The following is a 175,188-nucleotide window of genomic DNA, read 5'->3' on the forward strand; positions in this document are numbered from 1 at the left end:
AATCCCGCGTGGTCGCGTTCGCCGAGCTGGGCATGGAAGCGATCTACGAGTTCGACGTCAAGGACATGCCGGTCACCGTTGCGGTAGACAGCAAGGGTGAATCGGTGCACATCACCGGTCCTGCGATCTGGCAGAAGAAGATCAGTGAGAGCCTGGCGGTTGAAGTGCAGTAAGCGCTCCGACTGACAACGAAGGCGACCGGAGCATGCTCCTGTCGCCTTTTTTACTACTCACCGCCCCCCTGTAGGAGCGAGCTTGCTCCGGGCGGCGTTCCGACGATGGTCGTTAACGATAACGCGGGGAATCAGACAGCCAGCGTTAACGTTCACCACCATCGCGAGCGAGCTCGCTCCTACAAGGGCGTGTTGCTCATGGTATCGTGCGGCCCCTCCGTGAACATCGTGTAATGCCGGCATGTCCCAGTCTTCTCGCACCTTGCGCCTGACGCTGTACACCTTTCTGATTCTCGCCGGTGCCGCCATAGCCGCCACCCTGGCCATGCGTCACGCCGACCGCCAGGCCTTGTTCGAAGACGCCGCCCGCGCCAATCAGCAACTGGGTTTGTACGCCACGTCCCTGCACACCCTGATCGAACGCTACCGCGCTTTGCCCGCCGTGCTGGCCCTCGACCCTGAGTTGCGCGCTGCACTCAACGGCCCGGTCACGCCCGAGCAACAGGATGCATTGAACCGCAAACTGGAAAAAATCAATGGCGCGGCCCAGTCCTCGACTTTGGAGTTGCTCGATCGCACCGGCCTCGCCGTGGCGGCGAGTAACTGGCGTTTGCCCAGCAGTTATGTCGGCCACAACTACGGTTTCCGCCCCTACTTCAGCCAGACCCGCACCCAGGGCACCGGGCGTTTTTATGCGGTGGGCGTGACCAGCGGGATTCCGGGCTACTTCCTGTCCAGCGCGGTCACCGGCGACGACGGGCAGTTTCTCGGGGCGATGGTGGTGAAGCTGGAATTTCCGGAGCTGGAACGCGAATGGCGTCAGGGCAGCGACACGCTGCTGGTCAGTGACGCGCGCGGGATCATCTTCATCGCCAATCAGCCGGGCTGGCGTTACCGCTTGCTCAAGCCGCTGAATGACAGCGATCTCGCCGAGCTCAAAGCCACCCGCCAATATGACAAGCAACCGCTGACGCCCCTCGAATTTCAATCGCTGCGCCGCTTCGACGACAACAGCGATCTCACCCGGGTGAACGGCCCGGACGGCAAAGCCGATTACCTGTGGGAGTCCCTGCCGCTGACCGCCGAGGGCTGGACGCTGCACTTGTTGCGCCGTCCGCAAGTCGCGCTCGAAGACCGTCGCAATGCCGCGCTCGCCGCCGCCGGGCTGTGGCTGACGCTGGTGTTCCTGCTGCTATTTCTAAACCAGCGCTGGCGTCTGGCGAAAATGCGCCAGCGCAGTCGCGAAGAGCTGGAGCAGCTGGTGGAAGAACGCACCCGCGACCTGCGCACGGCGCAGGACGGGCTGGTGCAATCGGCCAAACTCGCCGCCCTCGGCCAGATGTCGGCGGCGCTGGCCCATGAAATCAACCAGCCGCTCACCGCTCAGCGCATGCAGCTTGCGACGCTGCGGCTGTTGCTCGATCACGGCCGCGTCGACGATGCCTACAAGGCGTTGAAACCGGTGGACGACATGCTGACGCGCATGGCCGCCCTCACCGGCCACCTGAAAACCTTTGCCCGCAAAAGCCCCAGCGGCTTGCGCGAACGCCTGGACCTGGCGGCGGTGGTCGATCAATCGTTGCAACTGCTCGACACCCGCCTGCGCGACGAACAGGTCAGCACCGTGCTGCACCTGACGCGCCCGGCGTGGGTGCGTGGCGATGCGATTCGTCTGGAACAGGTGCTGATCAATTTGCTGCGCAACGCCCTGGATGCGATGCAGGATAAACCTTGCAAGCGCCTGGAAATCCGCCTCGAAGCCGACGAACAACTGTGGCGCCTGACCGTCGCCGACAACGGTGGCGGCATTGCCGAGGAGCATCTGCCGAAAGTCTTCGATCCGTTTTTCACCACCAAACCTGTCGGCGATGGCCTGGGCATCGGTCTGGCCGTATCCTTCGCCATCGTTCACGAATCGGGTGGGCGCCTGAGCGCCGACAATCACGACAACGGCGCCGTGTTCACCCTCACCCTGCCCATCGACCCGGAGGCGCCTGACCCATGCTGAATTCAGTGATGGTGGTCGACGACGAAAGCAGCATTCGCAGCGCCGTCGAGCAATGGTTGAGCCTGTCGGGTTTTGACGTGCAGCTGTTCAGCCGCGCCGATGAATGCCTGGCGCAGCTACCCAGGCATTTCCCCGGGGTGATTCTCAGCGACGTGCGCATGCCCGGCATGACCGGGCTGGAACTGCTGGCCGAAGTTCAGCGCCGCGATGCCGATTTGCCGGTGATCCTGCTGACCGGTCACGGTGACGTGCCGATGGCGGTCGACGCAATGCGCGATGGCGCCTACGACTTTCTCGAAAAACCCTTCAGCCCGGAAACCCTGCTCGGCAGTTTGCGCCGAGCGTTGGATAAACGCGGGCTTGTGCTGGAAAACCGCGCCCTTCACGAACAGGCAGACAACCGCGCCAAACTCGACGCGACGCTGCTGGGGGTGTCCCGTGGTTTGCAGACGCTGCGCCGGCAGGTGCTGGACCTCGCTGCGCTGCCGGTCAACGTGTTGATCCGTGGTGAAACCGGCAGCGGCAAGGAACTGGTCGCCCGTTGCCTGCACGATTTCGGGCCGCGTGCGGACAAGCCGTTTGTCGCGCTCAATTGCGCGGCGATTCCGGAGCAGTTGTTCGAGGCCGAGTTGTTCGGTCATGAGAGTGGCGCGTTTACCGGCGCGCAGGGCAAGCGCATCGGCAAGCTCGAATACGCCGATGGCGGCACGCTGTTTCTCGATGAAATCGAAAGCATGCCGCTGGCCCAGCAGGTGAAATTGCTGCGGGTGTTGCAGGAGCAGAAGCTGGAGCGCCTCGGTTCGAACCTGAGCATTCGCGTGGATTTGCGCATTATCGCCGCGACCAAACCCGACTTGCTGGACGAGGCGCGGGCCGGGCGTTTTCGCGAGGACCTGGCCTATCGGTTGAACGTTGCAGAGTTGCGCTTGCCGCCGTTGCGCGAGCGACGCGAAGACATTCCGTTGTTGTTCGAGTCATTTGCGCAGAACGCTGCCGAGCGTTTGGGGCGTACGTTTCCACCGTTGAGCGGCCCGCAATTGAGCCATCTGCTAAGCCACGACTGGCCGGGCAATGTGCGCGAACTGGCCAACGTGGCCGAGCGTCAGGTGTTGGGTCTGGGCGAGCCGGAACCGGCGGGCATCGACCCCGGGCAATCGCTGGCGGCGCAGCAGGAAGCGTTTGAAGCGCACTGCCTGCGCGCGGCATTGACCCGGCACAAGGGCGATGTCAAAGCCGTGCTTGAAGAGCTGCAACTGCCGCGCCGCACATTTAATGAAAAGATGCAGCGGCATGGGCTGACCCGGGAGATGTTTTTGTAACCAGAATCAAGAGATCGCAGCCTTCGGCAGCTCCTACGGGGTGTACGTCGGTCATCGGCAGGAGCTGCCGAAGGCTGCGATCTTTTCGGCGGTTTTCCGCTTACCCCACCTCAACAAGCAAGCGGATTTCCGCTCACCAAAACCCCAACCCCCCTCTAAACCGGCCCTCCTCCCGTTGGCACACCTCCTGCTATAGCCCACACAGGCTGCGTCTCACCGCGCTCCACAAAAACAATTAAACGAAGGATCCTTCAATGGATAACTCCAATACCCTGCCCCTTGGGTCGGCTGCTGTGCCGGCTAAAGAAAGAACCACTGCCAGTCGCATCAAATCGATCTTCAGCGGTTCGGTCGGCAACATGGTCGAATGGTACGACTGGTATGTCTACGCCGCCTTCTCGTTGTACTTCGCCAAAGCCTTTTTCCCCAAAGGCGACACCACCGCGCAACTGCTGAACACCGCCGCGATTTTCGCCGTGGGCTTTTTGATGCGCCCGATCGGCGGGTGGCTGATGGGCCTGTACGCCGACAAGGCCGGTCGCAAGAAAGCGCTGATGGCTTCGGTGTACCTGATGTGCTTCGGCTCGCTGCTGATCGCCCTGAGCCCGGGTTATGAAACCATTGGCATCGGCGCGCCGATCCTGCTGATTTTCGCCCGTCTGCTGCAAGGCCTGTCGGTCGGTGGCGAGTACGGCACCTCGGCCACCTACCTCAGCGAAATGGCAACCAAAGAGCGTCGCGGCTTCTTCTCCAGCTTCCAGTACGTGACCCTGATCTCCGGCCAGCTCATCGCGCTGGGCGTGCTGATCGTCCTGCAAAACATTCTGACCACCGAAGAGTTGTATGCCTGGGGCTGGCGTATTCCGTTCGCCATCGGCGCGCTGTGTGCCGTGGTCGCGCTGTACCTGCGTCGCGGCATGGAAGAAACCGAGTCGTTCACCAAGAAAGAGAAGGCCAAGGAAAGCGCAATGCGCACCTTGATGCGTCATCCGAAGGAACTGATGACCGTGGTCGGCCTGACCATGGGCGGGACGCTGGCGTTCTACACCTACACCACGTACATGCAGAAATACCTGGTGAACACCGTCGGCATGAGCATCTCCGACTCCACCACCATTTCCGCGGCCACGCTGTTCCTGTTCATGTGCCTGCAACCGATCATCGGCGGGCTGTCGGATAAAGTCGGTCGCCGGCCGATCCTGATCGCCTTCGGTGTCCTCGGCACGCTGTTTACCGTGCCGATCCTGACCACCCTGCACACCATCGAGACCTGGTGGGGCGCGTTCTTCCTGATCATGGCGGCGCTGATTATCGTCAGCGGCTACACCTCGATCAACGCCGTGGTCAAAGCCGAACTGTTCCCGACCGAGATCCGTGCACTGGGCGTTGGCCTGCCGTACGCGCTGACCGTGTCGATCTTCGGCGGCACCGCTGAATACATCGCGCTGTGGTTCAAGAGCATCGGCATGGAAACCGGTTACTACTGGTATGTCACAACGTGCATTGCCGTTTCGTTGCTGGTGTACATCACCATGAAAGACACCCGCAAGCATTCGCGGATCGAGACGGACTAAACCCGTAGGCAACACAAAAAAAGGGGCAGACCTTAACCGGGTCTGCCCCTTTTTATTTGGATACAACACACACCTGTAGGAGCGAGCTTGCTCGCGATGGACGACAACGATAACGTGGGCCGCCTGAAGGAACGCGTTATCCAAACGTTTTTCGCGAGCAAGCTCGCTCCTACAGAACGCCTCCCGAATAAAGCCCGGAAAATCTTTTTATGCCCGACGACATCCACTACTACGAACCCGCCAACGGCCATGGCCTGCCGCATGACCCGTTCAACGCCATCGTCGGTCCACGCCCTATCGGCTGGATTTCTTCGCAGGATGGCGAAGGTCGCCTGAACCTGGCGCCTTACAGCTTCTTCAACGCCTTCAACTACATTCCGCCGATCATTGGTTTTTCCAGTGTCGGGCGCAAAGACAGCCTCAACAATATCGAGCAAACCGGTGAGTTCGCCTGGAACCTGGCCACCCGGCCGCTGGCCGAGCAGATGAACCAGAGCTGCGCGATGGTCGGACCGGAGGTCAATGAGTTCGAGCTGTCCGGGTTGACGCCTGCCGCATCGAAAGTCATCCAGGTGCCACGGGTCGCCGAAAGCCCGGTGTCCTTTGAATGCAAGGTCACGCAGATCATTCAGTTGCAACGGGCCGACGGCAACGTGGTGCCGAGCTGGCTGATCCTCGGCGAAGTGGTGGCCGTGCACATCGCCAAGTGGCTGCTGAAAGACGGGGTGTACGACACCGCCGCCGCAGAACCGATTCTGCGCGGTGGCGGTCCAGCGGATTATTTTCAGCTGGGGCCTGAGGCATTGTTCAAGATGTTCCGTCCGGGGGCGGTCAAGTAGTTACCAGATCAGCTCGCCGTCTTCGCTGACGCCCTTGAGGCGAGTCAACTCCAGCGCGGCGGCTTCATCGGCGTCGCGGGCCGTTTTGAAGGTTTGCTCTTCGAGCAGCTTGTGAAACCGTGGAGCACCCGCACCACCGATGGCTTTGGTGGCAATTGCGGCGTGATAGCCGCCTTCACGGGGGACTACAGCGGATACGGCTTCGAAGGTTTCAAAGGCTTTGCGTGCCATGTCGCGGATCCTGGCTGATTGAGAATGGAGCCATTAAACCCTCAACCCGCAATTTTGTGTACCCACGACCGGGACTGTCCCTGCGCCTGTGCCGACGACACGTCCTTGAAGGTGTGAAAATCCAGGCTGTTGACGACCAGCTCCTGCACCAGCTCGGCAAAAATCTGCATCTGCGGGGTATTGAAGTACGCGGTCATGGCTTGCTGATGGGACCAGAAGCCGGACACCAGCCACAAGTCCGGATCACATTGCGAATGCTGCAGGGAAAAACTCAGGCAACCCGACGTGCTGCGCGACGGTTCGATCAAGGCGCTCAGACGCGCACCGAGTTCCGCCGAACGCCCGGCGCGAGCGCGGACAAAGGCCATATGACTGACGGGAATCTGCGTAGACATGGTGAACCCTCCCAGGTACTCGAGTGGCAGCCGTGGGACGGGCTGCGACAGGATCCAAGGTTAAGCGCCCGCCCGCCGCCCCGTTAGTCGATTCCTGCCGGCTTTTTGCACAATCCTGCGAGACTGCATTGCGCTCTTGTAACAATGTGCAAGCACTGTCACACGACTGAAACACGAGGTTCGAGCAAGTTTTTCCTGCGCCGAACGGCAATCGACACGCAAAAATTCCACCCGGTGCAGAATCAGGCAAGCTTCTCGCAGGATGTGTCTACCGCTATGCCTTGCACAAATTTAAGCTCAGTCCATTCCAACTGCTTCGCCGAGGATGCCCTGCATGTCGTCGCTCGATCACTTTCAAGCCCCGCTGGACGCCGACATGGAAAAGCAGCGCGCGGAACTGGCCGCCATCATCCGGCGCAACACCCAGGAGGATGGTACTTATGCGACGGCGGTCGGCTCGTTGTTCATGTCGCGCCACAGCAAGTCCCACGACTTCGCCTCGGTGCTGGCGCAACCGGCGCTGTGCATCATGGCCCAAGGGCGCAAAGAGGTGCGGCTGGCCGATGAATACTTCAATTACGACCCGCTGAATTATCTGGTGGTCTCGGTCTCGATGCCGTTGAGCGGGCGGGTGGCGAATGTCACTTCTGAAGAACCGATCCTCGCCGTGCGGCTGGACATTGATCCGGCGGAAATCAACGCGCTGATTGCCGACGCCGGCCCGCTCGGCGTTCCGACCCGCCCGACCGGCCGGGGTTTGTATGTCGAGCAGATCGACACGGCGATGCTCGACGCCGTGTTGCGCCTGGCGCGATTGCTCGACGCGCCGAAAGACATCGCCATGCTTGCGCCGCTGATTCGCCGGGAGATTTTCTACCGGTTGCTGCGCAGTCCGCAGGGACATCGGCTGTATGAAATTGCCATCGCCAACAGCCAGAGCCACCGCATCAGCCAGGCGATCAAATGGCTCAACGGCAATTATGAGCAACCGCTGCGCATTGATGATCTGGCCAAGGAAGTGAACTTGAGCGTGTCGACGTTGCATCACCGCTTCAAGGCGATGACGGCCATGAGTCCGTTGCAGTATCAAAAGCAGCTGCGCTTGCAGGAAGCGCGGCGGTTGATGCTGGCGGAAGGTCTGGAAGCGTCGGCGGCGGGGTATCGCGTGGGGTATGAAAGCCCGTCGCAGTTCAGCCGGGAGTACAGCCGGTTGTTTGGCGCACCGCCGTTGCGGGATTTGGCGCGGTTGCGGTTGACCGTCTGATCCGGACATTGTGGTGTTGCAGATGACGCCATCGCTGGCAAGCCAGCTCCCACAGGGTTAATGGGTGTCCACGCAATTTGTGACCACACACAGTCCCTGTGGGAGCGGGCTTGCCCGCGATGAGGCCAGTGAATTCAGCCAAGCTTTAATGTTAGGCGCCGAGTACGCGGCACGCCTCAGCGGGCAAGGTCACCGACACCGGGTTGCCAATGCTCAACCCAACCCCCTGACTCGGCGTGCTCAATGCGGTAAACGACACCCCGGAACACTCCACCGTCGTTTCAATCGTCGCGCCGATATCGCGCACGAAGGTCACCTTGCCGAGCAAGCGGTTCCCCGCCGTCGCCTGTGGATGCGACAGTTGCAGGTCCTCAGGGCGGATCAGCATTTTCACCTTCTCGCCGACCACGATGCTGCTACAGATCGGCACTTGCAGCGCATCGCCACCCGGCAAACCCACCTTGCCATTGCCCAGCGCGGTGGCCGGGAAAATATTGCCCGAGCCGATGAAGTCCGCGACAAATTCGTTGGCCGGGTGCCGGTAAATCTCTATCGGCGTGCCCACTTGTTGCACGCGGTGTTCGCCCAAAACCACGACGATATCGGCCATGGTCATGGCTTCACGCTGATCGTGCGTCACCAGAATCGTGGTGATGTTCAAGCGCTGTTGCAGCTGACGGATTTCCACCTGCATCGACTCGCGCAACTTGGCGTCCAGCGCCGACAGCGGTTCGTCCAGCAGCAGGATTTTCGGGTGGTTGGCAATCGCCCGGGCAATCGCCACGCGCTGACGTTGGCCGCCCGAGAGCTTGGCCACCGGGCGATCAATCATTTCCCGCAGCTGAATCAGCTCCAGCAACTCCACGACCCGCGCCTGCTGATCCGCCTTGCTGACCCCGCGCAGTTTCAGTGGATAGGCGATGTTCTCCCCCACCGTCATGTGTGGGAACAACGCCAGCGACTGAAACACCATGCCGAAATTGCGCTGATGCGCTGGCGTGTGGCCAATGTCTTCACCGTCCAGGCGAATCTCGCCGCCGGTCAGGGTTTCCAGCCCGGCGATCATCCGCAGCAGCGTGGTTTTACCGCAACCCGACGGGCCGAGAAAACACACCAGTTTGCCTTCCGGCAAATGCAGGTTCACATCCTTTACCGCGCAGGCCGAGCCGTAATGTTTCTCGACGTTTTCCAGAATCAGACCAGACATATGAATCACCTCAAGAATCAGAACGAAACGCCACCTTCACCGACCAGCTTCTCCAGCGCCCAGATCAGGACGAAGTCGATCAGCACGATCAGCACGGCAAACGAAAATACGGTGGGGTCGAGCGATGAAACGGTGCGGCTGTACATCCAGATGGGCACGGTCATCACGTCGATGGTGTAGAGGAAATAGGTCACGGTGAATTCGTTGAACGAGACGATGAACGCCAGCAGCATCCCCGCCAGAATCCCCGACTTCATCAACGGCACCACCACATCGACAATCGCCCGCGTTGGCGAAGCACCGAGCATCCGCGCGGCCTCTTCGACTTCGCTGCCGATCGACAACATCGCCGCCGTGCAGTTTTTCACCACGAACGGCAACGCCAGAATCACGTGGGCAATCACCAGCCGCGAGGTGGTCATCTGGAACGGCAGGCTGTCGAACACCAACAGCAAGGCCAGGCCCAACACCACCATCGGAAACACCAGCGGCAACGACATCAACTGCAGCGCCACCGCTTTGCCACGGAACTCGCAACGGGTCAGCGCATACGCCGCCGGCACTGCGATGATCGTGGCGAAGACCATGGTCAGGCACGCCACCATCAGGCTGGTGGTCATGGCTTTGCCCAGGCTCAATACATCGCTGGAATCCGGCGAGACGAAGGTGTGCCAGGCCGCCTTATACCATTGCAGGCTGTAGCTGCTCGGCGGGAAGTCGAGGTTCGACGCGCCGCTGAACGACATGACAATCATGGTCAGTATCGGCAACACCGCCAGCAACAGAATGAAGCCCGAGAGGATGCCGGCGAACTTGCCGGTATCGCCCGGCAACAGCGAGTGACGCTTCTTGATTACAGCGCTCATTGCGAAGCCTCCAGCATGCGCCGACGACGGCCAGTGATGTATTCGGACAAGGTCATGATCGCCAGCGTGGTGACGATCAACACCACACCGGCAGCGGACGCGGCGGGCCAGTTCATCAGCGGGGCGATCTGGTCATGCACCATCACCGCCAGCATCGGCACGCGACGGCCGCCAAGCAGCAGCGGCACCACGAAACTGCTGGCGTTGTAGGCGAACACCAAGGTCGCGCCGGTGATGATTCCCGGAAAACTCATCGGCAAAACGATCTGCCGAAAAACCTGCAAGCGACTGGCGCCGAGGGTGGCGGCGGCCTCTTCATAAGTGCGGGCGACGCCGCGCATGGCGCTGGCAATCGGCAACACGGCCAACGGGAACGCGGTTTGCACCAGCCCCATCAACACGCCGTTCTGGTTGTACAGCAGCATGATCGGGCGCTTGATCAGGCCCAGCCCCATCAACGCCTGATTGAGCATGCCGCCGGGGCCGAGGATGACCAGCCAGCCGTAGCTTTGCAGCAGCAGGTTGACCAGCAACGGCAACAGCACCGCAGCGAGGAAGATCCGCCGCACGAACGGTGAAGTCAGTCGCGACATGGTGTAGGCCACCGGGATCGCCAGCACCACCGCGATCACGGCGCTGATCAGCGCCAGACGCAAGGTCAGCAGCAAGGATTTGAGGTAGTACGGTTCCAGCAATTGGGCGTAGCTGGCCAGACTGAACCCGGTCCATTCCGCGCCTTTGGTGCCGACGCTCATGCGCAGCACCAGCAGGCTGGCGGCGATCAGCACGCCGAGAAACAGCATCGACGGCGTGAGAAAAAGCCACGCACGGGCCGTCGGAGAAACACCCCGAGGGGCGCGCGGCGCAACAGCATCGACTGGATGAGTCAGAGGTTGGTGTTCCATAGCAAGGATCTCGTCAATGGAAAGCAGCTGGCGTACACAGTCTGCAAGACCACCACTAACCCTGTGGGAGCGGGCTTGCCCGCGATAGCAATCTGTCAGTCACATAAATGTCGACAGGTAGGCCGTCATCGCGGGCAAGCCCGCTCCCACAGGGTTTTGTGGTGTTGCAAAAGGTTGTGTTCGTCAATCGATCAGGAAGAAAAGATTTCCGTGTAGCGACGAATCCATTGGTCATGCACGGAGGCCAGGAAGGCGTTGTCGTGCATGATCGCCTTCTCGGCGATCTGCTCCGGCGTGAGGATGTACGGGCTCTTGCGCGCTTCGGCGGAGATGATCGCCTTGGAATTGACCGGGCCGTTGTAGATGTCTTCGGCCATCTTGCCCTGCACCAGCGGGTCCAGGGAATGGTTGATGAACGCATACACGAGGTCGGTATCGCCCGGACGATTTTTCGGCATCACCGACAGCATCAGGTCGGTGTAGAAGCCTTCTTTCATGCCGAACGTGGCGCCCAGACCATATGCCGGATCGCGGATCTGTTTCGGGAAAAACGCCGGCGCGTACAGGCCGCCCATGTCCAGCGAACCGGTGCGGAACAGCTCGGCGATCTGGTTCGGGTTTTCCCCCAGAGTCACCACACGGTCCTTGAGCTCGGCAAGTTTCTTGAAGCCCGGCTCGATGTTGTGCTCGTCACCACCGGCCAGTTTCGCGGCGATGATGATCAGGTCCATGGCCTCGGTCCAGTTTGGCGGCGGCAGGAAAATGTTCGGCGATAGCTCGGCGTCCCACAGGGCGGCGTAACTGTCCGGCGCCTGCTTGATGGTGCGGGTGCTGTAGACCAGGCTGTTGCACCACAGCAGGTAACCGATGCCGTGGCCATTGGCGCCGGTGCGGTATTTCTCCGGTACGTCGACCAGGTTGGGAATGCGGTTGAGGTCAGGTTTTTCCAGCAGGTTGGCGGCGGCCAGACCTTCGGCGCCGACGCCGGCCAGGGTGATGATGTCGTATTGCGGGCGATCACCGGCGGCCTTGAGTTTGGCGACCATTTCCGAGGTGCTGCCGGTGCGGTCGGCGATGACTTTGCAGCCGTACTTGTCTTCGAAGGTCGCGGCGATGTTGCGCAGTGCCGCGAGGCCGGTGTCGTCAGACCAGGTGAGCAACCGCAGGGTCTTGCCCTGGAAGCGCGTGTCGCTGGCGTTGGCCCGGACGAAGGGCAAGCTCATGGCTGCCGCCGCTACCGACGCCACGCCCACGGTTTTAATGAATTGACGTCTGTTCAGATCATGCTCGCCCATGAAGGACTCCCTTTGTTTTTTTAAGTATGAGGTTGGTCGCAACCGTTGCATCCGCGCGGTCAGATCTGCTTTAAGCCCCCGTATTCAAAGGGCTGTAGCGGCGCCGACGGGTTCATCCTGAGGTCGTGTAAAACAGCTGACTATCGATAAAAATTCATTGAAGCCATGACGCTGGCGCATGCCTCTTCGGGAGGCATGCGCGAACCGTTTTCGTGCCGTCAGACGGCGCGGATCACGTGTTTGATTTCCTGAAAAGCCTGCAAGCCCCACGGCCCTAGCTCGCGGCCAATGCTGCTCTGTTTGTAGCCACCCCAAGCGGTTTGCGGAAAGATCACCTGTGGCGCGTTGATCCACACCAGCCCCGCCTGCAAAGCGTTGGCGACCCTGTCGGCGGCTTCGGCGTCGCGGGTGACTACGCTGGCAACCAGGCCGAACTGGCTGTCGTTGGCCAAGGCAATAGCCTCGGCTTCAGTAGCAAAACTGCGCACGCAGATCACCGGACCGAAAATCTCTTCACACCACAGCGCACTGTCGAGGGGCACATCGGTGAAAATCGTCGGCTGCAAAAAATATCCGCGCGGCAGGTCTGCGGGACGATTGCCGCCGCAGATCAGCTTGGCGCCGGCACTCAAACCGCGATCAATGTGACCGAGCACGCGCTGGTATTGCGCCTGATTGACCAGCGCGCCCATTTCCACGTTCGGGTCGAACGGGTCGGCCACGCGGATGGCTTCGGCGCGGGCCTTCAGGCGCAGCAGGAACTCGTCGGCCAGTTCATCGGCGACCAGCACGCGACTGGTGGCGGAACACATTTGCCCGGCGTTGAAGAAGCCACCGCCACAGGCCACTTCCACCGCCAGTTCGAGGTCGGCATCGGCCAACACCAGCAGCGAGGATTTACCGCCCAGCTCCAGGCTCACGCCCTTGACGGTTTCGGCGGCGCGTTGCATCACTTGCACGCCGACGGCGTTGCTGCCGGTGAAGGAAATTTTCGCGATGCGCGGGTCGGCGGACAGGGGCGCACCGACCGCCAGACCGGTGCCGCAGACCAGGTTGAACACACCGTCGGGCAACCCGGCATCGGCGATGATCGCCGCCAGTTCCAGCTCCGGCAGCGGCGTCACTTCGGAAGGTTTGAGCACCACGCAGCACCCGGCGGCCAGGGCCGGGGCGAGTTTCCAGGCGGTGGTGACCATCGGGAAATTCCACGGCACGATCAGCCCGACCACACCACACGGCTCGCGACGTACGCGGGCGCTGAAGTCGTCGGTGGGCAGTTCGACTGCGCTGTCTTGCCTGGCGTCCAGACCTTCGGCCAGACCGGCGTAGTACTCGAACGTCGCGATCACGTCATCGACGTCGATGGCCGCTTCGAACAAGGGCTTGCCGTTGTTGCTCGACTGCAAGTGCATCAACTGATCGCGACCGGCCTGCACGCCCGCAGCGATTCTGCGCAAGATGGCGCCACGCTCGGCGCCGGTGGTTTGCGACCAGCTTGTGAAGGCGTCAGTCGCCGCGTTTACCGCTTGATCGACCGCGCGTTCGTCACCGCCATTGACGGTGGTCAGCAGGGCTTCAGTGGCCGGGTTGATCACGCGCAGATGTTCGCTGCCGGCCGACCATTTTCCGTTGATGAACACGCCGTCCAGCGTGGTCGGAAAACTCATTTCGACACCGCCTTCATCCACTGGGTCTGATCGATCTCGATCAGCGTCGGGCCTTGGCGATCGGCAGCAGTACGCAATGCGTGGCGCAGTTGCTCAACCCCGTCGATGGCTTCGGCAGCACAGCCCAGCGCTTTGGCCACACCGATAAAGTCCGGCGTGTAAATGTCGACGCCGACCGGCTCGATGGCGCGGTTGACCATGTACTTCTTGATCTCTTCGTAGCCCTGGTTATTCCACAGCAAGACGATCACCGGGGTGCGCGCTTCGACGGCGCTGGCCAGTTCCGGCAGGGTGAATTGCAAACCGCCGTCACCGATCAGGCACACCACTGGAGGACGCGCGCCGTTTTCGATGCTGCCGCCGAGCCAGGCACCAATCGCCGCCGGTAAGGCATAGCCGAGGGTGCCGTAACCGGTGGACGAGTTGAACCAGCGACGCGGGCGTTCAGGGTTGAAGGTCAGGTTGCCGGTGTACACCGGTTGGGTTGAATCACCGACAAAAACGGCGTCCGGCAATTCGTGCAACACGGTTTCAAGGAAGCGGGTCTGCGCCAGCGTCGGAGCGTCCCAGGTGGCGGCGAGGTCTTCGCGCAAACGCGCGGCGCGGACCTGGCCCCAGTCGTTGCGGCGCTCGGCCAGGGATTTATGCGACAACGCACTGAGCAAGGCCTGGGCCGCGTGGCGCGAGTCGGCCACCAGCGCAACGTGCGGCGGGTAGTTGCGCACGGTCTGATCCGGGTCGATGTCCACGCGCAGCAGCTTGCCGGGAATCTCGAAACCGCCGGCGAAGGTCACGTCATAGTCGGTCTCGGCCAGTTCGGTGCCGATAGCCAACACCACGTCGGCCTCGGCCACCAATGCGCGGGTCGCGACCAGGCTTTGGGTCGAGCCGATCAGCAGCGGATGGCTGGATTCGAGCATGCCTTTGGCGTTGATGGTCAGGGCCACCGGCGCGTCGAGCAGCTCAGCCAGTTCGGTCAGTTCAGCGGCGGCATCGATCGCGCCGCCACCGGCGAGAATCAGCGGACGTTTGGCAGCGGCGAGCAACTCGGTCATGCGGCTGATCGCACTCGGCGAAGCACCGGCACGGTCGATGTTGACCGGCAGGCTGGCGAGCAAGTCATCGGCCTCTTCGACCAGCACGTCCAGCGGAATCTCGATGTGCACCGGACGCGGCCGACCGGCCTGGAACAGCGCGAAGGCACGGGCCAGGACGCCGGGCAGTTCGGACGCCGACATCAGCGTGTGGGAGAACGCCGCCACGCCGCCGACCAACGCGCTCTGGTTCGGCAATTCGTGGAGCTTGCCGCGACCGCCGCCCAGCTGGTTGCGCGTCTGCACGCTGGAGATCACCAGCATCGGGATCGAGTCGGCGTAGGCCTGGCCCATGGCGGTAGTGATATTGGTCATGCCCGGGCCGGTGATGATAAAGCACACGCCCGGTTTGCCGCTGGTGCGTGCGTAACCGTCGGCCATGAAGCCGGCGCCCTGCTCGTGGCGCGGGGTGACGTGGTTGATGCTCGAACGGGCCAGCCCGCGATACAGCTCCACGGTGTGAACCCCGGGAATACCGAACACCTGCTCGACCCCGTAGCCTTCGAGTAACTTGACCAATACTTCGCCGCACGTCGCCATGTCTATGCCCTTTTTGTTCGTTTGAGACGCCGGGCCTGCGCAGTGTTTATGATAAGCGGGCAGGTCCAGGGATGGCCTCATTGGAACGGGCGACACGTAGCCCCAACAATAGATAAAAAATCATGTTAGCCATGTCCTCACGTCATACCTTGGATCCCGATGAAACGATTGCCTCCCCTGCCGGCGCTGCACACTTTTCTGATTACCGCGCAGTGCTGCAACTTCACTCGTGCGGCCGAACAGCTGTTCATCACCCAAGGCGCGGTGAGTCGACAGATCGCCGGGCTGGAAGAACATTTGGGTTATGAGCTGTTCATTCGCCAGGCTCGCGGGTTGGACCTGACGGCCGAAGGACGCGCGTGGCTGCCACGGGTGCAGCAGATTTTCGGCTTGATCGATGAGGCGGTGGAGCAGATCGGCGAGAAGCGCGAAACCCTGCAACTCAAGGCGCCGAGCTGCGTGATGCGCTGGCTGCTGCCGCGACTGATGCAGTGGCAGCGCGAACGTCCGGATGTGCCGGTGGAATTGACCACCACGGTCAAGCACGGCGTGGACTTTCATCGCGAGCAGTTTGACGCGGCGGTGATGTACGGCGCGCCGCCAGACAGCGCATTGGTCTGTCATCACCTGTTTGATGAACAACTGACACCGGTGTGTTCCAGGCCGCTGCTCGAAGGGCCGGTGCCGCTGCGCACACCGGATGATCTGGAACGCCATCTGTTGCTGCACCCGACCCGCGATGAACGGGACTGGAAGGCGTGGCTGGCCAGCGCTGACGTGCATTTGAGCAATGTCAGGGGCCAGCATTTCGAAACGCTGGACCTGGCGATGTCGATGGCATCCCAGGGAACCGGCGTCGCCATTGGTGACTGGTCCCTCATTGGTGACGACTTGAGCGCCGGCCGGTTGGTGATGCCCTTTGAACTGAAAGTACGAACGGGGCTGGCTTACTATCTGGTTCATCCGCAGAAGCCAGCCCCGAGTGGACCCTTGACCGAATTGCTGGAGTGGCTGCAAGGCCAGGCCCGCGCACTGTGAAATCGGAACGGATTTAACGCCAGGTGATTTGCTTCAGGTAGTTGAGCATCGATTCATGGTAACCGGCGATGAGCTGAATGCTCTGGACGTCGCGAATCAACTGGGGTTGAGCCGTTTTTGAAAAATGCTCATAGGCTGTCAACACCTTTTGCGCTTCCCGTAACCAGTTTTCAGTCACTTGGTCCAGAGCCCCGACGGCCTCAAGCTTTTGCAGTTTCAGGGACTGATCACGGATTTGCGCCTCGACATCGGCCAACTCTGACTTCACGCCATCAAGTCGATTGCGAACGCCATCCCTTGCTTGCGCAAGGTTTACATAGCGTCGCCCTTCTTCGATACCTTCCAGATTGCCATTCAGGCGATTGAGCGCTAACTGAAGAAACTCGCGATCCGGTTTCTTGGTCGTCACGAGTTTGAGGATCGCTTCTATTTCGGCGGCACCGGGGATTTGCTTTTTGAAAATATCCAGCCAGTTCGGCGCATTAAACTGCGCGAGTTGCTGATCAATTTTTTGTTTCTCGAACAAAAGTTTTTCATGATCGCTTGTCAGCCCGGCGGCAGTTTGACGAAGGCGAGACAGCCGGGTTGAATCGATTCGGACGAGGTCCACTCCCTCCTCGGCAAAACTGATTTCGCCCAGATTCTGTAGCACCTGATGTAAGTGGTCAGCCGCACTCTTCAAAGGTTTTTGGGCACTGGCAACCCTTTCAGAGCAGTACTTCACAAGCTCTTGTATTTTCTCTGAGCAAACGCTGGGCGGAACGTTCGTGATGCGCTTTATCTCTTCAATACGCGTCAGAACGGAGACGAAATTGACGTTACCTAGAGAAACAACTACCCGTTTGATATCCTCGCCTATCTTCTGATCGTCGGCATTGAGCTGGTCGCGTACGTACAGTGTTTTCTCCTGTATCGCAGGCAGAAACGAAAAGGTGTCATCAGCCACCGCCGCATTGAGGTATTTCTGACTGGCCTTCATTACTTGCCGATCGGGAAAATCGAACTCGTTAGCGTTATTAACTGTATATGTTGTCATTAGCACTTCATCCTTGAACTATTTAAATAAGCAATTAAGTCGCTACATCATTGAAAACTTTGGTCAATGCACTCGCATGTCCCCTGATGACTTTCCATGGCCCAATGACCGCCTGCAAATCCAGAACCAACCTGTTTAAATCCAACACGTTATCGATTTCCGACGCACGATCCGCAGACTCTCCTATATTTACCCAAATGATCGCCCATACATCTTCCAGGTTTTTCGCACCTCTTTCAGCGTCAACCATCAGCGTTTGCAGATTAATCAGTCGCCCTCCCAAATCATTCAGGAGTTTAGTAAGGTTGGCGTTGTGCATATCTGCCAGAAGCCCGCGCCGACGATCCAGCAAAATATTTTTCTCGGCCCTGACCTCTTCGGCCTTCGACCCGAAAATACCACCGGTAACCACAACACCCAGCGGTCCGAATACTAATCCTGAAAAGGCATATCCTACCAATCGATTGTATTCATCTTGCTTCTGGGCAATGTGTTCGTCCAGGACTTGCAATTGAGCTGTAATTTCCTGGTTTCTGGCGTCCAGTTCACCCCCGGATCTTTCAACGTAATCCAATTTGCTATGAACAGCAGGTAATAGCTCTTGTGTTATTTTTCGGGAAAACTCAATTGCTAGATCTTTCACGCGTCGGATTTTTTCATAAAAATTCTCGATATCGTTTTTCATGACTTCGAAATACAAAGACAAATTGCGAATCTTCATTGTATCGGAGCGGTTGAGCGGAATTTCAGCGAATCTGGCCATTTCCTCCTCAGTCAATGTATTAACAGTCCCTATCAGGGTTTTGTAGCCCTCTGTATTTTTGAGATGACCCACAAGATCCGTACCGGTCTCTAAAAATCTGTCAGAAAAATTATCAAGTTGGCTACCCAGGGTTTTAGTGTCCTTTTCCAATGTCGTCCAGGACAGTGCGTGTGCATGAATATTTTGGTGGAGCTTTTGTATATCTGCGGGCTCCAGCCCCGGAACATGAGCGGTTTTGTAACCGAGGAATCGCTCCACGTCGCTCAAATTAACCGGTAAGCGGAGGCTCGAATTGACGTAGCGTTTGATGGCGACGATGTTGCTTTTTTTTACTATAAATGTCCCATCCTGATAATCAGGGGCATCTTCACCGGCCATCACACCAAAATACTGTACTGGCACATATTTCGCGGCCTCTCCAACAGTGTCTATCCCCTCTAAGGTTTTAACAGCCCTCAGCGCAATATCCTTAAAATCGGGGTCTAGATCCAGTTCCCTATACATTTCCATATAAATTCCATTTAAATAAATCACAACCCAATTAACAAACCATCAATATTCAAACTTCTTGAAAGAGACGATTAATGCAAGGCAACAGTAACCGGCCGGATTTTCACATTCAATCGGAACAATCAAGTAATGACGTAGGAAAACAAAACCACATCACCCTGGATTTTTAACACCCGGAAAAAAAAACACTAAAAAAGCATGACGCTTAACGATGACTTAACTTCACCATCCAAATCCACTGCTAACTTATTACTTGATGCTTTCAGAATAAAAAAAGCACACGCCTCGTTGCAAGACGTGTGCTTTATGTTGCCCGACTCTTAGTAACTGCCGAAGGCTGCTCCTACGGGATCGAGCGTGTTCGTAATGGATCAAGCGTATCCGGTAATGGGTGTGGTGCGGCGGGTTACCACTTCATCTCGCCTTTGGCGACTTTGGCACTCAGTTCCAGCGAGCTTTCCTCGCCCAGTGCCGGGTAGCGTTTTTTCATCGCGGCGATCAGTGCGGTGGCGTCTTTGGCCTTGGCGGTTTCTTCGTCGAAGGCCTTGATGTAGTCCGCAGTGAACTGCACGGCGGACAGGGAACGAACGCTCTGACCCAGGTAATGACCCGGCACAACGGTATTCGGTTTCAGGGTTTCGATGGCGTGAAGTGTCGCCAACCAATCGGTGTGGGATTGCGCGGTTTGGGTATCGGCCATCCACACGTGAATGTTTTCCGCGACCACTACGCCACCGACCACGGCCTTGATCGACGGAATCCACACAAAAGTGCGATCCGGTTGCCGGCCTGCAAGACCGACCACCTGCAACTTCTGCCCCTCAAGCATCAGGCTGTCGCCCTTGAGTACGCCTGGCACGACGGCTTTGGTCGGCGCGTCAGCACCCAATTTCGGGCCCCAGTAAGCCAGTTTGCCGTCGACGGTTTTCTTGATGTGATCCACGGTTGGCTGTGAGGCGAGCACTTTGGCGTTGGGGAAGGCCGCGGTCAGGGTGTCGAGGCCGAAGTAGTAGTCCGGGTCACCGTGGCTGATGTAGATGGTGGTCAAGCGCTTGCCGCTGGCGCGGATTTTTTCCACCACCTGCTCAGCCTGGGATTTGCCGAATTGCGCGTCCACCAGGACGGCGTCTTTCTCGCCGCTCACCAGGACCGAAGTCACCGGGAAAATCGCCTGCTCGCCGGGGTTATACACGTCCAGCGTCAGCGTCGGTGCCGCAGCCGCGTGGGCCACGAAACCGAGGGTGGCCGTGGCCAGCAAAATGCGCTTGAGGGAGTTGAAACCGATCATCTGTTGCTCCGTTGTCCGATGGCCATGGGTGGCGAGGGAGCAGAGCTTAGTTGTGCGATTCAGTATTAAAAATGCGATGCTGCAACATAGTTTGTTTCTGAAATCGGGCAAATCATGGATCGTCTCCAAGCAATGCGCGTGTTCGTCACCGTGGTCGACCTCGGCAGCCAATCCGCCGCAGCCGACCAGCTGGACCTGTCACGGCCCGTCGTTTCACGGTATCTGGCGGAGCTGGAGGATTGGGTCGGCGCGCGCCTGATGCACCGCACCACACGCAAATTGAGCCTGACCGCCGCCGGCAGTGAAATCCTGCCGCGCTGCCGGCAGATGCTCGACCTGTCTTCGGACATGCAAGCCGCCGTCAGCGCACCAGACGATGCCCCACGCGGGCTGCTGCGTATCAGTGTCAGCACTTCGTTTGGCCAGGCGCAACTGGCGGACGCGATGGCGGCCTACGTCAAGCGCTACCCCGGCGTGAGCATCGACCTGCAAATGCTCGACCGCACAGTGAATCTGGTGGATGAGCGCATCGACCTGGCGATTCGCACCAGCAACGACCTGGACCCGAACCTCATCGCCCGGCGGCTGACGGTCTGCCGCTCGGTGATCTGCGCCGCCCCCGCTTATCTGCGCGAACACCCGGCCCCCCTGCGCGTGGAAGAGCTGAGCCAGCACAATTGTCTGACCCACTCCTACTTCGGCAAAAGCCTGTGGCATTTCGAGCAGGATGGCGAACCGGTTTCGGTGCCCGTGCAAGGCAACATCAGCGCCAACGAAGCCAGTACGCTGCTGCGGGTAACCCTGGCCGGCGCCGGGGTGGCGATGCTCCCCAGTTATCAGGCCGGCGTGCATATCCACAGCGGCGAACTGACCCGCCTGTTAGCCCATGCCGAACCGCGGCAGATGAACATTTACGCGGTGTATGCCTCGCGCAAACACATGCCTGCGGCGCTGCGCAGCCTGCTGGATTTTTTGGTGCTGAGATTTCCGCAAACACCGGAGTGGGATATCGGCCTGTAGGAGCTGCCGCAGGCTGCGATCTTTTGATCTTTCAGCTACCCCTCAAGATCAGAATCAAGATCCAAAGATCGCAGCCTGCGGCAGCTCCTACGGATTTGACCTATGCTCAAAGCAGTACCCACGGGTATTCGTTCAGAGGTCAACGCCATGAACATCAAAACAAAAAGGTATTTCGCGATTTTCCTGACCTGCGCGGCCACACTGGCGCTGTACGGCACGGCGGCCTGGCGCGTCGAGCAATTGCGGCAAACGCCTCGCGAATATGCGAGTTGTAACGTTGAGCGCTGCATCCCCCACAACGCGACCCTCAACGCTCTTCGGTAACGAAGGGAATCAGGCCTCGTTGTCCTGATCGGCCTTCAAACGGTCGCGGAAAGCCTTGGGCGAGATTCCCACCCGACGCCGGAACAGGCGTGTGAAGTTGGTCGGATCGGAAAACCCCAACACGTCGGACATTTCGTAAATGGTCATGCTGGTGTAGGTCAGCAGGCGCTTGGCCTCCAGCAATTGTCGCTCGTGCATGATCTGCAACGCCGGTTGCCCCGCCAGTTCACGGCACGTGCCGTTGAGGTGGGACACGGAAATCCCCAGCCGATGCGCCAGGTCCTCGACCTTGACGTGCTGGCGATAGGTCTCTTCCACCAGTTGGATAAAACCGTTGAGGTATTCCCGGGCGCGCTGCGGTCGCTGAGTCGCGGAACGCCGCTGCAGTGCCTGACGGCTGACCCACACCATGATCACGCTGACCAGTGAATGCATGAGCATTTCACGCGCCGTTTGATGACCGGTGTATTCACTCTGCAACGCCGCAAACAAACTATTGAGGTACTCGCCATCCGCGCCGGCCGGGTAACTTTCGGCCTGCGCCAGCGCATTTACCGAGTGGCCCAGTTGCGCCTGGAGATGCGCGACCAGCGGCGCCGCGAGGGTCACGACAAACCCTTCGACATCTTCGGAAAATCGATAACCGTGCACCGATAATGGCGGCAACACCAGGATTGCCGTTTCGCTCAGCTGCGTACGTTTGCCTTCGATTTCAAGCTCTGCCTGACCTTTGAATACGAAGAGCAACTGGCATAAATCGGCATGACGGTGGGGTTTGATTTCCCATTGATGTTCGCGGCTGCGTTTGGAAATGGTTTCACAGTGCAGCAAGTCCGGGGTCGGCCAGTCCAGGCTTTCACCGTAGAGCTTGAACACCGGTATCGAAGGCAGAGCAGGCTTGTTCATAACTTCAATCCAGGCCTCGGAGGGTGGCGGGCGATAATCGCACCGATTGGCAGAATGTACAGCTATCGGCTCAGTTTTCACCTTCAATTGACAGACCCGCAAGTGAAAAATGCAAGCACTCGATCCATAAAAAAAATCCACCGACCCTGGTCGCGTGCTGCTAGCGAGTCATAAAAACAATGAAAATGCTCAAGACCCAAATCGCCATTATCGGTGCCGGTCCCTCGGGTTTGTTGCTCGGCCAATTGCTGCACAACGCCGGGATCGACACCCTCATTCTTGAACGCCAGGCCCCGGACTACATACTCGGGCGAATCCGTGCGGGGGTCCTCGAACAAGGCATGGTAGAGCTGCTGCGGCAGGCTGGCGTGGGCCAACGCATGGACGCGGAAGGGCTGATCCACGGCGGTTTCGAACTGGCCCTCGACGGACGCCGGGTGCACATCGATCTGCACGCCCTCACCGGCGGCAAAACCGTGATGATCTATGGGCAGACCGAGGTGACCCGCGACCTGATGGCCGCTCGTCGGGAGGCGGGTGCGCAGACGATTTACCAAGCCAGCAACGTCGTGCCCCACGGCATGAAAACTGATGAACCGTTCGTGACGTTCGAAAAGGACGGCGAAACGTATCGGCTCGAGTGTGACTACATCGCCGGTTGCGACGGTTTTCATGGCGTGGCGCGGCAATCGATTCCTGCCGAAAACCTGAAAGTGTTTGAACGGGTTTATCCCTTCGGCTGGCTGGGGATTCTCGCCGACACGCCACCGGTTCACGAGGAACTTGTCTACGCCCGTCACGAGCGCGGTTTTGCGTTGTGCAGCATGCGTTCGGCGACCCGCACCCGTTATTACCTCCAGGTGCCTGCCGACGAGAACGTCGAGGACTGGTCTGACCAGCGTTTCTGGGATGAGCTCAAATCCCGACTGCCGGCCGCGCTGGCCGCGTCCCTGGTGACCGGCCCCTCCATCGAAAAAAGCATCGCGCCACTGCGCAGTTTTGTGGTCGAACCGATGCAGTACGGGCGGATGTTTCTGGTCGGCGACGCCGCGCACATCGTCCCGCCCACCGGCGCCAAAGGCCTGAATCTGGCGGCCAGTGACGTCAGTACGCTGTTCAATATCCTGCTGAAGGTTTACCGCGAAGGCCGTGTCGAACTGTTGGAGAAGTACTCCGAGGTCTGCCTGCGGCGGGTCTGGAAAGCCGAGCGGTTTTCCTGGTGGATGACCACGATGCTGCACCGCTTTGATGATCACGACGAGTTCAGCCAGCGCATCAGTGCGTCGGAGCTGGATTACTTTGTCAGCTCTGAAGCCGGTCGAAAAACCATTGCAGAAAACTACGTCGGGCTTGCGTACGAGGCTATCGAATAGCCTACTACCGACTTACACTGGCGAGCATCCCCGCTCGCCTTGCACCCTGCGGGCTCCTCACTGCCGCAGGTTTACCCGTGACCAATCTGAACCAGCCTGACACGCCCAAACCGGCGATCCGCAGCGTACTGATCGCCCTGATGCTGGCGATTTTTCTCGGTGCGCTGGACCAGACCATCGTCGCGGTATCGATGCCGGCCATTTCCGCGCAGTTCAAGGACGTCAGCCTGCTGGCCTGGGTGATTTCCGGTTACATGGTGGCGATGACGGTGGCGGTGCCGATCTACGGCAAACTGGGCGACCTCTACGGTCGGCGCAAGTTGATGCTGTTCGGCATGGGCCTGTTCACCGTCGCTTCGTTGTTCTGCGGGATGGCCCAGAGCATGGAGCAGTTGGTGCTGGCGCGGATCATTCAGGGCATCGGTGCCGGCGGGATGATTTCGGTCAGCCAGGCGATCATCGGCGACATCGTGCCGCCCCGCGAGCGGGGTCGCTATCAAGGCTATTTCAGCAGCATGTACGCGGTGGCTAGCGTGGCCGGCCCGGTGCTGGGCGGTTACATGACCGAATACCTGTCCTGGCGCTGGGTGTTTCTGATCAACCTGCCACTGGGCCTGGGCGCGTGGCTGGTGGCCAATCGCACGTTGGTGGGATTGCCGGTGCCGCAACGTAAACCGGTCATTGATTACTTCGGCACCGTGCTGATGATCATCGGCCTGACGGCCTTGTTGCTTGGCATTACTCAGGTCGGTCAGGGCCATGCATGGCGCAGCGCTGAAGTGCTGGGTTTGACGGGTTGCGCGGTGGCGGTACTTGCGTTGTTCGTCTGGCATGAACGCCGGGCGCGTGAGCCATTGTTGCCCATGCATCTGTTTGCCAACCGTAGTGCGATCCTGTGCTGGTGCACGATTTTCTTCACCAGTTTCCAGGCGATCTCGCTGATTGTGCTGATGCCCTTGCGCTTTCAGAGCGTGACCGGTGCCGGTGCCGACAGTGCTGCACTGCACTTGTTGCCACTGGCCATGGGCTTGCCGATCGGTGCGTATTTCGCCGGACGCCGGACTTCGGTGACGGGGCGATATAAACCGATGATCCTGACCGGCGCCGTGCTGATGCCGATTTCGATTGTCGGTATGGCGTACAGCCCGCCGCAGGCATTTTTGCTCAGCAGTCTGTTCATGCTGCTCAGCGGGATTGCGGGCGGCATGCAATTCCCAACTTCGCTGGTCGGTACGCAAAACTCGGTGGAACAGCGAGACATCGGCGTCGCCACCAGCACCACCAACCTGTTCCGCTCCCTGGGCGGTGCGGTGGGCGTGGCGTTGATGTCGGCGCTGTTGCTGGCGTTGCTCCAAGATTCCAGTTTCTCCCATTTGGCCGGCTCGACGCTGATTGCCGAGGGCCATTCGGGGAATGTCTTGCTCGACGGTCTGAATGCAGCGCCGGGGGACGCGCAGAATGCCTTGCGTGCCGAGCTGCTGCTGACCTTCCGGCATTTGTTGATGGTCAGTGCGGCCGTGTCGCTGCTGGGGTTGGCGGCGGCGATTGCGATGCCGAACATGCTTTTGCGGGGGCGGGAGGATACGGCTCGCTAAATCAAAAGATCGCAGCCTGCGGCAGCTCCTACAAGGGCGTGCGCACGCTCCTGTAGGAGCTGCCGCAGGCTGCGGATCTTTTAATTTTCAAGGGCTGTAATACCCGACAGCCACCAGAAAATGCCCGACCTTCTTCAGATACGCGTGCTTGTCCTCGACCTTGCCGGTGACCGGGTTTTTCCACCGATATTCATACTCGCCGTAATCCTGCTTGGCGATCAACGCCAGAATCGGCTCGCCCACGGGTTTGCCTTCAGGGTCTTTGATCTTGGAGAAATCGGTATTGATCAACCGCAGATTGGTGCCATGGGCGACATATCGCTGGGTATTCAAGTCGACAACGAACACATACAGGTCATCCTGCAAGTAACCGCCCTTCAAGGAATTGATCGCCGTCAGCGTGCCCTTTTCGTCCTTCGCCAGATCGGAGGCCGCCTTGTTCAGCAACGCCATTGCCTGCTCTGCCGACGCCCGTGGCAGGTAATAACCCACCGCCAGAATCCGTTGGCCGACCCGTTGATAGAACACATGCTTGCGTTCAACCTTGCCGTCGGACCAGTTCTGCCAGCGATACTCCGCCTGCTGAATGCCATTGCCCTCCGGCACTTTCAGCGCGTCCTTGAAGGCTTTCTGCAAATCCGGACCGAGCACGTCAGACACGTCGCGCCCGATCAGCGCCGATGAAGGCCCGCCGCTCGCGAGCATCACGCCTTTGGTGTCGACCACGAACACATAGCGGTCCTTGTCGACAAACTCGCCCTGACGACTGAACGCCGCAAACGCCTTGTCACCGTTGTCGTGGTAATAGGCCAGGGCTTTTTCCAGCAGTGCCCTGGCGGCCTGGCTGTCATCTTTCTCGGTCCCGGCGGCTTGAGCCTGACCCAGGCACAGCAACAACATCCCGCCCAGCAGCGCCAACCTATGCAAAAACCCCATTGCCCGTCCCTCGTTCCTGTCGGTGTTTCAAGAGCGTAGACGGCAATGGGGCATGTATGGATATTCAGCGAAGCGCAATCCATTGCAACAGGTTTATGTGGCGAGGGAGCTTGCTCCCGTTGGGGCGCGAAGCGGCCCCGAAACCCTCATCAGCTTACGGCCTGGCTCGCAATTGCTGCTGCAGATTCTGGATCTGCGCTTGCAGGGTGTTGATGTTGCGGGTGATCTGGCCACGGAAGGCATCGAATTCGGCAGTGTTGGACGAGGCCGCCGGGCGGTTGTCCTGCTGGCTTTTGAGCACGATCATGTCCTGTTCCAGACGTTCGATGGCGGCGCTCGGGTTGCCTTGTTTTTTCAGCGCAGCGATATCGGCGCTGAGGCTTTTGAGCTGTGCCTCAAATTTGTCAGTGTCCGCCGGGGTACTTTTAAGCGTGGCGACGTCGCCGGCCAAGGCTTTGAGCTGGGTCTGCAATTGAGTGTCGGCGCTCTGTTGCTCGGTGTTTTGGGCGGTAACTTGCTCCAGACGTTTATCCAGCTCTGCGGTTTGCGCGGTCATCTGCGCCAGGCGCTTGTCCAGCTCCGAGGTCTGGCCGACCACGCCTTGCTGCTGCTTGCTCTGATCCTGGAGCTTGCTTTCCAGTTGCCTGATTTGCAGCTTCAACGCTTCGCTGTCGCTGCTGACGTTGGTCTGACTGGCGACGACCTTGCCGGAAATGTCCTGCAAGCGCCCCGCCGCTTCCTCACTGATGCGGGCGAAACTTTCCTGGGTGGCCACCAGTTGCTGTTCCATCAGCGTGATCTGCTGAAAGCTCCACCAGGCAAGGCCGGCGAACGCAAATAACAGGGCGCCGACCAGTGCCCACAACGGACCGGTGCTCGCCGCTTTGACCCTGGCCACCGGCTGTGTGCGTGAGTGCACCTTGGTGCGCGCAGTGGTCGGGAAATCATCGTCGTCGAGAAGGTCGGCACGCAGGCTCGGTACATTGTCGAAGTCGTCGTTGGCATCGTTACGCATGGACATTGAGTCAACCTTTGTGGAACGCGGTGATGGCTTGATGCGGCAAAGTATAAACCCGTCGGCCGCAGCGATTGACCCCTGATTCCCGGACTCGGTTCAGTATCCGGTTTCAGCGAATGTCTTGAGCCTTCCACCAACTGCAGAATTCATCGAGGGCGGTCCAGAGACTGACCTTCGGATCGTAATCCAGATAATGCCGCGCACGGCTGATGTCCAGGGTGAAATTTTTGTTCATGACCTGCATCCCCAAACGGGACAGGGTGGGCTCCGGACGACCCGGCCACAGCTTGCACGCACCTTCGTTGAGCGCCGCCACCGTGTAAGCCAGACCGTAGGAACGGTAGCGGGTCACCTGTGGGACATCCATCTTGCGCATCACGTAATTGACCACGTCCCACAACGGGATCGGCGTGCCGTTGCTAATGTTGTAGGCCTTGCCCAACGCCGATCCGCTGGCCAGCAAGCTGCTGAGCAACGCCTCATTGAGATTTTGCACGCTGGTGAAATCGACCTTGTTCAAACCGTTGCCAACGATGGCCAGGCGGCCCTTGCGTTGCATCTTCAACAGCCGCGGAAAGATGCTCATGTCGCCCGCGCCGGTCACGAACCGCGGGCGCAGGGCCAGGGTTTCAAGGCCGAATTCCTGGGCTCCGAAGACTTTTTGTTCGGCGAGGTACTTGGTGGCGGCGTAGGGATGTTTGAAACGCTTCGGCACCTGTTCTTCAGTCAGGCCGAGATGATCGCGGCCATCGAAGTAGATCGACGGCGAAGACAAATGCACCAGCCGCCGGACCCGCTGTTTCAGGCAGCCCTCAACGACGTTCTCGGTCACCTGCACGTTGCCTTGATGGAAATCCTGATAACGCCCCCACACGCCAACCGCCCCGGCGCAATGCACCACGGCTTCGACATCGGCACACAGGTCGCGGGCCAGTTGCGGGTCGCTCAAGTCGCCCTGGATGAACTCGGCGCCACGGCGCACCAGGTGTTCGACGCTTTCGGCCCGGCGACCGTTGACCCGCACGTCCAGGCCCTGCTCCAGGGCAAAACGCGCAAAGCGTCCGCCGATGAAGCCGCTTGCGCCGGTGACCAGAATCTTCATGTAGTGCTCCGAATATTTCGTTTTGCGTAGTGCGTGAGGTCTTGACGCTGCCGGTCAAAGCAACGGCACCAGCCATTGCTTCGTCGAGCGCACCAATTGATCGGTCAGCAACCCCAGTAACTGACCGCCATTGCGCCAATGATGCCAGTACAGCGGCACGTCGATGGGCTTATCTGGCAAAAGCTCCACCAGAACGCCGCGCTCAAGCTGATCGCGCACCTGCAACTCCGGCACCAGCCCCCAGCCAAGGCCGGCTTCGGTCAGGCGAAGAAATCCTTCGGACGATGGGCACAAATGGTGCTCGAAACCGCCGTCTACGCCGAGAGACGCGAGGTAGCGATGCTGTAGGAAATCGTCCGGGCCAAACACCAGCGCCGGCGTTTTCGACAACAGATCGGCGCGAACACCTTGAGGAAAATGCCGGGCGATGAACGCCGGACTGGCTAACGCGCGATAACGCATCGCACCCAGCAAGACGCTGCGCCCACCGGCCACCGGCCGTTCGCTGGCACAGACACACGCCGCCACTTCTCCGGCACGCATACGCTTGAGGCCGACGTTCTGGTCTTCGACCACCAGATCGAGCAACAGGTGTTGCTCGGCGCAGAAGTCACCGACAGCCTGCGCCCACCACGTGGCCAGGCTGTCGGCGTTCAGGGCAATGCGCAGACGCTCCGGCAGGCCTTCTTCGTCCAGCGCCGGCACCAGAGTTTGCAGGTCGCGCTCGAGCAAACGCACCTGTTGCACATGGTTGAGCAGGCGCCGGCCGATTTCCGTCGGCGCCGGCGGCGTGACCCGCACCAGCACTGGTTGACCCACCCGCGCTTCGAGCAACTTGATGCGTTGGGAAATCGCCGATTGCGACAACCCCAGCACTTGAGCCGCGCGCTCGAATCCAGCTTGTTCCACCACGGCGGCCAACGCGGAGAGCAACTTATAGTCGAACATCAGTTTTCCTAATGGGCGATCAGCATGATTGGTTTTTCTTATACAGGTTTACAACGGAGAATGCCCGGCAAGAACTCTTGAACAAGGATCATCGACATGGCTGGCGAAACGTCATTGGCGACACTGCTGCGCAGCATGAGCCCGCACCTCAATGCCGGCGAATATGTGTTCTGCACACTGCGCGACGGCGTATTGCCGCCTGGCCTGGAGGTCGTTGGCAGCTTTCGCGAGCAGGAAGGTCTGACGGTGATTCTGGAACGGTCCCACGCCGAGAAGGCCGGGTTCAGCTTCGACTACGTCGCCGCCTGGATCACCCTGAACGTGCATTCGGCTTTGCAAGCCGTCGGCCTGACCGCCGCATTTGCCACGGCATTGGGTCAGGCCGGAATCAGTTGCAACGTGATCGCCGGTTACTACCACGATCATCTATTCGTCGGCCAGGCCGATGCCGATCACGCTATGGACGTCTTGCGGCAACTGGCTGCGAACGCGGAGTAAAACCTATGTGGCAAAGTTATGTGAACGGCCTGCTGGTGGCCGCCGGCCTGATCATGGCGATCGGCACCCAGAATGCGTTTGTGCTGGCCCAGAGCCTGCGGCGTGAACATCACCTGCCAGTGGCAGCCCTGTGTGTGACCTGCGATGCATTGCTGGTCGCCGCTGGCGTCTTCGGCCTGGCCACCGTGCTGGCGCAGAACCCGACATTGCTCGCCATCGCCCGTTGGGGGGGTGCGGCTTTCTTGTTGTGGTACGGCAGCCTTGCCCTGCGTCGGGCCTGCTCGAAGCAAAGCCTGCCACAGGGTGAAAACCAGACTGTGCGTTCACTGCGGGCGGTCATGCTCAGCGCGCTGGCGGTGACCCTGCTCAACCCACACGTTTATCTGGATACGGTGTTGTTGATCGGCTCCCTCGGCGCCCAGCAAACCGAACCCGGCGCTTATGTCGTGGGCGCCGCCAGTGCGTCGTTGTTGTGGTTCTTCACGCTGGCGCTGGGCGCTGCGTGGCTGGCGCCCTGGCTGGCCCGGCCGAGTACCTGGCGGATTCTCGATCTGCTCGTCGCCGTGATGATGTTCACCGTCGCCGGCCAACTAATCTTCTCTACCTGATTATTCCAAAAGGCTCTGGAACCTCTATTCCACACAGTTGTTGCGTGGTTATGCCGCACCCCCGGTGCTATGATCCGGTTCGATGCGCCGCAAAGAGTACAAACTCCCCGGCGCTTGTCTGGCCGCCCGTGATCGGCCTTGCGCTCACCGCAACTGACCTGATTAGGAGAATCATCATGGCTTTCGAATTGCCGCCGCTGCCTTACGCACACGATGCCCTGCAGCCGCACATTTCCAAGGAAACCTTGGAGTATCACCACGACAAGCACCACAACACCTACGTCGTGAACCTGAACAACCTGGTGCCAGGCACCGAGTTCGAAGGCAAGACTCTGGAAGAAATCGTCAAGTCTTCCTCGGGTGGCATCTTCAACAACGCCGCTCAAGTCTGGAACCACACTTTCTACTGGAACTGCCTGGCGCCAAACGCCGGCGGTCAACCAACCGGCGCACTGGCTGAAGCAATCAACGCTTCCTTCGGTTCGTTCGACAAGTTCAAAGAAGAATTCAGCAAAACTTCCATCGGCACCTTCGGTTCCGGTTGGGGCTGGCTGGTGAAAAAGGCTGACGGTTCCCTGGCCCTGGCCAGCACCATCGGCGCCGGCAACCCGCTGACCAGCGGTGACACCCCGCTGCTGACCTGCGACGTCTGGGAACACGCTTACTACATCGACTACCGCAACCTTCGTCCGAAATACGTCGAAGCGTTCTGGAACCTGGTCAACTGGAAATTCGTGGCTGAGCAGTTCGAAGGCAAAACCTTTACTGCTTAAGATCGATGCCAGTCAAGAAACCCGGCTTTTTGCCGGGTTTTTTTATGGGCTTGGGAAACCTCAGCAAGTACAACCAGAGGAAACGGGTGGTCTGGCAGGCCGTCTTCGCGAGCAGGCTCGCTCCCACAATGGAATGCGGAAACCCAACCAAAACACGAGGCCGAGCGTTAGCTCGCCTTGCGCTTTTGATCCTGCTTTTGATTTTGATCTGCCCGCCCCTTCGGAAGGCCAAGTGGAGGTTCTGCGCAGTGGGCAACCCGGCATGGATGCCGGGTTAGCCGCCCTTGGCCATGGATGGCCGATGGCGGCGGGCCCACGGAGCAGGACCGGGAACGAGGGTACGCCGAGCTTTAGCGAGGGGCCGGACGCCGGGGCGAGCCTTTTTGGGTACTTTTTTGGCGTTTGAAAAAAGTGCCTCGCCGTAAGGGCGAAACCGTCAGTGGCCGTTACCGCAGAAATGGATATGTACAACAGGGAGAACATGGTCGGCTGTCAGGCCGTCATCGCGGGCAAGCCAGCTCCTACAGAGTGAAGCCGCAACAAGGGAGGCAATTTCCCACACTGAAACCAGCCTTAAGCCCCTTGCCCCAACGCCACAGCCGTCTAACATCAAGCAAATGGAAAAAATCTCCCGATCCCCCTCAAGTTGAAGGACTCGACTACCGACACAGTACTAATAGGCGAAAACCCCAGGCAACAGCATTTCGGCCAACCAACAGGCTTATCCCCCTGTGTTTGATTGTCCCTTTGACTGCCATCACCGGATTGCCAATACTCATGGCAACTTGATGCTACCTGCACGGAACAAGGAATGACTCTTTGAAGCTGGAACTCAAGAACAGCTTGTCGGTGAAGTTGCTCAGGGTTGTGCTCCTGTCGGCATTGATCGTCGGCGTAGTCTTGAGCTGCGCGCAGATCGTTTTCGATGCTTATAAAACACGCCAGGCCGTGGCCGGTGATGCCCAGCGCATCCTCGACATGTTCCGCGACCCTTCGACCCAGGCCGTCTACAGTCTGGACCGGGAAATGGGCATGCAGGTTATCGAAGGCCTGTTTCAGGACGACGCCGTGCGCCAGGCGTCCATCGGCCATCCCAACGAAGCGATGCTCGCGCAAAAATCCCGTGACTTGCAGCATTCCAACAGTCGCTGGCTGACCGACCTGATTCTGGGCAAGGAACGCACTTTCACCACCCAATTGGTCGGCCGTGGTCCCTACAGCGAGTATTACGGCGACCTGAGCATCACCCTCGACACCGCCACCTACGGGCAAGGGTTTATCGTCAGCTCGGTGATCATTTTCATTTCCGGCGTATTGCGTGCCCTGGCCATGGGGCTGGTGCTGTACCTGGTCTATCACTGGCTACTGACCAAACCGCTGTCGCGGATCATTGAGCACCTGACCGAAATCAACCCGGATCGCCCCAGCGAACACAAGATTCCGCAACTCAGGGGCCACGAGAAAAACGAACTGGGCATCTGGATCAACACCGCCAACCAGTTACTCGAGTCCATCGAACGCAACACCCATTTGCGCCACGTAGCGGAAAACAGCCTGCTGCGCATGGCCCAGTACGATTTCCTCACCGGGCTGCCGAACCGCCAGCAATTGCAGCAACAGCTGGACAAAATCCTCACCGACGCCGGCAAGCTGCAGCGCCGGGTCGCGGTGCTGTGCGTCGGCCTCGATGACTTCAAAGGCATCAACGAACAGTTCAGCTACCAGACCGGCGACCAACTGCTGCTGGCCCTGGCCGATCGCTTGCGCGCGCACAGCGGTCGCCTTGGCGCCCTTGCCCGCCTCGGGGGTGACCAGTTCGCGCTGGTTCAGGCCGACATCGAACAACCTTATGAAGCGGCCGAACTGGCGCAAAGCATTCTCGATGACCTGGAAGCGGCCTTCGCCCTCGATCATCAGGAGATTCGCCTGCGCGCCACCATCGGCATCACCCTGTTCCCCGAGGACGGTGACAGCACCGAGAAACTGCTGCAAAAGGCCGAGCAGACCATGACCCTGGCCAAGACCCGCTCGCGCAACCGTTATCAGTTCTATATCGCCAGCGTCGACACCGAAATGCGCCGCCGTCGCGAACTGGAAAAAGACCTGCGCGACGCCCTCACCCGCGACCAGTTCTACCTCGTCTATCAACCGCAGATCAGCTATCGCGATCATCGGGTGGTCGGCGTCGAGGCGTTGATTCGCTGGCAGCATCCCGAGCACGGGCTAGTGCCGCCAGACCTGTTCATCCCGCTGGCCGAGCAGAACGGCACCATCATCGCCATCGGCGAATGGGTGCTGGACCAGGCCTGCAAACAATTGCGCGACTGGCATGACCAGGGCTTCACCGACCTGCGCATGGCGGTGAACCTGTCCACCGTGCAACTGCACCACGCCGAGCTGCCGCGAGTGGTCAACAACCTGTTGCAAATGTACCGCCTACCACCGCGTAGCCTGGAGCTGGAAGTCACTGAAACCGGCCTGATGGAAGACATCAGCACCGCCGCCCAGCACCTGCTGAGTCTGCGTCGCTCCGGCGCGCTGATCGCCATCGACGACTTCGGCACCGGATATTCATCGCTGAGCTATCTGAAAAGCCTGCCGCTGGACAAGATCAAGATCGACAAGAGCTTCGTTCAGGACCTGCTCGACGACGACGACGATGCGACCATCGTTCGCGCCATCATCCAGCTGGGAAAAAGCCTGGGTATGCAGGTGATTGCCGAAGGCGTGGAAACCGCCGAGCAAGAGGCTTACATCATCTCCGAAGGCTGCCATGAAGGTCAGGGTTACTTCTACAGCAAGCCGCTGCCGGCGCGAGAACTGGGCGCCTACCTGAAACTGGCCCAGCGCAGTAACGCGGCTATTTTGTAGGATTGAAAGATCGCAGCCTCGTTTCTCTCGACAGCTCCTACAACAATCACGCCTCTATGCAGGAGCTGCGTAGGAGCTGTCGAGAGAAACGAGGCTGCGATCTTTTGATCCACCCCCGCACATCTCGCAAATAAGAAATATTTCCAGCCACAACCCTTTACACATAATGCGAAAGATTTGCATTATGTCGCAGCTTTGCGCGCTAGCAGCGCCATTCCACCCCCTCTCGAAGCAGGATGTTCGCCATGATTCGTATGCCTCTGGCTACCGCCAGTCTGTTGGCCATCGCTATTTCCCTCGCCGGTTGTGGCGAAGGCAAAGACAAAGCTGCCGCCCCGGCACCGACTCCAGCCACCACCACCGCCCCGGCCCCCGCCGTTGCGCCGGCGGCTACCGGTAAAGTCGACGAAGCCGCTGCCAAAGCCGTTGTCGCGCATTACGCCGACATCGTCTTCGCCGTTTACAGCGATGCCGAATCCACCGCGAAAACCCTGCAAACCGCCGTCGACGCCTTCCTCGCCAAGCCGAACGCCGACACCCTGAAAGCCGCCAAGGCGGCCTGGGTCGCTGCTCGCGTTCCTTACCTGCAGAGCGAAGTGTTCCGCTTCGGCAACACCATCATCGACGACTGGGAAGGTCAGGTGAATGCCTGGCCACTGGACGAAGGCCTGATCGACTACGTCGACAAGTCCTACGAGCACGCACTGGGTAACCCGGGCGCAACGGCCAACATCATCGCCAACACTGAAGTCCAGGTCGGCGAAGACAAGATCGACGTCAAAGACATCACCCCGGAAAAACTCGCCAGCCTGAACGAATTGGGCGGTTCCGAGGCCAACGTCGCCACCGGTTACCACGCCATCGAATTCCTGCTCTGGGGCCAGGACCTGAACGGCACTGGCCCGGGCGCTGGCAACCGTCCTGCATCCGACTATCTGGAAGGCAAGGGCGCTACCGGCGGCCACAATGATCGTCGTCGCGCGTACCTGAAATCCGTGACCCAACTGCTGGTCAGCGACCTGGAAGAAATGGTCGGTAACTGGAAGCCGAACGTGGCCGACAACTACCGCGCCACCCTGGAAGCGGAACCGGCTGAAAGCGGCCTGCGCAAAATGCTCTTCGGCATGGGCAGCCTGTCGCTGGGCGAACTGGCCGGCGAACGCATGAAGGTTTCCCTGGAAGCCAACTCTCCGGAAGACGAACACGATTGCTTCAGCGACAACACCCACAACTCGCAGTTCTACGATGCCAAAGGCATCCGGAACGTGTACCTGGGCGAATACACCCGCGCCGACGGCAGCAAAATGACCGGCGCCAGCCTGTCGTCCCTGGTGGCCAAAGCCGACCCGGCTGCAGACACCGCGCTGAAAGCCGACCTGGCTGCGACCGAAGCGAAGATGCAGGTCATCGTCGATCACGCCAACAAGGGTGAGCACTACGACCAGTTGATCGCCGCCGGTAACACCGCTGGCAACCAGATCGTTCGCGACGCCATCGCCTCCCTGGTCAAGCAGACCGGTTCGATCGAAGCCGCCGCTGGCAAGCTGGGCATCAGCGACCTGAACCCGGACAACGCTGATCACGAGTTCTGATCAACGCTGGCTGAATAAAGAGGCGACCTTCGGGTCGCCTTTTTGTTTTCACCCATGCTGTTTAAAGGATCGCAGCCTTCGGCAGCTCCTACAGGGGAATGCATGCTTCTGTAGGAGCTGCCGAAGGCTGCGATCTTTTCTTGCCCCCGCATCAACCAAACGATAATTCCTCTTATTCAATCTCCCCTGCCCTGTTAGACTTTGCGCCCTTGTTTTGCTCGTCTTGCAGGATGTCTGATGCCCTCGCTGCTTCTTCGCTTATCCGCACTGTTGCTGGCCCTGGGCCTGAGTGCCTGCGATGACGCCCCGCGTTTTACCCAAGCCGAACCCGGTGAAGCCCGGTCCGGTGGCAGCGCAACCGTGCGCAAGACCGACCAGAACGCGTTCTCCCTGCCCTCCGCCAACCTGCCGCCCTCCCGGCGCGTGGATTTCAGCGTCGGCAACAGTTTCTTTCGCAACCCTTGGGTGATCGCCCCGTCGACCACCACCGCCCGCGATGGCCTCGGCCCGTTGTTCAACACCAATGCCTGCCAGAACTGCCACATCAAGGACGGTCGCGGTCATCCGCCGACACCGGGTGCGGCGAATGCGGTGTCGATGCTGGTGCGGCTGTCGATCCCCGATGCACCGGCCTACGCAAAAGTCATCGAACAACTCGGTGTGGTACCGGAGCCAATCTACGGCGGGCAATTCCAGGACATGGCCGTTCCCGGCGTCGTCCCGGAGGGCAAGATGCGCGTCGATTACACGCCGGTGCCGGTGCGCTTCAAGGACGGCACGCACATCGAGTTGCGCAAACCCGTTCTGAACATCACCCAGTTGGGCTACGGCCCGATGCACCCCGATACCCGTTTCTCCGCCCGTATCGCGCCGCCGATGATCGGCCTCGGCTTGCTTGAAGCGATCCCGGACGAAGCGATCCTCGCCAATGCCCAGGCGCAGGCCAAAGAAAACAACGGCATCGCCGGCCGCCCGAACCGGGTCTGGGATGACGCCCAACAGAAAACCGTACTCGGTCGGTTTGGCTGGAAAGCCGGCCAGCCAACCCTCAATCAGCAAAACGTCCACGCGTTTTCAGGTGACATGGGCCTTACCACTAGCCTGAGACCGATTGACGACTGCACCGACACGCAAACTGCGTGCAAGCAGGCGCCCAACGGCAACGGTGCGGACGGCGAGCCGGAAGTCAGCGACAACATCCTGCGTCTGGTGTTGTTCTACAGCCGAAACCTCGCCGTACCGGCCCGCCGCAATGTCGGCGCGCCTGAAGTGCTGGCCGGGAAAAATCTGTTTTTCCAGGCCGGCTGCCAGTCCTGCCACACACCGAAATACACCACCGCCGCCAACGCTGCCGAACCCGAACTGGCCAATCAAGTGATTCGCCCATACAGCGATTTGCTGCTGCACGACATGGGCGACGGCCTGGCTGACAATCGCAGCGAATTCCAGGCCGGTGGCCGCGACTGGCGTACCCCGCCGTTGTGGGGCATTGGCCTGACACAGACGGTCAGTGGCCACACCCAGTTTTTACATGACGGCCGCGCCCGCAACCTGCTCGAAGCCGTGCTCTGGCATGGCGGCGAAGCATCAGCGGCGCAGCAACAGGTTTTGTCTTTCAATGCCGAGCAGCGCGCTGCGTTGCTGGCGTTTTTGAATTCCCTTTAATACGCGTTAACTCAGCGGGAGCCTCACATGTTCCGTCCCAAGTTGTTGTTCACCAGCCTTGCCGCGCTCGCCCTCGGCGCCTGCTCCCCGCAGGATCCGCAGGCCGTTACCTCGGCAGCCATCGCCAAGTCGGTGATTCTGCCGACCTACACCCGCTGGGTTGAAGCCGATCGCCAATTGGCCGTGAGTGCGCTGGCCTACTGCGAAGGCAAGGAAAACCTCGACACCGCCCGTGCCGATTTCCTGCACGCGCAAAAAGCCTGGGCCGAGTTGCAGCCGCTGCTGATCGGGCCGCTGGCCGAGGGCAATCGCGCCTGGCAAGTGCAGTTCTGGCCGGACAAGAAAAACCTTGTTGGCCGTCAAGTCGAGCAACTGGTGACCGCGCAGCCGCAGATCGATGCCGCCGCGCTGGCCAAATCCAGCGTCGTGGTGCAAGGCCTGTCCGCCTATGAATACATCCTGTTCGACAGCAAACCCGACGTCGCCAATGAACAGCAGAAAGCCAAGTATTGCCCACTGCTCAAAGCCATCGCCGAACGGCAGAAACTGCTCGCCGAAGACATTCTGAAAAGCTGGAACAACACCGACGGCATGCTCGCGCAGATGAGCAAGTTTCCGAACCAGCGCTACGCCGATTCCCACGAAGCCATCGCCGATCTGCTGCGGGTACAAGTCACCGCCCTCGACAGCCTGAAGAAAAAACTCGGCACGCCGATGGGCCGCCAGAGCAAGGGTGTGCCGCAACCGTTCCAGGCCGATGCATGGCGCAGCCAGTCGTCCCTGAGCGGTTTCGAAGCCAGCCTCGCCGCCGCCAAAACGGTGTGGGAAGGCGTCGACAACAAAGGCCTGCGCGGCTTGTTGCCGAGCGAGCAGAAACCTTTGGCCGACAAGATCGACGCCGCTTACACCGCATCGCTGAAACTGTTCGCCAGCAACCAGCGCTCGCTGACCGAAATGCTCAACGACGACGCCGGTCGCCAGCAACTCAACGACCTCTACGACAGCCTCAACGTCGTCCACCGCCTGCACGAAGGCGAACTGGCCAAGGCGCTGGGCATCCAACTGGGCTTCAACGCCAACGACGGTGACTGATGAGGGCAAGTGCCATGCTGCGACGACAGGCTCTGACGTTAGGTAGTTTGCTGCTGGGAGCAGTGACGCTGGGCGGCTGGACGCTGTTCAAGCAAAAGGACCAGAGCCCGCTGCTGCTCTCGGCGCGGGACGATGGCGACGGCAAGCATTACGCCGTCGGTTATCGGCTGGACGGCACCCGGGTGTTCGCCACCCAGGTCGGCCAGCGATGCCACGACATCATCAACCACCCGACACTGCCGATCGCATTGTTCGTTGCCCGGCGCCCGGGCACCGAAAGTTACCTGATCGACCTGCGTGACGGCGCGCTGCTGCAGACTGTGGCGTCGTTGCCGAACCGGCATTTCTACGGTCACGCGGTGATTCACAAAAGCGGCGACTGGCTGTACGCCACCGAGAACGACACCTCCGATCCGGGGCGTGGCTTGCTCGGGGTCTACAAGTTCGAAGGTGAGCGGCTGGTACACAGCGGCGAACTGTCGACCCACGGCATCGGCCCGCATCAGGTGTCGTGGATGCCCGATGGCGAAACCCTGGTGGTGGCTAACGGCGGCATCCGCACCGAGGCCGAAAGCCGGGTCGAGATGAACCTCAACGCCATGGAACCGAGCCTGGTGCTGATGCAACGCGACGGCACGTTGATCAGCAAGGAAACCTTGCCCCAGCAGATGAACAGCGTGCGGCATCTGGGAATCGCCAGCGACGGCACCATCGTCGCCGGTCAGCAATTCATGGGGCCGTCCCACGAGTCATCGGAACTGCTGGCGATCAAGCGTCCGGGCCAAGCGTTCGTGGCGTTCCCGGTGCCCGAGCATCAGTTGCAGGCCATGGGGCATTACACCGCCAGCGTTGCGGTGCACAGCGACTTGCGCCTGGTCGCGTTGACCGCGCCACGGGGCAACCGCTTTTTTATCTGGGACCTGGACAGCGGCGAAGTGCGCCTGGATGCGCCGCTTCCCGATTGCGCCGGAGTCGGCGCCGTGGCTGACGGCTTTGTCGTGACCTCGGGTCAGGGCCGCTGCCGGTACTACGATTGCCGCCAGGCAGATCTGGTTGCAAAACCGCTGGAGCTTCCGGCTGGGCTTTGGGATAACCACCTGCATCTCATCTGACATCACCTCCCTAATGGTGGATTTACCCTGTGGCGAGGGAGCTTGCTCCCGCTGGACTGCGTAGCAGTCCCATTTTTCAGGGCCGCTGCGCAGCCCAGCGGGAGCAAGCTCCCTCGCCACAGCGGTTGTCTTCGACGCATTGCGTGCTCACCTGTAAGAAGTGGCAGTTGGAATACCCTGCGCACTCAGAGTAATGTGCCCGACAGTCTCACCTGATTTTCTCCAAGGAAGTGGAAATATGCTGCGTCGCCGCATGCTGATCATGTTGGGTATTGTTCTGCTGATCGTGCTGGTACTGGCCGCTTACAAAGCCTTCTCCATCTACACGATGATCCAGGGCTTCTCCGCGCCGAAACCGCCGATTAGCGTCGCCGTGGCCACGGCCGCCGAACAACCGTGGCAGGCCCGTCTGCCTACCGTCGGCACGCTTACGGCGCTGCAAGGCGTGGACCTGAGCCTGGAGACTGACGGCACCGTCATCGATTTGCAGTTCGAGTCAGGGCAGAAGGTCAAGGCCGGTCAGCCATTGCTGCGCCTCGACAGCGCCGTGGAAAATGCCTTGCTGGAAACTGCCCAGGCCGACCTCGGACTGGCCCAGCTCGATTACGGTCGCGGTAGCCAACTGGTGGGCAGCCAGGCCATTTCCAAAGGCGAATTCGACCGTCTTTCGGCTGTGCTGAAAAAGAGCAAAGCCACGGTTAATCAACTCAAGGCTGCCCTCGGTAAAAAAAGCATCGTTGCACCCTTCAGCGGCACCATCGGTATTCGTCAGGTCGACGTTGGCGACTACCTTGCCAGCGGCACCATGGTTGCCACCCTGCAAGACCTCAGCAGCCTCTACGTCGACTTTTTCGTGCCCGAACAGTCGGTACCGAAGATCACCATCGGCCAGCCGGTTGAAATTGTCGTCGCGGCGTACCCCTCCGAGACCTTTCCCGGCACCATCAGCGCGATCAACCCGAAAGTCGAAAACAGCACCCGCAACGTGCAGGTTCGCGCGACCCTGGCCAACCCCGACGGCAAGTTGTTGCCGGGCATGTTCGCCAGCCTGCAAGTCATGCTGCCAAACCCGCAGCCGCGCATCGTCGTACCGGAAAGCGCAATCACCTACACGCTGTACGGCAACTCGCTCTACGTCGTCGCGCAGAAAAAAACCGAAGACGGCGCGCTGGAAAAAAACGACAAGGGTGAACCGGTGCTGATCGCCGAACGCCGTTTCATTGAAACCGGCGAACGCCGCGACGGTGTGGTGATGATTACCAAAGGTGTGCAGAACGGCGAAAAAGTGGTCACGGCCGGCCAGATCAAACTGGACAACGGCGCGCACATTGCCATCAGCGACGACAAGACTTTAGCCGAGAAGAACAGCCCGCCGCGCGCGGACTGATCAAGGAATCCCCATGGCTTTTACCGACCCGTTCATCCGCCGCCCGGTGCTCGCCACCGTGGTCAGCCTGTTGATTGTGCTGCTGGGTTTCCAGGCCTGGAGCAAGCTGCCGCTGCGCCAGTATCCGCAAATGGAAAACGCCCTGATCACGGTCACCACCGCCTACCCCGGGGCCAACGCCGAAACGATCCAGGGCTACATCACGCAACCGATGCAACAGAGCCTGGCCAGCGCCGAGGGCATCGACTACATGACGTCGGTCAGTCGCCAGAACTTCTCGGTGATCTCGATCTACGCGCGCATCGGTTCCAACAGCGACCGGTTGTTCACCGAGCTGCTGGCCAAGGCCAACGAGGTGAAAAACCAGCTGCCCCAGGATGCCGAAGACCCGGTGCTAAGCAAGGAAGCCGCCGACGCCTCGGCGCTGATGTACATCAGTTTCTTCAGCAAGGAGCTGAGCAACCCGCAGATCACCGACTACCTGTCGCGGGTCATCCAGCCCAAGCTCGCGACCCTGCCGGGCATGGCCGAAGCCGAAATTCTCGGCAATCAGGTGTTCGCCATGCGCCTGTGGCTGGACCCGGTCAAGCTCGCCGGGTTCGGCCTGAGCGCCAGCGACGTGACCAACGCGGTGCGCCAGTACAACTTCCTCTCCGCTGCCGGCGAAGTGAAAGGCGAGTACGTGGTCACCAGCATCAACGCCAACACCGAACTGAAATCCGCTGAAGCGTTTGCGGCCATTCCGCTCAAGGTCGATGGCGACAGTCGCGTGCTGCTCAGCGATGTCGCGCGGGTGGAAATGGGCGCGGAAAACTACGACAGCATCAGCTCGTTCGGTGGCACGCCATCGGTGTACATCGGCATCAAGGCTACGCCGGGCGCCAACCCGCTGGACGTGATCAAGGAAGTGCGCAAGATCATGCCGGACCTTGAGGCCCAGCTCCCGCCGAACCTCAAGGGTGAAATCGCCTACGACGCCACGCTGTTCATCCAGGCCTCGATCGACGAAGTGGTGAAAACCCTGTTCGAAGCGGTGCTCATCGTGATCATAGTGGTGTTTCTGTTCCTCGGCGCCCTGCGTTCAGTGATCATCCCGGTGGTGACCATTCCACTGTCGATGATCGGCGTGATGTTCTTCATGCAGATGATGGGCTACTCGATCAATCTGCTGACCCTGCTCGCGATGGTATTGGCCATCGGCCTGGTGGTGGACGATGCCATCGTGGTGGTGGAAAACATTCACCGGCACATCGAGGAAGGCAAGACGCCGCTGGATGCGGCCATCGAAGGTGCCCGGGAAATCGCCATGCCGGTGGTGTCGATGACCATCACCCTGGCAGCGGTCTATGCGCCGATCGGCTTCCTCACCGGCCTCACCGGGGCGCTGTTCAAGGAATTCGCCCTGACCCTGGCCGGAGCGGTGGTGATCTCCGGCATCGTTGCCCTGACGTTGTCGCCGATGATGTGCGCCTTTCTGCTGCGTCACGACGAAAATCCCAGCGGTCTGGCGCATCGCCTCGACCTGATATTCGAAGGCCTCAAGCGCCGTTATCAACGGATGTTGCACGGCACGCTCAACACCCGGCCGGTGGTGCTGGTGTTCGCGGCGATCGTGCTGTGCCTGATCCCGGTGCTGCTCACCTTCACCAAATCGGAACTGGCGCCGGACGAGGATCAGGGCATCATTTTCATGCTGGCCAATGCCCCGCAACCGACCAACCTCAATTATCTGAACACCTACACCGACGAATTCATTTCGATTTTCAAAGAGTTTCCCGAGTACTACTCGTCGTTCCAGATCAATGGATTCAACGGCGTGCAGTCGGGGATCGGCGGTTTCCTGCTGAAACCGTGGAACGAGCGCGACCGTACGCAAATGGCAATCCTGCCCAAGGTCCAGAGCAAACTGGAAAGCATTCCCGGCCTGCAGATTTTCGGCTTCAACCTGCCCTCTTTGCCCGGCACCGGTGAAGGGTTGCCGTTTCAATTCGTGGTCAATACCGCCAACGACTACGAGTCGCTGCTGCAAGTGATGGACCGGGTGAAAAAGCGTGCGATGGAGTCCGGCAAATTCGCCTTCGTCGACGTTGACCTGGCGTTCGACAAGCCCGAAGTCGTGGTCGATATCGATCGGGCCAAGGCGGCGCAGATGGGTGTGTCGATGCAGGATCTGGGCGGCACACTGGCGACATTGCTGGGTGAAGCGGAAATCAACCGTTTCACTATTGAAGGGCGCAGCTACAAGGTCATCGCGCAGGTCGAACGGCCGTTCCGCGACAACCCCGACTGGCTGAACAACTATTACGTGAAGAACACCAAGGGCGAGCTGCTGGCACTGTCGACCTTGATCACCGTGACCGACCGGGCGCGTCCACGCCAGTTGAACCAGTTCCAGCAGCTCAACTCGGCGATCCTGTCCGGGGTTCCGCTGGTCAGCATGGGTGAAGCCCTCGACGCCGTACGCCAGATCGCCCGGGAAGAAGCGCCGGCCGGTTATGCCATCGACTATGCCGGCGCTTCGCGGCAATACATTCAGGAAGGCAGCGCGCTATGGGTGACGTTTGCCCTGGCTCTGGCGATCATTTTCCTGGTGCTGGCAGCGCAGTTCGAAAGCTTCCGCGACCCGCTGGTGATTCTGGTGACGGTGCCGCTGTCGATCTGCGGCGCGTTGATTCCGCTGTTCCTCGGCTGGTCGAGCATGAACATTTACACCCAGGTGGGATTGGTGACGCTGATCGGCCTGATCAGTAAACACGGGATCCTGATCGTCGAGTTCGCCAACCAGCTGCGCAAGGAAAAAGGCCTGACAGCGCGCGAGGCCGTAGAGGAAGCGGCGGCCATTCGCCTGCGCCCGGTACTGATGACCACTGCCGCAATGGTGTTCGGCATGGTGCCGCTGATCATCGCCACGGGTGCCGGCGCCGTCAGCCGATTCGACATCGGCACGGTGATCGCCACGGGGATGTCGATCGGGACGTTGTTTACGTTGTTTGTATTGCCGTGCGTGTACACGCTACTGGCTAAACCCGACAAACCTCAAGAACACGCATAATCCCCCCTGTGGGACAGCTCAAGACTTCAAATTTTGCGCGAAAAAAAGCCTCGCATTTGCGAGGCCTTTTATTTGGGCTTCAATCGGGTCAACTCTGCGGCCTCAGTCCTTGAGAAAGTCCGAACATGAACAGCAACAAATCATGATCGGGTTGGGTTGCAACGGATGCCTTTGCAACCCGCGGCATCGGACAACGCGCGTCCCCGTTTAGAGCACTGAGGACTTGCGTGCGGGGCTGCTCCCAAGCCGCCACCGCCATTGAAGCAACTGCCAAGGCTCCTATTAAAAACAAACCTCGTGCAATTTCGAGTTTCATTACTATAAACCCTTGATAGCGCTGCCAAACGCTGTCTCATAAAGGTAGACGAGTTTCTTCCAGTCCGCCGTGCTGAACGACGAATGGCGGCGCAGCTGCTTCAAGTCATGGGAGGCAGCGCTGTAGGCAGTTAAACGCTGGCGGCATTTCTCCAGGTCGATCAACGCCACCTCGACGGTGGCAGCCTCGCCTTCACCTGTCACCCGTACGAATACGTGCTTGATGTAGATGCAACTGTGCTGCCAGCGGCCCTTGTGCATGCGGGCCAAATTGTCCGCCAGATCCTTCAGCACGCGATCGTGTACCGCTTCACCATGCCGCTCGCGTCCGCCACCGGCGTACCAGTGCTGGATTTCCACGAAACCGTCCAGTGACTTGGTCACCAGCAACGCGCGCCATTTGTGAACCGGATCGCGCTGTGCGCCGCAGAAAACGATTTCCGGAACACGCACGCCAATGCGCCGCAACCCGATCAGTGCATCCTGTTCGCGCAACACCGTCGGCCGACCAAACGGGTGCAGCCAACTGCGATAGATATGCCCGGTCTGGCGCTTGGTGTAGAGCAGTTGCCCATCGGCAGCCGTGACGCGCTGCACGCCACTTTCACCACCCCGACGGACATTGGGTTCTTCAACCCATTCACCGCGCTGATTCCAGAAATAGTCGAAGCGATCCTGGGACGCGACGTCCGTTTCTGCTGCACATTGCACTGCCATCCTGTTACCTCTTGCGTAATACGTAAACCCGCCACATGGCATAGAGCGGTATGAAGTCCAGTTGTTCCTGAATACGGAACCCCGCTTGCTCAAATTCCTTTTCGACCGTAGCAGCCGGTAACACAAATCGATTCTGGTAACCTTCCTGCGCACGCTTCTTCTCGGCACGCTTGCGTTTCCAGGCTTTGAAATTGCCGTCAACCCACAACGAAAGAATCACGCTGTCTCGGCTCACGCGTTCGAATTCACGCAGAATGGCCAGTCGATGCTCGGCTTCACCAATGTGGTGCAACAAGCGCATGCAAAAAATGCTGTCGACGGCGTTATCAGGCAAGGCGATGTCGAATGCAGATGTGTGCAAGGGTTGTACCCGTTTCACCACTTGCGCAGGTTGCGCCTGCATTGCGATTTTGATCATGGACTCGGAATTGTCGCCACCGATGATCACGCGGTTGGGTTTTTCCGCCAGCAATGGCCAGAATCGCCCGGCGCCACAGGGCAGATCGAGGACCAGGCCGGGTTCGCCGACCAACGTCAATGCCTTGCGTGCCAGTTGTTTGTCACGCCAGTGGGACAGTCGGCGACCCAAACCGTCCTGATGCTTGCGCAGGTACTTCTGCGCGTGTTGATCATCGTACTTCTCGGAAAAATCGAGTTTTATCGGGCCTGCCATGACTCATAACTCCTGGACGTCTGATGACATCCAGCCTAGGGAGCGCCATGTCAGCGTCAGGTCATGCAATTGTGAAAAAAATGTCATGTAACCCGTGAAGTATTTCAGGGTTTTACAGGAAAAGATCGCAGCCTTCGGCAGCTCCTACGGTTGCACGCCGTCACCGGTAGGAGCTGCCGAAGGCTGCGATCTTTGGACCCATCAACTCTCCAGCGGATTCAACTCCACCTGAAAACGGCAGCCGTTGGGCTCCCTGTTCGTCAGGCTGACATGCCACCCCTGGTGTTCGCAGATCCGCTGCACCAGCGACAAGCCCAGTCCCAGGCCTTCGCCGCGTTTTTCATTGCCCCGCACGAACGGTTCGAACATTGCCTCGCGCTTTTCCTCGGGAATGCCCACACCACTGTCCTCGACCGTAAAACCCGTGGACGTCAGGGTCACGCGGATGAAACCTTGTTCCGTGTAATGCAACGCATTGCGCAGCAGGTTGCCCATGACCGCATGCAACAGGGTCGCGTTATAGCGCGTGTCGGCCGGGTTGCCCGGTTCAAACATCAGCGACAACCCTTTGGCTTCGATTGGTTCACGCCATTGATTGACCAGGCCGTCTGCGACCTGGCTCAGCGACTGTTGCGCCGCCATGCTGGTGTCTTCGTGCTGGGCGCGGGCCAGCATCAGGAAGGTTTGCACCAGTTCGCGCATCTCAGTGCACGCGCGGGCGATCCGTTCGACCTGAGCCCGGCCACGCTGGTCGATCCCGGGATTTTCCAGGAGCAATTCACAGGAGCTGGCCAGCACCATCAACGGGGTGCGCAATTCGTGACTGACGTCACTGGTGAACAACCGCTCCCGGGTCAACGCCTGGCGCAGGCGCCCGAGGGTGGCGTCGAAGGCCACGGCCAGCTCGCCCACCTCATCGGCGGCGTAGTCCGGCGCCAGCGGGGGTGCCAGCCCCAGCAATTGATCGCGGTGACGAACCTGGCGGGCCAGCCGCACCACGGGCGCCATCACTTTGCGTGCGAGGATCCAGCCGAGGAATACCGCCAGTGCCAGGCTCAGTACAAAGCCGACCAGGACCACGGCAAACAGCACCCGCTCACGCTCCTCGAAATCACTCTGGTCCTGCAGCAACACGTAGTGCCGACCGTCAACGACTTCGACCATCGCGTGGTAAGACAGCTGCTCGCGAAACACCTCGTGAAAGCCCGGGTCGAGGTGGCGCAAATCCTTGGGCAACTCGAAGTCGCCCGGCCCGCCGCTGAAATAGAACAGTTGGTCCGGCTCGGGACGATGGTTCCAGTCCATCACACTGTCCATCAGCAACAGGCGCTGCAAGTCGCCACCCAGGCCAGCCGAAATCAGTTTTTCTTCCACCAGGTGCACGGTCGCCACAATGCCCATGGCAAAGGCGCCCGCCACCAGTGCGCTCATCAACGCAAAGGCGATGATGATGCGTTGGGCAAGGCTCTGCTTAAACTCCATCTCGGCCCTCGGCCAAGCGATAACCGACACCGTGCACGGTTTGCAGCAATGGCTTGGCGAACGGTTTGTCGATCACCTGGCGCAATTGGTGGACGTGGCTGCGCAAGCTGTCGCTGTCCGGGCAATCGTCGCCCCACAGGGCTTCTTCGAGAATTTCACGACGCAGCACGTGAGGGCTTTTCTGCATCAGCACGGCCAACAATTTCAGGCCCACCGGGTTGAGTTTCAGCAGACGCCCTTCGCGGGTCACTTCCAGGGTATCGAGGTCGTAGCTCAGATCGCCTACCTGCAGCGTGCGACGACCACCGCCCTGCGCCCGCCGCATGACCGCTTCGATCCGCGCGGCGAGTTCAGACAGGGCAAAGGGTTTGATCAGGTAATCGTCAGCGCCGGACTTGAAGCCCTGCAGCCGGTCGTCCAGTTGATCGCGCGCGGTGAGCATGATCACCGGCGTGTCGCGGCGCGCGTCTTCGCGCAAGCGTTTGCACAGGGTGTAGCCGTCGATGCCGGGCAACATGATGTCGAGCACGATCAAGTCGTAGTGCTCGGTGGCCGCCAGGTGCAGACCTGACAAACCGTCCTGCGCGCAATCCACGGTGTAGCCTTTGAGTCCCAGGTAATCAGCCAGATTGGCCAGGATATCGCGGTTGTCTTCAACCAATAGAATTCGCATGGGCACCTCCTCCGCACACAGATACGGCCGTCTTGGCCCGCGCAGCTTAAGGCCTCGCGCGACTGAGGGCTAGAACTGTGTGCAGTTGTAAATCCGGGTGTGGAAGCGGTGACGGCGTTAACGACTTTTTCACTGTCGATTCACACAGAGGCGACACCACCGGGTGCAAACTCCGCGCGGCTGCGGCCTCAAGAACGTTTAACCGACCAAGGAACTGCCATGGTTTCGACCACTGCCCGCCCCGCCTCCCGCCCGCTCAACTTCTGGGTGTGCCTGGGTGTTCCCGCCATTGCGGCGATCGTTTTGGTGCTGCTCGAACTGACGTCCCTGGACATGGACCTCGCCCGGTTGTTTTACGACCCGGCGGCGGGCGACTTCATCGGGCGGCACAGTTACTTCGTTGAAGACATCCTGCATGACCGCGCCAAGCAAGTGGTTATCGCCTTTTCGGTGCTGGCCATTCTCGGGTTGGCGGGATCGTTTTTCATCGACAGGCTCAAGCCATTCAAGCGGGAACTGGGCTGCCTGGTGCTGTCGCTGGGCCTGGCGACTTCCTTTGTCACTCCGGTCAAGGCGGTGACGGCGGTGCAGTGCCCATGGAGCCTGGAACAATTCGGCGGTCATGAAACCTACAGCGAATTGCTCAGCCCTCGCCCGGCCACTGATAAACCGGGGCGCTGCTGGCCGGGCGGACATGCCGCGACCGGATTCACCCTGTTTGCGCTGTTTTTCGTACTCCGTGACCGGCGTCCGCGACTCGCCCGTAAAGCCTTTGCCTTCGCCTTCGCGCTAGGCACGGTGTTTTCGGTGAGCCGGATGATGCAGGGCGCGCACTTTTTCTCGCACAACGTGTGGACAGCGATTTTTTGCTGGCTGATTTGCCTGGGGTCGTATTACTTCATCCTTTATCGGCCGGATGGGGAGGCTGATCGAGTCACCAAGGCAGAACCTGTCAGCGCTTGATCTGACGTCATCGCGGGCAAGCCCGCTCCCACAGGATTGATGCGATCCTGTGGGAGCGTGGCTTGGTCCGGGCGGCGATCCGACGATGGCCGCGCCTCGGTCTTTTGACATACCAAAATGAAGGCAATAAAAAACCCCGCCGGCTTTCGCAGGCGGGGTTTTTATGTACGGGGTAAGGCTGGCTTACATCATGCCGCCCATGCCGCCCATACCGCCCATGTCTGGCATGCCGCCGCCAGCTGGACCGTCTTCCTTGATCTCGGCGATCATGGCTTCGGTGGTGATCATCAGGCTGGCGATGGAAGCTGCTGCCTGAAGAGCCGAACGAGTCACTTTAGCCGGGTCAAGGATGCCCATTTCGATCATGTCGCCGTATTCGCCAGTGGCAGCGTTGTAACCGTAGTTACCCGAACCCTGCTTGACCTTGTCGACAACTACGCTTGGCTCGTCGCCGGAGTTGGCAACGATCTGACGCAGTGGCGCTTCAACAGCGCGACGCAGCAACTGGATACCCACGTCTTGATCAGCGTTGTCGCCTTTCAATTCGGAGATAGCCTGCAGAGCGCGAACCAGTGCTACGCCGCCGCCAGGTACCACGCCTTCTTCAACGGCTGCACGGGTAGCGTGCAGGGCGTCTTCAACGCGGGCTTTCTTCTCTTTCATTTCAACTTCGGAACCGGCGCCAACCTTGATCACTGCAACGCCGCCGGACAGCTTGGCCAGACGCTCTTGCAGTTTTTCACGGTCGTAGTCGGACGAAGTGTCGGCCACTTGCTGACGGATTTGCAGAACGCGAGCCTGGATATCAGCTTCAACGCCGGCGCCGTCGATCACGGTGGTGTTTTCTTTCGACAGGATCACGCGCTTGGCATTACCCAGGTGTTCCAGGGTAGTGCTTTCCAGGCTCAGACCGATCTCTTCGGAGATCACGGTACCGCCAGTCAGAACAGCGATGTCCTGCAGCATGGCCTTGCGACGGTCGCCGAAGCCCGGAGCCTTGACGGCTGCGACTTTAACGATGCCACGCATGTTGTTCACAACCAGAGTCGCCAGGGCTTCGCCTTCAACGTCTTCGGCCACGATCAGCAGTGGACGGCCGGCTTTGGCAACGGCTTCCAGTACTGGCAACATTTCGCGGATGTTCGAGATTTTTTTGTCGACCAGCAGGATCAGCGGACCGTCGAGCTCGGCAGTCATGGTCTCTGGCTTGTTGACGAAGTACGGGGACAGGTAGCCACGGTCGAACTGCATGCCTTCAACAACCGACAGTTCGTTTTCCAGGCCCGAGCCTTCTTCAACGGTGATCACGCCTTCTTTACCGACTTTTTCCATGGCTTCGGCAATGATGTCGCCGATGGAGTTGTCGGAGTTGGCCGAGATGGTGCCGACCTGAGCGATTGCCTTGGTGTCAGCGCAAGGCTTGGACAGGGCTTTCAGCTCTTTGACGATCGCGATGGTCGCTTTGTCGATACCGCGCTTGAGGTCCATCGGGTTCATGCCGGCAGCGACGGCTTTCAGGCCTTCGTTGACGATCGATTGAGCCAGAACGGTTGCGGTGGTGGTACCGTCGCCTGCGTCATCGTTGGCACGGGAGGCAACGTCTTTGACCAGCTGCGCGCCCATGTTTTCGAAGCGATCTTTCAGCTCGATTTCTTTGGCAACGGATACGCCGTCCTTGGTGATGGTCGGAGCGCCGAAGCTCTTCTCGATGATCACGTTACGGCCTTTAGGGCCCAAGGTCGCTTTTACTGCGTCAGCCAGGACGTTCACACCGGCGAGCATTTTCTTACGGGCGGAATCGCCGAATTTAACTTCTTTAGCAGCCATGATCGATATTCCTTAAATACTTTGTAGTAGCGGGAAAATGAGCGGGGGATCAGCCTTCGACTACAGCGAGGATTTCGCTTTCGCCGATAACCAGCAGGTCTTCGCCGTCGACTTTCACAGTGTTGCTGCCGGAGTAAGGGCCGAAAACAACCTTGTCACCCACTTTCACGGACAGCGCACGCACTTCACCGTTTTCCAGAACTTTGCCCGGGCCTACAGCGAGGACTTCGCCCTGGTTTGGCTTTTCAGCAGCCGAACCTGGCAGGACGATACCGCCAGCGGTTTTCTTTTCTTCTTCGCTGCGACGGACGACGACGCGGTCATGCAGAGGACGAAGCTTCATTGTCGATCTCTCCTAATTGTGGTTTTCATCGGCCGGTGTATTCCCGGCGGGTTTAACAAAATCCGGCGGTGCCGGGTGCGGTTCGTCAAGCGAACCGCGGAAGTCTGTCTGGCACAATCGCCAGAAACCTTGCGGTGACCGTTACATAAGGGCGCATAAGCTTATTACAAGTGCGGGGATCGAAATTTTTTACGTTGATGCCCCGAAAAACGACACGGCACCCGAAGGTGCCGTGGGTGAAACGATTTACTTGGAATCACGGTGCTCGAACTCGCCTTCGATCACGTTCGGCTCGCGACCCAACGATTCGCGTGGAGCAGGACCGCCACGGGGTTGCAGATCGTCGGCGAACGCACGCTGACGAATCGCCGCCTCTTCGGCGCGCTGGCGCATTTTATTGGCCAGCAGTCGACGGGAGATCGGCAACAGCATGATCAGGCCCAGCACGTCGGTGACGAAGCCCGGCAGGATCAACAGGCCACCGGCCAATGCCAGCATCAGGCCTTCGAGCATGGTCTGGGCCGGCAGTTCGCCGCGGTTCAGGCTTTCGCGCGCACGCAGCGCAGTTGCCAGACCAGCGATGCGCAGCACGAACACGCCGAGCATCGAGCCGAGAATGACCAGCAGCAGGGCCGGGAAAAACCCGATTGCCCCGCTCACCTTGACGAATACGAACAGCTCCAACACCGGAAACAGTACAAAGAGCAATAAAAAAGGGCGCATCAAATGGTTCCTCAACGCAAGAATGCCTTGCCAGTCTTCCCTAGATGACGTCGCCGTTTCGTGAATTCAAGCGTCAGCCAACCTATTTTTCGGCCAATGCTCGGCGTGAGCCAGGAAAACCAAGGCTTCCCGCACTTGTGTCGGCGTATTACATGACGCCTGAAACGGCAGCCAATAGAGCCCCTGGCCGATGCGCAGGTGCAGGCCTTCGCTGTCGATCCCGGCCAGTTGCGCCGGCTCGGTCGTCGGCAGACCGGCCAATTCCACATAGTGGGCGATGGCTTTGGCGTGATCGGCATTCATATGCTCGACCATGCTCACCTCGGCTTTACCGGCGAACGGGTTGGCCAATGTCAGATGATCGACCCAGTGAATCGCGCCGAAGCCGCCGATGTAACGATGGCGTACGGGCTCAAGCACCCAGAAGTCAAAATCGTGGGCCCTGTGGTAGTTCTGCGAATCCGGGAAATAGCGGTAGTAACGCTCGGCGGCAGCCTCGATCGCTGAAGCGTCCTGCAGTTGTTGCGCCTGGGCGAGGTAGGTCAGGCGCCCGACAGCTTGCACATCTTCGGCACCGCGCTCACCCACGAACAGCGAGCACTTCGGATCTTTTTGCAGATTGTGGGTGTGCTGGGCGATGCGGCTGATCAGGATCAGCGGCCGGCCCTGCTCGTCCAGACAGTAAGGCACCACCGAGCCAAACGGGAAACCGGGCATGGCTTTGGAGTGGGTGGAAAGCACTCCGCGGTATTCCTTGAGAAGCAATTCTCGGGCATTCTTGGCCGCTTCAACGCTCAATTTATGACTCCTTATATAGAATCCGTCGAAAAAACGGACAGGCACCCGGCAAAAGTACCGGGCCGCCATCAGGGCAGTTCTCATGTGCAACCAGGCCACATCGGGTGCAGATCGAGAGGCTCTCTTATAGGAAGACCACTCCTGACTGCTACCGGGTTATGCGAATGCAACTCACTGACAAAGTAATCATTATCACAGGCGGTTGCCAGGGTTTAGGCCGATCCATGGCCGAGTATTTCGCCGGCAAAGGCGCGAAGCTGGCGCTTGTGGACCTGAACCAGGAAAAACTCGACGACGCCGTCGCGGCGTGCAAGGCCAAGGGCGTCGAGGCCCGCGCTTATCTGTGCAACGTCGCCAACGAAGAACAAGTGACGCACATGGTGGCCCAGGTGGCCGAAGATTTCGGCGCGATTCATGGCCTGATCAACAACGCCGGGATTCTGCGCGACGGGCTGCTGCTCAAGGTCAAGGACGGCGAAATGACCAAGATGAGTCTGGCCCAATGGCAGGCGGTTATCGACGTCAACCTGACCGGCGTGTTCCTGTGTACTCGCGAAGTCGCAGCGAAAATGGTCGAGCTGAAGAATAGCGGTGCGATCATCAATATCTCGTCGATCTCCCGGGCCGGCAACGTCGGCCAGACCAACTACTCCGCCGCCAAGGCCGGCGTTGCTGCGGCGACCGTGACCTGGGCCAAGGAACTGGCGCGCTATGGGATTCGAGTGGCGGGCATTGCTCCGGGCTTTATCGAAACCGAGATGACGCTGGGCATGAAGCCCGAAGCGCTGGAGAAGATGACCTCCGGGATTCCGCTCAAGCGCATGGGCAAGCCGGAAGAGATTGCGCATTCGGCAGCGTACATTTTCGAGAATGACTACTACACCGGGCGGATTCTGGAGATGGATGGCGGGTTGCGGATTTAACGCTGGATCAGAAGATCGCAGCCTCGCTGCGCTCGACAGCTCCTACAGATTTACGCCAATGTCCGTAGGAGCTGTCGAGCGAAGCGAGGCTGCGATCTTTTCAGCGAATCAATCGTCGCTGATGGTGATGTTCGGCATCGCCGGTGTTGCCGCTTCCTGCAACACAATTCGCGCGCCGACATGGCGGGCGAGTTCCTGGTAAACCAGCGCGACCGGGCTGTCCGGCTCGGCGATCACCGTCGGTTTGCCGCTATCCGCCTGCTCGCGGATGTCCATCGACAGCGGCAACGAGGCCAGCAGTTCGACGCCGTACTGATTGGCCAGCTTGACCCCGCCGCCCTCACCGAACAAATGCTCGGCATGCCCACAGTTCGAGCAAATGTGCACGGCCATGTTTTCGACCACACCCAATACCGGAATGTTGACCTTGCGGAACATCTCCACGCCCTTGCGCGCGTCGAGCAGCGCCAGGTCCTGCGGGGTGGTGACGATGACCGCGCCGGCCACCGGGACTTTCTGCGCCAGGGTCAGCTGGATATCGCCGGTGCCGGGCGGCATGTCGATGACCAGGTAATCCAGATCGCCCCAGGCGGTTTGCGTGACCAATTGCAACAACGCGCCGGAAACCATTGGCCCGCGCCAGACCATCGGCGTGTTGTCGTCGGTCAGAAACGCCATGGACATCACCTCGACGCCATGGGACTGGATCGGCACGAACCATTTCTGATCCTTGACCTTGGGGCGAGTGCCTTCGGGAATGCCGAACATGATGCCCTGGCTCGGACCATAGATGTCGGCGTCGAGAATCCCGACCTTGGCGCCTTCGCGAGCGAGGGCCAGCGCCAGATTGGCAGCGGTGGTGGATTTGCCCACGCCGCCCTTGCCAGACGCCACGGCCACGACATTCTTGACGTTGGCCAGCCCCGGAATTTGTGCCTGAGCCTTGTGCGCAGCGATCACGCTGGTGATATCAACACGGGCACTGCTGACGCCGTCGAGGCCTTCGATGGCCATTTGCAGCATCTGCGACCAGCCACTTTTGAACAGGCCGGCGGCGTAACCCAACTCGAGCTGGACGCTGACGCGATCACCCTGAATGTCGATGGTGCGCACGCACCCGGCGCTGACCGGGTCCTGGTTCAGGTAAGGGTCGGTGTACTGGCGAAGGACGGCTTTCACCGCTGCGCGATTGACGGCGCTCATGGGCAACTCCGATAGCAAGACTGGAAAATCAGGCGGGTATCGTACGCCGGACATACATTTGTGGCGAGGGAGCTTGCTCCCGCTCGGGTGCGCAGCAGCCGCAATTGGACTGACCCGGTATGTCTGAACGATCGGGATCGCCGGGTTTGGGGCGGCTTCGCCACCCAGCGGGAGCAAGCTCCCTCGCCACAGTTTTTTGCAGTCGCCGCATCTCGATACAACCTCACGGGGTGAAAAATCTGCGCCGGCGCTTTATAGTGGCCGACCTCCGTTTCATCAAGTAGCCGAGCCCCATGTCCGAGCCACGCAAGATCCTCGTCACCAGCGCCCTGCCCTATGCCAATGGTTCGATCCATCTTGGCCACATGCTGGAATACATCCAGACCGATATGTGGGTGCGCTTCCAGAAGCACCGCGGCAACCAATGCATTTATGTCTGCGCCGACGACGCCCATGGTTCGGCCATCATGCTGCGCGCGGAAAAGGAAGGCATCACACCGGAACAGCTGATCGCCAACGTCCAGGCTGAACACAGCGCCGACTTTGCCGAGTTCCTGGTGGACTTCGACAACTTCCACTCCACTCACGCCGAAGAAAACCGTGAGCTGTCGAGCCAGATCTACTTGAAGCTGCGCGACGCCGGGCACATTGCCACGCGTTCGATCACGCAATACTTCGACCCGGAAAAGAAAATGTTCCTGGCCGACCGCTTCATCAAGGGCACCTGCCCGAAATGCGGCACCGAAGACCAGTACGGTGATAACTGCGAAAAGTGCGGTGCGACCTACGCGCCGACCGACCTGAAAGATCCGAAGTCGGCAATCTCTGGCGCCACCCCGGTGCTCAAGGATTCCCAGCACTTCTTCTTCAAATTGCCGGATTTCCAGGAGATGCTGCAAACCTGGACCCGCTGCGGCACCCTGCAAGACGCCGTGGCCAACAAGATCGCCGAATGGCTGGATGCCGGCCTGCAACAGTGGGACATTTCCCGCGATGCGCCGTACTTCGGTTTCGAGATCCCCGACGAGCCGGGCAAATATTTCTATGTGTGGCTGGACGCGCCGATTGGCTACATGGCCAGCTTCAAGAACCTGTGTGACCGCACGCCGGAACTGGATTTCGACGCGTTCTGGAACAAGGACTCCACCGCCGAGCTGTATCACTTCATCGGCAAGGACATCGTCAACTTCCACGCCCTGTTCTGGCCTGCGATGCTGGAAGGCGCCGGTTTCCGCAAACCGACCGCCATCAACGTGCACGGTTACCTGACCGTCAACGGTCAGAAAATGTCCAAGTCCCGTGGCACCTTCGTCAAGGCCCGGACCTACCTCGACCACCTGTCGCCGGAATACCTGCGTTATTACTACGCGGCCAAGCTCGGCCGTGGCGTCGACGACCTGGACCTGAACCTCGAAGACTTCGTGCAGAAGGTCAACTCCGACCTGGTCGGCAAAGTCGTCAACATCGCCAGCCGTTGCGCCGGCTTCATCCACAAGGGCAACGCGGGCGTGCTGGTGGCCGGTAATGCCGCGCCGGAACTGACCGAAGCATTCCTCGCGGCTGCGCCAAGCATCGCCGACGCCTACGAGGCTCGCGACTTCGCCCGGGCCATGCGCGAAATCATGGGCCTGGCCGACCGCGCCAACGCCTGGATCGCCGACAAGGCACCGTGGTCGCTGAACAAACAGGAAGGCAAGCAGGACGAAGTCCAGGCCATTTGCGCGCTGGGCATCAATCTGTTCCGCCAACTGGTGATTTTCCTCAAGCCGGTCCTGCCCTTGCTGGCCGCCGATGCCGAGGCGTTCCTCAACGTCGCGCCGCTGACCTGGAACGATCACGCCACCTTGCTCAGCAACCATCAGTTGAACGAGTTCAAGCCACTGATGACCCGTATCGACCCAGTGAAAGTGCAAGCCATGACCGACGCATCGAAAGAAGACCTGACCGCCAGCCAGACCGACACCGGCGAGACTGCGCCGGCCGGCAACGGCGAACTGGCCAAGGATCCGCTGTCGCCAGAGATCGATTTCGATGCCTTTGCTGCGGTCGACCTGCGCGTTGCGCTGATCATCAAGGCCGAAGCCGTGGAAGGCGCCGACAAACTGCTGCGCCTGACCCTGGACATTGGTGATGAGCAACGCAACGTGTTCTCCGGGATCAAAAGCGCTTACCCGGACCCGTCCAAGCTCGATGGTCGCCTGACCATGATGATCGCCAACCTCAAGCCCCGGAAAATGAAGTTCGGTATCTCCGAAGGCATGGTGATGGCGGCCGGTCCTGGCGGTGAAGAAATCTACCTGCTCAGCCCTGACAGCGGTGCCAAACCGGGTCAGCGCATCAAGTAAGGTTCTGCACTAAACAGATCCCACAGCCGTGCCTGGCGCGCCTGTGGGATTTTCATGTCTGGCCCACCCCCCGTCCTTGCCGGATAATGCCTAATCTCTATTGAGAGAGCCCTGTTCTCACCGGCACGATCATGACCGAAATTTTTCTAACGCTTTTCAGCGCTGCCCTGATCAACAACTTCGTGTTGCACTGGCCGCTGGGCGTCGATCCGCTGCTGGGCACCGAGCGTCGTCAGGTCCATGCCTTAGGCATCGCGACAACGTGCCTGATGCTGATCGTCGGAATGCTTGGCCATGCGCTTTATCACGGCGTGTTGGTGCCGCTGGAGCTGATTTCGCTGCGTCTTTTCGTGTTTTTGCCCCTGAGCGTGTTGTTGATCGCGCCGCTGCTGAAAGTATTGGCGAGAGTATTTTCAACGCTTTCATTCGAAGGGCTCTGGCCGCTGCTGCTCGCCAATGCCGGTGTGCTCGGGTTGGCACTGATCAACGCCCAGGACGACAAAGGTTTTTTCTACGCCACCGCCCTGAGCCTTGGCGCCGGGCTGGGTTTCTGGCTGGTATTAAGTCTGTTCAGCGACTTGCGCCAGCGCACACGTGACAACGATGTCCCCCTGCCCTTTCGCGGCCTGCCAATCGACCTGATCGGCGCCGGACTGATTGCAGTGGCTTTTCTCGGCTTCAGCGGACTGATCAAAACATGAGTCTGATTCAACGCATCGACGCCCTGCTGCCCCAGACCCAATGCGGCAAGTGCGGGCATCCTGGATGCAAGCCCTACGCCGAAGGCATTGCCAGCGGCGAGCCGATCAACAAGTGTCCCCCCGGCGGCAGTGAAACCATCGCGGCCTTGGCTGAACTGCTGAAAGTACCGGTGCTGGAACTGGACGTCAGTCGCGGTGAGGCCCCGGCGCAGATCGCCTACATTCGCGAGGCCGAGTGCATCGGCTGCACCAAGTGCATACAGGCCTGCCCGGTGGATGCGATCGTCGGTGCCGCGAAATTGATGCACACGGTAATCATCGACGAATGCACCGGTTGCGACCTCTGCGTCGCGCCCTGCCCGGTGGATTGCATTGAGATGCGACCATTGCCCCTCGCCAGCGTGCTACCTATTGTTGGCGGCCTGGCGTTCAGTGTTGAAGAGCAACAGGCCCGTGCCGCCAAGCGCAATCACGCGCGTCGTCGCTTCGAACAGCGCAATGCGCGCCTGCATCGAGAGGAACAACAGAAAATCGCCGAGCGTCAGGCCCGGGCCCAACGCGCGGCGCAGCCCAGTGCAGTGACGGCGCTCAACCCGGTACAGGCCGCGCTCGAGAGGGTTCGCGCGCAGAAGGTGGCGAACGCCGATGCGGCGCTGAAAAAAGCCAAGATCGATCTGGCGATGAGCCGGGCGCAGCTGAACAAAACACTCAAAGCGTTCGGTCACCCGCCGACGTTCGAACAGCAATCGCAACTGATCGTTTTGCAGCAGCAGTTCGAAGCGGCGGAACGTGTCTTGCTGCAGTTGGAAAACAGCGTAGCCGAGCGTCAACTGGATGCTTATGTCGCCCCTTGAACCGGTGGACGAGCGCCTTCAGCAGGCCATGAAGCTGGTGTTGCTGGCCACTGTGCCGGGGATGCTGGTGTTGTTCTGGCTGTACGGCTGGGGCGTGTTGATTAATCTGCTGTTGACCGGCGTGACGGCGCTGGCCGTTGAAGCGATGGTCTTGAAACTGCGCAAGCGTGAGATCAAACCGACGTTGAGCGACGGCAGCGCGCTAGTCAGTGCGACGCTGCTGGCCCTGGCTTTGCCGCCCTACTGCCCATGGTGGCTGCCGGTAAGCGCGGCGGCGTGCGCACTCCTCGGCAAACAGCTGTACGGCGGCGTCGGCAAGAACCCGTTCAACCCGGCAATGCTCGGTTTCGCTCTGGTGCTGGTGGCGTTCCCGCAACATATGACTCACTGGCCTTCCTCGCATGGCATGGACCTGTTCGGCGGACTGCAGCAGGTGTTCGGCTTCAACCTCGGTCAGGCGCCGGATGCCTGGGTTCAGGCCACGGCGCTCGACAGCTTGCGCATCAACAAAAGCCTGACCATGGATGAAATGTTCGCCGGGAATCCGGCGTTCGGTCACTGGGGTGGACGGGGCGTGGAATGGGTCAATCTGGCCTTTCTGGCCGGTGGCTTGTTCCTGCTGCAACGCCAGGTATTCAGCTGGCATGCACCGGTCGGCATGCTGGCCAGCCTGTTTGTCATCAGCCTGCTGTGCTGGAACGGTTCGGGCTCCGATTCACAGGGTTCACCGCTATTTCACCTGCTCACCGGCGCGACCATGCTCGGCGCTTTTTTTATCGTGACAGAACCGGTATCCGGAGCCAAAAGCACCGGCGCCCGACTGATGTTTGGCGCGGGCGTGGGCCTGCTGACGTACTTGATTCGTACGTGGGGCGGCTACCCGGACGGGGTGGCGTTTGCGGTGCTGCTGATGAACCTGTGTGTGCCGGCGCTGGAGCGGTTTGTCGGGTCCAGGCAGGAGCGAGTAACCCCATGAGCCGAACGTCGAGCGTTGCGATTCTGCTGCTGTTGGCGGCCTTGGGAATGGGCGCGACGTACCTTGCGCAATACCGCGGCGCGCCACACATTGCCGCCGAACAGCGACTGATCGACAGCCGACATCTGCTGGACCTGCTGCCCCCGGACAGCTATGACAATCAGCCACTGGAACAACCGCTGCGCCTGGTCAATACGCCATTGAGCAACAGCACGTTGCAGGGCGGTTATCTGGCGACGAAGGCCGGCAAACCCGACATCTTCTTGCTGCGTAGCGAGACAGTGGGTTACGCGGGCTCACTCTCCCTGCTGATCGCCATCGACGCCAGCGGCAAGCTGGTCGGGATCAAAACCCTGAGGCAGTCGGAAACTCCCGGGTTGGGCGCGCGAGTCGCCGAGTGGCCAAATGCGTGGCTTGGGCAGTTTGCCGGCAAGTCTCGACGTGAACCTGCGGACGCGGGCTGGGCCTTGAAAAAGGACCAGGGGCAGTTTGATCAGATTGCCGGGGCGACCATCACCTCAAGGGCGGTGATCAATGCTATCCACGATGCGTTGCGCTACTTCGATGAACACCGGCAACAGTTGACCGGGAACAGCCCCCATGAATAAGTCACCGACGCTGCAAAACTCACTGATGCTTGCGCCGCTACTGGGCGCCACGGGTTCATGGCTGAATGCCCTCGGCCTGTGGTTGATGTTCATTGTGGTGATCAGTGCCTATGGGGTCGGCATGGCTGCCTTGCGATCACGGCTGGTCCCGTTCGCCCGATTGCCTGCCGGTATCCTGCTGGCCGCCACGCTGACCAGTTGCGCGCAGATTGCCGCGCAAGTCTGGTCACTTCAATGGCAACAACACGTGGGGTTTTATAGCGGATTGATCGCCTTGCAATGCGTAGTGCTCGAGCACAATGGCTTCTTCGAGGGCCCAGTAATCGCTCGCCTGCGCTTGTGCGGCCTTTTCGGTATGTTGATGGTGGTTCTGGCCCTGGCGCGCGAACTCATCGCTACGGGTGGTCTGCACCTGGCCACGCTCGCCCCCGGTGGTTTTATTCTGCTGGGGCTGCTGATCGCCGCCTGGCAGGCCTGGCCTCGCTCGACCCCCTCACACTGACTGCCTCCGAGGAAATGCACTGCCCATGAATGCTGCAAAACGTCTGGAAATTTTCCGCAGGCTGCACGAAGACAACCCGGAGCCCAAGACCGAATTGGCGTACTCCTCGCCGTTTGAATTGCTGATCTCGGTGATTCTCTCGGCGCAATCGACCGATGTCGGCGTGAACAAGGCCACTACCAGACTCTACCCGGTGGCCAATACACCCGCTGCGATTTACGCCTTGGGCGTCGAAGGTTTATCGGAATACATCAAGACCATCGGCCTGTTTAACAGCAAGGCAAAGAACGTGATCGAAACGTGTCGCTTGCTGGTGGAGCGACATGGCGGTGAGGTACCGCAAACCCGCGAGGAGCTGGAAGCCTTACCCGGCGTTGGCCGCAAGACCGCCAACGTAGTGCTGAATACGGCTTTTCGCCAATTGGCCATGGCCGTGGACACCCACATTTTCCGCGTCAGTAATCGCACCGGCATTGCTCCCGGCAAGGATGTAGTCGAGGTCGAGAAGAAATTGATGAAATTTGTGCCCAAGGAATACCTGCTTGATTCCCATCACTGGCTGATTCTTCACGGGCGCTATGTCTGCGTGGCTCGCAAGCCTCGGTGCGGCAGTTGCCGGATCGAAGACCTGTGTGAATACAAGCAAAAGACTTCGGACGATTGAGCCGCTATTAGGATTTTCGATCCATCGATTGAAAAAATCTTTTTTACCCGCAGAGCGATTGTCGATATAAGGGGCGCCAAAGGCAGTCTTAGCCTGGAGTTAACCTTATGAGCACTGGCAAAGAGCAATTGGACGTAGAAGAAGACTTTATACCCGCCGGGGCCGATGATGCGGAACCGGTGGTTGAAGTGGCAAAGACCAACCTGAGCAAACGCCGCACAATAGACAACCTGCTGGAGGAGCGCCGACTGCAAAAGCAATTGGCCGATTACGATTTTGATCTATAACTCCTGAAAGCCTCCCGAAACGGAGGCTTTTTACCCAGTGCGCAACCGCGACGATGCCCACTTATCAAGCCCCTCACACCGTTGGCGCTGTCACACCAGACCATTGCGTTGAGCCAGTTCGATCAGGTCCACCAAGGATCGCGCATTGAGTTTCAACAACAGGCGAGTCTTGTAAGTACTGACGGTTTTATTGCTGAGAAACATTCCATCGGCAATTTCCTTATTGGTCTTGCCCCGGGCCAGTTGTTGCAACACCATCATTTCCCGCCCCGACAAGCGATCCACCATATCGGCTTCACTGGCATTCCCCAGACTCGAACGGACGGTATGCAACGCTTGATTGGGAAAGTAACTGTAGCCTGACAATACAGCCTTTATTGCACTGAGCAACTCAGTGAGATCCTGTTGTTTGCAAACATACCCGGCCGCACCGGACTGCATGCAACGCATTGAAAAGTGCCCTGGCGCCTGAGAGGTCAATATCAGTACTTTCATCGGCATTGCTGCCGATACCAGACGCGCAATCACTTCCAGCCCATCGAGCTTCGGTATCCCGATATCGAGGATGACAATATCCGGCATATGTTCACGCGCAAGTTGCAATGCATCCACGCCATTATCTGTTTCTGCAACGACTTCGTAGCCATGACGCTCCATCAGCATACGCACCGCAAGACGTATGACGGGGTGATCATCCACGATCAGCACTTTATTCATGGGCAAGTCCAATTTTCGCTGTTCGAATTTTTAGAGCCCGCACAATAGCCTAGTCGTTTCACCCATGGCATGCCGTGCCCCCCGGCCACCCGCACCGAGAGACATTCCCTACAAATAACGCGGATTTTTCTTACAAAAAAACCAAAAAAACAGCGCCTCAGAAACTTTATCCATCTCTTTATATTTCACAGCAAAAGATTTTTTGTATCGATTTACAACCGGAAAATAATAATGCAACGGCGACCCGACAGCCCCCAACAAATGAGCTACCCTTCAATGACGGCCATATTGACAGCTAATTACCACACTATTGCCAGACAAGGATCTGAAGAACGCCAACCAGGTTGGAACTTAGCCCCCTAAACAACAAGACATTAAAATAACAAGAGCACGCATATATCCTAATTATCAAAGCACCGCTACTATAACAACTGCGACACCCGACAATATCCCTTTAACCCATTGAGAAAAAGACAAAACCACATGAGTAAAACATATGCTAAAACTCAAACAACGAATCACCAACCCCATGACAGTTATCGCTATATTCGCAACACTGTCTGAAACATCGGCAGCCATCTCTCTGCCGTTCCTGGATGATGAGGACAGATCGCTCTACATTTGGTTCTTGATCAGCTTTCCTTTCTATCTGCTATTGCTGTTCTTTGCCACACTCAACTTCAACTATCGCTCGCTCTATGCACCGTCCGATTTTGAGAAGGGAAAGCATTTCATGAAAGCCCTGGATACTGCTGAACGTCCGGGGAATGGGCAAAGTCCAGCAGAGGAAACCGGCGCGCCGGCCAATCTCTCGGTCCAGCATCACATTGAGCTGCCGGAACGGTTGAAAGACCTTTACATCGTTGATGCGCGCTGGATAACCAGGAAAATGGGGTTTCGCGAGCTTCTGGAGAATATTCAGCAAACCAAGGGGGACCCGGCGCACGTCGTCGTGTTGCTTACTGGTTCAGAATCAGAGAATTTGCTGAAAGAAAGCGCGGTCAAATATTGCAGGCACACCAAGAAGCGCCACAACGTGCCGTTCTGTATTGCTTACAATTTGAGTTCACATGACGTGACAGTCATTGATCAATCTCGCCAGGCTGACGCACAGCAGGCATTAGCCCTTTAGGGATCAATGGAGGCAAACAGACGGGAAGAACCTGAAAACAACAAGAATGATGAATCGCAATGTCAGACAGAAAATCCCTAATTCCAAATTTGTGGCCTTGTCGAAAACAAGGCCACAAATTCCGTCACGGACGATCGATCATCGCGTCAGAAAACCTCAGAAAAGCTTTCGACCCTTGTTCGCCGCAATACGCATGCGCAGCGCGTTGAGCTTGATAAAGCCCGCCGCATCGGCCTGGTTGTAGGCGCCGCCATCTTCCTCGAAGGTTGCGATGTTGGCATCGAACAACGATTCGTCGGACTTGCGGCCCGTCACGATCACATTGCCCTTGTACAGCTTCAGGCGCACAACGCCGTTCACGTGTGCCTGAGACGCATCGATCATTTGTTGCAGCATCAGACGCTCAGGGCTCCACCAGTAACCGGTGTAGATCAGGCTGGCGTATTTCGGCATCAGCTCGTCTTTGAGGTGAGCCACTTCGCGGTCCAGCGTGATCGATTCGATCGCACGGTGAGCGCGCAGCATGATGGTGCCGCCCGGGGTTTCGTAGCAGCCGCGGGATTTCATGCCCACGTAACGGTTCTCGACGATGTCGAGACGACCGATACCGTGTTCCCCACCGATACGGTTCAATGTCGCCAGCACGGTGGCCGGGGTCATTTCGACGCCGTCCAGTGCGACGATGTCGCCGTTGCGGTAGGTCAGTTCAAGGTATTGCGCCTTGTCAGGAGCCTTCTCCGGGGAGACGGTCCATTTCCACATGTCTTCTTCGTGCTCGGTCCAGGTGTCTTCCAGCACGCCGCCTTCATAGGAGATGTGCAGCAGGTTGGCATCCATGGAGTACGGGGATTTCTTCTTGCCGTGACGCTCGATCGGGATGTTGTGCTTTTCAGCGTAATCCATCAGCTTTTCACGGGAGAGCAGGTCCCATTCGCGCCACGGAGCGATCACTTTCACACCGGGTTTCAAGGCATAGGCGCCCAGTTCGAAGCGAACCTGGTCGTTACCTTTGCCGGTGGCGCCATGGGAAATGGCGTCAGCGCCGGTTTCGTTGGCGATTTCGATCAGGCGTTTGGCGATCAACGGACGAGCGATGGAAGTACCCAGCAGGTACTCGCCTTCGTAAACGGTGTTGGCGCGGAACATCGGGAACACGAAATCACGCACGAATTCTTCGCGCAGATCGTCGATGTAGATTTCTTTTACGCCCATGGCCTGAGCCTTGGCGCGGGCCGGCTCGACCTCTTCGCCCTGACCCAGGTCAGCGGTGAAGGTCACCACTTCACAGTTATAAGTATCCTGCAGCCACTTGAGGATCACCGAAGTGTCCAGGCCGCCGGAATACGCCAGAACGACCTTGTTTACGTCCGCCATGCCATCACTCCACGGGGTTCTACGGAAAGCCGTCAAGTCTACCGGGCATGCAGGATAATTTACAGGGGCGCGACAGCTTATGACGACGAAGCGACAGATTGTGTCAAACCCGCGACGATGACCGCCCGGTCACGAGGTCTTCGCCGCGCTCGCCGAAACCGTCACTTGAGGGGCAGTCTGTTCCGTCGGCGCAACCCGCGCGAGGTGCACATTGACCCGTCGGTTCTTCGCCCGATTGGCGGAGTTGGTGTTGGGCGCCACCGGATAACGCTCACCGTGAAAGCGCACGGTGATCTGCGATTCCTGAACACCGTTGGCCTTGAAGAACTCCATGACCGCCAACGCCCGGCGCCGCGAAAGATCACGATTGGTCAGGCGATTGCCGCTGTTGTCGGAGTGGCCATCGAGTTCGATGTGATTGACCGTCGGATCGGCCTTCATGAACTCCAGCATCACTTGTAGCTGCGCCTTGGCCTGTGCGTCGAGGTCGATGCCCTCACCGGGGAAGCCGATCTGCGACTGTTTGACCTGCTCGAAATTCTTCGGCAGCAGCTTCGCGACACAGCCCTGGTAATCGTTAAACGCTTTGCTGAATCTGACCGGCAGCAGGCGCACTTCCGACACCCGGCCATCGCCTGAGTAGTGTCGAATGACCGGGCTGCGGCCATCCATCAAGCCACTGATCAAACGCCCGGCCTGAACGTGCGAACTGTTGAACAGCACATTGCCGCTGCCAATCTGCACGGAACCCAGATTAATGTCGCCGCGACCTGGCTGCCAGGGCGCAGCGGCCGCCAGCAACGTCGCCGAGCCGCCACCGACCATCGTGTTGTAGGACTTCAGGCGAAACGTCGCTTGCTCACCCGCCCGGCGTACGAATTCGCCCGAACCGAAATCGGTGACGGGTTGAGTCAGGCGGCATTCGAACTTGTCCCCTTCGACCGTCCACTCGATGCTCTCCAGACGGGTCTGGAAAGTGAGCGCCATCGCGGGAAGGCTGGCAAACACGCTGAGCAAGGCTAAATAACGCTGGCGCACGGGAGGCTCCACTGGCTTCTACAACAAAAAGACCGACACACACATGTTTACGGCATACCTGTTGGATATCGGAAGCTTCCTGCAAAACTTGATAGCGAGTGCCTGAGAGAGTCTTTTCCGGTAGCATTCCCTTCAGTTTGACCCGCCTGGAATCCCCTCATGTCCGACCGCCTGACCCTGCTGCGTCCCGACGACTGGCATATTCATCTTCGCGATGGTGCCGTGTTGACCAATACCGTTGCGGATGTCGCGCGCACCTTTGGTCGCGCCATCATCATGCCCAACCTGGTACCTCCGGTGCGTAACGCCGCTGAAGCCGACGGCTATCGCCAGCGGATTCTCGCTGCACGTCCGGCCGGCAGCCGTTTTGAACCGTTGATGGTCCTTTACCTCACCGACCGCACTCAGCCCGAAGAAATTCGTGAGGCCAAGGCCAGCGGTTTCGTGTACGCCGCCAAGTTGTACCCGGCCGGCGCGACCACCAATTCGGATTCTGGCGTCACCAGCATCGACAAGATCTTCCCTGCGATCGAGGCCATGGCTGAAATCGGGATGCCCTTGCTGGTTCACGGTGAAGTCACCCGTAGCGATGTCGACGTGTTCGACCGCGAAAAAATCTTTATCGATGAGCACATGCGTCGTGTGGTCGAGCGTTTTCCGACGCTCAAAGTGGTGTTCGAACACATCACCACCGCCGATGCCGTGCAGTTCGTCAACGAGGCTTCGGCCAACGTTGGCGCGACCATCACTGCGCATCACCTCTTGTACAACCGCAACCACATGCTGGTCGGCGGGATTCGGCCGCATTTCTATTGCCTGCCGATCCTCAAGCGCAATACGCACCAGGAAGCCCTGCTCGACGCCGCCACCAGCGGCAGCGAGAAGTTTTTCCTCGGCACCGACTCGGCGCCTCACGCCCAGCACGCCAAGGAAGCCGCATGCGGTTGCGCCGGCTGCTACACCGCTTATGCGGCAATCGAGATGTATGCCGAGGCATTCGAACAGCGTAACGCGCTGGACAAGCTCGAAGCCTTCGCAAGCCTCAACGGTCCGCGGTTCTACGGCCTGCCGGTGAACACCGACCGCATCACCCTGGTCCGCGATGAGTGGACCGCCCCGACCAGCCTGCCATTTGGCGAGCTGACCGTTATCCCGCTGCGCGCCGGTGAAAAACTGCGCTGGCGCCTGCTGGAGGAACACGCGTGAGTGAAGACCATTTCGACGACGAACAGGACGGTCAAGGCGGCGGAGGTGGTCCTCGTCATCCAATGGCAGCGAGGTTCCGTGGCTACCTGCCAGTGGTCGTCGACGTAGAGACCGGTGGCTTCAACTCGGCGACCGACGCCCTGCTGGAAATTGCTGCAACCACCATCGCCATGGATGAAAAAGGCTTTGTGTATCCCGATCACACCTACTTCTTTCGTGTCGAGCCGTTTGAAGGCGCGAACATCGAAGCGGCGGCGCTGGAGTTCACCGGGATCAAACTCGATCACCCGCTGCGCATGGCCGTGAGTGAAGAAGCCGCGTTGACCGATATCTTCCGGGGCATCCGCAAGGCCTTGAAAGCCAATGGCTGCAAGCGGGCGATTCTGGTCGGGCACAACAGCAGCTTCGACCTCGGTTTCCTCAACGCAGCCGTTGCGCGCCTGGACATGAAACGTAACCCGTTTCATCCATTCTCCAGCTTCGATACCGCAACGCTTGCAGGTCTGGCTTATGGCCAAACCGTCCTGGCCAAGGCGTGTCAAGCTGCCGACATCGACTTCGACGGCCGTGAGGCCCACTCGGCTCGCTACGACACAGAGAAGACGGCCGAGCTGTTCTGCGGCATCGTCAACCGCTGGAAACAAATGGGTGGCTGGGAAGATTTCAACGATTGATCTGTCTGGCGAGGGAGCTTGCTGTGGCGAGGGAAGCTTGCTGTGGCGAGGGAGCTTGCTCCCGCTGGGTCGCGAAGCGGCCCCCCGCTCTTCCTCTTAAAAGCAGAGAACTGCTGCGCAGTCCAGCGGGAGCAAGCTCCCTCGCCACAGGTTCAGTGTGCATAAGTGAACAGCATCGGGTTTATCCCGCCCATAAAAAAACCGGCCTCAATGGCCGGTTTTTTTATGCCTCGAACGCGCCTTACAGGGCAGCAGCGTTCTCGGTCAGGTAAGCCGCGACGCCTTCGGTCGAAGCGGTCATGCCTTTGTCGCCTTTTTTCCAGTTGGCTGGGCAGACTTCGCCGTGCTCTTCGTGGAATTGCAGCGCGTCGACCAGACGGATCAGCTCTTCCATGTTACGGCCCAACGGCAGGTCGTTGATGATCTGCGAACGGACAATGCCTTTGTCGTCGATCAGGAACGCGCCACGGAATGCCACGCCGCCTTCGGACTCAACGTCGTAGGCCTTGGCGATTTCGTGCTTCATGTCGGCAGCCATGGTGTAGCGAACCTGGCCGATACCGCCATTGTTCACCGGGGTGTTGCGCCATGCGTTGTGAGTGAAGTGCGAGTCGATCGAAACAGCGATCACTTCGACATTGCGTGCCTTGAAGTCGGACATGCGGTTGTCCAGAGCGATCAGCTCGGATGGGCAAACGAAGGTGAAGTCCAGTGGGTAGAAGAACACCAGGCCGTATTTGCCTTTGATGGCCGACGACAGGGTGAAGCTGTCTACGATTTCGCCGTTGCCGAGTACGGCCGGTACGGTGAAGTCAGGGGCTTGTTTGCCTACGAGTACGCTCATTGGATATCTCCTGGTGTAATGACGTGAAGTACCGGGTTCGTATCAGCCTGCCACGCTCACGCGACAGCCCTGTGACACTTACCCGCTCCATAAGGACCGGCCATCATACACTGCGTTTTTGAGCTGTCCTCAACGGTTTTTCGCCGAAGGGAAAATTTGCCGTCGTCACCGCTACTGGCAGATCGCCCCTGGAAAACCGTTCGTCAGGCACCCTCGCTTATAACGCAAAGGTTTCAGAAACCACTTTGACAATCATTCTCGTTAACATTAAGATCCATCGCAATTGAGTCACAACCAGCGACGGTTTTCACTTATGTATGTCTGCCTCTGCACTGGCGTCACCGACGGTCAAATTCGCGATGCGATCTATGAAGGTTGCTGCAGCTACAAGGAAGTCCGCCAGGCTACCGGCGTAGCCAGCCAGTGCGGTAAATGCGCCTGCCTTGCCAAGGAAGTGGTGCGTGAAACCCTGACCAAATTGCAAACAGCCCAGGCTTCGATTCCTTTTCCTGTGGAATTTACGGCGGCTTAAATACCCCATTCCAAAGAACCGGACTTCATGTCCGGTTTTTTTATGCCTGAAAATCAATCGCTTACCGTCTAGACGCGGAACACAAACATTCTTATTCCGATTAATTTTCATTTAACTTTCAATAACTTAGGTTTGACACTCTTAGTTGTGCGGCTCAAACTCGGCTTTATAGACAGCTAATACAGGGCAGGACCCCATCATGAAAGGCGACATTACAGTCATCCAGCATCTCAACAAGATCCTTGCCAATGAGCTGGTCGCGATCAATCAGTATTTTCTGCATGCGCGCATGTATGAAGATTGGGGTCTGAACAAGCTCGGCAAGCACGAATACCACGAATCCATCGACGAGATGAAACACGCGGACAAGCTGATCAAGCGCATCCTGTTTCTCGAAGGTCTGCCGAACGTGCAGGACCTGGGCAAGCTGCAGATCGGCGAACACACCCAGGAAATGCTTGAGTGCGACCTGCGTATCGAACGCACTGGCCATGCCGACTTGAAGGTCGCCATCGCCCATTGCGAAACTGTCGGCGACTTTGGCAGCCGTGAACTGCTCGAAGACATTCTTGAATCCGAAGAAGAACATATCGACTGGCTGGAAACCCAATTGGGCCTGATCGACAAGATTGGTCTTGAGAACTATCTGCAATCGCAGATGGGCGAAGAGTAACAGCCGTTAGGACCTGCATAGGAACTGTGTGGTGCTGTGCAGGAGCTGTGTAGGAGCTGTGTAGGAGCTGTGTAGGAGCTGTCGAGTGAAACGAGGCTGCGATCTTTAAGATAACAGCCACGCACCCCGGTAACTTACCCAAGCGCAATAAAAAGCCCCGGCTCTCTTTCGAGAGGCGGGGCTTTTTTGTGGCTTATCAAAGAATCAAAGGCCAGATCAAAAGATCGCAGCCTCGTTTCTCTCGACAGCTCCTACACGCCCTACAGGTCATACATGCCCGTTACAGCAGCGGGATCAGGCTTCGGTCTTGTTGGCGGCAGCCGCTTCAACAGCCGATTTGATGGTGGTTTGCAGCGAACCGTCTGCAGCCATCTCGGTCATGATGTCGCTGCCGCCAACCAGCTCACCACCCACCCACAGTTGCGGGAAGGTTGGCCAGTTGGCGTATTTTGGCAGGTTGGCGCGGATTTCCGGGTTCTGCAGGATGTCCACGTACGCAAATTTTTCACCACACGCCATCACGGCCTGAGCAGCTTTCGCGGAGAAGCCACACTGCGGGGCATTCGGCGAACCTTTCATGTAAAGCAGAATGGTGTTGTTGGCAATCTGCTCTTTAATCGTTTCGATGATATCCATGAAGCACCTCGGCTGAACTTTCCGACTCAGGGGTCGGCACGGTGGCGCATTGTAACGGAAACCCGGGCGCCATGCTCGGTCTCCCCGACAGACTCGATCAAGCCGCCGCGACCGTCACCGGCACGCCGTTCAACGCTGCATTTCCCGACAACTCATCCAGCTGACATTCATCCGTCAGGTCATTGGCGCTGGAACCCGGTTGCGCGCTGGCGATCGTCATCTGCACACCGGGTCGCGCGTGGCCCCAGCCATGAGGCAGGCTGACCACGCCTTTCATCATGTCCAGGCTGCCCAGCACTTCCACTTCAATCATGCCGACCCGGGAACTGACCTTCACCCGTTGCCCGTCGCTGAGTCCGCGACGGGCCAGATCGTCCGGGTGCATCAGCAGTTGATGGCGCGGCTTGCCTTTCACCAGACGGTGGTAGTTGTGCATCCACGAATTATTGCTGCGCACGTGGCGGCGGCCAATCATCAACAATTCATCGTCGGCCGGCGCCCGCAACGCGGCAAACCGCGCGAGGTCGGCCAGGATGGTGGCCGGAGCGGCCTGGATGCGCTGGTTGGCGGTTTTAAGGCGTGAAGCCAGGTTGGATTTCAGCGCACCCAGGTCCACACCATGCGGATGATCGAACAAGGTCGCCAGCGACAGTTTGTGCTCCGAGGCATCGCCATACAGCCCCATCCGCAGGCCGCGATCAATCATCTGTGCGGGTGGAATCGTCGGTTTCAGTTCCTTGCCGGTCTTCGCGGCAAAGGCCTTGGCCAGCCCGACAAAGATCTCCCAGTCGTGCAGCGCACCTTCCGGCCTGGCCAAAATGGCGCGGTTGAACCGAGTGACGTTGCGCACCGCGAACATATTGAACGTGGTGTCGTAATGATCGTTTTCCAGGGCCGAAGTAGAGGGCAGGATCAGGTCGGCATAACGCGTGGTTTCGTTGATGTACAGGTCGATGCTGACCATGAACTCCAAGCCGTCCAACGCTTGCTCAAGCTGCCGGCCATTGGGCGTCGACAGCACCGGATTGCCTGCCACGGTAACCAGCGCCCGCACCTGCCCCTCTCCTGCGGTGAGCATCTCTTCAGCCAGCGCCGACACCGGCAGCTCGCCGGCATATTCCGGACGCCCGGACACGCGACTTTGCCACAGATTGAAATGCCCACCCGAGGTAGAGGCCACCAGATCCACCGCCGGCTCGGTGCACAACGCACCACCCACCCGGTCGAGGTTGCCGGTTACCAGATTGATCAACTGCACCACCCAGTGGCACAAGGTCCCGAACGCCTGAGTCGACACCCCCATGCGCCCATAGCAGACCGCTGTCGGTGCCGCCGCAAAGTCCCGCGCCAGTTGGCGAATCTGCTCGGCCGGCACGGCGCACAATGGGCTCATGGCTTCGGCGGTGAAACCTGCAACCGCGTCGCGCACCTCCTCCAGTCCGTCCACCGGCAGATGACTGTCACGGGTCAAGCCTTCCGCGAATAAGGTATTGAGCAGCCCGAACAGCAAGGCCGCATCGCCACCAGGCCGCACGAACACATGCTGATCGGCCATCGCCGCAGTTTCGCTGCGGCGCGGATCGACCACCACCACTTTGCCGCCTCGGGCCTGAATCGCCTTCAGGCGTTTTTCCACATCCGGCACGGTCATGATGCTGCCGTTCGAGGCCAGCGGATTGCCGCCGAGGATCAGCATGAAATCGGTGTGATCGATGTCCGGGATCGGCAGCAGCAAACCGTGGCCGTACATCAAATGACTGGTCAGGTGATGAGGCAACTGGTCGACCGACGTCGCGGAAAACCGGTTACGGGTTTTCAGCAGACCGAGAAAGTAATTGCTGTGGGTCATCAGCCCGTAGTTGTGCACGCTGGGATTGCCTTGATACACCGCCACCGCGTTCTGCCCGTGACGCTCCTGAATCCCGGCCAGACGCTCGGCGACCAGGCTGAACGCGTCCTCCCATTCGATAGGCTGCCATTCGCTGCCCACACGCAGCATCGGCTGGCGCAGCCGGTCAGGATCGTTCTGGATATCTTGCAGGGCAACGGCTTTGGGGCAGATGTGGCCGCGACTGAACGTATCCTGGGCGTCGCCCTTGATCGACGTGATCTGCACGTCGCCGTCGACCTCGGTGGTCTCGATGGTCAGGCCACAAATGGCTTCGCACAGGTGGCAGGCACGGTGATGGAGAGTCTTGGTCATGGCCAGTCTCTGTTTTGTTCTGGGCGGACAAATGTGCCCGCGGGAACAAAACTATGGCCCGTGCCCCGCTACTACGCCAGCGACGTTCGTCTTGTGAATCGGCGGCCATCAGGCCCGCCGATGGCGGCACGCAATCACTTGAACGGCAGCCTCACCGGCGCCTTCAACTGGAGTTCCTGAACGGTTTCGATCTGCTCGTGGGCGACATGCACGCCCGTGAGTTCGCCAATCAACCGCCAGTGCTCGTCGAGCCCTGCGCTGATCGTGGCCATACGATCGATCATCCGCCGTCCGGCGGCCTTGGTTATCTCGTCGTTGCTGCGCAAAAGCTCGAAGGACATCGAGGTCATGGAAGCGGTGAGATGAGTGAGCGAGCGGGCCGTGAGACCGAGCAATTCCATGAGTTGCTGTTCTTTTGATTCCATTCCGAATGGCTTCCTGCGGCGTTCGTGACTTAGTTATAACCCAGCGCCTTGCATTAGCAAATGTTTCCGACGAGGCACGCTGCCAGCATCGTACTCGAATGCCGGCCCGCAAACCGCCTCTTTGCATACCCTGCCCGCAGGGCTTGATTGCAAAGCCCCGCGAGCCCAGTGTACAAATGTCGCGCGGCTGCCAGAAAACCGGCTTCAATCGCGCTACTGCGGATACCCCGTAGCCCTTCTGAAATCCCCCAGCACTGTAGCCTATTGGAAAAACGCGACATTTAATGTCAAGATCGCGCCTTCCCTATTTCGTCGCCCCGTGCGGCTTACGCCGCAGGTCTCGCCCGTTGTTCCGTTAAACAAGGCTTTGAGTATCTGCGGTCTGTTGCAAAAAGGTAGTCAATGATGAGCGCAAGGCACTTTCTCTCCCTGATGGATTGCACGCCCGAAGAGCTGGTCAGCGTGATCCGTCGAGGCGTTGAGCTCAAAGACCTGCGTAACCGCGGCGTGCTGTTCGAGCCTCTGAAAAACCGCGTGCTCGGGATGATTTTCGAAAAGTCCTCGACCCGCACCCGTATCTCGTTCGAGGCCGGCATGATCCAGCTCGGCGGCCAGGCCATCTTCCTGTCGCCGCGCGACACGCAACTGGGCCGTGGCGAACCGATCGGCGACGCCGCCATTGTCATGTCGAGCATGCTCGATGCGGTGATGATCCGTACGTTTTCCCACAGCACGCTGACTGAATTCGCCGCCAATTCCCGTGTGCCGCTGATCAACGGCCTGTCCGATGACCTGCACCCCTGCCAGCTGCTGGCCGACATGCAAACCTTCCTCGAACATCGCGGCTCGATCCAGGGCAAGACCGTGGCCTGGATCGGCGACGGCAACAACATGTGCAACAGCTATATAGAAGCGGCGATCCAGTTCGACTTCCAGTTGCGCATCGCTTGCCCTGAAGGTTATGAACCCAACCCCGAATTCGTGGCCAAGGCCGGTGAGCGGGTGACCATCGTCCGCGATCCGCGGGACGCCGTACGCGGCGCGCACCTGGTGAGCACCGACGTCTGGACCTCGATGGGGCAGGAAGAAGAAACCGCCAAGCGTCTGAAATTGTTCGCGCCATTCCAGGTCAATCGCGCGTTGCTGGATCTGGCAGCCGAGGACGTGCTGTTCATGCATTGCCTGCCGGCTCACCGTGGCGAAGAAATCAGCGTCGATTTGCTCGACGACTCGCGCTCTGTCGCGTGGGATCAAGCGGAAAACCGCCTTCACGCACAAAAGGCCCTGCTCGAGTTTCTCGTCCCGCCTTCGTACCACCACGCATGAGCCAGCCATTACTGCTTAACCTGCGCAACCTCGCCTGCGGCTATCAAGACCAGCGCGTGGTGCAGAACCTTAACCTGCATTTGAATGCCGGCGACATTGGCTGCCTGCTGGGCTCGTCGGGATGCGGAAAAACCACCACCTTGCGCGCGATTGCCGGTTTCGAACCGGTGCACGAAGGTGAAATCACCTTGGCGGGCGAGACCCTCTCCAGTGCCGGTTTTACCCTCGCACCGGAGAAACGCCGGATCGGCATGGTGTTCCAGGATTACGCCCTGTTTCCGCATTTGAGCGTCGCCGAGAACATCGCGTTCGGCATTCGCAAGCATCCGCAAAAGGATCGTGTGACCGAAGAGCTGCTGGAACTGGTCAATCTGAAAAACCTCGGCAAACGCTTTCCGCACGAGCTTTCCGGTGGTCAGCAGCAACGTGTCGCACTGGCCCGGGCCCTGGCGCCGGAACCGCAATTGCTGTTGCTCGACGAACCGTTTTCCAACCTCGACGGCGAACTGCGACGCAAGCTCAGCCACGAAGTGCGCGACATTCTCAAGGCACGCGGCACCAGTGCGATTCTGGTGACCCACGATCAGGAAGAGGCCTTCGCGGTCAGTGATCATGTCGGGGTGTTCAAGGAAGGTCGGCTGGAGCAGTGGGATACGCCCTACAACCTGTATCACGAACCGCTCACGCCTTATGTGGCCAGCTTCATCGGCCAGGGTTATTTCATTCGCGGTCAGCTGAGCAGCCCGGAGTCGGTGCATACCGAGCTGGGCGAATTGCGTGGCAATCGTGCCTACACCTGGCCGGTGGGCGGAGCGGTGGATGTGCTGCTGCGTCCGGACGATATCGTTTATGCCCCGGACAGTGCGCTGAAGGCGCGGATTGTCGGGAAGTCGTTCCAGGGCGCGTCGACGCTGTATCGGTTGCAGATGCCAACGGGCGCTCAACTGGAGTCGATCTTCCCGAGCCATAACGATCATCTGGTCGGTGCAGAGGTGGGCATCCGCGTGGTGGCTGAACATCTGGTGCTGTTTCAGGCGTCCGGTAGTACGGCGGCGCAAGTGGCGGCGGTAGACTCCGGCGTCCGTCGATACAGCACCGCTCACTGACGAAAAATCAAAAGATCGCAGCCTTCGGCAGCTCCTACAGGGGACATGTTTCCCTGTAGGAGCTGCCGAAGGCTGCGATCTTTTTGCTCCTCCCCTTCCAGCTGCCAGAAGAACTCCCCCGCGTTTCGAGCACTGATATGCGGTCAGGCACGGCCGATATCGGCAAATCTGGCCTGGGTGTGTTCGGCCAGTACCGCAGGGGCCAGTTCAACTTCGAGACCGCGCCGGCCGGCACTGACAAAAATGCTGGCGAAAGGCTGAGCCGAATTGTCGATGAAAGTGCGCAGGCGTTTTTTCTGCCCCAGCGGACTGATCCCGCCCAACAGATAACCGGTCGAACGCTGCGCAGCGGCAGGGTCAGCCATTTCAACTTTTTTGACCCCGGCAGCGTGAGCAAGCCCCTTCAGGTCCAGACTTCCGACGACTGGCACAACGGCCACCAACAACTCCCCTTTCTCACTGGCCGCCAGCAATGTCTTGAACACTTGCGCCGGGTCCAGTTTCAGTTTTTCCGCGGCCTCCAGGCCATAAGACGCGGCCTTGGGATCATGTTCGTAACTGTGCACTCGATGTTCGGCGCGAACTTTTTTCAACAAATCCAATGCGGGGGTCATGACAGCTCCAGACTGGGCGGCAGCGAAAAAATACTGCGTTCGATTCTAGGCCATTGATCAGCAAAAGGCTCTATTGCGGTAGCGCTTCACTCGGCGCGCGCTGGTATTTACCGTTGGTCAGACTTTTCCTGAGCACCTAAACAAAACGATCATTCATGTGACTAATAGTTTCAATGTGACCGGCAGTTCACTTTCGACCTTTGACGGCAGTGGTTTTTGTCTATATTTTTTCGAATCTGAATACCGTACAAAGTGACTACGCAGCACCCAGCAGGTAAGCCGGGAGCAGGATGGGGATCCTGTCCTGGTGAAAATCGCGCTTTGGCCATGATGAAAAAAGCGCCAGACAACAAAAACAAAGAGGTTTTCGATGACAACTGCTTTACAACAACCGTTGCTCTCCAGCCAATGCATGGCCGAATTTCTGGGCACTGCACTGCTGATATTTTTTGGAACCGGTTGCGTTGCCGCGCTCAAGGTCGCGGGTGCCAGTTTTGGCCTGTGGGAAATCAGCATCATCTGGGGCGTCGGCGTAAGCATGGCGATCTACCTGACCGCCGGGGTATCCGGGGCGCACCTCAACCCTGCCGTAAGCATCGCGCTGAGCATTTTCGCAGACTTCGACAAGCGCAAACTGCCGTTCTATATCCTTGCCCAAGTCGCGGGCGCCTTCTGCGGCGCGTTATTGGTTTACACGCTGTACAGCAATCTATTCTTCGATTACGAACAAACTCACCACATGGTTCGCGGCACCCAAGCCAGCCTCGAATTGGCGTCGGTGTTCTCCACATTCCCCAACCCGGTGTTGTCCACCGCCCAGGCTTTCCTGGTTGAAGTGGTGATCACCGCAATCCTGATGGGCGTGATCATGTCCCTGACCGACGACAACAATGGCCTGCCGAACGGGCCGATGGCACCGCTGCTGATCGGCTTGCTGATCGCGGTGATTGGCAGTTCGATGGGCCCGCTGACCGGTTTTGCGATGAATCCGGCGCGTGACTTCGGTCCCAAACTGATGACTTTCTTCGCCGGCTGGGGTGAAATTTCCTTCACTGGCGGGCGCGATATCCCGTACTTCCTGATTCCGGTTTTTGCACCGATTGTCGGTGCCTGTCTCGGCGCTGCCGCCTATCGCGGGCTGATTGCCCGTCATCTGCCCAGCGCCACACCTGCTACAAAGGACGCAACACCGGCCATTGACGGCAAACCAAGAACTTCTTGATACCGTAGGCGCGCGATTCTGCCCATACCATCGCGCGCCTGACCTCTTTCCCTTTTTTCGTCCAAGGCAATCGACATGACCGACACTCAGAATAAGAACTACATCATTGCCCTCGATCAGGGTACGACCAGCTCGCGCGCGATCATTTTCGACCGTGATGCGAACGTGGTTTGCACCGCTCAACGCGAATTCGCCCAGCATTACCCGCAAGCCGGTTGGGTTGAACACGACCCGATGGAAATTTTCGCCACCCAAAGCGCGGTGATGGTCGAGGCTCTGGCGCAAGCTGGCCTGCATCACGATCAGGTTGCAGCCATCGGCATCACCAACCAGCGCGAAACCACCGTGGTCTGGGACAAGACCACCGGCCGCCCGATCTACAACGCGATCGTCTGGCAGTGCCGCCGCAGCACCGAGATTTGCCAGCAGCTCAAGCGCGATGGCCACGAGCAATACATCAGCGACACAACCGGCCTGGTCACCGACCCTTACTTTTCCGGCACCAAACTCAAGTGGATCCTCGACAACGTCGAAGGCAGCCGTGAACGTGCGCGCAAAGGCGAACTGCTGTTCGGCACCGTAGACAGCTGGCTGATCTGGAAATTTACCGGCGGCAAAGTTCACGTCACCGACTACACCAACGCCTCGCGCACCATGCTCTTCAACATCCACACATTGCAGTGGGACGCGAAGATGCTCGAGGTGCTGGATATCCCGCGCGAGATGCTGCCGCAAGTTAAGTCGTCCTCGGAGATCTACGGCCACACCAAAAGCGGCATCGCCATCGGCGGTATCGCCGGCGACCAGCAGGCTGCACTGTTCGGCCAAATGTGCGTCGAGCCCGGCCAGGCGAAAAACACCTACGGCACCGGCTGCTTCCTGCTGATGAACACCGGCGACAAAGCCGTGAAGTCAAAGCACGGCATGCTCACCACCATCGCTTGCGGCCCACGCGGCGAAGTGGCCTATGCGCTGGAAGGCGCGGTGTTCAACGGCGGTTCAACGGTTCAGTGGTTGCGTGACGAACTGAAAATCATCAATGACGCCCACGATACCGAGTACTTCGCCAACAAGGTCAAGGACAGCAACGGCGTGTACCTGGTGCCGGCGTTCACCGGTCTGGGCGCTCCCTATTGGGACCCGTATGCCCGTGGCGCCCTGTTCGGCCTGACTCGCGGCGTACGCGTGGATCACATTATTCGCGCAGCGCTGGAGTCGATTGCCTACCAGACCCGCGACGTGCTCGACGCCATGCAGCAGGATTCCGGCGAACGCCTGAAAGCCCTGCGCGTGGATGGCGGCGCGGTGGCGAACAACTTCCTGATGCAATTCCAGGCCGACATCCTCGGCACTCAGGTCGAGCGCCCGCAAATGCGCGAAACCACCGCACTCGGCGCGGCCTACCTGGCCGGTCTGGCATGCGGCTTCTGGGGCAGCCTGGAAGAACTGCGCGGTAAGGCGGTGATCGAGCGCGAATTCGAGCCGACTCTGGACGAAACCGCGAAGGAAAAACTCTACGCCGGCTGGAAAAAAGCCGTCAGCCGCACCCGCGACTGGGAACCGCATGAGGGCGCTGAATAAGCCAGGCTGAAGACGCGTATCGGTATGTAACTGGCAGGGAGCAGATTCCTCCGGCATCATGGGCAAATTTTGCACGGCAGCCCAAAGGACGCCCCATGAATCTGCCTCCCCGTCAGCAGCAAATCCTCGAACTGGTCCGCGAACGCGGTTACGTCAGCATCGAGGAAATGGCTACGCTGTTCGTCGTTACACCGCAGACCATCCGCCGCGACATCAATCAGCTCGCGGAAGCTAATTTATTGCGTCGCTACCATGGCGGCGCAGCCTATGATTCCAGCGTTGAAAACACCGCCTACGCCATGCGCGCCGATCAGATGCGCGATGAAAAACAGCGTATCGGCGAAGCCATCGCTGCGCAGATTCCCGACCATGCCTCGCTATTCATCAATATCGGCACAACGACGGAATCGATTGCCCGGGCGCTGCTCAATCATAACCACCTGAAGATCATCACCAATAACCTGCACGTGGCTTCGATGCTCAGCGCCAAGGACGACTTCGACGTTCTGCTGACCGGCGGCAATGTGCGGCGTGACGGTGGCGTGGTCGGTCAGGCGAGTGTCGACTTTATCAACCAGTTCAAGGTCGATTTCGCGCTGGTGGGCATCAGCGGTATTGATGAAGACGGCAGCCTGCTGGACTTCGACTATCAGGAAGTCCGGGTGTCGCAGGCGATCATCGCCAATGCGCGACAGGTGATTCTGGCGGCGGACTCAAGCAAATTCGGGCGCAACGCCATGATTCGCTTGGGGCCAATCAGTTTGATCGATTGTCTGGTGACCGATCAGCCGCCGGTGCCGGCGTTGGCGCAATTGTTGAGTCAGCACAAGATTCGCCTCGAAGTCGTTTAAGGCTTTCAACTTTAAAGATCGCAGCCTTCGGCAGCTCCTACGGGTCTACTCATACCCGGTAGGAGCTGCCGAAGGCTGCGATCTTTTGCATTTAATGTTCGGAAATTTTCCTTTAACCGCCGTTCGATGAGTTTTTTCAATCGAAGTTAACTGGCTGTGGGTGGCTTTATGGGCTACCATTTTCGCAAATGAACATTAATGTTCGAATTCCAATACCGAAAATTAAAAAAGCCCGAGGCCAGCCGATGCCCACTTCTACCTTGCCTACGCCCCCTCTCGCTGAGGTCTACGACATCGCCGTCATCGGCGGCGGGATCAATGGCGTGGGGATCGCAGCGGACGCCTCCGGTCGCGGCCTCTCGGTATTCCTTTGCGAAAAGGATGATCTGGCCAGCCACACCTCGTCGGCCAGCAGCAAGCTGATCCACGGTGGCCTGCGCTACCTCGAACATTACGAATTCCGCCTGGTGCGTGAAGCCCTCGCCGAACGTGAAGTGCTGTTGGCCAAGGCGCCGCACATCGTCAAGCAAATGCGTTTCGTGTTGCCCCACCGTCCACACCTGCGCCCGGCCTGGATGATCCGCGCAGGATTGTTTCTGTACGACAACCTGGGCAAACGGGAAAAACTCGCCGGTTCGAAAAGCCTGAAGTTCGGTCCGGACAGCCCGCTGAAAAGCGAAATCACCAAAGGCTTTGAATACTCCGATTGCTGGGTCGACGATGCGCGCCTGGTGGTGCTGAATGCCATGGCCGCCCGCGAGAACGGCGCCCATGTCCACACCCAGACCCGCTGCGTCAGTGCTCGACGCACCAAAGGTCTGTGGCACCTGCACCTGGAACGCGCCGACGGCAGCCTGTTTTCGATTCGCGCCAAGGCGCTGGTGAATGCGGCGGGCCCATGGGTCGCCAAGTTCATTCGTGACGATCTGAAAATGGAATCGCCTTACGGCATTCGCCTGATCCAGGGTAGCCATCTGATCGTGCCGAAACTGTATGAAGGCGAACACGCGCACATTCTGCAGAACGAAGATCAGCGCATCGTGTTCACCATTCCCTACCTGAACCACTTCACTCTGATCGGCACCACCGACCGTGAATACACCGGCGATCCGGCGAACGTGGCGATCACGGAAGGCGAGACCGATTACCTGCTGAAAGTGGTCAATGCCCACTTCAAGAAGCAGGTCAGCCGCGACGACATCCTGCACAGTTACTCCGGTGTGCGTCCGCTGTGCAATGACGAATCCGATAACCCGTCGGCGGTCACCCGCGACTACACCCTGGCCTTGTCGGGCACCGGTGAAGAGGCGCCGCTGCTGTCGGTGTTCGGCGGCAAGCTGACCACCTACCGCAAACTGGCCGAGTCGGCGCTGGCGCAACTGGCACCGTATTTCACCCATATCAAGCCGAGCTGGACCGCCACGGCGACCCTGCCGGGCGGCGAAGACATGACCACCCCGCAAGCGTTGAGCTCGCGCATTCGTGATCAGTTCGACTGGGTGCCGACTGAAATTGCCCGCCGCTGGGCCACCACTTACGGCAGCCGCACCTGGCGCATGCTGGAAGGTGTGCAAAGCCTTGGCGACCTGGGCGACCACATCGGCGGCGGTCTCTACACCCGCGAAGTGGATTATCTGTGCAGCGAAGAGTGGGCGACCACCGCGCACGACATTCTGTGGCGCCGCAGCAAGCTGGGCTTGTTCACTACCCCGGCCGAACAGCAAACGCTGGCGGACTATCTGAGCAAGGTCGAGCAGAACCGTAGCAAGATCGAAGCGGCCTGATTAGACATCGGCTCAAATCAAAGCCCCTGAATACTACGATTCAGGGGCTTTCTGCATTCTGATAGACACTCGTTCCCCTGTGGGAGCGAGCTTGCTCGCGATAGCGGTTTGTCAGGCAACATAAATGCTGAATTTACGGCCTCATCGCGAGCAAGCTCGCTCCCACAGGAGTTTTCGGTGCACCCTGGGTTTCATTCGGTTTTCCGAACGCGACGGGCAAGTCGATTCGGTTAACCGGATTAACGCGAGCGATAAAAAACTTCACAAATAATTTATTTCCTTATAAATCAATGATTTGATCTTATTCGCCTGGCCTGGCACGAGTCATGCTCTACACTCTTGGACGAATGCCTGTTGCGCCGGCCCTTCAGGAGCCAGCAGGCATTCGAAGCACAAAAGGGCCGATGAACTGGCTCCATAAAAAAAACAATGTCGAGGAAAATTTGATGCGCATCGTTCCCCATATCCTGGGCGCAGCCATTGCTGCCGCTCTGATTACCACTCCAGTTTTCGCTGCCGAGCTCACCGGCACACTGAAGAAGATCAAAGAGTCCGGCACCATCACCCTCGGGCATCGCGACGCTTCCATTCCGTTTTCCTATATCGCTGATGCTTCCGGCAAACCGGTTGGCTACTCCCACGATATCCAGCTGAAAATCGTTGAAGCCATCAAAAAAGACCTGGACATGCCGAACCTCCAGGTCAAATACAACCTGGTCACCTCGCAAACCCGTATCCCGCTGGTGCAGAACGGCACCGTCGACGTCGAGTGCGGCTCCACCACCAACAACGTGGAACGCCAGCAGCAAGTCGACTTCTCTGTCGGCATCTTCGAAATCGGTACGCGTCTTCTCTCCAAGAAAGACTCCACGTACAAGAACTTCGACGACCTGAAAGGCAAGAACGTCGTGACCACCGCGGGCACCACGTCCGAGCGCCTCCTCAAGTCGATGAACGCCGACAAGCAGATGGGCATGAACGTCATCTCCGCCAAAGACCACGGCGAGTCCTTCCAGATGCTGGAGTCGGGTCGTGCCGTTGCGTTCATGATGGACGACGCGCTGCTGGCCGGTGAAGCGGCAAAAGCCAAAAAGGCGACCGACTGGGAAGTAACCGGCGATCCACAGTCCTACGAAATCTACGGCTGCATGGTCCGCAAAGGCGATGCGCCATTCAAGAAAGCTGTAGATGACGCGATCGTTGCGACTTACAAGTCGGGCGAGATCAACAAGATCTACGAAAAATGGTTCATGTCGCCAATCCCGCCTAAAGGCCTGAACCTGAACTTCCAAATGAGTGAAGAGCTCAAGGCCCTGATCGCCAATCCGACCGATAAAGCGGCTGACGACAAGAAATCCTGATTTCTGACTAACCTTATCTCCTGAGAGGGCCCCGCCCTTTCAGGAGTTGTCACTCCCTGCTGGCATTTCTGGAAACACTCGAACCGGTGGCTGTCGAGCCGCTCGTGTGTGCCCGGTCTTTATGATCGGGGCGGGAACGGAGTTCCCCAGGCGGGCACTTGCACATCGATCGAATCCGAGGGGAGACCCTATGAATTACAACTGGGACTGGACCGTGTTCTTCAAGTCCACCGGCGTGGGCAGCGAGATTTATCTCGACTGGTACCTCACCGGTTTGGGCTGGACCATCGCCATCGCCATCGTGGCCTGGATCATTGCCCTGACGCTGGGCTCGATTCTGGGCGTCATGCGCACCGTACCGAATCGCATCGTGTCGGGCATCGCGACCTGCTACGTCGAACTCTTCCGTAATGTGCCGCTGCTGGTGCAGCTGTTCATCTGGTACTTCCTGGTACCCGACCTGCTGCCGCAAAACCTGCAGGACTGGTACAAGCAGGACCTGAACCCGACCACTTCGGCCTTCCTCAGCGTTGTCGTGTGCCTGGGCCTGTTCACCACCGCTCGCGTTTGCGAACAGGTGCGCACCGGCATTCAGGCGCTACCACGCGGCCAGGAATCTGCCGCTCGCGCCATGGGTTTCAAGCTGCCGCAGATCTACTGGAACGTGCTGCTGCCCCAGGCTTACCGGATCATCATTCCGCCGCTGACCTCGGAATTCCTGAACGTCTTCAAGAACACCTCCGTCGCCTCGCTGATCGGCCTGATGGAGTTGCTCGCACAGACCAAGCAGACCGCCGAGTTCTCCGCGAACCTGTTTGAAGCGTTCACCCTGGCAACCCTGATTTACTTCACCCTGAACATGAGCCTGATGCTGCTGATGCGTCTGGTCGAGAAGAAAGTGGCCGTACCGGGCCTGATCTCCGTAGGGGGTAAATGATGGAATTCGACTTCTCGGGCATCATCCCGTCCCTGCCGGGTTTGTGGAACGGCATGGTCATGACCCTGCAACTGATGGCGCTGGGCGTCGTCGGCGGGATCATCCTCGGCACCATCCTCGCGCTGATGCGCCTGTCCCACAGCAAACTGCTGTCGAACATCGCCGGCGCCTACGTTAACTACTTCCGCTCGATTCCACTGCTGCTGGTCATCACCTGGTTCTACCTGGCGGTGCCGTTCGTGCTGCGCTGGATCACCGGCGAAGACACACCGATCGGTGCGTTCGCCTCATGCATCGTGGCCTTCATGATGTTCGAAGCGGCGTATTTCTGCGAAATCGTCCGGGCCGGTGTGCAGTCGATCCCCAAGGGCCAGATGGGTGCAGCCCAGGCGCTGGGCATGACGTACGGCCAGATGATGCGGTTGATCATCCTGCCGCAAGCGTTTCGCAAGATGACCCCACTGCTGCTGCAACAGAGCATCATCCTGTTTCAGGACACCTCGCTGGTTTACGCGGTGGGCCTGGTGGACTTCCTCAATGCTTCGCGCGCCAGTGGCGACATCATTGGTCGCTCCAATGAGTTCCTGATCTTCGCAGGGCTCGTGTACTTCACAATCAGCTTTGCCGCCTCGCTGCTGGTCAAGCGTCTGCAAAAAAGGTTTGCCGTATGATCTCTATCAAGAATGTCAACAAGTGGTATGGCGACTTCCAGGTACTGACTGACTGCAGCACCGAGGTCAAAAAAGGCGAAGTGATTGTGGTGTGCGGGCCGTCCGGCTCCGGCAAATCCACCCTGATCAAATGCGTCAACGCGCTGGAGCCGTTCCAGAAAGGCGACGTGGTGGTCGATGGCACGTCCATCGCCGACCCGAAAACCGACTTGCCGAAACTGCGTTCGCGGGTGGGCATGGTGTTCCAGCATTTCGAACTGTTCCCGCACCTGACCATCACCGAAAACCTGACCATCGCGCAGATCAAGGTGTTGGGCCGCAGCAAAGAAGAAGCCACCAAAAAAGGCCTGCAACTGCTGGAGCGCGTGGGTCTTTCGGCGCACGCCCACAAGCATCCGGGCCAGCTCTCCGGTGGTCAGCAACAGCGTGTGGCAATTGCCCGTGCGCTGGCGATGGACCCGATCGTCATGCTGTTCGACGAACCAACCTCGGCGCTCGACCCGGAAATGGTCAACGAAGTACTCGACGTGATGGTGCAACTGGCCCACGAAGGCATGACCATGATGTGCGTGACCCACGAAATGGGCTTCGCCCGCAAAGTGGCGGATCGGGTGATCTTCATGGACCAGGGCAAAATCATCGAAGACTGCCAGAAAGAGGAGTTCTTCGGCGACATCAGCGCCCGCTCCGAACGTGCGCAGCACTTCCTCGAGAAGATTTTGCAGCACTAAAAGCAACACACCCGCCCCTGTAGGAGCGAGCTTGCTCGCGATGAACGCAAAGACGCCGCGTACATCCAGATGAACGCGTCATCGTTGACGACCATCGCGAGCAAGCTCGCTCCTACAGGGGATCGGTGGTGGTTTCGAGATTTGTGTTGTGGTTGACCCAAGGCATCTGTGATGAAATGCGACCCCACTCTTTATCGCGCCGCGCCGCCATCACTCGCCGTGAAACCCCGTCTGATCCGTCATCTGTTCCTGCCACCGCTGGTCATCGCCCTGATGATCGGATTGGGTTACCTCGGCTTCTGGCTCAGTGAGCACTACGGCCTGCGCAGCCTCAGCGAGAACGGCCAGCGTCAGCTCGAATTGCACGCCCGCGCCGTCGAGAGCGAGATCAGCAAATACACCTACCTGCCCAGCCTGCTGGAACTCGAATCCGGCGTGTCGAAGCTGCTGGCTGACCCGTCGCCGGAGCACCGCCAAGCAGTCAATGAATACCTCGAAGGTCTGAACCGGCGCAGCCGCAGTCGGGCTATCTATGTGATGGACACCACCGGCCGCGTCATGGCCACCAGCAACTGGCGCGATGTCGACAGCTACCTCGGTGAAGACCTGTCCTTTCGCGCCTATTTCCAGAACGCCGTGCGCGGTCAGCCCGGACGCTTCTACGGCATTGGCAGCACCAACGGCGAGCCCGGCTATTACCTGGCCCACGGCCTGGAAGAACAAGGCAAGATCATCGGCGTCGCGGTGGTCAAAGTACGCCTCGAAGCCATGGAAGAACGCTGGCAGCGGGCGCGCCTGGAAGCCTTCGTCAGCGACGAAAACGGCATCATCATTCTGTCCAGCGATCCGGCACGACGGTTGAAATCGGTGGTGCCGCTGAGCGACGAAACCAAAGAAAAACTCGCCCGCAGCCTTCAGTACTACTGGTTCCCGCTGAACGAGCTGCAACCGCTGGCCCGGGAAAAACTGGCCGAGGGCGAGGAAAAACTGACCTTCCCCGCCAACAGCGAAGTGGAGTCCGACGAAGAGGACATCAGTTACCTCTCGCAAACCCGCCCGCTCAGCGACACGCCGTGGAATTTCACCCTGCTCACGCCGCTCCAGGATTTGCGCCGCGAAGCGATCAATCAGGGGATTCTGGTGGCCGTGGCGTTTGCCCTGTTTGCCTTTCTGCTGATCGCCTGGAACGAGCGGCGCAAGGTGATTGCCACCCGCCTCGCCGCCCGCGAAGCCTTGCAGGAAGCCAATAATCAACTGGAGCGTCGGATTACCGAACGCACCACCGACCTGCGCGCCAGCAACGACCGGCTCAAGGGTCAGATCCGCGAACGCCGGCAGGCCGAAGAGACCTTGCGCCGCGCCCAGGATGAACTGGTGCAGGCCGGCAAACTCGCGGCCATCGGCCAGATGTCGACCAGCATCGCCCACGAATTGAACCAGCCACTGGCGGCGCTGCGCACCTTGTCCGGCAACACCGTGCGCTTTCTGGAGCGTGGTCAGCTGGACGTCGCCAGCACCAACCTCAAGACCATCAACGAACTGATCGACCGCATGGGCCGCATCACCGCCAGCCTGCGCTCCTTTGCCCGGCGCGGTGACGACAAAGGCCAGGCCTGCCTCGGCAAAGCGGTGGACGCCGCGCTGCAACTGCTCGGCGGGCGGATCGACACGGCCCACCTGCAACTGCACCGCGACTTCGCCGAGGTACAGGTGCAGATCGACCAGACTCGCCTTGAGCAGATTCTGGTCAACCTGATCGGCAACGCCCTCGATGCCATGCAGGCCCAGCCCCTGCCGGAACTGTGGCTCGAAGGCGAGGCATTCGATGGCAAATATCGTTTGCGCGTACGCGACAACGGCCACGGCATCGACGCCGAGGCACGCAAGCATCTGTTTGAACCGTTCTTTACCACCAAACCCGGTGAACAAGGCCTGGGCCTCGGCCTGACCCTTTCCGCCAGCCTGGCCGCCGCCACCGGCGGGCATCTGGGTGTCGAGCACCCGGCCAGCGGTGGTACCACCTTTGTCCTCAGTTTACCGTTGGTAAGCCCTATTCCCGCCGAGCCAATATGAACAACGACCTTAGTGTGCTGATCGTCGAAGACGACCCCCATGTGCTGCTCGGCTGCCAACAGGCGCTGACCCTGGAAGACATTCCCTGCGTGGGCGTGGGCAGCGCCGAAGAAGCGCTGGAAAAAGTGGGCGACAATTTTGCCGGCATCGTCATCAGCGACATTCGCTTGCCGGGCATCGACGGTCTCGAGTTGCTGACCCGGCTCAAGGCCCGCGACCGCAGCCTGCCGGTGGTGCTGATTACCGGCCACGGCGACATTTCCATGGCCGTGGGTGCGATGCAAAAAGGCGCCTACGACTTCATGGAAAAACCCTTCTCCCCGGAACGTCTGGTGGACGTGGCACGGCGCGCACTGGAGCAGCGCAGCCTCGCGCGGGAAGTCTCTTCGTTGCGCCGGCAACTGGCAGAACGGGATTCTCTGGAAGGCCGGATCATCGGTCGTTCGCCAGCGATGCAGAATTTGCGGGAACTGATCGCCAACGTCGCCGACACCTCGGCCAACGTGCTGATCGAAGGCGAGACCGGCACCGGCAAGGAACTGGTCGCGCGTTGCCTGCATGATTTCAGTCGTCGCCACACTAAACAGTTTGTCGCGCTCAATTGCGGTGGCCTGCCGGAGAACCTGTTCGAAAGTGAAATCTTCGGTCATGAAGCCAACGCCTTCACCGGCGCGGGCAAACGGCGGATCGGCAAGATCGAACACGCCGACGGTGGCACGCTGTTCCTCGACGAAGTGGAAAGCATGCCGCTGCCGTTGCAGATCAAACTGCTGCGGGTGTTGCAGGAACGTACGCTGGAACGCCTCGGCTCGAACCAGAGCGTGGCGGTGGATTGCCGGGTGATCGCGGCCACCAAATCCGACCTCGACGAGTCAAGCAAGGCCGGCGAATTCCGCAGCGACCTGTATTACCGCCTGAACGTGGTGACCCTCGAATTGCCACCGCTGCGGGAACGTCGCGAAGACATCCTGCAACTGTTCGAGCACTTCCTGCAGCAGTCGTCCCTGCGCTTCGACCGCGCCGTACCGGAACTGGACAACCAGACGTTGTCGAACCTGATGAGCCACGACTGGCCCGGCAACGTGCGCGAACTGCGCAACGTGGCCGAGCGTTATGCCCTCGGTCTGCCGGCCTTCAAGAAGACCGGCGCCAGCGGCAACACTCAGGGCCTGGCCTTCGCCGAAGCGGTGGAAGCCTTCGAACGCAATCTCCTCGGCGATGCTTTGCAACGCAGCGGCGGCAACCTGACTCAGGCCAGCCTGGAGCTGGGCATGGCCAAGACCACGCTCTTCGACAAAGTGAAGAAGTACGGGCTGAGCCACTGATGGACCTGATTCTCAAAGCAACCCTGGGCGCGGCGGTGGTGTTGATCCTCGCCGCCCTGGCCAAGACCAAAAACTACTACATCGCCGGCCTGGTGCCGCTGTTTCCGACCTTTGCGCTGATCGCGCATTACATCGTCGGCAAGGGGCGCTCGCTGGAGGATCTGAAGACCACCATCGTGTTTGGCATGTGGTCGATCATTCCGTACTTCATCTATCTCGCGACGTTGTACGTGATGGTGGACCGGATGCGTCTGGAAGCTTCACTCGCCGTGGCGGCGGTGGCGTGGTTGATCGCGGCGACGGTGCTTGTCACCGTCTGGCTGCGCTTCCAGGCCTGAACGCAAAAGATCGCAGCCTTCGGCAGCTCCTACAGATGTACACCCGTAGGAGCTGCCGAAGGCTGCGATCTTTTGACTTTCCCGGATTACTGCCCGTAAACCTTCTGCAACTGCGCCTGCGTCAGCGCATCTTCAAACGGCACCGGCACGGATTTCACCGCGCCATACAGGTTGCGATAACGCCAGTAGCTGCCGTTGTTGGCCAGTTGATAACCGCGCTCGACCACGCGCTGGCCATCGAGGACATAGCGCAAGGTTTCCTGCGCGGACTCCGGTGGCGCCGGTTGCATCAGGTCGGCGGCCAGCACGCGCATGGACTCGTCGATGCACTCGTCGAGCACTGCCGTGACCTTCGCCAGATCCAGACTGCCGTCGTCGATGCATTGCTTGCCGCACTGCCGAATCGGCTGGCTGGCGACTTCAATGCGCATGCGATACAGCGCCGAACCCGCAATGTCCTGGACCTGCACCTGATTGATCAGCAGAAAACTGCCGCGATCTGCCGTCAGCATCAACTTGGGTTCGATCACCAGACGCGCGGTAACGGCGCCCTCGCCCTGCTTGAGCCCGGCCACTTGTGAAGCCTGTTGATAGCGCCGTTGCAAACGTTCCTGCAACGGCACGCCAGCGAGCAGGTCGGCCATCGGCCGCGAATCCTTGAGCGCAGTCTTTTCCGCATCTCGCTGCAAGCTGCCGCTGCCCATCTGCGTGTTGATCAGGCTCGCCACCAGCAAACCGGCCAGCCCTGCCGCATTCGCACCGGCCACCAGATTATGACTCGACGAAGCCGCTTTCTGCGCCGCTTCGGGATCAATCACCGTGCTTGCGCCGACAAACGCCTGCGGCAACAGCATGTCGACTTTCAGGCCATGAGCCTGGACATAAGTGGCGGCACTTTGAGATTTGAAACCGGCATCGGGAGCCGGTTTCTGCGCGCAACCGGCCAGCATCAGCAGGGCCAGCGCACCGGCCCCCATGATCGAGCGCTTCATTGCTCGAAAGGCGTGATCATTTGCTGACGGCTCGCGTCCATCGCCTGATAAAAGGCGTTGGACAGGTTGGCGTAGCTCGGCTCATCCCACTCGCCCTGCGCCGCTTGCACCGCGACAAAAGGCTTGAACCACAGCAGTTTGTTGTCGGCCAGATCGACCACCAGGCCCTGCCCGCTCACCTGCGCCATCGGCACGCTGGTCGGTACGAATCCGTAGTAGCTGCGAGTCGCTCCGGTGGCGAAGACATTGACCAGCAACAGACGGTCGACACCGTAAGCGCCCTTGATCGGCGTCAGGTCACGGCCCATATAGCCTTCACGGAAACTGGTTTGCTTGTAGACATTCAGGTCAACCGGCTCGTTGATCCGCTTGACCTTGTAGCCCTTGGCCTGCAGCTTGGCAACGATCACATCCGGCAACGTGTTCAGATCGCGCACTTGCCATTTTTCGACGTTGTCGCTGAGTTTGCTGTTGACGCCCTTGTTGATCGCGTAATCGAGCATCCCCTGTTGACCGGTCAGTGCCAGCACCGGCGCCGGCACCACCGTGATCGCCACGCCGATGGTCGGCTCTTTGGCATCCCAGAATTGTTTATCCAGCGGGACAGGCGGTTGAACGTGGGCGCAGCCGGTGAGGGTCAGGCAGGCGAGCAGAGTGAGCGCAGCCCAGGTGCGAAAAGCGTGAAGTGTCATGGATCAAATCCCTATGATTGGAAACGATGCTGCCTGTATCGGCAGCAACGGCTAAAACCCATAGTGGCACATTGATATATTTTACTTCAACTACCAGCTATCAGCTGACTCTTCCGCCCTTGGCTTCGCTCATGATCTGCCGGATCGCCCCGACAAAGGTGTCTACCGGCTGCCCGCCACTGACGGCGTACTGCCCGTTGAACACCACCGTCGGCACCGAACTCACCCCACGTGAAAGCCACAATTGCTCTTCTTCGCGGACCTCTTTGGCGAATTCGTCCGAGGCCAGAATTGCCTCAGCACGCTGCCGATCCAGGCCTACACCTTGCGCGATCTGCGCCAACTGAACGCGATCGGAAGGATTGCCGCCCTCAGTGAAATACGCCTTGAACAACGCCTCCTTCAGATTGAACTGCAACCCTTCCAGCCCCGCCCAATACAGCAATCGGTGAGCATCGAAGGTGTTGTAAATACGGCTGTTGCCATCGGTGCGAAAAGCAAACCCGACCTCGGCGCCACGCGCGCGAATCATCTCGCGATTCTGCTGCGACTGCTCAGGCGTCGAGCCGTATTTCTCGGTGATGTGCTCAGTGATGTTCTGCCCTTCGGGCCCCATCTTCGGATTCAATTCGAATGGCTGAAAACGAATCTCGGCCTGGACCTCATCGCCCAGCAGGTCCAGCGCCCGGGTCAGACCGTACAGGCCGACGACGCACCAGGGGCAGGACACGTCGCTGACGAAATCGATTTTCAGGGGGGTAGTCATCACACACCTCGCAGGCTGGGGACAGGCTGGAAAGAGTGAACGATACACCCGTGGAAACGGGTTTGGGGGGAGGTCGTTTCGTCTGCGGGAGGTTGGTTGACTGGCGGGCCGCCTTCGCGAGCAGGCTCGCTCCCACAATAGGTCCGGGTGCATCTGCGGGGAATTGGTTGACTGGCGGGCCGCCATCGCTGGCAAGCCAGCTCCCACAGGGGAACTTCGGCGAACCCAACCAAACCACGAGGTCGAGCGTTAGCTCGCCTTGCGCTTTTGATTTTGATCTACCCGCCCCTTCGGAAGGCCGAGTGGAGGTTCTGCGCAGTGGGCAACCCGGCATGGATGCCGGGTTAGCCGCCCTTGGCCATGGATGGCCGATGGCGGCGGGCCCACGGAGCAGGACCGGAGCGAGGGTACCCCGAGCTTTAGCGAGGGGCCGGACGCCGGGGCAAGACTTTTTGGTTCCTTTTGTGGCGTTTGACAAAAGGGACTCGCCGTAAGGGCGAAACCCTAAGCAGCCGTTACCGCAGAAATGGATATGTACACCCACAAAAGACAGGTCGGCTTTCAGGCCGCCATCGCTAACAAGCCAGCTCCCACAGAATGCAGGGGGGGGTTACAGCAAATTATGTTCGACCGCAGGATCGATCTGCGCCCAATGCGAAGGGTCTTCACGATGCGCCTGCAAATAGGGCAACACCGCCGCCAGCAACGGTACCTTGAAGGCCTCTTGAAAACGATGCGCCAACCCCGGAATCAACTTCAACTGACTCCCACGAATATGCGCCGCCAGATGCACCCCATGCATCACCGGCAACAGCGGATCTGCCGTGCCATGCACCACCAGCGTCGGCACCCGCAGTGTGTTCAACAGCGCCACCCGACTGGGCTCGGCGAGAATCGCCATGATCTGACGCTTCACCCCCTCAGGATTAAACGCCCGGTCATAAGACTGCGCCGCCTGCTGCAACAGCGCCTGCCGGTCATCACTCACCGCAGGACTGCCCAGCGCCGCCAGCAAATCAGCCTGCTGCTCCAGCGCCACTTCCCGATTCGGTGCCCCGCGCCGCGACAGTAACTGCACCAACGCCGCACTCGGCGCCGGCAAACCCTCGGCTCCGGAACTGGTCATGATCAGCGTCAGGCTCTCCACCCGTTGCGGCGCCATGGCCGCCATGTGCTGAGCGATCATTCCGCCCATGCTCGCGCCCAACACGTGAAATTGCTCGACCTGCAACGCATCCATCAAACCGAGCGCATCGTCGGCCATGTCCGTCAACGAATAAGGCGCCGCCACCGGCAAACCGAGCTTGTAGCGCAACACTTCGAACGTCAGATTGGCCTCGACCGGCGCCTGCCTCCAGGTCGAGAGACCGACATCGCGATTGTCATAACGGATCACCCGAAAACCCTGCTGACACAGCGCAACCACCACCTCGTCCGGCCAGTGAATCAACTGCCCGCCCAGGCCCATCACCAGCAACAACGCCGGATCCGAAGCACGACCGATGCTCTGGTACGCCAGGCTCACCTGCGCCAGATCGACCCGTTCGGTCGCAACATTGACATCACATCGAGAAGCCGCAAAAGACGGCAAACCAGACAACAAAGCGGCGAGGAAAACCGCTGTCGAAACCCATCGTGCATACATGAAAAACACCGAAACGCAGAACCCCAGTAGAGCGCGAGTCTGATGAAGTTTGTGCGTTCGCGCTGCCACAGTTGCGTGACAGTTTGATGAATCTCGCTGAGTGGTCGGTGCGGTAACTATGTAGTGCCAACGCGTCTCCAGATTTTTCTTAAATGGCGGGATCACGGAGCGGACTCCCCCGCTCCCTCTAAACCGAGCCATGTCCCCATGACCGATAGACTTCTCGCCGACCTCCCCACCTCCGTGCCGATTATCTTTGCGCCCTCATCGCCGCTGCCCGACAACCACGACGAAAGCCTGCGCCACAGCGCCTCGGCCCGTTGGCGCGAGTGCAGCGAGGGCTTGCGTGAACTGTTCGCCGGCGTGCCATCCACCCGCGATTCGCTTGAGCGTCTACTGAAACAGCAGCTGGATCTGGACGCAGCCGGGATCGGATTGCAGTTCAGCGCCACCGATGAACATTCCGAACGCTTCGTCCTGCTCACCGATGCCTTTGCGTTTGTCTTCCAGCACCCGCAGCTGGAAACCACGCTGAACCAACGCTGCCGGATCGTCGGTGTGGCCACGTCTCATGCGCTGTTCGCCCTCACGCCGATGCAATTGCTCGCGCGCCTCCAGGCGCTAAACGTCGAGGCATTCATCAGCGAGCGCTGGAACGCCTACTGGGACGCTCGCGCACCCGGCACGCCGGTGTCTCGCCGCGAACGCGCCTATCAGCTGTACCGCGATCATTTCCAGGCGACGGCGCAACGGGCTTTTGCCGAGCGCACGCTGAATGCCGAACAACTGAAACCCCTGTGGGCACTGATGGAGGCCACCTCGACAGTTGTGCGCCTGGATAACCAGCCGATCAAAAGCGAACGACTGGAGTTGGAGCTGAGCAATAAAAGCCGGGTGAAGCTTCCCGCCGCCTGGGTCATCAGCGTCGGCGACACTGCCCCGGTCGAACACTTGCTGTACCTGCCCAGTCGGCCGGTGACTCTCAAAGCCTTCGCTGAGCGCAAGGCCATGGAGGCTTGGCTGAGTGAACAGTCCCTCGTCCCCGTTGGCTTGCCCGGCGCTGACCTGAGTTTTGCTTACAGCCCCCGGGCCCTGCCCTTGTCGGCGGGCATGAGCGACCTGCTGGACCATCAGCAAATGGCTCAAATGGCGGCCCTGCGCAACGGTTCCACTGGAAAGCCCGGCCTGGCCGAACAGGGCCCGCAGGCCATGGTCTACGTGGACAGCATCGATCGGCAGCGCAGCAACAGCCCGGTGTTTGCGGCACCGCCCAGTCTGGAACCGTTGGAAATCGGCACCGCTGAGAGCGACAGCGACGAACTGGCCTTGTTCGGCAGTCTGTACCCCGATATTCCCTGGGTGCAGCGCCAGGCCGCCACACACACTCAGCGCGCCAGCCTCGAAACATTGCAAAGCGAGTCTGGCGATCAAGACGCCCTGAACGCCCTCAAGGATCTGCAAAAGGCACTGGAAGCTGCCGAGGACGCCGCCGAAAAGGCCGCTTCTGCCATGCTCTCCGGGGAACGGTCGCTCGACGTCATTATCTCGACTCGGGAGTTCACCGCGCTGCAACAAGCCCACAAGGACGGTCTGCACGCCGAGGCCGGAATCCAGCGGGCGCTCAAACAACTGAGCGATGAAGAAGCGAACCTGCTGAAGGCGCTGCTCGACACCCCCGACGATGCAGGTGCCGACAAGGTAACGGCCAGCCTGACCGTGTCGTTGAGCGGGCAGGACGGCAAGCCGTCCTCGGCCAACACCCAGGAGCTCGACGGTCCGTTTGTGATGACCCACCCGGACGTGCTGACGGATGCCTCATCGCCACACAGCGTGTTGCTTTACTGGCCGGGGATCGGCGGCGGACTGCAATGGTTCGCCAATCGACAGACGCTTGAACGACAGCTGTTCAAAATCAGCGATACCGACAACAACAACCTCTCACTGCACCTGAAGAAAATCAGTGGCGATCCGCTGCACTACGCACTGAATCAGATCACCCTGAATTTCGACAATCAGGCCTCCGCAATCCGCCAGCGCAACGCCGCGACGGCCCCACCAAAACAGCAAGCCGAGCAGCTCGAAGCATTGCGCGAGCGCACGCTTGCCGCCCTGCAGGTTCCGGTGAATGCGGCCCGAAGCCTGGTTTTCGCGCATGAGCTGGAGCAAAGCCGCAGCTCGGCCCTGGCCATCCACCGTCCGGACTGGCTGGCCAAACTGCCACAGACCGAACGCGACGCGATGAAACACCTGGTTCAGGCGTACATCGGGGCCATGCTGCGCAGTCACGGGTTGATGACGGTCATCCTCGAGCCGCGCAGTGACTTCACCCGCCGACACTTGCATGCCCGACTGCGCGAAGACTTCAACATCAAGGGCGATTTCGCCGTGCAACTGGAACTGCCCGATTCAGTCGCCTGGGAAAAGCGCTTTACCGCAACGCCAACCGGGAAGACTGAAACGTCGGTGATGGTGGCCGGCTCCAAAAAAAGCAAAATGTCGCTGGAGGACCTGGCCCAACTCAACATCGACAATGTCCATTCGGTTCGGCAGGACGCGTTTTCCCAGCGACTGGTGTTCATGCGGCTGGAGGTCACGGCGGCCGTGGCCCAGGAACGGATCACGCTGCTCAATGGCATCAACCTGACCTACCTGCGCAAGATCCTCCCGGAGCTGGATCTGCCCAAGGCGTACGAACAACAGATCCACCGTGCTTACACCGGCTCGCCCGACGAGACCGCGTTTGTGAACGCGCATCGGCGCGAATGCCTGCTCGAACCGTGGCGCCTGATGCTCAAGTTGCAGGGCGAGTTTGCGCGCCTGCAAAAACAGATCAGCCCTGACGAATTGCATCTCCTCAACATCGCCATCGATGCCGACACGCCGCAAGCCTGGCTCGCTGGCGGCAAGCGCGTGGCGATACTGCCGGTCTACCTGACCGTTGGTGGCAAGGACACGCCGAACGAAGGCGGGGTCACTCTGTCCGGTGTGACGTTCATCCAGGAACAGGTCAGCGGCGTCACGTTGCTGTACACCCCGGATAGCCCTGATGACCGGTTTTTACGGCGCTACGACAGCCTGGAAGCGGCTCGCAAGGCACTGTTCAACCTGTGCGCGCAAGACTCGATGATCAATTATCTCGCTGGTCGCGCCTTGCAGGGCAACGTGCGGGCGCACGTCAGCCGGATCAGTGACGCCCAGGACAAACACTTCGACGCCATCATCGGCGTCGGCGCGCGCTGGCCCGCCCACACGTCGCTGGCGGCCCATTTGCTCGATGCGCACCAAGGGCGCCTGATCGAAGCTCATCGCGGTACGTCGCGCTCAAATGATGCGTTGTATTTGGAGCGCTATGCGTTGCAAGGCCCGCGCGCGTTTGCCTACATAAAAATGGCCATCGGCTTGCTGCCTGTTATCGGAACGGCCGTCGCCCTTTACGATGCCTGGACCGCTGCGAATCAGGCGGCGGCAGCGTTTTTGCGCGGTGATGTGGGAGACGGCGTGGCCGAGCTTGGCTCGGTGCTGTTGTCATTGATTGATGCGGCGATGGATCTGTTGCCGGGAGAAGCCATCGCCTCCGCACTGGGCACCGGCGCCCGCGCATTGACACGCACCCGCCAGCTTCGGGCGCTGAGCATCAGTGCCGCCGCCTTGCACGCGCCGTCCATGCGACAGGCCCGGCATGTGGTCGCGCGTTTCGCCGGCTACGAGTATGAAAAACCCCTGTCGCTGAGCGCAATGCAACCGGCGACCCATGGCGCTTACCGCAATGTCTACCGGCATGCCGACGGTGATTTCATTGTCCGTCAGGGTCGGGTGTTCCAGGTCGAATGGAGCAGCGACTCGCGCAACTGGCGGCTGACCGGCAACAGTCGCAAAACCTACAAGCAACCGGTTGCCCTGGATGAAACGGGCCAATGGGACACCTGGTACGGCGTCTACGGCACGACCTTCGAAGGGGGTGGACTCGGCGGCGGCAACCTGCTCGGGCACATGGCCAATGCGCTGGATCCCCTGTGGCCCGCTGCCATCCGCGAACGGCTGCCACGCTGGTGGGTTGATCAGGCTCATCGCCGACATCAGGCTCTGACCATGGAGGTCAATAACCTGGGCGATCAAGTGGATGCACGGGTAATACACACAGACGCCGCTTTGAAGGCCTACTACGCGGCCACTCCAGATCAGCGTGCAGGCTTGTTGCGTGCAACTGAAGCCGCTTGCATCGGCGACATCGAGCTCGTCAGGAAGCATCTCCAGACACTGTCTGAACTATTTCCTCTGACTCATGGCAACAAGCAGACCACTGTCAAGGAGTTACGAAGCAATGGTGCCTTGATAATGGCGGACAGGGCCCAGCATCGGGTGTACCTGGCCAATCATCGGGTGGTGCCTCTTTTGGATCGTATCGATGCGCTGTCGGATGACCTTGATTCGATATTGAAATCCCCCCTGGCAGAACGGTTGCGTGTGCTGAACGATATTCGCAAGCTGCGCCTGGAAATGCTGAAAGAATTCGACACGATCGAATCCCTCATGAGTGACCTCAACTACTGGTATGAGCGCATCACCGTCAGTTCACAAAAAGCGCAAATCACCGAAGCAGTTACAGACTTGAGCAAGCGTCTGAGCGATGCCAACCTCCTCAACTTGAGGACGGGCAACTTGATGGAAACGGTGACGCGCTATGACACCACCGATGATGTGTCCTGGGTCTTCCTGCAAAGCCAGGTGCAGGTTAAAAGAACCGGGGTCGACCGGGCGTTGTTTGCGCAAATCGGCTTGCCGGAAGTCAGCGCGACCAGGGCGCAACGCAACCGGATTCTTCAAGAATGCATCGAGCAATACGATCAGTTCCGTCTTGCAATGAAAGCCTGGACCGCCAGCTACCCACAACACTTCCACCTCGAGACCGTGCCCCCCTTCCTTGATAGCCTGGAAAAGATGTCGGAGCGGGCACGCAAGGCACTGACTACCGCACCGGGAGTTCCCCAACCGGGCGAAATCCGCAGGAAGGTGTTTACCACTGAAAACGATCAACTACTGATCGGAGAAGAGCGCCTTGGGTCGGCTACTCAACCGGTGCAATACACTGTGACCGGTCAAGGCGGCTACAGGGAAATCTGGGAGCCCGCGAGCAACGGCAGGTATCGCCTGCGCAATCCACAACCACTGCCGGTCGCTCCCGCCCAAAAGAACCTTGAATCTTTAATGACCGAAGCCCGTCAGAAACTGGCGATGCAAGACAGCTATAAAACCAGGGTTCAGTCCTACGCGGCCCAAGGCATGCTTCCCGTTGACCTGGAGGACATGATGCTCAAAGAAGCGAATGAACTTGCCCTTCGCGCTCGCGGCATTGAAACCCTTTCCCCGAACAACATTTTGATCACGCAACTGCGCGACAAGGCCCAAGAGTTGATCGCCAGCGGGCGCGCCATGCGCACCCGGCAATCGCTGCTGAGCAAAAAACCCACTGATGGAATGCTGGACGATCTGATCACTCAAAAAGTCGTCAAGGCTTATAAATTCAGTCCGTTCAAAAAGCTCGACAAGCGCCGGGATGGCCGGACGGACTATATGCAGGAGTATGAAGTCTGGGACATGACGAAAACCCCGGCCGGTTTGTTGTGGTACGCCCACTTCCACTACTCCAAGGCGGTGCCCCATTTCATCGAGTTCGAGAAAGCTCATTTGAAACTGCCCGAACACCGTTTTTTGACTCACGCTGACAATGCCGATTTGCCTTATGCCGACATCGGCAAACGGTCGGTGGTGTTGCCGCACTTTGAACATCTCTGATACGTGAGATATCACCGGTAAATGTGGGAGCGAGCCTGCTCGCGAAAGCGCCAGCACAGTCAGCATTAATGAGACTGACAATCCGTATTCGCGAGCAGGCTCGCTCCCACAGGTAATTGGCGCTGGCGCGAGTTATTTGCACGATCAAACCAGCGAGCGCGATGTATACCCACACAGGGTTTGTGTCAGGCCAACTGGCTGCGAAGCTGGCGGGCGGCGGCGACCATGTTGATCAAGGCCGCTTCGGTTTCCGGCCACGCCCGGGTTTTTAACCCGCAATCGGGGTTGACCCACAGGCGTTCAGCCGGAATCCGCTGCACCGCTTTACTCATCAACTTGACGATTTCGGCGGTGTCCGGCACCCGTGGCGAGTGAATGTCATACACGCCTGGCCCGATGTCGTTCGGGTAATCAAACGCCTCGAAGGCCTCGAGTAATTCCATGTCCGAACGCGAGGTTTCGATGGTAATCACATCAGCATCCATGGCCGCGATGGACTCGATCACATCGTTGAATTCGCTGTAGCACATGTGCGTGTGGATCTGCGTTTCATCACGCACGCCGGACGCACTCAGGCGAAACGCTTCCACCGCCCAATCGAGGTATTCCTGCCATTGCGCCCGGCGCAGCGGCAAGCCTTCACGGAAGGCCGCTTCGTCGATTTGCACAATCTTGATGCCGGCGTTTTCCAGGTCGACCACTTCATCACGCAACGCCAGCGCCAGCTGCTGGGCCTGGACTTTGCGCGAGACATCTTCACGGGGGAACGACCACATCAGCATGGTCACGGGACCGGTGAGCATGCCTTTCATGACCTTGTCGGTGAGGCTCTGCGCGTAAGTGATCCAGTCAACGGTCATCGCGTTCGGACGGCTCAGGTCGCCATAAATGATCGCCGGTTTCACGCAACGCGAACCGTAGCTCTGCACCCAGCCGAAGCGGGTAAACGCATAACCGTCCAGCTGCTCGGCGAAGTACTCGACCATGTCGTTGCGTTCGGCTTCACCGTGCACCAGCACGTCCAGCCCCAGGCGTTCCTGGACTTGCACCGCGTGGCGGATTTCGCTGTGCATGGCGTCGGTGTAGTCGTTGGCCGACAGCTTGCCTTGCTTGAACGCCTGACGCGCGAGACGGATCGCACCGGTCTGCGGAAACGAGCCGATGGTGGTGGTCGGGAAGGCCGGCAGTTTCAACCGGGCGCGCTGTTGTTCGATGCGTTTGGCGAACGGCGATTGACGTTGGCTGTCCGTTGCACCGATAGCGTCGATGCGTGCCTGGACCTCGGCTTTATGGATACGCGGCGACTCGGCGCGACTGGCCTGGATCGCCCGGCTTTCGGCCAGCGCGGCCTGAACTTTGGGCGCTTGCGGATCGTTGAGGGCGTCACGCAGCACGGCGATTTCGCCACACTTCTGCACGGCAAACGCCAGCCAGCTTTTCAGTTCCGGGTCGAGTTTGTCTTCGCGTTCCAGGTCCACCGGGCTGTGCAGCAGCGAGCAGGAACTGCTGACCCACAAGTTGTCGCCAAAGCGTTCCTGGGCGAACTGCAATTGCGCGAGCACGGGTTCCAGTTCGCAGCGCCAGACGTTGCGACCGTTGACCAGGCCCACCGACAGAATCTTGTAGGTCGGCAGCCGATCCAGCACTTGCCCGAGTTGATCCGGCGCCCTCACCGCGTCGATGTGCAAGCCTTGCACGGGCAAACCGACGGCCAGCCCGAGGTTGTCTTCCAGACCGCTGAAGTAGGTCGCCACGAGTTTTTTCAGCGGCGAATATTGGAGGATGTGGTAAGCGCGTTCGAAGGCGTTTTTCCAGGCTTGCGGCAGGTCGAGGGTCAGGATCGGCTCGTCGATCTGCACCCATTCAACCCCTTGAGCCGCGAGGCGGCCGAGGATTTCACCGTAGATCGGCAGCAGGCGTTCGAGCAGGTCGAGTTTGTCGAAGTCGTTGCCTTTGGCCTTGCCCAGCCACAGGTAAGTCAGCGGGCCGATGATCACCGGTTTGACGTTATGGCCGAGGGCTTTGGCTTCGTCGACCTCGTCGAACAGCTGTTCCCAGCTCAGCTTGAAGGGTTGATCGGCGCTGAATTCCGGGACCAGGTAGTGGTAGTTGGTGTCGAACCACTTGGTCAATTCCTGGGCGTATTGCGCCTTGTCGTGATCGCCGCCGCAGCAAGATGCCGTGGCGCCACGGGCCATGGCGAACAGCGTGTCGAGGGTCGGCAGGCCATTGGCGTTATTGGCGCTGTCGAAGCGCTGCGGGATCACGCCGAACATCAGGGAGTGGGTCAACACCTGGTCGTACCAGGCGAAATCGCCGACCGGCAGCAGGTCAATGCCGGCATCCTTCTGCAATTGCCAGTGAGTGGCACGCAATTGGCGGCCGACGCTGTTCAGCGCATCCTGATCAAGGTCGCCCTTCCAGTAGGATTCGAGGGCTTTTTTCAGTTCGCGGTCCGCGCCGATGCGTGGGAAACCAAGTGTGTGGGCCAGTGCCATGGAAAATTGCTCCTTCAAAAGATGGCGCTATTGTCGACAGCCAGACCAACATGAGACAAACTCAACCTTTTCGTGTTGATCACAAGTTTTCCTCATGGAGCCCCCCGGTGCTTGAAATCCGCCACCTGAAGACCCTGCACGCCCTGCGCGAAGCCGACAGCCTGGTCGATGCCGCCGACCGTCTGCACCTGACGCAGTCGGCACTGTCCCATCAGTTCAAGGAGCTGGAGGAGCGTATGGGCATGCCATTATTCGTGCGCAAGACCAAGCCGGTGCGTTTCACCAGCGCCGGTCTGCGCCTGCTGCAACTGGCCGATGCCACCCTGCCGCTGCTGCGCGGCGCCGAGCGTGATATCGCGCGGCTGGCCGGTGGCACCGCCGGGCGTTTGCACATGGCCATCGAGTGCCACAGCTGCTTCCAGTGGCTGATGCCGACCATCGACCAGTTTCGCGATGCCTGGCCGGAAGTCGAACTGGACCTGGCATCGGGTTTCTCTTTTGCGCCATTACCCGCCCTGGCCCGTGGCGATCTGGATTTGGTGGTGACGTCCGATCCACTGGAACTGGCCGGGATCACTTATGTACCGCTGTTCACGTACGAGGCCATGCTCGCGGTGGCCAACCAGCATCGTCTGGCGAGCAAGGCATACATCGTCCCGGAAGATTTGCTCACGGAAACCCTGATCACTTATCCGGTGGAACGTGATCGGCTGGACATCTTCACCCGTTTCCTCGAACCCGCCGACATCGAACCGGCGCAGGTCCGCACCTCGGAGCTGACGGTGATGATGATGCAACTGGTGGCCAGCGGTCGCGGCGTCTGCGGCATGCCGCATTGGGCACTGCATGAATACAGTTCACGGGGCTATGTGAAAGCCAAACGGCTGGGCGAGAAGGGATTATTTGCGACGCTGTATGCCGGGATTCGCGCGGACATGCTGGACGCGCCCTACATGCGCGATTTCTTGCTGACGGCCAAGGACACATCGTTCTCCACCCTCGACGGTGTCAGCGCAGTTCGTTAGCAACACACATTTCCTGTGGGAGCGGGCTTGCCCGCGATGGCGATAGCAAATTCAACAATGATGTATCTGACAGGCCGCTATCGCGGGCAAGCCCGCTCCCACAGGATCTGGGTGGGGGTCAGACCTCGCGCCACATATGAATCTTGTCGAAATAGTCCTCGCCCACCCGTACCGCCAGCGGTTCGAGGCCGTACTGGATGAAGCCGCAGCGCTGGTACAGATTGAACGCCGCTGCATTGCCGGCGGTGACGGTCAACTGGATCAGCCTCAGGCGCGGATGCGCCCGCGCCTCGGTCAAAGCGGCCTGGACTAACTGAAAACCGAGCCCGCGCTGGCGGACCTCGCCGCACACATACATGCCAAACAGCGTCGCCTTGTGCCCGGCCTTTTCGCGAGGGTCGAAGGCCAGGCCGACGATGCCCGCCAACTTCCCGTCCTCGAAGGCGCCGAGCACCACATCCAGCGGGCTGCTCAGGCGCGATTCCCACCAACTCAGCGGCATCGCCGCGCGTTCGCGCACGCTGGAGGTAAACGCCTGCGGGTGCAGGTCATAGGCTTCAAGCATCAGCGCCCGATAGTCCAGGGCATGGCTGGGAACCAGCGGCTCGATCCACATGTCAGGCGGTCCGTCGTTGCTCAAGCATCAGCCGCACCGCCAGCGCCGCCAGCACGAACCCCATGAAATAACGCTGCACTGCCAGCCAGGTCGGGTTATTGACGAACCAGGAGGCAATGCCTGCGGCGAACAGCGCAATCATCAGGTTGACGCAGAAACTGACGCTGATCTGGGTCAGGCCGAGGATGATGCTTTGGGTGAACACCGAACCGTGCTCGGGCGTGATGAATTGCGGAAACACCGACAGGTAGAACACGGCGATTTTCGGGTTAAGGGCACTGGTCAGAAACCCCATGGTGATCAGTTTTCGCGACGAGTCGGGCGGCAACTGTTGCGCTTCAAAGGGTGAACGCGCCCCCGGTTTCACCGCCTGCCAGGCCAGCCATACCAGGTACAGCGCGCCCGCCCACTTCAACACTTCATACGCCATCGGCACCGCCAGAAACACGGCGGTCAAACCCGCTGCGGCGGCGAACAGGTGCACGAAGAAACCGCCGACCACGCCGAGCAGCGAAGTGACCCCGGCCTTGCGCCCCTGGCAGATCGAACGGGAGATCAGGTAGATCATGTTCGGCCCTGGCGTCAGCACCATCAGCAGCGCGGCGGCGGCGAAGATCAGCAAGTCTTGAAGCGGGATCATGGGGCAGTCCTTGGTCCGGAAATGATCAGGTGATCGCGATCAGCGACGCTCGATAAAACGGCAGGATCAGGTCCCGTGTCAATGGCGCCAACAGGACATCGCCATCGGTGGCCGGGTCGATCCAGCACACCGCTTCGATCTCGGCCGCCGGAGAAACGTCTGGGCCGATAGTCAGCTGAAATAGTTCGGCCTGGACGACAAAACCCGGTTCGTTGGCGGCCGGTGCCGAAAACTGCCCGAGGTAAGTGGCGTGGGCCGGATCGATGATCAAGCCCAGTTCTTCTTCCAGTTCACGGGCCAGGGCGTGGACCGGCTGTTCATGGGCTTCAATCTTGCCCCCCGCTTGCATGAAGGCTTCGGTACCGCGCTTGCGGACCAGCAAGGTGCGACCGTCGGGACCGATCAACAGGGCGGCGGCGATGCGAATCAGGCGGGGTGAGGCGGCGGATGAAGAAGTCATGGATCAGCAATGGCCTTGGGTAAAGGTCGAAAGGATCACACGAGTGTCGGTGCGCCGTCACGCCCCTTGTAGGAGCGAGCTTGCTCGCGATGGTCGTCAACGATAACGCTGTAAACCTGGCACCCCGTAGCGTTCTCACGCACATCGCGAGCAAGCTCGCTCCTACAGGAGAACAGTGCAGCGATAGGGACCGCTAACCGGCCTCGAGAATCGCACCCTCTCCTTCCGGCACCTTCACAAAGATGCTGTATTTCGCCCCTTCCATCGCTTCAAACGCGATCAGTTTCTCCACCAGCGGTGCGTTCAGCACCTTGCCGGCATTGAGCAACAACATGCCGTTGTCGGCATTGAGGTTGCGCGCCAGCACCATTCCCGCCGTTACCTCGCGGGTGGTCATGACCTTGACCGATGGATCGGCCAACGACACATCGCTCAGGTACGCGGCACACACCTGAACGAAATCTTCCACCATGTCCGGGTCGTAAAGCCGCCCGGCATAACTGCGGATATACACCAGCGCTTCGTCGCTGTTCATCTGCCGTTCAAGGATCAAGCCGCGCTGCAATTCGATGAAGTCCACCGCCAGTTTCAGCAACCGCGAACCGAACGGAATCGCCTCGCCCTTGAGCCGGTCCGGGAAGCCGCTGCCGTCCCAGCGTTCCTGATGGTGCAGGATCAGACGTGCGGCATCCTTCATCGGATCCAGCGTCATCAACAGCGATTCACTCTGCTTTGGATATCCGCGATAACGCTCGCGTTCGTTGTGGTGCAGCAGGTCCGAGGGCGCGTTCATCATGCTGTCGGTCCAGCTCAACTTGCCGATGTTGTAGAGCGCCGCCGCCATGGTCAGGTCGCGGCAGGTGCCTTCATCCAGTTCATGGCGTTTGCAGTAGACCCGCACCAGTTCGATGATCTGGCGATTGGTCTGTTTGGCCGGCGGCAGGCGCAGGTTGGCCAGCAACGAGAACACCTCGGTGCCGGTGACGTAGCTGTGCTTGAGCTCTTCGTAGGCCAGGTCGAGCATGTCAGCGGTTTGCTGGAGCTCGCAGGTGCGCGCCGCGACGTGCTTTTCCAGCGTGCTGTTGAGCGATTTCAGCTGGTCGTTCTGCTGCCGCGTCAGGAGCAGCAGGCGTTGGCGTTCGCGCTCGGAATGCTGGTGAGCCAGGGCCTGGCGCAAGGTCAGGAGCATTTCCTCGTCGTTCCAGGGTTTGCTGATGTAGCGGTGAATCTGCCCTTCGTTGATGGCTTTGATGATCGTCGGCAGGTCTGCATAACCGGTCAGCAGAATCCGGGTGGTCGTCGGATATTTCTTGTGGATCTCGCAAAGCAGCGAGGCGCCGTCCATATTGGGCATGCGCGCATCGCTCATCACCAGGTCGACGGGCTGCTGCGCCATGATTTCCAGGGCCTGGGCGCCACTGGTCGCCAGCAACACTTCGTAAGGCTGGCCGCGCAACAGGCGGCGCAAGCTGTTGAGGATCGATTCCTCATCATCGACCAGCAGAACCTTGGGCTGATGGGGCAGTGTCGCGGGGAGTTGCTCTTCCATGGCGTAACCTCAAACGGAGCGGTACAGCGTCATCCTGAGCTACAGGCTAGATGGTTTTTGGTGCGCCGCCGTAATCATTCGTTTCAGTCCGCGACGCGAAGTCACCTGCGGGCGACTATGCTCACATCACTCGGATCCATCATCAGAACGTACGGTCTGGTGGTCAGGGAAAAGGATGCCCCTTATGAGCACTGTGCACCAAACCGCTGCCGATACCGGCATTTGTCGATGAATACGCTGCTGGCACGGACCAACCGGCGGATTCTGATCGTCGACGACACCAACTCGATTCACGAGGACTTCCACAAGATCCTCAGTCCGCCCTGCTCCGATAACGACAGCCTGATCCGCGCTGAAAGCGCCCTGTTCGGCACCCCGGCAGCGACAAGGCTGCAGAGTTTCGTCCTCGACTCGGCGTTTCAGGGCCTCGAAGCGCTGGACAAGGTCGAGACCGCATTGGCCAACGACCTGCCCTACGCGATGGCGTTCATCGACATGCGCATGCCACCGGGCTGGGACGGCCTGGAAACCATCGAACGGCTGTGGCAGGTCGACCCGAAACTGCAAGTGGCGCTGTGCACCGCTTATTCGGACTATTCCTGGGAAGACATCGACGAGCGCCTGGAGCTGGGCGATCGCCTGCTGATCCTGAAGAAGCCCTTCGATGCCATCGAGATCCGCCAGATGGCCAGCGCCCTGACCGCCAAGTGGCAAATGACCGAAGACGCTGCGCTGAAAATGTCGCTGCTCGAACACGCGGTCGAGGAGCGTACCCGCGAGCTGTCGGATGCCAACATCATCGTGCAGAACAGCCCGACCATTCTGTACCGGCTACGGGGCGAACCGTCTTTTCCACTGATGTACATCTCGCACAACATCACCAAATACGGTCACATTGCCGCGAACCTTGTAGCCTCGGCCAACTGGGCGCAGGAACTGATCCATCCCGAGGATCAAGCGAAGGTCGACACCGCCATGGCCCGGGTGCTGGACCGCCATGCGGCGGGCGCGTCCATCGAATTCCGCATGCGCACCGCCAACGGTGCCTGGCGCTGGGTGGAAAACCGTTACATCCCGGTGCGCGACGACGAAGGCCGTCTGCTGGAAGTCGAAGGCATCATCATTGACGTCACCGAACGCAAACTGGCCGAGGAAAAAATCGCCCTGCTGGCACGTACCGACGGGCTGACCGGCCTCGCCAATCGCGCGACGCTGATCGAACGCCTGCACCAGGCGTTCGCCGCAGCACGTCGCGGGGCGACGGCGTTTGCCATCTTTTACCTGGACCTGGACCACTTCAAACGCATCAACGACACCCTCGGCCACCCGGTGGGCGACCTGCTGTTGCAAGAAGTTGCCCGGCGCATCAAGGCTTGCGTGCGCGAAAACGACGTGGTGGCCCGCCTCGGTGGCGACGAGTTCGCGATTCTGCAACTGGACGTCAGCGACCCGACCCACTCCGCCGCCCTCGCCGCCAAAGTCCGCGATGCCCTGGTGCTGCCCTACGCCTTGGGCGGCAACGACGTACGCGTCTCGGTCAGCATCGGCATCAGCAGTTACAGCGCAGTCAGCACCAGTGCCGACGGCCTGTTGACCCAGGCCGACATGGCGCTGTATCGCTCCAAGGAAAAGGGCCGCAACCAGTACCACTTCCATTCCGACGAGATCAACCAGGAGGTGGTCGAACGCATGACCATCGCCAGCGAACTGAGAACGGCCGTCGAACACGATGAACTCGAACTGCACTACTGGCCGGAAGTGGACCTGAGCAGCGGCAAAATTCTCGGCATGGAAGCAGTGGTCACCTGGAATCACCCTGAGCGCGGTTTGCTCGACGCCTCCACGTTCCTGCCCGCCGCCGAGAAGACCGGCACGATCATCGCCCTTGGTCATTGGGTGCTGGATCGCGCCTGCCGGCAGATGCGTCAGTGGCGTGATGAGGGTGTCGCGCCACCGGTGATTGCGATCAAGCTGTCTCTGGCCCAACTCAAGAGCGGGCCGGAGCTGATTTACGACGTGCTGCGCACCACTGCTCGCTGGGAACTGCAAGCCGCAGACCTGCGATTCGACGTCACCGAAGCGACCCTGGCCCAGACCAAATGGACCCACAACGATGTGCTGCCACGCCTGCGGGAACTGGGGGTGAAAATCGCCATCGATGACTTCGGCACCGAGTATTCGTCGTTCGATTACCTCAAGACCTATCAGGTCAATCACCTGAAACTCGCGCAAGCCTTCATCGACACGGCCGCTCGTGACCCGGCCAGTGCCAACACCTTGCGCGCCATCATCAACTTCGCCCGGGATGTCGGCATCGGCATCATCGCCGAAGGGGTCGAAACCCAGGAACAGCGCAGCTCATTGATGGCCACCGGGTCGCCGATGAACGCCCAGGGTTACTACTTCAGCAAAGCGGTCAGCAGCCAGCAGGCCGCCGCGTTGCTCAAAGCCGGGACCATCGCGCCACCGAGCCACGACATCGGGCCGATCCGGGACAACCCGCCACGGTCCACGGAGGACAAAGGATGAAAGTGCCTTTCGTGCGGACCAATCGGCGCATCCTGATCATCGACGACACGCCTTCGATTCATGAGGATTTTCGCAAGATTCTCGGTCCCGAAACCGAAAGTGAACAGTCCCTGGCCGGCACCGAATCAGCGCTGTTCGGCACGCAGCCGGTTGACCGGCTGACCTTCCAGCTCGACTCGGCCTATCAGGGTCAGGAAGCCCTTGAACTGGTCAAGCGCGCGCTGGCCGAAGGCCGCCCCTACGCCTTGGTGTTCACTGACATGCGCATGCCGCCGGGCTGGGACGGACTTGAGACCATCGAACAGCTGTGGCAAGCCGACCCGCACCTGCAAATCGCCTTGTGCACCGCGTATTCGGATTACACCTGGGAAGCCATGGCTGAACGGCTGGAATTCGGCGACCAGTTGCTGGTGTTGAAGAAACCCTTCGACAGCCTGGAAATCCGCCAGATGGCCAGTGCCCTGACCTGGAAATGGCAGATGGCTCAGGACGCGGCGATGAAAGTGCTGAGCCTGGAGCAAACCATCGAAGCGCGGGTCCACGAGTTGCTCAAGGTGTCGCATCTGTTGCAGTACGACGTGCTGACCGAATTGCCCAACAGCACGTTGCTGGGGGACCGGTTGAACCAGTCGCTGGCATTGTCCCGGCGCCATGACAAGCAACTGGCGGTGATGTTTCTGGGGCTGGACCGCTTCAAGCGCATTAATAACGCTCTTGGCCATCCGGCCGGTGACGAGATGCTCAAGCAGGTGGGCCGCAATCTGGTGGCCACGGTGCGTGAGTCCGACTCGGTATTTCGCTACGGCTCCGACGAGTTCGTGGTGATCCTCGCCGATATCCGCCACCCCCAGCAGACCCGGGGTATCGCTGAAAAACTATTGGGCGCGATTCGCGCGCCCCAGCACATCGCCGGCCACGACCTTAGCGTGACCGCGAGTCTGGGCATCAGCATTTACCCCGATGACGGTCTGGATGCCATCGAGCTGATCAAAAAAGCCGAAACCGCCATGCGCAACGTCAAGGAAACCGGGCCGAATGATTTCAGCTTTTTCATCGATGAAATGAACCAGCGCGCCCGGGATCTGCAAAGCATCGAGACTGGCATCCGCCTGGCGCTGGAGCGTCATGAATTCGTGCTGCATTACCAACCCAAAGTCGACCTGACCAGTGGCCAGGTGGTCGGCGCCGAGGCGTTGATTCGCTGGCAAAAACCGGGGAACGGCTTGGTCTATCCCTCGGAATTCATCAGCGTTGCCGAAGACAGCGGACTGATCGTGCCATTGAGCAAATGGGTGCTGGCCGAGGCCTGCCAGCAGGCCCGTGCCTGGCAGGCGGCGGGCATCGGGGACATCCGCATGTCAGTGAACATGTCGGCCCTCGATTTCCGTCAACGCGACTTCGTCGACGGCATCGAGCAGATCCTGGAACAAACCGGCCTGGACCCCGACTTGCTGGAACTGGAAATCACTGAAGGCGTGTTGATGCAAAACATCGATGCCACCGTCACCTCCCTCAACCGCCTCAAGGCACTGGGCGTGCGGCTGGCCATCGATGACTTCGGCACCGGTTATTCCAGCCTGAGTTATCTGCAGCGTTTCCCTATCGATGTGCTGAAAATCGATCAGTCGTTCATTCGCGGACTGAGCAGCGACAGCAATGCGGCCGCCCTGGTCAGCGCCATCATCAGCCTCGGCCGGAGCCTGAAACTGACCATCATCGCCGAAGGGGTGGAAACCCTCGAGCAACTGAATTTCCTCGAGGCTCATCAATGCGAGGAAGGCCAGGGTTACTACTTCAGTAAACCCGTCGCACCAGACGCCTTCGTCCAGTATCTGGAGTCGGTCAAGCCCGCTCCATCGGCTGCCACGTGAACGATACGCAACGCCACACGGGCTATCCGCCAGGGAATCATCAGATGTCGCTGTCCTTTCACCGTTTGCTCCTGCCGTTGCTGCTCGGGTTCTGCCTGCATGCCGCTGCGGTGCCGCTGAACGAGCCGCTCAAACCACTGCCTGCGGTGCCCGGACAAGATCCGCGGCGAGTCGAGCTCGGTCGGCAGTTGTTCAATGAACCGCGCCTGTCGGTCAACAACACGCTGTCGTGTGCCAGTTGCCATCATCTTGAACAGGGAGGTGCCGACAACAAGGCCTTTTCCATCGGTTTCGCCGGTCTTCCGGTGGCGATCAATACCCCCAGCGTGTTCAACGCCAGCCTGAACTTTCTGCAATTCTGGAATGGTCGCGCCGACACCCTGGAAGCGCAGATCCATGAAGTGGTGACAAGCCCCAGCGAGATGGGCAGCAACTGGCAACACGTAGTGAAGGTGCTGACCGCCGACCCGGTTTATCGTGCCTCGTTCGCCGACGCCTACCCGGACGGCGTGACCATGAACACTGTGCAGAATGCGCTGGCCAGCTACGAGCGCACGTTGATCACTGCCAACTCGCGCTTCGACCAATACTTGCAAGGGGACACCGCGATCCTCACCCGGGAGGAAAAATACGGTTACCAGCGCTTCAAGGACTATGGCTGCATTGCCTGCCATCAAGGCGTGAATATCGGCGGCAACATGTTCCAGAAGTTCGGCGTGATGGGCGACTACTTCAAGGAACGTGGCAACCCGACCGATTCCGACCTGGGGCGTTATCTGGTGACCCGCGATGAAGAAGACCGCAACGTATTCAAGGTGCCGAGCCTGCGCAACGTCGCCGTCACCGCGCCGTACTTTCACGATGCATCGGCCGGCACCCTCGAAGAAGCGGTAGACGTCATGTTCAAGTTCCAGCTGGGGCGCATTCCGTCCACCGAGGACAAAACCCTGATCATCAAATTCCTCAAGACCCTGACGGGTGAATGGGGCGGCAAACCCTTATGAGAATGTCCAATCGCCGCAATCTCGCATTGCTGGGCATCGTCGCTGTGTTGCTCGCTTCGACGCTGCTGTTCCTTTATCTCAAATCGAGCTCCAGCCAGACCTCGACCTACGCCGAATCCCGAGACCTGATCGGCCGGATCAAACAGCTGAATGCGCAGTGGGAAACCGAAATTCTCAAGGCCAGGGTCTCCACCAACCACAACTACGATCCACTGGTCGCTCCGCTGACCGAGATGACCCGACTGTGGGAACGGTTCGACACCATGGTATCGAATCACGGCCGCAACGATTCGCCGGTCTGGCGTGCCGGCCATGACGCGTACCTCACCGCTATCAAGGAAAAGACCCGGCTGGTAGAGCAATTCAAGTCGCACAACGCCGTGCTGCGCAACTCAATGGCCTTCCTGCCAACCGCCGAGGACGACATTCAGGAGCAATTGGCTCAGTTGGTCGACGGCGACAAACTGCAACTGCAAAACATCGCCACCGACACTTACGATTTGCTGCTGAGCAGCCTCGAGTTTGCCCAGGTCACTTCCGACGACAAGGCCGCGGACATTCTGGTGGGCCTTAACAAAATGCAGGTCAACAAACTGCGACTGCCTGAGCAGTTTCACAGCCCTATCGACATTCTCAGCAACCACATTTCACTGATCCTGCGTGAGCAGCCGGTGGTCAACCGCTTGCTGGAAAACATCGAAGCCATTCCCGTTGCCGAGCGCCTGGACGACATTACCAGCCTGTTGAACTCCGACCAGCAACAGGCCAACGCGGTCGACCAGCGCTATCACTTTTACATGCTGGTGTTTTCGGTGCTGCTGGTCCTGCTGCTGGTGTACCTGGCGATTCACCTGATGCGCAGTTTCACCGTGATCCAGCGCGTCAACAAGGCGCTGCAAACGGCCAATGACGATCTGGAACTCAGGGTCGAAGAGCGCACCCGCGAACTCCGGGACACCCAAAGTGAATTGCTCGACACCGCACGTCAGGCCGGCATGGCCGAGATCGCCACCAATGTGCTGCACAACGTTGGCAACGTGCTCAACAGCGTCAACATTTCAGCCGATCTGGTTTCGCGCAAACTGCGCGCCAGCAAGGCCCAGGGGTTGGGCAAGGCGATGCAACTGATCAACGAACACCCGGGTGATCTCGGCAAGTTTCTGACGCAGGACGAGAAAGGCAAGTTGCTGCCCGGTTATCTGAATCAACTGGTCGAAGCCATCGCGATTGAACAGCAAGGCATGACCGACGAACTCGCGCAGTTGAGTAAGAGTGTCGACCACATCAAGGACATCGTCGCTACCCAGCAATCCTACGCGGGCGCGAACAGCCTGATGGAGCCGCTGCACATCAGCGAATTGCTCGAGGACGCCCTGCGTATGAATTCGGGGGCGCTGACCCGGCATCACGTCACGGTGGTCAAGGACTATGCCGAAGTGCCGCAGGTCATGGGCGACAAGCACCGGTTGCTGCTGATCCTGATCAACCTGATCAGCAACGCCAAGTACGCCATGTCCGACCTGAGCAACCGCCCGCGACAAATGACCCTCGGGGTCAGAATCGTCGACGACACGACGCTGCAAGTCAGCGTCAAGGACGACGGCGAAGGCATCCCTGCGGAAAACATGACGCGCATTTTTGCCCACGGTTTTACCACACGCAAGGAAGGTCACGGCTTCGGCCTGCACAGCTGCGCCCTGGCCGCCATCGAAATGAACGGCCACCTCACCGCCCACAGCGACGGGCCAGGCAAGGGCGCGCAGTTCACCCTGCAAATCCCGCTGACGACGGTTCCGGAGGAAGCATGAGCGGGCTGACCAATCGACGAATCCTGCTGATCGATGACACACCGTCCATACACGTGGATTTCCGCAAGATCCTCACGCCGGTTCCGGTGCAGAGCGTCGAACTGGATGAGATGGAAGCGACATTGTTCGGCAGTGCAGTGAAACCCTCCCGCGTCGTCTTCGAGCTGGATTCCGCGTATGGCGGGCAAGAGGGGCTGGGCAAACTCAAAAGCGCTTTGCAGGCAACGCGTCCTTACGCGTTGGCCTTCGTCGACATGCGCATGCCGGAAGGCTGGGACGGCGCGAAGACCATCGAACATTTATGGCTGGAGGACCCGCGCCTGCAAGTGGTGGTGTGCACCGCTTACTCCGATTATTCCTGGGACGAATTGCTCGACCGGTTACAGGCCCATGACCGGCTGCTGATCCTGAAAAAACCCTTCGACAATATCGAAGTCCAGCAGATGGCCAACACCCTGCTGACCAAATGGGACATGACCGAACGGGCCTCTGTGCAGATGAGTCATCTGGAGCATCTGGTGGACCAACGGACTACGCAATTCAGACAGGCCAGCGAGGCGTTGCAGCGGGAAATCGACGAACGCCGGCAGCTTGAATCGCAACTGGTGCAATCGGAAAAACTCGCGTCACTGGGACAACTGGCGGCTGGCGTGGCCCATGAAATCAACAACCCCATTGGCTTCATTTCCTCCAACCTCGGCACGCTCGAGGGTTACTTCAAGCAGTTGCAGGAAATGCTCGATGCCTATCGGGATGCGGAAGAAGCGATTGGCTCCAGTGAGCTGGTCGAGCGCTTGCAGCAGCTTCGTGAACGGGTCGAACTGGAATTCCTGCGCGATGACATTCCGCTGCTGATCAAGGAGTCCAAGGACGGCATCAGCCGGGTCGGGCAGATCGTCAAAGACCTCAAGGATTTCTCGCGGGTGGACTCCAGCCAGGAATGGCAGTGGGCGAATTTGCAACAGGGCATTGAATCGACGCTGAACATCGTGGCCAATGAACTGAAATACAAGGCCGATGTGGTTAAGGACTATCAGGCGCTGCCCGACATCGAATGCCTGCCCTCGCAAATCAACCAGGTGATCATGAACCTGATCGTCAACGCCTCCCAGGCGATCGGCCCGGAGCGTGGCACCTTGACCCTGCGCACCGGCGTTGAGGGGGAAACTGTGTGGATAGAAGTCGCCGACACCGGCACCGGCATCTCGCCGCAGAGTCTGCAGAAAATTTTCGACCCGTTCTTTACCACCAAACCGGTGGGCCAGGGGACGGGGCTGGGTTTGTCGCTGTCTTATGGCATCGTGAAGAAACATCGGGGGGACATTTCGGTGGTGAGTGAAGTGGGGGTTGGCAGCACCTTTCGCATCGTGTTGCCGATACACCAGACAAAACCCGCCACCTGAACACACCAGCGTAGGAGCTGCCGAAGGCTGCGATCTTTTGATCTTCTAAAAAGATCGCAGCCTTCGGCAGCTCCTACGGGGTTTGGCGTCTCTCAGGTGGCTTCCTGAAAATCCATCTCCGGCGGCTGGCGACGGAATCCACCGGTCAGCAATGCCAGGTAGACCACGCCAATCGCCAGCCAGCTCAGGCCCAGATAAATCGCCAGATGATCGAGGCTGACCATCAGCCACAAATCGGCCGCCAGGCCAATGAACGGGAATAACAGGAACAGCACGAATTCACGCAACCCTTTCTTCTCACCGCCAGTCCAGTAGTGAAAAATCACCGACAAATTCACCAGACTGAACGCCAGGAACGCGCCAAAGTTGATGAACGAGGTCGAGGTGGTGACGTCCAGTTTCAGTGCCAGCAACGCGACGACGGCGCACAACAGAATGCTGTTGATCGGCGTTCCGAAGCGCTCGTGCAAGGTTCCGAAAAACGCTTTCGGCAACACACCGTCGCGACCCATGGCGTAGAGCAGCCGCGAACCACTGGCCTGAGCGGACAGCCCCGAGGCGAACTGACCGACAATCAAGCCGATCAGGAAGATCGACACAAACAGGTCGCCACCGATGTTGCGCGCTATTTCATAAGCTGCCGAGTCGACGCTGTCGAACTGCAACGACGGATGCGCGATCTGTACGAAGTACGACACGCCGACAAAGATCAGCCCGCCAATCAGGGTGATCAGCATGATCGCTCGCGGGATGGTGCGGCGCGGGTCGCGGGTTTCTTCGGTCAGGGTACTCACGGCGTCGAAACCGAGGAATGAATAACAGGCGATGGCGGCACCGCTCATGATCAGCGGCATCTGCATGTCACCGTTGAAGAACGGCTTGACCGACCACAACGGCGTGCTGGCATCGCCGCCGACGTAGTGAACGCACAGCGCGACAAAGGCAATCAGCACCAGAAACTGCACCAGCATCAGCAAGGCGTTGATGCCGTTGGCCAGTTTCAGGCCGACGATATTGATTGCGCTGGTGATGCCGATGAACGCCAGCACCCAGATCCACTGCGGCACCGCGGGGAACGCAGAGTTGAGGTACGCCGCGCCGATCAGCCAGATGGCCATCGGCAGGAACAGGTAATCGAGCAACACCGCCCAACCGGCGATGAAGCCGAGTTTCGGGCTGATGGCCTTGCGCACATAACTGTACGCCGAGCCGGCAACGGGAAATGCCGAGGCCATTCGGCCGTAACTCATGGCGGTGAAAAACATCGCCACCAATGCCGCAAGGTACGCGGCCGGCACCATGCCGGCGGTGGATTGGGCGAGGATGCCGAACGTGCCGAGCACGATGATCGGTGTCATGTAGGCGATGCCAAACAGCACCACCGACCCTAATGACAGGGTGCGTTGCAAACGAGCCATGAGCGACTACTCCGAAATTTTATTGGATTTATGGCAGAGCTGGGTTCGGTGTTGCTTTTTTTCAGGTCAGTCAGGGAGTTGCGCAGCAGTGAAAAGATCGCAGCCTGCGGCAGCTCCTACGGCAATCGAGTTCGGCGCAGGAGCTGCCGATGGCTGCGATCTTTTCAGCGTTGGGGAATCAGCAGCTCGCGCAATCCACAGGCATGCTCAACCATCTCCCCAGGCAACTTCAGCCGCTGGTCATCCAGGTACCGATAATCCTGGCGCGCCGCCGTCAGCTGGTTCAGGTCCAGCTCGACCGCAAACTGCCCCTCCTCCCGCCCGGCTTCGAACAGCAAGCTGCCAAGGGGATTCACCAACGCACTGCCACCAGCAAACAACAACCCACCGTCGCCCGCTTCCACCCGGTTGACCATCAGCGCAAACGCCTGGTTTTCCTGGGCGCGGGCCATGATGGCGGTGCGGTGCGTGGGGCCGTAAGGGTCCATGTTGCCGTTGGTCACCAGCAGCACTTCGGCACCCAGTTGCGCCAAGGCACGGGCGCTTTCGGGGAATTCAATGTCGTAGCAAATCAGCAGCCCGACCCGCACACCGTTCCACAGGCACGTGGCGTAACGGTCGCCGGCCTCGACGACGCCGCGATCCGACGCCCACAGGTGCGTCTTGCGATATTTCAGCGCGATGCCTTCCGGAGTAATCAGCAGCGTGGTGTTGTAAAAACGACCGTTGTCGTTCTCGGCCATGCCGATCACCACTGCGATATTGCGCTCGCGCGCTGCAGTGACAATCGCAGTGACGGTCGGGCCGGTCAGCGGTTCAGAGACCTGAGCAACTGTCTCGGCCGACGGAAAGCCCATCAAGTGGCTTTCCGGAAACATGATCAGCTGGGTGTCGGCCGCGCAGGCAGCAATCGCCGCCACAGCGCGTTCGAGGTTGTAAGCCGTGTGGTTGTCACGGCCGGCCAATTGGGCGAGTTCGACCTTCATGGGTATTCCTTGTTGTGATGCCCGGGCCGCAGAAAGATTGCCCGGTCGGTGTCTGTGCGCCAGTATGCGCAGCAAGCAACCGGCCAGGGAATCACGCGGCCGGGGTAACCCGATAGGGGTAGAGCCATGACACTCTCGTTAGACGACATCGCCTGGCACCGGTCGGTCGGGCAACTGATCGACGCGCTGGACAAGCCGAATTTCTGGACGCAACTCGTTCGTCTGCTGGATCAATACGTGACCTTCGACAGCTGGGTGGCGCTGCTTTTCAGCGCCGATCAGCACCCGCTAGTGTTCGCCGAATGCCCCGGCGCGGACGGCACTCCCGATCAATTGTTCCAGGATTATCTGCGCGGCTTGTACCTGCTCGACCCGTTCTACATCGCCTGTCGCGAGCAGTCGCGCACCGGGCTTTATCGCCTGTCGGAAGTGGCGCCGGAGCACTTCGAACTCACTGAGTACTATCAACGATACTTTCGTGTGAATGTGGTGGCCGATGAAATCCAGTTTAATTGCCAGCTCGAAGGCGACCGCACGCTGTGCCTGTCGCTGGGCAGCAAGCAGCGCTTCAGCGGTCAGCAGATTGCGCTGCTGTCGTTGATCCAGCCGTGGGTGGTTGGCTTGTTGCGCCAGCGCCTGCCCTACGAAATCAACGAAGTCGTGGCCCTCGCGCCGGCGCCGGTTCAAGGCGACTGGCGGGTGCAGCTGGAAGCATCGGTGCAACAACTCAAAGGCGCGCAATTGACCGCCCGGGAGCTGGACGTCGGGCGTTTGATGCTCAGCGGTTGCTCCAGCAAAGAAATCGCCCGCAAGCTGGAAATCTCTGTCGAAACCGTGAAAGTCCATAAGAAACACATGTACAGCAAACTGGGGATCAAGTCCCAGTCCGAGCTGTTTTCAATTTTTCTCCAGGCGCAGAATGCCTGATTGAAAACTGTAGGAGCGAGCTTGCTCGCGAAAAACGCCAAGGCACCGCGGGCATGTAGACAGCACGCGTTATCGTTGAAGACCATCGCGAGCAAGCTCGCTCCTACAGGTCATAGATGAGTCCGAACCCAGGGAAACCGTATGAGCCTGTCACTCCTGAGCCGCTACGCCTTCTTTGCCGCGTGCGTCATTTTCACCCTCGCCAGCCTGCCGTTTCTGCAGCACGACTGGCTCTGGCCAATCACCGCTGTCACCGGCGTGCTAAGCCTGATCGGCCTGTTCGACCTGCTGCAAAGCCCCCACGCAGTGCGGCGCAATTACCCGATCCTGGGCAACATCCGCTACCTGGTCGAGGGCATTCGTCCGGAAATCCGCCAGTACCTGCTCGAATCCGACAGCGACGCCCTGCCCTTCTCCCGTGCCCAGCGTTCGCTGGTCTACTCGCGCGCCAAAAACGAAAGTGCCGACAAACCTTTCGGCACCTTGATTGACGTCTACCAGTCGGGGTTCGAGTTCATCGGCCATTCGATGCGCCCGGCGCCGTTGAGCGATCCGAACAGTTTCCGCACCATCGTCGGCGGCCCGCAGTGCACGCAACCGTACTCGGCATCGGTGTTCAACATCTCGGCCATGAGTTTCGGTTCCCTGAGTGCCAACGCGATTCGCGCATTGAACCAGGGCGCCAAACTCGGCAACTTCGCCCACGATACCGGCGAAGGCAGTATCAGCGCCTATCACCGGGAAAACGGCGGCGACCTGACCTGGGAACTCGGCAGCGGTTACTTCGGTTGCCGCACCGCTGACGGCCGCTTCGACCCGGAACGCTTCGCCGCACAAGCGCAGACGCCGCAAGTGCGGATGATCGAAATCAAGATGAGCCAGGGCGCCAAACCGGGCCACGGCGGGATTCTGCCCAAGCACAAAGTCACCAAGGAAATCGCCGAAACCCGCGGCATCATGATGGGTGAAGACTGCATCTCGCCATCGCGGCACAGCGCGTTTTCCACGCCGATCGAACTGATGCATTTCATCCAGCAACTGCGTGAGTTGTCCGGCGGCAAACCGGTGGGTTTCAAGTTCTGCCTCGGCCATCCGTGGGAATTCATGGGCATCGCCAAGGCCATGCTCGAAACCGGCATTCTTCCAGACTTCATCGTCGTCGATGGCAAGGAAGGCGGCACGGGTGCGGCGCCGGTGGAATTCACCGACCACATCGGCGTACCGATGCGCGAAGGTCTGTTGTTCGTGCACAACACGCTGGTGGGCCTGAACCTGCGGGACAAAATCAAACTCGGCGCCAGCGGCAAGATCGTCAGCGCCTTCGACATTGCCAGTGTATTGGCCATCGGCGCCGACTGGGCCAACTCGGCGCGCGGCTTCATGTTCGCCATCGGCTGCATTCAGTCGCAGTCGTGCCACACCAACAAATGCCCGACCGGCGTGGCCACCCAGGACACCCTGCGCCAGCGCGCACTGGTGGTCCCGGACAAGGCTCAGCGCGTGTTCAACTTCCACCGCAACACCCTCAAGGCCCTCGCCGAAATGCTCGCCGCCGCCGGCCTCGATCATCCGTCGCAGTTGTCGGCCAAGCACCTGGTGCGACGCATGTCGGCGACCGAGATCAAGCTGTTCTCGCAGCTGCATGTGTTCCTCAAGCCAGGGGAATTGTTGACCGGTGAAGTGAATGGCGAGTTCTACTCGCGCATGTGGCAGATGGCGCGGGCGGACAGCTTCGAGCCTAATGAGTTGGCTGTAGCCTGAGCGTAAACAGGCGCTTCACCAGCGAAGCGCCTTGATCGGGGCCGGCTCTTTGATGACGATGAAACCGTAATTCCCCCGCAGATAAATCCGGTAGTACGGACGGTCCACCAGCGCCGGATACCCTTGATACCCCACTCGCGTCGCGTTGCGGCGCTCCTTCTCGGCCACCACGTTGGTGATGCCGACCTTCGGCAGGGTTTCGGCCAGCATGAAAAAATCGATGTTCAGCAGATAGTGCAATACCGGCATCTGCTTGAACGACCCGGCCGCCCCCTGCAACCAGTGATCTGAATAGGTCACCGACAGGTAAATCCGTTTGGCCTCGCGCAGGGATGGGTGGCTGGCGATATCGTGCTCAAGGCTCATCAGCGCGCTGGTGGCGAACGCCTTCTGCACCGTCAGCACCCGGCCGTAGGCGTACGACAGCGACAGCATTGCCAGCAATGGCACCGCCAGCAACAGCGGCAGCCGTTCATGAATTTGCGCCAGCGCCAGATGGCTCAAATAGAACAGCAGTACCAGCAGCACGGCGAACCCCATCAAGGTCCGCGCCCCCTCGTTGAAGTCGCGGAAAAACAGCGCAACGCCCGACACCAACAACGTCACCATCGGCAATGTCAGCAAACACAGCAGGCCAATCATCACCTTCTTCGGTCCACTGTCCTGACGCTCGAGGACCTTCAGCCCCACCCGTACAGCACCGGCAATCGCGCACAGCAAAAGCGCGGCGAACACCCACGTGAATCCGCCGTGAAACAGCAGCACGACTTTTTCCAGCACCCGGCCGATATTGACCTGCAGTTGCAGCAGCGGCGCGGCAGCCCAGTTCAGCAACAACGCGCGATCCTGCGTCATGAACGCCACGGCGCTGACGCTGTACATCAACCACCCCATACTGACCTGCGCCAGTTTCCAGCCGATCAACCGCCACAGCTGCGGCCAGGCCAGTCGGCGATCGACGGCGCTGATCAGTTCCAGGCAACACAAGCCGAGAAACACATTGAGGCTGATCTGATAGAGCCCCAGCGCCAGCGCAATCAACAACGCCGGCACCAGCCATTGAAGCGCCCGAGAGGTGTGACGAAAGGTGATCGCATAGATCACCGCCACCAGGCTCAGGGCCATGGCGGGACCGTCATATTGATAAGACAGGTTTTGCAGAAAAAACGGGTTGTACCAGAGTGGCAACGGCACCAGGCAACAGGCAATCGTCGGCTGTGGATAATAATGAAACGTCAGCCCGGTCAATGCCGAGGCCATGGCCACGGAGGCGATCAACAGGGGTAATGGAAAGATGTTCGGCGCGGCATCACCGAACGTGAGCACGTTGTAAAACAGCTGGGTGAACAAACGCCCCTGCTCCGCCCAGGCCATGCCGGCTGACAGCGAACGCCAGTTGTCGTCAATGTACGGATAGTCCGCCAGCATCAGCGGCAACACATACACCAAGGTCGCACACAGAAAAAACAGCCAGACCTGGCGAGCGCCGAGCTCCTTGATGAGAAGGTCGCTGAAACGGCCCACGCTAAAGCCCGAGCCGGTCTTTGCCGCCGACGATGTCTTTCACCACGTAGCGCGGCCGATGCTTGGCCTCGATGTAGATGCGGCCGACGTACTCGCCGAGGATGCCGATGCCGATCAACTGCACGCCGCCGAGAAACAGAATGGCGGTCATCAACGACGGGTAACCGGGCACGCTGTTGCCGAAGAAAATCTTGTCCAGCACCATGTACACCGCGTAAAGCACCGCGAAGATCGAAATGCCGCCGCCGACGTAGGTCCACAAACGCAACGGTACGGTGCTGAACGACGTCACGCCTTCGAGCGCCAGGTTCCACAGCTTCCAGCCATTGAACTTGCTGCTCCCGGCCACTCGCCCGGCCCGCTCGTATTCGACCACCACCGTATTGAACCCGGCCCAGGACAGCACGCCTTTCATGAACAACTGGTGTTCGGGCAACGCGCGGATCACGTTGACCACCTTGCGATCCATGAGGCGGAAATCACCGACGTTTTCTTCGATCCGGGTGTAAGCGATGCGGTTCAGCACGTGATAGAACAGCGCCGCGCTGTGGCGTTTCAGGTAACCATCGGCGGCGCGATTGCGGCGTTTGGCGAGCACCACGTCCGCGCCCTTTTGCCATTCGGCAATCAGCAGCGGAACAACGCTGATCGGGTCTTGCAGGTCGACATCCATGGGAATCACCGCATCGCCACTGGCGTACTCGAGGCCGGCGAACAGCGCCGGCTCCTTGCCGAAGTTTCGCGAAAAGTTGATCAACAGCACCTGTTCGTCGATTTGCGCCAGCGCCTTGATCTCTTCGGCGGTCCGATCGGAGCTGCCATCATTGACGAACACCATTTCGACCTCGCTGCCGGCCAGGGTCAACTCGCGCCTCACCGCCTGGTAAAACAGGCCGACGGCTTGCTCTTCGTTGTAGACCGGAACGATCAGCGAAACTTTCACGTTGCACGCTCCCGCACACAATGCCGTGTACTGATTCGACAGAGGCCATTCGCCGTCGTTCTCGGGCGCCATCGGCCGGCCGGACCGGCGGGAAGTGGCGTACAGGCAGCTTAGGTCAAGGTGCGCATTTGAGACATCCAGTAATATCGGGGTTTTGCAATTACCGGCGAATCACGCCACCCTGCGCGCCGCTGACAGGCGCCGCGCAACCTTTGACGCGTCTAGCCACTCCTTTATTCAACAACCCGTTCACGAGCCCGCTGTCATGACGTTTGCACGCGATCACCGAATCGACTTTTTTCGAGGCCTGGCGCTGATCTTCATCTTTTGGGATCACGTGCCGCACAACCCCCTCGGTCAAATCACCCCACGCAACTTCGGTTTCAGCGATGCAGCGGAAATTTTCGTGTTTCTCGCCGGTTACGCGGCCGTGCTGGCCTACGGCAAAATCCTCCAGCGGGACGGTTACCTGATTGCCTGCGTGAAAATCCTGCGCCGCGCGTGGGTGCTCTACGTGGTGCATATTTTCCTGCTGGCGATGCTGATGGGCATTGTGTTCTTCGCCAACAGTCACGTGGAAACGCGGGATCTGGTGGAGGAAATGGGCATGCATCATTTCATTACCAACCCGCAGCAAGCCTTGGTGGATGAACTGCTGCTGCGCTTCAAACCGAATCTCATGGACCCGCTGCCGCTGTACATCGTGTTGCTGGCCGGCTTGCCGCTGGTGCTGCCGTTACTGATGCGCAAGGCCTTGGCGGTGGTGGCGGTGTCGTTGACGGTGTATCTGCTGGCGCCGTGGTTTGGCTGGAACCTGGCGGCGATCAAGGACGGCGTTTGGTATTTCAACCCGGTCGTCTGGCAACTGCTGTTTGTACTCGGCGGCGCGGCGGCGATTCATGGACAGCGGCCTCGGTTGCCTGATACGCGTCCTTTGTGGCGGCGGCCGTTGTTTGTCAGTGCGTTGGCGTATGTGGTGGTGACCGGTGTCATTACTGTTTCGTGGCGCTGGCCGCAAATTCACGATGCGGCGATGCCGGGCTGGCTGAGTAATCTGATCTATCCGATCAGCAAGACTGACCTGTCGCCGGTGCGGTTGCTGCACTTTCTGGCGTTGGCGTATGTCACGGCGAAACTGTTGCCGGATACGGGCTGGACGCAACATTGGCTGGCACGGCAAAGCTGTCGCATGGGTCGGTATTCGCTGGAGATTTTTTGTCTTGGTGTGTTGTTGGCGCCTTTGGCGGACATGCTCAATGCGTTGACCGACGATGCGTTTGCGATGCAGGTGTTTACTGCGCTGGTGGGGGCTGGGTTGATGGTGGTGCTGGGGGTTTGGCTGGATTTCAACAAGCGCCTGAGTCGGGTGCCCCTTGTGGTAGCTGCGTAAGGCGTTCTTGCTTCTGGGTACATATCCGTTTTTGCGGTTATGGCGATTATTGGTTTCGCCCTTACGGCGAGTCACTTTTGAAAAGCGCAAAAGTAACCCAAACGCTCTTGCCCCACCACTTGGCACCTCGCTTGGGCTCGGTGTGCCCTCACTCCGGCATTGCTCCGCGGGTCGCCGCGAAGGGCCATCCCTGGCCCAGCGCGGCTAAACCGGCATCCTTGCCGGTTACCCCGCTGCGCAATGCCTGCGTTCGGCCAGCGCGGTTTAACGGGGCGCCTGAGATCAAAAGCAAAATCAAAACCGAGGCGGCCTGAGAGCCGACCTGACGCTGAGTTCGATCAGGCCATCGAGGCTGCACACCAATGCCATGCGCAACAACAATCCTTGTGGGAGCGAGCTTGCTCGCGATGACGTTGTGTCAGCCAACATCATTGTTGAATATGAGCCCGCCTTCGCGAGCAAGCTCGATCCCACAGTTTTGAGTTTGTGGGACGGGAAACGGACATGTCCCCCATCCCCAACCCGTCAATCGCGCAAATCCGACTCATGAATCGGCTGATCCCGATGCGTTGCTCGCTGATACTGCGCGGGCCAGATTGCCTTGCGCCCGCCCAGATCATCGTCCGCATGCAACGGCCAGTACGGATCACGCAACAACTCACGCGCGAGAAAGATGATATCGGCCTGACACGTGCGCAAAATATGCTCAGCCTGCGCCGGCTCGGTAATCATGCCCACGGTGCCTGTCGCAATGCCCGACTCCTTGCGCACACGTTCAGCAAACCGGGTCTGGTAACCGGGGCCCGTAGGGATCTCGGCGTTGGCCGCCGTGCCCCCTGAAGAAACGTCAATCAGGTCCACGCCCAGCCCCTTGAGGCGTCGCGCCAGTTCAACGGTTTCATCCGGATTCCAGCCGTCCTCGACCCAATCGGTCGCCGAGACCCGCACAAACAATGGCAACTCCTCAGGCCACACCGCACGCACCGCTTCGGTCACTTGCAACACCAACCGGATCCGGTTTTCAAACGAGCCGCCATATTGATCCCGCCGCTGATTGCTCAACGGCGACAGAAACTGGTGCAACAGATAACCGTGCGCGGCGTGGACTTCAACCACTTTGAAACCCGCGGTCAGTGCCCGTTTTGCCGCATCGACAAACGCCTGAATGACCTCGGCGATCTCGCGCTCATCGAGTTGTTTCGGTTGGGTGTGTTGCGGGTCGAATGCGATCGGCGAGGGACCGATGGGCGTCCAGCCGCCGTCGTCAGGTTTGACGCTGCCGTGCTTGCCGATCCATGGGCGGTGGGTGCTGGCCTTGCGCCCGGCGTGGGCCAACTGGATGCCCGCCACGGCGCCCTGAGCGGCAATGAAGCGCGTGATGCGTTGCAGTGGTTCGATCTGTTCGTCATTCCACAGGCCGAGGTCTTCGGCGGTGATGCGTCCATCGGCAGTGACCGCCGTGGCTTCGGTGAAAATCAGGCCGGCACCGCCGACAGCACGGCTGCCGAGGTGGACCAGGTGCCAGTCATTGGCCAGGCCATCGACGCTGGAGTACTGGCACATCGGTGACACGGCGATGCGGTTGAGCAGGGTCAATTGACGAAGGGTATAGGGTTCAAGCAGCAGACTCATGGGGCACCTCTCGAATCAGTGGGCAGGCTCCAGGGTTCTGTTTGAAAGTCGACGAGTGACAGGAAATAGAGGTGAAGCACCCGCCCCCGCGGGCAAAAAATTGACAAGACGTCACAAGGCCAATCAAGCAGTGCTTAGAGCCTAGTCGACAATGGGGGTCAGTGGGCGGTTCAAGAAAAGATCGCAGCCTTCGGCAGCTCCTACAAATATGCCGACCCCTGTAGGAGCTGCCGAAGGCTGCGATCTTTTAAACCATTATCGCGGTTCGATGTGGGCAATCATCAGCTGCACGGTCTCGTTCCCGCGAAACTCATTGAGGTCGAGTTTGTAAGCCAACTCCACCCATTTGATCGTCGGGTTAGGCCAGATATCGCGGTCAACCCCAAACGCGATGCCATCGAGTTTCACCGAGCCACATTCGCTTCTCAGCACCACTTTGAGGTGCCGTTCGCCGACGACGCGCTGCTCCACCAACTGGAACACCCCGTGAAACAGCGGCTCCGGAAAGTGCTGCCCCCAAGGCCCTGCATGCCGCAGGGCGCGCGCCAGTTCAAGGTGAAACTCTTCGACCGCCAGCGTCCCGTCCGACAGCAGACGGCCGGTCAGGTCTTCTTCGCGCAATTGCCTACGCACTTCGGCGTCAAAGGCTTCGGCGAACAATGGAAAATTCGCTTCCGGCAAGGTCAAACCGGCCGCCATGGCGTGGCCGCCGTATTTGCTGATCAGATTTGGGTGCTGCGCCGCCACCACGCTCAAGGCGTCGCGAATATGGAAGCCCTGCACCGAACGGCCCGAGCCCTTGAGCAGGCCATCGCCGGCGTCGGCAAAGGCAATCGTCGGACGGAAATAGCGCTCTTTCATCCGCGAGGCGAGGATGCCGATCACGCCTTGGTGCCACTCGGGATCGAACAGGCACAGACCGAACGGCATCGACTCCACCGGCAAGTCCTTGAGCTGGGCCAGCGCCTCGCGTTGCATGCCCTGCTCAATGGATTTGCGGTCCTGGTTCATGCTGTCGAGCTGGACCGCCATTTCCCGCGCCCTATTGGCGTCTTCGGTGAGCAGGCATTCGATGCCCAGGCTCATGTCATCCAGGCGCCCCGCTGCGTTCAGGCGCGGACCGACGATAAACCCCAGATCAGTGGAGGTGATGCGCGCGTGCTCACGCTTGGCCACTTCGAGGATCGCCTTGATCCCGGGCCGCGCGCGCCCGGCGCGAATCCGTTCCAGGCCCTGGTGCACCAAAATCCGGTTGTTGGCGTCCAGCGGCACCACGTCGGCAACGCTGCCCAACGCCACCAGATCCAGCAACTCGCCGATATTTGGCTGCGGCTTGCTCTCGTACCAGCCGAGGCTGCGCAAACGCGCGCGCAGGGCCATCAGCACATAGAAAATCACCCCGACCCCGGCCAGTGCCTTGCTCGGAAACCCGCAGCCCGGTTGGTTCGGATTGACGATGGCATCGGCCAACGGCAGTTCATCACCCGGCAAGTGGTGATCGGTGACCAACACCTGAAGACCGGCCTTTTTCGCCGCGGCCACGCCTTCGACGCTAGAGATGCCGTTGTCCACGGTGATCAGCAGCTGGGGCGTGCGGGTCAACGCGACTTCGACGATTTCCGGGGTCAGGCCGTAGCCATATTCGAAACGGTTCGGCACCAGATAATCGACGTGCGCCGCGCCCAGCAGGCGCAACCCCAACACGCCAACGGTACTGGCTGTCGCACCATCCGCGTCGAAGTCGCCGACGATCAGAATCCGCTGACGCTGCTCGAGCGCGGTCACCAGCAAATCCACTGCCGCATCAATGCCCTTGAGCTGCTGGAACGGAATCAGCCGCGCCAGGCTTTTATCCAGTTCAACCTCGGACTGCACGCCGCGGGCCGCGTATAGACGCGTCAACAGCGGCGGCAGATCACCGAGGAATGGCAGGGTGTCGGGCAACAGGCGAGGTTCGATGCGCATGGGGTGACAGGTACTTCTCTTGAATACGTAGGATAAAACCGGATGGCGCGGCGAAAATCAGCCGCGTTCGCCGCTCAGCCACTGCAACTGGACTTCATGCTGACCACGGTCGTCGGTGACGAAAATCGTCCCTTCGCTGATCATCACATCCCACTTGATAACGCGGGGCATGTCTTTGGCCAGGGTTTCGAGGATGTCCTGAGGCACCGCTGCGATGTGCACGTTTTTCAGGTTTTTGATCGCCGGGATCACTTTGGTTTCCCAGACCCGCAGGCTGCCGTAAGCCAGCAGGCTGGTGCGCTCGGTGCGTCGCGAGCACCAGGTCAGGCGATCGGCGTCGGGTTGACCGACTTCGATCCAGTGCAGGACGCGGTCGTCCAGGCTCTTTTCCCACAGGGCGGGTTCGTCCACGTCTGACAGACCACGGCCAAACGACAGTTGCTCGTTGTACCAGAAGGCGTAGGCCAGCAGTCGCACGGTCATGCGCTCTTCGGTTTCCGAGGGGTGACGGGCGATGGTCTGCTTCACCGTCTCGTAAACGCTGCGGTCGAGGTCGGTGAGGTTCAGTTCAAACTTGTAGGTCGTGGACGGCTGGGCCATGAACGGGCTTCTTGATACGTGGAAAGGCGGCAAGTCTAACCGATGCGGCAGGCAATCAAACAATTGGCGACCATCAACCGTGAGCGACAGACACCGGGCTGTGCTAAAACGCTCTATCAGCCCAGCCTTTGTCCTACAGGATCCAGCATGCCGTTCTCCGCCAAACCCCTCTCAGGTCTGAAAGTCATCGAATTGGGCACGTTGATCGCCGGCCCGTTCGCCTCGCGCATCTGCGGCGAATTTGGCGCCGAAGTGATCAAGATCGAATCCCCCGACGGCGGCGATCCGCTGCGCAAATGGCGCAAATTGTACGAAGGCACCTCGCTGTGGTGGTTCGTGCAGGCGCGTAACAAGAAGTCCCTGACCCTGAACCTGAAACACCCGGACGGCCTGGCAATCCTGAAAAAGCTGCTCGGTGAAGCCGATATCCTGATTGAAAACTTTCGCCCCGGCGTCCTCGAAAAGCTCGGCCTCGGCTGGGACGTCCTGCACGCCCTGAACCCGAAACTGGTGATGGTGCGTCTGTCGGGTTTCGGCCAGACCGGGCCGATGAAGGATCAGCCAGGCTTCGGCGCCGTCGGTGAGTCCATGGGCGGCCTGCGCTACATCACCGGCTTCGAGGACCGTCCGCCGGTGCGCACCGGGATTTCCATCGGCGATTCGATTGCCGCGCTCTGGGGCGTGATCGGCGCACTGATGGCCCTGCGTCATCGCGAGGTCAACGGCGGTCTCGGTCAAGTGGTGGATGTGGCGCTGTACGAAGCGATCTTCGCCATGATGGAAAGCATGGTCCCGGAGTTCGACGTGTTCGGCTTCATCCGTGAGCGCACCGGCAATATCATGCCGGGCATCACGCCCTCCTCGATCCACACCAGCGCCGACGGCAAACATGTGCAGATCGGCGCCAATGGCGATGCGATTTTCAAACGTTTCATGCTGATCATCGGTCGCGAAGACCTGGCCAACGATCCGGTACTGGCCAGCAACGACGGACGCGACAGCCGGCGCGACGAGCTCTACGGGGTGATCGATCGCTGGGTCAACTCTTTGCCGCTGGACACTCTCATCGAGCAACTGAATCAGGCCGAGGTGCCGGCCAGCCAGATCTTCAGTGCCGAAGACATGTTCAGTGATCCGCAGTACCTGGCGCGGGAAATGTTTCTGAAAGCGAAGCTGCCAGACGGCAAAGATTTCAAGATGCCGGGAATCGTGCCGAAACTCTCAGAGACACCCGGCACCTCAGAGTGGGTCGGGCCGCAGTTGGGCGAACACAATGCGCAGGTACTTAACGATCTTGGTTATGACAAACAACAGATCGCACAGCTGCGTGAAGACGGCGCCATTTAAGCTCAAGCGCCTGCTTTCAACAGCACTCCAGCACTCCCGCGTCTGGCGGGCGGCGGCGGCTTTTGTGTTATTGGCCGGGCCGACATCGACGGCTTGGGCACAACCCAAGGAAACCCTGATCTGGTTGCTGCGCGATTTGCCGCCCACGATGATTCTTGAAGGGCCGAAAAAAGGTCAGGGGATCATCGATCACCTGTTGCCGCGACTGATCGCCGGCATGCCGCAATACCACCACACACTGATGCGCGTGAACCGGGCTCGCGCCTTGCAAATGCTCCACGAAGAGTCGTTCACGTGCGATCCCTCGATGCTGCGGACCAAGGAACGCGAACAGTGGATTTCATTTTCTGTCCCGGCGTTCCGCGCTGTCGCCAATGGCCTTGTTGTCCGGCAGGAGGATCGACCGGTGCTGGAACCCTTCGTGATTGACGGAGAAGTCGACCTGGCCGCTCTGCTGAAAAGCGGCAGGAACAAAGTCGGCGTGGTCGCCGAGCGCAGTTACGGCGAAGTGGTCGACGCCCTCCTGCGCCAGGCACCGGAAAGCGCCCTGACGCCTCATTACGGCAACGATGCGCTTGGCAGCCTGCTGCAGATGCAGCGCCTGGGACGTTTGCAGGTGGTCTTGGGTTATTGGCCGGAAATCCGCTATCAGGCCGGTCAAAAACTGATCACGGACGACCAGCTGGAGTTCTATCCGGTCAGGGGCACCGGCAAATACCTGTCCGGGCACATCGGCTGCTCCAAAACGCCTCAGGGCCGGCAAGCGATCAGCGAGATCAACCAGCTATTGCGCACACTGCCCCGCGAAGACCTGGATTCGCTGTACGCAGACTGGCTGGATCCAGCGCGCCGCAGCGACTACCTGAAGGAAGCCAAGGGGTTTTTTCAGCGTCAGGCCGGGCAGTGACAAATCGCGGACAAAAAGAAACCCCGAGAAGTGGGGAGACGACTCGGGGTTAAACGTGGCCTACATAAAGACCAGTAACAGCACGACGACAAGCACCGGAGCACAATGCTTGATCCTGCTGTTACATGCTCTGACCGACCTTGGCCGAGGAAGGTTCCCACAAAAACAAATTCAATTACGGCCGGCCAGAACCTTGTCCAGTGCAGCATTGCGCAACGCCGCGATAACGCAGGGTTCCAGGCGTCCTTCGGCAATCATCAAGTCGCGGTGCAAGCCGTCGACCACATCCGTCAACAAGCGCTTGTCGCTCAACTGCGCCTGATTGAATTCGCGCTCGACCACGATTGCTCCGGTCGAGCTCTTCAGTGTCACCAGGCATTCGCCATGGGCGCCTGATGGGGACAACGTCACTTGATACGGGCTCAGAGCCTCACCGAGCAATAGACTGATACTTTCCATCTCGATCACCACTCAATAGTCCGAAAACGAAGTGCCTGGGGCGTGTTCACTCTAAGTGACCACTGGCCCGGGAAGAAAGTTCTGGATTCTGGCTGGATGCGCATCGGCGCGTCAGGTTGGTAGAGGATGCATGTCACAGATGACAGGTGTGTGTCGCGATGGCGGACTCGCATTCAGCATCGATGTCGACTGACACGACCTCTTCGCGGGCAAGCCCGCTCCCACAGGGAATCATTGCAAATGCAGAGTATGTGCGCGGTCAAACCAGCGAAGCGCGCCCGCTTGATGCCACGGTCGGCCCGCAGGCCGCCGCGGTTCTGATTTTGATCTGAGGCGCCCCGTAAAACCACGCTGGCCGAACGCAGGTATTGCGCAGCGGGGAAACCGGCAAAGTCCGTTACAGCGGCTTCCCACGATTCCCATGCTGACCAACAAAAGCCTGAACCGCCTTGAGGTCGTTCGGCAATACGGTACAGCGCTCATCCCGCTCAAACAGATCAGCCAGATGCACAGGCAATTCGAGCGCCTTGCCAACACCCGCCTTTAACACCGCATCCGGGAATTTTACCGGGTGCGCAGTGCCAAGGATCACCATCGGAATATCCAGACTACGCCGGCATTCACGAGCAGCCTTCACGCCGATTGCCGTGTGCGGGTCCAGCAACTCACCCGTCTGTTCGTAAACCTCAGCAATGGTTTCGCACGTCTGCGCATCATCTACAGCCAGCGAATCGAACAGCTTGCGCGCTTCAGTCCAGCGTTCCTGTTCAACGCTGAAACCACCGCCCTGCTTGAACGAATCCATCAAACCGGCAATCGCCGCGCCGTTACGACCGTGCAGGTCGAACAGCAAACGCTCGAAGTTCGACGACACCATGATGTCCATCGACGGCGACAACGTGGCGTGCAGGGTTTCCTTGACGTACTGATTGCCGCTCATGAAGCGGTGCAGGATGTCATTGCGGTTGGTCGCGACGATCAACTGGTTGATCGGCAGGCCCATGTTGCGCGCCAGGTAACCGGCGAAGATGTCGCCGAAGTTGCCGGTCGGCACCGAGAACGACACCGAACGCGCCGGGCCGCCCAACTGCAGGGAGGCGTGGAAGTAGTAGACGATCTGGGCCATGATCCGCGCCCAGTTGATCGAGTTCACCGCCACCAGACGCGTGCCTTTGAGGAAGCTCTGGTCAGCGAAGCTCGCCTTGACCATTTCCTGGCAGTCATCGAAATTGCCTTCGATGGCGATGTTGTGAATGTTCTCGCCGAAGATCGTGGTCATCTGCCGACGCTGCACTTCAGACACGCGGTTGTGCGGGTGCAGGATGAAGATGTCGACGTTTTCGCAATGCTTGCAGCCTTCGATGGCGGCCGAACCGGTGTCACCGGAAGTGGCGCCGACGATCACCACGCGTTCACCGCGTTTTTCCAGCACGTAGTCGAGCAAGCGACCGAGCAGTTGCAGGGCAAAGTCCTTGAACGCCAGGGTCGGGCCGTGGAACAGCTCCAGCACCCATTCGTTGCCGTTCAGTTGACGCAACGGCGCCACGGCGCTGTGCGAGAACACGCCGTAGGTTTCTTCGAGGATCTTTTTGAAATCGGCATCAGGAATGCTGCCGGCGACGAACGGGCGCATGACGCGGAACGCCAGCTCGTGATACGGCAGGCCCGCCCAGGAAGCGATTTCTTCCTGGGTGAAACGTGGCAGGACTTCCGGGACGTACAGACCGCCGTCAGTGGCCAGACCTGCCAGCAGGACGTCTTCGAAATTCAGGGCCGGTGCCTGGCCGCGGGTACTGATATAACGCATGACTGACTCCAATGGACAGTGTTCGCAAAGCCGGGCCCGCGCACGGGCCCGGTGAACGATAACGGCTTAGTTCAGGTGCTCGACACGGATCCGGACAACCGGACCGACCACGCCTGCCAAGGCTTCGAGGGCGGCGATCGCGTCGTTCATGTGCTGTTCCAGCACACGATGAGTCAACAGGATCATCGGCACCAGACCGTCATGCTCTTCGACTTCTTTCTGCATGATCGATTCGATGTTGATGCCGCGTTCCGACAGGATGCTCGCGACCTGAGCCAGCACGCCCGGATGATCCTTGGCCTGAATGCGCAGGTAGTAGGCGCTTTCACAGGCTTCGATCGGCAGGATCGGATGCGCCGACAGCGAATCCGGCTGGAAGGCCAGGTGCGGCACGCGGTTTTCCGGGTCGGAGGTCATGGCGCGAACCACGTCCACCAGGTCGGCGATCACCGACGAAGCGGTCGGCTCCATACCGGCGCCGGCGCCGTAGAACAGGGTCGAACCGGCGGCGTCACCGTTGACCATCACCGCGTTCATCACGCCGTTGACGTTGGCGATCAGGCGATCGGCCGGGATCAGCGTCGGGTGCACGCGCAGTTCGATACCGGCCGCAGTGCTGCGCGCCACGCCCAGGTGCTTGATGCGGTAGCCCAGCGCTTCGGCGTAATTCACGTCAGCGGTGGTCAGCTTGGTGATGCCTTCGGTGTAAGCCTTGTCGAATTGCAGCGGAATGCCGAATGCGATGGACGCCAGGATCGTCAGCTTGTGAGCGGCGTCGATGCCTTCAACGTCGAAGGTCGGATCGGCTTCGGCGTAACCCAGAGCCTGAGCCTCGGCCAGCACGTCTTCGAAGGTGCGACCCTTTTCGCGCATCTCGGTGAGAATGAAGTTGCCGGTGCCATTGATGATGCCGGCAACCCAATTGATGCGGTTGGCGGACAAGCCTTCACGGATCGCCTTGATCACCGGAATGCCACCGGCCACGGCCGCTTCGAAAGCGACAATCACGCCTTTCTCGCGAGCCTTGGCGAAAATTTCATTACCGTGAACGGCGATAAGCGCCTTGTTCGCGGTGACCACATGCTTGCCATTCTCGATGGCCTTGAGTACCAGCTCGCGGGCAACGGTGTAGCCGCCCACCAACTCTATAACGATGTCGATCTCAGGGTTCGTGGCCACTTCGAAGACATCGTTGGTAATCGCAATACCGGTCGTTTGGAACTGAGGCTTTGGCGTGCGCGTGGCAATTTGTGCCACTTCGATTCCACGCCCGGCACGACGAGCAATTTCCTCGGCGTTGCGCTGAAGTACGTTGAAGGTTCCGCCACCGACGGTCCCTAACCCACAGATGCCTACTTTGACCGGTTTCACTGTGAACTCCCCATAAAACGGCCGACTCAAGGCCGGCCGTAAAAACAGCCGCATGCTCGCGGCTCTCTATTAATGGCCCGGCCAATGCTGCTGCCGGACCATGATTGTCAAAGGCTGGCCATGACGATGCGAATTTACTTCGCGCCCAGCGCCAGTTTGGCGACTTGTGGCGCAGGCTGGTAGCCCGGAATGACCTGACCGTCAGCCAAAACGATGGCCGGTGTACCGTTCACGCCAATCGACTGACCGAGGGCGAACTGCTTGGAAACAGGGTTTTCGCATTTGGCGGCCTTGATTTCCTTCCCGTCGACCATTTTGTCCATGGCGGCTTTCTTGTCTTTCGAGCACCACACCGCTTGCAGCTGTTCGTCACCCGGCGAGCCCAGGCCCTGGCGCGGGAACGCCACGTAACGCACTTCGATGCCGCGCTTGTTCAGCTCAGGCACTTCGGCGTGCAGTTTGTGGCAGTACGGGCAGGTGGTGTCGGTAAATACGGTGATGTGCGATTTGGTTTCGCCGATGGCCGGGTAGACCACGGTGTCCGCGACTGGAATCGCGTTGACCAGCTTGGACACGCCCAGGCGTTCGGTCTTCTCGGTCAGGTTGACCGGCTTTCCGTCCTTGAGCTGGAACATGTAGCCCTGAACCACGTATTGGCCGTCGGCGCTGGCGTAGAGCACGCGGCTGCCCTGGAGTTTGACTTCATACAGACCCGGCAGCGGACTGGCAGAGATGCTTTCTACCGGTACTTCAAGCTGGAGGTTTTCCAGGCTTTTACGGATGGCTTTGTCGGCCGCGTCATCGGCGACGGCAAAGGTGCTGACCAACGCAATGGCTGCGGCGGCGAAAATCTGGGTCAGACGCATGAGAACTCCTGAAGACGGACAAATGGGACGATCAGAACGCCCGTGCCGAAACACCGGGTCATAACCGCCCATCGTGCAAACCGGCAAAGCCTATCACATAAGGGCTGTGTGGCCGAATGCGGCTGTCGCAAGACTCCGCACTGCTACCTGACACCCATTATTGTGGTGAGGGGATTTATCCCCGTTGGGCTGCGCAGCAGCCCCAAAATCTGCCACCCGGTTTAATTAACTACACCGCGAATACCGATTTACGACTGCTGCGCAGCCGAACGGGGATAAATCCCCTCGCCACAGGTAAGCATTTCAGTTTCAGGAACTGTGTTCAGCCGCGCGGGTGGTGTTTGGCGTGCAGGTCTTGCAAGCGTGCCCGGGCGACGTGGGTGTAGATCTGGGTGGTCGACAGATCGCTGTGACCGAGCAGCATTTGCACCACGCGCAAGTCGGCGCCGTGGTTGAGCAAATGCGTCGCGAAGGCATGGCGCAGGGTGTGCGGCGACAGCGACTTGCCGATCCCGGCGACCTTGGCCTGATGCTTGATGCGGTGCCAGAACGTCTGGCGGGTCATCTGTTCGCCGCGCAGGCTGGGAAACAGCACGTCACTCGGACGCCCGCCAAGCAACTCGCCGCGAGCATCGCGCATGTAGCGCTCGACCCAGACGATCGCCTCCTCGCCCATCGGCACCAGCCGCTCCTTGCTGCCCTTGCCCATCACCCGCAGCACGCCCTGACGCAGATTGACCTGTTCCAGGGTCAGGCTGATCAGCTCCGTCACCCGCAAGCCGCAGGCGTAAAGCACTTCGAGCATGGCGCGATCGCGCTGGCCGATGGCTTCGCTCAGGTCCGGCGCTTTCAGCAGCGCCTCCACGTCAGCTTCCGACAAGGATTTGGGCAGCGGCCTGCCGAGCTGAGGCATATCGACGCGCAACGTCGGGTCGACTGCGATCAACTTTTCCCGCAGCAGATAACGATAGAAGCCACGCACACCGGAGAGAAATCGCGCGGTGGAACGGGGTTTGTAGTTCTGCTCCAGGCGCCAGGCCAGGTGATCGAGGATCAACTCACGACCGGCGTTGATCAGTTCCAGGCCTTTTTCCTGCAACCAGCCATTGAATAGCGCCAGGTCGCTGCGATAGGCGTCGCGGGTGTTATCAGACAGACCTTTCTCCAGCCACAACGCGTCGAGGAACTGGTCTATCAGAGGATGATCGATGGCAGGCATAAAGGCTCAGGCAAGACCGGCAGTACGGTCAGGGAAGATAAATCGCAGGCAACAAAAAAGCAGCCCGTAGGCTGCTTTTTTCTGCATCGGAAGCTGGACTTAAGCCAGTTTTTCCTTGATGCGAGCTGCTTTACCAGACAGGTCACGCAGGTAGTACAGCTTGGCTTTACGTACGTCACCGCGACGTTTAACGGCCATGCTGTCGATTTGCGGGCTGTAGGTCTGGAAAGTACGCTCTACGCCAACACCGTTGGAGATTTTACGAACGGTGAAAGCACTGTTTACGCCGCGGTTACGCTTGGCGATAACAACACCTTCGAACGCTTGCAGACGCGAACGGTCGCCTTCCTTCACTTTCACCTGAACGACAATGGTGTCGCCCGGGGCAAAGGTAGGGATTTCTTTGGTCATCTGCTCTGCTTCGAGTGCAAGGATGATTTTGTTAGTCATGCTGTGCTCCTAAGGTAAATCAACGGACTTACCATCGATACGTTGTTAACTATCGTCCCGCTCGCGGATGTATTCCTCGAGCAGCTTCTTCTCTTCTCCAGAAAGCGAGCGGCTTTCCAGAAGATCGGCGCGTCGTTCAAAGGTCCTACCAAGGGACTGCTGTAAACGCCAACGCCGGATATGCGCGTGATTGCCACTTAGCAACACGTCGGGAACACGCTGATCCGCATACACCTCAGGTCGGGTGTAGTGCGGGCAATCCAGCAAACCATCCGTAAAGGAATCTTCCTCGGCGGAGTCCGCATGCCCTAAAGCTCCAGGCAGCAGTCGTGTAACCGCATCGATCAGGACCATCGCCGGCAGCTCGCCGCCAGACAGTACATAGTCGCCAATCGACCACTCTTCATCGACATGAGCATCAATAAAACGCTCGTCAATGCCTTCATAGCGGCCGGCAATCAGGATCAATGCATCCAGATTCGCCAACTCGCGCACCGCCGACTGATTCAGCTGACGGCCTTGGGGGGACAGGTAAATCACCTTCGCCGCCTCCCCGGCTGCTGCCTTGGCCTGAACCAGAGCATCTTCCAGGGGCTTGATCTTCATCACCATGCCCGGACCACCGCCAAATGGGCGATCATCCACAGTGTGATGTCGATCCGTCGTGTAGTCTCGCGGGTTCCAACAGGTAAGCTGCAACAGCCCCTGTTTCACCGCCCGACTGGTGATGCCGTACTCGCTGATGGCGGAGAACATCTCGGGAAACAAACTGATCACTTCTACGCGCAAGTTAGCCACGCTTAGAAATCCGCATCCCATTCCACCTTCATCTCGCCTGCGGCAAGGTCGACGGCCAACACGCATTGCTCGGTATAGGGCAACAGGCGTTCGCGATCATCCAGGCTGCCAGCGCAAGGCTTGACCACCATTACATCATTGGCGCCGGTTTCCAGAAGATGATCGATTTTCCCGAGCAATTGCCCGAGTTGATCAATAACCTTCAGACCTTCCAGCTGGTACCAGTAGTACTCGCCGTCGGTCAATTCAGGGAACAGGTTGCGCGGCACGCAGATCTCATAACCGGCCAGAAGACGCGCTTCTTCACGATCATCGAGACCCTTGAGCTTCGCGACCAGGAACTTGTCGTTCCCACGTCCGCTGACCAGCTCGACCTGTTTCACATTGCCTTCGCGCTTGAGCGTCCAGGTTTTGTACTGCAACAGGTTTTCAGTCGGATCAGTAAAGGAATACACCTTCACTTCGCCGCGAACGCCATGAACAGAATAAATCTTGCCGATAACGATCAAATCATCAGCAACCGCTGGCGTCGCGTTCATATTGCTCAGGCCGCAGCCTTAGACGCGTCCTTCAACAACTGAGCAACACGCTCAGAAGGTTGTGCACCAACGCTCAGCCAGTAGGCTACGCGCTCTTGGTTCACGGACAGACGGACTTCTTGACCACGAGCAACAGGGTTGAAGAAACCAACCTGTTCCTTGTGCGAACCGTCGCGCGGGTTGCGGCTGTCGGTTACGGTCAAGTGGTAAAACGGGCGCTTTTTGGAGCCGCCAAGGGCAAGACGGATTGTTAGCATGTGAACATCGTTCCTGTAGTCGGTGCTGCAAATCTAAAGGCACAGCGGGCATAGGTGCCCGAAAGGCCGCATATTCTAAGGAATATCCGGACTTTTGCAAATGTCTTTTTCCGGCGGCCTATCGGACGCCATCCAGATTTGCTATAGAGCCGTCGTTGAAAACGGCCAGTCAGCTCCCGCCAAGTGCGGGTTTGCTGTGTATCCCACTTCCGTGTGGGGCTGCGTCGACATAACTGCCGGCGCGGATTCTTTACATCTTTGGCATACCGCCGCCGGGCAACATACCGCCCATGCCGCGCATCATCTTGGCCATTCCGCCTTTCGCGGAGAATTTCTTCATCATCTTCTGCATCTGCTTGTGTTGCTTGATCAAGCGACCGATGTCCTGCACCTGAGTGCCCGAACCCATGGAGATCCGGCGCTTGCGCGAACCGCTGATCAGATCAGGGTCGCGGCGCTCGGCCGGGGTCATGGAATTGATGATGGCTTCCATCTGCTTGAACTGTTTCTCTGCCGCGCCCTGGGCGTTGCCCATCTGCGCCAGGTTCACACCGCCGATGTTCGGCAGTTTGTCCATGAGGCCGCCGAGGCCGCCCATGTTCTTCATCTGTTGCAGCTGATCGCGGAAGTCTTCGAGATCGAAGCCCTTGCCCTTCTTCAGCTTCTTGGCGAGCTTGTCGGCCTTGTCCTTGTCGAGGGTCGCTTCGGCCTGTTCGATCAGGCTGAGCACGTCGCCCATGCCGAGGATGCGCGAGGCAATACGCTCAGGGTGGAACGGTTCGAGCGCTTCGCTCGTCTCGCCCATACCGATGAACTTGATCGGCTTGCCGGTGATGGCGCGCACCGACAGCGCGGCACCGCCACGGGCGTCGCCGTCGACCTTGGTCAGGATTACACCGGTCAGCGGCAACGCATCGCCGAAGGCCTTGGCCGTGTTGGCGGCATCCTGGCCGGTCATGGCGTCGACCACGAACAGCGTTTCGACCGGGTTGATCGCGGCGTGCAAGGCCTTGATCTCGCCCATCATTTCTTCGTCGATGTGCAGGCGACCGGCGGTATCGACGATGACCACATCAATAAACTTGAGCTTTGCTTCTTTTATAGCGGCTTGCGCGATCTCGACCGGCTTCTGGCTCAGGTCGGACGGAAAGAACGTCACGCCGACTTCACCGGCGAGCATTTCCAGTTGCTTGATCGCCGCCGGACGGTAAACGTCCGCGGACACGACCATGACCGACTTCTTCTTGCGTTCTTTAAGGAAGCGCGCGAGTTTGCCGGCGGTGGTGGTTTTACCCGCGCCCTGCAAACCGGCCATCAATACGACCGCCGGTGGAACGGCGCTCAGGTTCAAGTCTTCGTTGGCCGCGCCCATCAGGCTTTCGAGTTCGGCCTGAACGATTTTCACGAAGGCCTGGCCCGGCGTCAGACTGCGCGACACCTCGGTGCCGACGGCGCGTTCCTTGACCGAATTGACGAAGTCTTTGACGACCGGCAAGGCGACGTCGGCTTCGAGCAATGCCATGCGCACTTCGCGCAGGGTGTCTTTGATGTTGTCTTCAGTCAGCTTGGCCTTGCCGGTGACATGGCGCAGCGTCTGCGAGAGACGGTCGGTTAAGTTTTCAAACATTGCGCGATCCTTTCAGGCCCTGTGTAGACCGGGATAATGGCGGCCCAGACCGGAATATACATGTGCTCGGCGAGCCTGCGGCGTGGGCAGGTCGCGGATTATAGCGAAGACTGCGTCTGCCGGACACCTCGCACTTTCGTGGTGTGTGAGTTCTATGCCAAACTCAGCGCCTTTCGGGCTTGCCTAACAGGATTTATGCTCCCCTTGTCACCCAGTTTGCTAACCACACTCGCCGCCGCCTGCTTATATGCCGCTGCGACTCTTTATCAGGGTTCTCGCCTGGCCACTGGCGCCAAGGCGAACAAGCGCCTGCTGGTCACGCTCGGCGTTCTGGCCGTGCTGGCTCACAGCGCCAGCCTGTTCACCCATCTGCTGACGCCGATCGGGCTGGGCCTGGACTTCTTCAGTGCCGCCAGCTTGATCGCCGCCGCGGTCATCGCCCTGACCCTGCTGGCCTGCTCGCGCATCCCGGTGGAAAACCTGCTGATACTGCTGTTTCCGCTGGGCGCCGCGACCGTGCTGCTGGCGCAGTTCGCGCCGGCGGGTACGGTGCAGATCATCGACGAAGCGCCTGGCATTCTCGCGCATATCCTGTTGTCGATCCTGGCGTACGGCATGTTTACCATCGCGGTGTTCCAGGCCTTGCTGCTGCTGGTTCAGGACCATCAGCTCAAGCACAAGCATCCGTCCGGACTGATCAGGAACTTCCCGCCGCTGCAAACCATGGAAAGCCTGCTGTTCGGTTTTCTCTGGGCCGGCTGGACCCTGCTGTCGCTGTCGCTGATCTCTGGCTGGCTGTTCGTCGACAACCTGTTCGCCCAGCATCTGGTGCATAAAACCCTGCTGGCGTGCCTGGCCTGGATCGTCTTCAGTGTGCTGCTCTGGGGCCGTAATCGCCTCGGCTGGCGCGGACACAAGGCCATTCGCTGGACCCTCGCCGGTTTCTGCCTGCTGATGCTGGCGTACTTCGGCAGCAAGCTGGTCCGTGAATACATCCTGCACATCTGACGGGCGGCATTAATGGACGACTTGCCCATAGGGCCGATGCTCGCCGTAGTAGCCCTGCTGATTTTATGGTCAGGGCTGTTTACCGCCATCGAAGCGGCACAACAGCACCTGCTGGCACACCGCACCGCCTCGCGCTCAAGCGACAAACCGGTGGCAAAGCTCACTTTCCCGATCACCAGCCTGATTTTCTGTAACACCCTGTGCCGCGCATTGGTGGTGGTCATCTGCACCTTGCTGGGCATTTTTACCTGGGCGGAGAACGGACCCTGGGCGGCGTGCCTGGGGGCTGGCGCGGTGCTGCTGGTGCTTGCCGACTTCCTGCCGCGCACGCTGGCGGTGCGCTATCCGGACGCGATCCTGGCCCTGGGCAACACCTTGCTCGGCGCGCCACTGAAAATCATTTACCCGGCCGCCTGGCTGCTCAATGGCGTCAGCCAGTTGTTGATGCGTCCATTCGCCCGCAAGGTCAAAGTGGTGCAGCAGAGCGAGGACGAAGCGCCGCAAGATCGCCATGACGATCACGAACAGGCGGTCTGCCGCCCACATCCGCTGTCGGGCATCCACGCGCTGGACAACATCACGGTCAACGACATTCTGGTGCCCCGCAGTGACGTCGACGGGATCAACCTGGACGATTCGCTCGAAGACATAATCGAGCAATTGCGCGCCAACCGACGCACGCGCCTGCCGGTTTTCCACAGTGACATCAACCAGGTCGAGGCGGTGCTCAACACGCGGCAGATCCGCCATCTGCTGCCCGATGGCCTGCTGACTCGCGAAGCGCTGCTGGCGGCGTGTCACGATCCGTACTTCGTGCCGGAAAGCACGCCCCTGCAACTGCAGCTGCTTAACTTCCACAAGCAACAGCGGCGGTTGGGCATGGTGGTCGACGAGTACGGCGAGGTGCTCGGCATCGTCACCCTGGAAGACATTCTCGAAGAGATCGTCGGCGAATTCGAAAGCCAGCACAGCCTGGACAATCCGCACATCCATCCACAAGCCGACGGGCGATTGATGATTGATGGCGCGGCGTCAATTCGCGATCTGAACAAAAGCCTTGGCTGGCACCTGCCCAGCGACGGCCCGAAAACCCTCAACGGGCTGGTGACCGAGGCGCTGGAGACGATTCCGGACAGCGCGGTATGCCTGAAGATCGGGCGCTACCGGCTGGAGATTCTGGAGACGGAAGACAATCGCGTGACGCGAGTGTTGATCTGGCATACCAGTTCAGTTCCGGCCACTTCGCCCGTCCGCTAGATCCAGAAAGATCGCAGCCTTCGGCAGCTCCTACAGGGGAACGCATTTCAATGTAGGAGCTGCCGAAGGCTGCGATCTTTTTGCCTTGTTGAATCGTTAGCCGCCTTCCTATAATCAAACCCGCTTACCCAAGCCCCGCCCTACCCCTGTGCTACCCGCACCCCGCTACAAGCCCACATCCCTGGGTGTTCGACCATAATAATTCGCTCCACTGGAGCACATGACTGTCAGGGATTACCGCATGACGACCAGCACGACTTATACCGAAACCACGACTGAGCAACCGACGAACTCCGCCACCCGCGTGGCGACCGCGAGTTTTATCGGCACCGCCATCGAGTTCTACGACTTCTACGTTTACGCCACGGCCGCCGCGCTGGTGATCGGCCCGGTGTTTTTTCCGCAGACTTCCGGCACGGCGCAGATGCTGTCGGCGTTTCTCACGTTCGGCATCGCTTTCCTTGCACGACCGCTAGGCTCGGCGCTGTTCGGGCATTTCGGCGACCGCATCGGGCGCAAATCAACGCTGGTCGCGTCCTTGCTGCTGATGGGCGTGTGCACCACCTTGATCGGCGTGCTACCGGGTTATGACAGCATCGGGGCCTGGGCGCCGATCCTGCTTTGCGTGCTGCGCTTCGGTCAGGGCCTGGGATTGGGCGGTGAATGGGGCGGCGCGGCGTTATTGGCGACGGAGAACGCGCCCAAGGGCAAACGCGCCTGGTTCGGCATGTTCCCGCAGCTCGGCCCTTCGATTGGCTTCCTCGCCGCCAATGGCCTGTTCCTGACGCTGGCGATGACCCTGAGCGACGAGCAGTTCCGTTCGTGGGGCTGGCGGATTCCGTTCCTGCTCAGTGCTGCGCTGGTGATGGTGGGCCTGTATGTGCGCCTCAAGTTGCACGAAACCCCGGTCTTCGCCAACGCCGTGGCCCGGCAGGAGCGAGTGAAGATCCCGCTCGTCGAACTGCTCAGCCAATACTGGGCGCCAATGCTGCTGGGCGCCGGATCGATGGTGGTGTGCTATGCACTGTTCTACATCTCGACGGTGTTTTCGCTGAGTTACGGCGTATCGACACTGGGCTACACCCGCGAGACGTTCCTCGCGCTGCTGTGTTTCGCCGTGCTGTTCATGGCCGCCGCCACACCGTTGTCGGCGTGGGCCAGTGACCGTTACGGGCGTAAACCGGTGCTGATCATCGGTGGCGTGCTCGCCGTGCTGTCCGGCTTCCTGATGGAGCCGCTGCTCACCCAAGGCTCGACCTGGGGCGTCGCGCTGTTCCTGTGCATCGAACTGTTTCTGATGGGCGTGACGTTCGCGCCGATGGGGGCGTTGTTGCCGGAACTGTTTCCGACGCACGTGCGGTATACCGGGGCGTCAGCGGCTTACAACCTGGGCGGCATCGTCGGCGCCTCGGCGGCACCATTCTTCGCGCAGAAACTGGTGGCGATGGGCGGTTTGAGTTATGTCGGCGGGTATGTGTCGGGGGCGGCGGTGCTGAGTTTGATTGCGGTGCTGTGTTTGAAGGAGACGCGGCATAACGATTTGAATCGGGTGGTCTGACAGGACGCCATCGCTGGCAAGTCGAATCGTCGCACCGCAGCTCCCACAGGATTTCAGGTGTACACAACATTTGTGAACGACTCTAGTACTCTGTGGGAGCTGGCTTGCCAGCGATAGGTACGCCGCGGTTTACAGCTCTACAACAACCGCCTGAGAAGCGCGGGTCGCCTTGGCGCGAGCCGCTTCAATCGACTCATCCCGCGCCAGCGCCACACCCATCCGGCGCTGACCATTCACCTCAGGTTTGCCGAACAAACGCAACGCGGTGTCCGGCTCGCTCAACGCAGCGCCCAGGTTGGCAAACGCCGTCTGCGTCGACTGCCCCTCCACCAGAATCACCGCCGACGCCGACGGCGCGAACTGACGAATCAACGGAATCGGCAGGCCGAGGATGGCGCGCGCGTGCAGCGCGAACTGCGACAGGTCTTGAGAAATCAGGGTTACCAGGCCGGTGTCATGCGGGCGCGGCGAGACTTCGCTGAACCACACCTGATCACCTTTGATGAACAACTCGACGCCGAACAGACCACGACCGCCGAGCGCTTCGGTGACCGCTTTGGCGACTCGCTCGGACTCCGCCAGCGCAACCGGGCTCATGGCCTGTGGCTGCCAGGATTCCTGGTAGTCGCCCTTTTCCTGACGGTGGCCGACCGGTGCACAGAAGGTGGTGCCGCCGACGTGACGCACGGTCAACAGAGTGATTTCGTAGTCGAAGTCGATGAAGCCTTCGACGATCACCCGGCCTTTACCGGCGCGGCCGCCTTCTTGCGCGTAGTCCCACGCCGTTTTCACGTCATCGGCGCCGCGCAGCAGGCTCTGGCCTTTGCCCGACGAACTCATGACCGGCTTGACCACGCACGGGAAGCCCAGGTCCTGAACGGCCTTGCTGTAGTCCTCGAAGGTGTCGGCGAAGAAGTAGGGAGAGGTCGGCAGGCCCAGCTCTTCAGCGGCCAGGCGACGAATGCCTTCACGGTTCATGGTCAGCTGCGCGGCTCGCGCGGTCGGAATCACGGTGAACCCTTCGGCTTCCAGCTCGACCAGGGTCGCGGTGGCGATGGCTTCGATTTCCGGCACGATGAAATGCGGTTTCTCGGCTTCGATCACAGCGCGCAGGGCGGCGCGATCGAGCATGTTGATCACGTGGCTGCGATGCGCAACCTGCATGGCCGGCGCGTTGGCGTAACGGTCGACGGCAATCACTTCAACGCCCAGGCGCTGCAGCTCGATCACCACTTCCTTGCCCAACTCACCACAGCCACACATCAATACGCGGGTCGCGGTTGGCGACAATGGAGTTCCGATACGGGTCATCTCAGGTCCTCAAAGGGAGCGGATCATCGAGGGTCGCGAGCCTGGCACGCTTCCCATGGGAGAAAGCGCGGCATTTTACATGAACCTGAGGCTTTGGCTTCAGCTGGCGACGGCTTGTTTGCGCAAGCGCCAGGCCATGATCAGAAGATGAACATATCGAAGGGAATGCTCAGGGCCGAACTTATCCACAGGCGGTCATGCAGCGGGCGCCGGATGATGCTGAACACCGGCCAGTCGATGCAAGTCAATTTGGCGCGCAGGGTACCGTAGGAGCTGTCGAGTGCAACGAGGCTGCGATCTTTTGATCGTGATTTTTACAGCCAAGATCAAGAGATCGCAGCCTCGTTTCACGAGACAGCTCCTACGGGTTCGGGGTTTTGCCCAGCATCCACAGCAGTCCACTCGACTTGGCCCGCTCATGGCACAGACCCAACACCGTTCGACGTTCGTCATTACTCATCCGGCTCCAGCCGGTGATTTCCGCCACCGTACGCTGACACCCGGTGCAAATGTCATCGTCGTCCAGCGCACAGATGTTCACGCAGGGCGATCGTACAGGGCGTTCCGGCGTGTTCATTCTTCCTGCTCGGCCAGATCACGGGCATAACGTTGTGAGTTATGCACATAGTGCGCGGCGCTGGCCTCGAGCATTTTTTTCTGCTGCTCGGTCAGTTCGCGCACTACTTTGCCGGGCGAGCCCATGACCAGCGAACCGTCGGGAATTTCCTTGCCTTCGCCGATCAGCGAGTTGGCGCCGATGATGCAGTTCTTGCCGATTTTCGCGCCGTTGAGAATCACCGCGTTAATGCCGATCAGGCTGTAGTCACCGACGGTGCAGCCATGAAGCATGGCGTTGTGGCCGATGGTCACGCCGGTGCCGATGGTCAGCGGGTAGCCCATGTCGGTGTGCATCACGGTGCCGTCCTGGACGTTGCTGTTCTTGCCGATCAGGATCAGTTCGTTGTCGCCCCGCAGCACAGCGTTGAACCAGACATTGGCGCCCTCTTCCAGTTTGACCTTGCCCACCAGCACGGCATTGGGTGCAACCCAGCTTTGCGGATGGGTTTCGACGCGGGCGTCGCCCAGGCGATATTTCATCTTGTTGTCCTCAGGCTCAGGCAGCCGCGATTTCACGCCATGCGAACGATGGCTTCAGGTGTTGATAAAACTCTTGGGAGGCTGGTGCAGGCTGATTTTGGCGTCATAGAGCAGGTTGATCAACTCGACAATCATGATCGCCGTCAGGCCCCAGATCTTGTATTCGCCATAACGATAACTCGGCACGTACCAGCTGCGGCCCTGATAATCGATGCGATGCGTGTGCTCGCGCGGGTCCTTGCGGAAGAATTCCAGGGGGACGCTGAACACGGCGGCGATCTCGGCATCGTTGGCCCGGTACTCGACAAAATCCGGAATCACCCCAACATAGGGCGTGACCTTGATCCCGTGCAGGGAGATCAGCGGACTCAGAGGGCCGATGATTTCCACCAGCCCGGGGGGCAGGCCGATTTCCTCTTCGGCCTCACGCAGCGCGGTGAAAATCAGGTCCGGGTCTTCCGGGTCCCGTCGCCCTCCAGGGAAGGCCACTTCGCCGCCATGGGTCGAGAGCCCGCTGGCGCGCAGGGTCAGAACCAGTTCCGGCTCATCACTGCGAGTGATGGGCACCAGTACCGCGGCCTCCGGGAAACGTTTGTCGGTTTCCAGTGTGCGTGGGGTGTGGTTGCTTACTCGATGCAGTAGCTCGTCCAGCATGAGTCTTCTCGATTTATTCTCTACTTCGCATCATGCACCAATCACACCGACCGCCCAACCCCCGAACTGCCGCGTGTCGCTAAACGACAACTTGCCGACAGACACCGCCGCACGCCAAGATAGGCGCAGCCTTCAGGAACCCAAGCATGAAATTTTGCAGTCAGTGCGGCAACCCGGTCACCCAGCGCATACCCGAAGGCGATTCGCGCCTGCGATTTGTCTGTGACAGCTGTCAGACGATTCACTACCAGAACCCCAATATCGTCGCCGGCTGCGTGGCCACCTGGGGCTCGAAAGTGTTGCTGTGCCGACGCGCCATCGAGCCTCGGCTGGGTTACTGGACCCTCCCTGCCGGTTTCATGGAGAACGGTGAAACCATCGAGCAGGCGGCTATTCGCGAGACGGCTGAAGAAGCCTGCGCGCGGGTGCGCAACCTGAGCATCTACACCTTGATCGACGTGCCGCACATCAGTCAGGTGCACGTGTTCTTCCGTGCCGAACTGGTGGACCTGGATTTTTCCGCCGGCCCCGAGAGCCTGGAAGTGGCGCTTTTCGACGAAGCCGACATCCCGTGGTCCGAGCTGGCTTTCCGCACGGTGGGGCGTACCTTAGAATACTTCTTCGCTGACCGGCGGACCGAGGTCTACCCCGTGCGGTCCGAGTCGATCCCGCCGCTCGTGCAGCCTGTCATTGTTTGATTTCAGTTGAGATCTTGCGCAGGCGTCGGACGATCGCCGCCTGCGGCAGCTCCTACACATAAAATAGTCGCGACAACTTTTAGGGATATCGTTTCAATGCGCTGGTTGCTTGCCCTGTTCTGCTTGGCGTTCGTCGCTGTCTCCCAGGCTTCCGTTGCGGAAAGCCTGGACGGCAAAGTCATCGAAAAAGTCCTGGTTCTCAAATCCGCCCATCAATTGCAATTGATCAACGACGGAAAGCCGCTCAAGACCTATCGCATTTCCCTGGGCAGAGGAGCGACCAAGGGCCCGAAGCTGGTGGAAGGCGACAAACGCACCCCGGAAGGCTTCTATTGGCTGGACTGGCGCAAGACCAGCGACAAATTCAACCTGTCGATGCACATTTCCTACCCGAACATCGCCGACTCCGCCCGCGCTCGCCGCGAGGGCGTCGACCCGGGCGGGATGATCATGATTCATGGCACTCCGGACACCGAGGACAACCCTGAAGACCTGTTCCATACCCTGGACTGGACCGACGGCTGCGTCGCCATGCGCAACGTCGACATGCGGGAAATCTGGAACCTGGTGCCGGACGGGACGATGATCGAGATTCGCCCGTAGCTCTAGATGTTTGGCGCCTGATGAGCCGCCATCGCTGGCAAGCCAGCTCCCACAGGGTCCGAGCGCAGCCATACATTTTGTTTACGACACTCATACTGTGGGAGCTGGCTTGCCAGCGATCAGGCCCTCACAAGCAATAAAAAACCCGCTGACGAATCAGCGGGTTTTTCATTTCAGCAGCCTGGAGGATCAGAAATCCTCCAGCCGCCACACCTCATAAGCCGGCGTCTCATAGGGGTGGCTGAGTTTCAACGCGGCCACCACGGCCACGATCAACTCGTCCGCCACCACCAGCTCAACCTTCCATTCCTCAACCTGTTCGACCTGGCCCGCTTCGCCAATGAACGGCTGACTGCCCTCCAATGGTCGAAACTGGCCCTGGCCCAGTACCTGCCATGCGCAGTGATCATAAGCGCCGATCCGCCCGCCACCGGCGGCGAATACGGCGCTCTTGACCCCTTCGACATGACTGTCGGGAACAAAAAAGCTGAGCTTGTACACAGCGCTTAGTTCACCCAGACGCGAGCGTTGCGGAACATACGCATCCACGGCGCGTCTTCGTTCCAGTCTTCGGAACGCCACGAGTTCTGCACGGCGCGGAACACACGTTCCGGGTGCGGCATCATGATCGTTACGCGACCGTCGCGGCTGGTCAAACCGGTGATCCCGCGCGGCGAGCCGTTCGGGTTGGCCGGGTAGTTTTCGGTGACCTTGCCGTGGTTGTCGACGAAACGCATCGCCACGCAACCCGACAGATCGGCTTCCAGCAACGCTTCTTCGCTTTCGAATTCGGCATGGCCTTCACCGTGTGCGATGGCGATTGGCATGCGCGAACCGGCCATGCCCTGCAGGAAGATCGAGTTCGACTCCTGGACCTGAACCATTGCCACGCGCGCTTCGAACTGCTCGGAACGGTTGCGCACAAAGTGCGGCCAGAATTCGCTGCCCGGGATAAGCTCGTGCAGGTTGGACATCATCTGGCAACCGTTGCACACGCCCAGAGTGAAGCTGTCGTTACGCTCGAAGAACCCCTGGAACGCATCGCGAGCGCGGCTGTTGAACAGCGCGGACTTGGCCCAGCCTTCGCCGGCACCCAACACGTCGCCGTAGGAGAAACCGCCGCACGCCACCAGGCCCTTGAACTCGTTCAGGTCGACACGGCCGGCCAGAATGTCGCTCATGTGCACGTCGATCGCGTTGAAACCGGCGCGGTCGAACGCGGCCGCCATCTCCACCTGACCGTTGACGCCCTGCTCACGCAGCACGGCAACCTGTGGGCGAATGCCTTTCTTGATGTAAGGCGCGGCGACGTCCTGGTTGACGTCGTAGCTCAGCTTGACGCTCAGGCCCGGGTTGTCTTCTTCCAGCAGCACGTCGAACTCTTGCTCGGCGCAGTCGGCATTATCACGCAGACGCTGGATCTGGTAGCTGGTTTCGGCCCACTGACGTTGCAGCAGACGGCGCTGACCTTCGAACACGGTGTCGCCGTTGAAGGTGATGCTGATCTGACCGTTGTTCATCGGCTGACCGATCACCGACACACAGTCACCCAAACCGGCAGCGCTGAATTGCGCGAGGATGTCCGGGGTCGCGTCCTGACGAACCTGGATCACCGCACCCAGCTCTTCGTTGAACAGGATCGCAGCGATGTCGGCAGACGTCTCGGCCAGACCGTCGAGGTTCAGGCTCAGACCGCAGTGGCCGGCGAAGGCCATTTCCACGGTGCTGGTCAACAGACCACCGTCGGAACGGTCGTGGTAGGCCAGCAGGTGACCGTCGGCGTTGAGGCCCTGGATCACCGCGAAGAAGGCTTTGAGGTCTTCGGCATCATCGACGTCCGGCGCTTGCGAGCCGAGCTTGCCGTGAACCTGGGCGAGGATCGAAGCACCCATGCGGTTCTGGCCACGGCCCAGATCGATCAGGATCAGGTCGGTGGTGCCTTTGTCCATGCGCAGTTCCGGGGTCAGGGTCTGACGGATGTCAGCCACTGGCGCGAAACCGGTGACGATCAGCGACATCGGCGAAGTGACGGTCTTGTCCACGCCTTCGTCGTTCCAGCGCGTGGCCATGGACATCGAGTCCTTGCCCACCGGAATGGTGATGCCCAGCTCCGGACACAGTTCCATGCCGACCGCTTTCACGGTGTCGTACAGGCGCGCGTCTTCACCCGGGTGACCGGCGGCGGACATCCAGTTTGCCGACAGTTTAATGTCGGAAATCTTGTTGATGCGCGACGCGGCGATGTTGGTCAGGGTTTCGCCGATGGCCATGCGACCCGACGCCGGAGCGTCCAGCAGAGCCAGCGGAGTGCGCTCGCCCATGGCCATGGCTTCACCGGTGTAGACGTCGAAGCTGGTGGCGGTGACGGCAACGTCGGCCACCGGCACCTGCCACGGGCCGACCATTTGATCACGGGCCACGAGGCCGGTGATGGTGCGGTCGCCGATGGTGATCAGAAAGCTTTTGCTTGCGACAGCCGGGTGATGCAGCACGCGCTCTACGCAGTCGGCAATCTCCAGCGTCGAAGGATCGAAATCGTCGCCCAGTTCGTTTTCGCGAACGGCCGAACGGTGCATGCGCGGGGCTTTGCCCAGCAGCACTTCCAGCGGCATGTCCACCGGACTGTTGCCGAAGTGGCTATCCGTAACAGTCAGCTGCGGCTCGGCAGTGGCTTCGCCAACCACGGCGAACGGGCAACGCTCGCGTTCGCAGATCGCCTGGAAGCGTTCGAAGTCGGCCGGGCCCACGGCCAGAACGTAGCGTTCCTGGGATTCGTTACTCCAGATTTCGTGCGGGGCCATGCCCGGCTCGTCGTTTGGAATGTTGCGCAGCTCGAAGCGACCACCGCGGTTGCCGTCGTTGACCAGTTCCGGGAAGGCGTTGGACAGACCGCCGGCGCCGACGTCGTGGATGAAGCTGATCGGGTTTTTGTCGCCCAGTTGCCAGCAACGGTCGATGACTTCCTGGCAGCGACGTTCCATTTCCGGGTTTTCGCGCTGAACCGAAGCGAAGTCCAGGTCCGCCGAGCTGGTGCCGGTGGCCATGGAGGAAGCCGCGCCGCCGCCCAGACCGATCAACATCGCCGGGCCGCCGAGCACGATCAGCTTGGAGCCGACGGTGATCTCGGCTTTCTGTACGTGTTCGGCACGGATGTTACCCATGCCGCCGGCCAGCATGATCGGCTTGTGGTAACCGCGAACTTCGTCGCCACGCGGGGTGGTGATCGACTGTTCGAAGGTGCGGAAATAACCGGTCAGGGCCGGACGACCGAATTCGTTGTTGAACGCGGCGCCACCCAGTGGGCCTTCGATCATGATGTCCAACGCGGTAACGATGCGCTCAGGCTTGCCGTACGGCACTTCCCACGGCTGTTCGAAACCGGGGATCTGCAGGTTGGACACGGTGAAACCGGTCAGGCCGGCCTTTGGCTTGGCGCCACGACCGGTTGCACCCTCGTCGCGAATCTCTCCACCGGAACCAGTGGACGCGCCCGGGAACGGGGCAATCGCGGTCGGGTGGTTGTGAGTTTCGACTTTCATCAGGATGTGCACCGGTTCCTGCACCGCGCCGTACTGGCGGGTTTCAGGGTCCGGGAAGAAACGGCCGGCGACGTTACCGACGATGACCGAAGCGTTGTCCTTATAAGCCGACAGCACGCCTTCGCTGTGCATCACGTAGGTGTTCTTAATCATGCCGAACAGGCTTTTTTCCTGGCTCTGACCGTCGATGTCCCAACTGGCGTTGAAGATCTTGTGACGGCAGTGCTCGGAGTTCGCCTGGGCGAACATCATCAATTCGATGTCGTGCGGGTTGCGCTTCAAACCAACGAAGGCGTTGACCAGGTAGTCGATCTCGTCTTCGGCCAGGGCCAGGCCCAGCTCGGTGTTGGCTTTTTCCAGCGCGGCGCGGCCGCCACCCAGCACGTCGATCGCGGTCAGCGGCTTGGGTTCGGCGTGGCTGAACAGGCCGGCGGCCTGTTCGAGGTTACCCAATACGATTTGGGTCATGCGGTCGTGCAGCACATCAGAGATCAGCTGTGCATCGGCGTCGCTGAACTGGCCGGCGACGTAGAACGCGATGCCGCGCTCCAGGCGCTGGATCTTGCTCAGACCGCAGTTGCGAGCGATGTCGCTGGCTTTACTGGACCACGGCGAGATGGTGCCGAAACGCGGCAACACCAGGAACAGCCGACCGCTCGGCTCTTGTACCGGAACGCTGGGGCCGTACTTCAGAAGGCGCGCGAGCACCTGCTGTTCGTCGCCGGTCAGGACGCCGGCAACTTCGGCGAAGTGGGCGAATTCAGCATACAGGCCGCTGACAGCCGGGACCTTCTGGCTCAGTTGCTCAAGGAGTTTGCTGTGGCGAAAGGCAGAAAGGGCAGGAGCGCCGCGCAGGATCAACATCTTCGGGACAGCCTCGGGAAGGGGTGTGCTTTGAGGCCGTGCATTCTAGCCTAAACCGCCCGCGACATCACCCGAAACGGTACGCGCGGCCGTACCCGAACGTCGGGCCGGGTATTTGCGCCTGAAACAGCGGGGTTGCGGCGGTTATTTTCAAGCACCTGAAGTGTGATCAGGGCCCATTCCTGCGGGCTTCAGACCGGTTTTTCGCTCCCTAGCAGACAAGCCCTTCGCTGTCGAGATATGGCGCTCGTGGTCCTTTGCGTATACTGCGCAGATGTTTTCCCCAACGGCTTTGCGTCCGCGGTACGCCAAATGGCTGATCGCAACCGGACTCTTCCTGATGCTCAACGGCTGTGTTGATAAACCCAACACGCTGGAGCGCGTAAAGGAGGATGGCGTGCTGCGGGTGGTTACCCGAAACAGCCCCGCCACCTACTTTCAGGATCGCAACGGTGAAACCGGCTTCGAATACGAGCTGGTGAAGCGCTTCGCCGACGATCTGGGGGTCGAACTCAAAATCGAAACCGCCGACAACCTCGACGACCTGTTCAATCAGGTGGGCCAACCCAACGGCCCGGTGATCGCGGCGGCCGGCCTGGTCAGCAGTGAAGCGCGCAAGAAGCAGGTACGGTTTTCCCATTCCTACCTGGAAGTGACGCCGCAGGTCATCTATCGCAAAGGCCAGTCGCGGCCGACCGATGCCAAGGATCTGGTCGGCAAGAAGATCATGGTGCTCAAGGGCAGCACCCACGCCGGGCAACTGGCGGAGCTCAAACAGAAATTTCCCGGCATTGAATACGAAGAGTCCGACGCGGTTGAAGTCGTTGACCTGCTGCGCATGGTGGATGAGGGCCAGATCGATCTGACGCTGGTCGACTCCAACGAAGTCGCGATGAACCAGGTCTACTTCAGCAACATACAGGTCGCCTTTGACCTGGGTGACGCCAGCAACCAGAGCTGGGCCGTGGCCGCCGGCGACGACAACAGCCTGCTCAACGAGATCAATACCTACCTCGACAAGGTGCAGAAGAACGGCACCCTGCAACGCTTGAAAGACCGCTACTACGGGCACGTCGATGTGCTGGGCTACGTGGGCGCCACCACCTTCGCGCAGCACTTGCAGCAGCGGCTGCCCAAGTACGAGCAGCACTTCAAGAATTACGCCAAGAAAGAGAAAGTCGACTGGCGCCTGCTGGCAGCGGTCGGTTACCAGGAATCCCTGTGGCAAGCGGCCGTCACCTCGAAAACCGGCGTGCGCGGCCTGATGATGCTGACCCAGAACACCGCACAGGCCATGGGCGTGTCCAATCGCCTCGATCCCAAGCAAAGCATCATGGGCGGCGCCAAGTATCTGGCCTACATGAAGGAGCAGCTGGACGAATCGATTCAGGAGCCGGATCGCACGTGGTTTGCACTGGCGGCCTACAACGTCGGCAGCGGTCACCTGGATGACGCGCGCAAACTGGCGGCGAAGGAAGGGTTGAACCCGGACAAATGGCTGGACGTGAAGAAGATCCTGCCGCGTCTGTCCGAAAAGAAGTGGTACAGCAAAACCCGTTACGGCTACGCCCGCGGCGGCGAGCCGGTGCATTTCGTGGCGAACATCCGTCGCTACTACGACATCCTGACCTGGGTAACGCAGCCGCAGCTTGAGGGCAATCAGGTCGCCGAGGGCAATCTGCATGTGCCGGGGGTCGACAAGACCAAGCCGAACCAGGAAACCCCACAGCTTTAACAGCCACCCCCAATCCATTGTGGGAGCGAGCCTGCTCGCGAATGCGTTGTGTCAGTCGACATGATTTTGACTGATACACCGCTTTCGCGAGCAGGCTCGCTCCCACAGGGTTTTGTGTTTAGGCTTTTGCGGCGGCGAGAATCAGGGCTTTCATCTCGGACACCGCCGACTTGAACCCGACAAACAACGCGTGCGCCACTAGCGCATGGCCGATGTTCAGTTCGTTGATGCCCTTGATCGCCGCGACCGCTTCGACGTTGTGATAGTGCAAACCGTGGCCGGCATTGACGATCAACCCTTGGGCCAGACCAAACGCCACGCCATCCGCCACACGCTTGAGTTCTTCAGCCACATCCGCCGGCGTTTCCGCATCGGCGTAACGACCGGTGTGCAATTCAATGGCCGGAGCACCCACACGCCGGGACGCCTCGATCTGTCGCTCATCCGCGTCGATGAACAGCGACACTTCACAGCCGATTTTCGCCAGGCGATCCACAGCAGCCTTGATCCGCGCTTCCTGCCCCGCGACATCCAGACCGCCTTCGGTGGTCAGTTCCTGACGGGTTTCCGGTACCAGGCAAATGTGGGCCGGGCGGATGCGTTCGGCGAACAGCATCATTTCTTCGGTAACGCCCATTTCGAAGTTCATGCGGGTTTGCAGCACATCCTTGAGCAGCAGCACGTCGCGCTCCTGAATGTGCCGACGGTCTTCGCGCAGGTGCACAGTGATGCCGTCAGCGCCCGCCTCTTCCGCGTCCAGTGCAGCCTTGACCGGATCCGGATAGCGCGTGCCCCGGGCCTGACGCAGGGTGGCAACGTGGTCGATGTTCACGCCAAGAAGAATGCGATTGCTGGTGGTCACGGAAGCGCTCCTGAAGAGGGGAAAGTTCGGTGCACAGCATACGGGGAGACTACGGCTTTCGGAACAGCTCGCGACTGACTAAAGGACGACCGCCCAAGTGAACCGCCAGCGCCTGGCGCATCAGACGCTTGGCGGCGGACAATGCGCCGGGGGCAGACCAGTCGGCCTCGGCCATGGCCAGTAACTCGGTGCCGTTGAACAGACCGGGCTGCAGCAGATAGACCTGCTCAAGTCCGGCGTCCACCTGCAAACGGTACAGACCGTCGGGGGCGATCGGCTCGCCGTGAATGTCGACGCTTAACGCAAAACCGTAACCGAGATCGCTGAGCAAGCGCCATTCGAAGGACCGCAGCAAGGGTTCCAGCGGACGGCCCTCAGCCAGCGCAAGCAAGGTCGCGGCGTAGTGATCGAAGACGCCAGGGTGCGGGTCTTCGGAAGGCAGCAGACGAATCAGCAGTTCATTGAGGTAGAGACCGCTGAACAGCGCCTCGCCGATGAGCCAGGTAGAAGTCCCGGCACTTTCCATGCGCCCTACATTCTTCAACTCGCCCCGCCCGCGGAACTCGACTTCCAGCGGCACGAACGGCCGCGCCAGCGTCCCCGCCTTGCCCCGCGCACTGCGCAACACCGCCCGCAGCCGACCTTGCGGCGTGAGGAAATCCACCAGGGCGCCGGTTTCGCGGTAGGCGCGGGAGTGGAGGACGTAGGCGGGTTGGCCGATGGGTGCAGTGGTCGACATGGTGATGAATGTACCTGTCAGGGAATGCAAAAAGATCGCAGCCTTCGGCAGCTCCTACAGGTGTACACCAAACTCTGTAGGAGCTGCCGAAGGCTGCGATCTTTTGACCTTTGAATCTTTTACAAATCGCCGTAACCCAGCGAGCGCAGTGCGCGCTCGTCGTCGGACCAGCCGCCCTTCACCTTGACCCAGAGGTTGAGCATGATCTTGGAGTCGAACAGCAGCTCCATGTCCTTGCGCGCCTCGGTGCCGATGCGCTTGATGCGCTCGCCCTTGTCGCCAATGATGATTTTCTTCTGACCGTCACGCTCGACGAGGATCAAGGCATGGATGTGCAGGGTTTTGCCCTGCTGCTTGAACTCTTCGATTTCCACGGTGATCTGGTACGGCAGCTCGGCGCCCATCTGGCGCATGATTTTCTCGCGCACCAGTTCAGCGGCGAGGAAGCGGCTGCTGCGGTCGGTGATCTGGTCTTCCGGGAAGAAGTGATCGTTTTCCGGCAGATAACCGGCAATCACCCGCTCCAGCGCTTCGAGGTTGTGCCCGTGCTGGGCCGAGATCGGCATGATCTGCGCGTTCGGCAGCTGTTCCTGCAACCAGGACAGGTGCGGCATCAGCTCGGCCTTGTCTTCGATGCGGTCGGTCTTGTTCAGCGCCACGATCAGCGGGCCGGTCACGTACTGGACGCGCTCGAGGACCATCTGGTCTTCGTCGGTCCACTTGGTGCGGTCAACCACGAAGATCACCACGTCGACGTCTTTCAACGCCGCCGAAGCGGTCTTGTTCATGTAGCGGTTCAGTGCCTTTTCGCCGCCCTTGTGCATGCCCGGGGTGTCGACGTAGATCGCCTGGACGGCACCTTCGGTCTTGATGCCCAGCATGTTGTGACGGGTGGTTTGCGGCTTGCGCGAGGTGATCGCCAGCTTCTGACCCAGGATGTGGTTCAGCAGCGTGGACTTGCCCACGTTGGGACGGCCGACGATGGCAACATAGCCACAGCGAGTTGCGTTTGTATCAGTCATTGCCATTCTCCACACCCAGGGCAATCAGTGCTGCGGCGGCCGCTACCTGTTCGGCAATACGACGACTCACACCCTGACCTCGGCTTTTTTCGTTCAATAAGGTGATTTCACATTCGACGAAGAACGTCCGGCAATGCGGCTCACCCTGGATATCCACCACTTCGTAACGCGGCAGCTCACAACCACGCGATTGCAGGAATTCCTGCAGGCGGGTTTTCGGATCTTTGTTGGTGTCGACCAGCGTCAGGCCTTCGAACTCACCGGCCAGCCAGGCCAGCACGCGCTCGCGCGCCATGTCCATGCCGGCGTCCAGGTAGATCGCACCGATCAGCGCTTCCAGGGCATCGGCCAGAATCGACTCGCGACGGAAACCGCCGCTTTTCAATTCGCCGGAACCCAGACGCAAGTATTCGCCCAGATCGAAACCACGGGCCAGTACGGCCAGGGTCTCACCTTTCACCAGCCGTGCACGCAAACGCGACAACTGGCCTTCGCGGGCCAGCGGGAAGCGATCGAACAGCGCCTCGCCGGCCACGAAGTTGAGGATGGCATCACCGAGGAATTCCAGGCGTTCGTTGTTGCGCCCGGCAAAGCTGCGGTGAGTCAGGGCCAGGACCATCAGTTCCTGATCCTTGAAGGTGTAGCCGAGCTGACGCTCTAGACGGCTTAAGGAAACGCTCACGGTTTACCCACGCTGAGTTCGTGGCTGGATTCCACCGCCATCGCCGTGATACGGCGCAGGCTTGGGACAATTAACGCTGTGTTCAAAAATTACATCCTGAATATCATTGTTTTCATGCGTCTGGACGCCGATTGTGCCGGTTCCAGAAATGCATTCGGCGCTGTGTTCAACAGCGCCGTGTGTGATTACTTGATCAGGCCAACCCGCGAGAAATTCGGCAGGTGACTGAGTTTGGGTTCCGGCCAGCTCATCCAGACTGCGAAGGCCTTGCCGACGATATTCTTGTCGGGAACCATGCCCAGCAGATCCTTGGGAATACTCGGATCATCCCAGTAGCGACTGTCGTTCGAGTTGTCGCGGTTGTCGCCCATCATGAAATAGTGCCCGGCGGGCACGGTCCATGAACGATCCGGCGTGGCGCGATAGCGGCTCATTTCCTTGCGGATCAAATGCTCGGCGGCACCGAGTTTTTCCTTGTAGAGCTCAGCGCTGCCCAAGGTGCCCGGCTCGGAGCCGACCAGTTGCTCGGCGATCGATTCACCGTTGACGAACAGACGCTTGTCGGCGGTGTAGCGAATCTGGTCACCCGGCAGGCCGACCACACGCTTGATGTAGTTGACGTTCGGGTCGCTCGGGTAGCGGAACACCATCACATCGCCGCGCAGCGGATCACCGACTTCGATGACTTTCTTGTCGATCACCGGCAAGCGGATCCCGTAGGAAAACTTGTTCACCAGAATGAAGTCGCCGACGTCCAGGGTTGGCTTCATCGAGCCGGACGGAATCTGGAACGGTTCCACCAGGAACGAACGCAGCACCAGCACGATGAACAACACCGGGAAGAACGATTTGCCGTATTCGACCAGCAGCGGCTCTTTGTTCAGCTTCTCGACCACCATCCCGTCAGGCTGGCTGACGCTGCCCTGATAAGAAGAGATGGCAGCACGCCGACGCGGTGCCAGGATCAACAGATCGAGCAACGCCAACAGGCCGCAGACAAATACGGCGATGACCAGCAACAGCGGGAAATTTAGTGACATAGGACCTAACTATCCAACCTGAGCACCGCAAGGAAGGCTTCTTGTGGAATTTCCACGTTGCCGACTTGCTTCATGCGTTTTTTACCGGCCTTCTGCTTTTCAAGCAGCTTTTTCTTACGGCTCACGTCGCCACCGTAGCATTTGGCCAATACGTTCTTTCTGAGTGCCTTGACCGAGGTTCGCGCAATGATCTGCCCGCCAATGGCGGCCTGGATCGCGACGTCGAACATCTGACGCGGAATCAGTTCTTTCATCTTCTCGGTCAACTGGCGACCTTTGTAGTGCGCGTTATCCTTGTGCACGATCAGCGCCAGGGCGTCGACCTTGTCACCGTTGATCAGCACATCCAGTTTCACCAGATTAGCCGATTGATAACGATCGAAATGGTAATCCAGCGAAGCATAGCCGCGACTGGTGGACTTCAGGCGATCGAAGAAGTCCAGGACCACTTCGTTCATCGGCAGATCGTAGGTCACCTGGACCTGCGTACCGAGGAACAGCATGTCGTGCTGCACGCCACGCTTTTCGATGCACAGGGTAATCACGTTACCCAGGTGCTCTTGCGGCACAAGAATATTGGCCCGCACGATCGGTTCGCGCATGTCCTCGATCGAGGACAGGTCTGGAAGCTTCGACGGGTTATCGACGTAAATCGTTTCACCGGTTTTCAGCAGCAGCTCGAAAATTACCGTCGGCGCCGTGGTAATCAGGTCCAGGTCGTACTCGCGCTCCAGGCGCTCCTGGATGATTTCCATGTGCAGCATGCCGAGGAACCCGCAACGGAAGCCGAAGCCCAGCGCATCGGAGCTTTCCGGGGTGTACTGCAGCGACGAATCGTTGAGCGTGAGCTTTTGCAGGGCTTCACGGAAGTCTTCGAAGTCGTCGGAGCTGACCGGGAACAGACCGGCGTAAACCTGCGGCTGAATGCGTTTGAAACCGGGCAGCACGTCAACGTCGGGGGTGGAGCTCAAGGTCAGGGTGTCACCGACCGGTGCACCGTGAATGTCCTTGATACCGGCGATGATGAAGCCCACTTCGCCGGCCTTCAGGTCAACGGTAGCGGTGTGTTTCGGGTTGAACACACCAACGCTGTCCACCAGGTGGATCTTGCCGGTGGACTTGACCAGAATCTTGTCGCCCTTCTTCACGCGGCCGTGGCGCACGCGGACCAGGGAGACAACGCCCAGGTAGTTGTCGAACCAGGAGTCGATGATCAACGCTTGCAGCGGATCTTCGTAGTTGCCGGTTGGCGCAGGAATGGTCTGCACCAGACGCTCGAGCACTTCGTCGACGCCCAGACCGGTCTTGGCACTGCACTCGACCGCATCGGTAGCGTCGATGCCGATGATTTTTTCGATTTCTTCTTTGACCCGGTCCGGATCGGCCTGTGGCAGGTCGATCTTGTTCAGGACCGGCATGACTTCCAGGCCCTGTTCGATGGCCGTGTAGCAGTTGGCAACCGACTGCGCTTCAACGCCCTGACCGGCATCGACCACCAGCAACGCGCCTTCACAGGCCGCCAGCGACCGGCTGACTTCGTAGGTGAAGTCAACGTGGCCCGGGGTGTCAATGAAGTTCAGCTGATACTTGATGCCATCGCGCGCGGTGTAATAGAGGGTGACGCTGTGGGCCTTGATGGTGATCCCGCGCTCACGTTCCAGGTCCATGGAGTCCAGCACCTGGGCTTCCATTTCGCGCTCGGCCAGGCCGCCGCACATCTGGATGAAACGGTCGGCCAGCGTCGACTTGCCATGGTCAATGTGGGCGATGATGGAGAAATTGCGGATATGACTCAAATCACTCACGGATCAACACTCAAAAAGGCTGCAGGCATAGCCCGCCGAAAAATAGCCGGGAATTGTACCTGATCCACGGCGCAAGCGTCACGTGCGCAGGTCGGACGGTGCCTACAAAAAACGCCCCGGTCTTGCGACAGGGGCGTTTTTGGCGACTTCGATGAAAGCCGGCTTGTGTAAATTATCCGGCTCGGCGCAGCAGGAAGACACCCGCCAGGGCGCACACACCCGCCGGCACCAGCACCGCGAACAGCGGCGAAAAACCGAAAACCAGACTCGAAGGCCCCAGCAGATCCTGGACAATACGGAAGGTGAACCCCACCAGCACGCCAGTGAACACGCGCTGACCGAGGGTAACCGAGCGCAGTGGGCCGAAGATGAAGGAGATCGCCATCAGTACCAGCGCGGCAGTGACCAGCGGTTGCAACACCTTGACCCAAAATGCCAGCCAGTAACGACCGTTGTTCAGGCCCTGATCGGCCAGGTAGTGGATGTAGCCCCACAGACCGGTGATCGACAGCGAATCGGGCGACATGACCACGGTGCTCAACAGTTGCGGGCTCAACGCCACGTCCCAGCGCTCGTCCGCCGCGGTCACCACTTCGGTGCTCTTTTCATGGAACAGCGTGGTGGTGACATCGCTCAACTGCCAGTGATCCGTGTCGAATTCCGCACGTTTGGCGAAGCTCGAAGACAGCATGTGGCGCTGATCGTCGAAGCGGTAACGGGTCACGCCGTACAGCAAACCGTTGGGCTGCACCGAGTTGACGTGGATGAACTCCTCACCCTGACGGTGCCACAAGCCATGCTTGGCGCTTTGCGCATCGCCGCTGCCCTGCGCCAGCGAGCGGTTGGCCTGAGCCGTGCTTTCGGTTGCCGGCGCGACGTACTCGCCAATCAACAGCCCCGCCACCATCAACACCAGCATCGGTTTCATGACGGCCCAGACGATCCGCCCGACCGACACGCCCGCCGCGCGCATGATGGTCAGCTCGCTGTGGCTGGCCAGGCTGCCGAGGCCGATCAGGCAACCGATCAGTGCCGCCATCGGCAACATGTCGTAGAGACGACGCGGCGCCGTCAGCAACACGTAACTCAAGACATCGACCATGGTGTAGGTGTCGCTGACATCGCCCATCTCGTCGATGAACGCGAAAAGAGTGGCCAGACCGAGAATGATCCCCAGTACCGCCAGGATCGCGACGAAAACGCTGCTACCGATGTAGCGATCGAGCTTAACCACGGGCCACCTCCAGCGCGCTGCGGCGACTCGCCATCTTCAAGCGCAACGGCTCCCAGTAGAGCAAGCCCAGGCCGATGACCAGGAAAATTGCATGAACCCACCACAGGCCAAGCGCGGGCGGAATCTTGCCCTTTTCGAGGGCGCCGCGAGCGGCAATCAGGATGCTCAGGTAAGCCATATAAAGAAGAATCGCCGGCAGCAGCTTGAGAAAACGGCCCTGGCGCGGATTGACCCGCGACAGCGGCACCGCCATCAAGGTCACGATAAACACCAGCAAAGGCAAGGACAGGCGCCATTGCAGCTCGGTGCGGGAACGGATGTCATCACTGCCCAGCAACGAGCGGGTGGTCATCGCATCGCGGTCGGTGACTTCGTCGCTGACGTCCGGCTTGGGCAACAGCACGCCGTACTCTTCGTATTTGATCGCACGGTAGTCGGCCTGCCCCGGATTACCGTCGTAGCGATAGCCGTTGTCGAGAATCAGGTAGCGGTTACCGTCGGGACGGATTTCCTGACGGCCCTTCTCGGCCACCAGCACGGAAATCCCGCGATCCTTCTTTTCGGAAGAGATGTTTTTTTGCGAAATAAACACGCCACCGAGGTGGATACGGTCATCCGTCAGCGTTTCGGTGTAGGTCACCCGGGTGCCGTCGCGCAGGGCCTGGAAGCGGCCCGGTTCGAGGGTATCGAATTCAGTCAGGGCGTCCTGCTTGTTCAACAGCAGCTGAAACTGATTCGCCCCTTGCGGCGCCAGGCTCAGGCTCAACCACGCTACCACCAGCGCCACGAGGGTGGCCGGGAACAGGGTCCAGACAAACAGGCGCTGCTGACTCATGCCGGTGGCGGAAAGCACGGTCATTTCGCTTTCAAGGTACAGCCGGCCGTACGCCAGCAGGATCCCGAGAAACAGGCCCAGCGGCAGGATCAACTGCAGGAAGCCCGGCAGACGAAAGCCCATGATCAGAAACAGCGAGCCCGGATCCAGAAGGCCGGCAGCCGCCTGGGCGAGGTATTTGATGAAGCGTCCGCTCATGATGATGACCAGTAGCACGGCACTGACGGCGCTCAGGGTCAACAGGACTTCGCGGGATAGGTAACGGAAGACGATCAAACCAGACACTCCAGGGTTGTCAGGCTAAGGCGGCCAAACAAGCAAACGTATCAGGCAGCCCGCAAGACAGAGCCGCCGAAAAAAGTTGGCGCATTATCCTGTGATTGGGTGCGCCTGTCACTGCGCAATGCGCTGGAGCAAGGCCAGGTAGGAACGAGCCTGCTCGCGATGGTCGCCAACGATAACGCGGGGAGCCTGACACCCCTTGGCGCTCTCAGGTTCTTCGCGAGCAGGCTCGCTCCTACAGGTATTCGCCAGCCATTGTAGGAGCGAGCCTGCTCGCGATGGTCGCCAACGATAACGCGGGGAGCCTGACACCCCTTGGCGCTCTCAGGTTCTTCGCGAGCAGGCTCGCTCCTACAGGTATTCGCCAGCCATTGTAGGAGCGAGCTTGCTCGCGATGGTCGCCAACGATGACGCGGGGAGCCTGACACCCCTTGGCGCTCTCAGGTTCTTCGCGAGCAGGCTCGCTCCTACAGGTATTCGCCAGCCATTGTAGGAGCTAGCTTGCTCGCGATGGTCGTCAACGATGACGCGGGGAGCCTGACACCCCTTGGCGCTCTCAGGTTCTTCGCGAGCGAGCTCGCTCCTACAATGGTCGAGGCAACCATGAAGATCGTACAACCGAGGGTTGTCAGGCGCCGGTAGCGAGGTTCAAACTGCGGCCTTTGTCGCAAGCTGTGACTTTGCGTCTTTCTATATATAAGCGGGCTCGAGCGAATGCCGTCGAGCCATTGCGTGTTGACTCACCATTCAGGGACCCGGACATGGAACTGGTTGTAAAAAGCGTTAACCCGGAAACGTTGAAGACCGCCACGCTGGTGGTCGCCGTCAGCGAAGGCCGCAAGCTCGGCGCCGTGGCCCGGCAACTCGACGTATTGAGCGGTGGCGCCATCAGCGCTGTGCTCAAGCGCGGCGATCTGGCCGGCAAGGTCGGCCAGAGCCTGGTGCTGCACAGCCTGCCGAACCTCAAAGCCGAGCGCGTGTTGCTGGTCGGCGTGGGCAAGGACGAAGAGCTGGGTGACCGCCCGTTCCGCAAAATCATCGCCGGCGTCCTCAACACCCTGAAAGGTTTGGGCGGCAGCGATGCCGTACTGGCGCTGGACGAAGTGATCGTCAAGGGCCGGGACAGCTACGGCAAGACGCGCCTGCTGGCTGAAACCCTGGTGGATGGCGAATACACGTTCGATCAGTTCAAGAGCCAGAAAGCCGAGCCTCGCGCCCTGAAGAAAATCACCCTGGTGACCATCAAGGCCGCCCAGGCTGAAGTCGAGCGCGCCGTGGCCCACGCCACCGCCATCGCCAACGGCATGGCGTTCACTCGCGACCTGGGCAACCTGCCACCGAACATCTGCCACCCGACGTTCCTCGGCGAACAAGCCAAGGGCCTGGGCAAGGAATTCAAGAGCCTGAAAGTCGAAGTCCTCGATGAGAAGAAGATCAAGGACCTGGGCATGGGCTCGTTCTACGCCGTTGGCCAGGGCAGCGCCCAGCCGCCGCGCCTGATCGTCATGCAATACAACGGCGGCAAGAAATCCGAGAAGCCGTACGCATTGGTCGGCAAGGGCATTACCTTCGACACCGGCGGCATCAGCCTGAAGCCGGGCGCCGGCATGGATGAAATGAAGTACGACATGGGCGGCGCTGCCAGCGTGTTCGGCACCCTGCGTGCCGTGCTCGAACTGAAGCTGCCGATCAATCTGGTGTGCATTCTGGCCTGCGCCGAGAACATGCCGAGCGGCAACGCATCGCGTCCGGGCGACATCGTCACCACCATGAGCGGCCAGACCGTGGAAATCCTCAACACCGACGCCGAAGGCCGTCTGGTGCTGTGCGACGCCCTGACCTACTCCGAGCGCTTCAAGCCACAAGCCGTGATCGACATCGCGACCCTGACCGGCGCCTGCGTGGTTGCACTGGGCTCTCATACCTCCGGCCTGCTGGGCAACAACGACGAGTTGATCGACCAACTGCTGAGCGCCGGCAAGGCTGCCGACGACCGCGCCTGGCAACTGCCGCTGTTCGATGAGTATCAAGAGCAGCTGGACAGTCCGTTCGCCGACATCGCCAACATTGGCGGCCCGAAAGCCGGCACCATCACCGCTGCCTGCTTCCTGTCGCGCTTCACCAAAAACCTCAACTGGGCGCACCTGGACATCGCCGGCACGGCCTGGACCAGCGGCGGCAAGGACAAGGGCGCCACTGGCCGTCCAGTTCCCCTGCTGACTCAGTACCTGCTGGACCGCGCAAAAGCCTAAACATCGCTTCACTGCCGACTGTAGGAGCGAGCTTGCTCGCGAAAAACTCAAGATCGCCGCGATTAACCTGGTTTCCCGCGTCATCGTTGACGACCTTCGCGAGCAATCGAGCGTCGACCGGCTGCTCCTACAGACTCCGCAGAAGTTGATTCCAGGAACCTGCAATGACCAAAGTCGACTTCTATATCCTGCCCAGCGCCGATCCTTCGGCGCGGCTGGATTTCGCCTGCAAACTCACGGAAAAAGCCTGGCGCATGGGCCACCGCATCTACCTGCATTGCAGCGATGCCGCCCAGCGCGATGAGCTCGATGCACGCTTGTGGGCCTTCAAAGGTGAAAGCTTCGTACCCCACGGTCCCGCCGAAAGCGAGCCGGACAGCTTGATCGTCCTGGGTCTGGGCGATGACTGCGGTCAACATCAGGACCTGCTGGTCAACCTTGACCTGAAAGTCCCGACCTTCGCCAAACAATTCGCCCGCGTGGCGGAAGTGGTGGTGGAAGATCCGGCGATACGCACGGCTGCGCGGGAGAGTTTTCGCTTCTACCGCGAACAGGGCTATCCTCTGCAAGATCACCGTTTACAGCGACTCTGAGCATTCTGATGGACACTCCAAAACCGCTGCAAAAGTCCGCGCACCTGCTGGATGACCTTGAGTCGATCCGCCAACTGCTCGGCGATGACAACCTGCAACCGCCGCTGTTGACCGACACGGTCGAGGACGGCGATCAGGAACAGATTCCGATGTTGTTCGACACGGTCAGCGCCAGCCAGCCTACCGTCGAACCGACACCACACGCCTGCGCCACCCACCCGGCACCCACCGCCAGCAAGGGCCCCGACGACCTGCTGCACCTGGACAGCGAACTGCGTGCCGCCGCGCAACTGATCATGCAAGACGTGATCGACGACTTCGCCCCGCACATCGAAACCGAAATCAAACGTCGCCTCAGCGCACGGCTTGAGCGATTGCTTAGCCAGTACAACGACTGAACCACCTGCGGGGCCGAGCCTTTGTGGTGAGGGGATTTATCCCCGCTCGGCTGCGAAGCAGTCGCCAATCCTGTAGATACTTTACGGATGAAATGCTGGGGCTGCTTCGCAGCCCAACGGGGATAAATCCCCTCGCCACAGATAAATCCCCTCACCAGCCCCACAATTTGCCCCTGTCCCCCCATCCGCACCCGCTCGCCCTATCCCCCATGCCCCGCTATACTCGTCGGCTTTTCCTGAATTACTGCCAATAGGGTCCCGCCGCGCATGGACAAGACCTACCAGCCGCACGCCATTGAAACTTCCTGGTACAACACCTGGGAGTCCGAGAATTACTTCGCCCCGCAAGGCGCGGGCGAGTCCTACACCATCATGATCCCGCCGCCGAACGTCACCGGCAGCCTGCACATGGGTCACGGTTTCAACAACGCGATCATGGACGCCCTGATCCGTTTCCGCCGCATGCAGGGCCGCAACACCCTGTGGCAGCCGGGCACCGACCACGCCGGTATCGCCACGCAGATGCTGGTAGAGCGTCAACTCGAAGCCAAAGGCCAGAGCCGCCACGACCTGGGCCGCGAGAAATTTCTCGAGAAAATCTGGGAATGGAAAGATGAATCCGGCGGCAACATCAGCCGTCAGATCCGTCGCCTCGGCTCGTCCGTGGACTGGAGCCGCGAGCGCTTCACCATGGACGACGGCCTCTCGGAAGCCGTTAAAGAAGCCTTCGTGCGCCTGCACGAAGACGGTCTGATCTATCGCGGCAAGCGCCTGGTCAACTGGGACACCAAGTTGCACACGGCGATTTCCGACCTCGAAGTGGAAAACCACGACGAGAAAGGTTTCCTGTGGAACCTGAAATACCCGCTGGCTGACGGCGCCAAAACCGCTGAAGGCAACGACTACCTGATCGTCGCGACCACTCGCCCGGAAACCATGCTCGGCGACTCCGCCGTGGCCGTGAACCCGAACGACGAACGTTACCAGGCCCTGATCGGCAAGTTTGTCGAGCTGCCGCTGGTCGGCCGCCGCATTCCGATCATTGCCGACGATTACTGCGACCCGGAATTCGGCACCGGCTGTGTGAAAATCACCCCGGCCCACGATTTCAACGACTACGAAGTCGGCAAGCGCCACAACCTGCCGCTGCTGAACATCTTCGACAAGAACGCCGCCGTTCTGCCGGCCTGTCAGGTGTTCAACCTCGACGGCACGCTGAACGAGAGCATCGACGGCAAGATCCCGGCCGAATACGTCGGCCTCGACCGCTTCGAAGCGCGCAAGCAGATTGTGGCGGCGTTCGACGCTGCCGGCCTGCTGGTCAGCGTCAACGATCACGCCCTGAAAGTGCCGAAAGGCGACCGTTCCGGGACCATCATCGAGCCGTGGCTGACCGACCAGTGGTACGTGTCGACCAAGCCGTTGGCCGAGCCTGCGATTGCCGCCGTTGAAGACGGCCGCATCCAGTTCGTGCCAAAACAGTACGAAAACATGTACTTCTCGTGGATGCGCGACATTCAGGACTGGTGCATCAGCCGTCAGCTGTGGTGGGGTCACCGGATTCCGGCCTGGTACGACGAGTCGGGCAAAGTCTACGTCGGTCGCGACGAAGCCGAAGTACGGGCCAAGCACAACCTCGGGCCGGACGTTGCGCTGCAACAGGACAACGACGTTCTCGACACCTGGTTCAGTTCCGGCCTGTGGACATTCTCGACGCTGGGCTGGCCTGAGCAGACCGAATTCCTGAAGAAATTCCACTCCACCGACGTGCTGGTGACGGGCTTCGACATCATTTTCTTCTGGGTTGCCCGGATGATCATGCTCACCATGCATTTGGTGAAGAACGAAGACGGCACACCGCAGGTTCCGTTCAAGACCGTTTATGTGCACGGTCTGGTCCGCGATGGCCTCGGCCAGAAGATGTCCAAGTCCAAGGGCAACGTCCTTGACCCGCTGGACATCATCGACGGCATCGAACTGGAAGCGCTGGTGGAAAAACGCACCTCGGGCATGATGCAGCCGAAACTGGCGAAGAAGATCGAGAAGCAGACCCGCGACGAATTCGCCGACGGCATCGCCAGCTACGGCACCGACGCCCTGCGCTTCACCTTCTGCTCGCTGGCGTCCACCGGTCGCGACATCAAGTTCGACATGGGTCGCGTCGAAGGCTATCGCAACTTCTGCAACAAAATCTGGAACGCCGCGCGCTACGTGCTGGACAAGGGCGAAGACTGCGGCCAGAACGGCGAAGCCTATGAGCTGTCGCTGGCGGATCGCTGGATTATCTCGCAGCTGCAACGCACCGAAGCCGAAGTGACCCGTCAACTCGACCAGTTCCGCTTCGACCTCGCGGCGCAAGCCTTGTACGAGTTCATCTGGAACCAGTATTGCGACTGGTACCTGGAGCTTTCCAAGCCTGTGCTGTGGGACGAAAACGCTCCGGTCGAACGCCAGCGCGGCACCCGTCGCACGCTGGTTCGCGTACTGGAAGTCGCGCTGCGTCTGGCGCACCCGTTCATGCCGTTCATCACCGAAGAAATCTGGCAGCGCATCGCGCCGCTGGCCGGCGTCGAAGGCAAGACGATCATGCTGCAGCCTTGGCCAGTGGCCAATGAAGAGCGCATCGACCCGGCCGCCGAGAACGACATCGAGTGGCTCAAGGAACTGATGCTCGGCACGCGCAACATCCGTGGCGAGATGAACATCGGTCCGGGCAAGCCGCTGAACCTGTTCTTGAAAAACGTCAGCGTCGAAGATCAGCGGCGTCTCACCGAGAACGAAGCGCTGCTGAAGAAACTGGCGCGCCTCGAGTCGATCACCGTACTGGCTGCCGGCGAAGAAGCACCGCTGTCCGCCACCGCGCTGGTGGGTGAGATGGAAGTGCTGGTGCCGATGGCCGGCCTGATCGACAAGGACGCCGAACTGGCGCGCCTGGACAAGGAAATCCTGCGCTTGCAGGGTGAAGTCCAGCGTGTGGGCGGCAAGCTGTCCAATGCCGGTTTCGTCGACAAGGCCCCGGCCGAAGTCATCGAGAAAGAACGCGCCAAGCTGGCCGAAGCTGAACAGGCTTTGGGCAAGCTGGCCGAGCAGCATGCGCGGATTGCCAGTTTGTAAGGGTAAATCGCACTGAAAAAGGGAGGCCAGATTGGCCTCCCTTTTTTGTCTCCAAACCCCACAGATCCCCTGTGTAGGAGCTGCCGCAGGCTGCGATCTTTTGCATTTATTTTTTTAAAACAAGATCAAAAGATCGCAGCCTGCGGCAGCTCCTACAGGGGGATTTGCAGTGTTTGTCACAATTGGGTTCACAACGCCTGGATGTGGGACAATACCCGCCACTTTCAGCCATACCCGAATCGATCACACCCATGAACGCCCCTCGCACACCCCGCCCCGCGCGCAAGAAGCCTGATTCCGCCACCCCGGCCAAAGCCGTGGAACCGCGTGAAAAGGCCAGCCTGCACCCGCGCAATCGCCATCAGGGTCGCTACGACTTCCCGGCGCTGATCAAAACCACGCCGGAGCTGGCGAAGTTCGTGATCATCAATCCGTATGGCAAGGAAAGTATCGACTTCGCCAGCCCGGACGCGGTGCGCGTGTTCAACCGGGCGCTGCTGAAATCGTTCTACGGCATCGCCCACTGGGACATTCCGGCAGACTACCTCTGCCCGCCAGTGCCGGGGCGTGCCGATTACGTGCACTTTCTGGCCGACCTGCTGGCCAGCGTCAACGACGGCGAAATCCCGCGTGGCGCGCCGGTCAAGGTGCTCGACATCGGCATGGGCGCCAACTGCGTCTATCCGTTGATCGGTTACAGCGACTACCGCTGGCACTTCCTCGGCTCGGAAATCGACCCGACAGCCGTGGCCGCCGCCAAAGCCATCGTGCAGTCCAATGGCCTGAACAAGGCCATCCAGTTGCGCCAGCAAAGCAATCCCAAGCACATCCTGCTGGGCCTGCTCGAACCCGGCGAACGCTTCGACCTGACCATGTGCAACCCGCCCTTCCATGCTTCGATGGACGAAGCGACCAAGGGCAGCGAGCGCAAATGGCGCGCCCTGGGCCGTGCCGACCCGAAACGCAAGTTGCCGGTGCTGAACTTTGGCGGCCAGTCTGCCGAACTGTGGTGTGAAGGTGGCGAATTGCGGTTTGTGACGCAACTGATCGCCGAGAGCGCGCACTTTCAGCACAAAGTGCTGTGGTTCAGCACCCTGGTCTCGAAAGCCTCAAACCTGCCTTCGATCCAGACCGCGCTGAAAAAGGCCGGCGTGCTGGAAAGCCAGGTGGTGGAAATGTCTCAGGGACAGAAGCAAAGCCGCTTCGTCGCCTGGACCTTCCAGACCAAATCCGAACAACAGGTGTGGCGCGAGCGTTGGGCGCGTAAAAGCTGAGAACACATTAAAAGATCGCAGCCTCCGGCAGCTCCTACAAGGTTTGGGTATTTCCCTGTAGGAGCTGCCGAAGGCTGCGATCTTTTTTTGGCGACGCCGTCGCCAAATAGCAGGCACAAAAAAACCGTGCCCGGATCGCTCCGGAGCACGGTTTTTTTTACTGCGTCTTACTTGTTAACAGCGTCGGTCAGGCCTTTGGCCACAACCAGCTTGATAACTTTCTTGGCAGCGATTTCGATGGCAGCGCCAGTCGAAGGGTTACGGCCAGTACGGGCAGGGCGCTCAGTCACTTTCAGTTTGCCGATACCTGGCAGAGTGATTTCGCCGCCGTTTTCCAGCTGATCGGCAACGATTTGGCCCAGTTGGTCCAGAGCGTTACGCGCGGTGGTTTTTGGCGCGTCGATAGCTTCAGCGATGTCGGCGATCAGTTGGTCTTTAGTAAGAGCCATGTAGTGTTCCTTCCCTATCAAATTCATATGGATTGCAGAGTGCAGTGTCAGCCATCGAGCCCGATCTTCTGGATCTGGCACCCTCGGCCAATAACCACGGGATCGGGGTTATAGATACCGAAATCAGGGTTTGGTTCGACCTGACAAATGCTGAATGCACGCTTAACGCAGTGACTTCGCGTAAGACCGGGCAAAACTAGCACAGCGACGGGGAAATATCCGCCTCTAGCTACCCATTTGGTCAGCTTTATTGCTCTAAAACGGGAAAAAACTGCATAAGCACCGCCCGACACCCCAAAATTGCCTCTACCCCCCCGTAGGAGCTGCCGAAGGCTGCGATCTTTTGATCTTACTTTTAAAAATCAAAGTCAAAAGATCGCAGCCTTCGGCAGCTCCTACAGGAAGACGCGCTACGGTACACTTGGCGCTTTTCGGGAGCCTGCCCTGCTCTCTCCAACCAGCCGCTTCAAACAGCCGAGAAACCCATGCCGATCCGTCATTGCATCGTCCACCTGATCGACAAAAAACCCGACGGCACGCCCGCAGTTCTGCATGCCCGCGACTCTGAACTGGCCGAGTCGAGCGCCATCGAAAACATGCTGGCCGACCTCAACGAGAGCTACAACGCCAAACAAGGCAAGGCCTGGGGGTTTTTCCATGCCGAGTCCGGGGCGCATCCCTTCAGCGGCTGGCTGAAGGAATACCTCGACGGCGGCAAGGATTTCACCGCGTTCAGCCGTGTGGCGGTGGAACACCTGCAGAAGCTGATGGAAGAGTCGAACCTCTCCGTGGGCGGCCACGTGCTGTTTGCGCATTATCAGCAAGGCATGACCGATTACCTGGCAATCGCGCTGCTGCACCACAGTGAAGGCGTTGCAGTGACCGATCAACTGGACGTGACCCCGTCGCGTCACCTGGACCTGGGGCAATTGCACCTGGCGGCGCGGATCAACGTGTCCGAGTGGCAAAACAACAAGCAATCCAGGCAGTACATTTCGTTTATCAAAGGCAAGAACGGCAAAAAGGTCTCGGAGTATTTCCGCGACTTCATCGGTTGCCAGGAAGGGGTCGACGGCCCCGGCGAAACCCGCACCCTGCTCAAAGCCTTCAGCGATTTTGTGGAAAGCGAAGACCTGCCGGAAGAGTCCGCCCGCGAGAAAACCAAGACCCTGGTGGATTACGCCAGCAGCCAGGCCAAACTCGGCGAGCCGATGGGCCTCGAAGAACTCTCGGAGCTGATCGACGAAGAACGCCCGAAAGCCTTCTACGATCACATCCGCAACAAGGACTACGGTTTGTCACCGGAGATCCCGGCAGACAAACGCACCCTGAACCAGTTCCGCCGCTTCACCGGCCGCGCTGAAGGCTTGTCGATCAGTTTCGAAGCGCACCTGCTGGGCTCGAAGATCGAATACGACGAAGAAGCCGGCACGCTGATCATCAAGGGCTTGCCGACGCAGCTGACCGATCAGCTCAAGCGACGCAACTGATGCTCGGCGGCGTGCTGAAGAAATTCCTGCTGATCCTGCTGGTGGTGGTGGTCTATCAGAACTGGGGCAAGATCGAGCGGGTGTTCAACCCATCGCAGGTGGTGTCGGAACAGACCCAGGCCAAGGCCGACGTCGTGCTCTATGCCACTGAATGGTGCGGGTACTGCAAACTGACCCGGCGTTTTCTCGATCAGAAAGGTATTCCGTACAAAGAATTCGATATCGAGAAAGATGCCGAGGCGCGCAAGGCATATGAAGCGCTGGGCGGCGGCGGGATTCCGATCATTGATGTAAACGGAACGTTGATTCGCGGGTATGACCCGGATGCAATCCTCGCAGCCCTGAAATAGCTTTCAGAAACCACACCAACCCTGTGGTGAGGGGATTTATCCCCGTTGGGCTGCGAAGCGGCCCCAAAAAACAGGGACTGCTGCGCAATCCAACGGGGATAAATCCCCTCACCACAGGTTTGTGTTGTGTCAGCGTTTTTCGATACGAAACCCAAACCGCGGAAAGTGCACATGCACCACACCGCCACGTTCGTCTTCTCGGCGCACAATCAATTCTTCGCGACCCGCAAACAACAGCTCTCCTGCCACCGGATCAACACCGTAATCAGTCGCGGCGATGACCACCTGCTGTCCCGCCTCAAAACCATTCGGTTCATCGAACTGCTCATCCGGCAGCGCCGCGGGCGTGGCGTCGCGCGCCACTACCAACGCTTCCTCTGACGTCATCTCGCTGGACGCGCCATGACCGAAGCCCAACACCCGCGCATACCAAGCGGCGACCGCCGGGTATGCATCGACCAACGGCGCAGTCACCGGAGTCGCCTTGAGGAACCACAGACAATGTGCCAAGGCGAAATCGGCAATCGACGGCTCGCCGAACAGGAAGTCCCCCTGCTCGCGCTGAAGCTGTTGCTCCAGACGCGCCATGATCGTCGGCCATTGATGCCGCGCCTGCTCGGCCGACAACTTCGTCGCGCTACCGCCACTGAACAGCCCGGCGCGATCAGCGAGGAACGCTTTGATGGCTTCCGGCGGCAGATGGCCGAAACGCACCGCGACCGATTCCGGCTGAAACACCAGGCTGACAGCGTGCTGGAACACCACCGAATCGGCCCACGCGGCGAAGGTCGCGGCAATCATTTCCTGACCTTCCGGAAAGAACGCCGGTAGCGCTTTTTCCTCCTCCAAACGACGGGCAATCAACGACGTGTCGCAGTAAATATCCGCGCCAATCTGCAACACCGGCGTCTTGCGATAGCCACCGGTCAATGCCGTCAGATCAGGTTTGGGCATCACCGGCGAGATCTTCACCGAGCGCCAGGACAACCCCTTGAAGCCCAGCAACAGGCGGGCCTTCTCGGCGAAGGGGGACGTCGGGTAATGATGAAGAATCAACTCGGACATGCTCGGCTCCGCCGCACGGAAAAGGAATTCGCAGCTTAGCGTGCAAAGCTCGGGCAGCCTACGGGTCTGCCTGATGGGAACTGATCAATCAGATTGATAAGCCCGCAGCAAAGGTCGCCACCAGGCATTCCTTGGCGCTTTTCCTGAGTTTTTTGATCAGGCGCTCCTGGCGCAACGCGTCACTTTTGTCGCGGCAGACTTCGGTGTAAACCAACGCCGTGGCCGGGCTGGAAAGAAAGAAGCGTGCGCCTTTGCCGCTTTGGTGTTTGGCGAAGCGACGTACGGGATCGTCGCTGATCCCGCAGTAAAGCGAGCCATTGGCCGCGCGAACGAGGTAAACGAACCAGGGCTTGCTCACCGGAGAATCGGTGCCGAGAGAATTTTCGCTGGGGTTGCTCACGTGACGATCAAGGCTTGTAGGAAACAAGCCGCGATCTTATCAGCGACTAGCCTGAAATGCCTTCAAGCCCTTCAAGGCCTGGGCGCGGACGGCGTTTCTCACCAGTGGTGTCCAGCCCAGCAACAAGCCTTTGATGCCCAGCGCCTGGCGCGACCAGGTCCATAGATCAAAACTGTCGTGATGCTCGCAGATCTTGCCGTCGCGAAAGACGAAACGCGCCTGAATGTCGTTGACCACGGTGTTGCCGGTCTGGCTGAACAGGTACGTCGCAACCCAATGCGCGCCGCCGGTACGCTCATCGCTGCGCACATCATCGAAGATCAGGGAGAAGTCCTTGGCCCGGGTGGTGAGCATGCGCCACATGTCGCCGGCATCACGACCACGCAGTTCGCCGAACGCCGGATCACTGAATACCACGTCATCGGTGTAGCAGGCGCTCATGGCTTCGGCATCCAGGCGCTGGAACGCCTCGTAGAAACGGCTGATCAAGGCGTTGTGGGCATCACTCATGGGAAAGCTCCGCGGATATCATCAATAGGCCAGCACGATAATCCGCGAGGAAGATAAAGACTATGGGCATTCACCACAAAAATAGGGGGATCGTCGTATCCGTAAGACTATCCGAGTGATGTTTCTTACCTCCAGCAGCATTGTTTAATCCTGCATCCATTCCTTAATTGAAACTTTGCATAATTAAACAACCGTCAACCTGACAACTAAATGCTAAATCCCTAATGGACCATACCGCTCTCCCGAGCGTAGGAAAAAAGATCGACATCTGTAGTAAGCCCCAATCGATGCATGGCCATTTTCTTCTGTTTGCTGATGGTCGACACACTGCGTTTAAAATGACCGGCAATTTCACTGACAGTCATACCGCTGGCGAGCATTCTTACAACTTCGTGCTCTTTTGCTGACAGAGAAGCGGAACTTGATTGTGCCCGTGCGTCTGCCTGAAGCAATAACGTACGTAACGACGCGCTGATAAACAGGTTGCCTTCACTCACTGATTTGATCGCCATTGGCAACTCCATCGCCGACGCGCCTTTGTCGAGAATCGCCATCACGCCGTGAGCCAAAGCCATTCTCAGCGCCGTGACGTTGGAAAACATCGTCACCAGAATAATCGGCATCGTCGGGTAGCTGCGCCGCACCCGGCTGAGCATTTTCAAGCCATCGGCCTGGGCGTTGCCGGGCATGGAAAAATCCGTGATCAAAAGATCACAGGGGGTTGCGCACAGCAGGCTCAAGAGGCTGTCAGGGCCATCGACTTCACCCACGACTACACATGTCCGGTTCAGATCTACGAGCATCCGCAGTCCGATGCGGACTACAGGATGATCGTCAGCGATGATGACGCGCATTGTCGGATTAATCCTGTTTTGTGGTTGGAATGCGCGAAAAATAGCGCCGTCCCGTGCCGACCACAACGACCAATTTCAATCGTAAAATCGCTTGGCTCAGTGTATTCGGGGCCCTGTAACTTATCCTATAAAACAATAAGAACCGCCCTACATTTTTAAGCTACAAGCATTACGCCAATGGACTACTGAAATCGTCACAAACAGACCATTTGTAGTTCACGACAATATTTCACATATCACGCCTTCAATTTTCGTATTAATTGCATTCCCCCCTCCGAGCACGACCTTTAAATTGCGACCTGTCCCTTTACGACAATCTTTCATCAAGGAAGAGCCGACACATGAACAAGCGTTTATCCCTGCTGACGGTCGCATTGCTGCTCAGCAGTGCGTCGTCCGCTTACGCAGCGTCCAGTACGGAGCTAACCGTGACGGGCTTCATCACGCCAATGGCGTGTGAACCAAGCCTGTCCGGTGGCGGTGTTGTTGATTATGCGAAAACCTCCTCCAAGGATCTAAAACCAAACTTGCCTACCCATTTAGGCCAAAAAACGTTGCAGCTAAGTGTTGATTGCAATGCAGCCACAACGTTTGCGCTGGACCTGGCAGATAACAATCCGAACTCAGCTTACCTAACGCATATGTATGGCCTGGGCCGAACCCCAAACGATGAGAGGATCGGGGGCTTCGAAAT

The 175,188-nt window shown here is 59.6% G+C and carries 153 protein-coding genes and 3 pseudogenes (1 of these 156 cut by a window edge); 76 read left to right on the forward strand and 80 right to left on the reverse strand.

Annotation, left to right across the window (positions count from 1 at the left end; translation table 11 throughout):
* From F8N62_RS04210 to F8N62_RS04230, 5 genes are all read left to right on the forward strand, one after another.
* Positions 1-173: the final stretch of a fumarate hydratase gene (locus F8N62_RS04210; RefSeq protein WP_150709773.1), read on the forward strand. It extends 1,351 nt beyond the left edge of the window; 173 of the gene's 1,524 nt are visible here — the last part of the coding sequence; the start codon falls outside the window, past its left edge; it ends in the stop codon at positions 171-173.
* A gap of 241 nt (positions 174-414) precedes the next feature.
* Positions 415-2,181: an ATP-binding protein gene (locus F8N62_RS04215; RefSeq protein WP_150709774.1), complete on the forward strand. Its 1,767-nt coding sequence runs from the start codon at positions 415-417 to the stop codon at positions 2,179-2,181.
* Positions 2,175-3,500, forward strand: coding sequence for a sigma-54-dependent transcriptional regulator (locus tag F8N62_RS04220; protein ID WP_150709775.1), 1,326 nt, complete (start codon positions 2,175-2,177; stop codon positions 3,498-3,500). Before F8N62_RS04215 ends, F8N62_RS04220 begins: the two co-directional genes overlap by 7 nt.
* Before the next feature lie 254 nt (positions 3,501-3,754).
* Positions 3,755-5,074: an MFS transporter gene (locus tag F8N62_RS04225; RefSeq protein WP_150709776.1), complete on the forward strand. Its 1,320-nt coding sequence runs from the start codon at positions 3,755-3,757 to the stop codon at positions 5,072-5,074.
* A gap of 209 nt (positions 5,075-5,283) precedes the next feature.
* Positions 5,284-5,913, forward strand: a complete 630-nt coding sequence (locus F8N62_RS04230; RefSeq protein WP_150709777.1) for a flavin reductase family protein — start codon at positions 5,284-5,286, stop codon at positions 5,911-5,913.
* On the opposite strand, the gene F8N62_RS04235 is transcribed toward F8N62_RS04230, so the two are convergent.
* A complete protein-coding gene (locus tag F8N62_RS04235) occupies positions 5,914-6,144 on the reverse strand; it encodes a hypothetical protein (protein WP_150709778.1) in 231 nt (76 codons plus the stop codon).
* Between the two features lie 41 nt (positions 6,145-6,185).
* Positions 6,186-6,539 (reverse strand): putative quinol monooxygenase, encoded by a 354-nt coding sequence (locus tag F8N62_RS04240; protein ID WP_150709779.1) that lies wholly within the window; start codon positions 6,537-6,539, stop codon positions 6,186-6,188.
* Positions 6,540-6,873: 334 nt separating this feature from the next.
* Between F8N62_RS04240 and F8N62_RS04245 the strand changes: the two genes are divergently transcribed.
* Positions 6,874-7,803, forward strand: a complete 930-nt coding sequence (locus tag F8N62_RS04245; RefSeq protein WP_150709780.1) for an AraC family transcriptional regulator — start codon at positions 6,874-6,876, stop codon at positions 7,801-7,803.
* Between the two features lie 151 nt (positions 7,804-7,954).
* On the opposite strand, the gene F8N62_RS04250 is transcribed toward F8N62_RS04245, so the two are convergent.
* The 6 genes from F8N62_RS04250 to F8N62_RS04275 form a co-directional block, all read right to left on the reverse strand.
* Positions 7,955-9,010 (reverse strand): ABC transporter ATP-binding protein, encoded by a 1,056-nt coding sequence (locus F8N62_RS04250; protein WP_150709781.1) that lies wholly within the window; start codon positions 9,008-9,010, stop codon positions 7,955-7,957.
* A gap of 17 nt (positions 9,011-9,027) precedes the next feature.
* On the reverse strand, positions 9,028-9,876 hold the full coding sequence (locus F8N62_RS04255; protein ID WP_150709782.1) for an ABC transporter permease: 849 nt from the start codon (positions 9,874-9,876) through the stop codon (positions 9,028-9,030).
* Positions 9,873-10,781, reverse strand: coding sequence for an ABC transporter permease (locus F8N62_RS04260; protein WP_150709783.1), 909 nt, complete (start codon positions 10,779-10,781; stop codon positions 9,873-9,875). Before F8N62_RS04260 ends, F8N62_RS04255 begins: the two co-directional genes overlap by 4 nt.
* 191 nt (positions 10,782-10,972) lie before the next feature.
* Positions 10,973-12,076: an extracellular solute-binding protein gene (locus F8N62_RS04265; protein ID WP_150709784.1), complete on the reverse strand. Its 1,104-nt coding sequence runs from the start codon at positions 12,074-12,076 to the stop codon at positions 10,973-10,975.
* Between the two features lie 218 nt (positions 12,077-12,294).
* Entirely contained in the window at positions 12,295-13,743 is a 1,449-nt protein-coding gene (locus F8N62_RS04270) for an aldehyde dehydrogenase family protein (protein ID WP_150709785.1), read from the reverse strand.
* A complete protein-coding gene (locus tag F8N62_RS04275) occupies positions 13,740-15,377 on the reverse strand; it encodes a 5-guanidino-2-oxopentanoate decarboxylase (protein ID WP_150709786.1) in 1,638 nt (545 codons plus the stop codon). Before F8N62_RS04275 ends, F8N62_RS04270 begins: the two co-directional genes overlap by 4 nt.
* A 159-nt stretch (positions 15,378-15,536) precedes the next feature.
* Between F8N62_RS04275 and F8N62_RS04280 the strand changes: the two genes are divergently transcribed.
* The gene (locus tag F8N62_RS04280) at positions 15,537-16,415 is read left to right on the forward strand and encodes a LysR substrate-binding domain-containing protein (protein WP_150709787.1); all 879 of its coding nucleotides are present in this window, start codon (positions 15,537-15,539) and stop codon (positions 16,413-16,415) included.
* A gap of 13 nt (positions 16,416-16,428) precedes the next feature.
* On the opposite strand, the gene F8N62_RS04285 is transcribed toward F8N62_RS04280, so the two are convergent.
* The 3 genes from F8N62_RS04285 to F8N62_RS04295 form a co-directional block, all read right to left on the reverse strand.
* A complete protein-coding gene (locus F8N62_RS04285; protein ID WP_150709788.1) occupies positions 16,429-17,451 on the reverse strand; it encodes an alpha-xenorhabdolysin family binary toxin subunit B in 1,023 nt (340 codons plus the stop codon).
* Between the two features lie 34 nt (positions 17,452-17,485).
* A complete protein-coding gene (locus F8N62_RS04290; RefSeq protein ID WP_150709789.1) occupies positions 17,486-18,724 on the reverse strand; it encodes an alpha-xenorhabdolysin family binary toxin subunit A in 1,239 nt (412 codons plus the stop codon).
* Between the two features lie 406 nt (positions 18,725-19,130).
* Positions 19,131-20,012, reverse strand: coding sequence for an MBL fold metallo-hydrolase (locus tag F8N62_RS04295; RefSeq protein WP_150709790.1), 882 nt, complete (start codon positions 20,010-20,012; stop codon positions 19,131-19,133).
* A 114-nt stretch (positions 20,013-20,126) separates the two neighbouring features.
* Here F8N62_RS04295 and F8N62_RS04300 point away from each other — a divergent pair, with 114 nt between their 5' ends.
* Together F8N62_RS04300 and F8N62_RS04305 are read left to right on the forward strand one after the other, a co-directional pair.
* Positions 20,127-21,032, forward strand: coding sequence for a LysR family transcriptional regulator (locus F8N62_RS04300; protein ID WP_150709791.1), 906 nt, complete (start codon positions 20,127-20,129; stop codon positions 21,030-21,032).
* Between the two features lie 102 nt (positions 21,033-21,134).
* On the forward strand, positions 21,135-21,356 hold the full coding sequence (locus F8N62_RS04305; protein WP_150709792.1) for a hypothetical protein: 222 nt from the start codon (positions 21,135-21,137) through the stop codon (positions 21,354-21,356).
* A gap of 9 nt (positions 21,357-21,365) precedes the next feature.
* On the opposite strand, the gene F8N62_RS04310 is transcribed toward F8N62_RS04305, so the two are convergent.
* Positions 21,366-22,262: a helix-turn-helix domain-containing protein gene (locus tag F8N62_RS04310; RefSeq protein ID WP_150709793.1), complete on the reverse strand. Its 897-nt coding sequence runs from the start codon at positions 22,260-22,262 to the stop codon at positions 21,366-21,368.
* Positions 22,263-22,441: 179 nt separating this feature from the next.
* Here F8N62_RS04310 and pobA point away from each other — a divergent pair, with 179 nt between their 5' ends.
* Positions 22,442-23,635 (forward strand): 4-hydroxybenzoate 3-monooxygenase, encoded by a 1,194-nt coding sequence (gene pobA, locus F8N62_RS04315; protein WP_150709794.1) that lies wholly within the window; start codon positions 22,442-22,444, stop codon positions 23,633-23,635.
* Positions 23,636-23,712: 77 nt separating this feature from the next.
* Positions 23,713-25,230, forward strand: a complete 1,518-nt coding sequence (locus F8N62_RS04320; protein ID WP_150709795.1) for an MDR family MFS transporter — start codon at positions 23,713-23,715, stop codon at positions 25,228-25,230.
* 87 nt (positions 25,231-25,317) lie between these two features.
* On the opposite strand, the gene F8N62_RS04325 is transcribed toward F8N62_RS04320, so the two are convergent.
* The 4 genes from F8N62_RS04325 to F8N62_RS04340 all read right to left on the reverse strand — a co-directional run bounded on the left by F8N62_RS04325 (position 25,318) and on the right by F8N62_RS04340 (position 29,234).
* Complete coding sequence (locus F8N62_RS04325; protein ID WP_150709796.1) at positions 25,318-26,166, reverse strand: cache domain-containing protein; 849 nt, start codon at positions 26,164-26,166, stop codon at positions 25,318-25,320.
* A gap of 154 nt (positions 26,167-26,320) precedes the next feature.
* The gene (locus F8N62_RS04330) at positions 26,321-27,187 is read right to left on the reverse strand and encodes an ATPase (protein ID WP_150709797.1); all 867 of its coding nucleotides are present in this window, start codon (positions 27,185-27,187) and stop codon (positions 26,321-26,323) included.
* Positions 27,188-27,293: 106 nt separating this feature from the next.
* Positions 27,294-28,286 carry an NAD-dependent epimerase/dehydratase family protein gene (locus F8N62_RS04335; RefSeq protein ID WP_150709798.1) on the reverse strand — a complete coding sequence of 331 codons (993 nt, stop codon included), beginning with the start codon at positions 28,284-28,286 and terminating at the stop codon, positions 27,294-27,296.
* A 54-nt stretch (positions 28,287-28,340) separates the two neighbouring features.
* Positions 28,341-29,234: a LysR family transcriptional regulator ArgP gene (locus F8N62_RS04340; RefSeq protein ID WP_150709799.1), complete on the reverse strand. Its 894-nt coding sequence runs from the start codon at positions 29,232-29,234 to the stop codon at positions 28,341-28,343.
* Positions 29,235-29,330: 96 nt separating this feature from the next.
* On the opposite strand from F8N62_RS04340, the gene F8N62_RS04345 reads away from it, so the two are divergent.
* From F8N62_RS04345 to F8N62_RS04395, 10 genes are all read left to right on the forward strand, one after another.
* Positions 29,331-29,732, forward strand: coding sequence for an ACT domain-containing protein (locus F8N62_RS04345; protein ID WP_150709800.1), 402 nt, complete (start codon positions 29,331-29,333; stop codon positions 29,730-29,732).
* A 5-nt stretch (positions 29,733-29,737) separates the two neighbouring features.
* Positions 29,738-30,340: a LysE/ArgO family amino acid transporter gene (locus F8N62_RS04350; protein WP_150709801.1), complete on the forward strand. Its 603-nt coding sequence runs from the start codon at positions 29,738-29,740 to the stop codon at positions 30,338-30,340.
* A 176-nt stretch (positions 30,341-30,516) separates the two neighbouring features.
* On the forward strand, positions 30,517-31,113 hold the full coding sequence (locus F8N62_RS04355; protein WP_149419098.1) for a superoxide dismutase: 597 nt from the start codon (positions 30,517-30,519) through the stop codon (positions 31,111-31,113).
* 819 nt (positions 31,114-31,932) lie between these two features.
* Complete coding sequence (locus tag F8N62_RS04365; RefSeq protein ID WP_150709803.1) at positions 31,933-33,984, forward strand: putative bifunctional diguanylate cyclase/phosphodiesterase; 2,052 nt, start codon at positions 31,933-31,935, stop codon at positions 33,982-33,984.
* 245 nt (positions 33,985-34,229) lie between these two features.
* Entirely contained in the window at positions 34,230-35,576 is a 1,347-nt protein-coding gene (locus tag F8N62_RS04370; protein ID WP_150709804.1) for an imelysin family protein, read from the forward strand.
* A gap of 237 nt (positions 35,577-35,813) precedes the next feature.
* Entirely contained in the window at positions 35,814-37,241 is a 1,428-nt protein-coding gene (locus tag F8N62_RS04375; RefSeq protein WP_150709805.1) for a di-heme oxidoredictase family protein, read from the forward strand.
* Between the two features lie 27 nt (positions 37,242-37,268).
* Positions 37,269-38,333: an imelysin family protein gene (locus F8N62_RS04380; RefSeq protein ID WP_150709806.1), complete on the forward strand. Its 1,065-nt coding sequence runs from the start codon at positions 37,269-37,271 to the stop codon at positions 38,331-38,333.
* A gap of 14 nt (positions 38,334-38,347) precedes the next feature.
* A complete protein-coding gene (locus F8N62_RS04385) occupies positions 38,348-39,445 on the forward strand; it encodes a DUF1513 domain-containing protein (RefSeq protein WP_150709807.1) in 1,098 nt (365 codons plus the stop codon).
* Between the two features lie 238 nt (positions 39,446-39,683).
* Positions 39,684-40,832: an efflux RND transporter periplasmic adaptor subunit gene (locus F8N62_RS04390; protein ID WP_150709808.1), complete on the forward strand. Its 1,149-nt coding sequence runs from the start codon at positions 39,684-39,686 to the stop codon at positions 40,830-40,832.
* A gap of 13 nt (positions 40,833-40,845) precedes the next feature.
* Entirely contained in the window at positions 40,846-43,884 is a 3,039-nt protein-coding gene (locus F8N62_RS04395; protein ID WP_150709809.1) for a multidrug efflux RND transporter permease subunit, read from the forward strand.
* Between the two features lie 88 nt (positions 43,885-43,972).
* Here F8N62_RS04395 and F8N62_RS04400 read toward each other — a convergent pair whose 3' ends face one another.
* The 5 genes from F8N62_RS04400 to colR form a co-directional block, all read right to left on the reverse strand.
* Complete coding sequence (locus F8N62_RS04400; protein WP_150709810.1) at positions 43,973-44,200, reverse strand: hypothetical protein; 228 nt, start codon at positions 44,198-44,200, stop codon at positions 43,973-43,975.
* A gap of 2 nt (positions 44,201-44,202) precedes the next feature.
* Entirely contained in the window at positions 44,203-44,916 is a 714-nt protein-coding gene (locus F8N62_RS04405) for a lipopolysaccharide kinase InaA family protein (RefSeq protein ID WP_150709811.1), read from the reverse strand.
* A gap of 4 nt (positions 44,917-44,920) precedes the next feature.
* Entirely contained in the window at positions 44,921-45,589 is a 669-nt protein-coding gene (locus F8N62_RS04410) for a class I SAM-dependent methyltransferase (RefSeq protein ID WP_150709812.1), read from the reverse strand.
* Between the two features lie 201 nt (positions 45,590-45,790).
* A complete protein-coding gene (locus F8N62_RS04415; protein WP_150709813.1) occupies positions 45,791-47,071 on the reverse strand; it encodes a sensor histidine kinase in 1,281 nt (426 codons plus the stop codon).
* Positions 47,061-47,744, reverse strand: a complete 684-nt coding sequence (gene colR, locus F8N62_RS04420; RefSeq protein WP_008032118.1) for a two-component system response regulator ColR — start codon at positions 47,742-47,744, stop codon at positions 47,061-47,063. Before colR ends, F8N62_RS04415 begins: the two co-directional genes overlap by 11 nt.
* A 219-nt stretch (positions 47,745-47,963) precedes the next feature.
* On the opposite strand from colR, the gene F8N62_RS04425 reads away from it, so the two are divergent.
* A complete protein-coding gene (locus F8N62_RS04425; RefSeq protein ID WP_150709814.1) occupies positions 47,964-48,707 on the forward strand; it encodes a phosphatase PAP2 family protein in 744 nt (247 codons plus the stop codon).
* 183 nt (positions 48,708-48,890) lie between these two features.
* Here F8N62_RS04425 and groL read toward each other — a convergent pair whose 3' ends face one another.
* From groL to F8N62_RS04445, 4 genes are all read right to left on the reverse strand, one after another.
* Positions 48,891-50,534: a chaperonin GroEL gene (gene groL / locus F8N62_RS04430; RefSeq protein WP_093422996.1), complete on the reverse strand. Its 1,644-nt coding sequence runs from the start codon at positions 50,532-50,534 to the stop codon at positions 48,891-48,893.
* A 49-nt stretch (positions 50,535-50,583) separates the two neighbouring features.
* Positions 50,584-50,877: a co-chaperone GroES gene (locus F8N62_RS04435; RefSeq protein WP_017340553.1), complete on the reverse strand. Its 294-nt coding sequence runs from the start codon at positions 50,875-50,877 to the stop codon at positions 50,584-50,586.
* A gap of 246 nt (positions 50,878-51,123) precedes the next feature.
* The gene (locus tag F8N62_RS04440; protein WP_150709815.1) at positions 51,124-51,600 is read right to left on the reverse strand and encodes an FxsA family protein; all 477 of its coding nucleotides are present in this window, start codon (positions 51,598-51,600) and stop codon (positions 51,124-51,126) included.
* A 66-nt stretch (positions 51,601-51,666) separates the two neighbouring features.
* A complete protein-coding gene (locus tag F8N62_RS04445) occupies positions 51,667-52,398 on the reverse strand; it encodes a HugZ family protein (RefSeq protein ID WP_150709816.1) in 732 nt (243 codons plus the stop codon).
* A gap of 164 nt (positions 52,399-52,562) precedes the next feature.
* Here F8N62_RS04445 and F8N62_RS04450 point away from each other — a divergent pair, with 164 nt between their 5' ends.
* The gene (locus F8N62_RS04450; RefSeq protein WP_150709817.1) at positions 52,563-53,321 is read left to right on the forward strand and encodes an SDR family oxidoreductase; all 759 of its coding nucleotides are present in this window, start codon (positions 52,563-52,565) and stop codon (positions 53,319-53,321) included.
* Positions 53,322-53,429: 108 nt separating this feature from the next.
* On the opposite strand, the gene apbC is transcribed toward F8N62_RS04450, so the two are convergent.
* Complete coding sequence (apbC, locus tag F8N62_RS04455; RefSeq protein WP_150709818.1) at positions 53,430-54,524, reverse strand: iron-sulfur cluster carrier protein ApbC; 1,095 nt, start codon at positions 54,522-54,524, stop codon at positions 53,430-53,432.
* Between the two features lie 293 nt (positions 54,525-54,817).
* On the opposite strand from apbC, the gene metG reads away from it, so the two are divergent.
* The 8 genes and pseudogenes from metG (at position 54,818) to F8N62_RS04500 (ending at position 61,461) form a co-directional block, all read left to right on the forward strand.
* Positions 54,818-56,869 carry a methionine--tRNA ligase gene (gene metG / locus F8N62_RS04465; RefSeq protein ID WP_150709819.1) on the forward strand — a complete coding sequence of 684 codons (2,052 nt, stop codon included), beginning with the start codon at positions 54,818-54,820 and terminating at the stop codon, positions 56,867-56,869.
* Between the two features lie 131 nt (positions 56,870-57,000).
* On the forward strand, positions 57,001-57,570 hold the full coding sequence (locus tag F8N62_RS04470; RefSeq protein ID WP_150709820.1) for an electron transport complex protein RnfA: 570 nt from the start codon (positions 57,001-57,003) through the stop codon (positions 57,568-57,570).
* 17 nt (positions 57,571-57,587) lie between these two features.
* Positions 57,588-57,962 (forward strand): annotated as a pseudogene (rsxB, locus tag F8N62_RS32280) (electron transport complex subunit RsxB); the annotation flags it as partial.
* A gap of 448 nt (positions 57,963-58,410) precedes the next feature.
* Positions 58,411-59,400, forward strand: coding sequence for an RnfABCDGE type electron transport complex subunit D (locus F8N62_RS04480; protein ID WP_150709821.1), 990 nt, complete (start codon positions 58,411-58,413; stop codon positions 59,398-59,400).
* Entirely contained in the window at positions 59,397-60,008 is a 612-nt protein-coding gene (locus tag F8N62_RS04485) for an RnfABCDGE type electron transport complex subunit G (protein ID WP_150709822.1), read from the forward strand. Before F8N62_RS04480 ends, F8N62_RS04485 begins: the two co-directional genes overlap by 4 nt.
* The gene (locus F8N62_RS04490; RefSeq protein ID WP_150709823.1) at positions 60,001-60,510 is read left to right on the forward strand and encodes an Rnf-Nqr domain containing protein; all 510 of its coding nucleotides are present in this window, start codon (positions 60,001-60,003) and stop codon (positions 60,508-60,510) included. Before F8N62_RS04485 ends, F8N62_RS04490 begins: the two co-directional genes overlap by 8 nt.
* Before the next feature lie 25 nt (positions 60,511-60,535).
* Positions 60,536-61,174 carry an endonuclease III gene (gene nth, locus F8N62_RS04495; RefSeq protein ID WP_150709824.1) on the forward strand — a complete coding sequence of 213 codons (639 nt, stop codon included), beginning with the start codon at positions 60,536-60,538 and terminating at the stop codon, positions 61,172-61,174.
* 107 nt (positions 61,175-61,281) lie between these two features.
* A complete protein-coding gene (locus F8N62_RS04500) occupies positions 61,282-61,461 on the forward strand; it encodes a PA3496 family putative envelope integrity protein (RefSeq protein WP_150709825.1) in 180 nt (59 codons plus the stop codon).
* Between the two features lie 90 nt (positions 61,462-61,551).
* Here F8N62_RS04500 and F8N62_RS04505 read toward each other — a convergent pair whose 3' ends face one another.
* Positions 61,552-62,178: a response regulator transcription factor gene (locus F8N62_RS04505; RefSeq protein WP_150709826.1), complete on the reverse strand. Its 627-nt coding sequence runs from the start codon at positions 62,176-62,178 to the stop codon at positions 61,552-61,554.
* 496 nt (positions 62,179-62,674) lie between these two features.
* Between F8N62_RS04505 and F8N62_RS04510 the strand changes: the two genes are divergently transcribed.
* On the forward strand, positions 62,675-63,310 hold the full coding sequence (locus F8N62_RS04510) for a hypothetical protein (RefSeq protein WP_150709827.1): 636 nt from the start codon (positions 62,675-62,677) through the stop codon (positions 63,308-63,310).
* Positions 63,311-63,466: 156 nt separating this feature from the next.
* Here F8N62_RS04510 and F8N62_RS04515 read toward each other — a convergent pair whose 3' ends face one another.
* Together F8N62_RS04515 and F8N62_RS04520 are read right to left on the reverse strand one after the other, a co-directional pair.
* A complete protein-coding gene (locus F8N62_RS04515) occupies positions 63,467-64,684 on the reverse strand; it encodes an argininosuccinate synthase (protein ID WP_007898502.1) in 1,218 nt (405 codons plus the stop codon).
* 129 nt (positions 64,685-64,813) lie between these two features.
* Entirely contained in the window at positions 64,814-65,722 is a 909-nt protein-coding gene (locus F8N62_RS04520; protein ID WP_150709828.1) for a flagellar protein MotY, read from the reverse strand.
* Between the two features lie 159 nt (positions 65,723-65,881).
* Between F8N62_RS04520 and pyrC the strand changes: the two genes are divergently transcribed.
* Both pyrC and rnt read left to right on the forward strand, forming a co-directional pair.
* On the forward strand, positions 65,882-66,928 hold the full coding sequence (pyrC, locus tag F8N62_RS04525; protein ID WP_150709829.1) for a dihydroorotase: 1,047 nt from the start codon (positions 65,882-65,884) through the stop codon (positions 66,926-66,928).
* On the forward strand, positions 66,925-67,602 hold the full coding sequence (gene rnt / locus F8N62_RS04530) for a ribonuclease T (RefSeq protein WP_027922845.1): 678 nt from the start codon (positions 66,925-66,927) through the stop codon (positions 67,600-67,602). The genes pyrC and rnt overlap by 4 nt, the downstream gene beginning before the upstream one ends.
* 241 nt (positions 67,603-67,843) lie before the next feature.
* On the opposite strand, the gene F8N62_RS04535 is transcribed toward rnt, so the two are convergent.
* Positions 67,844-68,446: a peroxiredoxin gene (locus tag F8N62_RS04535; protein ID WP_150581738.1), complete on the reverse strand. Its 603-nt coding sequence runs from the start codon at positions 68,444-68,446 to the stop codon at positions 67,844-67,846.
* A 313-nt stretch (positions 68,447-68,759) separates the two neighbouring features.
* Between F8N62_RS04535 and F8N62_RS04540 the strand changes: the two genes are divergently transcribed.
* Together F8N62_RS04540 and bfr are read left to right on the forward strand one after the other, a co-directional pair.
* Complete coding sequence (locus F8N62_RS04540) at positions 68,760-68,978, forward strand: bacterioferritin-associated ferredoxin (RefSeq protein WP_020799889.1); 219 nt, start codon at positions 68,760-68,762, stop codon at positions 68,976-68,978.
* Between the two features lie 199 nt (positions 68,979-69,177).
* On the forward strand, positions 69,178-69,651 hold the full coding sequence (bfr, locus tag F8N62_RS04545; protein ID WP_150709830.1) for a bacterioferritin: 474 nt from the start codon (positions 69,178-69,180) through the stop codon (positions 69,649-69,651).
* A 294-nt stretch (positions 69,652-69,945) separates the two neighbouring features.
* Here bfr and grxD read toward each other — a convergent pair whose 3' ends face one another.
* From grxD to F8N62_RS04560, 3 genes are all read right to left on the reverse strand, one after another.
* Positions 69,946-70,287: a Grx4 family monothiol glutaredoxin gene (gene grxD / locus F8N62_RS04550; RefSeq protein WP_150709831.1), complete on the reverse strand. Its 342-nt coding sequence runs from the start codon at positions 70,285-70,287 to the stop codon at positions 69,946-69,948.
* A 97-nt stretch (positions 70,288-70,384) separates the two neighbouring features.
* Positions 70,385-72,490, reverse strand: a complete 2,106-nt coding sequence (locus tag F8N62_RS04555; RefSeq protein WP_150709832.1) for a molybdopterin oxidoreductase family protein — start codon at positions 72,488-72,490, stop codon at positions 70,385-70,387.
* A gap of 134 nt (positions 72,491-72,624) precedes the next feature.
* Entirely contained in the window at positions 72,625-72,915 is a 291-nt protein-coding gene (locus tag F8N62_RS04560) for a hypothetical protein (RefSeq protein ID WP_150709833.1), read from the reverse strand.
* Positions 72,916-73,320: 405 nt separating this feature from the next.
* Here F8N62_RS04560 and argF point away from each other — a divergent pair, with 405 nt between their 5' ends.
* Both argF and F8N62_RS04570 read left to right on the forward strand, forming a co-directional pair.
* Complete coding sequence (argF, locus tag F8N62_RS04565; protein WP_150709834.1) at positions 73,321-74,241, forward strand: ornithine carbamoyltransferase; 921 nt, start codon at positions 73,321-73,323, stop codon at positions 74,239-74,241.
* Positions 74,238-75,347, forward strand: a complete 1,110-nt coding sequence (locus tag F8N62_RS04570; protein WP_150709835.1) for an ABC transporter ATP-binding protein — start codon at positions 74,238-74,240, stop codon at positions 75,345-75,347. The genes argF and F8N62_RS04570 overlap by 4 nt, the downstream gene beginning before the upstream one ends.
* 143 nt (positions 75,348-75,490) lie before the next feature.
* Here F8N62_RS04570 and ybaK read toward each other — a convergent pair whose 3' ends face one another.
* The gene (gene ybaK, locus F8N62_RS04575; RefSeq protein ID WP_150709836.1) at positions 75,491-75,961 is read right to left on the reverse strand and encodes a Cys-tRNA(Pro) deacylase; all 471 of its coding nucleotides are present in this window, start codon (positions 75,959-75,961) and stop codon (positions 75,491-75,493) included.
* Positions 75,962-76,331: 370 nt separating this feature from the next.
* On the opposite strand from ybaK, the gene F8N62_RS04580 reads away from it, so the two are divergent.
* From F8N62_RS04580 to F8N62_RS04630, 11 genes are all read left to right on the forward strand, one after another.
* A complete protein-coding gene (locus F8N62_RS04580; protein WP_150709837.1) occupies positions 76,332-77,183 on the forward strand; it encodes an MIP/aquaporin family protein in 852 nt (283 codons plus the stop codon).
* A gap of 75 nt (positions 77,184-77,258) precedes the next feature.
* Positions 77,259-78,764 (forward strand): glycerol kinase GlpK, encoded by a 1,506-nt coding sequence (glpK, locus tag F8N62_RS04585; protein ID WP_150709838.1) that lies wholly within the window; start codon positions 77,259-77,261, stop codon positions 78,762-78,764.
* Positions 78,765-78,859: 95 nt separating this feature from the next.
* Positions 78,860-79,615: a DeoR family transcriptional regulator gene (locus F8N62_RS04590; RefSeq protein WP_007943555.1), complete on the forward strand. Its 756-nt coding sequence runs from the start codon at positions 78,860-78,862 to the stop codon at positions 79,613-79,615.
* A gap of 245 nt (positions 79,616-79,860) precedes the next feature.
* Entirely contained in the window at positions 79,861-81,399 is a 1,539-nt protein-coding gene (gene glpD / locus F8N62_RS04595; RefSeq protein WP_150709839.1) for a glycerol-3-phosphate dehydrogenase, read from the forward strand.
* A gap of 446 nt (positions 81,400-81,845) precedes the next feature.
* Positions 81,846-82,760, forward strand: a complete 915-nt coding sequence (locus F8N62_RS04600; protein ID WP_150709840.1) for a glutamate/aspartate ABC transporter substrate-binding protein — start codon at positions 81,846-81,848, stop codon at positions 82,758-82,760.
* A gap of 190 nt (positions 82,761-82,950) precedes the next feature.
* Positions 82,951-83,697, forward strand: coding sequence for an amino acid ABC transporter permease (locus tag F8N62_RS04605; RefSeq protein ID WP_150709841.1), 747 nt, complete (start codon positions 82,951-82,953; stop codon positions 83,695-83,697).
* Positions 83,697-84,368, forward strand: a complete 672-nt coding sequence (locus F8N62_RS04610; RefSeq protein ID WP_150631210.1) for an amino acid ABC transporter permease — start codon at positions 83,697-83,699, stop codon at positions 84,366-84,368. Before F8N62_RS04605 ends, F8N62_RS04610 begins: the two co-directional genes overlap by 1 nt.
* Complete coding sequence (locus F8N62_RS04615) at positions 84,365-85,099, forward strand: amino acid ABC transporter ATP-binding protein (RefSeq protein WP_150709842.1); 735 nt, start codon at positions 84,365-84,367, stop codon at positions 85,097-85,099. The genes F8N62_RS04610 and F8N62_RS04615 overlap by 4 nt, the downstream gene beginning before the upstream one ends.
* Before the next feature lie 171 nt (positions 85,100-85,270).
* On the forward strand, positions 85,271-87,172 hold the full coding sequence (locus F8N62_RS04620) for a sensor histidine kinase (RefSeq protein ID WP_150709843.1): 1,902 nt from the start codon (positions 85,271-85,273) through the stop codon (positions 87,170-87,172).
* Positions 87,169-88,497: a sigma-54-dependent transcriptional regulator gene (locus F8N62_RS04625; protein WP_150709844.1), complete on the forward strand. Its 1,329-nt coding sequence runs from the start codon at positions 87,169-87,171 to the stop codon at positions 88,495-88,497. The genes F8N62_RS04620 and F8N62_RS04625 overlap by 4 nt, the downstream gene beginning before the upstream one ends.
* A gap of 8 nt (positions 88,498-88,505) precedes the next feature.
* Positions 88,506-88,835: a GlpM family protein gene (locus F8N62_RS04630; protein WP_191632346.1), complete on the forward strand. Its 330-nt coding sequence runs from the start codon at positions 88,506-88,508 to the stop codon at positions 88,833-88,835.
* A gap of 86 nt (positions 88,836-88,921) precedes the next feature.
* Here the strand turns inward: F8N62_RS04630 and F8N62_RS04635 are convergent, their stop codons facing one another.
* The 4 genes from F8N62_RS04635 to F8N62_RS04650 form a co-directional block, all read right to left on the reverse strand.
* Positions 88,922-89,827 (reverse strand): hypothetical protein, encoded by a 906-nt coding sequence (locus tag F8N62_RS04635; protein WP_150709846.1) that lies wholly within the window; start codon positions 89,825-89,827, stop codon positions 88,922-88,924.
* A complete protein-coding gene (locus tag F8N62_RS04640; RefSeq protein WP_150709847.1) occupies positions 89,824-90,519 on the reverse strand; it encodes a hypothetical protein in 696 nt (231 codons plus the stop codon). The genes F8N62_RS04635 and F8N62_RS04640 overlap by 4 nt, the downstream gene beginning before the upstream one ends.
* A 100-nt stretch (positions 90,520-90,619) precedes the next feature.
* A complete protein-coding gene (locus tag F8N62_RS04645) occupies positions 90,620-91,285 on the reverse strand; it encodes a DsbA family oxidoreductase (protein ID WP_150709848.1) in 666 nt (221 codons plus the stop codon).
* Between the two features lie 610 nt (positions 91,286-91,895).
* A complete protein-coding gene (locus tag F8N62_RS04650) occupies positions 91,896-92,930 on the reverse strand; it encodes an alpha/beta fold hydrolase (RefSeq protein WP_150709849.1) in 1,035 nt (344 codons plus the stop codon).
* Positions 92,931-93,137: 207 nt separating this feature from the next.
* On the opposite strand from F8N62_RS04650, the gene F8N62_RS04655 reads away from it, so the two are divergent.
* Complete coding sequence (locus tag F8N62_RS04655; protein WP_150709850.1) at positions 93,138-98,723, forward strand: dermonecrotic toxin domain-containing protein; 5,586 nt, start codon at positions 93,138-93,140, stop codon at positions 98,721-98,723.
* A 185-nt stretch (positions 98,724-98,908) separates the two neighbouring features.
* Here F8N62_RS04655 and metE read toward each other — a convergent pair whose 3' ends face one another.
* Positions 98,909-101,221: a 5-methyltetrahydropteroyltriglutamate--homocysteine S-methyltransferase gene (gene metE / locus F8N62_RS04660; RefSeq protein ID WP_150709851.1), complete on the reverse strand. Its 2,313-nt coding sequence runs from the start codon at positions 101,219-101,221 to the stop codon at positions 98,909-98,911.
* A 107-nt stretch (positions 101,222-101,328) separates the two neighbouring features.
* Here metE and metR point away from each other — a divergent pair, with 107 nt between their 5' ends.
* The gene (gene metR / locus F8N62_RS04665; protein ID WP_008155262.1) at positions 101,329-102,246 is read left to right on the forward strand and encodes a transcriptional regulator MetR; all 918 of its coding nucleotides are present in this window, start codon (positions 101,329-101,331) and stop codon (positions 102,244-102,246) included.
* 118 nt (positions 102,247-102,364) lie between these two features.
* On the opposite strand, the gene F8N62_RS04670 is transcribed toward metR, so the two are convergent.
* The 4 genes from F8N62_RS04670 to F8N62_RS04685 all read right to left on the reverse strand — a co-directional run bounded on the left by F8N62_RS04670 (position 102,365) and on the right by F8N62_RS04685 (position 105,511).
* A complete protein-coding gene (locus F8N62_RS04670; RefSeq protein WP_150709910.1) occupies positions 102,365-102,862 on the reverse strand; it encodes a GNAT family N-acetyltransferase in 498 nt (165 codons plus the stop codon).
* Between the two features lies 1 nt (position 102,863).
* Positions 102,864-103,502, reverse strand: a complete 639-nt coding sequence (locus F8N62_RS04675) for a LysE family translocator (RefSeq protein WP_150709852.1) — start codon at positions 103,500-103,502, stop codon at positions 102,864-102,866.
* A gap of 25 nt (positions 103,503-103,527) precedes the next feature.
* On the reverse strand, positions 103,528-103,962 hold the full coding sequence (locus tag F8N62_RS04680) for an NUDIX hydrolase (protein ID WP_150709853.1): 435 nt from the start codon (positions 103,960-103,962) through the stop codon (positions 103,528-103,530).
* Between the two features lie 193 nt (positions 103,963-104,155).
* Positions 104,156-105,511, reverse strand: a complete 1,356-nt coding sequence (locus F8N62_RS04685) for an HD domain-containing phosphohydrolase (protein WP_150709854.1) — start codon at positions 105,509-105,511, stop codon at positions 104,156-104,158.
* A 222-nt stretch (positions 105,512-105,733) separates the two neighbouring features.
* On the opposite strand from F8N62_RS04685, the gene F8N62_RS04690 reads away from it, so the two are divergent.
* From F8N62_RS04690 to F8N62_RS04710, 5 genes are read left to right on the forward strand one after another with little or no spacing between them, the layout of a single operon-like run.
* Entirely contained in the window at positions 105,734-108,040 is a 2,307-nt protein-coding gene (locus tag F8N62_RS04690; protein ID WP_150709855.1) for an EAL domain-containing protein, read from the forward strand.
* Positions 108,037-109,911, forward strand: a complete 1,875-nt coding sequence (locus F8N62_RS04695; protein WP_150709856.1) for a putative bifunctional diguanylate cyclase/phosphodiesterase — start codon at positions 108,037-108,039, stop codon at positions 109,909-109,911. The genes F8N62_RS04690 and F8N62_RS04695 overlap by 4 nt, the downstream gene beginning before the upstream one ends.
* Before the next feature lie 44 nt (positions 109,912-109,955).
* Positions 109,956-110,915, forward strand: a complete 960-nt coding sequence (locus F8N62_RS04700) for a cytochrome-c peroxidase (RefSeq protein WP_150709857.1) — start codon at positions 109,956-109,958, stop codon at positions 110,913-110,915.
* Positions 110,912-112,723: a DAHL domain-containing protein gene (locus F8N62_RS04705; protein WP_150709858.1), complete on the forward strand. Its 1,812-nt coding sequence runs from the start codon at positions 110,912-110,914 to the stop codon at positions 112,721-112,723. Before F8N62_RS04700 ends, F8N62_RS04705 begins: the two co-directional genes overlap by 4 nt.
* Positions 112,720-114,126: an ATP-binding protein gene (locus tag F8N62_RS04710; RefSeq protein WP_150709859.1), complete on the forward strand. Its 1,407-nt coding sequence runs from the start codon at positions 112,720-112,722 to the stop codon at positions 114,124-114,126. The genes F8N62_RS04705 and F8N62_RS04710 overlap by 4 nt, the downstream gene beginning before the upstream one ends.
* Before the next feature lie 92 nt (positions 114,127-114,218).
* Here F8N62_RS04710 and F8N62_RS04715 read toward each other — a convergent pair whose 3' ends face one another.
* Together F8N62_RS04715 and F8N62_RS04720 are read right to left on the reverse strand one after the other, a co-directional pair.
* Entirely contained in the window at positions 114,219-115,544 is a 1,326-nt protein-coding gene (locus F8N62_RS04715) for an APC family permease (RefSeq protein WP_150709860.1), read from the reverse strand.
* A gap of 164 nt (positions 115,545-115,708) precedes the next feature.
* Positions 115,709-116,530 (reverse strand): carbon-nitrogen hydrolase family protein, encoded by an 822-nt coding sequence (locus tag F8N62_RS04720; protein WP_150709861.1) that lies wholly within the window; start codon positions 116,528-116,530, stop codon positions 115,709-115,711.
* A 126-nt stretch (positions 116,531-116,656) separates the two neighbouring features.
* Between F8N62_RS04720 and F8N62_RS04725 the strand changes: the two genes are divergently transcribed.
* Positions 116,657-117,457: a helix-turn-helix transcriptional regulator gene (locus F8N62_RS04725; protein ID WP_150709862.1), complete on the forward strand. Its 801-nt coding sequence runs from the start codon at positions 116,657-116,659 to the stop codon at positions 117,455-117,457.
* A gap of 141 nt (positions 117,458-117,598) precedes the next feature.
* The gene (locus F8N62_RS04730) at positions 117,599-119,218 is read left to right on the forward strand and encodes an FMN-binding glutamate synthase family protein (protein ID WP_150709863.1); all 1,620 of its coding nucleotides are present in this window, start codon (positions 117,599-117,601) and stop codon (positions 119,216-119,218) included.
* A gap of 15 nt (positions 119,219-119,233) precedes the next feature.
* On the opposite strand, the gene F8N62_RS04735 is transcribed toward F8N62_RS04730, so the two are convergent.
* Both F8N62_RS04735 and F8N62_RS04740 read right to left on the reverse strand, forming a co-directional pair.
* Positions 119,234-120,742, reverse strand: a complete 1,509-nt coding sequence (locus F8N62_RS04735) for a glucosyltransferase domain-containing protein (RefSeq protein WP_150709864.1) — start codon at positions 120,740-120,742, stop codon at positions 119,234-119,236.
* A gap of 1 nt (position 120,743) precedes the next feature.
* The gene (locus F8N62_RS04740; protein WP_150709865.1) at positions 120,744-121,685 is read right to left on the reverse strand and encodes a glycosyltransferase family 2 protein; all 942 of its coding nucleotides are present in this window, start codon (positions 121,683-121,685) and stop codon (positions 120,744-120,746) included.
* A 265-nt stretch (positions 121,686-121,950) separates the two neighbouring features.
* On the opposite strand from F8N62_RS04740, the gene F8N62_RS04745 reads away from it, so the two are divergent.
* Positions 121,951-123,075 (forward strand): OpgC family protein, encoded by a 1,125-nt coding sequence (locus F8N62_RS04745; protein WP_150709866.1) that lies wholly within the window; start codon positions 121,951-121,953, stop codon positions 123,073-123,075.
* Positions 123,076-123,600: 525 nt separating this feature from the next.
* Here F8N62_RS04745 and F8N62_RS04750 read toward each other — a convergent pair.
* The 3 genes from F8N62_RS04750 to F8N62_RS04760 all read right to left on the reverse strand — a co-directional run bounded on the left by F8N62_RS04750 (position 123,601) and on the right by F8N62_RS04760 (position 127,272).
* Entirely contained in the window at positions 123,601-124,707 is a 1,107-nt protein-coding gene (locus F8N62_RS04750) for an NADH:flavin oxidoreductase/NADH oxidase (protein ID WP_150709867.1), read from the reverse strand.
* Positions 124,708-124,962: 255 nt separating this feature from the next.
* Positions 124,963-126,672, reverse strand: coding sequence for a single-stranded-DNA-specific exonuclease RecJ (gene recJ, locus F8N62_RS04755; RefSeq protein ID WP_150709868.1), 1,710 nt, complete (start codon positions 126,670-126,672; stop codon positions 124,963-124,965).
* Between the two features lie 57 nt (positions 126,673-126,729).
* The gene (locus tag F8N62_RS04760; protein WP_150709869.1) at positions 126,730-127,272 is read right to left on the reverse strand and encodes a YaeQ family protein; all 543 of its coding nucleotides are present in this window, start codon (positions 127,270-127,272) and stop codon (positions 126,730-126,732) included.
* Between the two features lie 147 nt (positions 127,273-127,419).
* Between F8N62_RS04760 and F8N62_RS04765 the strand changes: the two genes are divergently transcribed.
* Both F8N62_RS04765 and F8N62_RS04770 read left to right on the forward strand, forming a co-directional pair.
* A complete protein-coding gene (locus F8N62_RS04765) occupies positions 127,420-128,619 on the forward strand; it encodes a CaiB/BaiF CoA transferase family protein (RefSeq protein WP_150709870.1) in 1,200 nt (399 codons plus the stop codon).
* A complete protein-coding gene (locus tag F8N62_RS04770; protein WP_150709911.1) occupies positions 128,600-129,526 on the forward strand; it encodes a TIGR02285 family protein in 927 nt (308 codons plus the stop codon). The genes F8N62_RS04765 and F8N62_RS04770 overlap by 20 nt, the downstream gene beginning before the upstream one ends.
* Positions 129,527-129,697: 171 nt before the next feature.
* Here the strand turns inward: F8N62_RS04770 and F8N62_RS04775 are convergent, their stop codons facing one another.
* From F8N62_RS04775 to ffh, 10 genes are all read right to left on the reverse strand, one after another.
* Positions 129,698-129,985, reverse strand: coding sequence for a DUF3509 domain-containing protein (locus tag F8N62_RS04775; protein WP_150709871.1), 288 nt, complete (start codon positions 129,983-129,985; stop codon positions 129,698-129,700).
* A 397-nt stretch (positions 129,986-130,382) separates the two neighbouring features.
* Positions 130,383-131,792 (reverse strand): threonine synthase, encoded by a 1,410-nt coding sequence (gene thrC / locus F8N62_RS04785; protein ID WP_150709872.1) that lies wholly within the window; start codon positions 131,790-131,792, stop codon positions 130,383-130,385.
* Positions 131,793-131,858: 66 nt separating this feature from the next.
* Complete coding sequence (locus F8N62_RS04790) at positions 131,859-133,163, reverse strand: homoserine dehydrogenase (protein WP_150709873.1); 1,305 nt, start codon at positions 133,161-133,163, stop codon at positions 131,859-131,861.
* Positions 133,164-133,297: 134 nt separating this feature from the next.
* Positions 133,298-134,029, reverse strand: a complete 732-nt coding sequence (dsbC, locus tag F8N62_RS04795) for a bifunctional protein-disulfide isomerase/oxidoreductase DsbC (RefSeq protein WP_150709874.1) — start codon at positions 134,027-134,029, stop codon at positions 133,298-133,300.
* Positions 134,030-134,351: 322 nt separating this feature from the next.
* Entirely contained in the window at positions 134,352-135,248 is an 897-nt protein-coding gene (gene xerD / locus F8N62_RS04800) for a site-specific tyrosine recombinase XerD (protein WP_063342599.1), read from the reverse strand.
* Positions 135,249-135,347: 99 nt separating this feature from the next.
* A complete protein-coding gene (gene rplS, locus F8N62_RS04805; protein WP_003175895.1) occupies positions 135,348-135,698 on the reverse strand; it encodes a 50S ribosomal protein L19 in 351 nt (116 codons plus the stop codon).
* 45 nt (positions 135,699-135,743) lie between these two features.
* On the reverse strand, positions 135,744-136,517 hold the full coding sequence (gene trmD / locus F8N62_RS04810; RefSeq protein WP_191632341.1) for a tRNA (guanosine(37)-N1)-methyltransferase TrmD: 774 nt from the start codon (positions 136,515-136,517) through the stop codon (positions 135,744-135,746).
* Positions 136,499-137,035 (reverse strand): ribosome maturation factor RimM, encoded by a 537-nt coding sequence (gene rimM, locus F8N62_RS04815; protein ID WP_008014731.1) that lies wholly within the window; start codon positions 137,033-137,035, stop codon positions 136,499-136,501. The genes trmD and rimM overlap by 19 nt, the downstream gene beginning before the upstream one ends.
* A gap of 5 nt (positions 137,036-137,040) precedes the next feature.
* Entirely contained in the window at positions 137,041-137,292 is a 252-nt protein-coding gene (rpsP, locus tag F8N62_RS04820) for a 30S ribosomal protein S16 (RefSeq protein WP_010463010.1), read from the reverse strand.
* Between the two features lie 250 nt (positions 137,293-137,542).
* On the reverse strand, positions 137,543-138,919 hold the full coding sequence (ffh, locus tag F8N62_RS04825; protein WP_150709875.1) for a signal recognition particle protein: 1,377 nt from the start codon (positions 138,917-138,919) through the stop codon (positions 137,543-137,545).
* A gap of 195 nt (positions 138,920-139,114) precedes the next feature.
* On the opposite strand from ffh, the gene F8N62_RS04830 reads away from it, so the two are divergent.
* From F8N62_RS04830 to F8N62_RS04840, 3 genes are all read left to right on the forward strand, one after another.
* Positions 139,115-139,927, forward strand: a complete 813-nt coding sequence (locus F8N62_RS04830) for an inner membrane protein YpjD (protein ID WP_150709876.1) — start codon at positions 139,115-139,117, stop codon at positions 139,925-139,927.
* A gap of 12 nt (positions 139,928-139,939) precedes the next feature.
* Positions 139,940-141,184, forward strand: coding sequence for a transporter associated domain-containing protein (locus F8N62_RS04835; protein WP_150709877.1), 1,245 nt, complete (start codon positions 139,940-139,942; stop codon positions 141,182-141,184).
* Positions 141,185-141,425: 241 nt separating this feature from the next.
* On the forward strand, positions 141,426-142,742 hold the full coding sequence (locus F8N62_RS04840) for an MFS transporter (protein ID WP_150709878.1): 1,317 nt from the start codon (positions 141,426-141,428) through the stop codon (positions 142,740-142,742).
* A gap of 129 nt (positions 142,743-142,871) precedes the next feature.
* Here F8N62_RS04840 and purT read toward each other — a convergent pair whose 3' ends face one another.
* The 5 genes and pseudogenes from purT to F8N62_RS04865 form a co-directional block, all read right to left on the reverse strand.
* Positions 142,872-144,053 (reverse strand): formate-dependent phosphoribosylglycinamide formyltransferase, encoded by a 1,182-nt coding sequence (purT, locus tag F8N62_RS04845; protein WP_150709879.1) that lies wholly within the window; start codon positions 144,051-144,053, stop codon positions 142,872-142,874.
* A gap of 143 nt (positions 144,054-144,196) precedes the next feature.
* Positions 144,197-144,301 (reverse strand): annotated as a pseudogene (locus F8N62_RS04850) (preQ0 transporter); the annotation flags it as partial.
* 113 nt (positions 144,302-144,414) lie between these two features.
* Positions 144,415-144,630 (reverse strand): DUF1289 domain-containing protein, encoded by a 216-nt coding sequence (locus F8N62_RS04855; RefSeq protein ID WP_150709880.1) that lies wholly within the window; start codon positions 144,628-144,630, stop codon positions 144,415-144,417.
* Positions 144,627-145,151 (reverse strand): gamma carbonic anhydrase family protein, encoded by a 525-nt coding sequence (locus tag F8N62_RS04860; RefSeq protein ID WP_150701971.1) that lies wholly within the window; start codon positions 145,149-145,151, stop codon positions 144,627-144,629. The genes F8N62_RS04855 and F8N62_RS04860 overlap by 4 nt, the downstream gene beginning before the upstream one ends.
* A gap of 54 nt (positions 145,152-145,205) precedes the next feature.
* Positions 145,206-145,805 (reverse strand): CoA pyrophosphatase, encoded by a 600-nt coding sequence (locus tag F8N62_RS04865; RefSeq protein ID WP_150709881.1) that lies wholly within the window; start codon positions 145,803-145,805, stop codon positions 145,206-145,208.
* A gap of 146 nt (positions 145,806-145,951) precedes the next feature.
* Here F8N62_RS04865 and F8N62_RS04870 point away from each other — a divergent pair, with 146 nt between their 5' ends.
* Positions 145,952-146,503, forward strand: a complete 552-nt coding sequence (locus F8N62_RS04870) for an NUDIX hydrolase (protein WP_150709882.1) — start codon at positions 145,952-145,954, stop codon at positions 146,501-146,503.
* A 96-nt stretch (positions 146,504-146,599) separates the two neighbouring features.
* Positions 146,600-147,106 (forward strand): L,D-transpeptidase family protein, encoded by a 507-nt coding sequence (locus tag F8N62_RS04875; protein ID WP_150709883.1) that lies wholly within the window; start codon positions 146,600-146,602, stop codon positions 147,104-147,106.
* 189 nt (positions 147,107-147,295) lie between these two features.
* Here F8N62_RS04875 and F8N62_RS04880 read toward each other — a convergent pair whose 3' ends face one another.
* Positions 147,296-147,607 (reverse strand): YqfO family protein, encoded by a 312-nt coding sequence (locus F8N62_RS04880; RefSeq protein WP_150709912.1) that lies wholly within the window; start codon positions 147,605-147,607, stop codon positions 147,296-147,298.
* 5 nt (positions 147,608-147,612) lie between these two features.
* Entirely contained in the window at positions 147,613-151,509 is a 3,897-nt protein-coding gene (gene purL, locus F8N62_RS04885) for a phosphoribosylformylglycinamidine synthase (protein WP_150709884.1), read from the reverse strand.
* 274 nt (positions 151,510-151,783) lie between these two features.
* Here purL and mltF point away from each other — a divergent pair, with 274 nt between their 5' ends.
* Entirely contained in the window at positions 151,784-153,244 is a 1,461-nt protein-coding gene (gene mltF / locus F8N62_RS04890) for a membrane-bound lytic murein transglycosylase MltF (protein ID WP_150709885.1), read from the forward strand.
* Positions 153,245-153,362: 118 nt separating this feature from the next.
* On the opposite strand, the gene pdxJ is transcribed toward mltF, so the two are convergent.
* The 8 genes from pdxJ to lptF all read right to left on the reverse strand — a co-directional run bounded on the left by pdxJ (position 153,363) and on the right by lptF (position 161,739).
* Positions 153,363-154,106, reverse strand: coding sequence for a pyridoxine 5'-phosphate synthase (gene pdxJ, locus F8N62_RS04895; protein ID WP_150709886.1), 744 nt, complete (start codon positions 154,104-154,106; stop codon positions 153,363-153,365).
* A gap of 49 nt (positions 154,107-154,155) precedes the next feature.
* On the reverse strand, positions 154,156-154,845 hold the full coding sequence (recO, locus tag F8N62_RS04900; protein WP_150709887.1) for a DNA repair protein RecO: 690 nt from the start codon (positions 154,843-154,845) through the stop codon (positions 154,156-154,158).
* Between the two features lie 119 nt (positions 154,846-154,964).
* Positions 154,965-155,867: a GTPase Era gene (era, locus tag F8N62_RS04905; protein WP_027924886.1), complete on the reverse strand. Its 903-nt coding sequence runs from the start codon at positions 155,865-155,867 to the stop codon at positions 154,965-154,967.
* Positions 155,860-156,549 carry a ribonuclease III gene (rnc, locus tag F8N62_RS04910; RefSeq protein WP_010463056.1) on the reverse strand — a complete coding sequence of 230 codons (690 nt, stop codon included), beginning with the start codon at positions 156,547-156,549 and terminating at the stop codon, positions 155,860-155,862. Before rnc ends, era begins: the two co-directional genes overlap by 8 nt.
* 185 nt (positions 156,550-156,734) lie before the next feature.
* Positions 156,735-157,589: a signal peptidase I gene (gene lepB / locus F8N62_RS04915; RefSeq protein WP_150709888.1), complete on the reverse strand. Its 855-nt coding sequence runs from the start codon at positions 157,587-157,589 to the stop codon at positions 156,735-156,737.
* Between the two features lie 5 nt (positions 157,590-157,594).
* On the reverse strand, positions 157,595-159,394 hold the full coding sequence (gene lepA, locus F8N62_RS04920) for a translation elongation factor 4 (protein ID WP_150709889.1): 1,800 nt from the start codon (positions 159,392-159,394) through the stop codon (positions 157,595-157,597).
* Positions 159,395-159,566: 172 nt separating this feature from the next.
* On the reverse strand, positions 159,567-160,628 hold the full coding sequence (lptG, locus tag F8N62_RS04925) for an LPS export ABC transporter permease LptG (protein WP_150709890.1): 1,062 nt from the start codon (positions 160,626-160,628) through the stop codon (positions 159,567-159,569).
* Positions 160,621-161,739 carry an LPS export ABC transporter permease LptF gene (lptF, locus tag F8N62_RS04930; protein ID WP_150709891.1) on the reverse strand — a complete coding sequence of 373 codons (1,119 nt, stop codon included), beginning with the start codon at positions 161,737-161,739 and terminating at the stop codon, positions 160,621-160,623. Before lptF ends, lptG begins: the two co-directional genes overlap by 8 nt.
* A gap of 284 nt (positions 161,740-162,023) precedes the next feature.
* On the opposite strand from lptF, the pseudogene F8N62_RS31715 reads away from it, so the two are divergent.
* The 6 genes and pseudogenes from F8N62_RS31715 to rlmF form a co-directional block, all read left to right on the forward strand.
* A pseudogene (locus F8N62_RS31715) lies at positions 162,024-162,101 on the forward strand (outer membrane lipoprotein carrier protein LolA); the annotation flags it as partial.
* 405 nt (positions 162,102-162,506) lie between these two features.
* Positions 162,507-163,997, forward strand: coding sequence for a leucyl aminopeptidase (locus F8N62_RS04935; RefSeq protein WP_150709892.1), 1,491 nt, complete (start codon positions 162,507-162,509; stop codon positions 163,995-163,997).
* A 164-nt stretch (positions 163,998-164,161) separates the two neighbouring features.
* The gene (locus F8N62_RS04940) at positions 164,162-164,590 is read left to right on the forward strand and encodes a DNA polymerase III subunit chi (protein WP_150709893.1); all 429 of its coding nucleotides are present in this window, start codon (positions 164,162-164,164) and stop codon (positions 164,588-164,590) included.
* Positions 164,591-164,598: 8 nt separating this feature from the next.
* Positions 164,599-164,988, forward strand: a complete 390-nt coding sequence (locus F8N62_RS04945) for a DNA polymerase III subunit chi (RefSeq protein WP_150709894.1) — start codon at positions 164,599-164,601, stop codon at positions 164,986-164,988.
* 267 nt (positions 164,989-165,255) lie between these two features.
* The gene (locus F8N62_RS04950; RefSeq protein ID WP_150709895.1) at positions 165,256-168,102 is read left to right on the forward strand and encodes a valine--tRNA ligase; all 2,847 of its coding nucleotides are present in this window, start codon (positions 165,256-165,258) and stop codon (positions 168,100-168,102) included.
* Positions 168,103-168,353: 251 nt separating this feature from the next.
* A complete protein-coding gene (rlmF, locus tag F8N62_RS04960) occupies positions 168,354-169,376 on the forward strand; it encodes a 23S rRNA (adenine(1618)-N(6))-methyltransferase RlmF (protein ID WP_150709896.1) in 1,023 nt (340 codons plus the stop codon).
* Between the two features lie 167 nt (positions 169,377-169,543).
* Here rlmF and F8N62_RS04965 read toward each other — a convergent pair whose 3' ends face one another.
* Entirely contained in the window at positions 169,544-169,825 is a 282-nt protein-coding gene (locus F8N62_RS04965; protein WP_007905514.1) for an HU family DNA-binding protein, read from the reverse strand.
* A 485-nt stretch (positions 169,826-170,310) separates the two neighbouring features.
* On the opposite strand from F8N62_RS04965, the gene yejK reads away from it, so the two are divergent.
* Positions 170,311-171,315, forward strand: a complete 1,005-nt coding sequence (gene yejK, locus F8N62_RS04975; protein WP_150709897.1) for a nucleoid-associated protein YejK — start codon at positions 170,311-170,313, stop codon at positions 171,313-171,315.
* The gene (locus tag F8N62_RS04980; RefSeq protein WP_150709898.1) at positions 171,315-171,665 is read left to right on the forward strand and encodes a glutaredoxin family protein; all 351 of its coding nucleotides are present in this window, start codon (positions 171,315-171,317) and stop codon (positions 171,663-171,665) included. The genes yejK and F8N62_RS04980 overlap by 1 nt, the downstream gene beginning before the upstream one ends.
* A gap of 129 nt (positions 171,666-171,794) precedes the next feature.
* Here the strand turns inward: F8N62_RS04980 and F8N62_RS04985 are convergent, their stop codons facing one another.
* The 4 genes from F8N62_RS04985 to F8N62_RS05000 all read right to left on the reverse strand — a co-directional run bounded on the left by F8N62_RS04985 (position 171,795) and on the right by F8N62_RS05000 (position 174,494).
* A complete protein-coding gene (locus F8N62_RS04985) occupies positions 171,795-172,730 on the reverse strand; it encodes a glutathione S-transferase family protein (protein WP_150709899.1) in 936 nt (311 codons plus the stop codon).
* Between the two features lie 88 nt (positions 172,731-172,818).
* A complete protein-coding gene (locus F8N62_RS04990; protein ID WP_150709900.1) occupies positions 172,819-173,130 on the reverse strand; it encodes a GIY-YIG nuclease family protein in 312 nt (103 codons plus the stop codon).
* A 39-nt stretch (positions 173,131-173,169) separates the two neighbouring features.
* Entirely contained in the window at positions 173,170-173,640 is a 471-nt protein-coding gene (locus F8N62_RS04995; RefSeq protein WP_150709901.1) for a nuclear transport factor 2 family protein, read from the reverse strand.
* Positions 173,641-173,861: 221 nt separating this feature from the next.
* A complete protein-coding gene (locus F8N62_RS05000; RefSeq protein WP_150709902.1) occupies positions 173,862-174,494 on the reverse strand; it encodes a response regulator transcription factor in 633 nt (210 codons plus the stop codon).
* Positions 174,495-174,835: 341 nt separating this feature from the next.
* On the opposite strand from F8N62_RS05000, the gene F8N62_RS05005 reads away from it, so the two are divergent.
* Positions 174,836-175,188 (forward strand): DUF1120 domain-containing protein (locus tag F8N62_RS05005; protein WP_150709903.1); only part of this gene is annotated, 353 nt, incomplete at its 3' end.

Origin of the sequence: Pseudomonas fluorescens (genome assembly GCF_902497785.1) — a bacterium.
GTDB classification, from domain to species: domain Bacteria; phylum Pseudomonadota; class Gammaproteobacteria; order Pseudomonadales; family Pseudomonadaceae; genus Aquipseudomonas; species Aquipseudomonas fluorescens_BO.

Excerpts from the sequence above, each read along its gene's own strand:
- F8N62_RS04215 (WP_150709774.1), top strand. The coding sequence starts at position 415 with ATGTCCCAGTCTTCTCGCACCTTGCGCCTGACGCTGTACACCTTTCTG.
- F8N62_RS04220 (WP_150709775.1), top strand. The coding sequence starts at position 2,175 with ATGCTGAATTCAGTGATGGTGGTCGACGACGAAAGCAGCATTCGCAGC.
- F8N62_RS04225 (WP_150709776.1), top strand. The coding sequence starts at position 3,755 with ATGGATAACTCCAATACCCTGCCCCTTGGGTCGGCTGCTGTGCCGGCT.
- F8N62_RS04230 (WP_150709777.1), top strand. The coding sequence starts at position 5,284 with ATGCCCGACGACATCCACTACTACGAACCCGCCAACGGCCATGGCCTG.
- F8N62_RS04235 (WP_150709778.1), bottom strand. The coding sequence starts at position 6,144 with ATGGCACGCAAAGCCTTTGAAACCTTCGAAGCCGTATCCGCTGTAGTC.
- F8N62_RS04240 (WP_150709779.1), bottom strand. The coding sequence starts at position 6,539 with ATGTCTACGCAGATTCCCGTCAGTCATATGGCCTTTGTCCGCGCTCGC.
- F8N62_RS04245 (WP_150709780.1), top strand. The coding sequence starts at position 6,874 with ATGTCGTCGCTCGATCACTTTCAAGCCCCGCTGGACGCCGACATGGAA.
- F8N62_RS04250 (WP_150709781.1), bottom strand. The coding sequence starts at position 9,010 with ATGTCTGGTCTGATTCTGGAAAACGTCGAGAAACATTACGGCTCGGCC.
- F8N62_RS04255 (WP_150709782.1), bottom strand. The coding sequence starts at position 9,876 with ATGAGCGCTGTAATCAAGAAGCGTCACTCGCTGTTGCCGGGCGATACC.
- F8N62_RS04260 (WP_150709783.1), bottom strand. The coding sequence starts at position 10,781 with ATGGAACACCAACCTCTGACTCATCCAGTCGATGCTGTTGCGCCGCGC.
- F8N62_RS04265 (WP_150709784.1), bottom strand. The coding sequence starts at position 12,076 with ATGGGCGAGCATGATCTGAACAGACGTCAATTCATTAAAACCGTGGGC.
- F8N62_RS04270 (WP_150709785.1), bottom strand. The coding sequence starts at position 13,743 with ATGAGTTTTCCGACCACGCTGGACGGCGTGTTCATCAACGGAAAATGG.
- F8N62_RS04275 (WP_150709786.1), bottom strand. The coding sequence starts at position 15,377 with ATGGCGACGTGCGGCGAAGTATTGGTCAAGTTACTCGAAGGCTACGGG.
- F8N62_RS04280 (WP_150709787.1), top strand. The coding sequence starts at position 15,537 with ATGAAACGATTGCCTCCCCTGCCGGCGCTGCACACTTTTCTGATTACC.
- F8N62_RS04285 (WP_150709788.1), bottom strand. The coding sequence starts at position 17,451 with ATGACAACATATACAGTTAATAACGCTAACGAGTTCGATTTTCCCGAT.
- F8N62_RS04290 (WP_150709789.1), bottom strand. The coding sequence starts at position 18,724 with ATGGAAATGTATAGGGAACTGGATCTAGACCCCGATTTTAAGGATATT.
- F8N62_RS04295 (WP_150709790.1), bottom strand. The coding sequence starts at position 20,012 with ATGATCGGTTTCAACTCCCTCAAGCGCATTTTGCTGGCCACGGCCACC.
- F8N62_RS04300 (WP_150709791.1), top strand. The coding sequence starts at position 20,127 with ATGGATCGTCTCCAAGCAATGCGCGTGTTCGTCACCGTGGTCGACCTC.
- F8N62_RS04305 (WP_150709792.1), top strand. The coding sequence starts at position 21,135 with ATGCTCAAAGCAGTACCCACGGGTATTCGTTCAGAGGTCAACGCCATG.
- F8N62_RS04310 (WP_150709793.1), bottom strand. The coding sequence starts at position 22,262 with ATGAACAAGCCTGCTCTGCCTTCGATACCGGTGTTCAAGCTCTACGGT.
- pobA (WP_150709794.1), top strand. The coding sequence starts at position 22,442 with ATGAAAATGCTCAAGACCCAAATCGCCATTATCGGTGCCGGTCCCTCG.
- F8N62_RS04325 (WP_150709796.1), bottom strand. The coding sequence starts at position 26,166 with ATGGGGTTTTTGCATAGGTTGGCGCTGCTGGGCGGGATGTTGTTGCTG.
- F8N62_RS04330 (WP_150709797.1), bottom strand. The coding sequence starts at position 27,187 with ATGTCCATGCGTAACGATGCCAACGACGACTTCGACAATGTACCGAGC.
- F8N62_RS04335 (WP_150709798.1), bottom strand. The coding sequence starts at position 28,286 with ATGAAGATTCTGGTCACCGGCGCAAGCGGCTTCATCGGCGGACGCTTT.
- F8N62_RS04340 (WP_150709799.1), bottom strand. The coding sequence starts at position 29,234 with ATGTTCGACTATAAGTTGCTCTCCGCGTTGGCCGCCGTGGTGGAACAA.
- F8N62_RS04345 (WP_150709800.1), top strand. The coding sequence starts at position 29,331 with ATGGCTGGCGAAACGTCATTGGCGACACTGCTGCGCAGCATGAGCCCG.
- F8N62_RS04350 (WP_150709801.1), top strand. The coding sequence starts at position 29,738 with ATGTGGCAAAGTTATGTGAACGGCCTGCTGGTGGCCGCCGGCCTGATC.
- F8N62_RS04355 (WP_149419098.1), top strand. The coding sequence starts at position 30,517 with ATGGCTTTCGAATTGCCGCCGCTGCCTTACGCACACGATGCCCTGCAG.
- F8N62_RS04370 (WP_150709804.1), top strand. The coding sequence starts at position 34,230 with ATGATTCGTATGCCTCTGGCTACCGCCAGTCTGTTGGCCATCGCTATT.
- F8N62_RS04375 (WP_150709805.1), top strand. The coding sequence starts at position 35,814 with ATGCCCTCGCTGCTTCTTCGCTTATCCGCACTGTTGCTGGCCCTGGGC.
- F8N62_RS04380 (WP_150709806.1), top strand. The coding sequence starts at position 37,269 with ATGTTCCGTCCCAAGTTGTTGTTCACCAGCCTTGCCGCGCTCGCCCTC.
- F8N62_RS04385 (WP_150709807.1), top strand. The coding sequence starts at position 38,348 with ATGCTGCGACGACAGGCTCTGACGTTAGGTAGTTTGCTGCTGGGAGCA.
- F8N62_RS04390 (WP_150709808.1), top strand. The coding sequence starts at position 39,684 with ATGCTGCGTCGCCGCATGCTGATCATGTTGGGTATTGTTCTGCTGATC.
- F8N62_RS04395 (WP_150709809.1), top strand. The coding sequence starts at position 40,846 with ATGGCTTTTACCGACCCGTTCATCCGCCGCCCGGTGCTCGCCACCGTG.
- F8N62_RS04400 (WP_150709810.1), bottom strand. The coding sequence starts at position 44,200 with ATGAAACTCGAAATTGCACGAGGTTTGTTTTTAATAGGAGCCTTGGCA.
- F8N62_RS04405 (WP_150709811.1), bottom strand. The coding sequence starts at position 44,916 with ATGGCAGTGCAATGTGCAGCAGAAACGGACGTCGCGTCCCAGGATCGC.
- F8N62_RS04410 (WP_150709812.1), bottom strand. The coding sequence starts at position 45,589 with ATGGCAGGCCCGATAAAACTCGATTTTTCCGAGAAGTACGATGATCAA.
- F8N62_RS04415 (WP_150709813.1), bottom strand. The coding sequence starts at position 47,071 with ATGGAGTTTAAGCAGAGCCTTGCCCAACGCATCATCATCGCCTTTGCG.
- colR (WP_008032118.1), bottom strand. The coding sequence starts at position 47,744 with ATGCGAATTCTATTGGTTGAAGACAACCGCGATATCCTGGCCAATCTG.
- F8N62_RS04425 (WP_150709814.1), top strand. The coding sequence starts at position 47,964 with ATGGTTTCGACCACTGCCCGCCCCGCCTCCCGCCCGCTCAACTTCTGG.
- groL (WP_093422996.1), bottom strand. The coding sequence starts at position 50,534 with ATGGCTGCTAAAGAAGTTAAATTCGGCGATTCCGCCCGTAAGAAAATG.
- F8N62_RS04435 (WP_017340553.1), bottom strand. The coding sequence starts at position 50,877 with ATGAAGCTTCGTCCTCTGCATGACCGCGTCGTCGTCCGTCGCAGCGAA.
- F8N62_RS04440 (WP_150709815.1), bottom strand. The coding sequence starts at position 51,600 with ATGCGCCCTTTTTTATTGCTCTTTGTACTGTTTCCGGTGTTGGAGCTG.
- F8N62_RS04450 (WP_150709817.1), top strand. The coding sequence starts at position 52,563 with ATGCAACTCACTGACAAAGTAATCATTATCACAGGCGGTTGCCAGGGT.
- apbC (WP_150709818.1), bottom strand. The coding sequence starts at position 54,524 with ATGAGCGCCGTCAATCGCGCAGCGGTGAAAGCCGTCCTTCGCCAGTAC.
- metG (WP_150709819.1), top strand. The coding sequence starts at position 54,818 with ATGTCCGAGCCACGCAAGATCCTCGTCACCAGCGCCCTGCCCTATGCC.
- F8N62_RS04470 (WP_150709820.1), top strand. The coding sequence starts at position 57,001 with ATGACCGAAATTTTTCTAACGCTTTTCAGCGCTGCCCTGATCAACAAC.
- F8N62_RS04480 (WP_150709821.1), top strand. The coding sequence starts at position 58,411 with ATGTCGCCCCTTGAACCGGTGGACGAGCGCCTTCAGCAGGCCATGAAG.
- F8N62_RS04485 (WP_150709822.1), top strand. The coding sequence starts at position 59,397 with ATGAGCCGAACGTCGAGCGTTGCGATTCTGCTGCTGTTGGCGGCCTTG.
- F8N62_RS04490 (WP_150709823.1), top strand. The coding sequence starts at position 60,001 with ATGAATAAGTCACCGACGCTGCAAAACTCACTGATGCTTGCGCCGCTA.
- nth (WP_150709824.1), top strand. The coding sequence starts at position 60,536 with ATGAATGCTGCAAAACGTCTGGAAATTTTCCGCAGGCTGCACGAAGAC.
- F8N62_RS04500 (WP_150709825.1), top strand. The coding sequence starts at position 61,282 with ATGAGCACTGGCAAAGAGCAATTGGACGTAGAAGAAGACTTTATACCC.
- F8N62_RS04505 (WP_150709826.1), bottom strand. The coding sequence starts at position 62,178 with ATGAATAAAGTGCTGATCGTGGATGATCACCCCGTCATACGTCTTGCG.
- F8N62_RS04510 (WP_150709827.1), top strand. The coding sequence starts at position 62,675 with ATGCTAAAACTCAAACAACGAATCACCAACCCCATGACAGTTATCGCT.
- F8N62_RS04515 (WP_007898502.1), bottom strand. The coding sequence starts at position 64,684 with ATGGCGGACGTAAACAAGGTCGTTCTGGCGTATTCCGGCGGCCTGGAC.
- pyrC (WP_150709829.1), top strand. The coding sequence starts at position 65,882 with ATGTCCGACCGCCTGACCCTGCTGCGTCCCGACGACTGGCATATTCAT.
- F8N62_RS04535 (WP_150581738.1), bottom strand. The coding sequence starts at position 68,446 with ATGAGCGTACTCGTAGGCAAACAAGCCCCTGACTTCACCGTACCGGCC.
- F8N62_RS04540 (WP_020799889.1), top strand. The coding sequence starts at position 68,760 with ATGTATGTCTGCCTCTGCACTGGCGTCACCGACGGTCAAATTCGCGAT.
- bfr (WP_150709830.1), top strand. The coding sequence starts at position 69,178 with ATGAAAGGCGACATTACAGTCATCCAGCATCTCAACAAGATCCTTGCC.
- grxD (WP_150709831.1), bottom strand. The coding sequence starts at position 70,287 with ATGGATATCATCGAAACGATTAAAGAGCAGATTGCCAACAACACCATT.
- F8N62_RS04555 (WP_150709832.1), bottom strand. The coding sequence starts at position 72,490 with ATGACCAAGACTCTCCATCACCGTGCCTGCCACCTGTGCGAAGCCATT.
- F8N62_RS04560 (WP_150709833.1), bottom strand. The coding sequence starts at position 72,915 with ATGGAATCAAAAGAACAGCAACTCATGGAATTGCTCGGTCTCACGGCC.
- argF (WP_150709834.1), top strand. The coding sequence starts at position 73,321 with ATGAGCGCAAGGCACTTTCTCTCCCTGATGGATTGCACGCCCGAAGAG.
- F8N62_RS04570 (WP_150709835.1), top strand. The coding sequence starts at position 74,238 with ATGAGCCAGCCATTACTGCTTAACCTGCGCAACCTCGCCTGCGGCTAT.
- ybaK (WP_150709836.1), bottom strand. The coding sequence starts at position 75,961 with ATGACCCCCGCATTGGATTTGTTGAAAAAAGTTCGCGCCGAACATCGA.
- F8N62_RS04580 (WP_150709837.1), top strand. The coding sequence starts at position 76,332 with ATGACAACTGCTTTACAACAACCGTTGCTCTCCAGCCAATGCATGGCC.
- glpK (WP_150709838.1), top strand. The coding sequence starts at position 77,259 with ATGACCGACACTCAGAATAAGAACTACATCATTGCCCTCGATCAGGGT.
- F8N62_RS04590 (WP_007943555.1), top strand. The coding sequence starts at position 78,860 with ATGAATCTGCCTCCCCGTCAGCAGCAAATCCTCGAACTGGTCCGCGAA.
- glpD (WP_150709839.1), top strand. The coding sequence starts at position 79,861 with ATGCCCACTTCTACCTTGCCTACGCCCCCTCTCGCTGAGGTCTACGAC.
- F8N62_RS04600 (WP_150709840.1), top strand. The coding sequence starts at position 81,846 with ATGCGCATCGTTCCCCATATCCTGGGCGCAGCCATTGCTGCCGCTCTG.
- F8N62_RS04605 (WP_150709841.1), top strand. The coding sequence starts at position 82,951 with ATGAATTACAACTGGGACTGGACCGTGTTCTTCAAGTCCACCGGCGTG.
- F8N62_RS04610 (WP_150631210.1), top strand. The coding sequence starts at position 83,697 with ATGGAATTCGACTTCTCGGGCATCATCCCGTCCCTGCCGGGTTTGTGG.
- F8N62_RS04615 (WP_150709842.1), top strand. The coding sequence starts at position 84,365 with ATGATCTCTATCAAGAATGTCAACAAGTGGTATGGCGACTTCCAGGTA.
- F8N62_RS04620 (WP_150709843.1), top strand. The coding sequence starts at position 85,271 with ATGAAATGCGACCCCACTCTTTATCGCGCCGCGCCGCCATCACTCGCC.
- F8N62_RS04625 (WP_150709844.1), top strand. The coding sequence starts at position 87,169 with ATGAACAACGACCTTAGTGTGCTGATCGTCGAAGACGACCCCCATGTG.
- F8N62_RS04635 (WP_150709846.1), bottom strand. The coding sequence starts at position 89,827 with ATGAAGCGCTCGATCATGGGGGCCGGTGCGCTGGCCCTGCTGATGCTG.
- F8N62_RS04640 (WP_150709847.1), bottom strand. The coding sequence starts at position 90,519 with ATGACACTTCACGCTTTTCGCACCTGGGCTGCGCTCACTCTGCTCGCC.
- F8N62_RS04645 (WP_150709848.1), bottom strand. The coding sequence starts at position 91,285 with ATGACTACCCCCCTGAAAATCGATTTCGTCAGCGACGTGTCCTGCCCC.
- F8N62_RS04650 (WP_150709849.1), bottom strand. The coding sequence starts at position 92,930 with ATGTATGCACGATGGGTTTCGACAGCGGTTTTCCTCGCCGCTTTGTTG.
- F8N62_RS04655 (WP_150709850.1), top strand. The coding sequence starts at position 93,138 with ATGACCGATAGACTTCTCGCCGACCTCCCCACCTCCGTGCCGATTATC.
- metE (WP_150709851.1), bottom strand. The coding sequence starts at position 101,221 with ATGGCACTGGCCCACACACTTGGTTTCCCACGCATCGGCGCGGACCGC.
- F8N62_RS04670 (WP_150709910.1), bottom strand. The coding sequence starts at position 102,862 with ATGTGGATCGAGCCGCTGGTTCCCAGCCATGCCCTGGACTATCGGGCG.
- F8N62_RS04675 (WP_150709852.1), bottom strand. The coding sequence starts at position 103,502 with ATGATCCCGCTTCAAGACTTGCTGATCTTCGCCGCCGCCGCGCTGCTG.
- F8N62_RS04680 (WP_150709853.1), bottom strand. The coding sequence starts at position 103,962 with ATGACTTCTTCATCCGCCGCCTCACCCCGCCTGATTCGCATCGCCGCC.
- F8N62_RS04685 (WP_150709854.1), bottom strand. The coding sequence starts at position 105,511 with ATGGAAGAGCAACTCCCCGCGACACTGCCCCATCAGCCCAAGGTTCTG.
- F8N62_RS04695 (WP_150709856.1), top strand. The coding sequence starts at position 108,037 with ATGAAAGTGCCTTTCGTGCGGACCAATCGGCGCATCCTGATCATCGAC.
- F8N62_RS04700 (WP_150709857.1), top strand. The coding sequence starts at position 109,956 with ATGTCGCTGTCCTTTCACCGTTTGCTCCTGCCGTTGCTGCTCGGGTTC.
- F8N62_RS04705 (WP_150709858.1), top strand. The coding sequence starts at position 110,912 with ATGAGAATGTCCAATCGCCGCAATCTCGCATTGCTGGGCATCGTCGCT.
- F8N62_RS04710 (WP_150709859.1), top strand. The coding sequence starts at position 112,720 with ATGAGCGGGCTGACCAATCGACGAATCCTGCTGATCGATGACACACCG.
- F8N62_RS04715 (WP_150709860.1), bottom strand. The coding sequence starts at position 115,544 with ATGGCTCGTTTGCAACGCACCCTGTCATTAGGGTCGGTGGTGCTGTTT.
- F8N62_RS04720 (WP_150709861.1), bottom strand. The coding sequence starts at position 116,530 with ATGAAGGTCGAACTCGCCCAATTGGCCGGCCGTGACAACCACACGGCT.
- F8N62_RS04725 (WP_150709862.1), top strand. The coding sequence starts at position 116,657 with ATGACACTCTCGTTAGACGACATCGCCTGGCACCGGTCGGTCGGGCAA.
- F8N62_RS04730 (WP_150709863.1), top strand. The coding sequence starts at position 117,599 with ATGAGCCTGTCACTCCTGAGCCGCTACGCCTTCTTTGCCGCGTGCGTC.
- F8N62_RS04745 (WP_150709866.1), top strand. The coding sequence starts at position 121,951 with ATGACGTTTGCACGCGATCACCGAATCGACTTTTTTCGAGGCCTGGCG.
- F8N62_RS04750 (WP_150709867.1), bottom strand. The coding sequence starts at position 124,707 with ATGAGTCTGCTGCTTGAACCCTATACCCTTCGTCAATTGACCCTGCTC.
- recJ (WP_150709868.1), bottom strand. The coding sequence starts at position 126,672 with ATGCGCATCGAACCTCGCCTGTTGCCCGACACCCTGCCATTCCTCGGT.
- F8N62_RS04760 (WP_150709869.1), bottom strand. The coding sequence starts at position 127,272 with ATGGCCCAGCCGTCCACGACCTACAAGTTTGAACTGAACCTCACCGAC.
- F8N62_RS04765 (WP_150709870.1), top strand. The coding sequence starts at position 127,420 with ATGCCGTTCTCCGCCAAACCCCTCTCAGGTCTGAAAGTCATCGAATTG.
- F8N62_RS04775 (WP_150709871.1), bottom strand. The coding sequence starts at position 129,985 with ATGGAAAGTATCAGTCTATTGCTCGGTGAGGCTCTGAGCCCGTATCAA.
- thrC (WP_150709872.1), bottom strand. The coding sequence starts at position 131,792 with ATGCGTTATATCAGTACCCGCGGCCAGGCACCGGCCCTGAATTTCGAA.
- dsbC (WP_150709874.1), bottom strand. The coding sequence starts at position 134,029 with ATGCGTCTGACCCAGATTTTCGCCGCCGCAGCCATTGCGTTGGTCAGC.
- xerD (WP_063342599.1), bottom strand. The coding sequence starts at position 135,248 with ATGCCTGCCATCGATCATCCTCTGATAGACCAGTTCCTCGACGCGTTG.
- rplS (WP_003175895.1), bottom strand. The coding sequence starts at position 135,698 with ATGACTAACAAAATCATCCTTGCACTCGAAGCAGAGCAGATGACCAAA.
- trmD (WP_191632341.1), bottom strand. The coding sequence starts at position 136,517 with ATGGGATGCGGATTTCTAAGCGTGGCTAACTTGCGCGTAGAAGTGATC.
- rimM (WP_008014731.1), bottom strand. The coding sequence starts at position 137,035 with ATGAACGCGACGCCAGCGGTTGCTGATGATTTGATCGTTATCGGCAAG.
- rpsP (WP_010463010.1), bottom strand. The coding sequence starts at position 137,292 with ATGCTAACAATCCGTCTTGCCCTTGGCGGCTCCAAAAAGCGCCCGTTT.
- ffh (WP_150709875.1), bottom strand. The coding sequence starts at position 138,919 with ATGTTTGAAAACTTAACCGACCGTCTCTCGCAGACGCTGCGCCATGTC.
- F8N62_RS04830 (WP_150709876.1), top strand. The coding sequence starts at position 139,115 with ATGCTCCCCTTGTCACCCAGTTTGCTAACCACACTCGCCGCCGCCTGC.
- F8N62_RS04835 (WP_150709877.1), top strand. The coding sequence starts at position 139,940 with ATGGACGACTTGCCCATAGGGCCGATGCTCGCCGTAGTAGCCCTGCTG.
- F8N62_RS04840 (WP_150709878.1), top strand. The coding sequence starts at position 141,426 with ATGACGACCAGCACGACTTATACCGAAACCACGACTGAGCAACCGACG.
- purT (WP_150709879.1), bottom strand. The coding sequence starts at position 144,053 with ATGACCCGTATCGGAACTCCATTGTCGCCAACCGCGACCCGCGTATTG.
- F8N62_RS04855 (WP_150709880.1), bottom strand. The coding sequence starts at position 144,630 with ATGAACACGCCGGAACGCCCTGTACGATCGCCCTGCGTGAACATCTGT.
- F8N62_RS04860 (WP_150701971.1), bottom strand. The coding sequence starts at position 145,151 with ATGAAATATCGCCTGGGCGACGCCCGCGTCGAAACCCATCCGCAAAGC.
- F8N62_RS04865 (WP_150709881.1), bottom strand. The coding sequence starts at position 145,805 with ATGCTGGACGAGCTACTGCATCGAGTAAGCAACCACACCCCACGCACA.
- F8N62_RS04870 (WP_150709882.1), top strand. The coding sequence starts at position 145,952 with ATGAAATTTTGCAGTCAGTGCGGCAACCCGGTCACCCAGCGCATACCC.
- F8N62_RS04875 (WP_150709883.1), top strand. The coding sequence starts at position 146,600 with ATGCGCTGGTTGCTTGCCCTGTTCTGCTTGGCGTTCGTCGCTGTCTCC.
- purL (WP_150709884.1), bottom strand. The coding sequence starts at position 151,509 with ATGTTGATCCTGCGCGGCGCTCCTGCCCTTTCTGCCTTTCGCCACAGC.
- mltF (WP_150709885.1), top strand. The coding sequence starts at position 151,784 with ATGTTTTCCCCAACGGCTTTGCGTCCGCGGTACGCCAAATGGCTGATC.
- recO (WP_150709887.1), bottom strand. The coding sequence starts at position 154,845 with ATGTCGACCACTGCACCCATCGGCCAACCCGCCTACGTCCTCCACTCC.
- era (WP_027924886.1), bottom strand. The coding sequence starts at position 155,867 with ATGACTGATACAAACGCAACTCGCTGTGGCTATGTTGCCATCGTCGGC.
- lepB (WP_150709888.1), bottom strand. The coding sequence starts at position 157,589 with ATGTCACTAAATTTCCCGCTGTTGCTGGTCATCGCCGTATTTGTCTGC.
- F8N62_RS04935 (WP_150709892.1), top strand. The coding sequence starts at position 162,507 with ATGGAACTGGTTGTAAAAAGCGTTAACCCGGAAACGTTGAAGACCGCC.
- F8N62_RS04940 (WP_150709893.1), top strand. The coding sequence starts at position 164,162 with ATGACCAAAGTCGACTTCTATATCCTGCCCAGCGCCGATCCTTCGGCG.
- F8N62_RS04945 (WP_150709894.1), top strand. The coding sequence starts at position 164,599 with ATGGACACTCCAAAACCGCTGCAAAAGTCCGCGCACCTGCTGGATGAC.
- F8N62_RS04950 (WP_150709895.1), top strand. The coding sequence starts at position 165,256 with ATGGACAAGACCTACCAGCCGCACGCCATTGAAACTTCCTGGTACAAC.
- rlmF (WP_150709896.1), top strand. The coding sequence starts at position 168,354 with ATGAACGCCCCTCGCACACCCCGCCCCGCGCGCAAGAAGCCTGATTCC.
- F8N62_RS04965 (WP_007905514.1), bottom strand. The coding sequence starts at position 169,825 with ATGGCTCTTACTAAAGACCAACTGATCGCCGACATCGCTGAAGCTATC.
- yejK (WP_150709897.1), top strand. The coding sequence starts at position 170,311 with ATGCCGATCCGTCATTGCATCGTCCACCTGATCGACAAAAAACCCGAC.
- F8N62_RS04980 (WP_150709898.1), top strand. The coding sequence starts at position 171,315 with ATGCTCGGCGGCGTGCTGAAGAAATTCCTGCTGATCCTGCTGGTGGTG.
- F8N62_RS04985 (WP_150709899.1), bottom strand. The coding sequence starts at position 172,730 with ATGTCCGAGTTGATTCTTCATCATTACCCGACGTCCCCCTTCGCCGAG.
- F8N62_RS04995 (WP_150709901.1), bottom strand. The coding sequence starts at position 173,640 with ATGAGTGATGCCCACAACGCCTTGATCAGCCGTTTCTACGAGGCGTTC.
- F8N62_RS05000 (WP_150709902.1), bottom strand. The coding sequence starts at position 174,494 with ATGCGCGTCATCATCGCTGACGATCATCCTGTAGTCCGCATCGGACTG.